This window comes from Mycetocola sp. Y444 (genome assembly GCF_059445295.1).
In genome coordinates, this window is sequence record NZ_JCAIUB010000003.1 from 1 (window position 1) to 228,177 (window position 228,177).

Sequence of the window (228,177 nt, forward strand, 5' to 3'; positions counted from 1 at the left end):
TCAAGGATCGGATGCTCCCGCTTTTCACCCTTCCGGGCTGCTCCGCAGGGCAACTTCTCTACCCTAGCACCTTTTCTCAGCAGTTCTGACAGCATCCGAAGTGATTCGGAAGGCCAAAAGCTCGAGAGAGGAGCCAGGAATCCCACTATCAAAATAGCATCCGAAATTCGGAAGATTCTGAGAGTGGGAGGTGGTCCCGCATGAGGCCGGCGAGCTAAGCTCAGCCGCACCTTTGGGGTGACGAGTAGTTACTCTACGTTGGCTTTCGTCACTCCGGCAAATTGCACGTGCACGCCGGGCGTGTCGCCTCCGGTGCTCGTGCAACCATCACGAAACTACTGAGGGGTTCGCCCCGCGGATGTGCCCGGCATCGTCGATTCCCGCACGATCAATTCGGGCTGGAACACGATGTGCTCGCGCGTGAAATCATCCGGCGCCTCCGCCTCCCTCAGGAGAAGGTCGACGGCGGTCGACCCGATGAGGGCGCTCGGTTGCCTCACTGACGTGAGGGGCACCACCGCTGCGACAGCGAAGTCGATGTCGTCGTAGCCGACGATCGCTATGTCGTCCGGTACCGACAGCGTGCCGAGCATGCTGAGCGCCTGAAGGAGGCCCATCGCCACGAGATCGTTTGCGGCAAACAGGCCGTCCGGGCGCTCAGCGACCGACCGCTCCCGTATAGCTTCACCGACTCTCCTGCCCTGGAGGACAGTGAGGGCGTCAGTTTCGATGTACTCGAGAGTGATCCCTTCCGTCTCTGCTGCAGCGTTGCGTGCGCCGGCGAGCCGATCGGCGACCTGGCGCAGGTGAGCGGGACCACCGACGACGGCGATCCGGCGTCGTCCGGTATCAATGAGGTGCCGCACGGCGAGATACCCGCCAGCGACGTCGTCGACGGCAACCGAAGAGAACCGTTCGTCGGCGGTCGGCCTGTCGACCAGAACAGCCGGGATGCCCCTGGTGTGCAGGCTGTCGAGCCTGTCCACACTGTCGCCGACCGGTGAGATGAGGACGCCGTGGACACGCTGCTTCTCGAAGAGGTCGAGGTATGCCGCTTCACGCTCGACGTTTTCGTCGCTATTGCCGAGGAGAACCGTGAGCCCGTCTTCGGCCGCACGGTCTTCGGCGCCTCGGGCAACATCGGTAAAGAACGGGTTCGAGACATCGAGCACGATCAATCCGATGCTCAGGCTGCGACCTGCCCGTAGCTGCCGTGCCGCGTCGTTGCGCACGAAACCCAGCTCATCGATGGCTTTTCGTACCCGCTCGACAGCCTGGGGCGATACCTTGTCCGGCCGATTGAGAACGTTGGAGACAGTCCCGACCGACACTCCAGCACGGGTCGCGACGTCGCGAACGCTCATTCCCATGACAAATCCTCCATATTCAGCAATGCTGCCACGGTAGCGGCAAACCGCTTCTTTGAGACCCTCTGTGTCGTCATACAACGTGGTCGAGTTGAAACAATTCAGTCCCGGGAGGCGTAACGGGCTATACGGGCAACCGCTCCCTCTGGTAGTTTGACGCTCAGGGCTTGAAACGATTCAGGCGTCCGCTAACCGCGGATGGGCCTCAGTAAGGATGAAGAACAATGACGATCGACTCCACGGCACTTGCCACGCTGGAAAAACAGGCCATCGAACTCCCCTCGTGGGCGTTCGGCAACTCCGGCACCCGGTTTAAGGTCTTCGGCACCCCCGGGACCCCGCGCACGATCCAGGAGAAGCTCTCGGACGCCGCGAAGGTGAACGAGCTCACCGGACTCGCTCCCACGGTGGCGCTCCACATCCCCTGGGACAAGGTCGACGACTACGCGGCGCTTCGTGACTACGCGGCCAACCTTAACGTGTCGCTTGGCACCGTGAACTCGAACACCTTCCAGGACGACATCTACAAGTTCGGCTCGCTCACCCACACCGACCCCGCTGTCCGCCAAAAAGCCATCGACCACCACTTCGAATGCATCGACATCATGGCCGAGACGGGCTCTCAGGACCTCAAAATCTGGCTCGCCGACGGCACCAACTACCCGGGCCAGGGTGACATTCGCGGTCGTCAGGACCGGCTCGCCGAATCGCTGCAGAAAATCTACGACCGCCTCGGCGATGACCAGCGTCTCGTGCTCGAGTACAAGTTCTTCGAGCCGGCTTTCTACCACACCGATGTTCCCGACTGGGGAACCAGCTACGCCCAGGTCAGCGCCCTCGGCGACAAGGCCCTGGTCTGCCTCGACACCGGTCACCACGCCCCAGGCACCAACATCGAGTTCATCGTCGCCCAGCTGCTTCGCCTCGGCAAACTCGGCTCGTTCGACTTCAACTCGCGCTTCTACGCAGACGACGACCTCATCGTCGGTGCGGCCGACCCGTTCCAGCTGTTCCGGATCCTCTACGAGGTCGTCCGGGGTGGCGGGCTCGACGACGACTCACCCGTCGCGTTCATGCTCGACCAGTGCCACAACGTCGAGGACAAGATCCCCGGCCAGATCCGCAGCGTCCTCAACGTTCAGGAGATGACCGCGCGGGCGCTGCTCGTCGACCGCGACGCCTTGCGTGCCGCCCAGAACGCGGGCGACGTACTCGGCGCGAATGGCATCCTCATGGACGCCTTCTATACGGATGTTCGTGGCGACCTGGCCGCGTGGCGCGAGTCCCGCGGTCTTCCGGCCGACCCGATGGCGGCATACGCGGCATCCGGTTACCAGGAGCAGATCGCCGCCGAGCGTGTCGGTGGCCAGCAGGCGGGCTGGGGGGCGTAAGCGTCCGGCGCCTGTTCGCGACGGGCCCAGGTACGGGGCCTCACTACCCGACCCGATCGAGAAACTGAAGTACGCGCCCGCTGAGAAGCTCCGCGGAATCGGGTTCATAGGACGGAAGGCTGGAGTCCGCGAACAGGTGCGCGTCGCCCGGATAGATAAAGAGTTCACCGTCGTCTGCCTGCTCGATGAGCGTGCGTGCCGCGTCAATGTCGCCGGAGTCCACGAACTCGGGATCCCCCTCCGTCGCGTGGATCTGCACGGGGAGCGCAGCCGGCCAGAAATCGCCGAACTCGGTGACGGGCAGACAAGCGGAGAAGAACAGTGCACCGCGCCCACCGGGTCGCGACTGGGCGAGAAGCTGGGCCGGCATCACCCCGAGGGAGAAACCCGCGTAGACGAGGTCGCTCGGCAGGTCAGCGGCCGCCGCGCTCCCCCGTCGCAGAATCTGAGTGAAGCCGATCTCGCGGGCATGGTTCACGCCCTCCTCGAGGGTTTCAAAGGTCCGCCCGTCGAACAAATCGGGGAGGTGAACCTCGTTACCGGCCTGCCGAAGCAGTTCGGCAAACTCCTGGATGCCCTGGGTCAGGCCTTGCGCGTGATGGAACAGCAGAACCTCGGCCATAAGAAACCCTTTCGTCCGGTTACGCACGCGGTTGGCGTGCCGTCATGGATATCAACCTGCTCGAACCACCGCCAGAGTCAGATGCCCCCGTACCTGCGCCTGGTGAGCCCGTTGAGGAGAGAAGCAAACACGAGCACGAGACCGAGCGCGAGCAGTTGCACCTGCACACCGTCGTTCCCCGGGAACGCGAGCAGGATTCCGGCGTTAAGCCACACGATGAGGACCGTTGCGAGAACGACTCCGGAAACCCGTCCGATGCCGCCGGTGATCGCGACCCCGCCGAGGACGGCGATCGTGATCGCAGGCAGCGCCATACCGTTGCCGCTGGTACCGGCATCCGGACGCGCCGACGCAAACTGCGCGACGGTGACGATCCCGACGAGTCCGGAGATCACCCCCGAGAGCACATACACGGCGAAGCGGTTCGGGCGGACGTTGATGCCAGCCCACGATGCCGCCGTGTCGTTGGTGCCGAGGGCGTACACCCGGCGCCCAAAGGTCGTCTTGTTGAGCAGCACCCAGACCACGATGACGACCGGAATGAGGAAGGTGAAGATCCCCAGCGGAATCAACGGCACATATACCCCGATGATCGGCAGCTCGACAGCCTTCGCTGCGGAATAGAAGGTCTGGATTTCGGTCGAGTTCACCGGCTTCTGGCCACTCCACACGAGCGCGATCGAACGGTAGGCATAGAACGTCGCAAGCGTGGCGATCAAAGGCGGAAAACCGATATACGACACCAGGGCCCCATTGATGCCACCGAGGATGCCACCGAGCACGACGGCGAACACCATCGCGACGATGAGGTTCCAGCCCCAGAGACCGTATGACATCCCGAACGCGATACCCGTCACCGAAACCATCGAACCGACGGACAGGTCGATGCCCCCGCGTCCGGAGAGGATGACCCCGAGCTGCGCGAGACCGAGCATGGCGAGGGGAACGGCGTTGATGAGCGATGCGGCAAGGTAGTCCGAGTTGTATGACCCGCTCAGCAGGCCGACACCGTCGAGAACGGTCATCACGACGAGTACGACAACGATGAGGACAGCGAGCAGGACAATGCGCTGAGTGAGGAGCGCTTCGAGCGCACGCGCACCAATGCTTCGTTTGGATTCATCGGGCCTGGTGACCGGAGCCTCGGTCGTGACACTCATGCTTTCCTCCTCCGTGCCCGCTCGCGCAGCAGGTCCGTGCCGACGGCGACGATGATGAAGACCCCGACGAACAGGTTCGCGAGCTGTGACGGCCAGCCCAGCTGGGTCACACCCGAGTTGACCGTCTGCACAAGAATCGCGCCGAGCAGCGTGCCGATCACCGAGCCGCGGCCACCGAGAATCGAGGTTCCCCCGATCACGACAGCGGCGATGACCGCGAGCTCACGACCGGTGCCGACGCCCTGGTCGAGCGTCGACGTGCCCGCTGCGATGAAGAAGCAGGCTCCGAGGCCGACCAGGGCACCGGTGATCGCGTACGCGAGCACGACGCGCGGCTGCACCTTCACCCCGGCGAGGCGAGCCGCGTTCGCATTTCCACCGATCGCGAAGAAGTGCCTGCCCCCTGCTGTGTTCCTCAAATACCACCACGCCACAAGCACGATGAGAATCGTGATCGCGAAGCTGTGCGGCACCCCGAGCGTCCGCCCGGACTCGCCCCGCCCGAAGACGTCGAGGGTGGACGGGATGTTGTTGACCGTCGATGACCCGAAGGTCCGCAGCGCGAAGAACTGGAAAATGTTCGCGGTTCCGAAGGTGATGATGATGGCGTGCACCCGGCCGTACGCAATCAGGGTGCCGTTGATAAGACCGAGTACCGTGCCGAGGACCATGCTCACGAGCACAGCGACGACGAGCGGAACGTTCACGTCGACGAGCAGCTTTGCGGTGACGACGGCGCAGAGCGCAATTGCCCCTCCCACCGACACATCGATGCCGGCGGTGATGATGATGAACGTCATCCCGACACCGATCAGGGCGATCGGCGCAACCGACACGAACAGCGGCTGGATCGACGACGCGCTCAGGAACGACGGAGTGAACACCCCGAGCAACGCCCAGAGCACGGCGATCACGCCAACGAGAACGAGCTCCTGCCCGGTGACCGGTGGCGGCAGGATGCGACGGACCATCGCCTTCTCCGCTGGTCCGGCGGCGAGCGCCGTCATGACGTCTCCTCCCTGCCCGCTTCGCCGGCCGCAGCCGCCAGGATCTCGACCTGGGTGGCATCCGGGCTGAACTCCCGGGCGATCTCGCCGCTGCGGATCACCAGAATGCGATCGGAGATCCGCAGGACCTCACCCAGGTCGCTCGTCACCACGAGTACCGCGGTCCCCTCGCTGGCCAGGTCGTCGATGATGCGGTGGATTTCTTCCTTGGCACCGACGTCGACGCCCTGGGTCGGCTCGACGAGTACGAGGAGCTCCGGTCGGCTGACGAGTTGTCGCGCGAGAACCACCTTCTGTGCGTTTCCACCCGACATGGCGCTGATCGGCTGACGCTCGCTCGGTGTCTTCACCGCGAGCCTGGTGATGAAGTCCCGCGCGATGTCACGTTCGACACGTCGCTCGACCCACCCCCGCACCCGCGACAGCAGGTGAAGCTCTCCGATCGTGATGTTGAAGGCGATGCTCTGAAAAGCGAACGCCCCCTGAGCAGAGCGATCGGCGGGGAGCAGATGGATGCCACGCTTCCTCGCTGAGGACGGACGACTGATCACGACCGGCTCACCCTTCACCAGCATCCGCCCCGCTGTTGGTCGCTGCATTCCGTAGATCGTGCTGGCGATCTCGCCGGCACCTGAACCAATGAGGCCGTACAGGCCGAGGACCTCACCCGACCGGACACTGAAGCTGACGTTCTCGAACGCATTCGCGAGGCTCAGTGCGTCGAGTTCGAGCACGACGGCGCCGCGAGTCGCCTCACCATCGCCACGCGGCTCGGCGAGAACCCCTCCGACCATGAGTTCCGCAATTTGCCGGACCGTGAGGTCGGCGATCGGCCGGGTTGTGATCGTCTCACCGTCGCGCATGATGGTCACCACATCGGCGATGCGAAACAGTTCGTCGAGGCGATGGGAGATGTAGATGACGGCGACCCCCGTCGCGGTCAGCCTGCGGATCACGCCGAACAGCACGTCGATCTCAGCGTCGGTGAGGATCGCTGACGGCTCGTCGAGGATGAGCACCCTCGCGTCTCCGGCGAGCGCCTTCGCTATCGACACCTGCTGCTGCTGAGCGATGGACAGACTGCCGACGGGCTGGGTCGCGATGCCGACGCTGAGTCCCACTGTGTCGAGAAGCTGACCCATCTGGTCGGCCTGCCCGGCCCAGTCGACACGAATCCCCTTCGTGAGCTCGCGCCCCACAAAGACGTTCTCGGCAACGCTGAGTTCCGGAAAGAGCTGCGGCTCCTGGTAGACCGTCTGCACACCGAGCCCGATGGCATCCGTCGTTGATGAAATCGTGACGGGACGACCATCGAATTCGAGTCGACCGGCATCGGCGCGTTCCGCTCCCGCCACGATCTTGATGAGCGTCGACTTGCCTGCGCCGTTCTCGCCGACGAGGGCGTGCACCGTGCCGGGTGCCACCGCGATGTCGGCGTTCCTGATGGCCCGAACGCCGCCGTAGCTCTTTGAGACGCCCGAGAGGGCGAGGCGCGGAAGCACGGCCGCCGGGGTATCGATATTGCCGGGCATGAGATCCCTCCCGGTCGGGACGGGCGACTCTCGTCGCGCCGTCCCGACCACCGCTTCTTGCTGTCAGTAGTCGAACTCGTCGACGTTCTCCGTCGTGATGGTGAGGGGAGGCCCGAGCAGAAGAACCTTCGACTCGGAGTCGTACTCCACCTCTGGCAGGTCGTCGCTCACGTTGTTCGTCGCCTCGAGTTCGTTACCTTCGGCGAGCTGCAACCCGGTCCACGCGGTGAGGTAACCGAGTGCCTCGACGTCCCAGAGGATCGACGCACTCGATGAACCGTCTTCCAGGTACGGTTTCATCGACTGGGGGGTTCCGAGGCCGACCGTGAACACCTGGCCGACCTTGCCGGCATCCGACACCGCCTGGGCAACGCCGGGCGCGCTCGACGTGCATTCGCCGACCAGCCCGGTGAGATCCGGGTGAGCATTCATGAGGTCGGTTGCCATCGAGGTCGCCATAGCCTGGTCCTCACCGGCGTAGACGATGTCCACGATTTCGGCGTCAGGGTACTCTTCGGCGGTGTACTCCTCCTGCACCTCGATCCACGCGTTCAGGTTCGCCGCCGTCTCCCCGCACGACACGATGGCGTACTTGCCCGATCCGCCCATGGCGTCGAGCAGCGCATCGGTGAGGCCCTCGCCGATACCCTCGACCGACGCCTGGTTCACGAACACCTCGCGCACCGAGCTCGGGGCGTCGGTGTCGCTCGTCGCTACCTGGATGCCGGCATCAGCGGCTTCCTGCAGCAACGGTGCCATGGAGTCAGGATCGTTCGGCGCGACGATGAGTGCGTCGACGCCCTGCTGGATGAACGAGCGAACGATGTCTGCCTGCGCCGCGGCATCCGCTGTTGTCGGTCCCTGATAGAGCCATTCGATGCCGAGCTCCTCCGCGGCCGCCTCGCCACCGGCGTTCATCGCTTCGAAGTAGGGAATGCCCTGCAGCTTCGGCACGAATGCAACGGTGACCTGCTCGTCGCCGCCGCCGCCTCCGCCCGCGTCGCCACCACCCGCGTCGCCACGACTCGTGCATGCGGTCATGGCGAGCGCCGCGGTCAACGCGAGCGCGCCGACCGCCAGTGTCTTCCTTCTCATCAACACAGTTGTGCCTCTTTCTTCTCTGAACCGGGCGACATCGCCCAGACGGTCGCGACACTGCCGCCGCGAGGTGTTTCTCCTGGTTCGTGTGAAATGCCGGTCACGCCGGTACCTCCTCGGGAATTTCGCGTGCGGGGCCAGGCGCCGGCACCGCGACCACGGTGACGTCCACCCCGGATCCCTGCCACGCCTCCCGGAACTCCGGACCCACCGCATCGTCGGTGTACAGCGCCGTGATGTGGTCCGGGTCCGCAAACGCGTGCAGGCCGAAGCCCGAGGCCTTCGCCGCGGTGAACAGGCCGACCACCGAATCGCACGAGCGCGCGAGCCCCCGCTTCGCCTCGCACTCCTCCGTCGACAGCTCGAGCAGGCCCAGGCTCCGCGACACGCTCGATGCTCCAAAGAACCCGGTCTTCACCCGACCGCGCCCCTCGAGCACATCCGAGAACGCGCCGACGACCGATCGCGATGCGCGGCGCACCACTCCCCCTGGGAGGATGACCGTGGCATCCGTACGCTCCATCAGGAGACTGGCAAGGCGGATGCCGTTGGTCACGACGACCAGGCCGGTGCGGCCGGTCAGTTCGGTTGCGAGGTAATACGTCGTCGACGACGAGTCGATCGCGATGACATCGCCATCCTGCACCAGCGCCGCGGCCGCCCGCGCGATGGCGCGCTTGGCCGCGGCATCAGCACGCAGTCGGCTCTCGAAAGCGTCTTCCTCACGTGGGACCGTTGCGACGGCACCCCCGCGGACGCGACGGAGGAGCGATCGCTGTTGAAGCAGGTCGAGATCTTTGCGCACGGTGACCGCTGAGACTCCGAGCCGCGTCGCGAGATCGTTGACCGTGACGCGTCCCTTGGTGAGGAGGTCATCGAGAATCGCCTCTTCACGCACGAAGTCGTATCGACTCATCGCTCCTCCGTTCGGCAACAGTGACGAACTCTCAGCTTTGTCTCGAAAGATAGGCCGATCGTCAGTTCACGTCAAGAAACGAAATCAAAACGTTGCGGAACGCTTGCGTTGGGGTTCTGCCCTCGTAGGGGGAGCGCGCCCCGCGATAACGCCTGGCTGTAGCATTTCAGTCCAGACCGAGGAGCGGGAACATGGCAACAACATCGACCGTCGACGCGGAGTCCCGCCGGGAGCGCCTGCTCGGCATCCTCACCGCCGACGGAATCATCCGTCTCGACGAGGCAGCGGAAAGCCTCGGCGTCTCGGCGATGACCGTGCGACGCGACCTCGCCGACCTCGAGACCGAGGGCCGCCTTCGCCGGGTCCGCGGCGGCGCGGTGCCCTCCCTCAAACCGCGCTCCTTTGTTGACCGGATGTCGACGGGCGCCGAGGCGAAGCGCGTCATCGCCGACAAGGCGCTTGCATTGATGCCCGCGACCGGTGCTGTCGCATTCGATGCGTCGTCCACCGCGGGAACCGTACTCGCGCGCATGGAGGGATCGGGCGCTGACCTCACCGTTGCCACGAACTCGTACGAGAATTTCCAGAGTGCGCGGCGCCTCGGGGGGATGCCGCTGCTCATCGGCGGTGAGGCCGAGGAACGCACCGACAGCTTCGTGGGCCTGCTGGCGTGCCAGGCGGCCGGTTCGCTGCACTACTCGCACTTCTTTACCTCGGCGGGCGCGGTCGACCCCGAGCGCGGAACGAGTGAGGTCACCCTCGCGGAGGCGCAGGTCAAGCTCGCGTTCGTCGCGGCGGCGGACGAAACAGTCCTCCTCGTGGACTCCACCAAACTCGGCCAGCGTGCCCTCGCCCGCGCCCTGGACTGGGAGCGGGTGAGCCTCATGGTCACCGAACTCGATCCCGCCGACGCCAGGCTCGATCCGTACAGGAACCTCGTCGAACTCGCCTGACCGGGGGCGCCTCCTTGACCGACGCGACGGCCGGTGTTACTTTCTGTAAGAGTTAACATGAACGAACAACGGGAGACGCGCATGACGAACGAGACCGCAGCGGCACTGATCGCCCGGAGCAACCGGTTGGGTGCCGACCCGAAAAACACGAATTACGCCGGCGGCAACACGTCGGCCAAGGGCGTCGACACCGACCCCGTCACCGGCGACGACGTCGAGCTGCTTTGGGTCAAGGGATCCGGCGGCGACCTCGGCACCCTCACCGAGTCGGGCCTCGCCGTGCTCCGCCTCGACCGCATGCGGGCGCTCACTCACGTCTACCCCGGCGTCGAGCGCGAAGACGAAATGGTCGCGGCCTTCGACTACACGCTCCACGGTAAGGGCGGCGCTGCCCCGTCGATCGATACCGCCATGCACGGACTCGTCGACGCTGCTCACGTCGACCACCTGCACCCCGACTCGGGCATCGCGATCGCGACCGCCGCAGACGGCGAAGAGCTCACGAAGACCATCTTCGGAGACAAGGTGGTCTGGGTTCCCTGGCGCCGTCCCGGCTTCCAGCTCGGCCTCGACATCGCCGAGATCAAGGCGAAGAACCCGGATGCCATCGGCTGCATCCTGGGCGGACACGGCATCACCGCGTGGGGAGACACCAGCGACGAGTCCGAGAAGAACTCACTCTGGATCATCAACACCGCCGCTGAGTACATCGCGACCCACTCGCGTCCCGAGCCATTCGGCCCCGAGCTCGACGGCTACGAAGCCCTCCCCCTCGCCGAGCGTCGTGCCAAGGCTGCAGCCCTTGCCCCCACGCTCCGCGGACTCGCGTCAACAGACAAGCCGCAGGTCGGCCACTTCACGGACCACGCTGTCGTCCTCGACTTCCTCGCCAGCTCCGAGCACCCGCGCCTCGCCGCGCTCGGAACGAGCTGCCCTGACCACTTCCTCCGCACCAAGGTGAAGCCGCTTGTCGTCGACCTGCCGGCATCCGCATCGGTGGAAGAGACGATCGAGCGCCTGCAGGTCCTCCACGAGGAGTACCGCGCGGACTACCAGGCCTACTACGACCGCAACGCGACGGCCGACTCCCCCGCGATCCGCGGCGCCGACCCGCTCATCATTCTCGTTCCAGGCGTCGGCATGTTCAGCTACGGTGCGAACAAGCAGACCGCGCGCGTCGCGAGCGAGTTCTATATCAACGCTATCAACGTGATGCGCGGGGCAGAGGGTCTCTCGACCTACGCGCCGATCGACGAAACCGAGAAGTTCCGCATCGAGTACTGGGCGCTCGAGGAGGCCAAGCTCCAGCGCATGCCGAAGCCCAAGCCGCTCGCGACCCGCATCGCTCTCGTGACGGGCGCGGCATCCGGAATCGGCAAGGCCATCGCCACCCGCCTCGCCGCCGAGGGTGCCTGCGTCGTGATCGCCGACCTGTCGCTCGAGAAGGCACAGGCCGCTGCCGCAGAAATCGGAAACACGGATGTCGCGATCGGCATCGCGGCGGATGTCTCGAACGAGCAGGCGGTCCAGTCCGCGATCGATGCAGCCGTTCTCGCGTTCGGTGGGCTCGACCTCGTCGTGAACAATGCCGGGCTGTCGCTGTCGAAGTCGCTGCTCGAGACCACCGAAGCGGACTGGGACCTGCAGCACAACGTCATGGCCAAGGGATCGTTCCTCGTGTCGAAGGCCGCTGCCCGCGTGCTCATCGACCAGAAGCTCGGTGGAGACATCATCTACATCTCGTCGAAGAACTCGGTCTTCGCCGGACCGAACAACATCGCATACTCGGCGACCAAGGCCGACCAGGCGCACCAGGTGCGACTGCTCGCGGCCGAACTCGGTGAGTACGGCGTGAAGGTGAACGGCATCAACCCCGACGGCGTCGTGCGCGGTTCGGGAATCTTCGCGTCGGGCTGGGGTGCCAACCGTGCCAAGACCTACGGCATCGAAGAGGAGGACCTCGGCAAGTTCTACGCCCAGCGCACCATCCTCAAGCGCGAGGTCGTGCCGGAGAACGTCGCCAACGCCGTGTTCGTGCTCTGCACGATCGACCTGTCGCACACCACTGGGCTGCACATTCCGGTCGACGCCGGTGTTGCCGCCGCATTCCTGCGATGAGCGGGCTCTCCCTCGGCGAGAACATCACTTCCGGTCGAGAACATCGCGCGCAACTGATGTTCTCGACCGGAACTGATGCGTTCGGCGGCACGGCAACCGAGGTGGTCGCGTGAGCGACACCGGCGCGGCTGGCACGGTCCCGGCTGGCGCCGTCGGCACGGTCGCGGCCGTCGACCTCGGCGCGACGAGTGGCCGGGTCATGCTCGGCCACGTCGGGCCGAACGAGCTGCGGCTCGAGCCCGTGGCACGCTTTGCGAACGGCCCGGTCGAGATCGACGGCGGGCTGCACTGGAACATCACGGGCCTCTACGAGTCGGTGCTTGCCGGACTGACCGAGGCCGCGACGCGTGCCCCGAATCTGGCGTCGATCGGCATCGACTCATGGGCCGTCGACTACGGCCTGCTCTCGGGCGGGCACCTGCTCGCCGAGCCGTTCCACTACCGCGACGGTCGCACCGAGCGTGGCGTCGAAGCGGTGCACGCGAAGGTTCCGTTCAGCGAGTTGTACGCCGAGAACGGCCTGCAGTTCCTCGCGTTCAACACGCTCTACCAGTTCGCCGCCGATGGCGATCGGCTCAACGACGCCGACACCGCGCTGCTGATCCCCGACCTGCTCGCGCACTGGCTCACCGGCGCCCGCGTCTCGGAGTCCACCAACGCGTCGACGACCGGGCTCCTCACCGTCGACGGCGAGTGGAACGAGGCACTGATGAGCCGGCTCGGCCTGCCGCGCCGGCTGTTCGCCCCACTCGTTTTCCCCGGCGACCGCATCGGTACGCTCCTGCCGCAGATCGCCGAGCGGACCGGGCTCTCACCGAGCGTGCCCGTGACCGCTGTCGGATCGCACGACACGGCATCCGCTGTTGTGGGTGTTCCGATGACGACGGGCGATGCCGCCTATATTTCGTGCGGCACCTGGGGTCTCGTCGGTCTCGAACTCGACTCACCGGTGCTCACCGAGTCGAGCCGGGAGGCCAACTTCACGAACGAGGGTGGAGTCGACGGGCGGGTGCGGTTCCTGCACAACGTCATGGGGCTGTGGCTGCTGAGCGAGTCGGTGCGCACCTGGGAGCGGGAGTCCGGAGCGCCCATCGACCTGCCGACCCTGCTCGGCCAGGCCGCCGCGGTGTCCGGACCCGTGCCGGTATTCGACGCGAACGACGCACGGCTGATGCCGCCGGGTGATATGCCCGCGCGCATCGCCGAGCTGCTGCGCGAGACCGGTCAGCCGGTCCCGCAGTCACAGGCTGAGTTCACCCGGTCGATCCTCGAGAGCCTCGCGGATGCCTTCGCTCGCGCCGTGTCGACGGCGTCGCGTCTCGCGGGCACGCACGTTTCGGTGATCCACATCGTCGGCGGCGGCTCGCTCAACACGTTGCTGTGCCAGCTGACAGCGGATCGGGCCGGGCTTCCCGTGCTCGCCGGGCCCGTCGAAGCGACGGCTCTCGGGAACGTGCTCGTCCAGGCGCGTGCGGTCGGACTCATTGAGGGCGACCTCGAGTCGCTGCGAGCGCGAGTGGCGGCGTCGTTCGAGCCCGTTCGGTTCGAGCCGCGCGCCCGGCGCTGACGCGGGCTCAGGCTCGCAGTCCCAGCGCCGAAGCCGCACCCCGCCCACCGCTGCACTTCCATGCCCGCGCTGCAGATACTTCTGCAGCGCGGGCATGGAAGTGGCGCGCTCGACGAGTGGCGCGAGCTAGCCGACGAGGGCCGCGATCGCGACGATCGCGCTGGCGAGGGTCAGCACTCCGGCGACAACGAACAGCACGATGTGCACGGTGAGGAACTTCGTTGCCTTGCCGGCGGCATCCCGGGCCCTCGGGTCCTTCACTACGCGCCGGTAGAGCGGCGGCCAGACGATGAGGTTGAACACGACGTTGGCGAGAAGGAGTGCGACGAGAAGCGGTGAATCCATTAGTCGAATCTACCGCGCGCTGTCTACCTCCCTCCGGATGCCGCGGTGCGCACGACCGCCTTCGGTAGGCTCAGGTCATGACTGAACCGTTGCTCGTAAGTGTCCCAGGCAAGACCCTGCGTAAGGCCATCGGCGACATCGATGGCGTCGAGTTTGTCGAGTGGGACATGTCCAGCCCGGCGCCGGAGTCCTCCTTCGACATGGTTATCCTGCCCTACATGGGATCGCCGGAAACGCTGGAGGCGCTTCAGGGCGTGACGACAAAACTGGTGCAGAGCCAGTCGATCGGATACGACGGTATGGACGAGGTATTGCCACCGGGGAATGTGTTCGCCAATGCTTCTTCGGTGCACGAGACCTCGACCGCCGAGCTCACCCTGGCGCTCGTACTCGCGGCGCAGCGCGGCATCCCGGACTTCGTCCGCGCGGCGGAGAAGGGAAAGTGGGCGCCCGCCAGGCACGCGAGCGTCGCGGACCGGACAGTTCTGCTGCTCGGCTACGGCGGAGTCGGCAAGGCGATCGAGGACCGCCTGCTCCCCTTCGAGGTCAACGTCGTTCGGGTTGCGACCCACGCGCGGAGCGATGAGCGCGGCGAGATCCACGGCATTGACGAGTTGCCCGAGCTGCTGCCCACCGCCGACATCGTCATTGTCGGGGTTCCGCTCACCGAGGAGACGACCGGCCTCGTCGACGAGAACTTCCTCTCGGCCATGCCCGATGGGGCGTTGCTGGTGAACATCGCGCGCGGGGCCGTGGCCGACACGGATGCCATCCTTCGCCACGCTGAATCGGGCCGCCTGCGGTTCGCGCTCGACGTGACCGATCCGGAACCGCTGCCCGACGGGCACCCGCTCTTCGCCCTCGAGAACGTGCTGATCAGCCCCCATGTCGGTGGCGCATCGACGGCCATGATGCCGCGGATGGCGAAGCTCGCCCGACGCCAGATCGAACGGATGCTGCGGGGCGAAGAACCCGAGAACGTGGTGCTTCGCTCCTAGCATCATCCTTATCCGGCCTCTTCTTCCTCCTCCCGGCGCGAACGCCGGCCGTCATCCGCGTGACGCGCGGACCACTCGGCGATGAGGTCGATCGCCGTCGCGAACTCCGGGAGCACCGGACGGTTGAGGAACGCGTGGTGGGTCTCGGGGAGAACACGGCGCGTGACATCCGTGCCCGCATCACGAAGCTCAGCGGCGAACCGCTCGGCGGAGGAACGCATGACGTCCCTGTCGGCGTCGATCATCAGCGTTGGTGGAAAGCCGCCGAGGTCATGCCCGCCGGGGAATGCGAGTCGCTCCGACAGCACCGTGGCTGAGCCGGCGTAGTTCCGGTTGACGGCGTCGAGGAGAAAGGGCGCGTGCGTCAGTCTGCGGTGGCCGGTCAGACGGGAGCGCAGTTCCGCCGGTGGGACGGGGAGAGCGGCGTGGAAGAAACCGTAGGCCAGCACCGTGCCGAGCACCGGCGAGCCCTGGTCCGTCATGCGCAGGCTGGCCGTGGCCGCGAGGCATGCGCCGGCGCTCGCCCCGCCCAGGAAGATCGGGCCGCCAGCGCGCTCGCGCGCCCACCGCACGACGGCGGCAACGTCGTCACTCGGCACCGGGTGTCGCACCGCGGCGCGGCCCGCGAGCGCGCCCAGCTGCGCCAGGCCGGGAAGCGGGACCAGCCGATAATCGACGGTCACGACCGCGATGCCCCTGCCCGCGAGGGCGAGCGCAACGTCGTGCGACTCGGGCTGCTCAAGCCCACCCGTGAAGAACCCGCCGCCATGAAGCCAGACCAGTACAGGACTAAACCCATCGGATGCCGTCGCCTCGTACCAGCGGACCGGAATGTCGCCGTGAGGCCCGGAAACAACCAGCCCGGGCAACCCCACCCTGCGCCGTGCCCGAAAAACCACGTCAGCTTCCGCTTTCGGTCGCGCCCGAGCCGGCATCGCTCGCGCCTGGCCCTGCGTCGGTTGCGACTGACACGCCTGACCTGCCGTCGATCGCGCCCGGGTCGGTATCGATCACCTCGCGGAGGAAGGCGACGTGCCCGTCGAACGCGGCCCGGCCCTCGTCGGTGAGTTCTGCCCACGTGCGGGTTCGGCCACCGAGGCCAGGCCCCTTGACCAGCTTCAGGTACCCCGCCTGCTCAAGGTGCTTGAGGTGTTTGCTCAGCGTCGGATCGCTCACACCGAGAGTGTCCCGAAGCAGCGCGAACTCGCTGCTGCCCAGGCGAGCAAGGATGCCGCAGACCCGCAGTCGCACGACGCCATGCACCGCTTCATCGAAGCGTGCTTCTGCCGCCATTACTCACCCTCCGCGATGGAGCGAGCGAGCGCGCGCTCCATCGCGATCCCGAGCGCAAGGCTCCCCCCAAAGGCCACCACCACGATGGCACCGAACAGCACGGCGGAATCGGCGAGGGTCGCCAGGAACGGGCCGAGCACCACGAGGGCAACCACGAAGACCAGTTGGGCCGTGCCAACCGTCATCGACCGCCGATACACCCACGGTTCGGCGCGGGTACCGGTGATGGCGGGCCGCAGCACCCCCAGGAGCACCATCGCCACCGCGGCGATCACGAAACCCATGGACTGCCAGTGGCCGAGGCTGAACGAGAAGACGAATCCGGCAATACAGAGCGACTGCGCGATCACATACCAGAGCGGAGCAGTGGTTTGCCCGCTGACCGTTGCACCGTCGGCCGTCAACGCATCGAGCTGCTCCTGGGCGGCCAGGGGACTGAGGGCATCGTCTCTTTCCATGTCGGCAACTCTACAGTTGCCGGTATGGAAAGTCGAGAATCTTTTTCGTCGCACTCGCGCGTGAGGTGTAGGCTCTGTGGTCAGACCACACCAATGACGGGAGCAGCGTGACGGACGAACCTCGCGCCTGGCAAGTGGTGCTCGAGGCGATCGAGCGCGACCTGCTCGAGGGCCGCTTGCGGCCAGGCGACCGTCTCCCCGGCGAACGCGCCCTCTCCACTGCCCTCGGCGTCGGCCGCTCGAGCGTGCGCGAAGCACTTCGGGTACTCGAGGTACTCGGGCTGATCCGCACCGCGACCGGATCCGGTCCGAACTCGGGCGCGATCATCGTCGCCCTCCCCGGCGGCGGGATGTCGGCACTCATGCGACTGCAGGTCGCGGCAACGGGATTCGCCGTGACCGACATCGTGGCAACGCGACTCGTGCTCGAGACCGCCGTTGCCGCCGACCTCGCAGGCGCGGATCCGCGGCCGAGCCTCGAGGCATCCGTCGCGCTGCTCGACGTCATGGAGTCGCGCACGCTCACCGCCGCCGAGTTTCTCGCACTCGACGCCCAGTTCCACCTGTCGCTGGCCGAAGCCTCCGGCAACCAGGTGATCGCGGCGACGATGGCCGGCCTGCGCAGCTCGATCGAGAGCTATGTGCGCGCCGGAGCGGCGACCCTGCCGTCGTGGTCCGCGACGGCGGCGCGCCTCAAGGCCGAACACCGCGACATCGTCGCGGCCATCGAGACCGGTGATGCGGCGAGCGCCCGGTCGACGGTGCACGCGCACATCACGAACTACTACGCGGAGACGGACTTGCCCGCGCATCGAGCGGCTGGTTTGCCAGAAATGGTTCCGGATGCCGCGCCGCGGGGCACCTAGACAACCCTTTGTGGCATCTCAAACTCACCACCCCGACAGAAGGAGACCCCATGGTCGACAGACGAATCCCGAAGGTGCGCGACCTCGCGCCGCTCATGCAGTTCAAGAAGCCTGAGTTCAACGCGCGCACCCGTCGGCTCGCCGCGGCGACGAGCATCGCCGACCTGCGCACCATCGCCAAGCGCGTCACCCCGAAGGCACCGTTCGACTACACCGACGGCGCGGCCGAGGGCGAGATCTCGCTCACTCGTGCGCGTCAGGCGTTCCAGGACATCGAGTTCCACCCGTCGGTCCTCCGCGACGTATCGCAGGTCGACACTACCCGCGAGGTGCTCGGCAAGACGAGCGCGATGCCGTTCGGTATCGCGCCGACCGGCTTCACCCGGATGATGCAGACCGAGGGCGAGCGCGCGGGAGCGACGGCGGCCGAGGCCGCAGGCATCCCGTTCACTCTCTCCACCATGGGAACGACGTCGATCGAGGACGTCGCCGCGGCAGCACCGGGCGGACGCAACTGGTTCCAGCTCTACATGTGGACCGACCGCGACCGCTCGCTCGCGCTCGTCGACCGCGCACAGGCTGCCGGGTACGACACCCTCATGGTCACCGTCGACACCCCGGTCGGCGGCGCGCGCCTCCGCGATGTGAAGAACGGCTTCTCGATCCCGCCGGCTCTCACCCCGAAGACCGTCATCAACGCGCTGCCCCGCCCGGCCTGGTGGATCAACTTCCTCACCACCGAACCCCTCGCCTTCGCGAGCCTCGACCGCTGGTCGGGAACCGTCGCCGCCCTCATCGACACGATGTTCGACCCGACGGTCGGACCCGACGAGGTGAAGTTCATCCGCGAGCAGTGGAAGGGCAAGCTCGTCGTCAAGGGCATCCAGTCGGTCGCCGACGCACGCCTGGCCGTTGAGCTCGGCGCTGACGCGATCGTGCTGTCGAACCACGGCGGGCGCCAGCTCGACCGTGCGCCGATCCCGTTCCACCTGCTTCCCGCCGTCGTCCGCGAGGTCGGGAACGAGGTCGAGGTTCACCTCGACACCGGCATCATGAACGGTGCCGACATCGTGGCATCCGTTGCCCTGGGCGCCCAGTTCACGCTCATCGGACGCGCGTACCTCTACGGCCTCATGGCCGGCGGGCGCCAGGGTGTCGACCGCACGATCGAGATCCTCTCGGAGGAGATCACCCGCACCATGAAGCTGCTCGGTGTCGCGAGCCTCGACGAGCTCGAGCCGCGCCACGTGACCCAGCTGGCCCGACTGGTGCCGCACGCATCACCCGCTGCTGACGCCGTGGCGGCTGCCCAGCGGTAGACCAGGCGACTTTCGGGAGGAAGAACCGGCGGTCCACCGTCCATGCGTGGACCGGCCCCCGGATTTTCCTCCCGAAGCATCAGTCAACCGTCAGCCCGATCAGGCCTCTCGCGCGGGCTGCAGCCGACCCACCAATCGCCCGGGGAAGGCGGTGATTCCCCAGATCGTCACGCGGAGCATCGCCTCAACGATGATCCCGCCCGACATCTTCGACACTCCGCGCTCCCGCTCGGTGAAGGTGATCGGAACCTCCACGATCCTCAGCCCCGCACGGTGGGAATGGAACAACATGTCGATCTGGAACCCGTACCCGTGGCTATGAACTTTTTCGAGGCGGATCTCCCTGAGCGCCCCTGCCGTGAATACCCGGTATCCGCCGGTCACATCCCGGTGCGGCAAGCCCAGCATGAGTCGCGCGTACGCACTGCCCGCCCGGGACAACACCGACCGGTACCACGGCCAGTTCTCGACGCGGCCACCGTTTACCCACCGAGAACCCACAACCACGTCGGTCCCGTCGCCAGCCGCGGCGAGCAGTAACGGCAGCTCTTCCGGCCGGTGGGAACCGTCGGCGTCCATCTCAACAATGTTCGAGTACCCACGCACGAGGGCCCAGCGGAATGCCTCTCCGTACGCCATGCCCAGGCCATTCTTTGCCGGGCGATGCAGGACGAAGACCGACGCGTGGGATGCCGCCAGCCGATCTGCAATGTCGCCAGTGCCGTCTGGCGAGTTATCGTCAACCACAAGCACATCGACATTGGGGGTCGCGGCCAGCACTCGAGCCACAATCGCAGCAAGGTTCTCGCGCTCGTTAAATGTCGGAATCACGACAAGCGTCTTTGCCACGTGATTCCTCCCCGAGCGCGGCGGTCGCCGCGGACCCCCAGCCTAGTGTCCGCGGGACGCCGGGAGCCAGCGGAGTTCCGGCTGAGGCTGGCGGCTAGCGCACCCCGCTCATCAGCCGGAGTACCGGCCTGGCGATGACGGCGAGAATCACGCCGATCACTATCGCGATACCGCCGAGCAGCCCGAAGTAGACCGACTCATTCACCGTGAGGTACCACTCGGCGAGCAGTCCGGAGACCGCCGATCCGAGCGCCACCGACAGGAAGAACAACGCGACCATCTGCGTACGGAAGGCTTCCGGCGCGAGCTTTGTCGCGACCGAGAGTCCGACGGGCGACAGCAACAGCTCGGCGATGGTGAAGACGAGCAGGATACCGATCATGGCGAGCAACGGCGTCGAGTTGGCCGCCCCGCCCGCGAACGGCAGGAAGAACAGGAAGGCAATGCCCATAATCGCGGTGCCGGCGGCGAACTTGAGCGGCGTCGATGGCTGCTTCGTGCCCCACTTGGTCCAGATCGCCGCAAACACCCCGGAGAGGATGATGATGAAGATCGGGTTGATCGACTGCACCCACGACACCGGCATCACCCAGCCGAAGAGGCTCCGGTCGAGCCGCTCGTCCGAGTAGATCGTGACGACGGTGAACTGCTGCTGGTAGAGCGACCAGAAGGCCGCACTGGCGATGAACAGGGGAATGAACGCGTAAACCCTCTTGCGTTCGGTCGCCGTTACCTGCGCGCTCGTGAGGATGACGACAAAATAGGCGATAGCGGATACCACGGTGAGCAGAATCACGATCGTCACGAGATTTTGAGCGGTGATGACGCCGACCATCACGAGAACCACGATGAGGACCACACCGGCCGCAGCGATGAGCCCGTAGGCCAGCCAGCGTGATTTCGGCAACGGATCCGGCACCTGCCGCGCGATTGCCGGAAGCCGCTTGCGGCCAAACGAGTACTGGACGAGCCCGGCGGCCATACCGACAGCGGCGAGACCGAAGCCGAAGTGGAAGCCGAGGCTCTGCTGGAGCAGCCCGGTCAGGATCGGTCCGAAGAACGCTCCGAGGTTGATACCGAGGTAGAAGAGCGAGAAGCCAGCGTCACGACGCGGGTCCTCCTCGGAATAGAGCGTGCCGACGACACTGGTCGCGTTCGCCTTGAGACCGCCGGAGCCGACGGCGACGAGGATGAGACCGATGGCGACGCCAGGGATGCCGGGAATAAGCGCGAGAGCGATGTGGCCGACCATGATGACGACGGCGCTATAGAACAGAACACGCTCGCTGCCGAGGAGACGGTCAGCGATCCACGCTCCGAGGATGGTGGAGAGGTAGACCCCTCCGCCGTATGCTCCGACGATGCCGGCTGCGGTGACCTGCGGGATGCCAAGACCACCGTCAGCTGCGGAGTAGTACAGGTAGATAAGGAGGATGCCCTGCATCCCGTAGAAGGAGAAGCGTTCCCACATCTCGACGCCGAAGAGGTTGGCAAGCGAGCGTGGTTGCCCGAAAAAGCTGCGATCTTCACGCGCCGAGGCCGGAGTTGTGACCTGACTCATAGTTACGACGGTACCCCGCGAACGGGGGCATTGCGAACTCCCGGGCAAACCTCCGCCCTCGCTCGCACCGCGCGGGGAGGCGCTAGACGCTCCCGAGCTCCTGGAGCACCGCCTCGAGCTGATCGACGGCCCAGTCGAGGTCGGCCTCTTCCACAACGAGCGGCGGCGCAAGACGGATCGTCGATCCGTGGGTGTCTTTGGCGAGCACCCCACGCTCCATGAGCCGTTCACACACCTCACGTCCGGTCGCGAGTGCTGGGTCGATATCGATCCCGGCCCAGAGCCCTGCCCCGCGTACCTCGAGAACCCCGTGGCCGACAAGTCCGTTGAGCCTGTTGTGGAGTCGAGCCCCGAGCACCCTGGCGCGTTTTTGGTACTCGCCGCTCGCGAGCATCCGTACTACCGCGCGGCCGACCGCCGCCGCGAGTGGATTACCGCCGAAGGTCGACCCGTGCTGCCCCGGCTGGAGGACTCCGAGCACGTCGCGATTGCCGACGACAGCTGACACAGGCACGATGCCACCGCCGAGCGCTTTGCCGAGCAGATAGAGGTCAGGCACGACCCCGACGAGGTCAGAGGCGAATGTGGTTCCGGTGCGGCCGAGCCCCGACTGGATTTCATCGGCGATCAAGAGCACGTTGTTGTCGGTGCAGATCGTGCGCACCGCCGGCAGGTAGTCCGCGGGCGGCACGACGACGCCGGACTCACCCTGGATCGGTTCGACGAGCACCGCGACAGTGTTCTCATCGATGGCAGCCGCGAGCGCGTCAGCATCGCCATAGGGCACCGTACGGAACCCAGGCGTGTACGGACCGAAGTCGGCCCGAGCATCAGGGTCGTCGGAGAAACTGATGATCGTCGTTGTCCGTCCGTGGAAATTGCCGGACATCACGATGATGTTCGCCTGACCATCGGCGACACCCTTGACGCGGTAGCCCCACGCTCGCGCCACCTTGATCGCCGACTCCACGGCCTCGGCACCCGTGTTCATCGGCAGCACCATCTCTTTGCGGCTGAGTTCGGCGAGCGCCTGGGCAAAGGAGCCGAGCTGGTCGTTGTAGAACGCACGGCTGGTCAGTGTTACCCGGCGCAACTGATCACGTGCTGCCTCGACCAGTGTCGGATTCGAATGCCCGAAGTTCACTGCCGAGTACGCGGCGAGGCAGTCCAGGTAGCGCTTGCCCTCGACGTCGGTGACCCAGGCACCATCGGCGGATGCCACCACCACCTCGAGCGGGTGATAGTTATGCGCAACGTACTCTTCTTCGCTCGCAATGGCGCGTCGCGCATCGGTCGTCATCACGTTCAGCTCTTCGTTCACGATGCTCATGCTCTCCGCAGCTCCAGTGTGCAGCACTTCACTCCGCCGCCGCCGAGCAGCAACTCGGACAGGTCGACGCCGATGGGGTTGTAGCCGCGTTCGCGCAGCTGGCGTTCGAACCCGACAGCACGTTGTGCGATCACGACGTTGTTTCCGTCGGAGATCGAGTTGAGTCCCAGGATCGAGGCATCCTCTTCGCTCACGATGATGGCATCCGGGTAACGGTCACGGAGGATCTCGAGTGAGCGGGCGTCGAACGCGCTTGGCAGGTAGGCGATGTTCGCCGGCGTCTTCCCGGCGACCGGGTCGAGAACGGCGATCGCTGTGTCGAGGTGGTAAAAGTTCGGGTTCACGAGTGTGAGCGTGACCACCTCGCGGCCGAAGATCTCGGCAACCTCGCTGTGGCTCTGTGATTCGCTTCGGAATCCGGTTCCCGCGAGGATCGTCTCGCCGACCAGGAGGAAGTCGCCCTCACCCTCGTTGACGTTCCGCGGGACCCGGACGTCGAAGCCGTTGCTGCGGAACCACTCCATGTACGCGGGGCCCTCCGGCATCCGCTCGGGGTGAGTGAAGCTGGCGCCGTACGCGATGTCGTCGATCACGAACCCGCCGTTGGCCGAGTACACCATGTCGGGCAACCCGTCGATCGGATCGATGAGCTGTACGTCGTGGCCGAGACCGAGATACGTGTCGTAGAGCACCTGCCACTGGGCGAGCGCCCTGGCGGTGTCGGTGGGCTTCGTCGGCTCCATCCACGGGTTGATCTTGTACGACACGGTGAAGAACTCGGGTCTGCACATGAGGTAGCTGCGGGTCGTTGGCACCCGGGTCCCGGTCTGTCCTGCCGCCATGGTGTCGATGTTCGTCATGCTGATCTCCGTCACGAAGAAGCGGCGGACGGTGTCCAGGGAGGCCGGCAGCTCGCGAGAGGCGATCAGACCGGCACGCCGTAGAACCAGTGTCGCACGCAGTCCCGTGATGATGTCGACAGTTGTGCGCACGAATGCTGCGTGAGTTTCGCTCTGGACGCAAAATCCTGCCGTAGACTGCGGCAATGGACAACCTCGATCGCGGCATCATCGATCTGCTCAGACAGAACGCGCGCGCCGGGTATGGCGACATCGGAAACGAGGTCGGCCTCTCAGCTTCCGCGGTCAAACGCCGCGTCGACAGGCTCGTCGCCGACGGCGTCATCCGCAGTTTCACCATCCAGGTCGATCCAGCGGTCGACGGCCTGCACACCGAGGCCTACGTCGAGATTTTCTGCCGCGGAACCGTCGCGCCCGATGACCTCCTTCGAATCCTTGCCGATGTCCCCGAAGTCATCGACGCCGGCACTGTCACCGGGAGCGCCGATGCGATAGTTCACATGCGCTCGCGGGACATCCCGAGCCTGGAAGCCGCACTCGAGCGAGTCCGCCACGCCCCGCACGTCGACCACACGCGGAGCGCGATAGTCCTGTCACGGTTGATCTCCCGCGAGGTCGACTAGCGCCGAGCCCTGTGGCACGCGTCGCTGGCTAACCCGCGGGCGTTAACAGCAGAAAGGCCACGCCCCCGAAATGCTGTGATCGGGTCCGCATTGCTGCGGTGGCGTGGCCTTGCTGTGTCGTTATATTCGGCTCAGCGAGCCGAATCAGACAGAGTATTGCTTTTGGTTAGATGTTCTTCTTGCCTGTGACTACACGGAGCAGCCAGGCGATGATTGCCAGAACCAGGAGGACGACGCCAACCCACAGCAGGAAGTTGAGGGACTGCACGAAGCCACCGGTGACAAGAAGAATGATGGCGATGATTGCGACCACTACAAGGAGAATGTTCATGGCAACGACGCTAACAGCGGGCGTCACCATCTTCCGCATCGAGGGAAGGGCCTTGACACGGGACCCGGCTTACTGATAAAGCGGTGGGAATTGCTTGTGATTCTGCCTCAAACAATCCCGCCGACCCCGTTCCGGGAGTAGTGGACTCTTTGGTACACGCTACTCCTCAACCGTCGGCGGTGAGTGTTCTTCGAGAGGAGATCCCGTGGTCAGGATTGTCAAAAGTGCCGACCTGATCGTCGGAACCGGACGCACCGGGCGATTCGAGGGAGCGTCGCACGGCGCCGGGATTTCGTTCTTTCTTGTCGACAACGACCCGGGCCAGGGGCCGGTTCTGCACCGTCACCCCTACACCGAAACGTGGCTGGTCCGGTTCGGATCGGTGCGCATTACGGTGGGTTCGGAGTCAATGGATGCCGTTGCGGGCGACATCCTCACCGTCCCTGCCGAGACCACGCACAAGTTCGTGAATTCGGGCACCGGACCGCTCCGCATGGTGTGCATTCACGCTTCACCACGGATGATCCAGGAAAATCTCGAATAGATCGCTCGGAGAAACGAGTGGATGCCGCAGGCACGGAGATGTGGTCGCACCTGCAGCATCCGCTCGCGGCTATCTCTTCACTGTTACTTTTTCACAAAGGCCAGTAGCGCCTCGGTCACCTCATCGGCGTGCGTCCAGAGCAGACCGTGCGGAGCACCCTCGATCTCGACGTAGTCGGCGTCGGGAAGGAGCTTCGAGAACGGCCGGCCGGTCGAGTCGATCGGAAGGATCCGGTCGGCCGTGCCCTGGAGAATCAGAGTCGGCACGTCGATTTTGGGGATGTCTGCACGAAAGTCGGTCAGCCAGGTGGGAACCACAGCGGATGCCGCGAGCCAGGAGGCCGACGCAGCGACGTTCCAGCTGCCACGAACAGCGGCCTCACTGATCCGCGACCCGAGCGTCTCGTCGAGGTTGTAGAAGTTGGCAAAGAAATCGTCGTACCAGGCGAACCTGTCGGCAGTGGCGGCCTTGGAGATGCCGTCGAAAACGTCCTGCGGCACACCGGCCGGGTTGTCCTCTGTCTGCAGCAGGAAAGGCTCGAGCGACGCGAGGAACGCGGCCTTCGCTACCCGTTCAGAGCCGTAGGTGCCGAGGTAGCGGCCCACTTCCCCCGTGCCCATCGAGAACCCGACGAGGATCACATCGGTGAGATCGAGAGTATCGAGAAGCGTATTGAGGTCAGCGGCATAGGTGTCGTAGTCGTGGCCGACGGTTGGCTGGCTGGACTGCCCGAAGCCCCGGCGGTCATAGGTGATGACACGGTAGCCGGCGTCAAGAAGAGCCGCCGACTGCTTCTCCCAGGAGTGACCGTCGAGCGGGTAGCCATGGATGAGCACGACGGGCTGGCCCGAGCCATGGTCTTCGTAGTAGAGGTTGATGTCAGTGGAGTTCTCTGTGCCGACCGTGATGAAGCTCATTGCAATCTCCGATTCTCTAACCGCCTTGCGACGCTTGTCTGGTTATAGCGACAAGAAAACCACAGGGCACCCAACCTGTCAAGTGCTTTGATATGGTTAGAAGATGAACGGAACCACTGGCACCTCGACCACGCCCCTGCTGCTCGATCTCGTGAACTCACGACTCGAGCTTCCCGACGCCGTTTATGACGAACTCGGTGACCAGGCCGCGGCGCGTCAGTGGCTCCGTGAGCACGGCGGAACGGGAAGCCCCGCCGAGGTGGAGGGCGCGAGGCGGGCGAGGTCGGCTCTCGTGCCGTTTCTGCGCGGAGAAGCATCGGCCACGGTGCTCGAGCCCTGGTTGAGCGCGATGCACAAGACCGCTGCCATGGAGCATGGCCGTCTGGTGTGGTCGCTGAGTGTCGATGATGACCTCGCGATTGGTGCCCGCGCTCTTGAGGAGTGGGACGCACTGCAGACCCCAACGGGCTCACGGATCCGACCGTGTGCGAACCCGGAGTGCCAGCACTTCCTCGTCGACCACAGCAAGGCCAATTCGCGTAAGTGGCACTCGATGGAATCGTGCGGAAATCGCATGAAGTCCAGGCGCCACTACGCTCGCACCAGGGAAATCTCGAGCTGAATCTCCGCGCCGATCTCTCGGGTGACAACCAGCGCCCGGTGGCAGACTGAACGACGGCGGACGAACCCCGCCAGTGGAAGGAACAAGCCGTCATGCCAGACGCCCCCGACCTCAGTGGCCTCCGTGCCCTGAACGGTGATTTCACGCGGTTCATGATGTCGTACAAGTTCGGCATCGACGAGGTCATGACGAAGATCAACATTCTTCGCGAAGAGTTCAGCCACCGGCACGACTACAGCCCGATCGAGAACGTGAGCTCACGGCTCAAGTCGGCGGAGAGCATTCTCGCCAAGGCGGATCGCAAGGGCTCGGAAATGACGCTCGACGGCATCCGTTCCGACGTTCAGGACATCGCCGGGATCCGGGTGACCTGCAGCTTCATCTCCGACACCTACAAGATCTTCGACATGATTGTGGCGCAGCGGGATGTCACGGTGCTGCAGGTACGCGACTACATCGCCCAGCCCAAGGCGAACGGCTACAAGAGCCTGCACATGATCATCGAGGTGCCCGTCTTCATGTCCGATCACGTCGAGCAGGTCAAGGTGGAGATCCAGATCCGCACCATCGCCATGGACTTCTGGGCGGCGCTCGAGCACAAGATCTACTACAAATACAACCGCGCGGTTCCTGAGCGACTCCTCGACGAGCTCCGTGACGCGGCGCTCACGGCGAACCGCCTCGACGTGAAGATGGAGCGGCTCCACGATGAGGTGGTCGCACTCCGCGGTGTGGCTGGCGCTGATGACGGCGTTATCGACACCCGTGATATCGGCAGGGATGCTGTTCCTGAAGCGATGCTGCGGATGCTCGCGGCCGCCCGCGTGAAACAGCGGTAACCGGCGCGGGAGCGCCTAGGGTCGCAGCTCCGCCAGGAAACCTGTTTCGAGCGCTGCCCACACGGTGCCGTCTGCGGCAACGGCAATGCCGTGCGGCTCACTGTCCGGTGTCGGCAGGTCTGTCACGGCAATTGTGCCGTCGGCGGCGATGAACCCGATCTGGCTTGAGCCCCACATCGTGAACCAGCACCCGCCGGACGGGTCGGCGGCGATCGCGTGCGGCTTGCTGGAACGGTCGGGCAGCGGGAACTCGGTGAGGACTCCATCGCGATCGAGTCGCCCGATCTGTCCGGCGGCGATCTCGGTGAACCAGGCGGCGGCATCCGTCGCAACGGTGATTCCGACCGGGCCGGCCTTGCTGGTGGGCAGGTCAGTGACGACGACCGCAGAGTTGCCGCCGCGAATGTAACCGATGGCGTTGGCACCGTTGAGCGTGAACCACACGCTCTCACCGGAGCAGGCGATCATCGAGGGGTTGCCATGGTCAACACCGGCGGTGAACTCGGTCACTTTGCCGAGAATGTCGACCTTGCCGATCAGGTCGGTGGTCATCTCGGTGAACCACACCTCCCCCGATTCGGCGGCGGCGATACCGAACGGGCGTCCACCGACGCTCGGCACCGGAATCTCGGCCCGGATTCCCTCGGGGCCGATGCGGACGATGCGGTTGCGTGCGGCATCCGTCACCCAGATGGAGTCCTCGGTTGCCGCAGCGAGGAGTGACGGCTCGGAGCCCTCACCGAGTCCGATCGTGTCGAGTGTGCCATCGGCGTCGCGGCGCACGACCGCCTGCCCCCGGATAAGGGTTGCCCAGACGGCACCGTCGTCGGTGAGCGCAACGCCATAGGGTGCGGCCTCTGCGTCAGAAATCCTGTGCTCAGTGAGGTGCGTTCGCTCGGTCATTGTTCAAGCCTAAGCGCCGGTCGCGCTGGCAGCACCCCTCTCGGCGTTTGCTCAGACAGCTTTGTATTGCTACGTTGGGCCCCACCGCCATTGCTTCGCCGACCGTTCAGGACGAGGACACCGTGCCCCAGAAGTTCACCATCGATGCCCGCTCGGCCGTTCCGCCGTTTGAACAGTTGCGGGTACAAATCATCAACGCCGTGCGCGACGGCACCCTCGTCCCCGGCGACAAGCTGCCGACGGTGCGGACCCTGGCCGCAGACCTCGGTATCGCCGCCAACACCGTCGCTCGCGCCTACCGTGAGCTCGAGCGTGACGACGTGATCGAGACCCGCGGTCGCAATGGCTCTTTTGTTTCGGCGGTCGGCGATCCGACCCACAAGCAGGCCCAGCTCGCCGCTGTTGCCTACGCAGACCGCGTGAAGTCGCTCGGTATCTCTCCCGATGACGCCCTGTCGATCGTGACGGCTGCACTCGGCATCCGTTCGTCCTGAACCCGCCCGAGGTTACGCGGGCGCCGACGTCCCATCGCGCACCACAGGATTGCGGATGCCGATGAACGAGACGATCCCGCCGAGGATGAGCGCGATGGCGGTTGCGGCCATTGCACGGTGGAAGCCGCCGAGATCGAGCACCGAGCCGAGGATGAGACCGGCACACGCAACGGCGACGAGCCCGGCAACCCGAGCGACCGCGTTGTTGATGGCCGATCCGATGCCGGCCTGCGACTCATCGATCGCACCGAGGATCGCGCTCGTCAGCGGTGCGACGGTGATCGAGAGACCGATGCCGAAGAGCACGAGCCCTGGCAGGAGCTGAAACCAGTAGTCGACGTCAGCGCTGACCGTGAGCATGAGGAGGAATCCGATTCCGCCGACGATCGGACCGATGGTCATGAACATCCGCGGCCCGATTTTTCCGGCAAGCGCGCCGATCCGGCTCGAGAGCGCCAGCATCACGAGGGTCGGCGGGAGCGTCGCAACGCCGGCCAGGGTAGCGGGCCAACCGGCCACCTGCTGCAGGTAGATGGCGATGACGAAGAAGCCAAAACCGAGCGCGCCATAGATGAACACTGTGGCGATATTGCCCGCTGAGAAGTTGCGTGACCGGAACAGCGAGAGCGGCATCATCGGGTCGGTTGTGCGGCGCTCCCACCAGAGGAACGCGCCGAACGCCGCGATCCCCAGTACCAGCGGGAGCCACACCACCGGGCTCTGCCAGCCGAACCGCCCCTGTTCGATGAGCGCGAAAACCGGACCGCCGAGTCCGATCGCGCCGAGCACAGCGCCGACCAGGTCGACGCGCGGCCGGCGCGAACGCTCCGGCTGCTTCTCCATCTTCACGAGCAGCCAGAGGGTCACCGTGATCGGCAGGATGTTGATGCCGAAGACGAGCCGCCAGCTCACCGTGTCGACGAGCAGACCGCCGACGAGTGGACCGACGATCATCGCGGTACCTGTCCATGCCGTCCACGTGCCGATGGCTTTCGCCTGGGCCTGACCCGAGAAGGTCGAGATGATGATCGCGAGCGAGCTCGGAACGAGCAACGCTGCCGTCCCACCCTGCAGGGCACGCACGACGATGAGAAACTCAGCGCTCGGGGCAACCGCGCAGAGCAGGGAGGTCGCTCCGAATCCGGCCAGGCCGATTGCGAGGATGCGAACGCGACCGAAGGCATCCGACAGCGAACCGGCAAGGAGGATGAATGCACCGAGCGTCAGCAGATACGCATCGACCACCCATTGCTGAACCGAGAGGCCGCCACCGAGTTCCCGCGAGATCGCCGGCAGGGCGACGTTGATGATCGTGCCATCCAGGAAAGCGACGAATGACGCGAGGATCGCGACGAGTAAAACGATTCGCTGGGTAGCGGATTCGGTGCGGGGGGCGGATGCCATGCACCCCAGTATGCGCCGGGGCACCCCGTCGCGGGAGGGGTTACGGCGCGGGTTCGGAGGGTTCGGGAATCACGCGAAGACCAGCTGGCGAGTTCGCCAACCGGACCAGCTGCTCGACCCAGGCGCGGTTGAGGCGTGGCTCCCTGCTGCCGGCGAAGTCGAACTGGAGCGGAATTGCCGGGTGGATCCAGATGGAGCTGTGTCCGCTGCCCGAGGCGACCGTGTACTCCCACGAGAACGAGAAGCTCTCACCCCGCCGAACCTTCGACAGGATGACGACCTTGAGGTGCGCGAGCACGCGGTCGTCGAAGTCGACGGAGATCGACGGCGTTCCATAGATGAACTTGCCCATGACCTACTCCCCCAGCCCGGCGTCGATGTCGTTCATGACCGCGTTGAAATCTTCGGCGGTTTTCTCGGCTGCCGTTCCTTCTTCGACCTTGCCCTTGATGCCCACCTGCGGCATCTCCGGGACCTGGAAGCGCTTGGCTTCCTCTTCGCTGCTCACGCCCCCGACGTCGGCGACGTCGAACTGGCTGGCCGGGCTGAGCAGGAACTCGTGCACGGTGATCTCCCCGTTCTCCTCGAGAACAGGGATGTCCACGGTGACGCTGTGCTCTGCGTCAGCGACAGTGGTTGTGTACTTGAGAAGCGCCGCCGTGATGGCGTTGCCCGTCACGATTGATCCGCCGGAGTATGTGATGCGCTTCATAATTCGACCGTACTGCAGTCTCGAAATTCGTGAGCACCGCTGGACCGCGTGCGCCCGCCGTGATACACGCGAACGCCCGTGGATTCTGAGCTCACCGACGGCGACTAAATGACCGCTTCGCTCCACGGGTCAGGGTTGCCGAACCGGTGCGCCGTGATCGAAATAGCCTGCTCGTGCAGGAACGGCAGCAACTCGATCCGGCCAGCCGGCGTCACAGCGCCCGCGTAGATCGCGAGGTCAGGGTTGCCCTCTGCCGCTCTGGCCAGGGCCGTGTGCAACTGGCGCCGCGCCTCAGCGCTGCCGACGAGCCGCACCCGGTGAGCATCCGCATCGAGCGCCGCGGCCCGCTCGATCCACTCGGCATCCGTCTCGACAGACACGGGAACACCGAGGTCGGCAAGCACACCGCGGATGGCTGCGGGCAGCCCGGATGCCACGCTCAGCGTGAAACGGGACCGCGAACGCACACCGGCTATCACCACGCGAAGCACCTCACCGAGGTCCGCGTCTGCGGTGCCGCGGACGGCGACGGAAACCGGGCGGTAGCGGAAGAGGTTGCGCTCGACCTCGAGCGCCGAGGCATCCTTCTCCTCGCCGTACTCGTTTCCCCATGCGATGGCATCCGAGAGCGCAGAACGGCGGAGCACGTCGAACTCCTCGTACCCGAGCGACGGCTGGGCCGACTCGATGATGCGGGTGACGCGCGAGTCGAGGCCGCGCAGGTGGAGCGTCGTGCTGCTTGAACCGGAGTCAGGCACCCACGAGCCCAGGGTCAGCAGGTAGTTGGGGCCACCGGCCTTGGCTCCGGCGCCGACGGCGGAACGCTTCCAGCCGCCGAACGGCTGACGCTGCACGATCGCGCCCGTGATGCCGCGGTTGACGTACAGGTTGCCCGCTTCGACGGTGGCGAGCCATTCCTCGAGGTCGTCGGCGTCCTGGGTGTGCAGTCCGCTCGTCAGCCCGTAATCGATGGCATTGGTGTACCGGATCGCCTCGGCGAGCGTCGAGGCGTGCATGACGCCGAGCACAGGCCCGAAGAACTCGGTCAGGTGGAAGTACGAGCCGGGGGCGACGTCGCCGCGGATCCCCGGCGACCAGAGGCGACCGGTGTCGTCGAGCTGGCGTGGCTTGACGAGCCACTTCTCACCGACGCCGAGTTCGGTGAGCGCGTGCAGCAGCTTGCCGTCGGCTGGCTCGATGATCGGGCCCATCTGGCTGGTGGGGTCGTCGGGGTAGCCGACGCGGAGCGAGGTTGCCGCGTCGATGAGCTGGCGACGGAACCGGTCGCTCTTCGCGACCGAACCGACGAGGATGACGAGACTTGCCGCCGAGCATTTCTGGCCGGCGTGGCCGAACGCGCTCTTCACGACGTCGGCTGCCGCAAGGTCGAGGTCGGCGCTCGGAGTGACGATGATGGCGTTTTTTCCGCTGGTTTCCGCGTGCAGTGCCAGCTCCGGCCGCCAGGACCGGAAGAGCTTCGCGGTTTCCCACGCGCCGGTGAGGATCACCCGGTCGACGCTCGGGTGGGAGACGAGCTGCTGGCCGAGGCCGTCCTCGTCGAGCGAGATGAGCGTGAGAAGCTCCTGCGGGATGCCTGCTTCCCAGAGCGCTTCGGCGAGGATCGCGGCCGAGCGGCGCGCCTGCGGTGCCGGCTTGAGGATGACCGCTGAGCCCGCGGCGAGCGCTGCGAGCACTCCACCGGCCGGGATGGCGACGGGGAAGTTCCACGGTGGTGTGACGACGGTGAGGCGGGAGGGCACGAACCGTGCACCCCGGATCGCGTCGAGTTCACGGGCCTTTGCTGCGTAGTAGTGGGCGAAGTCGATGGCCTCGCTGACCTCGGGGTCGGCCTCGGCGATCGTCTTTCCGGTTTCGGATGCCATCACCTCGATCAGGCGGTCCCGGTTTGCCGCGAGCGCAAAGCCGGCACGGTCGAGAAGGGCGGCGCGTTCCGCCGCCGGGGTTGCACCCCAGGCCTTACCGCGTTCCCGGACGCCGGCGACGATGAATTCGAGCGTTTCGGCATCCGTTACCGTGCACGCGGCGATCGTCGCGGCCCCGAGGTCGCTGCCGGGAACCCTGGCGAGAATGCGGCGCGCCCACGCGCGGTTCGCCGGCAGGGCCGGGTCGGTGTCGCGGGTGTTGACGAAACCCGGCGCGCCGATGTCGGTCGCCGGCACCGTGTTGAGGGTCGTTGTATCGAACACCCGAACGGTGTCGAACGGCGACTCGGTCTTCGATCCGCGGGCAAGTCCAAGCACCTGCTGGGTCATGCTCACCTCGTCGTCATCGAGCGCGACAGGTCTCGTGATCGATTGATCGCCGACCGGCCCCTTGCCCGGTACGAGGTCAGCGACGGGCGCGAGCGTCCATTCCGTTTCGCGGTTCTGCAGGCGGCGAGGCGTTGGAACCTCGCTCGCCGTCGCATCCAGTTGCGTCACGCTCGCGAGGAAACGGCCCTTCTCCCTCTCGAACAGTGCGGCGTTGTCGTGGAGCTCGAAGACCGCCGACATGAAGTTCTCCTGCGACGCGTTCTCTTCGAGGCGGCGGATCAGGTACGAAATCGCCACATCGAACTCGCGCGGATTCACGACGGGTGTGTAGAGCAGCAGATCGCCGACGTCGCGCTTGACCGCCGCGGCCTGGCCGGTGGCCATACCGAGGAGCATTTCGAAGTCGACGGCGTCGGTAACGCCGCGGTCCTTGGCGAGGAGCCAGGCGAAGGCGACGTCGAAGAGGTTGTGACCGGCGACACCAACGTGAACGTTTTTCGCGCGCTCGGGGGTGAGCGACCACAACAGGACTCGTTTGTAATTGACGTCGGTGTCTTGTTTCACGTCGTACGGCGCTGTCGGCCAGTCGTGGAGTTTGGCTTCGACACCCTCCATCGCAAGATTGGCGCCCTTGACGAGTCGCACCTTGATCGGGGCGCCACCGGATGCCACGCGCGTGGCCGCCCAGTCCTGGAGCGTTTGCATCGCGGAGAGCGCGTCGGGCAGGTACGCCTGCAGCACGATTCCGGCCTCGAGGTTACGCAGCCGCGGGCGCTCGAGCACGCGCATAAAGACCGCGAGGGTGAGGTCGAGGTCGCGGTACTCCTCCATGTCGAGGTTGATGAACTTGGGCGTCGTGGACTCAGCCGCCAGCTCATACAGAGGCGTCAGCCGCTCGACGATGCGGTCGACAGCCTCGTCGAACGACCACATCGACAGCTGTGAGGCGATGGCGGAAACCTTGATCGAGACGTAGTCGACATCGTCACGGATGAGGAGATCGCGGGTACCCTCGAGCCGCTTGTGCGCCTCGTTTTCGCCGAGCACTGCTTCGCCGAGCAGGTTCAGGTTGAGCTTCGAGCCACCCTCGCGGAGTGACGCGATGGCCGGTCCGAGCTTCTCCGATGTTGCGTCAACCACGAGGTGACCGACCATGTCGCGCAGCACGCGGCGAGCGATGGGGATCACCACGCCAGGGATGACCGGGCCAAGCACACCACCAGCGGTGATCGCGGCGCGCAGGTACCACGGCAGGAACGCCGGGGCGAGCTTCGCGACGCGCTGCAGGTTATAGCCGGCGACGAAGAGGTCTTCCGGTCGCATGACACCGTCGACGAAGCCGACGGTAAAGGCCAGACCATTCGGATCCTTCAGCACATCGGCGAGTCGCTGGGCGGCGGGATCCACCGGAGCGTCAGCGCTCTCGTCCACCCATTTGCGGGCGAGAACGACGGCGTCGGCTGCGAGTTGAGTGGCGCTGAGTTCGGCGCCGGCCGAAGTGTGAGGCATGATCACGAGACTATTCCCTCTATACCTGGTGCGAAGGGAGCGGAACGCGGGTTGCGTCAACTCTCAGCTTCAGTGTGTGGGAGAACCTGAGTTCGGAAAAGCGAATGTTTCTTACCAATATTGATCAGTTTCTCCGATGAGTAGGCTGGCCCCATGCTCGACATGAGAAGACTTCGACTGCTGCGCGAGGTTCAGTTGCGGGGCACGCTCGCCGGCGTCGCCGAAGCGCTCGCATTCAGTCCGTCGTCCGTGTCGCAGCAGCTGTCACAACTCGAGCGCGAGGCGGGCGTCAAACTGCTGCAGAAGAGCGGCCGCCGGGTCCAGCTCACGCCACAGGGCGAGCTGCTCGCCACGCGCGCCGCCGAACTGCTCGACGGGCTCGAACGCGCCGAGGCCGAACTCGTCACGTCGCTCGACGCGGTGATCGGCACGGTTCGCGTCGCCGTGTTCCAGTCGGCCGCGCACGCGGTCATCCCTGAGGCGCTGTCGATCCTCCGCTCAGAGCACCCGGATCTCCGTGTGGAAATCGTCGAACGCGAGCCGGAGGCCGGCCTGTTCGACCTCGCGGCGCGTGACTTCGACCTGGTCCTGGCCGAGCAGTACCCCGGTCACACCCGGCCGCATCTGCCCGACCTGGATCGCGAGTTCCTCGCGACGGATGCCCTCCGGCTCGCTGTGCCGTCGGCATCCGCTGTTTCCTCGCTGACGGATGCCACGGACCTCCCGTTCGTGATGGAACCGGAAGGAACTGTTGCGCGGCTGTGGTCGACGCAGCTGTGCCGTGCTGCCGGTTTCGAACCAGACGTGCGGTTCGAAACGGCTGACCTCATCGCGCACATCCGGCTGATCGAGTCGGGCAACGCCGTCGGTATGCTGCCCGATCTGGTGTGGGCGGGCCGGGAGCCCGGGCTGCGGCTGGTCGACCTGCCCGGAACGCCCGCACGCACCGTGTTCACCTCGGCGCGGCGCGTGAGTGCAGCGCGCCCTGCCGTCACCGCTGTGCGCGGGGCACTGGCGAGGGCGACGGGGTTCCTGGTGGCGTAGCCGGGCTGACGGTCCGCGGCACGGCATCGTCGCTACACAGATGCCCTGAGGGGCTCAAGGGCGGCCAGGACGAGGTCGAGGCCGAAGATGAACTCCTCCGCCGGGTCGTAGCCGCCAGCGACGAGCGCCGCGGCGGACTCATTGAGGTAGGGGAACTCGTCGGGAGGTAGCTGGGGCACGTAGACGCCCTGGGCCATGTCCGCGAACTCATCGGCGGTACCGAACGGCAGGCTGGTTTCCTGCAGGGCAAAACCGTAGACATAGCTGTCGAGCAACCAGTTGGCGTGCGTCGCCATCACGACGGTGAAGCCAGCCTTCCGCAGGCAGGCGGTGACCGCTTCGTGGTGGCGGAGGTTCGCGGGCCCCGCCGACGTCCGCGATTCCATCAGACCGATCGCCCACGGGTGGCGGGCGAGAACCTGTCTGGCGGATACCGCACGCTGCCGAATCGCGGACTGCCAGTCGGCGTCTTCGCGCGGGAGCTCGATCTCCTCGAACACGATGTCGACCATGGCGTCCAGCAACTTCTCCTTGCTCGCCACGTAATGGTAGAGCGACATCGCGCCAGCGCCGAGCGCGCCAGCCAGCCGACGCATGCTCAGCCCATCGACCCCCTCGCGGTCGGCGAGTCGGACTGCCTCGGCCACCACCCGCTGCTTGCTGAGCCCCGCGTCTGACGCGACCTGGCGTTGTTCTCTCGCGGACACGGGACTCCTTGCTCGTTCGAAAAAGGCTTGACAAACGTCCAGCGTACGACGATAGTACGGTGTACGACCGTAGTACAGCGTACGAACGAGCCACAGGTCACATATGAGGAGGTTTCCGTGAGAACAGAACTGCAATCGAATGGCGTAATACGCCGAGTGGGGGGCGCGAGCCGAGCCGGGAGGGCGACGATGCGGGCCGCCGTCCAGCACCGCTACGGCCCGCCCTCAATACTCGAGTCGTCCGAGGTCGGGATGCCGTTGCCCGGTCGAGGCGATGTGCTCGTCCAGGTGCGCGCGGCCTCGGTGCACCCTGGCGACTACTTCGTCATGACCGGGGAGCCGTACATGGTGCGCCTGGTGTTCGGGCTCCGCCGGCCGCGCCACGGCATCCCCGGCAGGGATCTCGCTGGCGTGGTGACAGCGGTCGGGAAGCATGTCACCGCTCTCCGCCCCGGCGACGAGGTATTCGGGTGGAGCACCGCTGGAACGCTCGCCCAGTATGCCTCGGTCCCGGCGGACAACCTCGTGCCCGTGCCAGGCAATGTGTCGCTCGTGGACGCGGCAGCGGTGCCAACGTCGGCCCTGACGGCGTTGCAGGCGTTGCGCACGATCGCGAACGTCCAACCGGGCCAGACGGTGCTGGTCACGGGCGCGTCGGGCGGCGTTGGCTCCTTCGCCGTACAAATCGCCAAGGCTTTCGGCGCAGAGGTGACGGGGGTGTGCAGCACCCGCAACGTCGAGCTGGTCCGCTCGCTCGGCACCGACCACGTCGTCGAGTACACGAAAACCGATTTCACCCGCGCCGATGAGCGCTACGACATCATCATCGACAACGTGGAGGCCCAGCCGCTGGCGGCTGTCCGCCGAGCGCTGATGCCCACCGGCACCCTGATCCCCAACAGCGGACACGGCGGCCGCTGGCTCGGCCCGCTCGGTCGGGTCGTCACAGCGCGCGTGCTGTCCGGGTTCACCCGTCAGCGGTTGAGGCCCTTCACCTCGGTCGAGAAGCGCCAGGACCTGCTCACGCTGGCCGACCTGCTCACGACGGGGCAGGTCACACCCGTCATCGACCGCACCTACCCCCTCGATAAAGCAGCGGACGCCCTCCGCTACGTCGGGGCCGGCCACACCCGGGGGAAGGTCGTGATCACCGTCTGACGACCGGACCGACGAGAACGACTCAACCCGTGCGTATGCACGCCCACACCTGCCGCCACTCCGGCGGACGGGCCCGCTCCACTCGAAAGGAAAGACCGATGACCATCCGAACGACTACCCCGAAACCGCTCGATAGCCCGCCCATCCCGGTGCAGGCCAAGATCGCCGCCGCCTGGGCCAGCTTCATGTTCCTCTACATCTGCGTCGACTTCTTCAACCTCTACAAGCCAGGCGTCGTCGACAGCATCCTGAATGGCCTCGTCTGGAGGTTCGACGTCAGTTCCACGTTGTTGACCGTGATGTTCGCGTCCGTGGCGATCCCGGCCCTGATGGTGATGCTCTCCATGGCCATGCCCGCCCGGATGAACCGCGGCACGAACCTCGTCGTGGCATCGCTCTACATCCCCTACTCGATGTTCAACGCGGCGGGGGCGACCTGGGAGTGGGCCTTCTTCTACGCCCTCTCCATCGGAATCGAGGTCCTGCTCCTGGTCTTCATCCTGCGCTCCGCCTGGACCTGGCCCCGAACTCCCGCCGCCCCAGCCGGTCCCGCGCCGACCGACCTTCGACAGGAGGCATCCGTGACAGAATCGGCCGCATGACGACACCAGAGACCTACGACGCGATCATCGTCGGCGGGGGCCACAACGGCCTCACCGCGGCGGCCTATCTCGGCAAGGCGGGCAAGCGGGTGCTGGTGCTCGAGCGGCTCGATGCCGTTGGCGGTGCCGCGGTGTCGGCGCAGGCGTTCGACGGCGTCGAGGCGTGGCTGTCACGCTACTCCTACCTCGTGAGCCTGCTGCCACAGCGGATCATCGACGACCTCGGTCTCGACATCACGCTCGTGCGGCGACGGTTCTCGTCGTACACCCCCGACCCCGAGGATCCCACCCGCGGCCTGCTCGTCGACAACGACGATCCGGCCGCCACCGCGGCGTCGTTCCTCCGGATCGGAACCACCGACAGCGAATTCGATCTCTTCGAGCGTTTCTACGAGAACTGCCGCATCCTCACCCAGGCGCTCTGGCCGACTCTGACCGGGCCACTGCTCACCCGCTCCGAGGCGAAGCGCCTGGTGACGGATGCCGGCGGAGCGGCCGTGTGGGACGCGATGGTCGAGCGTCCGATCGGCGAGATCATCGCGCGGCACCTGCAGAACGACGTCGTGCGTGGCGTGGTCCTCACCGACGCCCTCATCGGCACCTTCTCGCGGGCGACGGATGCCGACCTGCAGCAGAACATCTGCTTCCTCTACCACCTCATCGGCGGCGGGACCGGGGACTGGGACGTTCCCGTCGGCGGAATGGGCGCAGTCACCGCTGAGCTCGCGCGGGCCGCGCGGGATGCCGGCGCGACTCTTCTTACCGGAGCAGACGTGACGGCCGTCGACCCGGCCGGCGTCGTGCGATATCAGCGGGACGGCGCCGAACTCGAGGTGCACGCTGAGTGGATCGTCTCGAATGTCGCCCCCGCCGTGCTCGACAAGCTGCTCGTTGCCGGAACGAGTGTCAGCTACGGGCGCGAGCAACTCGCGGCAGGTGAACCGTCGGTCGGCGTCTTCGAGTCACGCCCATTCGGCGTGCGCTCGGCCGCCCGTGCAAACCCAAATACGTCACGCGAGGGCGCCCAGGTGAAGGTGAACCTCCTGCTCACGCGGCTGCCGAAGTTGCGGGACGCGGCCGTAACCGGTGAAGCCGCGTTCGGCGGCACCTTCCACATTAACGAGTCGTGGTCGCAACTCGACGATGCGTACCTCACCGCCGCCGAGGGCGGCATCCCGACCCCGCTGCCCTGCGAGATCTACTGCCATTCCCTGACCGATCCGACGATCCTCTCGCCCGAACTGCGCGAGGCCGGGGCGCACACGCTCACCGTGTTCGGGTTGCACACGCCGGCGCGACTCGTCACCGGCGAGAACAACGACGAGATGCGCGACAGGCTGCAGGCCGCGGTGCTGGCATCGCTCAATTCGGTGCTCGCCGAGCCGATCGAAGACCTCGTCATGACGGATGCCGTCGGCCGGCCCTGCATCGAAACCAAAACGACCCTGGATATCGAGCGGGCCGTGGGGATGCCGCTCGGCAACATCTTCCACGGTGGGCTGGACTGGCCGTTCGCCGAGGATGACGCTCCGCTCGATACCCCCGCCGCTCGCTGGGGGGTCGCGACGGAGCACCCTCGCGTTCTGATGTGCGGTTCGGGAGCGCGCCGGGGCGGAGCGGTATCGGGTCTCGGCGGACACAACGCCGCGATGGCCCTGCTCGAGTCCGAGTAGGGGTACCCGGCAGGGGCGAACCCGACCACGCCGCACTCAGTGCCGGCGGTGATCCTGGATCGTGATCCTCGGGCCGCGCCGTGGCTTCGCAATCCCGCTCGCGAGAATGAGCCTCACAACCCGCTGCCGCTGCCCCTCCCACGGCGCAAGCAGCTCGAGCATGCCGTCGTCGTCGACCGGCGCCCCGGTGAGCGCCATCCCGACCGTCGACGCGAGGTGGTAGTCGCCGACACTGACGGCATCCGGGTTTCCGTGCGCCCTCGCGGTGACCTCCGCGGCCGTCCAGACGCCAATTCCGGGCAGGCTGCGTAGTCGAGCGGATGCCGTCGCGGACTCCTGAAGGAGATCCTCCCCCGTCGAGAGGGTGCGTTCGAGAGCGTCGGCGACCCGGCTCGCGCGGACCGCGGTGTCTGACCGTTGCGGGCCGACGCCGGCCTCGTGCCACTCCCAACTGGGGATGAGGCGCCAGGTGTCAGGTGCTGGCGCGACGGTCATGCCCTCGGGCGCCGGACCGGGTGCTGGCTCACCGTGTCGTCGCACGAGCCGGCGCCACGCGCGCCACGCCTCGACAACGGTGACCTTCTGCTCGAGAACCGCAGGCACGAGCATCTCGAAAACGAGCCGGTTGCGACTGAGCCGCAGGCCGGGATTGCGGCGGCGGACCTCGGTCAGCAGTGGACTTCGGCCCAGGTCGAGGTCGTCCCAGTCGTCGCGGCTGCCGAGCAGCTCAGGAACACCATCCATCGCCCACTCGGCACCGTCTCCCCACGCAGAGACGTCGACCTCATCCGTCCGCTGGACCAGGTGAAGGGTTGCTGGACCGGTCGGGGTGCGGAGCGTCAGCCACGAGCCGTTCGCCGTTCGCCGGAAGCACGGGCCGTCGACGCCACGCGAGAGCGGGCCGAGTGTTGCGGAGATCGAGAGCGGATGCCGTGGGCGGTAACGCGAACGCAGCACGGTGTCGCTGGCCGCGAGGGTGTCCATGGGCACCACGATACGTGACGGCCACCGACACGCCAGCATCCCGAGCGGCCGTTCCCCGTTGCTCATCGCCACGGCTGGGGCAGGCGCGACAGGAGGTTGCAACGTATCCACAACGGCTGACTACAACGGCTTCTTTTCTGATTCCCCGATCAAGGCTGCACCAAAAGCGGCAGCTGGGGCCCAGAGGGGTTCCACCTCGATCCTCGAAGCCAATTGGAGAGATGCGATAAACGGAGACCCCGCCGCTTCCGAACGAAGCACATCCCGAACGGCGTCCAGCAAGGTTTCCCCAAGTCGTGCCACCCCGCCGCCGATCACGATCTTCTCAACATCAACCGTGAGGGCGAGGATGCGGACAGCAGCAGCAACCCCGCCTGCCAAGCCATCTCGGATGCTGATTGCCTTCGAATCACCCTTCGCCGCAGCGTCAAAAACGGCGCCAACCGGGTGCGGATCGCTGCCACCCCATAATGCCGAAATCGACGCTCCTCCGACGACAGTTTCGATGCACCCACGTTGGCCACAGGTGCAAACCGCTCCGTCGGGGTTGACGCTAATGTGACCGATCTCGCCCGCTGAACTTCGTACCCCGCCCCACAGTTTCCCGTCGAGGACGATCCCGGCGGCGACTCCGGTACCCAGATTGAGAAACGCCATCGACCCATCATGCCCAAGAAGTCGATGGACGCCGAGCGCGGCAGCCTTCACATCGTTCTCCACCCGGATATCGACGCCAAGTCGCGCCCGGAGCTCGCCGCCGAGATCGAGGTCAAGGACGCCGAGGTTCACCGCGTGCGTAACCCTGGCTGTCCCCGGCGGGACCAACCCAGGAATGCCAATGCCAATCGACGAGAAGTCCCGCACCGTCAGATTCATCTCTGATCCAAGCGCTCCGATAACACGAGCCGCCGTTGCGACCACGCCTGCTGGCCCCCACTCGGTGGCGACCTTGAGTTGAGCAACTACGCGGTCGGTGCCATCGAGAACGACCGCTTCCGTCTTCGTGCCCCCGATGTCGAGCCCGACTCTCATCGCTGGCCATCCCCAGCCAGGAAGGCAACCAGCGCCTGGCCCGCGAGCCGGGATGCGCCAAACGTCGCAATGTCGGCGTAACGACGATCTTCTGCGGGCCAGCCCATGTCGACAACGAGCACTCGCGAACTGGCGCCCCGAAGCGAATCAATGAAAAGCGGCACATTGTCCCATGCATGGTTGTTTTTGCCTATGACGATGATTGGACCATCTGATGCGACCTCAAGGACTGTGCGAGTTATGCGGTCCCTGTAGACCGTCCCGTCCGTCGCGGCGTCGAAGGGGACCACAGGGACATTTATCCAGCCCACGAACCCAGGGGCGATCGAATCTCCCGCGAACGGACCCCACGGGGCATGTCCGACCGCAATATTCGCCGGTGTGTCGACACGCACGATGCACCCGGGGTTGCGGTAGTTCCCCGCATCCGTCTGCGCCGACCCCCCGCCGTCAAACGCTTTCATCACATCAGCGGTATCGGGGACTTTGTGCGCGTGCAGTACTGAACCGTCCGACGCATGGTCAGCAGCCCTCTCCCGCAGATCGTTGGCGAGCACGATGACCCTGCGTGCTGCATCCTCGACTCGCGCACGACTGAGCGTTTTGTTGTCGAGCGCGTGTCTCAGGTGGTCAATGATCTCACCGAGCTGCTCATCCGAGTTGCGTGAACCGATGCAGAGCAGGTCCACACCGGCCTGAAGCGAGCGCGCGGCCGCCTCGGGTATACCGAGAACGCCGCTCGCCCCGTGCATATCGAGGGCGTCGCTCACGATCACCCCCTCGAAGCCCAGCGTCCCGCGCAGCAGTCCCCCAAGAATCGCGGGAGACATCGTCGCCGGGCGGTCGGGGTCGATCTGCGGGAGCATAATGTGGCTGGTCATCACGGTTTTGGCACCAGCACTGATTGCGGCCATGAACGGCACCAACTCGCGTTCCATTAGCTCAGCTCGCGACCGGTCGATGACCGGCAGAGCCAGGTGCGAATCCTGGTCGGTGTCACCATGACCGGGAAAGTGTTTGGCACAGGCCGACACGCCGGTCGATTGCAATCCGCGCGTCCACGCTGCCGAGTGAACAGAGACCAGGTCGGCGTCGGCGCCGAAACTCCGGACACCGATCACCGGGTTCAATGGATTTGAGTTAATGTCGACGTCCGGGGCGAGGGCGAGGTTAATGCCCACCGCCGCCAGCTCACGACCCACAGCCCGGCCGACTGCCGCCGTCGATTCTTCGTCATCGAGCCGGCCCAGGATCGCGTTGCCGGGAAACGGCGACCCCGACCGGTAATGCAGCCGGGTCACATCCCCACCCTCCTCGTCAATCGCGATGATGGCATTGGGGTTGGCCGCCAGGATCGCGCCCGTCAACCGCCAAAGCTGCTCCTCATCCTGGATGTTGTCGCCGAAAAGGCACACGCCGCCGAGGCCGGTGCGCAATCGTTTCTCCAGCCACTCGGGAAGACTCAGGCCAACAAATCCCGGCATGAGAGTTCCCGACAGCAGCCTGTCCGGGTCGCTGTGCGAGGAGACCGGCATCAACCCTTAACCGCCCCGCTGACCAACCCGCCGGTCATCCGCCCCTGAACGATGAGGAAGAAGATGACAACGGGAACGGCGAGGAGAGTGGATCCGGCCATGATCGCTGCCCAGTTCGTCGCCTGGGTGGCCTGCTGGAATGCACGCAACCAGATCGGCAAAGTGTACGATCCAGGGCCTTGCATGATGATGAGCGCCATCAGGAACTCATTCCACGCCTGGATGAACGCGAAGACTCCCGTCGAGACCAAGCCGGGCGCCAGGAGCGGGAAGGTGATCTTCCAGAACGCCTGGCCCCTGGTGCACCCATCGATCATCGCTGCTTCTTCGAGGTCGGCGGGAACGCCAGCAACGAAGCCGCGGAGAGTCCAGATGGTGAACGGCAGGACACCGGCCAGATACACGATCGTCAGTCCGAGCACGGTGTTCAGCAACCGCCAGTCGTCGATCATGCCGAAGATCGTGAACATCATCGCTTCGCCGGGGATCATCTGCACGATGAGGATGGCAATGACAAACTGGCGCCGACCTTTGAACCGGAAACGCGAGATCGCGAGTGCGCCGAGAAAGGCGAAGACGAGACAGATCACGAGTGTGAGAGAGGTCACCCCCAACGACGTCATGAACGCCGAAGGGAAGTTCGCACGGTCAGGTCTGGACGGTTCGAACAGAACAGTGACGTAGTTCTTGAGGGTGAAGTTCTCCGGGAACCATTGCGGTTCCGGCTTAAGCACATCCGCGTTGGGCTTGAACGAGGTGTTGAGCATCCAATAGACGGGGAACACCGAGCAAACGAAAACAATGATCGAAAGGACTGCGTACATCGCTTTGGTCCAGCTGTCCCTGACTCGGAACGCCTTACTCTTGCGACGTTTGGGATCGGGTTTTCCCAACGGAGCGACCGCGGTCGCGATCGGCTCTGCCGTCGACGTCACCAGACTCATACTTCTTCGTCCTTCACTGTCTTTTGTACGTAGTAGATGGAGATGGCGAGCATCATGATGACCATGATGAATGACACCGCCCCGGCACCGCCGAGGTTGCTGGAACCCAGGTGGTAGATGTAGGTGCCGAAGACATCCGTTTCACTCGAGATCCCTCCCATGCCCTGAAGCATGAAGACCTGCGTGAAGACCCTGAGGTCCCAGATCATCTGCAGGACGATCGTGACAAGCAGGAGGCTGCGGAGGTACGGAACGACGATGAAGAAGAACCGCTTCGGACCGTTCGCGCCGTCGAGCTGTGCCGCCTCGAGTACCTCGTCGGGGACCTGCGTCAACCCGGCGTACATCACGAACACGACGAACGGAACCGACTGCCAGGTGATGATTACTGTGAGCACGGCGAAAAACGACAGCGGATCAATCAACCAGGAGTGGCCAGTGAACTCCGACGATTGGGTCAGCCAGTTGAGTACCCAGTTCAGCAACCCGTACTTGGTGTCAACGATCCAGCCCCACACAACTACCGCGGACAGCGGCGGCATTGCCCACGCAAGCAGAAGGCCAACGGAAACCAACAGCCGGAGAAACTTATTCAGACGTGTCATCATGACCGCGATCAGGATGCCGAGGGTCATGGTGGCCACGACAAGAACTGCCATCAGCCCGAAGCTCCGCCCTGCCACCGCCCAGAAAGCGGGGTCAACCAGAGCCTTGGTGTAGTTCTCGAACAGCACCCATTCCGGCGGGGCGCCGAAGATCTGAGCCTTGCCATACTCCTGGAACGATGTGAGGAACATCCGGACCAGGGGATATCCCGTCATCACAAGGAGGATGACGGCGCTGGGAAGGAGAAGCGCCCAGGGAAAAAGTTTCGCGCGTCTGGCCGCCGGCGTTAGTGCGCGGCGAGGCGCCTTGCCGGGACCTGACGCGCCGTGACGCGACGAGCGCGCGGTCGCCTCTCCGCGATCAGGTTGTGTGGCGGTCTGACTCATTCCCGCTCCTTACGTTGTAGTAGCCGGTGCCGGCGGCAGCGATGTTCGCGGCCGCCGGCGGGGTGGGCGGCGTGTTTAGCCGTTGAGGATGTCCTCGATCTTGCTGTCAAGCTCCTTAGCGACGGTTGCCGGAGCATCGCCCTGTGCCAGCCGCACGAAAGAGTCCTGAAGCACACTGGAGGCCTCGACATCTGCCCACTTGGGCGCGGCCGGGGTCAGGCGGGCCGACTTCGCCGCTGCAGCTGCGGCTGCGGTGACCTCGTCGTCCGGCAGAGCGGACGATGCGGATTCAATAGCGGGGATGAGGCCCTTGGCGGCGAGCAGCTCCTGGTATTCGGTCGAGAGCATGATCTTCAGCGCACTGTATGCCAGGTCCTGGTTGGCCGACTTCGCCGCAATGGCGACGTTGGATCCTCCGGCGAATGCCGCAGCCGCGCCGCCATCCTTTCCGGGGAGTGCAAAAGCGGTGATGTCCTTGCCAAAGGTGTCGGGGCACCCGGGTGTGTCCGCATCGACAGCAGCCTTGATCGACCACTGGAACCAGCTCGGCGCGGAGAGATAACCGACCGCGCCCTCGCAGAACGGGACTTGTGCGTTCGCCTCGTCGCCGTCCTTGGGCGCTGCAGAGGCGTTCTGGAACACGTCCTGAAGCTGCGTCAGACCAGCAACGCCACCTTCACTGCTGAATCCAGCCTTCCAGGTGCCGTCATTCTGCTGCTCCGCAACGAAGCCTCCGTTCTCCCAGACGAAGGGAAGCGCGTTGTACCAGTCCTTACCCGGAGCGTAGATTCCGGACGGGACGCCACTCTTCTTCAGCTCCACGCCAGCCGCAACGTACTCGTCCAAAGTTGTGGGCACAGCGGTAGTCGCAACCTGAGGGGTGTGGAAGACGACGCGGGCGCCCGAGTAGTACGGGTAGGCGTAGATCTTCTTGTCGTAGGTACCCGCCTCGACGAAGCCCTGCAGGAGTTCGTCGCCGCCGAGTTCTTCGTACTCCTCGGTCAGGTCGGTGAATGCGCCAGCAGAGGTGAAGGCCGCCGCCTGGGTGTTGCCCACTTCGACGACATCGGGGGAGTCGGAGCTCGAGAGTGCGGTGGTCAGCTTGTCGACCAAGCCGTTCCACTGCTGTTCTTCAATGACCAGCTTCGAGCCCGGGTTCTCCTTCTCGAAGGTCTCCTTGAGGTAGGTGCGGGCCTCATCTGGTGTGTCGGAACCGACCAGCCAGACGCGAATTTCGGCTGAGCTGTCTCCTCCATTCGAGTTCCCGGCAGCGCCACCGCAGCCGGACAGAGCGAGGACAGCTGCAGCCCCCAGAGCCATGATTCCGATCTTTCTCATCGGTTGTTCCTTTCGTTGGATGTGTAGCGGATGTGTTGCGGATGTGTTGCGGATTGGTTCGCTGCATCAATGCAGGTAGTCATGAGACGCCCAACTGTCCTGAAAGAACCATCACCGCGGCGCCGCGGAGAACAATGTCCTTTCCCAGGGTCGACATCCGGAGGGAAATATTGCCGTGAATATCGGCCATCGTCCTGCTCCGTAGTGTTTCGATCGTCGCCTGACGCAAGACGTCGTCGAGAAGTGCCTCGTCGCCGCTCAGGATCACGTCGGTGACCCCCAACGCTCCGAGGACAGGGGCGAGGGCGATACCGAGCCTGGTGCCGCCGGCGCGAAGAACCGCGTCCCTATGGCGCTGCGCGGCATAGGCATCGGCATCGTGAGGCAGCGCATCAAGCGCCTCGGCCAGGCGCGGCGCGGCCAGCCACGACTCAAGGCATGCCGTTTTGCCGCATACGCATTGGGGTCCGCCGTCGGTCCCGACCGTGATGTGCCCGATTTCACCGGCGGTCGATCTAGCGCCGAAGACGACGGCCCCGTCGACAAGCATGCCCGCCCCAACACCGTGTCCGATCCGCACCAGCACGAAATCGTCGTCCGCTCCACCGAATCCGTGTTCGGCAAGCACTGCGGCATTCGCGTCATTCGACACGACGACGGGCAGCTCGGTCGCACTGGCCACCGTGGCGCCCATTGCCAGGTCACTCCAGCCGAGGTTCGGGGCGCTGACGACGACGCCGTCCTTCGAAACGATGCCAGGGGATCCGATACCGATTCCGAGAACATCGGTCGACGCGAGCGCGACCAGCCGCTGAGCCAGTGCGGTGACCTTCGACATCGCCTCGACACCGGTGCTTCCGTCCAGCGCGATCTCGATCCGATCATGGATGTCACCGTCGAGGTTCATGACGGCGCCACGGAAAGCCTCGTGGTCAGACAGATCAATGCCGACAATCGAATAAGCGTCGCGGTCGATGTCAATGATCATCGCGGGTTTCCCTGGCCGTGAGTCTTCGCGCTGGCCCTTTTCGACGACGAGCCGTTCGTGGATGAGTTCTGCCACAAGGTCCGACACCGTCACCCGGGTGAGCCCGGTGTCCCGAGCGATGTCTGCACGGCTCATCGCCCCAGAACGGTAAATGGTCTGAAGGACCAGCGAGCGATTGTGGCGCCGCGCGTGTTCAGGCAGAACTTTCTCGGTCGGTCGAAGCGTCCGACCGCGCGAGAAATCCGTGCGTAACGGCGTTCGCCCCGTCCCCGCGTGAGGGTTCTCCCCCTGCACCGATGCAGTCATGTTTGTTAGTAAAGCGTACAAACAAACAAATACTCAACACCCCGAACGAGGGAGTTCGCCGTTCTACTGAACCGTCGGCGATCTGTGCCACTCCGACCCGACGATTCCAGCGCTCAGCGTTCCGATCGCTCCCGTTTGAGACCCTCGAGCAGATCCGCCTGAACCGCGAGCCGCTGTGCCCGGGTAATGGGCTTTCCCGGAGCGTCCGGACGCCGCTGCCACGGTTTAGGCCCGTCCGCATGCCGGTACTCAACACCAAGCGCATCGAGGCGGTTGAGGTGATGATCAAGGCGTCTCAGGAACTCTGGCAGGTCGCGGCCGGCGGGCACCCACACGGCCTCCGCGAGGGCGCACAATCGCGGGAACATCATGTAGTCGACAGCCCGCGCTGAGTTCAGGTGTTCGGTCCACAGGTTGGCCTGACCGCCGAGGACATGACGCTGAAGATTGTCCTCCAGCCCCGCCGGAACCGGGTCGAACGCGTAAACGTCAGCTACCCCGAGCGGAAATCCCACGGGAATCGGCTCGTCAGCGAGGTCTGACTGACGGTAGTCGAGGTAGACCTGGTCGTCGGGACAAGCGACGACGTCATTGCCGGCACGTGCCGCTGCCAGCGCCCCGAAGGTACCCCGCCAGGACGCCACCGTGGCTCCTGACGCCAGTCCCCCCTCGAGGATCTCGTCCCAACCGAAGAGAGACCGACCGCGGGTGCTCAGGTGGTCGTCCAACCGGCGTATGAACCAACTCTGGAGCTGCTCAGCGGTCTCGACACCAAGCTCCCGCATCCGTTCCTGGGTGCGGTCGTCCTGCATCCACTGATCCTTCTTCGCTTCGTCGCCACCGACTCCGATGTATCTCGACGGGAACAGGTCGATAACCTCGTCGAAGACCGTGCAGAAGAAGTCGATAGTGGACTCTTCTGCGTTGAGGATCAACGGGTTGATGCCCCATCGGGTCCACACCTCATGGGGTTCGCCGGTCACACCAAGTTCCGGATAAGCGGAAATAGCCGCTTGAACGTGACCAGGGGTTTCGATCTCGGGAACGATGGTGATGAATCGCTCTGCGGCGTAACTCACCAGTTCACGGATGTCATCCTGGGTATAGAAGCCGCCGTGCGGCCGCCCGTCCGCCCCTGCCAGCGGCCCGTGCCCGTTCTGGCTTTCAGCACGCCATCCCCCCACCTCGGTGAGCCGCGGAAATGCTCGAATCTCGATCCTCCAACCCTGATCGTCGGTGAGATGAAGGTGGAGCGTGTTGAGCTTGTGAACGCTCATCAGGTCGATGACGCGCATCACTTCGTGTTTCGGTTGGAAATGCCGCGCGACGTCGAGCATGAGTCCACGCCAGCCGAAGCGTGGGCCGTCGACGATGGTCTGGGCGTCGGCCTCCCACACCACCCCCTCCACCCGCGCGCGCCGGTACACGGCGGTTGGCAGCACCTGGAGCAGCGACTGGCATCCGTAGAACACCCCGGCCGGGGTGCCGCCCGCGATGTCGATACCGGTCGGCCTTATGCTGACCCGGTATGCCTCTGGCGCGAGATCGTGATTGAGGGAAAGGACAATAGCCGGCGCCTCGCCTGCCTCGGTCACAAGGGGAAGCGGAAGCCCCGTGCTCGGGCGCAAGGACTCCTGTAACCGCGCGCCCACGTTGTGCAGGGGGGCCGGGGCGGCCACGACGGTCTGCGGACCGAGAATGAACGATCCGGATGCCGGCTGTAGTTCGAGTGGACGGGGAAGCACGATCACGAGATCTCCTTGCTTACGGAACTGCCACGATATGCCGAACCTCGGAGCACGCGCCCTGTCAGACCCTGCGTGCGAACACCGCGGTCGATCGCCAGCCTGCCGTTCACCATCACGTTGCTGATACCGGTCGCCGCGGATCGCGGCGAGTCGAACGTCGCTGTATCGAGAACGGTTTCGGGATCGAAAAGAACCAGGTCAGCAGCAAAACCCTCCCGGATGACACCACGGTTTACTAGTCCGAGGCGCGCCGCGGGTGCGCCGGTGAGATGGTGCACCGCTTCCTCGAGCGTTAGCACCCCAAGATCGCGCACGTATCTCGCGAGATACCGCGGAAATGTTCCCCACCCGCGAGGATGAGGGCGGTTGCCGACGAGGATGCCATCGCTGCCGCCGGTATGCACCCTGTGGCGCATCACCGCCTGGACGTTGCGTTCGTGACCGACGTGCATGATGACGCCTGTCGCGAGTCGGTCCCGCCGGAGAATGTCGAGCACGATGGCCACCTCATCGCGGGACTCGGAACGAGCGATTTCCGCGATGGTGCGACCGACATACACGGTGAGGTCGGGGTTCTCGACGCCGGATATCTCGATCGCATCCCATCGTGCGGGAACGCCGTGGAAGCCGTCTGCGCCGCGCACGTTCAGGTCGTATGCGATGCGGCTATGAAGTGAGGGGTCTGTGACCCTGTCCAGCAGAGCATCGGGCCCACCCGACGCGACCCAGCTCGGCAATAGCGCGCTGAGGGTCGTCGCTCCCGGCAGGTACGGATAGCTGTCGAGGGTCAGGTCGATTCCGTCTTTGAGCGCGTTATCGATCATCGCGATGAAATCGGGTGCGGCGGCCCGGTTGACGTCGAAGTTGAGCGTCGCGTGGGTCAGATGAAGCGCACACCCGCTTCGTCTCGCGATATCGATCACCTCCGCGTAACTGTCCAACGCCCCTGCGCCGTACGAGCGGGTGTGGGGGGCGAAATAGCCCCCGTAGCGGGCAATCACCGTGCAGAGCGCCTCGAGTTCCGCCGTTGACGCGTACATTCCCGGAGCATAGGTCAGGCCACTCGACATCCCGACAGCACCAGCCTCGAACGCCTCGGCGAGTATGTTCTGCATGACCGTGATTTCGTCGCCAGTGGCGGGACGATTCTCGAAACCGACCGCGAGCATCCGCAGATTCCCCTGCGGCACCAGGTAGGCCGCATTGACCGCGGTACCCCCGACTCCCGGCCCCCGGTCGAGCGTTGCGAGATATCCCTCGACGCTGCTCCAGACAAAGGCTGCGTCCGGAAGATCGCCGTTCCAACCCCGAATCTGGCGTCGGACAACCGACAACGAGCGGTCGTCAACCGGCGCGTAACCGATGCCATCCTGGCCGATTACTTCGGTTGTCACGCCCTGGCTGAGCTTGGCCTCGTGGGCTGGATCCCGCAGCAGTGCGAGGTCGGAGTGGGCATGCATGTCGATGAAGCCGGGGCAGAGCACGGATCCCTCCTCCTCGACAATCCGCACCGCGGATGGCACCTCCGCTGCACCTGGACCAACGACCGCGGAAATAACCCCATCAGCAACGAACACATCAGCTTGCCGCGGGGGGCCACCGGTGCCGTCGACCACCGTCACCCTTCGAAAAAGCACCTCATCCATAACGGTCAAAACCGAGTCTCGATGGCATCGATCACCATGGGTGATGGCGAGTGGGCATCGTCGACGACCGGGATCAGTCGCCACTTGTCCATGGCCGTGCACGGATGTGAGAGTCCCAGCCGGATCACGGTCCCGACAGGAAGCGTTTCCTCACGCGCGAATGGTTCCGCCAGGCGGAGAAAACCGTGCTGGTCGTTCAAGGCGGTGACAACGCTACCCACGACCACGGCTGAGTCGCCGCCGCGCACCGCCTGGGCGACCGGAAGCCCTTCATCAAAAGGCAGATCCCGCTTGCCCGCGTCAAACAGCACGAGCCCGGGCTCGGGGCGAGACACCACGCGAACCCACGCGTGCATCGCCGAGCGAAAGGGCTCCGTTCCGATCAGGGAACCCATCGGGCTGATCCCTCGATAGAAACCGTCGTCGTGGATCTGGAATGCCCCGGAGCGGATGACCACCGATGCCTCCCCGTTGAGCACGCGAAGCCTGGCCGCGACCCGGTCGAAGAAGGCACTGCCTCCGGCTGTGACTATCGGCATTGCGTCCCCGTCGAACCCGCCCGATGCCAGCCTGCGATAGAGCAGCACGAGATCATCGAGCCAGCCATCCACCCGTGCCAGCCCACTTGCGCTGCGATCGTGCGCGAGCGCCCCCTCGTACCCCGCGATCCCTACGAGCCTGAGCGCCGGAGATCGTTTGACGGCTTGAGCGACAGCGAGCGCGTCCTCGATCGAACGTGCACCCGTACGGCCGGCCTCGCCACCAAGCTCCACGAGGACGTCGAGCGGGCGCGCTGGATCACCAAGCTCGACGGTCAGAAGCTCGACGGCGGCGACACTATCGACCCAGCTGCAAAACTCGAACCCGGCATCATCAGCGAGCTCTGCGGCGAGCCAGCGCAGTGCGCTCGGATCGGTGATTGCGTTCGCCAGCATAATTCGGCTCACCCCTGACGAACGTGCGCACTGTACCTGCCACGGTGTCGCAAAGGTCAGCCCCCAGGTGACGTCGAACTCGAGCAATTCATCCCACAGGGCGGGGGCCATGGTGGTTTTTCCGTGTGGCGCTATCAGCAGAGACTCCGACGCCAACCAGGCAGCCATTACTCTCGCGTTGGAGTCGAGCGCGCTACGGTCCAGGGTGAGCACCGGCGTCTGGAACTGATTCAGGGGCAGAGGGAAAGCGTCGCCCAGGCTCCTGTGCCACAGGCCAGGGGGAAATGCCTTGTGCGTTGGGCCAATGAGAATGTCCTGCGTCACACGTTCACCGTTCGCGCCCCTCGATTGGCTTCTACCGACATTGCGCAGTCTGCAATCCCGGTTGCAGCAAATGTTCAGCCAACGTATCGTGGCCGATATGAAGGTGTCAACGTGAGCGCGGGGCACCTGGCACCCGCCGACCGGCACGGCTTGTGCACCGTCACTAAAGGCCAGTGCCAGGGCCCGCCGAGGTTGCGATGAGCCAGAGCCTTGCGCGGGGGCTGCGGCTTCTGCGCGCGCTCAGCGAGGGACCGAAACGACTCGATACCCTCGCCGACAGACTCGACGTCCACAAGTCCACGGTGTTGCGCCTGTTGCAGACGCTTGAGGCGGATGGATTTGTCACCCACGACGATCTTCACCGATACACCCTCGGCGGCCGCCTCTTCGAGTTGGCGAATACCGCCCTCACCCAGCGGGATGTTCGCACCGTCGTGCGCCCGCAACTGGAGGCGCTCAATCGCACGACGCTTGAAACCGTCCACCTGGCCAGTCTCGAGGGCGGAGAGGTCATCTATATTGACAAGCTTGATGCGGTCAGGGGAATGCGGATGTATTCGCGGGTCGGGCTGAGGGCGCCGCTGCACTGTACCGCGGTGGCGAAAGTGCTGGTATCGGCCCGCCCGGAGGTCGAGTGGCCGTCCATCGCTGGCGGAATCGAATTTGTTCCTATGACCGATAACACCATTGCTGATGCCCCCGCCTATTTGGCTGAGCTCGCCCGAGTTCGCGCTCTCGGGTACGCAACGGACTACGAGGAGCACGAAGCGTTCATCAATTGCATAGCGGCGCCGATTCGGGACGGCTCGGGGAACGTTGTCGCTGCGGCATCCCTCTCGGTCCCGACCATGTCACGGTCACGCGACGAAGTGTTCGCCCTCCTGCCGCTTCTTCTCAAATCAACACAAGTCGCATCCGCCGAACTCGGATGGGCACCAGAGAGCACCACCAATCACAGGGAAAATGACAATGACTGAGAAAACCCGCGTCCAAACCACTGGCGCCCCCGCGCCCGCACACACGTTCTCGCAGGGGGTGCGTAAGGGACCCATCGTTCAGGTGTCCGGGCAGGGGCCTGTCGACCCCGCGACCAACGAGTACCTCCACCCGGGCGACGTCGGGGCACAAACAATTCGAACCCTTGAGAACGTGAAAGCGATCGTGGAAGCATCCGGGGCAAGCTTCGACGATGTGATCATGCTGCGCGTCTATCTGACGGCGAGGGCGGACTTCGCCGCAATGAATGACGCGTACGGCGCTTTCGTGTCGGCGCACACTCCCAGCGGGGTACTGCCGAGCCGCACGACGGTCTTTACCGGGTTGCCACGCGAAGAGATGCTCGTCGAGATCGACGGGCTCGCCGTCGTGTAAAGCATCTTCTCACCCCAGACGTCCCGGCCAGCAGTACTCGCGCCACGACGACGATGGCTCCCTGAGTAAGGCCAGAGCGCCTTGTCGCACATCAGTTCGCAACGTTTCATCGTGCTGATCCTCTCGAGAAGCTGGCGGGCGCCGGGGAGCGAGCGTAGTGTCTCGGCATGAGTTTCTCGAGCGATGACGTCGCGAGCCTCCGCGCGGCCGTGACCGGTGACGTATTCGAGCGCGGCGATGCCGGGATGGCTGATCACGTCGCCACCCAGAACACCCTCATCCAGCACGAACCTGAGCTTGCCGTTGTGGTCGCAAACGAGGCCGACGTTTCTGCGGCAGTGCGCTTCGCCGCCGAGCACGACCTCCCCGTGAGCGTGCAGTCGACGGGCCACGGCGCCTGGGAGCCGATCACAACAGGGCTTCTCGTCGTCACGTCACGTCTCGACGACGTGTCAGTCGACTCCGATGAGCACGTCGCGACGATCGGTGCCGGCGCGAGATGGAGCGCCGTCATCGATGCTGCCGCTCCGTACGGGCTCACGCCGATCACGGGGTCCTCACCACACGTCGGCGCCGTCGGCTACACGCTCGGCGGCGGGCTCGGCCCTCTCGCCCGGAGCCACGGCTTCAGCACCGACTGGGTGCGCGGATTCCGGGTTGTGACCGCAGACGGCACGGCCGTGATCGCGACGACCGCCGAGAATCCCGAACTGTTCTGGGCGTTGCGCGGCGGCAAGGGCGGCCTCGGCATCGTCACCGAAATGCGACTCGAACTCGTGCCACTCACGACCCTCTACGCGGGCAGCCTCTTCTTCGACACCCCCGACATCGAGACAGCACTCCGCGCCTGGGTGGACTGGACCCAGACCGCCCCGGATGACGTCACTACGTCGGTCGCCCTGCTCTCCATGCCGCCGATCGAGGAGATTCCCGAACCGTTCCGGGGCAGGTTCCTGCTGAGCATCCGCTTCGCCTATCCGGGAGACCCCGATGAGGGCGAGCGACTCCTGCAGCCGCTGCGCCAGGCGGCACCGGTCTACGTCGATGGGGTCACGGAGATCCCGACGACGGCGATGGGTTCGATCCACGCCGACCCCGACGAGCCCAGCCCGCTCTGGGACTTCGGCCTGCTGCTGAAGCCGATCGACCAGGACTTCGTCACTGAACTCCTGGAGAGCTTCGGTCCGGATGCCGATTCCCCGTTCGTCGCGGTGGAGATCCGCCACCTCGGCGGCGCGACCGGGCGGGACGTCGAGGGCGGCTCAGCGGTCGGCGGCCGCAACAGTGCGTACACCTTCACCCTGATCGGTGTCGTCCCACCACTCTTCGAACGGATGCCCGTGGTTGCGAACGCATTCCTCGAGCGAGCGGAGCGCTGGATCTCGCCCGAGACGAACATCAACTTCTCGGCACGGGTCGATACCCCGGAGCACTTCGCCCAGGCGTGGCCGCGCGAGACGTTCGAGCGGCTCGCCCGCGCGAGGGAAACCTACGACCCGGACGGCGTATTCGCCTTCGGGCCGGTGGAGTCGGTGCCGAAGGCCTGACCGCGCACCTCGAGTTGCTGGTTTTGCACGGCTTAGAGCGCACTCAACCCGTGCAATTCCAGCAACTCGCGTGGACGCCTACAGGTGGCGCTCGTCGGGGCCGTTGTACTCCGACAGCGGCCGGATCAACGCGTTCGACGCCGCCTGCTCCATGATGTGCGCCGTCCAGCCGACAACCCTCGCCGCCACAAACAGCGGAGTGAAGGTCAGGGTGTCGAAGCCCATCAGGTGGTAGGCGGGCCCGGACGGATAGTCGAGGTTCGGCTTGATGTTCTTGCGGCTCGTCATCGCGTCGTTGAGCGCGTCGTACAACTCGACCATGTCGTGGCGGTCGTAGTACTCGGCGAGCGTGTCGAGCGCCGCCTTCATCGTCGGCACCCGTGAGTCACCGTTCTTGTACACGCGGTGGCCAAAGCCCATGATCTTGCGCTTGGAGGCGAGCGCCTCCTCGAGCCACGCCTCGGCCTGATCTGCAGTGCCGATCTCGTCGAAGGTGTGCATCACCGCTTCGTTTGCGCCGCCGTGCAGCGCACCCTTGAGTGCGCCGATGCCGCCGACCACAGCGGAGTACAGGTCACCCAGGGTCGAGGTGATCACGCGTGCGGTGAACGTCGAGGCGTTGAACGAGTGCTCGGCGTAGAGGATCATCGACACGTTGAACGCGTCGACAACGGCATCCGCCGGCACCTCACCGAACGTCATGTAGAGGAAGTTCGCCGAGTAGCCGAGGTCGTCGCGCGGCGGGATGAGGTCTTCACCGCGGCGGCGACGCTGGTCGTAGGCCACGATCGCCGGGACCTGCGCGTACAGCCGGGCCGCCTTGTTGAGGCTGGATTCCTCGGTGGCGACGTCGGCATCCGGGTCGGTGGCACCGATGGCCGAAACCGCGGTCCGCAGTACGTCCATCGGGTGCGCTGTCATCGGCAGCAGGTCGACGACGGCCTTCACACTGTCGTCGAGAGCACGCTGCCCACGCTCGACATCCTCGAATTTCTTGAGTTCGGCATCCGTCGGCAGCTCACCGTGCCAGAGCAAGTAGGCAACCTGCTCGAAGCTGCAGTTCGCGGCGAGTTCCTGCACCGGGTAGCCGCGGTACAGCAGCGAGTTGGTCTCGGGGTTGACCTTGGACACAGCCGTGTAGTCGACAACGACTCCGGCGAGGCCCTTCTTGATGTCGGTGTCTGTCATGCCGTGCTCCTTTGCGTGGGGTGGTGCGAAAGTCTGGGCGGACCAGCGGTCGGGGATGCCGCACCGCTGGTCCGAGGAACCCTACCGTTCAACGGTGAAGTTGAACACCGAGGTGTCGAACTGGTTATAGCCCTCGTAGTCGACGAGTTCGTAGAGATCGGCGCGGTGCTGCATCTCGCCGAGCTTCGAGCTGAGGCTGCCCTCGTCGTTGAGCGTGTCGAGCGCGCGGCCCGCTGCACCCATCGCGGTGCGGAGGAGCGACACGGGCCAGATCACGATGTTGATTCCAACATCGGCGAGCTGCGCGCTCGTGAAGAGCTCGCTCTTGCCGAACTCGGTCATGTTGGCGAGGATCGGCACATCGACGGCCTTGCGGACCGCCTCGAACTCACTGAGGTCACGCATGGCCTCGGGGAAGATGGCGTCCGCGCCGGCGTCGACGAGTTTCTTTGCCCGGTCGATCGCGGCATCCAGTCCATCAACGGCACGGATGTCGGTGCGCGCCATGATGAGGAAGTTGTCGTCGCGACGCGCATCGGCTGCCGACCTGATGCGCTTGAGCGCTGTCGACTCATCGACGACCTGCTTGCCGTCGAGGTGACCGCAGCGCTTCGGGTTGACCTGGTCCTCGATGTGCATGCCGGCCAGGCCGGCATCCTCGAGTTCCTGGATGGTGCGGGCGACGTTCATCGGCTCGCCGAAGCCGGTGTCGGCGTCGACGAGTGCGGGCAGTTCGGTCATCCGGGCGATCTGCTTCGCACGGCCGGCCACCTCGGTGAGGGTGGTCAGGCCGATGTCGGGCAGGCCGAGGTCAGCGCTCAGGACAGCGCCGGAGATGTAGACGCCGTCGAAGCCCTTCTGCTCGATCAGCCGCGCGGAGAGCGGGTTGAACGCCCCGGGGAAACGGAGCAGTTCACCGGTGGCGAGGCGGTCACGGAAGATCCGGCGCTTTTCCTCCGGTGTGGTCTTGGCGTACAGCATTTAGAACAGTCCCTTCGGTGATTCAACTCCGGCGAGAACACCGGATGCCGCCTGGATGGTCAGCCCGCCGAGCTCGTCAGCGGTGAGTTCAGGCAGGCGCTGAACTGTGGTGAGGAAGCGCTCGATCTCTTCGGGCTCGAGCACAGGCTCCGCCAGCATGCGGAACTTGGCGATGTAGTCCTCGCGCACGAACGGCCGGGCGCCGAGCGGGTGCGCATCGGCGACGGCGATCTCGTCGACGATCGTGGTTCCATCGGTGAGGGTGATCTCGACGCGCCCGCCGAAGGCCTTCTCAGCGGGGTCGATGGAGTGGTAGCGGCGCGTCCACTCGGCGTCTTCCTCCGTGCTCACCCGGTTCCACAGCTCGACGGTGTCTTCTCGAGCTGCCCGCTCGGGCGAGTAGGAGTCGACGTGGTGCCAGCGGCCGTCCTGAAGCGCGACGGTGAAGATGTACGGGATGGAGTGGTCGAGGGTTTCGCGCGACGCTGTCGGGTCGTACTTCTGCGGGTCGTTCGCGCCCGAGCCGATGACGTAGTGCGTGTGGTGCGAGGTATGGAGGACGACGCGGTCGATGGCGCCGGGAACGAGCAGTTCTGGGTGCTCGTTGTGCAGTTTCCGCGCGAGGTCGATCCAGGCCTGCGCCTGGTACTCGGCGGAGTGCTCCTTCGTGTAGCTGTCGAGGATGGCGCGCTTGGCCTCGCCGGCCTCGGGGAGTGGCACGTCGTATGACGCGTTCGGTCCGTCGAGCATCCACGCGACGACACCGTCTTCGCCCTCGTAGATGGGTTCGGGCGAGGTCTGGCCGCGCATCGCACGGTCAACGGCTTCGACGGCCATTTTGCCCGCGAACGCCGGAGCGTGCGCTTTCCAGGTGGAGATCTGGCCCTTGCGGGACTGGCGGGTTGCCGTCGTGGTGTGCAGCGCCTGGCCGATGGCCTGGAAGATGGTTTCGACGTCGAGTCCGAGCATCGTGCCGATGCCGGCGGCTGCCGATGGGCCGAGGTGAGCGACGTGGTCGATCTTGTGGGCGTGCAGGCTGATCGCCTTGACGAGATCGATCTGGATCTCGTAGCCGGTCGCGATTCCTCGGACGAGGTCGTGGCCGGTCGCGCCGACGTGCTGGGCGACGGCGACGAGCGGTGGGATGTTGTCACCGGGGTGCGAGTACTCGGCAGCGAGGAACGTGTCGTGGTAGTCGAGTTCGCGCACGGCGACGCCGTTTGCCCACGCCGCCCATTCCGGGCTGACGCGACGCGCGGCATCCGGACCGAACACCGTCGACCCGTTTCCTCCCGTGGTGACGGGGTGCGCGAGCGCCTGCGACCTGGCGGCGACGACGGGGCCGCGGGTGAGCGACGCCGCGGCGACAGCGGCGTTGTCGATCATCCGGTTGATGATCATGTCGGTGACCTCTTCGGTGACGTCGACCGGGTCGGCGGCAACCTCGGCGAGAGCCCAGGCGAGCTGGCCCTCGCGGGAGAGGTTCTCTTCGCTCGTGTGGACGCGCAGGTGGTGGGTCTTCATAGTGTTCCTTTCATCGAAGACTCGGGGGCGCCGGCATTCAGCGCGGCGGTGTCAAGCAGGTTGGTGAGGCTCTTGCGCAGGTGCACGGCTGTGGCCTGCGCGGCAAGGATTTCGTCGCGGTCGAGGATGGCCTGCACGATGAGCAGGTGTTCGCCGATGCTCTCGGTGAGCCTGTCGGGGTTGTCCTGCGCGAGCCGGCGGGCGCGGGCGAGGTGACCGCGAAGGCCCCTGAGCGATGAGAGGAGAAACCGGTTCGCCATGGCGTCGTCGATGGCGGCGTCGAGCCGCGCCACGACGGCGTAGTAGCCCGCCGTGTCCTCGGCGACTGTGGCGCGCGCTTTCTCGAAATCGACGCGAAGTGCTTCAAAGACCGTCGCGCTGCGGCGGCGGGCAGCGAGTCGGGCTGCCTGGGTTTCGAGCGCCTCACGAAGCTCGAAGAGTTCGGCGAGGTTGGCTGCTGAGACATCGGTGACGACGCCGGCGCGGCCACGCTGGGTGTCGACGAGCCCCTCGGCGGCGAGCCGGGTGATCGCCTCGCGCAGCGGAGTCCTGGAGATGCCCAATCGCTCGGATTGCTCGGTCTCACCGAGGACAGTGCCAGGGCGGAGCTTCCACGACAGGATGTCCTCCTTGAGGACGTCGTAGGCCTTATCGCTCGCTCGCACAGGCCCAGTATACGCGGATGCCGCGCTGCGGGTATACAGAAGGCGGAGATTTCGCGCGGTTGGCGGTTGTTTTACGCCCTTCGGTATACCGATGAGGAAATGGCTCAATGCCGAGGGGGACGGTGCCCGAGCGCCGTAGCCGCAAGGGATGGCGGAACAGCGGCCAGCCTGGATGGCAGCCACTTCGGTGAGCGATCCTTGTCGACCACCTGTGCCCGGATGCCCTCCGCGAGGTCCGGCTGCTCAGCGAGCCACGCCGAGGTGCGGTATTCCTGCGCGAGAGCCTCCCGAAGGGAGCCGAGTTCACGAGCCCGGCGGAGAGCGGCGAGCGCGACGGTGAGTGCCATCGGCGACAGCGCGTCCAGTTCACCGGCCGCGTCAGCGGCTTCCGGCCCGGGTTCGGCGCGCAACCGGTCGAGGATCTCGGCAACCGAGTCCGCCGAATAACACCGGTCGATCCACTCGCGCTCGGCCTCAAGCGTCGACGTCGGCGGTTCCTCCGAGAAGCGGAGAGCCACGTCGGAGGGCGAGCCGGAGCCCGCCTGGCCACCGAGGGCCTCTATGAGCCGGGGCAGCCGGTCGGATGGCACGTAATAGTCCGCGAACCCGCAAGCGACAGCATCCGCACCGCTCATCGTCTGGCCGTTGAGGCCGAGGTAGGTGCCGAGTTCACCCGGGGCGTGCACGAGCAGCCAGGTGCCGCCGACGTCCGGGCTGAAGCCGATGCGCGTTTCGGGCATGGCCACGCGGCTGGTTTCGGTGACAATCCGGATGCTGCCGTGCGCGGAGACGCCGACGCCCCCGCCCATGGTGATGCCGGTCATGAGGGCGATGTATGGCTTGGGATACTCGTCGATCGTGGCGCAGAGCTCGTACTCGTCGCGCCAGAACCGGCGGGAGAGGTCGTTGCGGCCGTCGAGGGCGTGCTGGCGAAGGCCGCGGATGTCGCCGCCGGCGCAGAGGCCGCGGTCGCCAGCGCCATCGATGAGCACCATCGCGACCTCGGGATCGGACCGCCAGCGTTCGAGCGCGTCGGCGATACCGCGAATCATCTCGTGGGTCAGGGCGTTGAGCACCTGAGGCCGGTTGAGGGTGATGCGGCCGATGCCGTTGGTCACGCGCGTGTCGAGGTCGTCCACTGCTGGCTCCTTCCGTCGATCAAGGGTATGGCGCTCGGGCCCGAGTGCACCCGGTGCGGGGTCGGTGGTGCCCGAACGCATCAGTTCCGGTCGAGTACATCGGTTGCGCGCGATGTTCTCGACCGGAAGTGATGTTCTCGCCCGGGTTCAGCCGCGCCCTACAGGAAGATGTCGGGGAACAGGTCTTTCTCGTCGACACCCGGTGAGTACTGCGAGAAGTCGGTGACCCCAGCGGCGATCAGCACGTCCTCCACGATCAGGGACTGGCCGGTGTACTCGCGCGACGGCTTCGTCAGCACCTCGTACGCGGCATCCGCGTAGATCTCCGGGGTGCGGCTCTTCGCTAGGAGCGCCTCACCACCGAGGATGTTGCCGACCGCGGCCGTCTTGATCGTCGTGCGCGGCCAGAGCGTGTTGGCGGCGATGCCGTCGCGGGCGAATTCGGCTGCGAAACCGAGGGTCGCCATCGACATGCCGTACTTCGCGAGGGTGTATCCGGTGTGCGCGCCGAGCCACTTCGGGTCGAGGTTGATCGGCGGGCTGAGCGACAGGATGTGGGCGTTCGGCGCCTCTTTGAGGTGCGGGATCGCCGCGCGGGAGAGCATGAAGGTGCCGCGCATGTTGACGTCCTGCATGAGGTCGAAGCGCTTGGGCTCGAGCTCGAGCGTGCGGGCCAGGCTGATCACGCTCGCGTTGTTGACGACGATGTCGATGCCACCGAAGGTATCGACCGTTTGCGCGACAGCATCGGCGATCGAGGCATCGTCGCGCACGTCGCCGACGACGGCGAGCGCCTGCCCACCGGCCTCGCGGATGGCATCCGCCGCAGTGTGGATGGTGCCCTCGAGGCGCGGGTCTGGAGTGTCGGTCTTGGCGAGCAGCGTGATGTTGGCGCCGTCGCGAGCAGCACGGAGGGCAATGGCGAGGCCAATGCCGCGGCTTCCGCCCGACATGAGGAGGGTCTTTCCGGCGAGTGGTGCGGTCATGGGGTCACTTTCGTTCTGAGGGGAGACGTGGTGGATGCCGTTTGGCCGTTTGGCTGGGTGGCGGGGTCGGGCGGCCTGTCGCGCCGAGTGCATCAGTTCCGGTCGAGAGCATCAGTTCCAGTCGAGAGCATCAGTTGCGCGGGATGCTCTCGACCGGAAGTGATGCCTTCGCCGGGCGTGACACGAGCAGGCGGGCCGACGTGAGCGGGCGAGCGGATGCTATCGGCGGGCCGAGCGGGCAGCGAACGCCGCGATCCGCGCACGGGCCTCGTCGGTGGCTGCCGCAGCGTTGATGGTGCGCGACTCGTCGTCGAGGTTCGACTGGAAGTCGCGGAAGGCACCGTCGCGGAGAAGGCGCTTTGCCTGCCCGAACGCCGCGGTAGCGCCCGAAAGCCAGACGTTTGCGACTTCGCGCGCACGGGCATCCGTCTCGCCGTCGGCAACCACTTCGGCGACGAGTCCCCAGTCGAGGGCTTCGGCCGCGGTCAGCAGTTTGCTGCTGAGGGCGAGCTGTAGCGCCCGCCGCACGCCGATTGCCTCTGGCAGGAGGGTGGAGACGCCGCAGTCTGGGGTGAGGCCGATATCGGCGTATTTCGAGACGAACTTCGAGGACTCCGCGGCGACAATGTAGTCGGCGACGAGCATGAAACCGAGGCCCCCACCGGCGACGGCGCCGTGAACTGCCGCGACCATCGGCTTCGGGGTGGCGGTGAAGATCCGGTGCCCCTCGTGGATGATGTCGGCGATACCGCCGATGGTTGAGCCGGTGTCGCCACCGAGAGCGCTCATCTCCGCAACGTCGCCGCCGGCGCAGAACGCGGGTCCTGCGGCGTCGAGGAGCACGGCGCCGATGTCGTCGCGGTCAGCGACCTGCTGGGCGATGTCGCGCCAGGCGCGCGCAGCGTCCTCGTTGACGGCGTTGAGCCGGGCCGGACGGTTGAGCGTGACGTGGGCGAGCCCGTCGTCGACGGTGAGAAGGATGCTGTCTGTCATGCGATCACTTTCGTTGTGAGGTCTGTCGGTGTCTGGGGCGAGGTGTGCCTGGGAGAGGTGTGTCTGGGCGAGATCATCCGTTGCGGTCCAGAACATCAGTTGCGCGGGATGTTCTCGACCGGAAGTAGTGTTCTCGGCGGGGTCCGGCGGGGTGCGCCTACTTCGGCGCCATCCGGATCGCTCCGTCGAGCCGGATGGTCTCGCCGTTGAGGTAGTCGTTTTCGGCGAGGTGCTGAACGAGCGCGGCGTACTCGTCGGGGCGGCCGAGGCGCGACGGGAACGGGACCTGGGTGCCGAGCGAGTCCTGGGCTTCCTGCGGCAGGCCCATCAGCATCGGCGTCTCCATGATTCCTGGCGCGATCGTGTTCACACGGATGCCGTACCTCGCCAGTTCCCTGGCAAGCGGCAGCGTCATCGCGTGCACAGCCCCCTTCGACGCGGCGTAGGCCGGCTGGCCGATCTGCCCGTCGAAGGCAGCGACGGATGCCGTGTTCACGATGAGTCCGCGGCCTCCGCTCTCGTCCGGTGCGTTCTGAGACATCGCAGCAGCGGCGAGCCGAACGACGTTGAACGTACCGACGAGGTTGATCTGGATCACCGTGTTGAAGGTCGCGAGGGGGAGAGTCCCGTCGCGACCGAGCACCTTGCCGGGGGTAGCGACCCCCGCGCAGTTCACGACGATGCCGAGCGGGGCGAGGGCGGTGGCTGCATCAACGGCCGCCTGCACCTGGTCTTCGTTCGTCACGTCGGCGGCGACGAACCGGGCATTCTCGCCCAGCCGCGACGCGGCATCCGCACCGTTCGAACCGGGCAAATCCACGATGACGACGGCAACGCCGAGCGCCGCGAGCCTGTTCGCTGTCGCGTTGCCGAGACCTGATGCACCACCGGTGATGAGTGCGGAAATTCCGTCGAGCTTCATTGCTTGATCCTCCAGAGAACGAGTGCCTGCAGCCTAGGGGTGCGAGCGACGCCGGGGTGGCGGGCTTGTCGCGGCGGGTGGTTCTCGTCGTGCGGCGGCGCGAGGCTGTTGTGCCGTGTCCACAACTTGGTGGCGGGTCAGAGCCGCTCGATGATCGTGGCGTTCGCCATGCCGCCGCCCTCGCACATCACCTGAAGCCCGTATCGGCCGTCGCCGGTCTGCAGCGCGTTGACGAGGGTCGCGAGGATCCGGGTGCCTGACGCACCGAGCGGGTGGCCGAGTGCGATCGCTCCGCCCCACGGGTTGAGCTTCGACTCGTCGACGTCGAACTCGCGCTGCCAGGCGATCGGCACGGACGCGAACGCCTCGTTGACCTCGAAAACGTCGATGTCATCGAGGGCGATCCCTGTGCGGTCGAGGATGCGGCGGGTCGCTGGGATGATTCCGGTGAGCATCTCGAGCGGATCACTGCCGACCGCCGTGAACCCAACGAAGCGCGCGCGGGGAGTGAGCCCGAGCTGTTCGGCCTTCTCCTCGCTCATGATCAGTGCAGCGGATGCTCCGTCGGTGAGTGGCGACGAGTTGCCCGCCGTGATGCTCCAGCTGATCTCCGGGAATCGTTCGGCAACGGCATCCGTGTGGAATGCGGGCGGGAGCTGCGCCAGGGCATCCGCCGTCGTACTGCGGCGCACCGTTTCGTCGACGCCGAAGGTCGTTGTGGATCCGTCGAGCGCCACGAGGGTGATCGGGACGACCTCGGAGCTGAACAGGCCCCGATCGAGGGCGGCCGTCGCGCGGGCGTGTGACCGCGCGGCGAACGCGTCGAGTTCGGCGCGGCTGATGTTCCAGCGGGCGGCGATGAGTTCGGCGGCGATGCCCTGCGACACCAGGCCCTCCGGGTAGCGGTGGGCGACCATGGGGCCGAGGTAGTCCTCGCCCAGGGTCGAGTAGCCGATCGGCTGCTGGCTCATCTGCTCGACACCGCACGCGATGACGATGTCGCTTGTTCCGGCGATAACCGCCTGCGCCGCGAACTGGGCGGCCTGCTGGCTTGAGCCACATTGCCTGTCGACGGTGGTGCCCGGGACCGTCTCGGGGAATCCGGCCGCGAGCACGGCGTTCCTGGCGATGTTCGTTGACTGCCGACCGGCCTGGGTCACACAGCCGGCGATGACGTCGTCGATGAGCGCCGGGTCGAGGTCGACACGCTCGACGAGGCGCTGCAGCGTCTGGGCGAGCAAATCGACCGGGTGGATTCCGCTGAGGCCTCCCCCATGCTTCCCGCGTCCGGACGCGGTGCGGACAACATCGACAAGAACTGCGCGTGACATGGAATCTCCTGCGATCGGCTGAACCCTGACTGTCGAGCGTACGACGGATGCCGCCTCGCCTGCCACCGTCGCCCGGCCCGTCTCCGCCATTTCAGGACGTCGCGCAATGATCATGAGACCAGTGCCGACAACATCCTGAATCCCGCAGTCTTGCCTGGTAATCGGGCGGTCACCCGGATCCTCGAGTGTGACCTCCCACGCACGGCCGCGCCCCAGCGAACTGCGGGTAAAATCGGCGGATGGCCATTTCGAAGATCCTCCTCTACTACGTCTTCACTCCCCTGGCCGACCCCGACGCGATCCGCCTCTGGCAGCGCGACCTCTGTGAGTCACTGAACCTGCGTGGCCGCATCCTCATCTCGAAGGACGGCCTCAACGGCACGGTCGGCGGCGACCTCAACGCGGTCAAGAAGTACCTGCGGAAGACGCGCGAGTACCCGGCGTTCAAGAACCTGGACATCAAGTGGTCGGAGGGAACCGGGCTCGACGACACCGGCGGGAGCGTCGACTTCCCGCGCCTCGTCGTGAAGGTGCGCGAGGAGATCGTGTCGTTCGGTGCTCCCGGCGAACTCGAGGTGGATGAGAACGGAGTGGTTGGCGGCGGGACGAAGCTTCAGCCGGCCGAGCTCCACGAACTCGTCGCCGAGCGGGGCGATGACGTCGTCTTCTTCGACGGGCGCAACGCCTTCGAAGCGGAGATCGGTCACTTCAAGAACGCTGTCGTTCCTGATGTATCAAACACACGCGAATTCGTCGCCGAGCTGGAGAGCGGCAAATACGACCACCTCAAGGACAAACCGGTCGTGACCTACTGCACCGGCGGCATCCGTTGTGAAGTTCTCTCCGGCCTGATGAAGAGCCGTGGCTTCGGCGAGGTCTACCAGCTCGACGGTGGCATCGTTCGCTACGGCGAAACGTTCGGCGATGAAGGGCTCTGGGAGGGCTCGCTCTACGTGTTCGACAACCGGCTGTCGATCGACTTTACGGACTCCGCCGTCGTCGTCGGCGAGTGTGCCGTGTGCGGCACGCCGAGCAAGCGAATGCAGAACTGTGCGGATGCCTCGTGCCGCGTACAGATGGTGCTGTGCGATGAGCACGCTGCCGCTGCCCCGCTCTGCGAGGAGCACGCCGCCGCGAGCGGCGTCAGCGCGTAGGTTCGCCGGGGTTTGTGCTCGGGAGGCCGCATCAGGCCGGCGCGTTCAGCCGCCGGGTAACGCACAACGCCGCCGTGGCCAGCCCTGTAAAAGGCATGCCACGGCGGCGAATGGCGTGAGCAACCTGACCGAATAATCGGGGCGGCTCGGCGGGTTTATTAACCGTCGGTGCGTCCGTCGATCTGCTCATCGAGGATCTCGTCGGCAGCCTCAGGATCGGCATCCGAGTTGTTGTAGTGCTCCTTGAGGACCGGGTTGTCACCCTCGTAGTCCTGCGCACGGATCTCGGGCGAGGAGACAATGTCCTCGCTGTATCCCTGTTCGACGAACTGAGCGTCAACGACCTCGGGGGTCGCGGCCAGGCCGTCGGGAAGGGCGTTCTTCGGCGATTCTGCGTCAGTCATGCGTATCTCCTTCGTGTTGCGTTACATCGACCGTATGCCGGAGCCGTACAACCCAGCAAGGGCCTTGCGAGCACGGCCCGAGTACGACAGGGGCCAGCGCAGCACCGACTCCGGGCGGCGGCCACGGGCCACGGGCCACGGGCCACGGGGGCCACGCCTAGCCTGAGCGGTGCCAGCTCTCCAGTTGTTCGATGTCCCTGATGCGGCCAAACGCAGCCATCAAGGGAATCGGCGACAGCACCATCAGTCCGCCGGCGACAAAGAGCGTGCCGCGCAGTCCAATGAGCTCCCCGAGCACTCCCCCGACCACAGCTCCGAGAGGGAACAATCCCATGATGAGCACTCGCATCGTCGCGTTGACCCGACTCAGCATCGCGTCCGGACAGAGCCGCTGCCTCAGGCTGACGTTCGTCACCGCGTAGATGATCTGTCCCAGTTCTCCCACCGACATCCCGACCACGGCGAACAACACCAACCACCCCGGCCGAGAAAGCGGCGTCAGCAGCGCGAACGGACCGGTGACCACGAGCGAGAGCCAGATGATACGGACGCTCCCCACCCGGCGGGAGAGCCGCGGCGTGAACGCTGCGCCGATCATTGCCAGGACCGAGCCCACCGATACGATCACCCCGATGGCAAGCGGCGAGAGCTGCAGTGTGCGGGACGCGAAGATAAATGTCACCGCCGATGCGATGGCGAACGAGAAGTTCCCCGCGGCACTCGCGAGCGCCGTCGCCCTGAGTATGCGGTTGCGTGCGACGAACACGAGCCCCTCGCGGATTTGCGCGCCGAGCCTGGGGCGGTCACCTCGAACCGGAATCGGCATCTCCCGGGTGCGGATGGCGAGAAGGCAGACGGCAGAGATCGCGAATGTGACCGCCTGGGTGAGCACGACGTTCGCCGCGCCGATCAGTCCGACAAGCCCACCCCCCAGGCCGGGACCGATCACCTGCCCGGACGCCCGGATGGCCTCCATCGACGAGTTCCCGGCGAGAATGCGGTCTTTGCCGAGCACGACCGGAAGGTAGCTCTGGTAACCGACGTCGAAGAACACCCGGGCAAATCCCGTGAGCACGGAGACGACCACGAGGTGGGTGATGGTCAGGATGCCGGCAAGTGCGGCGAGGGGAATGGTCGCGAGCAGGAGCGCCCGCGCGATGTCGCTCGCCACGAGCACGGGGAGTTTGACCCACCGATCCAGCCACGCTCCGGCTGGCAGACCGATGAGCGCGAAGGCAAGCGTCGACGACGCGGTGACGACGCCCAGCTCGATCGGCGAAGCGTCGAGCGTGAGAACGGCGAGCAGAGGGATGGCGACGCCGCTGACCTGGGAACCCAGCTGACTCGTCGTCTGGCCGATCAGAAGCAACCGGAAGTCCCGGCTCCGGAACAACCGCGAATCCGACATGGGCCCCCATTGTGCTCGCGAGCGGTAAACCTCACAACCGCCGTTCTGCTGTCGCTGGTGCATCCGCCGGCTGGTCCCGCAGTGGGCACTCCGCGGCTCAAGTGACACCTGACGTGGGTGCGGCGCCCGAACACCCACAACAACTGTCACCCGAGCATCCGGGCATCCGGGCGTCGGTCGCCCCCTTCAGCGGCACCGCGCATCTCAAGTGACACCTGACGTGGGTGCGGCACCCGAACACCCACACGAACTGTCACTCGAGCGTCTGGGGGCTGGTCGCGCAACGGGCACCCCGCGGCCCAAGTGACACCTGACGTGGGTGCGGCGCCCGAAGACCCACACCAACTGTCATCCGAGCGGCCGGGCGTCCGGGCATCCGACCACCGGTGGGCGTTACCGCCGCGCCGCGACCTCGGCGCCGGCGGAGGCAGACATCCGCCACGCCTCGACGGCCGGAACGAGCAGCAGCACGGCCAGCACGGCAAACGCCCACCGATACCCCAGCCCGACAGCACCAGCATCGACGAGTGCAGCGCCGGCGGTCGTCGCGCGCACAACGAGTGCTGCGACCGCGATCCCGAGCCCGACGGCCACCTGCTGCAGCGTTGACGCGAGCGTGTTCGCCCCCGAGGTGAGCGCAGCGGGAACGTCGGCGAACTGCACCGAGTTGTAACCGCTGAACCCGATCGACCGGAACACCCCGCTCGCAAAGAGCAGCGCGGCAATGAGAACGACCGGCGTCGACGGCTGGATAAACGCGCACAGTCCGAAGACGACGGCGCCACACAGGTTGCTCCCGATGATCACCGTCCGGAACCCGAACCGGCGAATGAGCGGACTCGTCGCCGGCTTGATCACGACGTTGCCCACGAAGACGGCCATCACCAGAAGGCCGGCCTGGGAGGCGCCCCAGCCAAACCCTGACTGAAAGAGCAGCACGAAGAGGAACGGCGCGGCGCCGATGAGCAGCCGGTAGAGGTTGCCGCCGACGTTACCGACCCGGAAGGTCGCGATCCGAAGCGCCGACAGGTCGAGCAGCGGATGCGCCGCCCGCCGAAGCCGCACGAGGGCAGTGATTCCGGCGACGACAGAGAGAACGAGCAGCCCCGCCGCCCAGAGCCACTCGGTCTGGCTCGCCCCGAGCTGCTCCATACCGAGAACGAGCGCGGCAAGCGCCACACCGACGAGGGCAAACCCGGCCCAGTCCAGCGGATTCCGTGCGGTCGGTTCGATGAGGGGCACGAGCTTCAGCGCCGCCACAAACGCGACAATGCCGATCGGAACATTGATCAGGAAGATCCAGTGCCACCCGACCGTGTCGGACAGAACCCCACCGATGACGGGCGCGAGCACCGGTGCAAGCAGCGCCGGCCAGGTGAGGTACGCCATGGCATCCAGCAGGTCTCGCTTCTCAATACTGCGCAGCACGGCGAGGCGTCCGACCGGCACCATCATCGCGCCGCCGACGGCCTGCAGCACCCGCATGGCGACGAGCATGGGCAGCGTCGTGCTCAGTGCACACAGCACCGACGCGAGAGTAAAAATGACGATCGCGAGCAGGAAGATGCGTCGCGTCCCGAATCGATCGGCCAGCCAGCCGCTCACCGGAATGCCGACGGCGAGGGTCAGCAGGTACGCCGTCATGGCGATGTTGATGTCGACGGCGCGAACACCGAGATCGATGGCCATGGCCGGAGCGGCGGTCTGAATGATTGTGCCGTCGAGGTTTTCCATAAAGTACGTCGCGGCGACGAGAAGGGCGAGGGGCCTGTTGAGCGTCGCCGATCGGGTCATCGTCCCATTCTGCACGACGGGCATCTTCTACCGGTCATCGCAAAACCACCGGAACCGGGCACACTCTAGGCTTGGTCGCATGACAACGACGTTCCGCGCCTGGCTGGTCGAGAAGCAGACGGATGCCTCCGGCACCGCTTCGCAGACAGCATCCGTTTCAGATCTCACCGACGATGACCTGATGCCGGGCGATGTCACCCTCGACGTGTCGTGGTCCAGCATCAACTACAAGGACGGCCTCGCGCTGCTTGGCAGGCCGGGAGTGGTTCGGACCTGGCCGCTCGTTGCCGGGATCGACGCTGTGGGAACGGTGACCGCGAGTGAGACCGACCGGTTCTCGGTGGGCGATGAGGTGCTGCTCACCGGTGCCGGACTCGGCGAGACTCACCACGGCGGTCTCGCAGAACGGGCGAGGGTCGACAGCGCGTCGCTGATTCGCGTTCCCGGTTCTCTCGGGGCCCGACGGGCCGCAGCGATCGGCACAGCGGGGTTCACGGCGATGCTCTCGGTCCTCGCGGTCGAACGGCACGGGGTGACTCCATCGGAAGGGCCGGTGCTCGTCACCGGGGCGGCCGGAGGAGTCGGGTCGATCGCCGTCACCCTGCTGTCACGGCTCGGCTTCGACGTCGTCGCCTCCACGGGGCGGGTCGACAGTAAGGGCGACTTCCTCCGCCGCCTTGGTGCAGCCACGGTGATCGACCGTGCAGAGTTGAGCGAGCCGGGCAAACCGCTGCAGTCGCAGAAGTACGCGGCTATCGTCGATCCCGTCGGAAGCACCACCCTGGTCAACGCGATCGCGCAACTCAACTACGGCGGTATCGCGGCGGCGAGCGGCATGGCGCAGGGCACTGACCTGCCTGGGACGGTGATGCCGTTCATCCTGCGCGGGGTAACGCTCGCCGGCATCAACTCGGTCGACGCGCCGCTCCCGCTGCGGGAGGAAGCGTGGTCGCGACTCGCCACCGACCTCGACACGGAACTTCTCGACGGGCTGACCACCGAGATCCCGCTCACCCAGGCGCAGGCTGCCGCCTCCTCGATCCTCGACGGCCAGCTGTCCGGGCGTACCGTCGTCAACGTGCGGGCTTAGTCGGTTCGAACGGCTTTATTCACGGGCTCAGCCAGAGTGGTCGGCTGTCCTCCGCGGGCCGCACGCGTTAGTTGGTTGCGGCCGCTTCGGTGGGCGGTTCGGACGACTCTGGCTGTTTGGTCGCTCCCGACAGCTCAGCTGCCTCAGTCGCCTCAGCCGCTGCTTTCGCGGGGGTCACTGCCGCCGCGGTCTTGCTGCGGCCGGTCGTTTTCCGGGGTGCGGCCGGGGTCTTGCGAGCCGATGCGGCCGGCTTCCTGGCTGCAGCGGCCTTTGCGGGAGTGACGGATGCCTCGGCACCCGACGCGTCGACAGCGGACGCTGCCGTCTCTGCCGGTGAGACGCCCTCACTGCCTGGCGCCGTAGCATCCGTCGCCAGCTTCGCAGCCCGCTTCGGCTTCGGCGTCACCTGCGGCGTCGTCTTGCGAGCCCTCGGCTGCTTCTTGGCCGGCTTCACGTCGACCTGGAGCTTGGCCACGAGCTCGAGCCCGTGCTTCGTCGTGATGATGACGCGTGAGAATTCCTCGTCGGCAATGTCGATCACGACAGAGGGCTTCGTGCCCTTGAGTACGAGAAAGTCCTTACCGCCATGGAACTTCCACTGCCCGACGGCAAGAGTGAGCGGAATGGCGGCTCCTGGAGCACGGATGCCACGGACCCAGATCCATGGATCGTCGGTCAGCGTCGCCGAGCGAATGGCCGAGCGCGGGATGACGATGTTGTCTTTGCGTAGCGCGAGCGTCTTCTCAGCCGTCGACAGTGCGATCTCAAGTCGGTCAGGGTGAAGGTGAAGACGAGCCATGTGTCCAGTCTGCCGGTAGGGGTGGCGAATTCGGGTGGTGAAACCTCACAAAGAGGTAACAGCGGCGTTGTTTTGCGGGCGCGGAGCCGCGAGCGCGCCAGATCCATGCTCACGCTCCAGATACTTCTGCAGCGCGAGCATGGATGTGCAGCGGTCGGCGAACGGATGCTGCCGCGCCGGCGCGGTAACCGGTTAGTTCGGTTTCGCGGCTGCGGCAGCCCGCGCTGCCGCGGGAAGTGCCTCGATGACGCGCCCAAGCACCGCGTCGTCGTGCACGGCTGAGACGAACCACGCCTCGAAGACGCTCGGCGGCAACGACACCCCGCCGTCCAGCATGGCGTGGAAGAACGGCGCGTAGCGCCAGGTCTCCTGCGCCTGAACATCGACGTAGTTGCGCGGTGCGTCGGCGGCAAAGACGAAGCTGAACAGGTTGCCGGCGCGCTGCACAACGTGGGCGACACCCTCCCGTGTGAACGCATCGGAGACAGCGTTCGAGAGGGTGACGGATGCCGCGTCCAGGCGCGCATACACGTCGGGTGTCGCTCGTTCGAGGGTCGCGATTCCCGCGGCGACAGCGACAGGGTTCCCCGACAGCGTGCCAGCCTGGTAGACCGGGCCAGCCGGCGCGAGGTAGTCCATAATCTCGGCGCGTCCGCCGAGGGCGGCGAGCGGCATGCCCCCACCGATGACCTTGCCGAAGGTGAAGAGGTCGGGCTGGTAGGCGGGGCCGTCCGCAACAGAGAGACCCCAGTAGCCGGCGGCGCTCACGCGGAACCCGGTGAGCACCTCGTCGAGAATGACGAGGGCGCCGTGCTCGTGCGCGAGGTCAACGAGGGCGGCGTTGAAGCCGGGAAGCGGTGCGAGAACTCCCATGTTCGCCGCGGCGGATTCGGTGATGACGGCGGCGATCTGGTCGCCGCGCTCCTCGAACACGACCCTGAGCGCGTCGAGGTCGTTGTACGGCAATACGAGGGTCTGCCCCGCCGTCGCCTCGGTGACGCCGGCCGAACCCGGGAGCGCGAGCGTTGCGAGGCCGGACCCTGCCTGGGCAAGCAGTCCGTCGGAGTGACCGTGGTAGTGGCCGGCGAACTTCACGAGCAGGTCACGACCGGTGTACCCGCGGGCGAGCCGGATGGCCGTCATGGTGGCCTCGGTGCCCGTCGACACGAGGCGGAGCTTCTCGATCGGGGCGATTCCGCCAGCGACGACCCGCGACTTCACGAGCTCGGCAAGCTCGGTCTCGGCCGGAGTCGACGCACCGAAGGAGAGTCCGAGCGCCGCGGCATCCTGCACCGCACGCACGACGTCAGGCTGGGCGTGACCGAGGATGGCGGGACCCCACGAACCGACGAGGTCCACGTATTCGGTGCCATCGGCATCCGTCACGTATGCGCCTGACGCCTTCACCAGGAACCGCGGTGTTCCACCGACCGACCCGAAGGCGCGAACCGGCGAGTTCACGCCGCCGGGAATGGACGCTTTCGCGCGGGCGAAGAGTTCGTCGTTGTTCACTTGAGCCACCCTGCAGCCTCGGTTGCCCAGTAGGTGAGAACGGCGTCGGCACCGGCACGGCGGATGCTGACGAGCGATTCCTCGATCGCCCGACGGCGGTCGATCCATCCGTTTGCGGCGGCGGCCTCGATCATCGCGTATTCACCGGAGACCTGGTACGCCCAGACCGGGATATCGCTCATCGCGGCGACGTCCGCGAGCACATCGAGGTAGCTCATCGCCGGCTTCACCATCACGACGTCTGCACCCTCAGACATGTCGAGGGTCGCTTCGCGCATACCCTCGCGACGGTTGCCTGGGTCAAGCTGGTAGCTGCGGCGGTCACCGGTGAGCTGCGAGTCCACGGCCTCACGGAACGGTCCGTAGAACGCGGAGGCGTACTTCGCCGAGTAGGCGAGGATCGCGGTCTCGGTGAAACCTTCCTCGTCGAGGGCGGCGCGGACGGCGTCGACCTGGCCGTCCATCATTCCGGACAGACCGAGCATGGCCGAACCGGCGTTTGCCTGCGACAGTGCCATGTCGACGTACCGCTCGAGGGTCGCGTCGTTGTCGACCGCACCGCGGGAGTCGAGCACGCCGCAGTGGCCGTGGTCGGTGAATTCGTCGAGGCAGAGGTCGGTCTGCACGACAAGCGCGTCACCCACCTCAGCGACGAGCGCCTCGGTCGCGACATTGAGGATGCCGTCGGGAGCGGATGCCTGTGAGCCCGTCGCGTCGCGCCTGAGCGGAACTCCGAAGAGCATGACCCCGCCGACGCCGGCCTCGGCGGCCTCGGTTGCGGCCCGCTTCAGCGAGTCGAGAGTGTGGTGCATGACGCCGGGCATCGAGCCGATGGGCGTTGGCGCTGTCGCGCCCTCACGGACGAACAGCGGAAGAATCAGTTCGGCTGGATGCACCCGCGTCTCGGAGACGAGGCGGCGCATTGCCGGGGATGAACGAAGTCTGCGGGGGCGGATTACGGGAGCATTCACACAGTTCAGCCTACGCTTTCGAGGCTGGGACCTCGCCGGGTGCAGGCGCGCTCCCGCCAGAGAAACGCGCTGCTAGTAGTCGGTGTCCTGCGGCTGCGCTGCCTCGACCGTGGCGACAATCGAGTCGAGGAGAGCGGACACCGTCTGGTGCCCGGAGACGATGTCGACGGTCAGGCCGTAGCTCGTGGCATCCTTCGCCGTTCGCGGGCCGATCGCGGCGACGAGCGTCGCATCGGGCAGCTCGCCGAACTGCTGAACGACCTGCTCGGCCACCGAACCACTCGTGACGAGGATCGCGTTGATGCGGCCGGACCTGACGTCGGCGATCACGTTCTCGGCGACCGGTTCACCGATGGTGCGGTACGCGACGACGGATTGCACGTCGTGCCCGGCGGCGGCGAGCCCCTCGCTGAGCAGCGGTTTCGCGATCTCCGATCGAAGGGTGAGGAAGCGCTTGGGTTTCGGTTCGAGCTGCATGAGCTCGGTGACCATTCCGCGCGCGGAGTTGTCCCTGGCCGGAACGAGGTCGACGCGATACCCGACGGCCTGAAGCGCCGCAGCGGTTGTCTCACCGACAGCGGCGACGCGGGTGCGCTCGGGGATCTTCACGCCCTGCGAGTACATCACGTCAACTGTCGTCGCGCTCGTCACGGTGAGCCAGTCAAATTCGCCGTTCGCGAGAGCCGCGAGCGCCCGTGTGAGGTTCTCAGGATCCTCGGTCGGGGCAAAATTGATCATCGGTGCGACAACCGGCGTTGCACCACGGGCGCGCAGGTCGGCTGCAACACTGTCACCCCACGGGCCTCCGCGCGGGACGAGAATGCGCCACCCTTTCAGGGGCTTGGGTGTCTGTACTGCAGGCTTCATCGCGTCCTCAGTCTTGCGTCAGGGGGGCAAGTCGAGCTGCTCCCCCTGCCAGCAACTCGTCGGCAAGAGTGCTGCCGACGAACTCGGCAGTCTCTATGATGCTCGATTGGGCGGGACCGGAGAAATCGTCCGCGTCGCCAGCCGCCGGGTGGCTGGCGTCCAGGTTTCCCGAACCGGTCAGAACCAGCTGGCCAGAACCGTCGGGTGCATAGACGGCACCGAGCAGGGTGATGGCGCTCTCGCTCACCGTCGCGTGCGCACCGATCGGTGCCGCACAACCGGCTTCGAGCCGGAACAGGATGCTGCGCTCGGCGACGGCCGCAGCCTGGGCCGACGTGTCGTGAATGGCCTCGAGCGCCCGGAGAAGGTCGTCGTCGTGTTCTTCGTCGCGAACCTCGATCGCGAGCGCGCCCTGCGCAGGGGCCGTCGGCCACGACTCGAGATCGAAGTACTCGGTCACCTTCTCGGTCCTGCCAAGTCGGCCGAGGCCGGCCGCGGCGAGAACCACGGCGTCGAGCTCGCCGGAGGCGACGAAACCGAGTCGTGTGTCGACGTTGCCCCGGATATCGATGATCGCGAGGTCTGGACGGCGGGCGGCGAGCTGCGCGGCCCGTCGCGGCGAACCGGTTCCGACGCGTGCACCCTCCGGCAGGGTGTCGAGGGTAAGTCCGTCACGGGCACACAGGGTGTCCCTGGCATCGGCGCGGGGCGGTACGGCACCGATCCTGAGCCCGTCGTACTTCTGGGTGGGCAGGTCCTTCATCGAGTGCACGACCAGGTCGCACTTACCCGCGAGCAGGAACTCGCGCAGCGCAGACGCAAACACGCCGGTGCCGCCGAGGCTCGAGAGAGACTCCCGCGACACGTCGCCGTGCGTCGTCACGGGCACGAGCTCGGTCGCGACTCCCGTGCGCTCGGTGATTTCCCGCGCGATGTCTCCCGCCTGCGCAAGCGCGAGAGCGCTGCCGCGCGTCCCAATGCGAAGTGTCACGGCTTGAGGCCCGCAACCGCCGGCTTGAAACCGAGCCTCGCATTCTCGCAGCAACCGGGACGACACACGTCGTACCAGGGGCCAAGGTCGGTCATCGCCGGCCGCTCGGCAACCGGCACGCCGTCGCGGCGCTCGAGCACGAGGTCAACGAGGCCGGTGACGTACGCCTTGTGGGTGCCAGGGGTCGGAACCCGCACCGAGTACAGCCCCGCTTCCTGGGCGGATTCCGTGGCCTCGTTGTCGAGGTCCCAGAGGACCTCCATGTGGTCGCTGACGAAACCGAGTGGAACGATGATCACCGCACGGATGCCCTTCGCCGGCAGTTCAGCGATGGTGTCGTTGATGTCGGGCTCGAGCCACGGCATGCTCGGCGGGCCGGACCGGGACTGGTACACCAGCTGCCAGGCGAGTTCGGCCTCGAGGGCGAGTTCCCGCTTGACCGATTCGATAACCACCTCGGCGACCGCGTTGTGCTGGGCCGCATAGGCGCCGCCCTCGCCGAAGCCGCGTTCGGCAGGACCGGACCTGGCGGCATCCGTCGAAGGAATTGAGTGCGTGGAGAAGAGGATCTCAACCTCTGTGGCGAGGTCGATGCCAGGGTTGTCGTTCTGGATCTGCACGAGACCGTCGCGCACTCCGTCGATGAACGGCGTAACAAATCCGGGGTGGTCGAAGAACTGGCGCACCTTGTCGATGGCGATGTGCCCGAACAGGCTGGTCTCGTCGAGCGCGATGGCGAAGTCCTCGCGGTACTGCCTGCAGCTCGAGTACGAGGAGTACGCGCTTGTCGCGATGGCGATGAGCTTGGTAAAGCCGCGGTCGTTCGCCTCAACCAGCGCGTCGCGCAGGTACGGGTCCCAGTTGCGGTTGCCCCAGAGGACGGGAAGGTCGATGCCACGGGATGCCAGCTCGGCCTCGAGTGCTGCCTTCAGCTGTCGGTTCTGGTCATTGATCGGGCTGACGCCGCCGAAGTGACGGTAGTGGTGCGCGACCTCTTCGAGCCGTTCCTCAGGGATGCCCCTGCCACGGGTGACATTGCGCAGGAACGGGATGACGTCGTCCTGTCCCTCAGGGCCGCCGAAACCGGCGAGCAGAATCGCGTCATACGCGACGGGCTCGGTGATGTGCGGCTCGCCGGATGCTGCGGCCGGCGTTGCGCCGAGAACGAGATCGGTCACTGGATTACCTCGGGGATTTCTGCCGTCGAGATGCGACGGCCTGTGTAGAACGGAACTTCCTCGCGGACGTGGCGACGGGCGTCAGTGGCACGAAGGTCACGCATGAGGTCGACGAGTTCGGTGAGGTCGTCCGATTCGATCGGAAGAATCCACTCGTAGTCGCCGAGGGCAAATGCGGACACCGTGTTTGCGATGGCTCCGCGGAACGCCGCGCCCTTGCGTCCGTGGTCGGCGAGCATCTTGCTGCGCTCGGCGTCCGGCAGCAGGTACCACTCGAAGCTGCGCACGAATGGGTAGACCGTGAGCCAGCTCTTCGCCTCGATGCCACGGAGGAAGCCGGGCACGTGGCGCTTGTTGAACTCAGCCTCACGGTGGACGCCCATCGCGTTCCACGTCGGAAGAAGGCCGCGGAGGATGCTGGTGCGGCGCAGTTCGCGCAGCGCCCGCTGGAGCGCATCGGCCGTGTCACCGTGCAGCCAGATCATGATGTCAGCGTCGGCCTTGAGGCCGGAGACGTCATAGAAGCCGCGGACGGTCACGCCGTCGCTCTCGACCCGCTTCACAGCGGAGTCCAACTCGAAGACAGCGTGGTCGCTGAGTGCGATCGGCGCCTGGGGTCGACGCAGAACCGCCCAGAGCGCAAATCCTGTCGGGTTCTCTTCGGGTTCGGAAATGTTGTGGGGCAGGGATGCCTCGGCAGAGGCCGGGTGAGTCATACCTAACATCATCACCCCTTAATCTCTCCGCGCCAAATGAGCGTGAGTTCCGCTGTGCATTGGCTCAACGCTCTTCCCTCCGCGACCGATTCCGGCGCAGCAGGGGATATACGTGATCGAATCCGCTAGCGGTTCGCGATGCCGCGGACGATGGCCCATGCGGCAAGGCCCGCCACGGATGCCACTGCAGCGATTCCGGCATAGATCGCCGTGGGGTTCTCGCGCTGAAGCGTCGCGACCTGCTTCTTTCCCTGCACGACGAGGCGATTGAACTTGCGGGGAACGTTGAGCTTGTCTTCGATCGCGTTGAGAGTCGCTACGAGCTCAGCCCGTGCTGCTGCCGGCGATCCTGCGTTCGCTCCTGGGTTAGTAACGGTCATACTCGCCCTCCCCCTTTACCGCACGGATGTCTTTCTTGACGCTCTCGACCGGGTTCGGGTCATCGCCGAGCTTCTTGAAGTACTTGAGCCCGATCAACGCCAGAATCACGGCGATCAGCACGAACACGACAAACACGATGAGCGCACTCAGCCATGCCGGAAGAACCAGCGCGAGCGCCAGAATGGCAACGGCGACAGCTGTGCCGATGGCGAAGAACAGGAAGATCAGCGCGAGCACCATGAAAATGGCGCCCTTACCCGCATAGCTTCCGAGGTGCTTGGCCTTGGTCTTGACCTGCTCGATCTCCGCCTGGATCAGGTTAGTGATCAGGTTGGGGAGGTCCGCGAGCAACTCAAAGAGCGATTCGCGGCTCTTGTCGCTGAGATTTCGGTCCGTCATGGTCAGACGCTCCAGGTGCTACTTCGAGGGTGTTCCGGTTGACGGGTTCGACGGCTCGTCGTGCGGGAGGACCCGCTCAGCGACATCGTCGACAGCGTCCTTGGTCTTCGCGATTGTGCGATCGAGCTTCTGGCCGGGGGTGCCTTCACCGCCGACAGCGGTGGATACCTTCTTGACTCCGGCGAACACTGCTCCGGGGACCTCGCTCAGGCGTGCCTTCGCGAAACCTTGCACAACCTCGACCTTGTCCTGAACCACGTCGGTGTTCCAGACCTTCAGCCAGTTCTTCTTGATCTGGTTGTACCGCTCGCGGCCCGCACGGGATCCGAGCACGTATCCAGTGGCAATTCCTGCCACAAAAACCAGCTTGCCCCTCATGGGTAACTCCGTTCGATCGGCCGTCAGTGGCTCAAGCGTAGTACCTATGACGGGTTCTCGTCCGGGCTGGTGTCGTTTATGCCTGTTCTGGTATGCGGATCGACCACAACACCGTCCGCGAGATAGCTTGCGGCGACGAGGTGACGAATCCGCGCTGAGGCCGCAAGCGCGTCCGGGATTACAGAGGCAAGCCCCGTTCCCGAGAGCCAGCCGCCCGTCACATCGAGATCCCCGATCGCCGCGGCGGCGTCGCGGAGCCGTTCGGCGCGTTCCCGCTGTCCGATTGCCGCTCCTGGAAGGGTCCCGACCCACGCGGTTCGGGTGAATCCGACCACCTGCGAGGCGTCGAGGTGCACGCCGAGAATCTCGGACGCGTCAGCGACGGCGAGTGCGAGAAGCTCATCGTCATCGAGCCCCAGCGTCGGGTTGGCCTGGCCAAGCCTTCCGTAGGAAAGCCGGACGACGTGACGGTGCGGATGCTCACGACTTGCCTCGTCGGCGAGCCACTGCCACTTGGCCGTCGAGTGCGTCAAAGCCTTGGCCGTGATCGGACGTCCGGCTGGCTTCGAGCCTTCTTCTCGGTCGGCAATGAGCACGCCGGTACCACGGGGCTTGACGTCGAGGGATGCGGCATCGACAACGAGCGTCGCGAGTTCGACGGTCGGTGTCTGGATCGGCTGCTCTGCGGCGAGTTCCGCCGAGAGCGGTGCGAGCAGCCGGAGCGCTTCGGCTTCCGGTGTTGCGACGATGACGTAGTCGGCCTCGATGGTGGTCTCGTCATCGAGGATGGCTCGCCAGGTTGCCGGCTGCGCGCTGGCCGCTGCCTCGCGGTCCTCGGCCGACGCGTCCGGTCGCTGCAGCTCGGTGACGGTCCTGCCGAGGAGCACCGTCGCCTCGCGGCGCGTGAGCTCGGCGAGCATCGCCTCAACCAGCGTGTACATGCCGCCGGCGAGGCCTTCGACGTTTGATCCGGCCGGGGCCGCGGCCCTGAGCAGTGCGACAGCGCCCGAGAGCGAGCCGGCCGTGGTCAGCGCCTTATTGAGGCCGGGCGCGGCACGCGTCACGTCGAGGTCGGCCGGATCTGCCGAGTACACGCCCCGGGTTACCGGAGCGACGAGTGAGTCGAGAACGGCCTTACCCATGCGCCGCTCGACCAGGTCGCCGAGGTTGTGCTCGCGGCCGATCGTGAGCACAGGGCGGATCCGGTCGAGGTAGGCGCGGATCGCTCCCCTCCACCCGATCACCCGGCGCACGTCATCCGCGAGCGGGTTCGATGGGATGCCGAGAAGGCCGGCCTTCGGGAGCGGCGCACTGACGCCGTTCGGCAGCCGCACCCAGGCACCGGCCGAAGCCGGGGTGACAACCGCGTCAGCGAGGCCGAGCTCGTCGACGAGCTTCCGCACCGTGCCTTGCCGTGTTGCGTAGCTCTCCGCGCCTGTGTCGACACGGATGCCGGCGACGGTTTCGGTCGCGACGGAACCACCGGCCCGTTCGGCGGCCTCAACGAGCGTGACCCGGATGCCTACGCGAGCGCAGTCGAGCGCCGCGACGAGCCCGGCGATGCCACCGCCGATGACGAGAACGTGGCGCGGCTCGATCACTGTGCGTGCACGAATTCGACGAGCCGGGTGAGCACGGCGGGGTCGGTCTCCGGCGGCACGCCGTGACCGAGGTTCAGGACGTGGGATGGCGCAGTCTTGCCGCGATCGAGGACGTCAAGCACGTGCGCCTCGAGCACCGGCCACGGTGCCGCGAGGAGCGCAGGGTCGATGTTGCCCTGAACGGGAACGAGCCCGCCGAGCCGGCGCGACGCCTCATCGAGCGGGACGCGGTAGTCAACGCCGACCACGTCAGCGCCGATGTCGTGCATGGCCTTGAGCAGTTCGCCGGTCCCAACACCGAAGTGGACGATCGGCACCGTGCGAACGTCGCGGGAATCCGCCTCGCCGGCGACCGTATAGCTGAGGTCACGCACGTGTTCGAGAGCGCGAGCGGATGCCGGCGCCACGTAACGCACGTAGTCATCGAGCGAGAGCGCACCGGCCCACGAATCGAACAGTTGCGCTGCCGACGCGCCCGCGAGCACCTGGGCACGGAGGAAACGGCCGGTGACCTCGGCAACCCACTCCATCAGGCGTGCCCATGCTTCGGGTTCCGCGTGCATCAGTGTGCGGGCGTGGATATGGTCCTTCGACGGGCCACCCTCGACGAGGTAGGCCGCGAGCGTGAACGGTGCTCCTGCGAAGCCGATCAGCGGGGTTTCTCCGAGCTCGGCGACGGTGAGCGCAACAGCATCACGGACCGGCGCGAGTGTCTCGTCGAGCACAGACGGATCGTGCGCGATGAGTTCGTCGACATCGGCGGCGGTGCGGACGGCCTTGCCGAGCACAGGTCCCTTGCCGGGAACGATGTCGACCTCGACACCGACCTGCTTGAGCGGGACGACGATGTCGCTGAAGAAGATGCCGGCGTCGACACCGTGGCGGCGCACGGGCTGCAGGGTGATCTCGCTCGCGAGTTCGGGGTTGAGGCACGCGTCGAGCATTGCGGTCCCGACGCGCAGGTCGCGGTACTCGGGCAGCGACCGGCCTGCCTGCCGCATGAACCAGACGGGTGTGGTCTCGGGGCGCTCACCCCGGTAGGCGGTGATCAACCGTGACGACGGGGTCAGTCCTGCTTCAAGCGGGTGGTTCTGAGAAAGCTGCACCAGACAATCCTCTCAAATGAAGCGCTCGTTCGAGACTTTTGCACAAATGCTCACGGCCGCACCACTACCCTCGACACGGAGCAGCTCCAGCACAGCTCCAGCAGACGAGACAGAGAGACGGGTACCGCGGGGTGGAGACAGTCGAGGAACGCAGGACTGGCCTGCGGACGCATGCACTCACGGCTCGAGTGAAGCGACGAGAAATCCGCGCGTTCTACCGGGCGTTTGCCGTACAGCATCCGTCAGTCCGCAACCCCGTCGAGGCCGCACGGCGCATCATGCTGCCGCTCGGCGCCCTCTCCATTCCGATCGGGCTGCTCGCCCTGTCCTTCGGTATCAGCGAGGAGATCGAAGAGGCCAATCCCGACATGGTGAGTGAGCTCGTCGCGCAGTTCGCCATCCTCGGGTTGTTTCTTTATGCCGGGGTGCTGCTCTGCTGGGCAAGTTTTCGGCACCGGGCGCAGCGCGGAAGCCCCGAGCGGCACTACCGCCTCGCGCAGTTCGGGTTCGAGAACGGAATGGCCTACCTCCCCGGCCCTCTTCGCGGCACTCACCTGACGCCGTGGAAAGAGCGGGGGCAGCTCATGCTCACGCGCGTAATGCGACCGGCCTCTCCGCGAGCGGTCGAGTTCGCGAACTACGTCCTGACCACCGAGACCAGCGGCAGCCGCAACTCCGGCTTCGGTGGCATCGTCTCACTGAAGCTTCCGAACAGCCTTCCCCACATCCTGCTGGTGGCGAAGAATGACCGCCGCGTCCTGCCATACGCGGTACCCGCACGGGCGCAGGTGTTCTCACTCGAGGGCAATTTCGACGATCACTTCACGCTGTACTGCCCACAGGGCTATGAGCAGGACGCCCTCTACCTGTTCACCCCCGACGTCATGGCCGAACTGATCGACCGGGTGAACAGCTTCGACGTTGAGATCATCGACGACTGGCTCTTCCTCGAGTCGAGCCGCGACGTGGTCACCCTGGATCCCGGGACGTGGCACACCGTCGTCACCGCGACGGCCGCCATCACCGCGAAGATCGACCGCTGGGCACAGTGGCGCGACGACCGGCTGTCAGCGGGACCTCTCCCGCGGGGCGACGCGCGAGCGACGATGCTGCCGGGCGGAAAACAAGTGGCTCCACGCGGCCGTCGACTGAAAATGGTCGCCGGCAACGGCGCAATCCTGACCGGTATTTTCGTCGCCGCCTACGTTGCCGCAGTTGTCATCGCCAATAGTGTCCTCTGACCCTGGCCTTCAGCGCCGTGGTGATCCCGAACTCGTTCCACTGGAGCGGCTTGCACAACAACCGTACGGATTCAACACCCAGAATCCAGCGGTACTCTTAAGCGGTGCTCATGTGTCTGACGGCGAGTCACAAAAACGCCTCCTTCGATCTGCTCGAGCGACTCTCAACGGGTTCCGAGAGCGTCGGCCGACGCATCACCGAACACTCGGAGTGCGTCGCCGGTGCCATTGTCATTGCCACCTGCAACCGGTTCGAGGCGTACATCGATCTCGATGAGCCGGTCACCGCCGGTGCCCAGGTCGCACTTCAGGCTGCGACGGATGCCGTCAGTGCGGCCACAGGAATCCCCACGGACACGCTGCACCAGACCTGGCAAACGCACACGGACGAAGAAGCTGCCCGCCACCTGTTCGCCGTTTCGGCCGGGCTCGAATCCGTCGTTGTCGGCGAGGGTGAGATCGCCGGTCAGGTGCGCCGGTCGCTGCAACTCGCCCGCGAATCAGGGACGACCACAAGCGACCTTGAACGGCTCTTTCAGCGCGCCTCCCAAACCTCACGCGGCGTCAAGAACAACACACCGCTCGGCCGCGCAGGTCGCTCGATCGTGCGGCTCGGCCTCGATCTCGCCGAGAGCCGCATCACCGACTGGTCAGCGGTCAGGGTTCTGCTCATCGGAACCGGCGCATACGCTGGCGCCAGCCTCGCCGCACTCCGCGACCGCGGCGTCACCGACGTCGCCGTGTACTCGCCGTCAGGTCGCGCGGCGAAGTTCGCCGCTGGCCATGACATCCGGGCCGTCGACGCTGATATGTTCCCGCGGGAGGCCGCAGAGGCGACCATCATCGTGACGTGCACAACGGCATCCGGCTTTGTGGTCGATGCCGAGGTCATTGCGGCAGGGCGTCGCGACCTCGAGGCGGCACTGCCCGCCTTCCCGTTCGACGGCACGCCCGGCTGCCCCGTCGACCACTCTGCCGGCCAGCTCGTCATCGACCTCGGTCTGCCGCGCAATGTAGACCCTGACGTCGCCACCCTCGCCGGTGTCGACCTGCTCGACCTTGAGACCATCCGCATCCACGCCCCACTCGAAGAACTTCAGGCGACCGACCACGCACGGCAGATCGTCAACAAGGCGGCGCGCAAGTTCGCCTCCGTAACCGACGAGCAGAGCCTTGCGCCCGCTGTCGTTGCTCTCCGGTCTCGCGCATCTGAAGTGCTCGAGCAGGAGATCGCCCGGGCAGCTCCCCGCGATTCCGACGGGAGCGTGGAACGCGCGCTCCGCCACATGATGGGCCGGCTCCTGCACACGCCGACGGTACGAGCGCGGGACCACGCCAGGGCCGGCGACCACGACCGTTACGTCGAGGCGCTCGACACCCTGTTCGGCATCACGCTCGACGAGGAAGCGGCATCCGCCCCGGATCTTCCCGCGCCGACCGCCGAAACCGCGGATATTACCCGGGCGCGCGGGGCTGCACCCCACCTCGACGACGACCTCGAGCTGGACGCAGAAGCCTCCTAGACCAGCAGGCCGTGGGCATCCCCTGCGCGAAGAAGCCCGCTTGCACGAAGAAGCCCGCCCCACGAATTCGTGGAGCGGGCTTCTCTCATCTCCGGCGGATGCCGGATCAGGACGTGCTAGCCATACATGTACGGGTCGCTGTTCAGCAGCGCGATGAACGTGATGATCGCGATGATGTAGCCGATGGTGGCGAGTGCGCCGATCACGATTCCGACGATGGCGAGGACCTTGCCCTGCTCGCCGGTCTTCTTGATCTGGTTGAGCGAGATGAATCCGAGAACGATCGAGATGATCGAGAACCCGAGAACCGAGCTCACCAGGGTGATGATCGACAGAACATTCCACTTCGCCGACTGGCCCTGCGGAGCGCCGTACTGGCCCTGCGGAGCTCCGTACTGGGCCTGCGGGGCTGAGTACTGCGGCGCCTGCTGGCCGTAAGGCTGATTGGAGCCAGCGTTGGGCACTGGCGGGGTGTTGCTGTAATTGTCGTTCGACATGGTGCTCCTTCGTAAGCCGGATTACAGACTGGCAGCCTGCTGAATGAGAGTCAATTACACGCGCCGCGCGCGCTATGGGGAGAAGTCCCCCCTTTCGCGGCACTTCGGAGAGTACGACAACGGCCGCCCCTGCAGCAGAGGCGGCCGTTTGTCACGACGGGAACGACAGGGGTCAGGCGCCCTTGAGCCGCTCCGCGAGGTAGATGTAGAGCTCGTCGATCGGCACGCGCTCCTGGGCCATCGTGTCGCGATCGCGAACCGTCACCGCGTTGTCCTCGAGCGAGTCGAAGTCGACGGTGATGCAGAACGGGGTTCCGATCTCGTCCTGGCGGCGGTAGCGGCGGCCAATGGCGCCGGCGTCGTCGAAGTCGATGTTCCACGATTCGCGGAGGTCTGCCGCGACCTTGCGCGCGAGCGGCGAGAGGGCCTCGTTGCGGCTGAGCGGAAGCACGGCCACCTTCACCGGCGCGAGGCGCGGGTCGAGCTTGAGCACCGTGCGCTTGTCGGTGCCGCCCTTCGCGTTAGGCACTTCCTCCTCGTGGTACGCGTCGACGAGGAACGCCATGAGCGAGCGGGTAAGCCCCGCCGCTGGCTCGATGACGTACGGCACCCAGCGCTCGTTCTTACCCTGGTCGAAGAACGAAAGGTCCTTGCCCGAGTGCTCGGCGTGGGTGGTGAGGTCGAAGTCGGTGCGGTTCGCGACGCCCTCGAGCTCGCCCCAGTCGCCGCCGGTGAAGCCGAACTTGTACTCGATGTCGACGGTGCGCTTCGAGTAGTGCGAGAGCTTCTCCGCCGGGTGCTCGAACAGGCGCAGGTTGTCGGGGTTGATGCCGAGGTCGGTGTACCAGTTAAAGCGGTAGTCGATCCAATACTGGTGCCACTCTTCGTCCGTGCCCGGCTCGACGAAGAACTCGAGTTCCATCTGCTCGAACTCGCGGGTACGGAAGATGAAGTTTCCCGGAGTGATCTCGTTGCGGAAGCTCTTGCCGATCTGGCCGACACCGAACGGCGGCTTGACGCGCGCGGCCTGCAGGACGTTGGCAAAGTTGACGAAGATGCCCTGGGCCGTCTCGGGCCGCAGGTAGTGCATGCCTGACTCATCCTCGACCGGGCCGAGGTACGTCTTGAGCATCATGTTGAAGTCGCGTGGTGGGGTCCACTCACCGCGGGTGCCGCAGTTCGGGCAGGCGATCTCGAGCATGCCGGTCTCGGGCGCACGGCCCTTCTTCTCCTCGAATGCCTCGAGGAGGTGGTCTTCACGGAACCGCTTGTGGCAGTGCAGGCACTCGACGAGCGGGTCGGTGAAGACGCCGACGTGGCCGGATGCTTCCCAGACCTTCTTGGGGAGGATGACGCTGGAGTCGAGGCCGACAACGTCGTCTCGACGGGTGACCATGTACTTCCACCACTGGCGCTTGATGTTCTCTTTGAGCTCGACGCCGAGGGGCCCGTAGTCCCAGGCGGATCGCGATCCTCCGTAGATCTCACCGGCCTGGAAGACGAATCCGCGGTGGCGGGCGAGGGCGATGACTGAGTCGAGACGGCTGGATGCGGCCACTGTGGCTCCTGATGCGAAAGGGGTACCGTGCCGGCTGCACGGACCATTCAAGCTTAGCCGCGCCTGTCTGGGCGCCCGGCCAGAGCGCACGTCCGTGCAACGTCCCCTTCGGCAGGATCGCGCAGCATCCGTTCATCCGACGCGAATGCCGACAAACATCGCACACACCGAGCATCCGCGACGGATCACGGTGCGAACCGCGTGTGGACACCCGTTCATGCGGCGCAAATGCCGAGAACCGCGACGGAAACCCGACACGTGCGACGGATGACGGCGCGAACCGCGTGCGGACCTCCGTTCACCCGCCACAAATGCCGACAACCGCGACGGAAACCCGACACGTGCGACGGATGACGGTGCGAACCGCGTGCGGACCTCCGTTCATCCGGCGCAAATGCCGACAAACATCGCACACACCAGGCATCCGCGACGGATGACGGACCAGAGGCGGAAGCCCGCCCGAGCGCACAGGCGGCGTCCGTAGACTTGCCGCATGCCCACACCCCGCGCCCAGGAGTTTCGAACGCGCGAGCGAGTGACGGTGGTCGCCGAGAGCGGCCTCCACACCGGGCCGTCGTTCATTCTGTTGCACGGGATCGGCATGGGCAGGCGATACTGGGGCGCCCTCACCGACACGCTCGGCGCCCATGGCCGGGTGTACGCACTCGACCTCCCGGGATTCGGCGATGCACCCGAACCGGAAGCCCCGCTCACCATGGCGCAATCGGGCGACCTCATCGCCGAACTCGTCGAACGCATGCGGCTTGAGCGCGTCGTGCTCGTCGGCCACTCCATGGGTTCGCAGGTCGCCGCCGAAGCTGCCGCGCGGCATCCGGATCTCTTCGAATCGCTCGTGCTCATCAGCCCGACGGTGAACCCCGATGAACGTCGGGTCTCGACCCAGGCCAGGCGACTCGCGCAGGACCTGTGGGGTGCGAAGCGGCGGGTGCTCGGGTTCGGGGTGGTGTATTACCTCAAGGCCGGGCCGCGCTGGTACACCAGGACGCTCCGGATGATGATGCGGCACGAGGTGGAGAAGATCATGCCGCAGACCCGCGCGAACACGCTGATTGTGCGCGGCAGCGACGACAGGTTGTGCCCCCGCAGCTGGGTTGACCGCATCGTGGCTGCCATCCCGCGCTCGCGCTACGTCGAGGTGCCGGGAACAGGACACGAGGTGATGATGACGAACGGCAAAACCGTCGGCGCGCTCATCGTCCGTCACGCGGAAGGGCGAGTGTGAATCTTCTCGAGAAGGCTGGGATCTGGGCTGTCGACTATGTCGACGCCGCTCAACTGCACATGCGTGCCATTGCAGGGGGCTGGCGTGTGCCGGAACACTACGCGCACGGTGAGCCGGGCAAACCGACCGTCGTGCTCATCCCCGGTGTCTACGAGCGCTGGAACTTCCTCAAGCCCATCGCCGATCGCCTGTGGGAAGACGGCTACCCGATCAGTATCGTGCACGGACTCGGCTACAACCTCCGGCCGATCATCGACACCTCCGACCGGCTGGCCGCCGCGCTCTCGCGGGTACGGGCAAACCCGGCGGGGCGCATCATCGTCGCGCACAGCAAGGGCGGCCTCGTCGGCAAGCACCTCATGCTGACCCACCGTGAGGACCTCGGTATTCGCGGGCTCGTTGCCGTCTGCACCCCGTTCGCCGGCTCGCGTTACGCCAAATACGTGCTCGGCCAGACCCTGCGCGCGTTCTCCCCCACCGACGACACGATTGTCCTGCTCGGCCGCGACTCCAGCGTCAACTCAGAGATCGTCTCCATCTTCGGCCCGTTCGACCCGCACGTGCCCGACGGCAGCGTGCTCGTCGGCGCGACCAACGTCCAGGTCCCGGTGAGCGGCCACTTCCGCATCCTGCACGCGCCGGACACCATCGATGCGGCAGCGGATGCCGTGCAGTTGCTGGCGAGCCGCCCGCCCGGCCACGGCGATGATCCGGTTGCGAGCGCCGATCACGCGTTCGGTTCCGATGACGGGACAACCGTTGTCGACGACAGCGCGCCCTCCAGCTCAGACGCGGCTCCGGCATCCGTCTCTACTCCGGCCAACGCCCACGCCGGCGCAACCGCCCGCGCCCAGGAGCACCCCGACATCCTCGTGTCAGCTGTCGCTCTCGTGCGCGACCGCCGCGTGCTCATGGTGCGCGCACGCGGCCGGGATGTGCTGTACATGCCTGGCGGAAAGATCGACGATGGCGAGAGCGCCGCGGATGCTGCGGTGCGCGAAGCCCGCGAAGAGGTCGCGGTTGGCCTGGTTCCCGGCACCGTGCACCAGCTCTTCACTGTCGTGACCCAGGCGCACGGCGAACCCGACGGCAGGCAGGTCCGCATGGTCGTGTTTTCGGGCGAGCCTGACGCTGAACCGCGCCCGAGCGCCGAGGTCAGCGAGGTGCACTGGGTGACAACGGCAGACGCATACCGCTGCCCGCCGGCCGGCACCGAGGTGCTCAAGCAGCTCGCCGCACTCGACCTGATCGACTAGCGGCTCTCAACCGTTGCGCGGTTGTTCACCATCTGAATCTGCTGTTCCTTGACCAGCGGGTAATCGGCGAGCTCGTCTGAATCGAGGTCTTCGTTGTGCATGTCGACCGCGGTGACCTGGCTGTTCTCGTAGGTCGTGTAGTAGTAGATCCCCTTGTCGGTGTTGCAGCACGAGGAATAGATCGTGATCTCGAACTTCCCAGGGGACACCTCGACGCATCCTCTTTGCTGCGCGACGGAGCCGAGGATCTGGAAGAACTGGCTGATCGATTCCGACTCGGAGTCCCCGGAAACCGAGTTCATTTTCGTGAACACGGCCTTCACAAAGCGTGAAGCGGATGACAGATCTCCGGGAAGCCCGATGGCGCCCATTCCGCGGCTGTAGACGTCGAACTCGAGTTCATCCGAGAAGAGCGGTGTCGGCGGATTCTTCGACAGGTGCATGAAGTTGTTGAGGTTGAAGGACTGGATATCGAAAGTGGGGTTGTTGGTGAGGACCCCGACCGGGTTGTCGTAGACCTTGAGTCCCTCGCGCACGCTCTCCACGGTGATGGAGGTCTCTCTGTCCGAGATGATCCAGTGCAACGGCGACAGCGGGAATGACTCACTGAAGTTGATCTTCACGAGGTTCAGCGTTTCGAGAGCGGTCCTCACCTCGGCGACGGTCTCGAACTGCCCCAGGATCCACGGGATGAATTCAAACGGCGTGATGTTCGTCTTGCCCTCAGCCTCCGGCTTGTAGTCGGCGTTCTCCGGGAAGTTGAGCCCGGCCATGCTGAGCCCTTTTTCGTTGGTCGCGTCGTAGTACAGGGGATATCCGTCTGCGATGGTTGCCATCCCGATAATGGCGTGGTGGGTCTGAAGGGTGTCCTCCTTACGAAACTCGAACGCAAAGTTCCTCGGCGTGACGGTCACCGTCTCGTTGTAGGAGAACTCCAGGTCAAGATTGCGACCGAAGTAGTGATCCCGCGTGGTGTAGTTCGCTCCCGTGCACATACGACTTGCCTCCGTTACGACGATGTCCAACCCGCTTGGTGACGCGAGGTTGGATCAGTGACGCGAGGCTAGACCGAGAATAGAAACGGCAATGAGTGCCAAAGGTCCTGTACGCGGGACCTTTGGCACGGCTCGACTCGACTAGCTGGCCGGGTCGGGCCGGGTTCGCGCGGCCTCATCGAGTTCCTCGAAGAGCGTGACCTGCAGTCCCGCAGGCGCATCGAGGCGCGAGTTGAGGGAGTTCCACGGCGTCACCGTCGGCGGCGCCACCAGCTCAGCGCCGTGCCCGGTGAGGTGCGCTGTCTGCTCGTCGGCATCCGTCACCTCGAAGGCAACACGCAGCCGCGGGGCGACCTGCCTGCCGACTTCAACCTCGTCGATCATGCGCTTCTGGGCGGGATTCGCGAGTTCGAGGGTGGCGCGACCGGCGTCAAGGATCATCACCCTCGCGTCGCCGTCGCCCTCGAACGCTGCCTCCTCCGGGAGGCCGAGTGCGTCCCGGTAGAACGCAACGGCCGCGTCGAAGTCCTCGGCTTCGACGACGAGTCTCATTTGCAGGACTTTGCCCATGGTGTCTCCTCCGGTGTCGTGCAGGGTGTAACCGCGGGGCGGGGCGCACTCTTCCCGCCGGTCGCTACCGCTGATCGGAGCTACGGCCCGGCCACAGGTCGGCCTCGAGGCCCTGCTCAAGCCTGGCCACCGTGTACAGATCGGGCCACGTCCGCCCCTGCAGGATCGCCTGGATCGTGCTGTGGTCCACCCCGGCAACCTCTGCGGCCGCGCGGAGACTCCGATTGCCGATGGCTGCGCGAAGGTTCAGGGCGAACTGTCGTGCGACCTCGCCGACCGGATCAGCGGATCGCGAATCGGGCCACCCCTCGGCCAGTTCTCTCGGTGATGGTCGCGACGGTCGAGGCATATGTCGAGGGTAGATGACGCTCGATTCATCCGCACTCGAACTAGTGCACGTACTCCACGAGGTCGAGCCCGATGGTGTGCATCGCATCGAGCACGGCGAGCCGCGGCGGGAGGCCAGAGTCGGTGAACGACGCTGACACCGCGTAAGCGACACCAGCCCGCGGGCCGCGCACGGCTCCGACGTCGGTGCGCACACCGACATCCGTGCCCGTCTTGTTGAAGATGTGAATGCCGTGATCGCCGCCACGATGGGCCAGCGGGTCGAGGCCGAACGCCGACGCGACCATCGAGAGGTCGGTGTTGAGCGAGAGCCAGCTGGCCACCCGCTGGCTCGTCGCCTGGTCGACGACCTCGCCGCGGGCAAGCGCGGAGAACAACCAGGTGAGCTCCTTCATGGAGCCAACGGAGAGGTGGGGCGCGTCGTCAGGTCCGCGGCTGTCGCGCACCTTGTCGAGGAGGGCGAGCCGCTTGAGGCCGATCGACTCGGCTCGGTGTCGCACAGCGTCCAGGCCGACGAGGCGAAGGAGCACGTTCGTGGCGAGGTTGTCGCTCGTCGCGGCGACGAGGGCAGCGAGGTCGGCGACCGGGAATGACGGCGCCTGGAGGTGCTGCCACAGGCCCGAGTCTCCGACCGAGTCGTCTGATTCACGGTCGAGAATGGTCAGCGCTGCGAAATCGTCGTCGGAGAGCCTGGCCGCGACATCGATGAGCAGCAGGACTTTGCCGATCGATGCGGTCGGCATGACGACATAGTCGTCGACGCTCAGGAGCTCGGCACCGCTCGCGAGGTCTGTGACCCGAGCCGACACCTGAACGCCGTTCCTGGCGAGGTAACCGAGCGCCTTGAAGCTGCGCGTGAACGTGTCGCTCGGCTCTGCCGAGCTGTGCTTCGCCCGCCGACGATCCCGCGCGCGCAGCCTGTCATGAGACTTCGGCGCTTGGGGGGTCGGCGGTACCACGGTTCTCCATCACAAGGGTCGACGCATCCGTGACCACTCTCTCCCTGGGCCGCGGACAGTGCATCGACGTCGATATCGGTCGAGTACTGCAATGCAACCCGCCTGACGGGCGGCTCGACCGCTTCAACGGTACCTCAATTGCATCGTCGGTGACGGAAAAACTGACCCTCTCCCGTCAGGCCAACCCACCGCGAGAACACCACTTCCGGTCGAGAACATCGCGCGGAACTGATGTGCTCGACCGGAACTGATGCTTTCGGTGACGGATGCCGCGTGCTGGGCGCCGGCGCGCAGCTACCAGATCGTGACGCGGTCACCCTCGTCGAGCCACAGCGCGTCAGACGGCGTCACACCGAACGTCTCGTAGAACTCGTCGATGTTGCGCACGATCTGGTTGCAGCGGAACTCGTTCGGCGAGTGTGGGTCGATGGCGAGCAGGCGAATCGCCTCAGCATCGCGGCTCTTCTGCTGCCAGGCCTGCGCCCAGGAGAGGAAGAACCGCTCAGCACCGGTCAGCCCATCGATCACCGGGGGCTCCTGGCCGCCGAGCGAGAGCAGGTACGCCTTCCACGCGATCGACAGGCCACCGAGGTCGCCGATGTTCTCACCGATGGTGAGCGCACCGTTGACGTGGTGGTCGGGAATCTGCGCGGGCGCGAGCGCATTGAACTGCTCGATGAGGGATGCCGTCCGCGATTCAAACGCGGATCGATCCTCCTCGGTCCACCAGTCGGTGAGCCGGCCGTCACCGTCGTACTTCGAGCCCTGGTCGTCGAAGCCGTGCCCGATCTCGTGGCCGATAACCGCACCGATCGCGCCGTAGTTGGCCGCGGCATCCCGCTTCTCGTCGAAGAACGGGTACTGCAGGATGGCGGCGGGGAACACGATCTCGTTGAAACCCGGGTTGTAGTACGCGTTGATCGTCTGCGGGGTCATGAACCACTCGTCGCGGTCGAGCGGCTTGCCGATCTTGCCGAGTTCGCGGTTGAACTCGAACTCGCTCGCCCTGCGCACGTTGCCGAGCAGGTCGCGCTTATCGACGGTGAGTGTGGAGTAGTCGCGCCACTTCACCGGGAACCCGATCTTCGGTGTGAACTTGTCGAGCTTCTCGAGTGCACGGGCACGGGTGGCCTCGCTCATCCAGTCGAGGGTCGAGATCGACTCGCGGTACGCCTCGACGAGGTAGTCGACGAGCACGTCCATCTGCTCCTTGGCCTGTGGCGGGAAGAATCGCTCGACGTAGATCTTGCCGACAGCCTCACCCATGACGCCCTCGACCAGCGAGACGCCGCGCTTCCAGCGTTCGCGAAGCTCGGGCGTGCCGGAGAGGGTACGGCCGTAGAAGTCGAAGTTCTCGTCGACGAACTCGCCGGACAGGTACGGCGCCGCGCCATGGACGACCTTCCAGGCGAGCCAGTCCTTCCACGCCTCGAGGCGCGAGGGGACCAGGAGCGGCGCGAGCTCCTCGAAGAAGCTGGGTTCGCGAACCACGACCTCGTCGAGCGCGTGCTCGGGAGCACCCAGCGCGGTGCGCCAGGTCTCGAGGATGCCGGCGGCCGAGCGTGCGACGTCACGTTCGTCGCTGACGTCGACGGCGGTCCCCGCGAACAGGGCAGCAGCATCCGCCCACGAATACAGGTTGTAGGTCGCCTCGCTGTCGCGGGTGCGCACGTTGTCCCAGTGCGCGGCCGCGATGCTGGTCTCAAGCTCGAAGACCCGCTGCGCACGCACGTCGGCTGCGGTGAACTCGTCACCATCGGCGATGCCGTCAGCGGCGAGCTGGAACATGCGCTGGACGTGGGCGAGGTAGGCCTCGCGCACCGACGCGAAGGAGTCCTCGCGGTAGTAGCTCTCGTCTGGCAGCGAGATGCCGCCCTGCTCGATGAGCACGAGGTAACGCTCGGGGTTGCCCGGGTCGTTGTCGACGTAGAGCTGGAAGAAGCCACTGACACCAACGCGTTCAAATGCGGCAACAGCCGACACGAACTCCTCGATCGTCTCGATGGAGTCGATCGAGGCGAGCTGCTGGGCGATCGGCGCTGCACCGAGCGCCTCGATGAGCTCGTCGTCCATGAAGCTCGCGTAGAGGTCGCCGACCTTGCGCTGCTCGACGGCCGTCTCGCCCGTCGTCTCGGTGGCGCCCTGCGCCTCGAGGATGATGTCTTTCACCGCTTTCTCGGCCTCTTCGGCGAGCTGGTGGAATGATCCCCAGCGGGCCTTGTCTGCCGGAATCTCGGTGCGGTCGAGCCACTTGCCGTTGACGTGGCGGTAGAGGTCGTCCTGCGGACGCACCTCCGGGTCGAGTTCGTCGAGTGCGATGCCGGAGTGGAGCGCTGCGTCAGTCATGGTTCCACCCTAGTTCCGCTGCCCGCCGTTCAGACAGGAATGGGTGCTCTCACACTGCGGATGCTGTCGGCCGGCGCTGCACATTCCCTCCGGTTCAGGAGGCGGCAGTCTCCACCGCGAACGTGCGGGCGAATCCGACGACGAGTTCCCGGTAGGTGAGCTCGTGGTCGCGATCGTTCTCCTGTGCGCTCGAGTGCCACCGTTCGCAGAGCGCGATGATCGCCTCGACGATCGTCGTGGCATCCCACCGCGTCGTCACACGGCCGGCGTCCTGCAGGCCGGCCACCACCGAAATCGGAGTACGGCCATTCGCGCGGGTTCCCATCAGGCGGAAAAACTCGTCTTCACGTTCGAGCCGCGCCCAGATCATCGTGCGGGTGCTGTCGGGGTTCTGCGTGACGTAGTCGAACACCGCCGTCGCAAATGCGGTCAGGTCGGCGGGCGAACCGATCGCAGCGACGAGGTCGTCTGCGGCATCCTCAACGACAGCATCGAACAGGCCCTGCTTGTCCGTGTAGTACGCGTAGATGCGCTGCACATTCGCGCCCGCCAGTTTTGCGATGCGATCAACCCGTGCGCCAGCGAGGCCGTGTGCCGCAAACTCACTCCGCGCGGCGTCGAGAATGACAGCTTTGGTGCGAACGGATGCCACGGTCATGCCATCATATTAGAGCTAAAAGCAAATACTTATTTGGAAAAGGTAACCCCTGTGTCACTTCCGTCCGAAGCTCCGCTCTCCAACAAACGCCGCTGGTGGGTGCTCGCCATCGTTGCGCTCACCCAGCTGGTGGTCGTCCTCGACGGAACCATCGTCAACATCGCGCTGCCAGAGGCGCAGGCCGACCTCGGCCTCACCGACGTCGAGCGCCAGTGGGTCGTCACCGCGTACGCCCTCGCGTTCGGCGCCCTGCTCCTCCTGGGCGGCCGCATTGCCGACTACTGGGGGCGCAAGCGCTCGTTCATCGTCGGCATGATCGGGTTCGGCATCGCCAGCGCATACGGCGGGCTCATCGGCACGGGAATCGAGCTGATCGTCGCGCGTGGGCTGCAGGGCGCGTTCGCGGCACTCATGGCGCCAGCCGCACTCGCCATCCTCACCACAACCTTCCCGTCCGGCCGCGAGCGCAACACGGCGTTCGCCGTGTTCGGTTCGATCGGTGGCGCGGGAGCTGCCGTCGGCCTCGTTCTCGGCGGAGTGCTCACCGAGTTCTTCAGCTGGCGCTGGTGCCTGCTCGTCAACGTCCCGGTGGTTCTCATCGCGATCGTCGCGGCGATCTACCTCCTCCGCGAGAGCAAGGCCGACGGCGACAACAAATACGACTTCCTCGGTACCGTCCTCGTCGCACTGGGTCTTGGCTCGCTCGTCTACGGCTTCACGCTCGCCGAACAGGGCTGGGATTCACTCGGGGCCTGGGCGTGCCTTGCTGCGGGCGTCGTGCTGATGGCGCTGTTCTTCTACTCTCAGTCGAGGGTCGCGCAGCCGTTGCTCCCGCTCCGCGTCATCGCGAACCGGGTCCGTGGGGGTTCTCTGCTGCTTCAGATGGTGTCGGGCAGCGTCATGATCGGCATGATGCTCTACCTGACATTCCACCTCCAGATCGTGCTCGGGTTCTCACCGCTTCTCGCCGGGCTCGCGTCGCTGCCGATGACCATCGTGATCAGCATCGTCGCCCCGATCGCCACCAAACTGCTGCCGAGGATCGGCCCCAAGCCCCTCATGGTTGTCGGACCACTCATCGCCGCCGCGGGAATGCTCTGGCTGAGCCGACTCTCCGTGACGGGTAACTACTGGACCGAGATCGTGCCAGGGGTTGTTCTGCTCGGCGTCGGAATGGCCATGCTCTTCGTGCCGATGCAGAACCTTGCCCTGCTCGGCGTCGAACCCCACGATGCCGGTGCGGCGAGCGCGGCCAACACTGCCGCGATGCAGATTGGCGGATCGATCGGACTCGGCATCTACACAGCGCTGTACACGGCGGGCAGTGCGACTGGCACGAGCTTCGAGGCCTTTGTCTCGGGATACTCCGCGGTATTCATCGGCACAGCGGTTGCGCTCGTGATCGGCTCGATCATCGCCGCCACGTTCATCCGCGGGTCGAAGGAAGACCTCATGCCGATGGGCGACAAGGCGGAGAAGGCACTCCACGTGGGCTAAGTGGCTGTGGCTGCGGCCAGGACGCGCCCACGAGAAAAGCGGGAGGGGTTCGCCCCTCCCGCTTTTCTGTGCCGTCGTCTCGGTTTTGTCGGCGCGATTAGTCGTCGTCGGGGTCGTCGTAGTCGGGACCGTCGCGGTCCAGCGTGCCGATCGGCACACCCTCACCGTTGAGGAAGGCCAGTTCGTCGTCATCATCCGGCTCGACAACCGCCGTGGCCGCACTGCTCAGCCAGGTGTTGACGCCAGCGCACGCGACGAGGGTCGTGGCGAGCTCGGAAAACACTATCGCCTCGTCTTCGATCGTCCAGGTCCCCGCGAGGTCGTTGCATCCGTCGCTGCCGGTCACGGTTCCGTCCTGGGCAAATTCGAGGTACGGGTCATCGGCGTCGTCGGGGTCGCCCCACGTACCGACAACAAACTCTTCGGTGAGGGTGGGTATGCGACCGCTGTCCTTCGGGCTCCCGGTATCACGAGTGCCACCGCCGGCACCGCCGTCGCGCGGCGGTGCTCCGTTGTCCGGGCCCCCTCCGCACCCCGTCAATGCGAGCGCGAGCGCAAAGACCGCGACGATCGCAGAGATGCCTCTTCTGTTGTGAGTCTGGCTGATCATGACACCCCTCCAATAGCCAGTGCGCGGGCTGGCACCGGGTTGATTATGGCGAGGTTAAGCCGGGCATCGGGCGCCGACCAGAGTCGTCCGACCCCGCAGGGAGAACCACCCCACGATGTGCCACGTGAAGAGGGCGCCGCGATCGACCCGGGTTGTGGCCGCAGGTCACGCCGCTGCCAGGTCGCGCCGGTTCAGAACGACGGATGCCGCGATCCCCGCTGCGATCGCGAGCGCGAGCATCCCGAATCCACCGCTCCAGTCCGTCTCGCTCCCGAGGGCGATCGGGGTGTGAGAAAACGGTGAGAGGTTCTCGGCCCACTCGGGCAGGCCAACGAGCTTGCCGAAGAGCCCGAGGAACGCGCCGGCCGCGAGAAGCGCCCAGCCGATCGGGCCGGTGAACCGGGGCAGGAGCACGAACACGAGGGCGACGACGCCCAGATAGAGCAGTGCGGCGGGAAGCTGAGCAGCGCCCGCGGCGAGCGCGTCAGCTGTCGTGACATTCTCCGCTCCGACCAGGGCAGCGGAGAGCGCGGCCGCCACGACCGAGGCGGCGAGCACGAGCACAACGGCGACAGTGCCAACGAGAAGATAGTCAGCGAGCCATTTGACGCGGTGCACCGGCGTCGCGAGGACGAGTTCGGCGGTCGTGAGCGCCTCCTCCTGCCGAGCACGGACGATCGCCTGGACAGCACAGCCCGCGGCGAGAATCCCGACGACGGTGAAGATCACCGACAGGAAAGCCTGGCTGAGTGATTCCCCCTCACCCGACAGCCGGCGCAACTGCTCGGCGACCGGGTTGCTCGCTACGTCATTGTTCCCGGCGATACTGCCGAGCGCGCCCCCGAATACTCCGAGCAGAACCCCGCCGGCCGCCCAGCCGATCACCGACGGCCAGTGCAGGCGCCAGGCCAGGCCGAGCGAACCCGACAGTGTTGCCCGCGCCCGCGGCCGCCCCACGCCTGCCCCGAACACGCTTGCGCCGCTGTCCCTCGCCACCTGCAGCAGGCAGGCGGATGCCGTCAGCACGGCCGCGAGGGCGACGTTCAGCAGCAACGGGGTTGCGTCATCCGCCGTGAACGGGTGCGTCGCCAGCCCCCAGCCGATCGGCGACAGCCAGCTCGGCCACGCGCTGTCGACCGTGAGTCCGTCCTCGGAGACCGCCCCGAACGCATCGCCGATTCCGCGAGCGAGATAAGCGAGGAGCACGAGACCGGCCGCCGTGCCGTTCGCCGCCCGAGAGGTGAGCATGAGTTCCGAGGCGACCAGACCGACGGCGAGAAAGCTGACGCCAACGGCCGCGAGCGACAGACCGGTGAGCCAGGAACCTGCCGCGTCCAGGCCTGCGGCCAGCAGGCATCCGCTCACCACGATGACGAGCAGAAGATTGACGATCACTCCCCAGGCAAGTGTGGCGCTGAGCGGAAGCAAGCGCGGAATCGGGGTCGCCGCCACCAGCTCGGCCCGGCCGGTCTCCTCCTCGGCGCGGGAGTGGCGGACGGCGAGGACGGTGTTGACGAGGCCGACGAGCAGGCCGAGGAAGGCGAAGATCGTGAAGATGAAGAGGGCGTCGACCGCAGCGCCCTGCGGTGGCCCGCGCAGGATAAGGATGGCCGGGTTCGCCGTCGCCAGCCTCAGCAGCGCGGCCCGCTGCGTCTCGTCGCCGAAGTTGTCGCCGAGCGCCGCCGCCGTGAAGAAGACCAGTGCACCGATCGCGGCGAGCCAGCTCAGCGTCTGGACCCGATCCCGCCTCGCCCGCTGCCCGAGCAGCGCGACAAACTCGGTCATCGTCGGTCTCGGGCGTGGCGGGCCGGCGGGTGAACCACGGCCGGGTCTGCGGGGACCGCGCCTCGGGCGACGGCGGCCTTCCGCGGCGGTCCAGGGGTGGCCGCGTCACGCCCCGGCCGAGGGGGTGACGCAATCGCCGACGCTGCCTCGGCGCCTGCCCCATCGCCGTAGTGCCGGAGGAAGAGCTCTTCGAGAGAGGGTGGCGTAATCGTCAGCCCCGTCACCCCGAGCGCCGCCAACGCGGGCAGGAGATCCGTGACCGAGGCGGTCTCCGCGGTGAACGCGACCCTGCCATGCTCGACCCGAAGGTCTTCGACGCCGGGAAGGGCCGGGAGGTCAGCGTCGCTGAGGCCGGACGCAGCGAAGCTGATCTCGGTGCGGGTGAGGCGCCGGAGATCGCTGAGCGTTCCCTCTTCGACCCGCCGACCCGCGCGGATGATGCTGACGCGGGTGCAGAGCTCTTCGACTTCGCTCAGGATATGGCTCGACAACAGCACTGTGGCACCGTCGGCGACCCGGTCGGTGAGCTCCGTCCGGAACACGGCCTCCATCAGGGGATCGAGCCCGGACGTCGGCTCATCGAGCAGGTACAACTCGGCGGGCACGGCGAAGGCGGCGACCAGCGCCACCTTCTGTCGGTTCCCCTTGGAGTAGGTGCGCCCCTTCTTCGTGGGATCGAGCTCGAAAACATCGAGGAGACGCTTTCTGCTCCGCTCGTACTCGGTGCGGTCACGGATACCGCGGAGCCGGCTGAGCAGGTCGATCGCCTCGCCGCCGGTGAGGTTGGGCCACAGGCTCACGTCACCGGGAACGTAAGCCAGCCGCCTGTGGATGGCGACGGCATCCGCCCGGGGATCCAGCCCGAACACGGTCGCGCTTCCGGAGGTCAGCCGCGCGAGGCCGAGCAGGATGCGGATCGTCGTCGACTTTCCCGCCCCATTTGGCCCGAGAAAACCGTGGATCTCGCCGGCTTCGACGTCGAGGTCGAGGCCATCGAGTGCGTGCACCTGGCCAAAGTGCTTGCGGAGATCACGAGCCTGAATCACGGTGCTCATACTGCGGAGGCTACGCTTCGCGGGGCGCGTTGACCAGACAGGAGCGCAATCTCAGCGCGGACGAGGACAAGGGAAGTCTCTACCGACCGTCTCCCCTCCTTGCTATACCTAGCCCGATGAGGCGATACACGACAAAGCGACTTGCAGGAATGGCGATTGTGGCCGGAACGGTTGGCGTTCTGGCGGCCGCCACAGTTCTTGCTGCGGGGTCTCTGCCCGCTGAGGGAGCGACCATCACGGTCGGACCCGTCAACCCTGTCACCGTGACGGTGAGCGGGCATCCGGCGAATAGCGGTTTCACCGTGTTTGTTGAAGGCGACGTTGCTTTGAACGCCGACGAGACCGAAGGGACAGTCGCCTTGGGTGGTGATCTGAGCTTCGGCGCTAGCTATTCAATCGCCGGTGCCGGGATATTTCCCAACACCTTCACAGCACCCGGTGACACTCAACCGACGTACCTCTATGTCGGAGGAGGGGTCGACTTCGCAGCGAGTGGCTCCAACGTGCTCAGGGTGCTCAACAACGGCTTCACGAAGATCGCCGACGCATCGACATATTTGGCCCTGGACCGCGACAACAACAACGCGACGGTCAACTACAACATTGTCGAGCCCGGAGCAGCATACGGTTCCGTTCCCCGAATCGAGGGAACGGTTATTGAGACACCCGCCCAGGTCTCCGCGCCGGTTAGCGCCGACCTGATCGACATTCCGGGAGCGTTCACCGCATATCGCGGGCTCACCACTCAACTCGCCCAATGCACCCCGAACGCCACACTGACCGACGATGCGGGCACGCCCCTCACCTCGCCCGTCGCTCCGGGGACCCGGGGTCACCTCTCGCTTACTCCCGGCGTGACGAACGTACTGAACATCCCGGCATCCGACCTCGAAGCGCTGAGCGAACTCGTTGTCGACTCACAGCCCGCCGAAGACACTCCCGTGCTCGTGAACATCAGCGGGCAAACGTTCAACGGCTCCATTCCGAATCTGCCGGGTGCGACTTCGGCCCAGGCACCGTACATCCTGTGGAACTTCCCAGAGGCGACATCTGTGACCGTCGCCGGCGGTGACAGCCTCGAAGGCACGATTTACGCCCCAAACGCCAACCTGAGCTGGCAAGTCACGCAGAACATCGAAGGAAACGTGATCGCGGCGCAGTTCACGCACGGCACGCCAGCCATTCCGGGCGGGGCACCGAGGGAAGTGCACAGCTTCCCGTTCAATACCGAACTCACGTGCACCTACGAGGACGGGTCGACGCCAACGCCGACGCCAACGGACACGCCTACGCCCACACCAACGGACACGCCAACGCCAACGCCAACCGTTACGCCGGACCCGACTCCCACTCCGACGGATACCCCAACCGCACCCGCGCCAGGTCCCGGCTCGGATCCGACACCGGATTCTCAGACGGGGACATCGTGGGGAGATGACCGGGACCGTTTGCCGGGCACAGGAGGGGACGTTTCCCTCGCAGCGACACTCACCGGCATTGCGACTGCTGCCGCCGTGGGTGGCGCGCTCCTTCTCTTCGGACGGCGTCGCACGAGCAAGGACTGAGACCGGGTCAGGTCCCTCCCAACGTGGCGGACAGCGTGATGGGTCAGTAGCACCAGGACCGCCCAGCGCTGGGCCGTGCTTAACTCACGAGACAGAACGGGTGACCGGCCGGGTCGAGGTACACCCGGAAATCGTCCTCCCGGCTCCCGGCGTCACGCGCCCCGATCGCGAGTACTTTTGCCTCCCCTGCGTCAAGGTCGTCGACTCGAATGTCGAAGTGTGACTGCTGCGGGACCACCTGGCCCGGCCACTGCGGGGGCGTGTAATCGTCGACCTGCTGGAAGGCGACCCTCATTCCGCCGCCTGGCTTCTGCAGGGCTACCCAGTCGTCCTCGTTGATGATGCGCTCCATGCCAAGGAGCTGCTCATAGAACGAGGCAAGGGAGTCGGGGTCGGGGCAATCGAGCACCACGCTTCGAAGTTCACCAATCATGTCCGTGAGGATACGACGAGAGTTCGGGCAGCGAAAGCCCTCCCCTTTCTCGCCTGGTGTCGGGAAACATCCGGTGAGGAATATCTGAACCCACAATAGTTGTTCGGCATAGTATTGCGCTTCAACCGCTGCACAGGCGGCAAGCGGCGCTCACCCGAAAGGAGTGCACCACCATGTCATTCAACGACCGGATCATCACCGAATTCAGAACAAACAACGGAGTCGTCGCCTCTGCGGGGTTCGGATCGAGCCTCGTCCTGATTCATAGCGTCGGCGCCAGGACGCGGGAGCCCCGGGTCAACCCCGCCCTGTCACTCCGCGACCCAGGCACGTGGCTCGTTGTGGCATCCGCGATGGGGGCAGCACGAGACCCCGCCTGGGCCGTGAACCTCAGGGCGGAGCCCGAGGTCGAGATCGAAGCGTCCGTTGCAGGCGATGTCAGGACGATCCCCGTAACGGCGGAGGAACTCGACGGACCAGAGCGCCAGGCGGCATTCGCGCGCTTTACCGAGCGAGCGCCATCGTTCGCGGCCTATCAACAGCGCACGGCACGCCTGCTCCCCGTATTCCGCTTCACCCCGCGATGAAACGCGTGGCCAGGCACGATCCACCTTCCGATAATCAAGGAGACACCATGACAGATCCATCCACCGCCAACGCTGTGCCACCGGATGACCTCAGCAGGTCGCTCAGGATCCGGCGGCCGGACACGGACGAAACTCTGCCCCACTACGGAGTCGTGGGTGACAACTACACAATCCTGCTCACGGGCGCGGACACCGACGGCAGGTACGGGCTCATCGACATGCATGTGCCACCCGGCGGCGGGCCGCCCCCGCACCGACACAATTTCGAGGAGATGTTCCACGTGCTCGAGGGCGAAGTGGAGATCACGTTCCGCGGACAAACGACACGGGTCCGGGCGGGGGAAACGGTCAATATCCCCGCTGGGGCACCCCACCGATTCCATAACGCCTCTGGCAGCGACGCACGAATGCTCTGCATGATTTCGCCGCCAGGGCTCGAAGAGTACTTCACGCTGTGGGGAAAGCCGCTCCCGACGCGGACTGCCCGGCTCGAACTCTCCGATGACGAGGCGCAGGATGCCATCGGCAAGGCTATCGAGCTCGGTCCCCGCTACGCGATCGAGAACCTACCCCCGAGCTGATTGCGCGGCGGCGGTCAGGTTCTGCTCCAGCGAGGTCAACGAGGCAAGAATCTGTGCCCGCTCGTCTTCCGAGAGCGAACCGACCGTCGCCGCCTCCAACTCCGACCAGATTCGGTGCACAGCTTTTCTCAGCGGCATACTCGCGCGGGTGGCCTCGACCACGGTCGCCCTCTTGTCCGTCGGGCTGACGCTGATCCGGACGAACCCTGCTCGCTCCAACCGTCGAACGGTGCGCGCAACGGTCGGAGCGTCTGTCTCCAGATGGCGAACCAGATCCACCTGCCGCTGCGGCCCCTCGTCCCAGAGTCGCATCATCAGGAGTTCCTGGTTGGGATAGAGACCGGTCTCCCGGAGCAATTGCCCCGCCATCGTCTTGTGTAGTCGTGCAACCCGAAAGATCGCGTGGCTCACCGGGCCCTGCCCGGCCACCGTGCCCGCAGCATCGTCCGCATTGCTCATGAAACACCCCTTCACCATCGTCACTCAATGGTAGTTGTTCGAGCAACGTTAGGAGCCGACCGCGGGCATACCCGAGGTCGGGTGGTGTCCATCGACGCTGGTTCGCGCTGGGCGTCAGCTGTCCACGACGAGGCAGAACGGGTGTCCTGCCGGGTCGAGGAAGACGCGGAAGTCGTCTTCGCGGTAACCGGCGTCGGTGGCCCCGATCGCGAGCACGCGCTGCTCGGCGGTGTCCATGTCGTCGACGGTCACATCGATGTGCAACTGCTGCGGAACGAGCTGGCCGGGCCACTTCGGCGGGTTGTAGTCCTCGATCTGCTGGAACGACACCCGCGGGCCGCCCTCGCGTTTCTGCAGGGCAACCCAGTCGTCCCGGTCGATGATGCGCTCCATACCGAGCAGCTCCTCGTAGAAGGACGCCAGGGAGCGTGCGTCGGGGCAGTCGAGCACGACGCTTCGAAATTCTCCGATCATGTCGGCGAGGATACGACGAGGGGCCCGGCATCGAAAGCCCTCCCGTTGCCCTGCCCTGCTCGGCCTCCCTTAGGCTCGAGAAGTGAAAACGGTTGACCGCGACATCCTGCGCCTCGCCGTCCCCGCGCTCGGTGCCCTCGTCGCCGAACCGCTCTTCCTCCTCGCCGACTCCGCCATGATCGGCCACCTCGGCGTCACCCCACTCGCTGGCCTCGGCCTCGCCGGCGCCGTACTGCAGACCATCATCGGCCTCATGGTCTTCCTCGCCTACGCGACGACCCCCGCCGTTGCCCGCCGTCTCGGCGCGGGCGACGAGCGCGGCGCTGTGTCCGTCGGCATCGACGGGCTGTGGCTCTCACTCGGCCTCGGCGCGGTGCTCGGTCTCGCCGGAGTGGCCGCGACACCCCTCCTGCTCTCCTGGTTCGGTGCGTCGACGGATGTCACGCAGCAGGCATCCGTCTATCTCTCGATTTCGATGGCCGGCATCCCGGCGATGCTCCTCGTCTTCGCCGCAACGGGGCTGCTCCGCGGCCTGCAGGACACGAGGACCCCGCTCTTCGTCGCCGGCATCGGGTTCGCCGCGAACATCGCGCTCAACTTCGTCTTCATCTATCTGCTCGGCCTCGGCATTGCCGGCTCGGCGATCGGCACCGTCGTCGCGCAGTGGGGCATGGCCGCCGTCTACCTCGTCGTTGTGCTGAGCCACGCGCGCCGCACCGGCGCCAGCATCCGGCCCCACCGCGAGGGCATCTCGGGCTCGGCAATGTCGGGGGGCTGGCTCTTCGTACGCACCGCGAGCCTCCGCGCCGCGATCCTTCTCGCCACCTTCGTCGCGACGGGGCTCGGCACGAAGGAGCTCGCGGGGTTCCAGGTGGTCATGACAATGTTCACCCTCACCGCGTTTGTGCTCGACGCCCTCGCGATCGCCGCCCAGGCCCTCATCGGTAAAGGACTTGGCGCGGCGGACACAGCGGGAGTGCGCGCCGTTCTCACCCGCTGCCTCACCTGGGGCGTCGGCTCCGGCGTCGTGCTCGGACTCGTCATCGTCGCCACGTCCGGCGTCACCGGCCTGCTCTTCACGAGCGACCCCGACCTCGCGGCCCTGCTCGTGCCGAGCCTCATCGTGCTCGGCATCAGCGCCCCGCTCGCCGGATTCGTCTTCGTGCTCGACGGCGTGCTGATCGGCGCCGGCGACGCGCGCTATCTCGCGCTTACCGGCATCCTGAACCTCGCCTGTTTCGTTCCGCTGGCACTCTGGGTTCAGCTCTCGGCGCCGACGGATGCCGCTGGCCTGGCATTCCTGACCGCCGCGTTTACGCTCGGTTACCTCGCGGCGCGCGCACTGACGCTCGGGCTGCGGGCACGCACGACGGCGTGGATGCGCACGGGGGTCTGAGCTTTAGCCTGCGGACCGTTGCTGGTTGATCCGGGTCGCAGTGCGCTGCCCACGGTGCCAGAATCGACGCATGGCACCCCGCATCGTCGTTGCTCACGGTTACAACGCCGCTCCTGACCGGCACTGGTTCCCGTGGCTGGTCGACCAGTTTGGCCCCGGCGTTGTGAGCGTTGCCGCCCTGCCGAATCCAACGGCACCTGAACCGGAACCCTGGGTGGACGCCCTCGCGGCGACGGTCGGCGGAGTGGACGACGAGACGATCCTCATCGGCCACAGCCTCGGCTGCATCACGACGCTGCGTTACCTCGAACGGATGCCTGGGCCGTGGCGGCTGCGCGGACTCATTTTGGTCGCCGGGTTCGTGTCACCGCTGCCGAACCTGCCTCAGCTCGACGGGTTCACCGCCCCTCCCATCGATGTGCCATCCCTCGCCAGAAACATCGAGCACCGCCACGTGTTCGGCTCGGACAACGACACGACAGTCGCTCCGAAGCTCACCGCAGAACTGGCGCGCGAACTGGACGCACCGCTCACCATCATCCCCGGCGCTGGTCACTTTGTGGACCGTCTAGGCTGCTTCTCCATACCTGAACTGCTTCCCGTGGTCAACGGGATGATGCATTAGCGCGTGCCCTGACACCATCGAGGAACGGCGCTGAATTCTCGCGCTGTTCCACGATCAAGCAGGAAAGGTCACCATGTCGCCCGACCAGCACACGTTCGAAGATCCAAGCAAGAAGTACGCAGACATCGACACCACCGCGCAGTCGCAGGATGGGCCAGGCCTCGACGCCGACCTCGTCCAGAAGGCCGACCGCGGAGAGAAGAGCTACAAGGGCTCGGGCCGGCTCGAGGGCCGGAAGGCGCTCATCACCGGTGCTGACTCCGGTATCGGTGCGGCCGTCGCGATCGCGTTCGCGCGCGAGGGCGCTGACGTCGCCATTGCTTACCTCCCCGAGGAGGAAGAGGACGCACAGGGCGTCGTCGCGCTCATCGAGGAGGCCGGACGCACCGCGGTTGCCATCCCCGGCGACCTGACCGACGTCAACTACTGCCGCGAGCTCGTCGAGCGCGCGGTCACCGAACTCGGCGGCCTCGACATCCTCGTGAACAACGCGGCGAAGCAGCAACACGTCGAGGACCTCCTCGATCTCACCGACGAGCAGTTCGACGAGACCTTCAAGACCAACGTCTACGCGACGTTCTGGGTCACCAAGGCCGCGCTCAAGCACATGGGCCCCGGTTCGACGATCATCAACACGTCGTCGATCCAGGCCTACCAGCCGTCGGAGAACCTCGTCGATTACGCGACAACCAAGGCGTCGATCAACACGTTCTCGAAGGCGCTCGCCCAGCAGCTCGCGCCCAAGGGCATCCGGGTCAATGTCGTCGCGCCAGGCCCGATCTGGACTCCGCTCCAGACCGCCGGCGGCCAGCCGACAGAGGTACTGCCGGACTTCGGTTCCGACACACCGCTCGGCCGCCCGGGCCAGCCGGCCGAACTCGCACCGGCTTTCGTGTTCCTGGCATCGGGCGAGTCCAGCTACGTGTCTGGTGAAACCCTCCACGTCAATGGCGGGATGCCGACGCCGTAACCCACACGTGCCGCCCACCAACCGGTGGGCGGCACCTCTGTGTGAGGCAGGCGCTCGATTTCGGGAGCGGCAGGGGAATCGGAGAGACAGTGCGAGAACAGCAGTCCACCGGGCGGGGAGCGAACGCCGACCGCGCCGGCGCGCTCGATCGCCAAAACGGCTACGCGGACCTCCGCGGCTACGCCGGCATTGGTGACGGCCGCACCGTCGCGCTCATCGCCCGCGACGGCGACGTCGACTGGCTGCCCATCCCGGCGCTCGACTCGGTCCCGGTGTTCGCCGCGCTGCTCGACGCCGAAGACGGTGGACGGATCAGGCTCTCGCCGGTCGAGCCGTTCACGACAACGCGCTCCTACGCCTCGGGAACCAACGTGCTGCAGACGACGTTCGAGACGGCATCCGGTGTCGTCCGCGTCACAGACGCGCTCGTCACCGGTGTGGCTGGGCGGCTGCCGTGGACCGAACTGGCCAGGCGGATCGACGGCGTTCGGGGAACGGTCGCTATGACCTGGTCGGTCGAACCCGGTCGTGCTCTCCGGACCGCGATGCCGTGGGTAGACCAGACCGTGCACGGCCCGGTGATCAGGATCGACGGAGTGATGCTGTCGGTCACGGGCTTCGAGCACGGGCCGAACGAGCCGGGCACCCACAGCCTCGACGGAGCGTTCACCACGAGCCCGGACTCCCGCCACCTCTTCGCGGTCTCCGGCACGTCACGCGAACCGGTGCACCCGCCCAACCCGAGCAACGTCGACCGGGGCATCGACCGCACTGTGGAGAACTGGCGGGCGTGGTCCCGCGAGTTCTCCTGGGAGGGCCCGTGGTCGGATGCCGTCGAGCGCAGCGCTCTCGCGCTCAAGCTCCTCATTCACAGCCCGACCGGTGCCATCGCCGCCGCGGCGACAACGAGCCTTCCCGAGACGATCAACGGCGGCAAGAACTGGGACTATCGGTTCGCCTGGGTACGCGACGTGGCCTACACGCTGCAGGCAATGATCCGCTTCGGCCTCCGCGAGGAGAGCCAGGCCGCCGTGTCGTGGATGCTCACCACCATCCGCAAGCACGGCCCCGAGCTCGAGATCTTCTATACCCTCGATGGCCGGATTCCCGATGACATCGTCCATACCCAAGCGCCGGGCTGGCGCGAACTGGGCCCGGTCGTCTGCGGCAACGATGCCAAACACCAGTTGCAGCTCGGACCGTACGGTGACCTCTTCGACGTCATGCGCAGCTACGTCGACGCGGGCAACATTCTCGACGCAGAGACCGGGCGGTCGCTCGCGGCGGTTGCCGACCAGGCCTGCGACGACTGGCAGAAGCCCGATTCCGGTATCTGGGAACTCGAGGGAGCGCGCCACTACACAACCTCGAAGCTCGGCTGCTGGCAGGCGCTCTCGAGCGCCGTTCACCTGGCTGGCCTCGGGCAGATCCCGGGCGATCCGGCGCGCTGGGAGGCAGAACGCGACAGGATCGCCGAGTGGGTGAACGAGAACTGCTGGTCGGACGACCGGCAGGCGTACACGATGTATCCCCGCTCGGACGAGCTGGACGCGTCGATCCTGCTCCACGCGCCGAGCGGATTCGATCGGGGCGAACGGATGTCACGGACCATCGATGCAATCACGGCCGAGCTGGGCAGCGGTCCGCTCGTTTACCGGTACTCGGGCATGCGGGAAGAGGAGGCCACCTTTGTCGCGTGTGCCTTCTGGCGTGCCGGGGCGCTGGCGTGCGTCGGCAGGATGGACGAGGCGAAAGCTCTCATGGACGAGCTCGTTGAGCTGTCGAACGACGTCGGAATGTACTCCGAAATGATCGAGGCCGACACCCTGGACTTTGCGGGCAACCTGCCACAGGGACTCAGCCACCTGTCGCTCATCTATACGGCCATCCTGATCAGCGAACTCGACGGCTGACGTTCGCTCGCATCAACCGGTCGGTTGACCTGTGAATCAGCCGAACCACCTCTGTTGCGGGGATGATTACGGCGCGATCCTGTAGTCATGACATTTTCGACGAGCCCGCCACCGGCATCCGCAGAACCGTCGGGCCCGCCCGTCGTCGAGGTTCGTGACCTCATCAAGCGCTACCCCGCACACACCGCCGTCAACGGCGTCAGCTTCGACATTCAGCGCGGAGAGACCTTTGCCCTGCTCGGACCGAACGGCGCGGGCAAGTCGACCACGATCGAGATCCTTGAGGGATACCGCGACCGAACCAGCGGCGAGGTGCGCGTGCTCGGCGTCGACCCGCACAAGGGCGACCTGGCGTGGAAGGCCCAGCTGGGCATCGTCCTGCAGTCGAGTGCGGAGGCCGCACACGTCACCGTACGTGAACAGGTGGAACAGTTCGCGGCGTACTACCCGTCGCCACGGGACGTCGACGAGGTCATCGCCGCCGTTGGTCTCACCGACAAGGCGAAGACCCGCATCGGCAAACTCTCCGGCGGCCAGCGCCGCCGGGTCGACGTCGCGCTCGGCGTCATCGGGCGCCCTCAGCTGCTCTTTCTGGACGAGCCAACGACGGGTTTCGACCCCGAAGCGCGCCGCCACTTCTGGGACCTGATCCGGTCGCTCAAGGCCGAGGGCACCACGATCCTCCTCACCACCCACTACCTGGACGAGGCAGCCCAGCTCGCCGATCGCGTGGCCGTGATCGCCGCAGGACGGCTCGTCGAGATCGGCCCGGTCGGCTCGATCGGCGGCGCCGACGCCCGAGTACCGGTCGTCCGCTGGCGCGACGGGGCCGGGCTCCACGAGGAGCGCACCACACAACCCGCCGCATTTGTCACGGCGCTGACACAACGCACGGGCGGCGAGCCCCAGGGCCTCGAGGTCATCCGGCCGAGCCTCGAAGACATCTATCTCGGCCTCGTCGCAACGGCCAATGCCGAGGCGACGGAACAGGCCGAACCGACAGGAGCAGCGCATGTCTGAATCAACCCTCACGAGGCCGACGGTCGCGAACCCGGTCCCGGCGCTCCCGGCGGGGCGCGGCATCCGCCTGGGCATCAAGCGCATCGGATACGAGGTCAAGACCTACTTCCGGGTCGGCGACCAGGTGTTCTTCACCTTCCTGTTCCCCGTGGTGATGCTGGCGATCTTCGCAACAGCCTTCAGCACGTCGGGGAACATCGGGACGAACCCCGACGGTAGCGGCGGCATCACCCAGGGCGCGTATTACCTGCCGGGCATGATCGCGGCGGGCATCCTGCTCTCGGGAGTGCAGAACCTCGCGACCGACATCGCGACGGAGAAAAGCGACGGAACGCTCAAGAGGCTCGGCGGCTCGCCGCTGCCGGTGATCAGCTACTTCATCGGCAAAATCGGCCAGGTCTTCGTCACCTCACTCGCGCAGATCGCACTGCTTCTCGTCGTCGCTCGCGTCGTTTTCTCGATCGAGCTGCCCACGGAGCCGGAACTCTGGGCCCGCTTCGCGTGGCTGTACCTGCTCGGCATCATCACGTCGGCCGTCCTCGGCATTGCGCTCTCCGCTGTGCCACGAACCGGCAAGAGTGCGACGGCCGTCGTCATCCCCATCGTGCTCGTCCTTCAGTTCATCTCCGGCGTCTACCTCATGTTCACGATGCTGCCCGAGTGGTTGCAGAACATCGCGAGCGTGTTCCCGCTCAAGTGGCTGGCCCAGGGCATGCGCTCGGTGTTCCTGCCCGAGAACTTCGCCAGCCTCGAACAGAACGGCGGCTGGGAACTCGACTGGGTTGCCATCATCATGCTGATCTGGTGCGTCGTCGGGCTGCTGCTCTGCCGGTTCACCTTCCGCTGGATCCGCAAGGACAGCTGAACCCGAACCGTCGCGCGACGGGAGGAAAATCGTGGGGGTCGTCGCCCTGGTGGCAACGGACCCCACGTTTTTCCTCCCCAAACCACTGTCAGCGGCCCCGGTCGCGATGCGAGAGAGTAGTCCAGTGAACAATCCGAAGTGGTGGGACATCGCGGTTGCCGCCACCGCGGTGGTCGTGGGGATCACCGTCGTGTACACCTCCGACAGCTTCCACGGGTGGGCCGCCCTGGTCTCGCTCGCACTGCTGTGCGCCGCGTATTACCTGTTCGGCCGTCGGCTCGTTGGCGCCGGCCACCGCGGACGGCCGACACTGACACTGGCGCCGAGCCTCGCTTTTCAGGCGCTGCTCGCCGTCATCGTCGGGGTCGGTGCCGCATTCGAACCCAACGTCATCACCGCGCAAACCATCGCGTTTCCGCTGATCTGGGTGGTGTCGCTGACCACGACGCAGGCCGTTCTCGCCAACGTCGGTGCCGCCGCCGTGATGGCGTTCGGCTTCGGTCTCGGACTCGGCGGTGGGGTGGATGGAGTGATCCAGACACTCTTCGTCGGCGGTCTCTCGCTCGCGTTCAGCCTCGCACTCGGCCTCTGGATCACGAGCATCGCGAGTTACGGCGACGAACGCCAGCGACTGCTCGCGGAACTCCAGTCGGCACAGGGCGAACTCGAACTGCTCCACAGGGATGCCGGGGGCACGGCCGAGCGCGAACGCATCGCTCGCGACATCCACGACACCATCGCGCAGAGCCTCACGAGCATCGTCATGCTCGCCCAGCGGGCGCGCCGCGAGCAGCCCGCCCACGAGTCGACCCTCGAGCTCATCGAGTCCACCGCACGCGACGCACTCAGCGAGGCGCGAGCGCTCGTGACGGCCAACGCCGGCCTTCCCGCGAGCGACGCCTCACTCGCCGTCACCCTCGCCCGCCTCGGCGAGCGCTTCTCGCGTGAGACCGGTGTCGTTGTCACCACCAACGTCACCCTCGGCGAACTCCCCCGTGACATCGAGGTGGTGCTGCTGCGGTGCGCACAGGAGGGCCTCGCCAACGTGCGGAAGCACGCATTCGCGCGCACAGCATCCGTCACCGTGATCCAGGATGACGACGGCGTCAGCCTGCGGGTCAGCGACGACGGGCGGGGCCTCGACGGTTACCAGCCGGACGGCGAACGCGGCTTCGGCCTCAGCGGCATGCGGGACCGGGTCGGGCTCGTCGGCGGGTCGCTCGTCGTGACGGATGCCGGGACAGCGACGGGCACGGAGCTCACCGTCACCATCCCCCTCGCGAAGGAGAGAACCGCATGACCGATGCTCTGATCAGGGTCGTCGTTGCCGACGACCACCCCATCGTGCGATCGGGGATCTCGTCGCTGCTCTCTCTCGCCGACGATATCGAGGTCGTCGGCGAAGCCGCGAGCGGTGCCGAAGCCGTAGCGCTGGCTCTGGAGCTCGAACCCGATCTCGTATTGATGGACCTGCGGATGCCGGTCGCGAGCGGTCCGGAGGTGGACGGTGCGGCGGCGACCGCGCAAATCGTGGCGACGCTGCCGGGCACTCGGGTGCTCATTCTCACCACTTACGAGTCGGACGACCACATCCTCGGCGCGATCGAGGCCGGCGCGAGCGGTTACCTGCTCAAGGCGGCGCCGGAGGGCGAGATCATTGCCGGGGTGCGCTCGGTGGTCGGCGGCCAGACCGTGCTCGCGCCCGCCATCGCGGCCAAGCTCGTGGACAGGATGCGACAGGGCGCCGCACCCGCCGGACCCAGGCTCAGCCCGAGAGAGCTCGATGTGCTCAGGCTCGTTGCGGCTGGGCACAGCAACCCGTCGATCGCGAAACAGCTGTTCATCAGTGAGGCAACGGTGAAAACACACCTCATCCATGTCTTCGAGAAGCTGGGGGTTTCTGACCGCACCCGCGCCGTCACGCTCGCCCTGGAGCTCGGGCTGCTCTGAGCCCGGCCCGCTCTGAGCGCGGGCGCCGAGAACCCGGCACTGGCCGACCGAACCGGTGCTGGTTAGCATGAGGCATGCGCGCGACCGAGTTCACCCGCCCTATCCAGACCGAGCGGCTCACCCTGCGGCTGCCCATCATGGACGACGTCGACCCGATCCATGCGTTCCAGTCCCGTGAGGATGTCTGCACCTATCTCCTCTACGAGCCGCGCGACCGAGCCACCATCGAGGAGAAGATCGCCGAAGCGTCGACGAAGTTGCGACTGGAGAATTCGGGCGACTGGATTCAGCCCACCATGGAGCGACGGGACGACCAGCAGGTCATCGGCCTGATCTACCTGAATATCGACGACGCCGAGAACCAGAGTGTCGAGGTCGGCTGGATCCTGCACCCCGACTACTCGGGCCAGGGCTACGCGACGGAGGCCGCGACCGCCGCTGTCGACTTCGCCTTCCGCAGGATGGGCGCCCACCGGGTGATCGCGAAGCTCGACCCCGCCAATGACCCCTCGGTGCGCCTGTGCCGCCGACTCGGCATGCGCAAGGAGGCGCACTACCTGGAGGACATCTGGGTCAAGGGCGAGTGGGGCGACACGGGCGTCTACGCCGTGCTCGACCGGGAATGGGCGGCCCAGAACCGCTGAGCCGCGCGCCGCGAGCGAACCGGAGCCGTCCCGGCTGGTGCAACTCGAAGGCGGCAGAGCACCCCGCCGCCTTCCCAGCGGGGTTTGTGATGATGAACCAATGACGTCAGCAACACGCACCGCGGTGCAGACAACCGGTGCGCGCCTGAAAGCCTGGCTCAGACACCCCAGATTCCTGCTCGCTGTGAAGACATCGATCGCTGTCGCCATCGCCTGGCTGATCGCTCCCCTGGTGCCGGGGGTCGCGGAAGAGTACCCGTACTACGCACCGCTCGGCGCGCTCATCAGCATGTATCCCACGCTCATGAGCTCACTACGAACCAGCGTCGAGACGCTCGCCTCGCTCGCCATCGGCATCCTGCTCGCCGCCATAGTGCTCATTGTCGCGGCGCCGAACGTCGTCACGATCTCGCTCGTTATCGGCGTCGGCGTACTCATCGCCGGCAGCAAGTGGCTCACGACCGGCGGCGATTACGTTCCCGTTGCCGCGCTGTTCGTGCTCATCGTCGGTGGCCCGAACGCTGATTCGTACTCGATCGGCTATATCGTCCAGATGAGTGTCGGGGTTGCCGTCGGTCTCCTCGTCAACTTCCTCATCCTGCCACCGCTCAACTTCAACGGCGCCGTCGTCAAGCTCGCCCAGTTCCGCAGCCTGCTCGCGAAGCACCTCGAGGAGGTCGGTGATGCCCTCGTCGAGAACTGGCCGCCAGAGCACGAGGGGTGGGCGAGCCGCAGCAATACACTCGCCGAGACGGCAACCGCCGTTCGGGTGGCCGTCGGTGAGGCCGACGAGAGCAGGAAGGGCAATCCCCGCGCGCGCCGCCACAAACGGAACCTCGACGACGACTACCGAGACCTCGCCGACCTCGAGCGCATCACCTTCCACGTGCGCGACCTGACCGAGGTGCTCGCCGCCGCGATCTGGGATGCTCCGTTCCACTCCGAGGTCCCTGAACCGCTGCGCGAGCCGTTGTCCGAGGCGCTCCACGCCGTCGCCGACCCCCTCAAGAAACGGAACTCCGAGCGTGATGTGGCGGATGCCGTCGAGGCGGCGCGCGGGGCGGTCGACGCGCTCACCGATCGCATCGATCAGCAGACCGAAAGCGCACCATCGGCACTCACGCCCGTTGCCGCTGTGGCGATGGATCTCAACCGGATCCTCGCGGTGATGGTGCAGGACGGCGAGCGGGCCTAGACCACGCGGTCAGTGCGGCGCTGGTCCCGTCGTGTCGCCCGGCTGGAATCGCACGTCGAACGCAACGGGGTCCGCCGACCGACCCGCGAGCATCTCGACGACTGCCCTCCCTGCGGCCGCGCCCTTGCCCTGGGACGGCTGCCAGATCGTTGTGAGCCGTCGTTCGAGTCCGTCAACCCGGATGCCGTCAAAGCCGACAACGCTGAGATCGTCTGGCACGCGAAGGCCGAGTTCCTCTGCCGCTGCGATCACCCCTGCGGCGAGCACGTCGCTCTGGGCGATGATCGCGGTTGGCCGTTTCCCCGGCTCGACATCCAGCAGCGCGAGAGCCGCTTCACGCCCGGCGTCGCTGCGACTGCCGCCGGCGGTCATGCCGGAGACCTCCGGATACACGTCGCGGACCCCTGCGATCCTATCGACGGTCGTCGTGACCGTGGCGCGAGCCTCACGCTCGGGTGTCAGCGGCGCCGGCGTGGAATCCCGGTCAAGCCCGAGGGTGACCAGCGCGACTCGCGAATGACCGAGGTCCTTGAGGTGCTGTGCCAGCTGCCTCGACCCGCCCCGGTTGTCGACGCTCACGGTAAGGACGCCATTGTCACCCGGGCCCTCGATTTGAACGATCGGGATGTTGCGGCGACGAAGCACATCGAGCGTTTCGACGGCATCCGCGTTGCACCCGACGAGAACCACCGCGTCGACCGGTGCCGTTGTGACGCTGACCACCCCATCACCGAGGTCCGGCATCAGGAGGAGACCGGCACCGATGCTCGAAATTTCCTCGGCGAGGCCGTCGAGCGTCTGGATCAGAACCGGGTCACGGAAGGAGACACCGATTCGCGCGGGGATGAGGGCGCCAACGATGCCGCTCCGGCCGCGGCGCAGCGACTGGGCGAGCGGATCAGGCCCGCCGTAGTGCAGCTCGCGGGCGGCCGTCAGCACCTTCTCCCGCGTGGCATCCGACACCGGCCCCTGACCGCTGAAAGCGAGCGACGCCGTCGAGGGCGACACGCCGGCACGTGCCGCGACGGCGGCGAGCGTCGGGCGCCCTCCGTGTGGAACCGAAGCGGATGCCGCTGGCTGGTTGGTCATTCGTCCTCGCGATCGCCGGGCCGATCGGTGTGGGCACTGCGGCCTTGACCGGGCGGTGTTGTCTGGGGTTAGCTTAGGCGAAGCGGATGGTCGAATCGATTCGATTCAATTCACCGGTTCTCCCGCTTCCTCACCCGCACACACCCCACTGGATCTGCATGTCGCCCCACGCACCCGCCCTCCGCCCGCGCTCTGAGCTCGTTGCATGGCGCAACGCGATCTTCGTGATCTTCACGCTCTCCGGGCTCAGTATCGCCACCTGGGCGGCCCGGTTGCCTGAGATCAAGCAGAACCTCGACGTCACAACCGGGTCGATCGGCATCCTGATCCTCGGGATGAGTGCCGGATCGATCCTCGGGCTCATGGCCTCAGCGTGGCTGATGGCCCGCTTCGGCGCCCGCACGGGAATGGTGTTCTCGCTCGGCTGCGTCGCGGTCGGACTCGCGATCATCGGCGTCGGCGCTGGAGTGGTGTTCTCACCGGTGCTGGTCTTCGTGGGGCTGGCGCTGTTCGGCTTCGGCAACGGCAGCGTCGACGTGATGATGAACGTCGAGGGCGCCGCGGCCGAGACCGAACTCGGCAAGACAGTGCTGCCGCTCATGCACGCGTTCTTCAGCGTCGGAACCGTTCTCGGCGCGGGAATCGGCGCAGCGGCATCCGCCCTGGAAATCGGGCTGGTCTGGCACGCCATCGCCATGGCGGCGATCATCGCTCTGGCCGTTGTGGTCGCGGTGAGGTACGTGCCCGTTCGTGAGGACCTCGGCGACTCCACCCAGGCACACGCGCACAAGCAGGACTGGAAGGCCAGGCTGCGGTCGAGCCTCGCGGTCTGGGCCGACCTGCGGCTCATCCTCATCGGCGTCATCATGCTGGGCATGGCGTTCGCGGAGGGCAGCGCGAACGACTGGCTCGCCCTGGCGAGCGTGGAGGGTCACGGTTTGACGGAGCCCACCGGAGCGCTCGTCTTCGGCGTCTTCGTGTCGGCGATGACCGTCGGCCGGGTGGCGGGAGGCCCGCTCATCGATCGCTTCGGTCGCGTGCGCGTGCTCCAGGTCTCCGCGGTCTCTGCGGTGGTCGGCCTGCTTGCCTTCATCCTCGGTGCTGACCTGTGGATCGTCATCGGTGGCACCATCCTCTGGGGCCTCGGCAGCGCCCTTGGCTTCCCGCTCGGGATGTCAGCGGCAGCGGAGGGCGCAAACGCCGCGGCGCGGGTCAGCGCCGTCGCCATGATCGGATACCTCGCATTCCTCGTCGGACCGCCGCTCATCGGCCTGCTCGGCGATCAGGTCGGACTGCTCAACGCGCTCTTCGTCGTGCTTGTGCTCGTCGTACTCTCCGGCCTCGCCTCGCCCGCAGCCCGCGAGCGCCATGCGGAGCCGGCGGCGCCGGTGCATTCCGCCTGAGAATCGGCTTCGCCTGCGCCGGGTTTTCTGCCCAGCCCCGACACTCGCGGCGGTCGAGCGCGCAAACTGGCCTCCGGGCCGGGCTACACTTCTCGAGTGCGTTTGGTGATTGCGAAGTGTTCCGTTGACTATGCCGGACGACTCTCGGCGCACCTTCCGCTCGCCACCCGCCTGCTCATGGTGAAGAGCGACGGCAGCCTCCTCGTCCACTCGGACGGCGGCAGCTACAAGCCGCTCAACTGGATGAGCCCGCCGTGCACGCTCGCCATCGGCGAGCCCGATTCTGACCAGGCGGATGCCGGCGTGACAGAGACCTGGAAGGTCACCCACGCGAAGACCGGCGACATGCTCATCGTCTCGATTTACGAGGTGCTGCACGATTCGGCGCACGAACTCGGCATCGACCCCGGCCTGCAGAAGGACGGCGTCGAAGCACACCTGCAAAAGCTTCTGGCCGAGCAGATTGACCTCCTCGGCGACGGACACACCCTCGTCCGCCGCGAGTACATGACAGCCATCGGCCCCGTGGACATCCTCGCGCGCGACGAGAAGGGCGCATCGGTCGCTGTCGAGCTCAAACGCCGCGGTGACATCGACGGTGTTGAACAACTCACCCGCTACCTCGAACTGATGAACCGCGACCCGCACCTCGCCCCGGTTTCGGGCGTCTTTGCCGCGCAGGAGATCAAGCCGCAGGCCCGCACGCTCGCCGAAGACCGCGGCATCCGCTGCCTCGTCCTCGACTACGACGCGATGCGCGGACTCGACAACGCCGACGGCCGGCTGTTCTAGCTCTTCCAGCTGGGAATCAGGCAATTGTTGTGATGATCGACAGAGTGCCTATCATGGAGTCCCTATGTCTATTACCTCACCCGAACTGACGAGCACTGGCTCGATCATCACCCGCAACTGGTCGTGCGTGCTCTTCGACCTCGACGGAACGATCACCGATTCCGCCCCCGGAATCGTTGCGCGACTGGTCAAGACCTTCGAAGAGCTTGGCCGTCCGGTGCCATCGGAAGCGGAGCTGCTCGGGTGGGTGGGCCCGCCCATGCTCGAGTCACTCGAACAACGCGCGGGCATGACCCCTGACGAGGCGCAGAATGCCCTCATGGTCTACCGCGCGATTTCAGCGGTCGAGGGGCCGTGGACCGGTTCGGCGGTGTACCCGGGGATTGCCGGGATCATCAAGGCTCTCTTTGCCCAGGGCATTCCTCTCGCCATCACGAGCAGCAAGCCGGAGTCGCAGGTCCAGGCGGTCCTCGACCACTTCGCGCTCAGCCGGTACTTCACCGTGCTGTGCGGTGCTTCCGAAGACGAGGTTCGCAGTTCAAAGGCTGACGTCGTCGAGGAGGCACTCAAGAGGCTGACGGCGAAGGATGTCGACCTCTCGAAGGTCGTCCTCGTCGGTGACCGCCACCACGACGTCGAAGGGGCGGCCGCTCACGGGATCCCCACGATCCTCGTGGAGTGGGGCTACGGCTCACCGGCTGAGGCTGAGCACGCACTTGCCGTTGTACATTCGACGGACCAGCTCGCCAAGCTCCTCATCGGCTAGCACCGGAGCGCGCCGGTTCTCGGCTGGCTCCCACCGGCCGCAACTACACTCGGGACATGCTCAACGGACTCTGGTGGCTCCCGTCCCTCATTGTCTTCGGCACCGCCGCGATCGCGGTGATTCTCGCGGCTCGGGTGATGCGTGCGCGGCAACGCAAGCGCGGTATCGATCCGGTCTCCACCCTTCGGGCGATCGAACAATCGGCGGCGGTCGAACTCGTTCGAGCGGATGATCTCCTGCGAGAGGCCGAGGATGAGGCCGAGTTTGCACGCGCCCAGTTCGGTGACAGTGCCGCCGCCGAGCTTCAGCGAGCGGTGACGAGTGGCCGGGCACAGCTCCGCGAAGCATTCGAGCTCCACCAGCAACTTCACGACGCTATTCCCGACAGCGAGTCCCAGCGGCGCCGCTGGTCCCAGCGCATCATTGAATTGTGCGGGCTCATCACCGAGTCCGTCGGCGGGCAGACGGCGACCCTCGACGGCATGCGGGCCCTTGAGCGTTCCGCTCCTGAGCAGTTGGCCGAGCTCGAGGTCGCGGTTGCCGCCGCAGAAGCACAGGTACCGGAGGCCGAGGCCACACTCGACAGGCTCAGCGAGACCTATGCTCCCGGAACGTACGCCGGTGTCGAGGGCGCCGTCGATAGCGCCAGCGGATCTCTTGCCGAAGCGCGAACGTCGCTCGAGACGGCCCGCGCGCGGGTCGCGGCGAACGAGCCGGCCACGGCTGACATCGAGCGCGCATCGGGACACCTTCTCACGGCGAGGCACGCCCTCGAATCGGTGGCCAGAACGGCATCAGGTCTGGATGCAGCGAGCGCCGAACTCGCGACCGCCGTTGCGAAGACCCGCCGGGCGGTGAGCGAGGCGACGGCCAGGCGCGATCAAGCGCCGCTTCCGGAATCCGCCGACGAGATCTCGCGCGCGCTGGATGTCGTGACGGCGACGATCGCGCTCGTCACCGACCGCAGGCAGTTGCCTGACCCGCTCGCCCGCCTCGACGAACTCCGCGACGCCGTCTCGCGCCTCGACGCCGCACTCGCCTCAGCTCGGAGCAGAGAGCAACGCATCGAGAACGCCAGGGAAGCCCTGCGCGGTGCGCTCTTTTCGGCGAGGAGTCACCTCGATGTGGCGGGCGGCTTCATCGAAGACAATCGCGGACGGGTCGGGGCGGATGCTCGGACCCGACTGGCCGAGGCGCAACGGCAACTCGCGCTGGCCGAGGCTGCCGACGATCCGGTCGAAGCGCTCGACACCGCGCGCAGGGCCTCCCGCCTGGCCCAGGATGCCGACGCCCTCGCCCGTTACGACGCAGGACCGCGCACAGCCCCGCTCAAGCGCTGATCAGCCTCGGGTTCTGAGGAGACCGGTGCCGCAGGTACCTCGCGCACCGGACCTAACCCGCCGGGGCCGACCCCTGGCCCACTGTCGTGAACGATTCGAAAACGCCGTACGCGATAATGCGCTCCGCCGTGGAGAATAACGGGTTGCACGCGACGAAGGTGATGACCTTTTCCTGGTCGACGGATGCCTCCTGCCGCGGGACCGGATACGTCACGTCAATCGCGGACGGCGGCACATATTCGGACGATCGGAATCGGTAGAGGTACTGGCCGTCCGCGGTCTCGACCACGATCGGATCCCCGATCACGAGGCTCCCGATCAGGTGAAACGGCTTGCCGTGGGTGACGCGATGCCCGGCGAGAGCAAAGTTGCCCGGCTCGCCGGGCAGAGCGGTCTCCGGAAAATGGCCGATCATCGAGTTGAGCACCCTGGACTCACTGACGCCTTCGCCGATCGGTTCGGCATAGTCCGCACCGAATCGCGGAATGCGCAGGGTGGCGATAACCGTTCCCGTCGCGGGAGCGGCCGGAACGGACGTGGTGGCGCTGGTCGCCGGCAGTACGTCCGCCGTTGCACTCGCAGCATCCGAGGGCAACAACACGGCCGCGGAAAGTGTGGCGGTCAGCACGGCGAGCGGCAGACGCCAGGCGCGCACGCCCGACGGAACTCCGGCGATTACGGCTGACCATGGCATGTGCTCAGGCTAGGCCAGCGGGCTCACGATATCGAGAGACTCGCGCTCATGAGCAGCTCACGATATCGAGCCACTCACGACATCCAGCTAGAGCTGAAGGCCCCGGTTCGCGAGGAAGGGTACGGGGTTCGTGAAGCTGCCGTTGACGCGGATCTTGAGGTCAAGGTGGCATCCGGTGACAACGCCGGTGGCACCGATCCCGGCAACAACCGTTCCCGGGTCGACCATGTCGCCAACCGACACGCGGTATGACCCGCCCTGCAGGTGGCCGTAAACCGACTCGACTCCGCCGCCGTGGTCGACAATCACGCGGTTACCGTAGCTGCCGGCAGCACCAACGAACGTGACACGCCCCGCAGACACGGCCTTCACCGGGGTGCCGCAGCTACCGCTGAAGTCGACGCCGTCGTGGAACGAGTTGGAGCATCCGGCACCGTTGCAGATGAGTCCGCGGGGGCCGTATGACGATGAGATCTTTCCGCCGACCGGGCGCACCCAGGCGCCTGCCGGGCCGGTGTATGGCTCGACACTGGTCGAGCTCGAGTTCGAACTCGAGTTCGAGCTTGTCTTGTTCGCGGCCCTGGCTGCTGCTGCAGCCGCCTCGGCAGCCGCGGCGGCGAGCGCGGCCTTGGTCGCCTGAAGCTCCTCAGGCGAGGTCGCCGAGTAGCTGTCGCGGCTCACGGTCTCTGCGGTCCAGTCGTTGACGATGAGCGACTGCGCGCCGGTGTCATGGACCGGAGCGACAGTGGCGTCCGGTGTCGTCTCAAACGCATATGCGGGCAGTGCCATCGTTCCGAAAATACCGGGCACGACGAGCGCCATGATGACGGTTGACCTGATGTTGCGCCAGCGTGATCCGCTCACAGCCGGCTTCTTCGCGGCCGGCGTTGCGGTTGTCGCTGCGCGAGGTGCTGGCTTTCCGCCAACCTCGCGCATCGCTGGTCGGGGTTCGCTCGAAACGGGCGCTGCTGCTTGAAGCCCTGCTGCCTTGCGGAGGCTCGCCCTGGTCGGGAAGGAGCCAGCTGAGCCAGCGGGGTCACCCGTGCCGCCCTGTGGGGCGAGGTCGGGGTTCTGGTCACTCATGTAGTCTCCAGCCGCACAACGGGCACAGAGGTAACGTGCGCGCCGGGGCAGTGTTGATTCGATCGGACGACCGGATAGGGCCGAAGTCGTCATACGGGTCCAACCCACACTAACGGCCAAGGCTGGGAAATTCATTGCCGCGGCCCCAACTGTGGATAAATCGGCAACCGTGGAGAGACGACAACGGCCACCGATTATCATTAAGCGACATGGTTACACGCAGAGAAGCCGCACAGCGACTGGACATTCCGCTTGAAATGGCGGTGCGCCACGGCATCCCCTCGCGAATGAGCGAGCAGGAGCTCGACGAGCTCGACGCGACCCCACCGGCCTGGCTTGCCCAGTCCCGCGCCAACCGCACCGGCAAGAAGGCGGTCTGGGTGGAACTCAGGTGTGACGTGTGTGGCTTCACCGAGACGGCACGGCCGAAGAAGTGGTGGCCGACGTTCAGCTACCTCACCTGTTCGCACCACGATCCGGACGAACTGCCGGAACCGGGCCAGGGCATGAGCAGGTCGGAGGTCGACGGGATCGGCAGCGGATTCATCGGCATTGTCGACGAGGCGCCGTCGACCAGCTGACACGGCAAGCGCCGCCCCATCCGGCGCACACCGAGCGCGAAACCCCACTACCACGGATGCGGTGGCACAATGTCGGACACGTGTCCGAGAAGTGGTAGACTGGTCTGATGTTGCGCGCAGAGACCCCGATGGAGTCCCTGCGCGTTCTCAATTCTGAGCGCATTCTCAAATCGGAACGCATGAGCAAATCCGACCCCCGCGCCGAGAAAACGAGGCGGGCGATCTTCTCGGCCGTCGAGTCACTCGCCACCGCCAGAACCTCACCGCTCACCGTCAGTGACATCGTCCGAGCGGCGGCCATCAGCCGCAGTTCCTTCTACGCCCACTTCAGCGGCCTCGATGACCTGGCCCGTGAATACCTGCACGTGCAGCTCGCGGAGGTGCGGGCATCCGTCACCGATGTGATCCGAACGGATGCCGACAGCCGGCACGACGCGGCACGAGACGGATACCGTCGGCTTCTCACGCACATGGTCAAGCACTACCCGGTCTACGCGAGTGTCCTCGACCTGTCGTTGTCCCGTCGGGCGTACGACGAGGTTGTGAACGGTTATGCGAGCCTCTGGCTCGACTCGATCGACACGCTCGGGGGCCTGACCGGACCACGACCGGAGCTCACCGCGACATTCGTGGCGGGTGGAGCGCTCACCCTTATTGGTTCGACGATGAAAGGCCGCGTCTCGATCTCCGACGACGACCTGGTGGATGAGCTCGTGCGGCTCCTGCCGGAAACGCTCGTCGAACCCCAGTTTTGCTGAATCCCCGACCGGTCGCTCACCGCGCCGACCGGCATCCACGTTGTCCTTCGTTGAAGGACCGATTGAAAAAAGAGGTACACCGGAAATGAATTTCACCGTCGGAGAAACACTCGTCTACCCTCACCACGGCGCGGTCACCATCACCGAAATCTCAACCAGGCTGATCAAGGGTGTTGAGAAGAAGGTCATGACCCTCAGCGCTCACACCAGCGAGCTCGTCATCAAGCTGCCCATCGACAACACCGAACTCGTTGGAGTCCGTGACGTCATCGACGCCGCCGGTGTACAGGCCGTTTCTGACGTCCTGCGCGAGCCGTTCGTCGAAGAACCGGGCAACTGGTCACGCCGCTACAAGGCCAACCAGGAGAAGATGGCCAGTGGCAGCGTGTACCGCGTCGCCGAGGTCGTCCGTGACCTGTGGCGCCGCGACCAGGACCACGGAGTCTCGGCCGGTGAAAAGCGACTGCTCATGAAGGCCCGCCAGATCCTCGAGTCCGAACTCGCCCTCGCACAGAAGTTCACCCCGGAAGAGGCATCCGCCGCCCTCGAGAAGGTTCTCGCGAGCGCACACGCCGAGGCCGCTGTTCCTCAGGCGTAGAGCCACCCACGCACAGGAGCAGATCGGCAGACCCTCGGTATTCGGCGAGCCGATAGGTTCCTGGCGTGCGGTGAGGCACGATTGACTTAGAAAGCGCCACTTTCCGGTATCTCGCCGGGTGCCGTGGCGCGGGGGGCAGGGAACCATGCGTAGAACGCGCCAGCAGTCGATTCGGAAGACCCCGGATTCGAGCGACCTGAAACCCGATATCGCCATTCAAACCGGCGGTGGCGCGCCCGGCTTCAGCATCAATGCGTTCAGGATCGGCCTCGTCGGGGGGCTCGGCGTCCTCACTGCCCTGCTCATCGGTGGTGTGATCAGCCAGCTCAGCACCGTCCTGATCTACATCGGTGTTGCCCTGTTCCTCGCGCTCGGCCTCGACCCGCTTGTGACCTGGCTGGAAAAGCGGATTCCGCGTGCCCTGGCTATCCTCCTCGTTGTTATCGCCGTGCTCGGCGTGTTCGCAGGATTGCTCTTCGCGGTGATCCCCGTGCTCATCAACCAGGGCACGAACCTGATCAACGACCTGCCGAAGCTCGAGAAGGACCTGACCAACAGTTCCCTCATCAAGGACCTCGAGAACACTTTTGGCGGCACGTTCAGCATCCAGAGCGGCATCTCGGGCGCGATCGACTTCATCAGTGACCCCAAGAACCTCGTCGCCATCGGTGGCGGAATCGCCGCGGTCGGTGCCGGCGTCGCGAGCGGCGTCACCGGCGCAACCATCGTCCTCATCCTCACCCTGTATTTCCTTGCGTCGCTCCGCTCGATGAAGGGCATCACCTACCGGTTCGTGCCCGCGTACCGCCGCGTGAACTTCGCACAGATCACCGAGGAGATCACCGGTGCTGTCGGCCGCTACGTCGTCGGCCAGGTCTCACTCGCGCTCGTCAACGGCATCCTGAGCCTGATCTTCCTGTCGATCATCGGTGCGCCGCTGCCGTTCCTGCTCGCTGTCATCGCGTTCCTCGGCTCGCTCATCCCTCTCGTCGGGACCCTGACCGCGTCGATCATCAACACGCTGATCTGCCTCTTCGTCTCCCCGCTGACGGCACTCATCGCCGGAATCTACTACCTCGTCTACATGCAGATCGAGGCATACGTGCTGAGCCCGCGGATCATGAACCGCGCCGTCGCCGTGCCGGGAGCGATCGTCGTGATCGCGGCGGTCGGTGGCGGAGCGATCGGCGGCATCCTCGGTGCGCTCGTGGCGATTCCGGTCGCCGCTTCGGCCATCATCATCGTGCAGAAGGTCGTGTTCCCGCTGCAGGACGCGAAAGAGACTCCGGCAGGGTCTGGCGCAACAGCGCGCTAAGCGTTTTCCCGTTCGGAACGCTCCATCGAGGTTGGCAGAACCGTGCCGAAAACCAGCGTCTGAGCCCTTGACGCCTCGCGGCGTGAGGAGAAAACTCGACCGAAATCCTGACGCTGTGGAGCGCAATCATGACGACGGTCGACTCTTCTTCCCTGCACCCTGACGCTATCGCCGACCTCGCCCAGGCCGTTGCCGGACGCGTGGTTATGCCAGCCGACCCCGACTATGAGGCGGCAAGCGCTACCTACGGCAACGTTTATGGCCGGGTTGGCGCGCCCGCCGTCGTGGTGCAGGTCTCTGACGCGGATGATGTCGCTGTGGCCGTCGCATTCGCGCGGTCGCACCAACTCGAGCTTTCGATCCGCAGCGGCGGCCACAGCTCGAGCGGGTTCAGTTCGAACGAGGGTGGCCTCGTCATCGACCTTCGGCGCCTCAACCGGGTCGAGGTGCTCGACCCCTCTCGGGGGCTCGTGCGAATCGGTTCCGGTGCCGTGTGGGGGGATGTCGCGACGGCGCTGGGAGCCGAGGGGCTGGCGCTCAGCTCGGGCGACACGGTGTCGGTCGGAGTCGGCGGCCTCGGTGTCGGCGGAGGAATCGGCTGGCTGGTTCGCACGGTCGGCCTTACCGTGGACAGCCTGGTGGAGGCATCCGTCGTCACCGCCGGAAGCGAACAGGTGCGGGCGAGCGCCGACGAGAACCCCGACCTGTACTGGGCCATCCGGGGCGGAGGAGGCAACTTCGGCGTGGTCACGAGCTTTACCTTCACAGCCGAGCCGATCAGCCGCGTCTTTGCAGGAACGCTCCGGTTCTCCGGAGGAGATCTCGCCGAACTGCTGGCCCGGTGGAGCGACATTATGCGCGAGGCGCCGGAGGCCCTCAACTCGACCTTCCTCGCGATGCCGGACTTTCCGGGAATGCCCGGCGGCGTGCAGATTCTCGTTTGCTACGCAGGCGACGACGCACCAGAGGCCGAGGCGGCGATCGCTCCCCTCCGCGCGCTACCCGGCCTGAACGGCGATGACATCGCGCCGCAGCCCTATGCCGCCGTACTCGAAGAGGCGCACCCGCCCGAGGGAATGACGATCGTCACCCACAACGCTTTCGCGCGGGAGTTGAGCGACGAGTTCATCGGCCCGCTGGCCGCTGTGTACACCGAGCTGGGCGGTTCGGTGCTCATGGTCAGGAGCCTGACCGGCGCCTTCAACCGGGTCCCGAACGACGCCACCGCCTTTGCCTTCCGTGACAGCGAGGCACTCATCATCTCCGCGGCGTTCCTGCCGCCTGACGCGCCCGCTGACGCCATCGAGCGCACCCATCAGCTCTGGGGCGGGCTGGAACCTCACCTCCAGGGCACGTACGGTGGCTTCTCGACCGCGCCCAAGGGTGAGCATCCGTCTCGGCTGTACCCACCGGAGACCCTCGCCCGGCTCGTGACGATCAAGCGGAAGTACGATCCGGAGAACCTGTTCAGGCGAAACCACAACATCCCACCAGACCTGTCGCTCTGACACGTCATCACCGCTCGGGCGGGACGAACCTCAGGATGCCGGATCGCCGGCGTCGCCCGACTCGTCGCGGAGCCGGCGCTCTCGCCTGGTCAGGGGTTCGTCGTCAGCTGGCGGCGCGTCCGACGCGTCGAGAAGGCCGGTCGACCTGACAACACCGGGCGCGGTGACAACCGATGATTCGAACGGTGACATAGAGACCGTCGTCGACACATGTGACCTGCCGGTGGTGCCAGCCGCCTGCGCCCGGTGACCTTCGGATACCGCGGTGCCAGCGGCATCCGTCGTCACAGGCATCGGCGAGGGGGTCTGTGAAGCCGCCGATGAACCGGCCTGTGGAGCCGCCTGTGAACCGACGGCCTTGACCACGAGAACCGCGATGCCCGTCGTGACCGGGATGGCGAGAACGAGCCCGATGGAGCCGACGAGGGTGCGCACGATCTCCTCAGCGAGCTCGCCGCTCGAGATCGTCTCGAGGAACGGCCGGTCCTGCAGCGACAACAGGATGAGCAGCGGGAGCGCAGCACCCGCATAAGCGAAGACGATCGTGTAGACGGTCGAGGCGATGTGGTCGCGGCCCACCCGCATCGCACCGGCGAAGAGGCGCCTGGCACTCGACTCGGGCGCCAGCTCGTGCATTTCCCAGACCGCCGACGACTGGGTGATCGTCACGTCGTTGAGCACACCGAGGCCGGAGATGATGAGCCCGCATAACAGGATGCCCGACAGCGAGATCGAGTCTGTGGCGTACGACAGTGTGTAGTCGGCCTCGTCGTTGAGCCCGGTGAGGTTCGCGGCGCCGGTTGCCCAGGCCGCGACGAGCGACGTGATCACCAGCCCGAAGATCGTGCCGAGGAGCGCGGTCGATGTCCGCGCCGAGAACCCGTGCGCGAAGTACAGCACGGCGATCATGATGAGGCTCGACCCGACGAGGCCGAGCAGGAGCGGTGGTTTGCCCTCGACGAGTCCGGGCAGGATGAAGTTCGCCACAACGAGGTAGGCGCCGAACAACCCGAGCAGCGCCCGGAACCCGCGCCATCGGGCCACAACGATCACGACGAGGGCGTAGACCGCCGCGAGAAGTGCCATCGGAACGCTGCGCACGAAGTCAACGAATGAGTAGCGCGCGGCCGGGTCGTCGACGCGTTCGCCCAGATCCAGGTAACGGATGCGGTCACCGGCGGACAGGTCGACCTCACGGCCCACCTCCGGCGGCACTTCGACGGAGACAGTGCCGTCGCCTGCTGTGGCGCCCTGGTCGGCATCCGCATCATCGGGTATGAGGCTGACGACGATGCATTGCTGCCCCTCCGGTGCGTTCGCTGAGGGATACAGGCAGGGCGCGACACTCATACTTTCCACGGTTCCCGTTGAAAAACCGGTGCCTCCCGCTACCGAGTATGGGTTGCCGACCTCGACGTCGTCGCTCGAGCCGTTCGGCCAGAGCAGCGCCATCCCGAGGATGGTCAGGAGGGTGAGCGGGATCAGGATCGCGGCGAGGAGGCGATTGGCGCGGCGGCGGGTCGCGATGGCGTCCGAAGTGGGCGCGGCGGATGAATGCGAGTGCGAGTGAGTCACGTGAATCCCGGGTTTCAGACGGTGAGGGGCCGACGCGCGCGGGCAGCGCGAATGGCGTCACTTCCCACGAGCAGAAGGAAGCCGACGGCGATGAAGATGACGTGGGCAATGGGAAGTGATTGCAGGCCCCTGGTGTCGAGCAGGAACCCGCCGATGAGCGCCCCTCCGCCGATACCGATGTTGAACGCTGTGGTCTGCAGGGCTGCTGCGAGGTCGCGCGTGCGGAACGAGGCGGTGTGCAGCATCCGGGTCTGGAGCATGGCGGGGATCCCGCCGAAAGCGACACCCCAGACCACGAACGCAACCACGACGACGACGGGGTGCGTTGACCACAGAGCGAGCACGAGAACCGCTGCCATGATCGCGATGAGCGCCACGGCGAAGCCACGCTTCGGGAACCGGTCAGAGGCAAAGCCAGCGAGGACGAGCCCCACCGCACCCGCACCACCGAAGATGAAGAGCAGGAAGGCAACCGAGGTCTCCGGGAACCCGGCAGCGTCGATCAGCCACGGCGCGATGTAGGTGTAGTAGATGTTCTGGCCGGTGATGATGATGACGATGACGGCGCAGAGCAGTGCAATGCCCCGGATGCTGCGATCCTTGCGCAGCGGCACCGGGATCTCACCCGTCTTGACGACGACGTGGTGGTTCACCGGTGGCAGGAACTTGATGACAGCCAGAGCGAGGATCACGATGATCACCGCGATGATGCCGAACGCCATCCGCCAGCCGAGGGAGTGGCCGAGCGCGGTCCCGACCGGGACGCCGAGGACGAAGGCGGCCGATCCGCCGCCGGCCGTGATGGCGACGGCTTTGCCGAGCTGGTGCCGGGGAACCAGATGGGCGGAGTATGCGGCGACGACCGCCCAGAACAACCCGTGGGCGAGACCGCCAAGGATTCGTGCTCCGACGAGGATCTCGTAGGTCGGCGCGAGGGCGGCGAGCACGTTACCGAGCGCGAGCACGAGGAGCACGACGACGACGAGGCTTTTGCGTGAGTACTTCCTCGTGAGTGCGGCGAGCGGTGTTGTCGCGATCACGACGGTTCCTGCGAACACCGTGACGAGGAACCCGGCCGTCGAGAGGCCGACGTTGAGGTCGCTGGCCATCTCGGGCAGAAGGCCTGTCGGCAGGAATTCGCTCGTCACCGACACGAATATTGCCCCGGCGAGGGTCAGTAGTCCGATCCAGGGGAAGGCCGGGCTGTCAGTCGGTGCTGTCGTTGGTGAGGACACAGGCGTCGCCGATCGAGGTATGTGGGAGTGGGTGGCCGACGGCAGTGTGCGGCGCGCGATTTGCCCAGCCTATGCGACACCGCGCGATGGGTCAGAATTCGAGAAGCGGATGCCGCGCTCGGTTCCTACCATGGAGCGAGGCACACAACCCGGGAAGGAACCCCGCACATGAGCAACACAGAGAAGGCAGCGCCGGGCGGCACGACGGGCGAGGGATTCTCGGCCGAAGAGCGCGAGGCGATGAAGGAACGCGCGCGCGAACTCAAGGCCGAGGCGCGACGGGACGAACGCGATGCCAAAGCTCGGGAAAAGGGCGAGGCAGAGCTGCGTGCGAAAATCGCCGAAATGTCAGACGCTGATCGCGCCATTGCGGAGCGGGTGCACGCGATCATCGTCGAGCACGCGCCGGAGCTCCTGCCGAAGACCTGGTACGGCATGCCCGCGTACGCCAGGGACGGAAACGTGCTCTGCTTCCTCCAGCCGGCCGACAAATTCAACACGCGCTACGCCACGCTCGGCTTCAACGACAGTGCGGCGCTCGACGACGGCACCATGTGGCCGTCGGCCTTCGCGATCACATCGCTGACGCCGGCGGATGAGAAGCGGATCGCCGAACTCGTGACGCGCGCGATCGGCTGAGTACCGCGTGGCGACCAGCGAGCGGATGCCGCACGCACCGTTATCAGGAGACCGCACGGTTAAGTGAGCGGATGCCAACGCGCCGTTAACAGGAGATCGCACGGTTATCAGGACACAACCGCCCACAGCATCCTGTAACTCGTGCCATCTCCTGATAATCGTGCGAGCCGAGCCAGGGCAATAGCGCCCGGACAAGGATGGAACCGGCGTTTTCGTCCTTGCCTCGCGCCGATGTCCTTCTGTCGCGCAGCCCGGGTGGGCAACTTCGCAGCGCTCGCTCCCCAGCCGTCACGCCCCGGACGGCGGCTCCGCGAGCAGCTCGACCCGATCATCGAGGTATGACGCGAAGTCCACGGCATCCGCACCGGTACTGCTCCAGCGCACCAGGGCCCGGCCTCCCTGAAGAAACAGCCGCCCGGAAGAACTGGCGAGCACATCGGCATCGAGCTCGACGGGAACCGCGTCGAAGTTCACCGTCTCGCCGTTGGCAAATCGACCGCGGGATGCCGCGGCGCGGTACGCCCGGCGCTGCTCCGCCGACTGCGACTGGTAGGCCGGGCGACCCGGCTCGAGTGCGCGCGTCGTCAGCCCCGTTTCGTAGAGGGTGCCATCGGTGCCGAGCAAAAACACCCCGAGCCGCCAGACGCGTCCGAGCGAGCGCAGCACCGGCGGTCGCGAAATGAGCAGGACCCGGTGCTCGGGCACCCACTCGGCGAGCGCCTCGTCCCGCGCTCCAGCAGCACTCAACCGCTCGACGGCACGATCGAGAACCGCGCGGATCTCGGCGACGATTGCGTCGTTGTCAGCGGGCGGCATCCGTCATCGTCCTGATGCGAGGAGCTTAACGACCCTCTCGGGGTCGGCGAGTAGTTGGCGCGCCTCCGGGTCAGTGCCGAGCCGGTTCAAGAGGGCGGTCGCTGCCCGCACGCTCTTCGCCCAGTAGCCACCGACGTGGTGCCGGGTGATCGGCATTTCGACGGGGTCAGCGCCCGCAATGGACACTCGCAGTGTGCCGTCGTCGATCTCGCCCGCGACGCCCATGTCACCGGTCACCCCGCCAAGCACCGCAAGCCCGACGGTGCCGACCAAACCCGGCAGCCGAAACCGGGTCTCCGGCACCGAAAGGGTTATCCGCTCGACGCGAGACCAGTCGATCGAGACGGGCTCCTCCTGGAATTCGCGCAGCACAAGAGCGGATGCCGTCAGTTCGGCGTGGTGACCGCCTGCGTCACCGAGAACGAGGGTGCTTCCGCGGGCTTCGAGGGGACCGAATCGGGTCATGATTCTCAGCCTAGCGAGCACGAGAGCGCGCCCCCGCCCTCACCTCACCTCCCCTCCCCTCCCGGTTAACAGGAGATCGCGCGCTTGTCAGGACACCATCGGCGAAAGCATCCTGTCAACCGTGCGATCACCTGCACGAGGCGCGCGGAGGAGTTCCCTGCTGAGGGTGCGGCCGGCCGCCCAGGGGTGCCAGCAGGGAACTCCGCCGCTCGCCGGCCCGAGGAGCTGGCTCATGCAGCCCATCAGGCGCGCGGTGGCATCGTGTGCCGAGGGTGTGGTCGGGCGCCCATGGGCGCCGGTGCACGATGCCGCCGCTCGCCGGCCCGAGTACCCGCCTATAGCTCGCCGCCCCGGACGAGACAACCCCCTGTCACCGATCCAGCACTGATGTGAACCTAGCTGTCACAGACAACGACGGGAGATCTGATGAGGGCGATGGTGTACCGCGGACCATACAAGGTTCGAGTCGAGGAAAAAGCGATGCCGCCGATCGAGCATCCGAATGACGCCATCATCCGTGTGACTCTCGCGGCCATCTGCGGCTCCGACCTGCACCTGTATCACGGCATGATGCCGGACACCCGGGTCGGGATGACCTTCGGGCACGAGTTCATCGGCGTCGTCGAGCAGGTTGGCTCGTCCGTCCAGAACCTCAAGGTCGGCGACCGCGTCATGGTGCCGTTCAATGTCTACTGCGGCTCCTGTTACTTCTGTGTGCGCGGCCTCTACTCGAACTGCCACAACGTGAACCCCAACGCCACGGCCGTCGGCGGCATCTACGGCTACTCACACACCTGCGGCGGATACGACGGCGGACAGTCCGAGTACGTTCGGGTCCCATTCGCGGATGTCGGACCTTCCGTCATTCCTGACTGGCTCGAAGACGAAGACGCCCTCATGTGCACCGACGCACTGGCGACCGGTTACTTCGGTGCACAGCTCGGCGACATCAGCGAGGGCGACACCGTCGCTGTCTTCGGAGCGGGCCCCGTCGGCCTCTTCGCCGCAAAGTCCGCGTGGCTCATGGGCGCTGGCCGGGTGATCGTGATCGACCACCTCGAGTACCGCCTCGAGAAGGCACGTACCTTTGCTCACGCCGAAACCCGCAACTTCGCCGAGTACGACGACATCGTCGTTGAGATGAAGAAGGCGACAGACTTCCTCGGCGCAGACGTCGTGATCGACGCCGTCGGTGCCGAAGCCGATGGCAACTTCACCCAGCACGTGACGGCAGCGAAGCTCAAGCTGCAGGGCGGCTCTCCCGTCGCCCTGAACTGGGCGATCGACTCGGTCCGCAAGGGTGGGACGGTCTCGGTCATGGGCGCTTATGGCCCGATGTTCAGTGCTGTCAAATTCGGCGATGCGATGAACAAGGGGCTCACCCTCCGCATGAACCAGGCGCCTGCGAAGCGCCAGTGGCCGCGCCTGTTCGAGCACATCCAGAACGGATACCTCAAGCCGAACGACATCGTCACCCACCGCATCCCGCTCGAGCACATCGCCGAGGGGTACCACATGTTCTCCGCGAAACTCGATGACTGCATCAAGCCCGTCATCGTTCCTGGCGCCTGAGAGGAAAACGAGAATGCCGTACACAGCTGAGCACCCCACGCCTCCCGAATCGAGCGACGAACTCCGCGCCCGCATCCCCGGCTGGGGTGCCGACCTCGACCCGAAGGACCGCCCGTCTGTTCCGCGCGAGCGATTCGATCCGGGCGCGACCGGCGCCCACTGGGACTTCCCCGACCGCCAGGAGGAGAAAGTGCCGCGCGAACGCTCGATTGAGCACAAGTTCCTGACCCCGGTCTTCGGCACGTCGGCGCCGCTGCACGGACTGTCGGGCGTGCTCCGGCGGTTCGCGTACGCCAAATACAGCGAGGGTCGTGCCGCGCACTGGCTGATCCTTCTCGGAGCGGACCGGGTGGATGCCGTCGGGAGCCACCTGCGTTCACTCGCGACCCTGCATCCAGACAACCCGATCACCGAGACCGGGGTGCTGAGCGAGTTCACCCGCGGCGGCATTTCATCGCGCTTCGGTAAAAAACGGGTTGACCTCAACCACCAGTGGATCGACCCGATCCTCGTCGCCGGTCCGTGGATTGCCGCGGCGGGCGCTGTCATCTGGGGCGTCAAGGCGATCGCCAAACGCTGAAACTCCCGTACGCAGTCGCGTACGGGAGTTGGTTCTGCCCGGCTGGCCGGAGTGCCGAAGGCATTCGGCCAGCCGGAGGGGGGCGTTACGCCCCCGGGATGAGCCGGTCGGCCCGGTAGCGGTCGAAGAGCGCGGTGAACGAGTCGACGGTGCGGTGGTGCACCCCGAACCCGGCCAGCCGTGACTTGCTGATGTCGGTGACGACCTCGATCTCGCGGCCAAGGTCAGCGTCGGTGTGCCACCAGGAGGCGATCCGGCCGAGGTCCGGTTCGACGAGCCCGTTCTTCTCCACGATCCGCTGCCAGACGTCCTGAGCGTCGACCATCTGCTGCTCAAGCGGGTTGGGCTCTGCGACGGGCCCAACGGGCTCGACTCCGAAGTACTCGGCGAGACGCGTCCACATCCAGCGCCAGCGGAAGACATCGCCGTTGACGACGTTGAAGGGTTCATTGCGCCCCGCGGGCGAGGTCGATGCCCAGAGCATCTGCTCGGCGAGCACCGTGGCATCCGTCATGTCGGTGAGGCCGTTCCACTGCGTGAGCGATCCGGGGAACACGAATGGGGTGCCGAGTTCGCGACAAATTGACGCGTAGACGGCGAGGGTGAGTCCCATGTTCATTGCGTTGCCGACGGCGTGACCAATGACCGTGTGCGAGCGGTGCACCGACCAGGTGAAGTCGTCTCGCTCAGCCGCGGCAAAGAGTTCGTCCTCCTGCGCGTAGTAGAAGTTCGGGGCGTCGAGTCGCGCCTCCTCCTCGTGGAACGGAGTGTCGGGCATGTTCCCCTGCCCGTAGGCCTCGAACGGGCCGAGGTAGTGCTTGAGTCCCGTGACGAGGGCGACATGCTCGAGCGGCGCGTGAGACAGCGCCGCCAGCAGGTCGCGAACCATTCCGCCGTTGACGGCGATGTTCTCTTCCTCGGTCGCCTGCCGGGACCAGGCGGTGAAGAAGACGTGAGTCGGCCGCTCATCAGCCAGCACGCGAGCAAGGTCGTCGGCCGAGCGAAGATCGGCGGACAGCGGGCGGACACCCTCACGTTCAGCGCCGGGGCGCCGCGAGAGCGCCGTGACCGGCCAGCCCTGCTCCGTGAGCAGATCGACCAGTGCGGATCCTCCGATTCCGGTCGCGCCGACCACGAGCGCGCTGCGTCCTTCGGTGGCGGTGCGGTCAGAGGAAGCGGGCTGTGGGGTAATCGAAGTCATTCAGAGCGATAACGCCGACCTACCCCGCGCTATTCCCCGGCCGCCGAACGGCCCACTCCCACCTGACGAGACCTGCCGAATTGACCAACCCGCGCGATCAGGCGCTCAGCGCCCTCGGGGTTTTCACCGCTCGGTTTCTCCCCCAGAGCACCAGGGGATGCATCAGGGTGATGAGCCTTCGACCATCCTCTGTCGGGGTGTAACTGATCATCACTGGCGTGGTCGGAGTGACGTCCCGCTCGATCAGGCCCTCGATTTCGAGTTCGCGAAGGCGCGCCGAGAGCAGGCGGTCAGAGATGCCATCGATACTCTCGCGGTACTCCGAGAAGCGCCGCGCCCCGCGCGCACCCGCGAGCAGGATCGCTGCGTTCCATTTGCGTCCGGCGAGTTCGACGGCATCCTGAAACTGTCGGCACTCGTCGTCATTGATGTGTTCAATATTCATTGCTCGCATGATCCCCACTTACTTGAGGTAAGTAGCTTACCTGCTGTTGGTGGCGATGTCCATGGTCCGTCAGAGTATGACCATGAATTACGGCCACCCCCTTATCTTCGGCGTCGCCCTCGCAACCGAGAGCGACGGCCCCGACTCGCTGGTCAACCGTGCCCGGCTCGCGGAGCGCCTCGGATTCGACCTCCTTGCACTCGACGATTCGGTGCCCGACGATCCCGCGCCCGACGATTCGTCACCCAGGACCGCCGGTCTCGATCGAGCGACGCTCCTGGCCTGGATCGCCGGAACCACAGACCGGATCGGCCTGCTCGCGCAGCTCGAGGTCGACCCTTCCAGCTTTCCGGCGGTTGCCGCGCGGGCTGCCGCAAGCCTCGACCTCCTGTCCAGCGGCAGAGTCACGGTGGCTCTCGGCGACGAGAACACAGCGGATGCCGCCGAATCGGCAGAGAGCGCAGAGGTCGCCGGGGAGACACTGGACATCATCCGGCGCATGTGGGCCGTCGGCGAGCGCGGCACTGTTCGGTACACGGGGGACGTCTTCCGGGTCGACGGAGCACAGCCCGGCCCCGCGCCAGCGCACGACGTACCGATCCTGATCCGCGGCGGGACCCCGCAGCTGGTGCGACTCGCGGCAGAGAGAGCCGACGGCTGGCTTACCGAGGTCGACGGCTCGGGCCTCGGCGGCTTTGCGGCCCACAACCGGCTCCTCGACGAGACGGCGAGCGCTGCTGGTCGCGATCCGCGGGAGGTGCGCAGGCTCGTGACGATCCGCGGAACATTCGGAAACACCAACGACGGCTTCCTCTCCGGAACCGCCTCGGACTGGGTGAACGACCTGCTTCCCCTGGTGGTCGACCAGGGCGCGAGTGCCATTCTCCTGGCGTCGAACGACGACGCCGTGCTGCAGCGATTCGCGAGCGAGGTCGTCCCCGCCCTGCGCGAGGCCGTGACCTCGGCGCTGCCCCAGCCCGCCAGTACCGCGCGCGTCCGCGGGTCGGCGGCGATCGCGAAACGGCGTGAGGGCATCCGTTATGACGCTGTCCCGGGGATCCTCGCCGACGCCGCCATCGAGCCGGGTGACTTCGGCTATGCCCGGGTGAAGTCGACCTACCTGCGCGGCGGCTCCCCCGGGCTCGTCCTGCCGGTTCACACCCCGGCTGAGATCGCCGCGGCCCTCGAGTTCGCGCGCGAACACCCCGAACTCCCGCTGTCGATCCGGAGCGGTGGGCACGGCATCAGCGGCAGGTCGACCAACGACGGCGGCATCGTCATCAACCTCTCGGGAATGAACCGCATCGACGTCCTCGACGAGAAGACGCGGCGGGTCCGCATCGAGCCGGGTGCGCGCTGGATGGATGTCGCCGCTGCGCTGGCGCCGCACGGCTGGGCGCTGAGCTCGGGTGACTACGGCGGCGTCGGTGTCGGCGGGCTGGCCACTGCGGGCGGTGTCGGCTTCCTCGGACGCGAACACGGGCTCACCATCGACCACCTCCGCTCAGTGGAGATGGTGCTCGCGGACGGCTCGCTCGTCCGCGCGAGCGACACCGAAAACCCCGACCTGTTCTGGGCCGTCCGCGGTGCCGGGGCGAACTTCGGCATCGTAACCGCCTTCGAGTTCGAGGTGGACGAGGTCGGAGACGTCGGCTGGGCGCAACTCGGGCTCGACGCGACAGACACCGCCGGCTTCCTCGAGACCTGGGGCCACCTGAGCGAGACCGCCCCCCGCGACACCACGAGCTTCCTGATCATGGGCCCTCCCCGCTCCGGCCAGCCCGCCGTCGCCCAGATCATGGCGATGGTCGACTCCAGTGACCCAGACACCATCGTCGAGCGGCTCCAGCCCTTCGCGAACATCTCCCCGCTCTACAGCCAGTCCGTTCAGCTGACGCCATACGCGGCGGTGATGGCCAACGCCCAGGGTGAATCCAACGGCGGCCAGGGCCAGCCCGTGGCACGCACCGGCCTTCTGGAACACATCACCCCGGAATTCGCCGCGGCGGCAGCACGGCTCATCTCCAGCGGAATCGTGTACTTCTTCCAGATCCGGGCGGTTGGCGGAGCGATTTCCGACATCCATCCGGATGCCACAGCGTACGCACATCGGAACGCCAACTTCTCGGTTGTCGCGCTCGGCTCGAACCGGCAACGGCTCGACTCCGCCTGGGAGGCCCTGTACCCGTTCTTTGACGGCATCTACCTGAGCTTCGAGACCGACACGAGGCCCGAACGCCTGGCCGACGCGTTCCCGCCGAAGACGCTCGCCCGGCTTCGTGAGCTCAAGGCACGCTTCGACCCTGACCACGTCTTCCGGGACAACTTCCCGATCACCGCGGCGACCTCGCCGACCCACAGCAACGCGACTCTCACGGAGGCGACCTCATGACCGACTACGGACACGACCTGCTCTTTGGCACGTTCATCACACCCACGAACAACCCGCCGATGCACGCCGTGGAGATGGCGGTGGTATCCGATCGAGCCGGACTCGACCTGGCGACCTTCCAGGACCACCCGTATCAGCCGGGTTTCCACGACACCTGGACCCTCATGTCATACGCCGCGGCCAGGACCGAGAACATTTCCCTGAGCGCCAACGTGCTCAACCTGCCGCTTCGCCAGCCGGCGGTGCTCGCGAGGAGCGCCGCGAGTCTCGACCTGCTCAGCGGCGGCCGGGTCGAGCTCGGCATCGGCGCCGGTGGCTTCTGGGACCCCATCGTCGCGATGGGTGGCACCAGGCTCACCCCGGGTGAGTCGATCGAGGCCCTCGAAGAGGCGATCGAGATCATCCGGGGAATCTGGGCGACGGATGCTCCCGGCCGGCTGGTCGTCGACGGCTCCTTCCATCGCGTCGACGGCGCCAAACGTGGCCCGAAGCCCGCTCACGACATCGGCATCTGGGTCGGAGCGCTCAAGCCGAGAATCCTCCGCATGACGGGCCGCGCGGCCGACGGCTGGCTGCCCTCTCTCGCTTACCTCCCAGGCGGGCCGCGCGATCTCACAGCGATGAACGCACACATCGACGACGGTGCGACGCGCGCCGGGCGGGATCCGAGAGCCATTCGCCGCCTGCTCAACGTCGCGGGCCGGTTCACCGCCGCGGGACAGGGTCTGCTCGTCGGACCGCCCAACCAGTGGATCGATCAGCTCGCCGGCATCGCGCTTGAGTACGGGACCTCGGGCTTCATTCTCGTCACGGACGACGCGTACACCATCGAAGTCTTCGCCGAGGTGGCAGCGGGCGTCCGCGAGCAGGTCGCGGACGAGCGCTCGGCACGCGGGGTCAGCGCGGGGAAAACGCCAGCGTAAACAGGCTCACGGCTCGGCGCCCGGCGGCTGGCCGATCATCGGCATCCGTTCGGGCGAGAACGCCGGCGAGCATCGACACAGCCAGCAGCACGTCCTCGGGATCGACGTGTGCTCCGATCCTCCCCGCCTCCTTCTCGCGGGTGAGCTCACGGTCCACCATGCTCCGAAGCCGATCGCCCAGGTGAAGCACCCGCGCGTCGTGTGAGTTCGCCCAGATCAGGTCGATGAACGCCGTCGACACGACGGCCTGCTCGATGACCAGGGTGAGCAGGGCACCGAGCGTCGAACCCGGGTTGTCGACAAACGCCTCGAGCTCGGTGAGGTTCTCGTCGAAGACGGCAACGGCGAGGTCCATCCGCTCCGGGAAGTGCCGGTACAGGCTGCCCTGGCCAACACCGGCCCTGCGGGCGACGGCGCTGAGCGGCGCCGAGAGCCCGTCGGTCGCGAAAACCTCGCGCGCCGCAGCGATGAGGGCCCGACGATTCTCGGGTCCTGCGCTTGGTCCGCGGTTCGCTTTTGCTGTCGGTGGCACGGGTGTAGCCTACAACCGGACACAGTTGTCCGGTATGTACCTCCGACAGGAAGAAGCACATGACAAACACGGCCACTCCCCTTACCGCCGACTCCGCGATCGGCACCTGGATCGACCACCCCGTCGGCGGCGCCATCCTCCGCGACATGCTCGCCCAGGGCGGACAGACCCCCGAGGTCATGCGCCCCGTCCGTCGCCTCGCCATCAAGCGCCTCGTCAAGCTCAGCAAGGGCTCATTCACCCAGGAGATGCTCGATGACCTCGTCGAGCGCGCCGCCGCTGGTGACGTATCCCAGTCCGCACCGGGAACGGATGCCGCACCGGCAGCGGCCGGGTCAGCCGCGCCGGCAGCAGCACCGGTTGAGCGCCCGCAGTGGGTCGAACGCATCAGCACTGGTCGCTTCACCGGAAAGACCGTCATCGTGACCGGCGCTGGTTCCGGCATCGGTCGCGCAACCGCGTCGCGCGTTGCCCGCGAGGGCGGACGGGTTATCGCCGTCGATATCTCCAGCGAGCGCCTGGACGAGCTCGTCGCTGAACTGCCCGATGCCGAGGTCGTGCCCGTCGTTGCCGACATCACCGACGATGCCGCGATCGCCTCGATCATCGAGGCGGCCGGCGGAACCGTCGACGCCCTCGCCAACGTTGCGGGAATCATGGACGACATGACGCCCGTGCACGAGATCTCCGATTCGGTCTGGAAGCGCGTTTTCGCGATCAACGTCGACGGAACAATGAAGCTCATGCGGGCCGTTGCACCGTTCATGCTCGCTCGCGAGTACGGCTCGATCGTCAACGTTGCGTCGGAGGCCGGCCTTCGCGGCTCGGCTGCGGGCGCGGCGTACACGGCGTCGAAGCACGCCGTCGTTGGCCTGACCAAGAGCAGCGCGTTCATGTACGGGCCGAGCGGCCTGCGCGTCAACGCTGTTGCACCAGGACCGACGATCACGAACATCGAAGCCACGTTCGCGTCAGAGCTCGGCGCACAGCGGGTTCGCGCAGGAATGGCGGTCATGCCGGATGCTGTCGAGAGCGACGCTCTCGCGGCGTCGATCACCTTCCTCCTCAGTGATGACGGCGTGAATGTCAACGGTGTCATCCTCGCGAGCGACGGTGGCTGGTCCGCCGCGTAAGCACAGCGTGATGTGAGCATCGGCCCGCGGGAAACCGCGGGCCGATGCTGTTCCTGAGGTTTCGATGGGAGCCGCGTATGGAATCTGGCGCTCTGTGTGTAAGCTCGACCCTCGTGTTCGGGAAAGTCAGGTCAGCAACCATCGCTCGCGACGGGTCAGGCGGAGTCGACTCCGATTCACCGGCTGTCGACTGGGAAGCGTTCCGCGTGAACATCGAAGCTCCCGCTCGCGCCAGGCCCGGCTCGTCGTACGCCGAGGCAACGCCTCGCGTCATGGTGCTCGGTGACGAGGGCGGCGCGTTCGAGGCCATCGTGTCTGAACTCTCTGACCACGGCGTCGACACCATCCGCGCCCGAGAGATCTCTGCCTGCGCCGCGTCGCTCCATGAGAACGAGGCAACGGGAGTGGTTCTCACCGTCGATACGGCCGGACTCGCCGATCGCCGGGCCCGCAAGGAATTCGCGGCGACACTCTCAGCGACCCTCCACACCCTCCTTCCTCTCCTCGCGCAGCCCGCGCAGGTACTCGTGCTCGCGCGCGGTTCCGACGTCTCACTCAAGGCGAGCCTCGATCGCGAGGTCGTGTCGGTGATCACCAGGACCAGTCGCCAGGCCACCAACGAGTACGGCATGAACCTCAGCATCAACGCTGTGGACATCACCGGTGACGTCGACGCGGCGCTGGTTGCCCACCGTGCCGCCGAACTGTTCGGTGCCCGCGAGGAAGTGTCGACCGGCGAGGTGCTGGACTACGCCGAGATCGAGTCGCAGTCCATCGCCTGTGCACTCGCCCTGAGATTCGTCTACTGAGCGACACCCGGCTCGAACGCCCCCGGGTACTTCGCGCGCGCTAACAGATGCCCGGCCGGATGGGAACGCCTTTCTTTTCCGTCGGCAGCGAGCGAGGGTGGAAGCTCCCCACGTGACCCGAAGGATTTTCCATGGCATCCGCCCCAATGACAGCGAACAAGCCTGACGCCCGTGAGGCCCGTGCGGCCCGCTCGGCCCAGAACGCCTGGTCCGGGGTTCTGTTCGGCGTGGGGATCGTTGCCTTCATCGACGAAGCGGTGTTCCACCAGTTGCTTCACTGGCACCATTTTTACGATCTCGGCACACCGGACGTCGGCCTCGTTTCCGACGGCATCTTCCACGCCATCAGCTGGTTCGCCACGATCGCCGGACTCTTCCTCTTCGCCGACCTCAGGCGCCGGAATGCGCTCTGGCCACGGCGGTGGTTGGGTGGCATCCTCGTCGGCGCCGGTGCATTCCAGTTGTACGACGGCACGGTCCAGCACAAGCTGTTCGGTATCCACCAGATCCGGTACGTCCCCGACGTCTTCATCTATGACCTGGTCTGGAACGTCACCGCAATCCTGATGCTCGTCGCCGGAATCGTGCTTCTCGTGATGACCCGGCGCGGGACAGCTCGCTCGACGTGACAATGCACGGCCACGGCGAACCAGGCATCGCGGCTCTCGATCTCGCTGTTGCCCTCGTCATAACGGCCGCGGCGGGACTGTATCTCGGCGGCATCCGTGCGGCACGGCGTCAGGGCCGGAGCTGGCCGCTCTGGCGCACGATCTGCTGGGTTGCGGGACTTCTCGTTGTCACGGCCTCCCTGATCGGACCGCTCGCGACCGCCGGACACGAGAGCTTCACCGCCCACATGCTTGGCCACCTCCTCGCCGGCATGGTCGCACCGCTTTTTCTCGTCGTTGCCGCCCCGGTGACCCTCGCGCTGCGAGCTCTCGATGTTCGACAGGCGCGCCGCCTGTCGCGGCTGCTCCGGAGCCGCCCGGCCAGGTTCCTGGTGCACCCGGTGACGGCAGCGGTGATCAATGTGGGCAGCCTCTGGCTGCTTTACACAACACAGCTGTACGAGCTGATGCAATCGAGCTCGTTCTTCCACCTCCTGGTCACGGCGCACTTCGTCATCGCCGGTTATCTCCTGGTCGCGTCACTCATCGGCGTCGACCCGAACCCCCACCGGGCGAGCTACCCGTTACGAGCCGTGGTCCTGGTGGCCGCCCTCGCCGGTCACGGCATCCTCTCCAAGTATCTGTACGCGCATCCGCCGGCCGGGGTTTCCGCCGCCGAAGCCCAGTCGGGCAGCGTGCTGATGTATTACGGCGGTGATGTGGCGGATGCCGCACTCATCGTGATCCTGTGTCTGCAGTGGTATCGCGCGGCTGGAAAGGCGCGGGCGCTCGAGCCCGGAATGCGGGGCTCCGGCTAGTTCCGGGCAGAGCTACCCACCGCTCCGGTCGCACGAGGGGCGGTGGACAAGCCGAATCGGACGTGGCACGATCGGGCGTGTGACCAGCAGTACCGCCGAGAAGCAGCGCATCGCCGACCTCGCAATTCTGCGTCGCGTGCGGGACCGGATCGATCGTGAGTACGCGAAGCCGCTCGATGTCGAGGGGCTCGCGAGGGGTGCGCACCTCTCGGCCGGGCATCTGAGCCGCCAATTCCGCCTCGCCTATGGCGTCTCCCCGTACTCCTACCTCATGACCCGTCGCATCGAACGGGCGATGGCGCTGCTGCGCAACAGCGACCTGAGCGTCACCGAGGTGTGCTTCAGCGTCGGTTGCTCCTCGCTCGGCACCTTCAGCACCCGGTTCACCGAACTGGTTGGGGTTCCTCCGAGTGTCTATCGGCGAGAGCCCATCCACCCATCGACGGGCCTGGCGCCGTGTGTGGCAAAACAGGTGACGAGACCGGTCAGGAATCGAGAAGCACGAGCACGACAGCCGGAGCTAGCGTGACGATCATGAACATCACAATCCACCAATCATTTCTTCCCCAGACCGACCCTGACGCCTCGCTCGCCTTCTATCGTGACGTCCTCGGCTTCGAGGTTCGCAACGATGTCGGCTATGCGGATATGCGCTGGATCACTGTCGGACCGCCGAACCAGCCGGATACCTCGATCGTCCTGATGCCGCCGGTCGCATCTCCTGACTTCACCGAAGACGAACGCCGGATGATCCTCGATCTCATTGCCAAGGGCAGCTACTTCGGCGTGAACCTCGCCACCACCGACCTGGATGACGCCTTCGCGGCTCTCGAGGCTCGCGGCGCCGAAATCGTCCAGGAACCGACCGACCAGCCATACGGCATCCGTGACTGCGCATTCCGTGACCCGGCGGGTAACCTGATTCGCCTGCAGGAGCTTCGCTAGTGGCCGAGGATCAACACCTCGCCGACGGGCACACCAGGATCCGGGTGCAGGGAGCCCGCGAGAACAACCTCAGGGACATCAGTCTCGACCTGCCGAAACGTCGGCTCACGGTGTTCACCGGGGTCTCCGGCTCCGGAAAGAGTTCGCTGGTCTTCAGCACCATCGCCGCGGAGTCGCAGCGGATGATCAACGAAACCTACAGCGCCTTTCTCCAGGGCTTCATGCCAAACCTCGCCCGGCCGGACGTCGACGTGCTCGAGGGACTCACGACCGCGATCATCGTCGACCAGGAACGAATGGGCGCGAACGTCCGCTCCACGGTCGGCACGGCGACGGACGCGAACGCCCTGCTGCGGATTCTGTTCAGCAAGGTGGGCCAGCCGCATGTCGGCCCGCCTCAGGCGTTCTCCTTCAACGTCGCCTCGATTTCGGGCGCGGGCGCTGTGACGCTCGAGCGCGGCGGCAAGACCATCAAGGAACGCCGTGACTTCGCCATCACCGGCGGCATGTGCCCGCGCTGTGAGGGCATGGGCACGGTCAACGACATCGACCTGACCCAGCTGTTCGACGACTCCAAATCGCTGGCCGATGGCGCGCTGACCATTCCCGGATACACGGCAGACGGCTGGATGGTGCGAATCTACTCGGAGTCGGGATTCGTCGATCCCCACAAGCCAATCCGTGATTACACCGCGAAGGAGCGCGACAACTTTCTGTACAAGGAGCAGACGAAGATCTCGCTCCAGTCGATGAACATGACCTACGAGGGTCTGATCCCGAAGATCAAGAAGTCACTCCTTTCGAAGGACCGGGAGGCGATGCAGCCCCACATCCGTGCGTTTGTCGACAGGGCCGTCACGTTCACCACCTGCCCCGATTGTGGAGGCACACGGCTCAACGAGGGCGCACGGTCGTCGCGCATCGACGGCGTCAACATCGCCGAGGCGTGTGCGATGCAGATCAGTGACCTCGCCGGCTGGGTGCGGTCACTCGACGAGCCGTCCGTGGCCCCGTTGCTCGGCGCTCTCCAGCACATCTTCGACTCCTTCGTGGAGATCGGCCTCGGCTATCTGTCGCTCGATCGACCCGCTGGCACGCTTTCGGGCGGTGAGGCGCAGCGCACCAAGATGATTCGCCACCTGGGTTCGTCACTCACCGACGTCACCTATGTCTTCGACGAGCCGACCATCGGGTTGCACCCCCACGACATCCAGCGAATGAATGAGTTGTTGCTGCGGCTCCGCGACAAGGGGAACACGGTGCTCGTGGTCGAGCACAAACCCGAGATGATCGCGATCGCCGATCACATCGTCGATCTCGGCCCTGGAGCAGGGACCGCGGGCGGAACCGTCTGCTTCGAGGGCACTCTCGCTGAGTTGCGCGCGAGCGATACCCTCACCGGCCGTCACCTCTCCGACCGGGTCGCGCTCAAGGACGAGGTGCGAAGCCCGACGGGCGCACTGGAGATCAGAGGGGCGACCAGGCACAACCTCAGGAACGTCGACGTCGACATTCCCCTCGGCGTGCTGGTCGTGATGACCGGGGTTGCCGGTTCGGGCAAGAGTTCGCTTGTGCACGGCTCGATTCCGCCCGGCGCCGGTGTGGTGGCAATCGACCAGGGCGCCATCAGGGGTTCGCGCCGCAGTAACCCGGCAACCTATACCGGGATGCTCGACCCGATCCGCAAGGCATTCGCGAAGGCCAACGGAGTGAAGCCCGCCCTGTTCAGTTCGAACTCGGAGGGCGCGTGCCCGAACTGCAATGGTGCCGGTGTGATCTATACCGACCTCGGCATGATGGCGACCGTCGAATCGCCCTGCGAAGTGTGCGAGGGGAAACGGTTCATGGCATCCGTTCTCGAATACACACTCGGCGGGCGTGACATCAGCGAGGTGCTCGCGATGAGTGTGCTCGAGGCCGAGGAGTTCTTCGGCTCGGGTGATGCGAAGACACCGGCGGCACACGTGATCCTCGAGCGGTTGTCCGACGTGGGCCTGGGGTACCTCAGTCTGGGCCAGCCACTGACGACGCTGTCGGGTGGAGAACGGCAGCGAATCAAGCTCGCCACCCAGATGGGCGAGAAGGGCGGGATCTACGTGCTCGACGAGCCGACGACCGGGTTGCACCTCGCCGATGTCGAGAATCTGCTCGGCCTGCTCGACCGGCTCGTCGACTCGGGCAAGAGCGTCATCGTCGTGGAACACCACCAGGCGGTGATGGCGCACGCCGACTGGATCATCGATCTCGGCCCCGGCGCGGGTCACGACGGCGGGCGGATCGTGTTCGAGGGCACGCCAGCCGACCTCGTCGCTCACCGGTCGACCCTCACGGGCGAGCACCTCGCGACCTACGTCGGCAGCTGAACCGTTCGAACAGCCGGTGTGCTGTTGACTGGAGGCATGACACCACATCGAGAGGTCTCAGTCATCAGGGACACCACCGCGTGGAGAGCAGGGTCACGCCCGCCGATCACGGTCAGCGTGCAGAACTGCATCGAACGAAGCGACTGGCTCGCGGATGCCCCGTCGGTATTCGATGTCGAACACGACGAGACCGCTCGCCTGTACGCGACGAACCGAGGGGTGACGCCCAGCATTCTCGGTGACATCGACCCGGAGAAACCCTGGGAGACGATTCCGATGGGTTACACCACCCTGATGCTGCTCGAGAAGCGCGCTGTCGTCGCCGACGGCGCTCTCGTCCGTCTGTGGCCCCGGCGGTATGGGGCCACGGACGAATTCCGGGTCGACTCGTTCGACGCCATCATGGCCGGCGTCGGGGCCTCCCGACTGGGGGTGGGCCTGGGACATCCGCTCGGCTCTGCCATCGAAACCGCCAAGGCCCTGTCGCAGAAGATGAATGGCGAACCGATCGTCGTCACCCGCACCCTGTCGAACATCAACTGGCACTGATCACTCGCCGCAACGTGCCCGAGCGGCGGCGATAGAGTTCGTCTGCACCGCGCTCTCTTCGCCCCACGAGTAGGGAACTTCCATGAGTGTCATCGGTTATGCCATCGCCGCACTGTCGAGCATCTTCCTCGCGAACGCCGTTCCGCACCTCACGCGGGGCAGCGCCGGGTACCTGCACCGCGTCCCCTGGCGAGTGCCGGCATCGGCAGCCGAGAACGTGCTCTGGGCCTCGATCAACCTGCTGGTCGGCGTGTGGCTCGCATGGTGGGCTGCGACGTACGACCTCTTCGTCCCGGTTGCGCTGACTGTCGGGATCATCGTCGGCGGCGCGTTCCTCGCCCTCATCGGTACCCGTTTTGCGAACAACCCCGCCGAGCGCGGGCAAACAGAGCCGGGTCAACAGGAGCGCTGAGCCCGCGCGCCGGGTCGACCAGCGGCACATTCGGCCCGATTTCGCGTGGCGTCTCGCCAGGCGGTGGCGCCAGCCTGACTGGAACCAGGCCGGGGCCCGGTGGTGGTTGCGCTATCTTTCCTGAGGATGCTTCAGTCTCTTTTCTTTGATTATGTGCGCCTTCACGGTAGTGTTAGCGCAAACATTCAATAGCTCGGCAGCGAGGCGAAGCACGAAACGCTTGGGGCCGGCATTCGATCCGTCTCGCCAGCCGGGGCGGTATCACTCAAAGAGGAGCGACAGATGACACCCAGGACTCGCTTCGCGCGTTTCACAGCCGTCACGGCTGTGGCGGCGATTTCCGCCTTCGGGCTTGCGGCCTGCAGCACCGAGGGTTCGAACACATCGGCAGGCTCTGACGGGCCCGTCGAGATCGAATACCTTCACCGCCTGCCCGATGGCGAAGGAATGACCCCGGTCAATGAGATCGTCGACCGGTGGAACGAAGAGAACCCCGACATCCAGGTGAAGGCGACCAAGTTCGACGGCCAGGCCACCGACATGATCCTGAAGCTCGAGACCGACGTCAAAGCTGGCAACGCGAGCTGCCTCGCCCAGGTGGGCTACTCCGAAGTACCGCAGATGTTCGTCAAGGGCCTCGTCGAAGACGTCGCGGAGGAAGCTGACAAGTACGCCGACGATTTCTCCGCCGGCGCATACGCGATGATGACCGTCGGTGACGCGGTAGTCGGACTCCCGCAGGACACCGGCCCCCTCGTTTACTACTACAACGAAACCGTATTCACCGAGCTCGGACTCACCGTGCCCGCGACGCTCGAAGAGCTCGGCGCCCAGGCTGCAACCGCGGCGGGTGCGGGGAAGTTCGCTGCAGCGTTCACGCCTGACGAAGCGCTCTCCTGGCTGTCCGCCCAGTCTGCTGCTGCCGGCGACGTCTGGTTCGGTTCGACGGATGAGGGCTGGACCGTCGACTCAGAGGGTCCGGGAAGCCAGAAGGTTGCCGCATTCTGGCAGGGCCTCATCGACAACGACCAGGCCCTCGTGACCGAGCGCTGGGGCGAAGGGTTCACCCAGGCAATGAACGACGGATCCCTCATCGGTCACGTCGGAGCAGCGTGGGAGGCAGGCTTCCTGCTCGACTCGCTCGACGGAACACCCGCTGAGGGCCAGTGGCGCGTTGCGCAGCTCCCGGACTTCGGCGCAGGAGAGGTCACCGGCCCCGACGGCGGCTCGGGCGTCGCCGTCATGAAGGGCTGCGAGCACCCGCAGGAAGCGATGGCTTTCAACGCCTGGTTCAACACCCAGACTGACGACCTCGCTTCGCAGGGTCTCGTCATCGCCGCCAACGGCACACCCGAGACGAGCGAAAAGATGCTCCGCCAGTTCGGTGGGCAGGATGTTCTCGCGGAGCTGGCAACGGCATCCGCGAACCTGAACCCCGAATTCGTCTACGCACCGGGCTTCGCCTCGCTGACCAAGATGAACGAGACAGCCTCGAACGTCGCGAGTGGATCGGCGACGGTCGCTGACATCTTTACGACAGCGAAGACCACGGCACTCGAGACTCTCGAAGACCTCGGGCTTCCGACCGCCAAGTGACGCAAACAACAGTATGAACACCGCGCCGGCGGGCCACACATCGATGTGGTCCGCCGGCCGTTCCTGGTTGAAGGAGACCACAGCTGATGACCATGACCACCCGCACCGTACCGGACAGCTCTCCACCCGAACCCGCTGCCAGGGCCCCGCGGCCGACCGCGGTGAAACGCAAGCGCCGTCTCGGCTCCCAGGCGACAACCGGCTGGCTGTTCATGGCGCCATTCGCTGTTCTGTTCGTCGTCGTCTTCCTCGTTCCGATCGGAGTGTCGATCCGATCGGCGCTTTTCTCGCAGAAACCAGGCGGGGACGGCCTGTACGGCGGTGGTGAAGTCGTCGACACGTTCGTCGGATTCGATAACTTCGCCCTCGCACTGGGGAGCGAGGTCTTCTGGCTGGGAATGGGGAGGGTGACGCTCTACGCACTCTTCCAAATTCCGGTGATGATCGTGGCTGCGCTTGCCCTCGCGCTCCTCCTCGACTCCTTCATCGTTCGCCGGCCCACGGTGTTCCGTCTGGCCTTCTTTTTGCCGTACGCGATCCCCGGCGTCATCGCCGCCATGATGTGGCTCTACCTCTACACCCCTGAGGTTTCCCCCTTCATGCAGTTGCTGCCCGAAGGCACCGACCTCATGGGTCCAGGCACTGTTCTGCTCTCGATGTCGAACATGACCACCTGGACGTACACGGGCTACAACATGCTCATCTTCCTCGCCGCGCTGCAGACGGTTCCACGCGAGCTGTACGAAGCAGCCCGCCTCGACGGTGCGAGCGGCTGGCAGATCGCAATGAGGATCAAGGTTCCGCTCGTCCGCTCGGCGGCGCTCCTCGCCGTGCTTCTCTCGATCATCGGCACCGTGCAGTTGTTCAACGAGCCGGTCGTCATGGAAGCCGCCAACCCATGGATGGGTAAGGCGTACACGCCGATGATGCTGACGTACAACTCGATGATGGGTGCGATCTCCCCATCGGGCACTGGTCCAGCCTCGGCATACTCGCTGCTCATGGCCGCTATCGCAGGAGCCCTCGCCATCGTCTACGCGCTGCTGCAGCGCCGGAAGGGAGCAAGCGCGTGAGCGCCCTCGTCACCACCCGGAAACCCCGCCGAAAGGCACCCGTCGTCGATCTCCCCCCGAAGTCCGTGCTCCCTGGCCCGGTCGCACGGATAGCCGGTATCAGCGCCCTTGTCGTCGCAACGCTGTACTTCGTCGCCCCTGTGGTGTGGGTGATGTTCGCCGCGACGAAGAACAACCGAGACCTGTCGTCGACGTTCGGCTTCTGGTTCGCCGACTGGAACCTCGTCACCAACTACGAGAGTCTGATGAGCTGGACCCAGGGCATGTTCTGGCAGTGGGTGGGCAACTCCGTCTTCTACTCGTTGTCTGCCGGCCTGATCGGAACCCTGTTCGCTGTCATGGCCGGATACGCCATCGCCAAGTTCGATTTCCCCGGCAAGCGGGTGGCGGTCGGTTTCATCATGGGCGGGCTGCTCCTCCCCGTCGCGCTGTTGACGGTGCCCCTGTATCTCGAGTTCCAGGCGCTGGGCCTCGTCGATACGGCCTGGGCGATCATCATCCCGTCAGCGGTCTCACCGTTCGGAGTCTTCCTGGCGATGGTCTACGCGGAGTCCTCCGTGCCCTCAGAGCTGCTTGAGGCCGCTCGCATCGACGGGGCAGGTGAAGCGCGTATCTTCTTCACCATCGTCCTGCGGCTCCTCGGACCGGCAATGGTGACGATCTTCCTGTTCGTCTTCGTCGCCACGTGGAACAACTTCCTGCTTCCGCTGTTGATGGTGTCATCGCAGGAGCTCAAGCCCGTGACCCTGGGGCTGTTCGGCATGGTCAGCTATTTTGCTCCGGACAAGGGCGCGGTCATGCTCGGCGCCCTGCTCGGGGTCGTCCCGCTCATCCTGCTCTTCTTCAGCCTGCAGCGGTTCTTCCAGTCGGGACTCGCCGCCGGAGCAGTGAAGGGCTGACCCAATCAACGAGAGAGGCCCCGCGGCGCTACGCCGCGGGGCCTCTCTCGTTTTGTCTGTCAGAGGTGGTTGCCACCAGGAACGATCAGGATCCGATGAACTCCTCGACCTCACCCAGCGAAGCACGGTCACGGATCTCGACCGCGGTGCCGAGCTGATCGAGATCGAGGACGCGCACTTCGTTGCGTCCTTCGCGCCACAGCGGTGCCGGTGCGTAGAGCGTCTCCTGTGGCCCGATCGCAGAGTAGCGCCCGATGAGGAAGCCATTCACCCAGACCATGCCGCGACCGCCGCCGGGGAAGGCGAGCCAGGCGTCTGCGGCCTCGTCGAGGTCGAACTGGGCGCTGGCGAATCCGTCAGCACCGGACACGCCTCCGACGGCGCTGCCGTCAAGCGGAAGCACACGGTGGGTCCACCCGTGTACCAGCCGTCGACCGACGAGGACTCCACCCAGGATGCCCTTGCGTTCACCAAGCTTCGCGCCATAGTTGATGCGACCCAGGCTCTCAACGACGATGGTGAGCACCGCTGACCGTGCTGGCCCCTCGAGAGCCACGCTCGTTTGACCGTCGCGCTCGAGAACGGCGATACGTTCACCGTCGAGGAAGACGACAGCCCGATCGTGCAGGCCGTCGATCGCGAGGATCGTCTCGCCAGGCAGATCCACCGCGCTTTCGTAGGCCACAAGCCCATCGGCGACGCTGAGCTCCTCAAAGGTCAGCGGCCGCGGGGTCACCGGACCGGCCGCCACCGAGCGCACGACAGCCAGGAGGGATGCTTCCGGCACCAGCGGTGCGGATGCCGCGGGCTGGAAACGCGGTTCGGCGGGCGGCTCAGGGAGCGGGCCGTCGTGGAACGGTGCGAACAACGCCCGGAGCGCGTCAAACTTGGCGGTCAGGCGGCCGTCCTCCGCAATGGGTGCGTCGGAGTCGTAGCTCGTGATCGTCGGCTGGAGCACCCCATCCCAGTTTGCTCCGCTCCACAGCCCGAAGTTCGTGCCACCGTGAGCCATGTACAGGCTGACCGACCCGCCGGCTGCGAGAAGCTCTTCGACGGTTCCCGCCGTGCTCGAGGCCTTCCGTACGTGGTGCTTCTCGCCCCAGTGGTCGAACCATCCACCCCAGAGCTCGCTGCACAGGAGAGGTGTTGCTGCGGGAAGGAGCTCCCGGGCGGCCGCGACGCCGGTGCCGAAGGTGAACGTTGGCATGACTCCGTCAATCGAGCCATTACGCACCATGTCGGATGTGGTTCCATCGGCCGTCGTGAGCAGTTCGACGATGCCGTGATCGCGAATCACATCGCGAAGATGTTCGAGATAGCCGCGATCGGAGCCGTACGAACCGTATTCGTTCTCCACCTGAATGGCGACGATGGGTCCGCCGTGCACCGCCTGCAGCGGCGCAAGGCGAGGCAGGAGTTCGTCATACCAGGCGTCGACCGCTCGCAGAAATTCAGGGTCGCTCGTTCGGAGGGCACGCGTGCGAGCCGTGAGCCACGTAGGCAGCCCACCGTTCGACCACTCGGCACAGATGTAGGGGCTTGGACGCACGTACACATCGAGGCCGACCTCGGCCGCGAGCCGGATGTAGCTCTCGACGTCGCGCCAGCCGTCGAAATCGGGCTCGCCCTCCACTTGCTCATGGAAGTTCCATGGAATGTAGGTGTCGACCGTATTCGCGCCCATGGCGGCCAGGCGCCGCAGCCGGTCCTCCCACTGGGCCGGGTGCACGCGGAAGTAGTGGACCGAGCCGGAGAGCATCCGGTGTGGCCGACCTCCCCGTAAAAGGACGCTGTCGTTGTACGTGAGGGCAGCTGTCGAGACAGTGACATCCCGGGTGGTGTTCGCACTCATGTACGTCGGTCCTCCGATCGCGGGCAGGATCGCCCTCAGGAAATGTTTGCGTTAACATTACCGTGGTTGCTCAGCTCCCCGGTTGAGCGACGTCGGCGGAGTGAACGCTCACTACGATGGTGGGCATGCCACGTCGTTCACCCGAGGATCGGTCGCCAAGTCAGGTCGATGTCGCGCGCGCGGCCGGGGTCTCCGCCCAGACGGTGTCACGGGTGATTTCCGGTCATTCGAACGTGCGACCTGAAACCGCGCGTCGGGTAATGAACGCCGTCGACGCCGTCGGTTATCGCCTCCACGCGGCGGCCGCGTCGCTCGCGTCTGGCCGGACCCGCACCCTCGGGGTCATCCTCGTCTCGTCCGGACGCTATTCGACGAGCGCCATTCTGCTCGGCGTCGAAGCTGTCGCGGCAGAATCGGGGTACACGGTTACCACCGCAAGCGTTCCACAACACTCTGCGCCTGCTGCGTTCGTTGAGGCGTTCGAACGGCTGGAGCGCCAGGGCTCTGAAGGGATCGTTATTCTCGCGCCGGTCGGTTACCTCGCGGAAGCCCTTGGTACCCGCACCGAGCGGACGCCCACCGTCGGACACCGCCAGTTCGACAGCACAGGGATCGACGCGCTCGTCGATCAACGCGCCATCGCGCGCCTGGCAACCGAGCACATGCTCGAGCTTGGTCACCGCTCGGTGTGGCACGTCTCCGGAGCTGAGTTCTGGCAGGAGTCAAAGGCCCGCCGCGAAGAATGGGAGGCAGTGCTCGAAGAGCACGGCATAACCCCACCGCCGGTCATTCCGGCCGACTGGTCGCCTGAGTCCGGCTATCGCGCAGGACGGACCCTCGCGGCGATCCCCGACGCGTCTGCTGTCTTCGTCTCCAGCGATGAGATGGCCTTCGGTGTAATTCGGGCCCTGCACGAAGCGGGTCGTACGGTGCCTGACGAGATCTCCGTGGTCAGCGTCGACGACATAGCCCTCGCGGCATACGCTGCACCCGCGCTCACCACTGTTCGGCAGCCGTTCGAGAAAGTCGGTCGGGCAACGGCAACACGTGTCATCGACATGATCGAGAAGCGCGCGCCGGTTGCCATCGAACCGCTCTTTCCGGAACTCGTCGTTCGGACATCGACGGCGCCGCCGAAGACCCCGCGCTAAGGGTTCCCTGTCAAAGTAATCACAGTTCCCGCGTGGATTTTGTATACCCCCTGGGGTATCTTACCGTTGGCTTCGGGTACCCCGTCGGGCGCCCCAATACCGAGGGAGAATTCAAACGATGTGCCGAGCTGTGACGTGCAGGACCTGTGGAAAAACGACATGGGCGGGCTGCGGGCAGCACGTCGATGCGGTCATGGTGGGCGTGTCGCGCGCTGACCGATGCCAGGGTCACGAGAACACGCGAAGCTCAGGCGGGTTCTTCTCGCGTCTATTCGGCCGCTAAGCGGAACGGGACCGTTGTGAAGATTGTCATCATCGGAGGTGTCGCGGGCGGGATGTCCGCGGCAACCCGCCTGCGCCGTCTCGACGAGAGCGCGGAGATCGTCGTGTTCGAGCGCGGGCCATATGTCTCGTTCGCAAACTGCGGCCTGCCGTATTACGTCGGTGGAATCATCGAGGATCGGGAGAGCCTCCTCCTCCAGACTCCCGCCTCACTCGCCGCACGTTTTCGCCTCGATGCGCGGGTACTCCAGAAGGTCACTCGCATCAACCGCGAATCCAGAACGGTAGAGGTCACCGGCATCCGCGACGGAATCACGCACACGGAGCCGTACGACGTCCTGATCCTGGCCGCTGGAGCAACGGTAACCGGCACTCTCCCCGGAAATGGCGTCCCGATCCACACCCTGCGAACCGTCGACGACGTGGATGCCATCGCCACGGTTCTCGATAAGGTCGGCGACAGCGCGCGCGCTGTCGTCATGGGAGCCGGATTCATCGGGCTCGAAGCGGTCGAGAACCTCGTCGCCAGGGGACTCGCCGTGACGCTCGTCCAGCGCGGACCCCGTCCGCTGTCCCCCCTGGATCCCGAGATGGCTGCCCCGGTCATCGATGCGCTCCTCGACCACGGTGTCGACCTGCGCGTTCACACCACGGTCACCGATATCCGCGCCGGCAAAGTGCACCTCGACGACGGAACCGTCGCCGCCGCCGACCTCATCATCGACGCACGCGGCGTGCGACCCGACTCCTCCCTCGCTCGCGACGCTGGCCTTGCCATCGGGGCCAGCGGCGGCATCGTCGTCGATGAATTCCAGCGCACGAGTGACCCCTCGATTTACGCGGTCGGGGACGCGGTTGAGAAAACTGACGCCATCGACCATGGCGCGACGCTCGTGACGATGGCCGGCCTCGCCAACCGCCACGGCAGGACAGCCGCAGATGCCATCGTCGGCATCGCTGAACCGAGCGTGCCCGCGTTCGGCGCATCGATCGTCGGACTCTTCGGCCTTGCCATCGCGATGATCGGTTGGAGCGAGGCCCGGCTGCTCGCCGCTGGCCGGCCACACCGCGTCATCCACACGCATCCGTCATCGCACGCCGGTTACTATCCCGGCGCCGAACAAATGTCGATGAAGCTCCTCGTCGACGCTGAAACGGATGCCATCCTCGGCGCCCAGATCGTCGGCGGGTCCGGCGTCGACAAGCGAATCGATGTCATCGCCACGGCGATGGCCGGCGGTCTGACAGCATCCCAGCTGTCGCGACTGGAGCTCGCGTATGCGCCCCAGTTCGGCTCGGCGAAGGATGCCGTCAACATGGCGGGCTACGTCGCCGACAACCTCGCAACGGGGGCAACCCGCAGCGTCCAGTGGCACGAACTCGATGACGCAATTTCGGCCGGGGCGATCCTGATCGACGTTCGTTCCGCGGGTGAATTCGACAGGGGCACGATCCCGGGGGCAATTAACCTGCCCCTCGACGAGATCCGTGAACGCGACGCTGAAGTGCCGGACGCTCCGCTCATCGTCCACTGCCAGGTCGGGCAGCGCGGGCATACCGCCTCGCGGCTCCTCGTCCAGCTCGGCCACGACGTACGCAACCTCGATGGTGGCTACCGCACCTGGCTCGCCGGAACGGCAGCCACGTCGCCGAAGACCGGCGCCCACCGCACACCTCCCGCTACCTCACTCGCGTAAGGACGCCCATGTCGACACCCACCGCACCCGTTCCCGCTGAACCTGCCGCCGAAACTTCCGCCGGCAACCAGAAAAAGGTATTGAATCGGCTCAAGCGCGCACAGGGACAGCTGTCATCGGTCATCGCCGCCGTCGAGTCTGGAGCTGAGTGCCGTGACGTCGTCATCCAGCTCGCCGCCGTCTCAAAAGCTCTCGACCGTGCGGGCTTCACCATCGTGTCATCGGCGATGAAGGATTGCGTCAGTGGCACGGGCGAGAAGAGCGACCCGATGACGGTCGACGAGCTGGAGAAGCTCTTTCTGACGCTCGCCTGACCGGCATCCGGGAATGCACGAAGCGCCGGTCGGGTGTTGACCCGACCGGCGCTTCGTTCGCGTGTGGTCCTAGTTGTACTGCTTCCAGACCGTTGCGATGAGGATATTGGCGACGGCCAGGCCGCCGAGTGCGGGGATGACCCAGCTGGCGAGCACGTCGCGCTTCTTATTCATGAAAGCGATCACGAAGATGGCGATGAGCACGACGAGCTTGACGGTGATCTTGAGGTTGTTGACCTCGTGTCCGAGCGGGTACTGGAGTCCGACGAGGAGAACACCGGTGATGAGGAGCAGCCAGGCGCCGTGCATGATGGCGGGGACGATACGCGTCTTTCCGAGCTTGATCTGAGAGATCTGCACCAGGACACCACCGAGCAGACTGGCTATGCCGATGATGTGGAATGCGAGTATGACGTTCTTCAGAATCTCCATGGTCCCGATGTTATCGACAGTGTGTCGATAACACGAATCCGGCGAGCGCGGACCTCAGCCAACCGTGGCGGATGCCGTCGTCAGGCGTGAATACCGGAATCGAGCATCGCGTTGATGGAGGTGGTGACCTCCTCGGCCGGGACGCCGTGGCCGACCAGCTGAACGCCCGAGTTGATCATGCCCTGGACGAGCATGGCCGCCGTCGCGGCATCCGGAATCTGCATCTCCTCAAGCAGGGTCCTGAGCGGCGCCAGCAGCATGTCGTGCATCGCAATGATGGCGTCCCGGCTCTTCGGTGAGAGATCGGCGTCGCGAAGTCCGGTTGCCAGGGAGTGCTTGCCGTCCGCCGTCATGCGCATCGTCGCATCGACATAGGCGTGGAGGCGGTCAGGTCCGGGAGACACCGCTGCGGTCGCGGTCTCGAGCTCCGCGACCCACTCCTCGAACGCCTGAATGGCAATCGCGGCGAGGAGGTCGTCTTTCGAGGGGAAGTACTCGTAGAAACTCGAGCGGGACAACCCGGCGCGTTCTCCGACCGATCGCGGGGTAACGCTGGCGACCCCCTCGTCGGCGATGATCGACTCCGCGGCGTCGAGGAGCGCACGACGCTGAAGAATGCGGTGTTCCGCAACGGTCGGGGCCGTGATCTTGGGCATGGGGCCATTATCCCTGTGCCCGCGCCCGGGCCGGACTCCATCGCGTGCAGCTTGCGCGCCCAGCCTGCACCGGTTTCCCCCGTCACAGCACAGCGCTTCGACCTCCCGTCACCGTACGACGTGCGGTCCGCACGATAACGCGCCTCGGCATCAGTGATTTGGCACCCGCTTGTTTCGCATGCTGGCGCAAGAAATCCGGCACGGGAGGAATATTTTGGCAATCGGTTGACAAAAGGCCCAGCCCGGCGTTGAATGGTCGCCAAGCACTACCCCGGTGCCGTCACCGATGACGGACGCCCATCGATTGCATCTTCAGACAAAGGAGTTCGGATGCGTGCCTTGCAGTTACAGTCCCCTGGCGCGGAGGTGCTGCGGTGAGCACGCCTCTCGACAAGTCGGTGGACAAGCCCCTCGACGCTACGCAGGCCCAGGCCACGCACGGGACGAATACGGCCGCCATGCCGGTCCCGAAGAAGCCCAAGGGACGAGGTCGCGGCCTGCTCGCTCTTGGCTTTGCGAGCATCGTCGACGGGTTCGAGGGCGGACTCGTCAACACGCTCTTCCCCGTCATCCGCGACGCCCTGGGCCTGCAGACCAGCGCGCTGGGTATCCTCACGGCGATCAGCCGGTTCGCGCGGATGCTGTTTGGCCCGATCTGGGCCTCCCTCGCCGACCGCTACGGCCGGAAGAAGATCCTCTTCATCGCGACCGGACTGTGGGGCCTGTGGACGATCGCCGCCGGCTTCGCGCAGGACTCCACGCAGCTCTTCGTCCTGTACACGATCGGCGTCCTGGGCACGGTGGCGTCAGAGCCCATCGTCAACGGCCTCGTCGTCGACATGTACTCGTCCAGGGAGCGGGGCAAGGCGTTCGGCATGCTGCGCACGATCGCAACCCTCGCCTCGGTCATTGCAACACCGATCATCGGGCAGTTTGCCAACATCGACGACGGCTGGCGCTACGGAATGTTCGTGATGGGCGGAATCAGCGTCCTCTCCGGTGTCTTCATTCTGCTCTTCGTCCACGAACCGCTGAAGCACACCCCTGTCGGTGCGATCGATCCGGATGCCATGAAGTTCAACTTCCGCGCCGCGAGGGACCTGCTGCGCACGAAGACGATCCTCTTCATGGCCGTGCAGGTTATCCTGACCACGAGCCTCGTCCTGTTCGCATTCTTCATCACCTACTTCGTCGACGAACGCGGCTGGAGCACGGCGGACGCCGCGATCCTCATGTCGGTATACATGCTCGGCGCTGTCATCAGCGGCCTGGCCGGTGGGTTCCTCGGCGACTGGTTCGAACGACGCTTCGGCCCGCGAGGCCGGGTCATGATGATGCAGGGATACCTCGTCCTCTTCGCAGTCTCGACCGCTCTGCTGTTCCAGATCGACTGGGGCACGGGTGTCGCGATCTACGTCGTGATCTTCCTCACCGGCCTGGTCAGTTCGATCGGGCACCCGGGCGCCGTGCTTCCCATCGTGGGCTCGGTCGTGTCGAAGAAGGTCGTTGCGACCGCATACGCGCTCATCTTCTCCTTCGTCCAGGGTCTGTTCGCTGCGCTGTTCAGCCTCGCGTTCGGTTTCCTCGCCGACGCGCTCGGGCTGGAGACGTTGATGTTCTGGCTCATCTCGGTGCCGTACCTGATCAACGCGGTGCTGTGGACCCTGATGTACCGCATTTACCCGAAGGACGCCGCTCGGCAGGCTGCCCGTGAGGAGGCCGAGCTCGCACCCGTAGCAGACCGGGCCTGACCCTGGAAGAGGGCGGATGCTGGCAACCGCTTGCCAGCATCCGCCCTCTTCTGCTTTGATGATCACAACGGGACACAGTCCCGCTCGCCCAGCAATGTCGCTCAAGGAGATTTCCCCCATGCTGAAGCCCCGCTCCACCGCCACTCGCGAACTCGTCCGCCTCGACGGCCTGTGGCGGTTCGCCCCGGACACGACAGCGGGTGACGCGCCGTGGTCGGCCACCCTCGATACGCCGCGCGAGGCTCCCGTTCCCGCGAGCTACAACGACCTTTTCGTTGACGCAAACATCCGCGACCACGTCGGCTGGGTTTGGTACCAGCGCACAGTTCGCGTGCCGCGGGGCTGGGCCGGCGAGCGCATCTTCGTTCGTTTCGACGCAGCGACGCACGAGGGCCGGGTCTACGTGAACGACGACCTCGTCGTCGAGCACGTCGGCGGCTACACCCCGTTCGAAGCCGACATCACCGACCAGGTGACCCCCGGCGGCGAGTTCCGCCTCACCGTCGGAGTGAGCAACATGCTCTCCAACGTCACGATCCCGCCGGGCAACGTCACGGTCAGCGACGACGGCCGCAAACGCCAGACCTACCTGCATGACTTCTACAACTACGCCGGCCTTGCCCGCTCGGTGTGGTTGTACAGCGCCCCAGCGGTCCGGGTCGACGACGTCACAATCGACACTCGGGTCGACGGCGCCGACGGCCTCGTCACCTACGACGTCATCACGACATCCGACGCCGATGTACGCGTGCGGATCACGGATGCCTCCGGCACCGTCGTTGGCGAGGCGGACGGCGCGACCGGCACTGTCCACATCCCAAACGTCCAGCTCTGGCAACCCGGCGCTGCCTACCTCTATGACTTCGTCGCCGAGGTGCTCCAGGACGGTGAGGTTATCGACAGCTATCCCCTCGCGATCGGCGTTCGCACGGTCGAGGTGCGTGGCAACCAGTTCCTCATCAACGGTGAGCCGTTCTACTTCACCGGCTTCGGCAAGCACGAGGACACAGCGGTCCGCGGCAAGGGCCACGACGACGCCTACCTCGTGCACGACTTCGAGCTGATGACGTGGATCGGGGCGAACTCGTTCCGCACGTCGCACTACCCATACGCCGAAGAGGTTCTCGAATACGCCGACAGGCACGGCATCGTCGTCATCGACGAGACCGCGGCCGTCGGACTGAATTTTTCCGTGATCGGCGGCTTCCTGGGCGGCCCCGTTGTGCCCACCTTCGGGCCAGATACCGTCAACGACGAGACTCGTGAGGCACACGCCCAGGCACTGCGCGAACTCATCGCGCGCGACAAGAACCACCCGAGCGTCGTGATGTGGTCGATCGCCAACGAGCCTGACTCCGGCTCTGACGGCGCCCGTGAGTACTTTGAGCCACTCGCAACGCTCACCCGGGAGCTCGATCCGACCCGCCCGATCACCTTCGTCAACGTGATGCTCGCCACCTTCGAGCAGGACCGCATCGCCGACCTCTTCGACGTGCTCTGCCTCAACCGCTATTACGGCTGGTACATCGACCACGCCGACCTCGCCTCGGCCGAGAAGCATCTCGAGGGCGAGTTGCGAGGCTGGGAAGAGAAGTACGGCAAGCCCATGATCATGACCGAATACGGTGCTGACACCGTGACAGGACTGCACTCGGTATTTGATCAGCCATGGACCGAGGAATACCAGGCCGCCTACCTCGAGATGAACCACCGCGTGTTCGACCGCATCGAGTCTTTCGTCGGCGAGCAAGTGTGGAACTTCGCTGACTTCCAAACCGCAGCTGGCATCATCCGCGTGGACGGAAACAAGAAGGGTGTGTTCACTCGGGACCGTAAACCGAAGGCCGCGGCACACGCCCTCCGCGCGCGCTGGACCAACCTCGAAACCCACCCACGGGGCTAACTGCACAGCACCGACGCACCACAGGAGATCACCCGCGAATCACGCGGTGATCTCCTGTGGTGTTTGCGGTGTGTGAGGTGACACCACTTTTCTCTTGACCTGACACCATCGTGGTGTCACACTGATGTCATGGAACTTGGGCCGTACGTCACTGACCTCCAACGCCAGCTGGTGGATGCCGCCGCGAACGGCGCGGAAGACACCCGCGCCGTGGCCGAGCGGCTCGCAGCCGGTCTGGACTCCGCGACGCGACTCGTGCTCCTCGAGGCGCTGTCCGCCGCCGTCGGTGAAATCACCCGCGATCTCGCCCCCGGATCGGTTGACTTGCGCCTGCGCGGGCGCGACGTTGAATTCGTCGTCACGCAGCCCACGCCGGAGCTCGACACCGACGATCGCGCACTCGCGGCGGTCGATCTCGATGACACAAGCACCTCACGCACCACTCTTCGCCTGCCAGACGCTCTCAAGGCGCGGGTAGACGAGGCGGCAGCCGCCGACGGCCTGTCGGTCAACACCTGGCTGGTCCGAGCGGTTGCCGCCGCCCTCGCCCCCAAGCAACGACGAAACGCACAGCGAACGCTGCGCACCGGCGACAACTTCGCCGGCTGGGCGCGGTAAAAGCCCGGCTCACCACATTACGAGCCCCGTGACACCACGGGGTCGGTCAAGCACGCCCAGAGAAAGGGAGGCGCACGCATGCCCAGATTCACCACACCACACCCCATAGACCTCGCCATCAAGCTGCCGGTCGGGGAAATCACCGTCGTCGCGAGCGACCGCGAAGACACCGTCGTGACGGCGTCACCGACCAACCCCGCCAAGGCCGTTGACCGCCGGGGCGCCGAGGAGACAAAGATCGATTTCGACGGGCAACGCCTGACGGTGACCGGTCCGAAGCCCAGACTCAGCTTCATCGGGCCGTCCGAGTCTGTCGACCTGACCGTCGAACTGCCGACGGGGTCACGGCTCACCGCCGACATCTCGGTCGGGAACCTGAATTCACGGGGCCGCCTCGGCGCCACCCGGATCAAAGCATCGACAGGTGCCGTTGACCTGGAGCAGACGGGCGACCTGTGGCTCCGCGCCGGTCACGGCAATACAACAGTGGGAACCGCGAACGGCGGTGCCGAGATCACCGCGGATCACGGCCAGATCCGCGTCGGCACCGTGACCGGCGACGCGTTGCTCAAGTCGTCCCACGGCAACATCAGGGTCGCTGAATCCGGCGGTGAACTCGAGGCGAAGCTCTCGTACGGTGACCTCGAGATCGAGAGGGCACTCGGGTCGGTGACCGCGAAGACTGCGTACGGCGCTATCGAATTGCGCGAGGTCTCGAGTGGCTCGATCCAGGTCGAGAGCGGATTCGGCCAGATCTCCATCGGCGTCCGTGACGGCATCCCCGCCTGGCTTGATGCGTCATCCAGGGACGGACGCGTGCGCAACGACCTCGAGGGTGGCGCCGCACCCGACACATCCGAACAAACCGTCGCGGTGCGTGCGCGGACCCAGTTCGGCAACATCACCATTCAACGCGCCCGATGAAGCCGGGCTGATTCGAAGGGAACACCCCAATGAGCACCGCAGGGAACACCGCAGGAAACACGCCAGCTATCCACGTCACCGGACTCCGAAAGTCCTACGGCGACAAGGTCGTCCTCGACGACGTCAGCCTCTCCGTCCAGGCGGGTACCGTCACCGCGCTCCTTGGTCCCAACGGGGCGGGCAAGACAACGGCGATACACATCCTGTCGACACTCATCCGTCCGGATGGCGGCTCGGCATCCGTCAACGGATTCGACATCCTTCGTCAGCAGGATGGCGTCCGTGCATCGATCGGCCTGACCGGGCAGTTCTCCGCCGTCGATGGGCTGCTCACCGGCGAGGAAAACCTGCTGCTGATGGCCCGCCTCCGCCACCTCGGCCCGACACGCTCGAAGGCCCGGGTGGCCGAGCTGCTCGAGCAGTTCGATCTGGTCGACGCGGCACGCAAGCCTCTCGCCACCTACTCGGGAGGGATGCGGCGGCGGCTTGACCTCGCCATGACCCTGGTCTCGACCCCGAGCGTGATCTTCCTCGACGAGCCAACGACCGGCCTCGACCCCCGGAGTCGCCACACCATGTGGGACATTGTCAGAGCGCTGGTGGCGGAGGGCACGACAGTACTGCTCACCACCCAGTACCTCGATGAGGCCGACGAGCTGGCACACAGAATCGCAGTACTCGACGATGGCCGGATCGTCGCCGATGGAACCCCGGAGGAGCTCAAGCGCCTCGTCCCCGGCGGACGCGTCCAGCTTCGATTCGCGGATGCCGCTGCACTGGATGCCGCTTCCGGCATATTGGCGGGAGCGGAACGCGATGATGCCGCCCTGGCGCTGAGTGTGCCAAGTGCCGGCGGAATACGAACGCTGCGAACCATCCTGGACCGCCTCGATGCGGCTCACGTCGACGTCGACGACCTCAGTATCACTACCCCCGACCTCGATGACGTGTTCTTTGCCCTGACAGGGAAGAGGGAACAGGCCAGCCGGGCCACGTCGAAAGGAACAGTCTCATGACCACAGTCACCGCACCGCGCCCGGCCACCGGCCCAGCCACGGGCATCCGCCGCCAATCGCACATCATCGCCGATTCGGTGACGATGCTGCGGCGCAACCTGCTGCACATGGTTCGCTACCCGGGCCTGTCGCTGTTCACCATCCTTGGGCCGGTCATTGCCCTGCTGCTCGTCGTGTTCGTCTTCGGCGGCACGCTCGGAGCCGGCCTGCCCGGAGCTGACCCCGCTACGGCTCGCGAGGCATACACCGCCTACGTCATGCCGGGCATCCTGCTGATCACGATCAGCGGAGCGATAACGGGAGCCGCCATCACTGTCTCGATGGACATGATCGAGGGAATCACGGCGCGCTTCCGCACCATGGCGATCTCGCGCGCGGCGGTCCTCGCCGGGCATGTGCTCGGCAACACCATCCAGGCGATCATCGCCGTTGCGCTCGTGCTCGGGGTCGGCGTGCTGATCGGGTTCCGGCCGACGGCGGGTCCAATCGAATGGCTGGCAGCCGCCGGCCTGATCGCCCTCATCTCCTATGCACTCTGCTGGCTCGGAGTGGCGATGGGGATGCAGGCGAAGTCGGTTGAGACCGCGAGCAACCTGCCACTCATCCTGACCATCCTGCCGCTGCTCGGAAGCGGCTTTGTCCCGACGGACTCAATGCCGGCCGGGCTGCGGTGGTTTGCCGAGTACCAGCCGTTCACACCGTTCATTGAGACGGTGCGAGGCCTGCTGCTCGGCACTCCGCTCGGCTGGAACCCGGCGCTGGCGATCGGGTGGTGCGTTGTCATCGCGGTCGTCGGGTACGTCTGGTCGATGGCGATCTACGAGCGGAAGTCGGTGCGCTGACCGGGGCCGGAAACGACAAAGGCCACCGGGATCCGGTGGCCTTTTGCCGATCAAACTCACTGTGCGCGAGGGGGGACTTGAACCCCCACGCCCTTTCGAGCACTGGCACCTGAAGCCAGCGCGTCTGCCAATTCCGCCACTCGCGCAGTGTTGCGACATGCACGCATGTCAACTCAGCGAGATTAGCATGGCACGGCCTCGAACTCCATTCGAGGCCAGGGCCAGGACGAGCGAACCGTACTGTAATCGGCGCGAATGCGCCAGCGAATGCTGGCATGACGCCCGTTCCGGTGCCACTCTCAGCCCCGACCACTAACATGTGCATAGCTATTTCACGCGATCGGGAGACCTGTGGGCATTCTGGACAACTTCGAGAAAGGTCTCGAACGCGCCGTAAACGGTGCGTTCGCCAAGACCTTCCGTTCGGGGCTTCAGCCGGTCGAGATCACGTCCGCTCTCAAGAGGGAACTCGACACCAAGGCTGCCGTCGTGAGCCGCGAGCGCATCCTCGCGCCCAACCAGTTCGTCGTGAGCATGTCGCCATCCGACTACGAGCGGATGACCGGAATCGGTCCGGCTCTCATCGACGAACTCACGAGCCTCGTCCAGAAGCACGCGAAAAACCAGGGCTATCAATTTGCCGGTGGTGTCAGCATCCGTTTGACAGCCGATTCATCACTCAGCGACGGGATGCTCCAGGTCGACTCGGTCAACGTCAAAGGCCAGGTGTCGTGGACACCGGTCCTCGACATCGGTGGCAAGCGGTACCCGATCGAGAAAAGCCGCACAATCATTGGGCGCGGAAGCGATGCCGACATCACCGTCGATGATTCGGGGACGAGCCGCAAACACGTCGAGATCCTCTGGGACGGTGAGCGTGCACAGGCCCGTGACCTCGGCTCGACGAACGGTTCGACCCTCAACGGTCAGGCCTTCAGCCAGGCCGTGCTCGAACCAGACTCGGTCGTACAGATCGGCCGAACGCGTATTGTGTTCCGAGTGTTGGCACAGGCTACGACCCGAAACTCAGCGATGGAACCCGAAGATTCAACGCGGGCTTACGACGCCGGCGACGGATTTTGGGGGCCTGCGCGGTGAGTGAACTCACTCTGCTGGTCCTTCGGATCGGCTTCCTTGTGCTGCTTTGGCTGTTCGTCTTCGCCATCGTCTACGCACTGCGCTCCGATCTTTTCGGGCAGACCCCCCGCAAGACGCCCGCGGCAGCAGCCGCCGCGTCACCCGCTCCCGTACAGAACCCTGCTCCTCGGGCTCCCGTTGTTCCGCCACGGGCGGCCGCGGCGCCACCCTCGCTGCCTCCCGAGCCGCGCAAGAACGAAAAAGCGACAATCCACAACGTCAGTCGGCTGGTCATCACCGCCGGCCCCAAGGAGGGTCTCGAGGTCTCCCTCGGCCGCGACCCGCTCACCATCGGTCGTGCGCCGGACTCCGGCCTCGTGATCCGCGACGACTACACCTCAACCCACCACGCCAAACTCCTGCTCTGGAATGAAGACTGGATGATCCAGGACCTGGACTCAACCAACGGCACATTCCTCGGCGGCAAGCGCATCAGTGCACCGACGCAGATCACTCTCGGCACCCCGATCAAGGTCGGCGCGACCAGTTTCGAACTGCGGCGGTAGACGATGACGAAAGCGGGCGACTCCGCGGCCATCTCCCACGTCGGGAAGATCAGGTCGAACAACCAGGACTCCGGCTACGCCGGGAAGCACCTGTTTGTTGTCGCCGACGGCATGGGCGGTCACGCGGGCGGTGACGTGGCATCCGCGATCGCGCTTCAACGCATCATCGAAGCGGATGCCGATTACACCAGCGCGCAGGACGCCGAAGCGGCACTCCAGTCGGCCATCATCTCGGCGAACAACGAGCTCGCCGACGCCGTGTTCGAGCACCCCGAACTGGCCGGCATGGGCACAACGGTCGACGCCATTGCCGCCGTCGGTGACGAGATCGCGATTGCCCACATCGGTGACTCCCGCATCTACCTCCTCCGTGACGGCGAACTGAGCCAGATCACCACAGACCACACCTTCGTGCAGCGCCTCGTGGATTCCGGGCGCATCACCGAGGAAGAAGCCATGGTGCATCCGCGCCGCTCCGTGCTCATGCGGGTGCTCGGCGACGTCGACTCCAACCCCGAGATCGACACGATGATCATGGGCACCCACCCCGGCGACCGCTGGATGCTCTGTTCCGATGGCCTCTCCGGCGTCGTGGACAAGGATGCGATCGAGGCGACCCTCGCCCAGGAGCTGCCCGCGCGCCAGGTCGGCGAACAGCTGGTCCGCAAGGCTCTCGATGGCGGGGCGCCAGACAACGTCACTGTGGTCATCTACGACGTCGGCGTCGAACGATCCGCGAACGCCCAGACACCGGTCATCGTCGGGTCCGCTTCCCGGCCCCTCGCCTTCCAGAACGAAGCGCCGAAGCGAGCCGGCCTGCTTCCCTCGCTGCGGCTTCACGCGGCACGCGCCAACCCGCTTGCATCGAGCCACTTCGAACCAGCGTCGGAGGATTACCTCGATGAGCTCATCGAGGAGGACGCCCGCCGGGCACGGCGGCGGCGCCTCACCTGGCTCGTCGGGACCATTGCCCTCGGACTCGCCATCGTGCTCGCCGCCCTCCTCGGCTACGCGTGGACCCAGTCGCGCTATTTCGTGGGCGCCGACGACAACACGGTCGTCATCTACCAGGGGATCCAGCAGGACATCGGGCCGTTCAGCCTCTCGCACGAGCACAAGGACACCGGGATCCCGCTGTCCCTTCTCTCGACGTATGACCGCCAGCAAGTGGAACAGACCCTGAGCGCCGCGTCGCTCGACGAAGCGGAAGAGATCGTGTCGCGACTGAGGACGACGACGTCCCAGGACGAGGACGGTGGCTGATGGCAAACGCCTCGAATCTGACGAAACCGGCAGACGGTTCCGCGCTGCGGCCGGACACCAGTGTGTTGCGCACCATGCGCAAGCTCCACCTGCCCCAGAAACTCCGTAACCGCGAGCTCGCCCTTCTGCTCTTCGCGTGCGTCATCAACTCCGTCGCGATCCTGCTCGTGCAGCTTGGCGCAACCGGAGTGATCGACCTCGAGCTCCTCTACCTCGGTGCGGGGCTCTCGGTGCTTGTCATCGGCCTGCACATCTGCCTCCGCTACGTGGCACCCAAGGCTGACCCGCTTCTCCTGCCGATCGTCACCGTGCTCAATGGCCTCGGCATCGCCATGATTTACCGGATCGACCTCGCCAAGAATCTCTCCGGGTGGGAGGCTGCGTCCACGCGGCAGATCACCTGGTCGGCCGTCGCGATCATCGCTGCCATCGTGGTCACCCTTGTCATCCGCAATTACCGGGTGCTGTTCCGTTACACCTACCTGTTCGGCGCTCTCGCCTTCGTCCTCCTGCTCCTCCCCCTGGTTCCGGGTCTGGGTCGCGAGGTCAGCGGTGCGAGGGTCTGGATCAGCCTCGGCGGCTTCGGCAGCTTCCAGCCCGGTGAGATCGCGAAGATCGCACTTGCCATCTTCTTCGCCGGTTATCTGGTGCGCACGCGCGACAGCCTCTCGATGGTCGGCAAGAAAATCCTCGGCATCCGCTTCCCCCGCCTCCGCGACCTCGGGCCGATTCTCGTCGTCTGGGCCTTGTCGATGCTCATCATCGTGTTCCAGCACGACATGGGGACCGCGCTCCTGTACTTCGGCCTGTTCACCGTGATGCTCTACATCTCCACGGGCCGGCTCAGCTGGATCCTTATCGGCATCGGCCTGTTCGGTGGAGGCGCTTTCTTCGCGTCGCAGACGCTGACCTACGTCCAGGGCCGATTCCAGAACTGGCTGGATGCCTTCAGCCCGCAGGTCTACGACGCCACCGGCGGCAGCTACCAGCTGGTGCAGGGCATCTTCGGTCTCGCCCACGGTGGTCTCATCGGTACGGGACTCGGCCAGGGCCGGCCACAACTCACGCCGCTGTCGCAGAGCGACTACATCATCGCGAGCCTCGGCGAAGAACTCGGCCTCGCCGGACTGTTCGCGATCCTCGGCCTCTACCTCCTGTTCGTGTCACGCGGCATCCGGATCGGATTCGCCGGCCAGGACGACTTCGGCAAGCTGCTCGCCATCGGCCTCGCGTTCACCGTGGCCCTTCAGGTGTTCATCATGGTCGGCGGCGTCACCCGCGTCATCCCGCTCACCGGCCTCACCACCCCCTTCCTCGCGGCGGGCGGGTCGTCACTCGTGGCGAACTGGATCATCGTCGCGCTGCTGCTCAGGGTGAGTGACAGCGTTCGAACCGGACCGGCATCGGAGGTGTCAACATGAATCGAGAACTCAAACGAGTGAGCTTCGTGGTGCTCGCGATGTTCGCCGCACTCTTTGTCTCCACCACCTTCATCCAGGTCGTGCAGGCGGATGCGCTCCGCCTGGACCCGAGGAACACGCGCGCCCTCTACGACAGCTACGACACCGAACGCGGACCGATCCTCGCCGGAGGAACCGTCATCGCCCAGTCGGTGCCGACCGGTGATCAGTACGCGTTCCAGCGTGAGTACCCACAGGGTGAGCTTTATGCACCGGTGACCGGCTACTACAACCCGACCCAGGGGTCAGCCGGCATCGAGCAGTACATGAACGATTACCTCTCGGGAACATCGAACACGCAGTTCCTCGACACCATTAACAGGATCGTGGCGGGTCAGGCGCCCAAGGGCGCCGCCGTCGAGGTGACCATCGACCCCGTCGTCCAGCAGGCCGCGTTCGACGCGCTCGGTGACAGACAGGGCGGCGTTGTCGCGATCGAACCGGCGACCGGTCGCATCCTCGCCATGGTCTCCTCGCCGACGTATGACCCGAACGTCCTCGCGAGCCATGACTCGAAGGCCGTTGTCGCGGCATACGCCGCGCTGGAAGACGACCCGCTCAAGCCCCTCACGAACCGTGCAACGAGCGGTGACATGAACCCTCCCGGCTCGTCGTTCAAGATCATCGTTGCCGCAGCCGCGCTCGAGAGCGGTAAGTACACTCCGGAGAGCACATTCCCCAACCCGGTGAGCTTCCAGCTGCCCGGCAGCACCTCCGAGGTCTTCAACTGGACGCGCGCCGCGTGTGGACCTGGCGAAACGGTCACCCTCAAGGAAGCACTCCGCCAGAGCTGCAACGTCCCGATGGCAGAACTCGCCATCGAACTCGGAGACGACGCGATTCGCGAGCAGGCCGAGAAGTTCGGGTTCAACTCTGAGATCCTCCTGCCATTCCCATCTGGCAAGAGCTCCTACCCCACGAACCTCGACGATGCCCAGACCGGTTTGACGGGATTTGGGCAGTACGAAGTTCGGGCGACTCCACTGCAGATGGCGATGACATCCGCTGCCATCGGGAATGACGGCGACCTGATGGCGCCGAACCTGATTGACCGGGTTACCGGGAGAAACCTCGAAGTTCTGCAAAGCTTCGAACCTGAGCTCATGAGCGAAACTCTCGACGAGGAGAGTTGCGTCCAGCTGACGGACATGATGATCAGCGCCGTCTCAGAGGGCCAATCCAACGGTGCAAGAATAGAGGGGGTCGATGTGGCTGGGAAGACTGGAACAGCGCAGAACGGCACAGGCGAACCATATTCACTCTGGTTCACCGGCTTCGCGCCAGCGGAAAACCCGGAAGTAGCAGTCGCGGTCGTTGTCGAGAATGACGGCAACCTGGGGCATCACAGCTCCGGCAACATCGTGGCCGCTCCCATAGCCAAGAAAGTCATAGAGGCGGTGCTGAACAAATGAGACCCACAGCAGGGGTCACCTTCGGGGGGCGCTACGAGCTCGAATCCCGCATTGCCATCGGCGGTATGGGTGAAGTGTGGAACGCCACGGACCTGGTCATCGGCCGAAGCGTCGCTATCAAGATCCTCAAGGATGAGTACCTCGGCGATCCCAACTTCCTCGAGCGTTTCCGCACGGAGGCACGCCACGCAGCACTCGTGAACCACGAGGGCATCGCCAATGTCTTTGACTACGGTGAGGAGGACGGCAGTGCCTTCCTGGTGATGGAACTCGTTCCGGGCGAGGCGCTCTCGACGATGCTCGAGCGGGAACACGTGTTGTCGACCGACAAGGTCCTCGACATCGTCGCGCAGACCGCGGCGGCACTTCAGGCCGCTCACGCCGCCGGGCTCGTTCACCGTGACATCAAACCGGGCAACCTCCTGATCACACCGGATGGCCGCGTCAAGATCACCGACTTCGGCATCGCCCGCATCGCCGATCAGGTACCGCTGACCGCTACCGGACAGGTGATGGGTACCGTCCAGTACCTGTCGCCGGAACAGGCGTCGGGCCACGCCGCGTCGCCGACAACCGACATCTACTCGCTCGGCATCGTCGCTTACGAGTGCCTCGCCGGAAAGCGTCCGTTCACCGGTGAGTCGCAGGTGGCGATCGCCATGGCGCAGATCAACGAGACTCCACCACCACTCCCCGTGACCGTTTCGGAACCGGTTCGCAATTTCGTGCTGTCGATGATCGCCAAGAACCCGGCAGACCGTCCGGCATCGGCTGCGCACGTGGCTCGCGCGGCACAGGCTCTGCGCCAGGGCAACGTGTCAGCTGCGACCGTCGCGGTTCCTGCCATCGCAGGGGACTCGACGCCGACAGCAGCGACGATGCTCCTTGGTTCGGATGCCGAAACCGCTCTTCTCGGAACGGCGGCGGCCGGCGCGACCGACCTCCCCACCACAACGGCCGAGGTGCCCACCTCGGAAAAGAAGAAGAAGCGCAGCCCGTGGACCTGGCCGCTCATCGCCCTGATCGCGATTCTCGCCGTTGTCCTCACCGGGACGGTCATCGCCCTGGTCAACCAGGAGGAGACACCGCCGCCGGTAGAAACGACGACGAGCGCACCGGTTGAGACCACCGAACCGCCCGAGGAAACGCCGACGCCGGAACCCACGCAAAGCCTCATCGCCGTGAGCCAGTCGGACTTCATCGGCCTGACCTATGACCAGGCCGCGACGAAGCTCAGGTCGCTCGGACTGGCTTCCGAGCGGGTGGACGGCAACGCCGCGAGTTCACAGGATGAAGTCGGCACTGTCTACGCGATCAACCCCGAAGGCAACCTCGAAAGGGGTCGCGTCGTCAAGGTCACCGTGTACAGCCCGATGGCGCAGATCCCGACACCGACCGCAACGCCGACGCTCTCGGGTGCCGCCTGCGTCGACGCAAGCTGCACAACGCTCGAGGCCGGGGCGGAGGTCACGGTCAACTGGGCTGCGTTCACCCGGTGCCCTGCCGGGATGTCGCTTCTCGGCTACCGCATCACGGTGACCGGTGGCACGTCACAGGCGGCCGGTGGTGAAGTCTCGTCGAACACCGCGAGGGTCACCGTCAACACGTCGCCGGGCCCGTTCAGCGTGAGTTACAGCGCACACTGCGGCCAGGAGGAGACCGGCCAGTCCCCGACGGCGACCGCGACGATTCAGGCACCGACCGAGGGCGAGAACACTCCCGGCGGTTGAACATCGGCCAACGGCTAGGATGTACCCGACTGACTTGCGATTGCTGAAGGAGTTAATGAGTGGCTGACGAACAACGCCTGCTCGCGGGGCGCTATCTCGTCGGTGACCTTATCGGACGCGGTGGAATGGCCAACGTTTATCGCGGCACCGACACCAAGCTCGGACGTACCGTCGCGATCAAGATACTCAAGGCCGATCTCGCCACTGATCCCGCGTTTAGAACCCGCTTCCGACAGGAAGCCCAGGCCGCGTCACGTATGGCCCACCCGACGATCGTCCGGGTATTCGACGCCGGTGAAGAAACCGTGAGACATGACGGCCGCATCACGCGTGAGCCGTTCATCGTCATGGAGTACGTCCAGGGCGAGACGCTCAAGACCGTGATCGCCGACGGGCCCCTCGATTCCACGCGCGCGGTAGCGATCGCCGAGGGCATCCTCACAGCTCTCGAATACTCACACCGGGCAGGTGTCGTCCACCGCGACATCAAACCGGGCAACATCATGATCACGCCAGAGGGCAAGGTCAAGGTGATGGACTTCGGAATCGCCAGGGCCGTCAGCGACTCCTCCTCCACCGTCGCGCAGACCACGGCGATCCTCGGCACCGCCTCGTACTTCTCGCCAGAGCAGGCGAAGGGCGAAACTGTCGATGCCCGCACCGACCTGTACTCAACCGGCGTCGTGCTCTTTGAAATGCTCACGGGGCGCGCGCCGTTCCGGGGAGACACCGCGGTTGCGGTTGCCTACCAGCACGTAAGCGAGACCCCGGTCAAGCCGTCCAGCGTCAACCCGAAGGTTTCACCCGCGCTCGACTACGTCGTCATGCGGGCGCTGAAGAAGGATCGTTTCGAGCGGTACCAGACGGCTGCCGAGTTCCGTGATGACGTCGAGCTCGCCGGCCGGGGCAAGATCCCCACCCAGCGAGACAATGAGGACGTTGCAACCGCGCTCTTCGGACAGTCACCCCACGTCCCCTCGAGCACGGAGCAGGCGCTCCGCCAGCTCACGAGCGATGACTCTGTAACCCGCACCCAGCGCCGTCCGCCCGTCGTGTGGATCTGGGCCGGAATCGCGTCCATCGTCGTGGTCCTCGCGGCGGTCATGATCTGGGTAATGACGTTGAGCAGTGTCGAACCGCCGCCAGCGGCATCCCGTACTGTGCCCGACCTCGTCGGCGTCAGCGAGCAAAGCGCGGTCAACACGCTCACCGAACTCGACCTCGTCGCGAGCGTCGTCAACGAACTGAACTCCGAGGTCGAAGCGGGAACCGTCATCCGAACGGATCCGGGGACAGAGAGCCGGGTTCCGCCGAAAACCGTCGTCCGCGTTGTTGTTTCGACCGGTGCTCCCACGATCGGGGTGCCGGAAGTCACCAATAAGACAACCGAGCAGGCCGAGGCAGACCTGGTTGCCGCCGGCCTCACCACGGGTGCCATCAGCCGTGAAAACTCCCCTGACTTATCGGCGGGCACCGTCATCAGCACCGACCCTGCCTCGGGCACCCAGGTCGCCCCCGGCTCGACAGTGAACCTGATCGTATCGAGCGGCATGGTGACCATTCAGGACGTTCGGGGACAGAGCCTGAGTGTTGCAACCGATCTGATGGAAGATCCGGCGGTCGGCCTTACCGTGGAACCTCAGCCTGACCCCACCTGTCCTGCGGAGCCCGGCAACCCGGTCACGAGCCAGTCACTCGCCCCAGGCGATGTACCCCAGCAGTCGACCATCGAGCTCACCTACTGCACCGGATAGCTGTCGTCGCCAGCCGTGTGAACGGATGCCACGACAAACGAAAGCGGTGGCTGGGACCGTAAGTCCCAGCCACCGCTTCGTTGTTAGACGGATCTACCGCAGCGTGTCATCGCGCGAGTAGTCGGTCGTCGGGGGCACTCCGCCACCGTCCGGCGACACGTAACCCTCGGTGGAGTACGTGGCCGTGTCCGACTGTGCGTCGGTTGACGAGTCGTCAGAACCGCCACGGATGTCGTCGGTCTGCGACTGCGCATCGCCCTTGACGTTGGAAACAGCGTCTGTGGCCGCTCCCTTGACCGACTGGGCAGCATCCATTGCCGGTTCCTTGAGGTCCTCGGCGACGCCCTTTGCGGTCTCCTTGAGGTCATCAACGAGCGGCCCGGCCTTGTCCTTGGCGGTCTGGGCAAGCTGCTTCTCCGCGCTCGACGCCGGAATCAGCGAAGCGATGAGCAGCCCGGCACCGAAGGCAATGACACCAACGGCAAGAGGGTTGCCCTTTGCCTTGTTCACTGCGGCGGACGGCATGTTGCCTGCGCTGGAGGCTGCGCCACCGACCTGTGAAGCCGCGTCGCTGAAGTGTGAGCTGGCGCTGTCAGCAACACCCATGACATTGTCCTTGACGCGGCGGCCGAAGCCCTTGACCTTTTCGGTCTGACGCTGGGCAATGCTCGATGGGCTGACCTTGTCGGCGAGGGCGTCGACGTCGTTGCCGAGCTCTCGGCGTGTTTCCTCAATGTCCTGACGGATTGCTTCGGGATCGTTGGTCATCTCTGGTCCTCACTTGTCTTGAATGCATCTGGCACTTTTTTCAGTGTTTCTGCGGTCTTGGGCGCACCCTGGATTTCTTCGACTTCCTTCTTGCCGCGCATCGCGAGGACCGCCGCAACGATTCCCCAGATTGCCGCGACAATCAGAGCCGACCAGACGTTGCCCATCAGGTAGCCGAGGCCCCACCACAGCGCAATGGACAGGAACATCAGGGTCAGGAAGCCGGCGACGCCTGCGCCGCCGAACATTCCGGCGCCCTTTCCAGCCTTCTTGGCTGAGTCGGAGAGTTCCGCCTTCGCGAGTTCAACTTCCTGGCGGAAGAGAGTCGAGATGTCCTTCGACACCTCACCAAGCAACTGGCCGAGGGACTCAGTCTTCCCGTCGGGATCCGGCACGTATGGTTCGCTCATCGGACGTCACCGGTATCGCCGTATTCGTTTGCGGTGTCGGCGTACGTCGGAGTGTCGCTGTATGCGGGCGGTGCCACGTAGCCCAGGTCGGTCGCGGGCGGCGCAGCGTCAAACGTCTGCGTCGATGCCTGCGGCGTCACTGTGGATGCTGAACCCGTTGTGGAGGTCGAGTCGTCGTTTCCGGCGGCGAGCGACTTGGCAAGCCGACCAACGACGATTCCCGCGCCAGCGGCAATTGCAATGAATACTCCTGGGCGTCGGCGAGCGAAGCTCTTCACGTCGTCGACAATTCCAGCGGGGTCGCGGCTCTCGAGCCATCCGGCAACGCCTTCCGCGCGGGAAGCCGCCTGTGAAACGAGGCTCGTTGCAACGCCGCTGGTCTCGGACGAGTCGGCCATCGAACGGAGCTGCTCGCTCATCGTCCGGATGCCGCCAGCGGCACGCTCCTGCTGAGTGCTGGCCTGTGAGGTCAGCTGAGTGCGGACCTCACCGAGGAGGTTCTTTGCCTGGGTGCCGACCTCCTGCTTGACGTTCGACGCCTCGTCGGCGGCGGTCGAAGCAACGTGGCCTCCGGCCTCGCGAACCCGGTCGGTCGTGGATGCGTCTTCAGTACCGGTTGAGGTTTGTGTCATGATTCTTCCTCCTAGGAGGAGACCGAGCCGCGGTTCAGAGTGAAAAGCGGCGTTAGGGTCTCGAGTCGTGTGACAAGAATCCTGACTGCAGCGCCGCCGAACGGCAAGGTTAAGGGCCGGGGTTGACACCCCGCGGACAGGGGAGTATCGCGCGACCAAAAACCGCGAAATCCCGGGGTAGTTAACGCCCGGGATCAGGCAGCGGACTCCGTCGGCACGAGGGGAGTCAGACCCTTTGCTGTCTCAGCAGCCTCCGCCAGGCCGGCCGTGGCGAGCCAGTTCCCGAGCATCAGATACCCGCCCTCGGTGAGCACGCTTTCCGGGTGGAATTGAACGCCGTAAATCGGAGCATCGACGTGCCTGAGCCCCATAATGACACCACCCTCGGTCTGGCTGGTGACGACGAGTTCGTCCGGCACCGTGCCGTTCACGACCGCGAGCGAGTGGTAGCGCGTGGCAGTGAACGGTTGCGGCACGCCAGAGTAGAAGCTGCTGTCGTCGTGCTCAATCAGCGACGTTTTGCCGTGCATGAGCTCGTCGGCGTTCGTCACCGTGGCGCCGAAGGCTTCAGCGATCGCCTGGTGGCCGAGGCAGACGCCGAGCAAGGGCGTGCCGGCGCGGAGTGCAGCTTTCACTACCGGGATCGACACCCCTGCATCCGCGGGAGTGCCAGGGCCGGGTGACACCAGAACGCCGTCATACTCAGCGATACGCCGAGCGGCATCCTCCGGCCGGAACTTATCGTTGCGGATCACGTCAGTTTCGGCGCCGAGCTGGAGGAGATACCCGTTCAGCGTGTAGACAAAGCTGTCGTAGTTGTCGATCACCAGTACGCGCGTCACGTCACTCCTACTCTTCAACGGTTACTTCCTGCGTGTCGACGATGCTCTGCACCCAGGGGAAGACCCAGGTCGCCAACACATACAAAACTACAGCGATCAGAATGATCACGATGAGAAGTCGCACCCACACCGGTCCGGGGAGTGCGCGCCAGAGCGCGGCATACATGTTCAGCCCTCCAGGGATTCGGTGAGTGCAGCGGGCGGGCCCGCTGACAGGGGAGTCCAGGATTCGAACACTCCGTAGGCGATGATGCGCTCAGCCTGGGAGAACACGGGATTGCAACTTGTCAGCGTGATGATCGAATCGGTTGCGACAACACCGTCGGACTGAGGCACCGGGTCGAGGACCCCGACGCCCGATGGCTTCACGTACTCCGTGGTGCGATACCGGTAGGTGTACCAGCCGTCCTGAACCTGGATGACTATCGCGTCACCGACCCGGAGCGATCCGATCGCGTTCAGTGGCTTGCCGTGGGTGTTTCGGTGACCGGCAACGGCAAAGTTCCCTACTTCTCCCGGCATCTGCGTATCGGGGTAATGCCCAATTCCCAGTGGGTCGAGAGTCCGTGACTTGGAGACTCCGCCGGCGATCTTTGCCGCATAGTCAGGCCCGAAGCGCGGAACATGCATGATGGCGAATGTTTCGGCGTCTCCGGGCTGCGGAAGGATGACCGGCTCTCCGTAATCCACAGGTTGTGGATTACTCGCGGGCGGACTCGGCACTGTTGTCGGCATGCTCGACGCCCACTGCCTGCTCAGCTCAGCCGCCTCGCTGTCCTGCGCGGCGCGCTCAATGGCATCGTTCAGCCACAACTGCCAGACGAGGAAGAGCATGACCAAAACTCCGCCTGTGATCAGGAGTTCTCCGATCACGCCGACGATACTGATCCGCGACCGAGTTCGCGTCGGTTTCGCTCGCGCACGCAACCGGCGGCCAGCCGCGGTGTCGGGCAGTGCTGGCTCGGTCGAAGGCATGCGGGCAATTCTATCCGCAGGAGATGACAGCTCACCTTCGCGCTTTCCACGGGTTGTCCACACAGTTATCCACAGGCTGGGGATAATTACACCGGTGTAATTGTCCACAGTGTTAATAAGGGTGTTAATAACTTTTGACCCGGGATTTTTGGCGGAATCGACGGTTAACGCACAATCACCCGAGACCACGGCACAACGCCGGGGGTCGGGTGACAGTGAAGAGAAGCTGGTTAGCGCCAGCGCGTCGTCATCAGGAAGCCGATGAAGGCGATTCCGAAACCGACGACGATGTTCCAGGACTCGAGGGCTGCGATCGGCAGGGCACCCTGGCTGACGTAGAACACGATGATCCAGATGAGGCCGACGAGCATGAAGCCGAACATCACCGGCTTGAACCAGACCGGGTTCGGGGCCTGCTCGCCGGATCGCTGCGCGCTCGTGGGCGTTTGGGTGCTCTTCGTCTTCTCGCGTGCCATAGGCATGATTCTACCCGTAAAGGTACGACGCTGCAGAGCCGCCGGTCAGATCACAAAACGGACGAGGCTGAGTGCAACCAGAACCACAGAAAGGGCGACAATGAGGGCAATCTGAAGCCCCTTCTGTCGCACGCCACGGGTTGAGGCAAAAATCAGTCCAACCAGCGCGCCGCCGATGAGTCCGCCAACGTGCGCCTGCCAGGCAACATTGGTTCCAGGGATGAACCCGATGACGAGGTTGATCCCGACGAGAACCAGGAGACCGTTCATGTTTCCGCCCAGCTTGCGCTGAATGACGAGGAACGCACCCATCAGCCCGAAGATTGCACCGGATGCGCCCACGACAGCCTGGTTGGGCACAGAGAGAAACAGCACTCCGAGAGATCCCGCGAAAGCCGAGATCAGGTACAGCGTAAGGAAGCGTGCCCGTCCGAGCATGGGCTCGAGCGCCTGGCCGAACAACCAGAGCGAGTACATGTTGAGACCGACATGGAGGATGAAGTTCTGCGAGTGCACAAGTGCCGTCGTCAGCATCCGCCAGGGTTCGAAGGCGAGCGGAGATGAATAGACGCCGGCGTACAGCAGTCGTTCGGTGATTCCGAGGCCGGGGATCAGCTGGAGCAGGAACACGAGCGCCGTCACCGCGAGGATGGCGTATGTCACCACCGGCTTGTCGTTCGACCTGCGGACGAACCCGGCGCGACCTCGAGTACGCGGAGCGCTCTTACGCTGCTCGTTCATGCACTCGGGGCAGATGACCCCGACGGCGCCGGGAGTCTGGCACTCGCCGCACACCGTTCGCCCGCACCGCTGGCAGAGCACGAAGCTCTGGCGGTCAGGATGCCGGTAGCAATAATTGTTGCCTCGCACCGGCGGAGCAGAATTCGAGGTCATCGAGCGACCGGAGTCGTGCGGGTCTTAGGCGTCGGTAACCGTGACGCTCTCGATGACGATGTCGTCGAGAGGACGGTCCCGAGCGTCGCGCGGAACCTCGGCAAGCTTGTCGACGACCTTGCGGCTCGCCTCATCTTCGACGGCACCGAAGATGGTGTGCTTGCCCTGGAGCCAGCTGGTTGCACCAACGGTGATGAAGAACTGCGAACCGTTCGTGCCCTTGCCACCGATGGTTCCGGCGTTTGCCATGGCGAGCATGTACGGCTCGTTGAAGTTGAGTTCCGGGTTGATCTCATCGTCGAACTTGTAGCCGGGGCCACCGGTTCCGTTGCCGAGCGGGTCGCCGCCCTGGATCATGAATCCCGGGATGATGCGGTGGAAGATCACACCGTTGTAGAGCGGTGTGCCCTTCCTGGACTCACCGGTCTTTTCATCGGTCCAGTCAATCTCACCGGTCGCGAGGCCAACGAAGTTCTTAACCGTCTTGGGGGCGTGGTCACCGAAGAGGTTGACCTTGATATCTCCGTAGTTGGTGTGAAGGGTGGCGACAGCGGTGTGCTTTGACATGCCCCAATTCTCACATCCACTGAGCCTGTCAGGTGGCGTTCAGGCCATTCGGTGGCAAGATGGAGTCCTGTCGCGTACGAACGAGATAAATGGAGGTCAGCGGTGAGCCTGTCACGCAAGCGTAAGAAGGAACTCAAGCGGCTCAAGGGGGACGCCAACGATCTGTGGCGCTCACAGCAGGAGATCCTTGACCACGCCAACCACGTCGCCCGCGAAGCGTCGAGGCAACTGGCTGCATACGGTCGTGAGCAGGTAGTGCCGACCGTGGTGAACACCTACGAACACCGCGTTCAGCCCGTCGTCGACCGCGGGTACGCGGCATCACGCGGAATCGTCGACACCGCCAAGCACGGCCTGGACAAGGCTGTCCTGCCGGCAATCGGTGGGGTCGTTGGTTCTGTGCTGTCGATCAGCGACATCGCCAAGGACACTCGCGTCCGTTCCGCACTGGAGCGGCTGCAGAAGGCCACGGCGCCTGCTCCGAAGAAGAAGACCACGAGCGCCGGCAACGTCATCGCCGTTGGTGTTGGCGTTCTGGCCGCTGCGGGTGTCGCATACGCCGTCTGGCAGACATTCCGTGCGGACGATGAACTCTGGGTCGCCGACGAAGAGCCGGCTCTGCCCAACCTCTAACGTCTTCGACAACAATGGCCGGTCCCCCTGGGGCCGGCCATTGTTGCGTTAACCCCTGTCGCATTGCCAACGCATGGGTGACAATGGCGGCCACGCCGAGTTCATGAGGGAGTCAGAATGCCGACCACGGAATTGACCGAAGACCAATCCATGCAGTTGGTGGCAGGTGCGCTGGTGGGCAGGATTGTGACAGCGGTCGAGAGCGTGGCCAGCATCCACCCGGTATCGCACACGGTGATCGACGGCTCGATTTACTTCCGCACCATCCCCGGCGACAAGCTTGCCGCCCTCACGGTGAATGCCGCCGTGCTCTTCGAAGTCGATGAGATCGGGGCTGGATCGGCCTGGAGCGTCATCATCCATGGCCGCGCCCGGAGAATCGATGACGAGCCGGGAGAACTCGCGAGGATTGCCCCTCAGCTTCGTGACCCCTTCATCCGCGGCCGGAGGGAAGCGGTTGTCCAGATCATTCCCGAGTCCATCAGCGGTCTCCGGTTCGAACCGACCGAGGATGATGACGACGAGATAGTGATCGAACCGACCGACTAGCTCCGGCCGGTTCCCTGGGCCCCGGTCTGCGGCTGTCGAAGCAACTCGAGGGCAACAGCCACGAGTCCGACTGTGTCCAGCTCGCCGAGGCTGGCGAGCGGAAACCATTCCGCCCGATCGGTGGAACCGCCGATCTCGTAGGCGAGCTCTCCACCGGTCACATGGGCCGTGTACACCACCCTGAGCGCGTGGAGGGGCACCCCCGCCGTTGGATCGGAACGCTGCTCTGCCGGGACGAGGAGTGAGTCCACACCGAGTAGCCGATCAAGTTCGGCGGTGTACCCCGTCTCTTCGCGAATTTCCCGCACAGCGGCATCCGCTGGGTCCTCGCCGGGATGTATGCCCCCGCCAGGCAGCGTCCACCCACTGCGCCCGGACGCATTCCAGTGCGCCAGCAGGATGTCGCCGTCTCGAATAATCACGCCATACGCGGCGACCCGGATGTCCATCGCCCCAATCTACACAGCGCGGTTTTCGGGGAGCTGTTCGCGATCTTCGAATACTCACAATTAATTGTGAATAACTCACAGGACGTTAACGCCCGGCGATCTGCGAATCTATCCACAGGTGTGGATAGTGCTGTGGATAACTACACGCGCGTAATTCGGCTCCGCCTTTGGCGGATTTACGTGGTTTTCGAAGCTTAATTCGAGACGGCAGGATGCCATCCAGTGACGGCGGCCCTGTGTGCGACTCAGGGCCTCGAACGGTCGGCGCCGATGAAGGCGTCACCGTGCGGTTGCAGACGGCGAGAGAAGCCGTCAGGGCCTGTGTGGCAGCACGGCAGCCACCGCGGGAGCAACCCCTGTCGTCCACGCAAGCGGAGGAGCCATCCCGGGCGCCGAGCAGTTGATGGCGGCAGCGCGATGAAAACAGAAATGCCCCGGCACGTGGCCGGGGCATTTTCGTGTTGTGTTGTGTTGTGGAGCCTAGGGGAATCGAACCCCTGACCTCCTGCTTGCAAAGCAGGCGCTCTACCAATTGAGCTAAGGCCCCGATTAGGGAGAAAACTTGTGAAAATTGTCTCCCGAGTGGGGATACCAGGACTTGAACCTGGGACCTCTTCGTTATCAGCGAAGCGCTCTAACCGCCTGAGCTATATCCCCGTTTGGGCAGGTTCGAGACTACCCGAGATCTGCCGATTTCTATAATCGAGTGGCTTGCCACCCGATTCTGGACGTTTAGTTGTTGGTGAAGCCGACGAGAAGGCCGCCGGTGATCTTCACGCTGAGGTTGTACAGCGCTGCGCAGAGCGCACCGAGTGCGGTCACAACGATGAGATCGAGGATGGCAACGACTACGGCGAAGCCCATGACCCGGCCGAGGTTGAAGATGGCCGTGAGGTCATCGCCAACGCCGGCGACGTCTTTGTACAGTCCGTTGATGTTCGCGAAGATCCCCGTGGTGTCGAGAACCGTGTACACGAGGAAGAACAGCACGATGGTGATGATTGCCAGGGCAATCGCGACGAGGAACGACAGTTTGACCGCCGACCAGAAGTCGATATAGACGAGCTTTAGTCGCACCTGCTTTGTTGTGGTGCGTTTCGTCGACTTCTTCGCGAGTTTCTCGGCAACGCTACTCATGCTTACTCTTTCTGCTCCGACTCGCCCTCGGCAGCTGCGGATTCCGCGTCCACCTCGGCGACAAGATTACGGTCACTGTTCCTGGCCAGGGCGATGATGCGGTCGTCGTCTGCGAATCGTGCAAATACGACACCCATCGTGTCCCTGCCCTTGGCCGGAACTTCGGCCACGGCAGACCTTACCACCTTGCCGCTCGCAAGAACCACAAGCACCTCGTCGTCCTCGCCGACGATCAAAGCCCCGGCGAGATCACCGCGATCTTCGTTGTACTTGGCGACCTTGATGCCGAGTCCGCCGCGGTTTTGCAGTCGGTACTGCTCGATCGCGGTGCGCTTTGCATAGCCGCCCTCCGTCGCAATGAAGACGAAGGCATCCGAATCCGGATCCGAAGGAAGAACGGACGCCGACAGCAGTTCGTCGTCGTCACGGAAGTGCATTCCGATCACACCGGAGGTCGAGCGTCCCATCGGGCGCAACGCCTCGTCACTCGCTGTAAAGCGAATGGACATACCGCGGCGGGACACCAGGAAGATGTCGCTGTCGTCTTCAACCAGAAGCGCGTCGACGAGCTCGTCGCCCTCACGCAGGTTGATCGCGATGATGCCGCCCGTGCGGTTGGTGTCGTACTCGCTCAGCGCCGTCTTCTTGACGAGGCCGTTTCGCGTGGCCAGGACGAGGTATTTCGCTGCCTCGTAGTCCCGGATGTCGAGAATCTCGGCGATCTCCTCGTCGGGCTGCATGGCGAGGAGGTTGGCGACGTGCTGGCCCTTGGCGTCGCGGCCGGCCTCCTGCACCTCGTAGGCCTTTGCCCGGTAGACCCGACCCTTGTTCGTGAAGAACAGGAGCCAGTGGTGGGTCGTTGTGACGAAGAAGTGGTCGACGACGTCATCCGCACGCAGCTGGGCGCCCTTGACTCCCTTGCCACCACGGTGCTGCTGGCGGTAATTGTCGCTGCGGGTCCGCTTGATGTAGCCGCCACGGGTGACGGAGATGACCATCTCTTCCTCGGGAATGAGGTCTTCGATACTCATGTCGCCGTCGTAGCCGAACATGATCTCTGTGCGGCGGTCGTCGCCGTACTTGTCGACGATCTCTGTCAGTTCTTCGCTCACGATGCTGCGCTGGCGCTCGGGGTCGGCCAGGATCGCCTTGAACTCGGTGATCTGGAGCTCGATCTCGTCGTGCTCGTCAATGATCTTCTGGCGCTCGAGGGCAGCGAGTCGACGCAACTGCATATCGAGGATCGCGCGGGCCTGGAGTTCGTCGATGTCGAGCAGATCCATCAGGCCGTCACGGGCATCCTCAACCGTCTTCGACCGGCGGATGAGCGCGATGACCTCGTCGAGAGCGTCGAGAGCTTTGAGATAACCACGCAGGATGTGCGCGCGCTCTTCGGCCTTGGCCAGGCGGTGCTTGGTCCGACGCACGATGACGTCGATCTGGTGCGCGGTCCAGGCGGTGATGAATCCATCGATGGCGAGGGTGCGCGGGATGCCGTCAACGATCGCCAGCATGTTGGCGCCGAAGTTCTCCTGAAGCTGCGTGTGCTTATAGAGGTTATTGAGCACGACCTTGGCAACGGCGTCGCGCTTGAGCACGATGACGAGACGCTGTCCGGTGCGGCCGGAGGTTTCGTCTCGGATGTCGGCGATGCCCGAGATCTTGCCGTCCTTGACCATGTCGGCGATCTTGATCGCCAGGTTGTCGGGGTTGACCTGGTACGGCAGTTCGGTGACGACGAGGCAGGTACGACCCTGGATCTCCTCAACACTGACAACGGCGCGCATCGTGATCGAGCCACGGCCGGTGCTGTAGGCATCGTGAATGCCCTTGGTGCCGAGAATCTGGGCTCCGGTCGGGAAGTCGGGGCCCTTGATGCGCTGCATGAGCGCTTCGAGGAGTTCTTCGCGGGATGCCTCGGGGTTGGCGAGGTGCCACAGCGCACCGGCCGAAACCTCGCGGAGGTTGTGCGGAGGGATGTTCGTGGCCATACCGACGGCGATACCGACGGATCCGTTGACCAGTAGGTTGGGGAAACGCGCCGGCAGAACAGCGGGTTCCTGGGTTCGACCGTCGTAGTTGTCCTGGAAATTGACGGTGTCTTCGTCGATGTCCCGAACCATCTCCATGGCGAGCGGGGCCATCTTGGTCTCGGTGTATCGGGGAGCCGCGGCGCCGTCGTTACCGGGAGAACCGAAGTTTCCCTGGCCGAGCGCGAGCGGGTAGCGGAGGCTCCACGGCTGAACCAGGCGGACCAGGGCGTCGTAGATGGCGGAGTCACCGTGGGGGTGGAACTGACCCATCACGTCACCGACGACACGAGCGCACTTCGAGAATGCCTTATCGGGCCGGTATCCACCGTCGTACATCGCGTAGATCACGCGACGGTGCACGGGCTTCATGCCGTCGCGAACCTCGGGAAGCGCGCGACCGACGATGACGCTCATCGCGTAGTCGAGGTATGAGCGCTGCATCTCGAGCTGAAGGTCGACCTGGTCGATGCGACCGTGCACACCGTGGTCGATGGGTACAACAGCGGCCGTGGTCTCCGCAGCAGTCTCGTCGCTGTTGTTGGTTTCGTCTGCCATCAGTCTTCTCTACTTGTCAGTCGGCGTTTCTCGGCTCATCCGGCGTCGGATGCTTCTCGGGCGTGGCCCGATCAGATGTCGAGGAAGCGCACATCCTTGGCGTTCTTCTGGATGAAGTTACGGCGGGACTCAACGTCTTCGCCCATGAGTGTCGAAAAAATCTCGTCGGCCGCGGCAGCGTCGTCGAGGTTGACCTGCATCAGTGTGCGGGTCTCGGGAGCCATCGTGGTTTCCCACAGCTCCTTGTAGTCCATCTCACCGAGACCCTTGTAACGCTGGATGCCGTTGTCCTTCGGAATCCGGCGGCCGGCGGCGGCTCCAGCGGCGAGTCGAGCGTCGCGCTCGTCGTCGCTGTAGACGTATTCGTGCGCAGCGTTCGACCACTTGAGCTTGAACAGTGGCGGCTGCGCGAGATAGACGTAACCGGAGTCGATCAGCGGACGCATGTATCGGAACAGAAGAGTCAGCAGCAGCGTGGTGATGTGCTGACCGTCGACGTCGGCATCCGCCATCAAAACGATCTTGTGATAGCGAGCCTTTTCCGGGTTGAAGTCCTCACCGATGCCGGCACCGAATGCCGTGATCATCGCCTGGACCTCAGCGTTGCCGAGTGCGCGGTCAAGCCGCGCCTTCTCGACGTTGAGGATCTTGCCCCGAAGCGGCAGGATCGCCTGGGTCTCGGGGTTTCGGCCCTGAACAGCGGAACCGCCTGCCGAGTCACCCTCGACGATGAAGATCTCGGAGAGCGAAGGATCCTTTGACTGGCAGTCCTTGAGCTTGCCCGGCATTCCGCCACCCTCGAGGAGTCCCTTGCGGCGTGCGGTTTCGCGGGCCTTGCGTGCGGCCATCCGGGCGGTGGCTGCCTGGAACGCCTTACGGATGATCTCTTTCGCCTGGGCAGGGTTGCGCCCGAACCAGTCACCGAGCTGGTCGCCGACGACCTTCTGAACGAAGGCCTTGGCCTCGGTGTTTCCCAGCTTGGTCTTGGTCTGGCCCTCGAACTGCGGTTCGGCAAGTTTGACCGAGATGACGGCGGTCAGGCCCTCGCGAACATCGTCACCGGAGAGATTGTCGTCCTTCTCCTTGAGCAGGCCTTTTTCCCTGGCGTACTTGTTGACGAGAGTCGTCAGCGCCGCACGGAAGCCCTCTTCGTGGGTTCCACCCTCGTGGGTGTTGATGGTGTTTGCGTAGGTGTGGACACTCTCCGTGTATGCGGTCGTCCACTGCATCGCCACTTCGAGCGCAATCTTGCGGTTGTCGTCTTCGGTCTCGAACGAGATGATCTCGTCGTTGACGAGCTCGGCCTTGCGGGCGTGGTTGAGGTACTCGACGTAGTCGACGAGGCCACGCTCATAGAGGAAGACGTTCGACTGGTGCACGAGCTCGGGAGCAGCGCCGTCGACGGCGGGAGCCTCGACCATGTGGTCGTCGCGCTCATCGGTCAGAGCGATCCGAAGACCCTTATTGAGGAACGCCATCTGCTGGAAGCGCATCTTGAGCGTGTCGTAATCGAACTCGGTCGTCTCGAAGATCTCGGCGCTCGGCCAGAACGTGATCGTCGTGCCCGTCTCGTCGGAGTCCTCGTCCTGGGACAGTGGCGCATCAGCAACGCCGTCGTGGAATGTGGCACGCCACACCGACCCCTGCCTGCGAACCTCGACATCGAGTCGCGTGGAAAGAGCGTTCACCACCGAACTGCCGACACCGTGAAGTCCACCGGAAACGGCGTAACCGCCGCCGCCGAACTTTCCGCCGGCGTGCAGGATGGTCAGAACAACCTCGACTGTCGACTTTCCCTCTGCGGGGTGAATGTCGACGGGGATGCCTCGGCCATTGTCCGTAACCCGGACGGCACCGTCCTTGAGAATGGTGACCTCGATGTTGTCGCAGTATCCTGCGAGGGCTTCATCGACAGCGTTATCGACGATCTCATACACGAGGTGATGCAAGCCGCGGGGACCGGTTGAACCGATGTACATTCCGGGGCGCTTGCGTACGGCTTCGAGACCTTCGAGAACCTGAATCTGGCTTGCACCGTAGCTACTGTTGTCCACGGACCTGTCCGGTTCTGATGACATATGAAATTAGGCTCCAAACCGTGTTCTTACTCGACATGTCATTCTATCAAGAAGAACGGTGGTTCGGGGCAGAATCGCCTGTCTGAGCCGCTTTTATCAGCCAGTCCACCTGTTTTGACTGCCTAACCGTAGGTATCGCGCACGCCACGCCCCTGAACCGATCTGGGGCCGCGTTTGAAGCTTGGAACGTTGGGGCCTAGAAAACGGATGCTCTCGATGCCGGCTTGCGGGTACCGCACGGCGATGTGCGTCATGATCTCGACCCGCATGATCCGCAACTGCGTCGCCCACGCGGTCGACTCGCACTGCACGGTCAGGACGCCGTTGTCGATTCCGACGGGGGTGGAGTGATTGGCCGTTTCTTCACCGGCGAGCGACGTCCAGTTGGCGACGAGCTCGGACTGAGCGAGGGGCGAATCCCAGCCGAGCTGGCTGGTGAGCGCCCCAACGATGTCGCCCAGCCCCTTCGGGTCGCGCCCGGCACCGAATGGGACGCTCTCAGCGGCATCCGTTCGGCTCTTTCGTTTGGAGCGGGCGTAGTGCTTGTGGCCACCGAACAGCTCTTTGAACCTCACGTAAACCCGTGCTGCTTCTGCCCCTTTGTCGGAACCTGGCGTCGCATCAGACACTGTCGCGCTCGCTCTCGGTCGCACTGATAACGGGACTGTCAATAATCCGTCCCGCCTCGATATGAACGGTATGGGCAGCGAGCTCCGCGGGCACGTCGTCGAGAACGGCGGCGGTGATGAGAACCTGTTCGAAGGTCGAGACCGCCGACGCGAGGCGAGCACGCCTGTGTGAATCGAGTTCGGCGAACACGTCGTCGAGGATGAGCACCGGATCTCCGAGGTTGGAATCACGACGGAGCAGTTCAGCGGATGCCAGCTTCAGGGCGAGAGCGAACGACCAGGATTCGCCGTGGCTGGCATAACCCTTCACCGGCAATGAATTGAGTTCGAAGAGAATGTCATCCCGATGCGGGCCGACCAGTGTGAGACCGCGCTCGACCTCACTCTTCCTCCGGGAGGCGAGGGCAGAGCGGAAGAGATCTGCCGTGGACAAATCACCTGGCTCGGCACGGGTTTCGGTCGCTGCCGCGCCGGTTTCCTCGGCATCGACACCGTTGATGGAGAGTAGTGGGGTCAGCGATGGGCCGTGGTCGTCACCGACAACCGAGGCATAAGCATCCCGGATCGGCTGGGAGAGGGCGTGAACCAGACGCACCCGTTCGTCGATGATTTCGGAGCCGAAAACCACGAGCCGGTCATCCCAGATCTCGAGGGTCGTCAGCTGGTTCGCTTTCAGCCCCGAAGATCGCGCCGATTTGAGCAGGGAGTTGCGCTGTTTGAGTGTGCGCTCATAATCGCTCATCACGCCGGCGAGCCTGGGGGTGTGCAGCACGAGCAGTTGGTCGATGAACCGTCGCCTGGCTGACGGATCTCCGCGCACGATGCCGAGGTCTTCCGGGGCAAAGAGCACACTCGAGAAGTAACGGGGCAGTTCCCGCGGTTTGATCTGGCTCCGGTTGACCTGCGCGCGGTTGGCGCCGCTGCGATTGATCTGCACTTCCGCGAGGAGGTCACGACCGTTGTGCTGCAGGCGAGCCCTGATCACCGCGGCATCGGCGCCCGCGCGAATCAAGGCCTGATCGGTGGAAACCCGGTGCGATCCGAGTGTTGACAGGTACCCGAGAGCCTCGACGAGGTTCGTCTTCCCCTGGCCGTTTCGGCCGACGAAGAGGTTTGCCCCCGGTGCGAACGCCACGTCAGCTACCGCGTAGTTGCGGTATTCGCTGAGGTTGAGGTGGGTAACGATCACTGAGACAGGCTACCTGTGAACCACTGACGCGACTATTCGTCGCTCTTCTTCACGGCGTGACCGCCGAACTGGTTGCGGAGAGCGGCAACCGCCTTCATGGCCGGTGAATCGTCCTGCCTCGAGACGAAGCGGGCGAAGATCGATGCGGAAATTGTGGGAACCGGAACCGCATTGGCCACCGCTTCTTCGATGGTCCACCTGCCCTCGCCCGAATCCTCCACATAGCCCTCGATTTCGGAGAGATCATCGTCTTCGTCCAGTGCACGGACGAGAAGCTCAAGCAGCCAGGACCGGACAACTGTGCCGCGCTGCCACGCTTTGAACGTGCCCGGAACATCCCGAATGATGTCCTCGCGCTTCTCGAGAAGCTCAAATCCCTCGGCGTATGCCTGCATGAGGGCGTACTCGATGCCGTTGTGGACCATCTTGGCGTAGTGGCCGGCACCGACTTCGCCGACGTGAACGAAGCCCTCTTCACGAGGACCTTCGGGGCGAAGCGCATCGAAAACGGGCATTACCCGTTCAACCTGGGCCGCGGATCCGCCGACCATCAGGCCATAACCGTTCTCGAGACCCCACACTCCGCCGGAGACGCCCGCGTCGATGTAGTCGATTCCGTTGCCGGCGAGAAGTTCTGCGTGCTTGAAGTCTTCGGTGAAACGGCTGTTTCCACCGTCGATCACGAGGTCACCCTCGTCCAGCAGGTTATTGAGTTCGCCGATGACATCATCGGTGATTTTTCCGGCGGGAACCATGACCCACACCGTGCGTGGTGACGGCAGCGCGGCCACCAGCTCTTCAACCGTCGCAACGTCCGTGACATCCGGATTGCGGTCGAAACCTGTTACTTCGATACCGGCGGCGCGCAACCGCGTGCGCATGTTGCCGCCCATCTTGCCGAGTCCGATGAGACCGATGTGCATGGTCAGCCCTTTCGTGAGGCGGGATGTCGCGGATTACGCGGCCAGGTCTGCTGTCGGTGTCTACCGGAGGAGGAGGTTGGGCTGGAGGAGGTACTTGAAGCTGTCAGCGCCCGGCTGGTCCTTGGACGACTGGCTCGTGATGAGCATCGGACCCGGCTTGTTCGTGTTCTCGCTCTTCGTGAAGGAGAATCGCACGAATTCGCTGCGAACGGCGGTCAGACCGTCGATGAGGAACTGTGGCTTGAGGCTGAGAACGATGTCATCGCCGGTCAGCAGAGCGTCGAGCGATTCGGATGCCTGGGCGTGCTCGGAGCCCACGGCTTCCATCGTGAGTCCATCGATCGTGAAGGTGAACCGAAGTGCTGCCTCGCGTTCGAGAACCAGGGAGACACGACGAACAGCTTCGATCAGTTCGCCCGTGTTGATCACCGCGTAGTTGTCGGTGTTGTCCGGGAAAAGGCGGCGGACCGGGGGGAAAGATCCCTTGATCAGGAGCGACGTCACTGTCTTGTTGTCCGCGGTGAACGCGATGAGTTCCCGGTCGTCCTTGGCGGTGAACGACACCGAAATCGTCGCGGAGTGGCCGAAGGTCTTGCCGACCTCCTGCAGAGTTTTCGCCGGCACCAGTGCGGTGAGGCCTTCAGGGTTTGTGTTCTCGCCGTTGTCCCAGTCGATTTCACGGACAGCGACGCGATAGCGGTCGGTGGCGACCAGGCCGAGGCGGTTATCGGTGACCTGGAGCTGGACACCGGTGATGACCGGTGTCACGTCGTCCCGCGAAGCGGCAACCGCGACCTGGGCGACCGCTGCGGCGAAGTCTTCGCCCGGAACCAGGCCGGTCTGACCGCTGATCTGGGGAATGCTCGGATATTCCTCGACCGGCATGGAGAGGAGCGTGAAGTTGGCGGAGCCGCAGCTGACCACAATGCGGTTCTCGTTTGTCGAAAAGACCACTGGTGCGTTCGGAAGCCGGCTCGCAATGTCGGCGAGCAGTCGGCCGGAAACCAGGACGGTCCCCGGCTCTTCGACCTGGGCGTTGATCTCGGTTTGGGCTGAAACCTCATAGTCGAAGCTTGAAAGCACAAGTCCTGTGTCGGTTGCTTCGATGAGCACTCCGCTGAGGATCGGCAGAGTCGTTCGTTGGGGCAGAAGCTTCACGGCGAACGAAACCGCTTCGCTGAAGACATCGCGATTGACGCTAAACCGCACGGTGGATCCCCTGTCATTTCAAGGTACGAGTGGATCACCATGTTAGCCGGGTCTGAGAGAGCACGTCACACCCTCGTTGGGGCGAGGCTCGTCTCGCCAAAAGGTTATTGGCGGATTAAAAGTTTAAGAATTCTTTAATGGTCTTAACCGTTGTGGAAACTGTGGATAACTTTCTCGATGCGAGTAAATCAAAGGGAACCACACGGTTGTTACTTGTTGGCGCGTTGTGGAGTTGAGCAGGACAGAGATCCTTGCCGTTACTGGCATGTAGGCCGGTTGTGCACATTAAGAGCGGGTTCACTCACAGGCTCAGGCGAGTTATTCGAATTTCTTCCACAGGGTTATCCACACTGTGTAAGACTGCGACATCCTGTGGACTTTAACCGCGCCTGAGCACCGCTTTAACGGTTGAAGCGGTGGCCCTGCTTGATGCGACTGGTCAGTTCTGTGACCTGGTTGTAAATCGAGCGACGTTCCTGCATGAGGTCGGAAATCTTCTTATTCGCGTACATCACAGTGGTGTGATCGCGGTTTCCGAAGAGCTGGCCGATCTTGGGAAGCGAGAGATTCGTCAGTTCGCGGCACAGGTACATCGCGATTTGCCTCGACGTGGCGATCGCCTGTGACCGGCTGGAGCCATAGAGGTCGTCGACGCTCAGCTTGAAGTAGGCGGCCACGATGTTGATGATGTCCACCGGCGAAATGACGTTGTCGTCGTCGAGGGTGATCAGGTCCTTGAGAACCGTCTGCACGAGGTTCATGTCGACGGGTGTCCGGTTCAGGCTCGCGAATGCCGTCACCCGAATCAGGGTTCCTTCGAGTTCACGGATGTTGGATGAGACCTTGGACGCGATGAATTCGAGTACCTCGTCAGGAATCTGAAGCTTTTCGCTCTGCGCCTTCTTTCGGAGGATGGCGATGCGCGTCTCGAGGTCCGGAACCTGGACGTCGGTGATGAGGCCCCACTCGAAGCGCGACCGCATGCGGTCTTCGAACCCCGTGAGCGCCTTCGGAGGAAGGTCGCTCGTGATGGCGACCTGTTTGTTGTGGTCGTGCAGGGTGTTGAAGGTGTGGAAGAACGCTTCCTGCGTTTCGGCCTTGCCCTGGAGAAACTGGATGTCATCGATCAGCAGGATGTCGATGTCGCGATATCTCGACTGAAAGACGGAGCCCCTGTTGTTCGCGATCGAGTTGATGAAGTCGTTGGTGAATTCCTCGCTCGATACATAGCGAACGCGGATCCCCGGATACAGGCTCATCGCGTAGTGACCGATGGCGTGGAGGAGGTGGGTTTTACCGAGTCCTGAGTCGCCATAAATAAAGAGCGGGTTGTACGCCTTGGCGGGAGCTTCAGCGACAGCGACGGCCGCGGCGTGGGAGAACCTGTTGGATTGACCGATCACGAAGTTGTCGAAGGAGTACTTCGAGTTCAGCCGGGTGTCGTTCTGTCGCGCAGGAAGTGCTGTGTCGTGCATGGCCGGAGCTGTCGGACTCGGCAGGTAATTAGGTTGTTGCTGCTGCACGGGCGCCTGGGGAAGAGGTTCGTACTCTTCGTCGATGATCTCCGGATTCACGACCACCGCGAATGTTGATGCGCCGTGAGTTTCCTGCAGAGTGCCGATGGCGTTGAGGAGCGGTGCCCGCATCCGCATGTTGAGCTGGCCTGCGGTGAACTCGTTGGGAACCTCAAGATAGAAGGTCCCCGCCATGATGCCCTTGGGAACCACCAGGTTGAGGAACCCGTGGAGTGGGGGCGTGATTCGCTCGTCTGTAGCAAGTACATCGAGCACGGTCTGCCACGTTTGCGTGATGGACTCTTGCTCGTTTGACATGATTCCCTTACGAAGTTATTCACAGAGTTATCCACCGGACGTGCCAAAACGCGCGGATCTGTGGGGAACCGCATCGGTTGGGCTGGGGATAACTATTCCCTCACGGTAACGAATCAGCGTGAAAGGCCCAAATTTACAGCACAAAATGGCCCGCGTGTCAGAGAGTCCCGCCTGTGGAAACTGTGGATAATTGTTCTTTTGCGCTTCGCCGGTTTGACCACAGGAGTCGCAGGACGTAGGTTTAATCAGTTGACTTCTGCCCTCGGGCACCCAATTCTCCCTGCGTGCGATCAGCTGCAGCGGAAATTCCAAACGTGGAGTGAGAAATTATGAGCAAGAGAACTTTCCAGCCGAACAACCGTCGTCGCGCCAAGGTGCACGGTTTCCGTCTGCGCATGCGTACCCGTGCCGGCCGCGCCATTCTCGGCGCCCGTCGCCGCAAGGGCCGTACCGAGCTCTCCGCCTAGTCCAACCGCTTCTCCCCTGTTGTCATCGTGCTCGCCCAAGCGCAACGCATAACGAGCGCGGATGACTACAAACGGGTAGTCCGCAGGGGTCGACGGGCTGTGAGCGCGAACTGCGTCACGTACCAACTGATGAACCCGAACGGCGGTACTCCGCGGTTCGGGTTCATTGTTGCAAAAACTGTAGGAAACGCGGTGGTTCGCAATCGCACTCGTCGCAGGTTGAAGGCTATTGCTCACGACCTTGCACCGGAGCTGCCGGAGGGCGCTGAGTTTGTCTTCCGCGCGCTCCCGCCGGCTGCGACCAGCGACTTTTCCGGTTTGAAAGCGGAGATCCAGCACAGTACGGCGAAGCTGGTGGCGCGATCATGACCGGTGTGGTTGTCGACGAGTCCAACGTTTCGGGCCTGGCCCACGGCATCCTGTTGCTGCCGCGTAATGCTGCTGTCGCTGCGTTGATCGCTTACCGCACAGTCATTTCACCGCTTTATGGGGAAGTCTGCAGGTACTATCCCTCTTGTTCGGCCTACGCGATGCATGCCATACAGCAGCACGGTGTGACGGTCGGTTCCGGGCTTGCCGCTCTGCGGATCGCCCGGTGCCATCCCTGGGCCGCAGGTGGCGTCGATGATGCACCACTGAAAAAGAACTTCCGATACTCCGTGACCCCGCGTGGTTTCGTTGTAACAGCCAGCCACCGAAAGGGCTAACCCCGCATGGATCTCCTGTCGATCATCCTCTGGCCGCTGAAGTGGGTAGTGGAACTCATCCTCGTGGGCTGGCACTCGCTGTTCGCCTTCCTGGGGATGGCGCCGGAAGACGGCCTCACGTGGGTCCTCTCGATTGTCGGCCTGACGGTTGTTGTTCGTGCGGCGTTGATCCCGCTGTTCGTCAAGCAGATCAAGAACCAGCGACGGATGATGGAAGTCGCCCCCAAGCTGAAGAAGATCCAGGACAAGTACAAGGGAAAGAAAGACCAGTTCAGTCGCGAGGCTATGAGCCGCGAGACGATGGAGCTGTACAAGAAGACCGGTACGAACCCGCTCGGGTCATGTCTCCCGCTGCTCGTTCAGATGCCCATCTTCTTTGCGCTGTTCTCGGTACTGAACGACTCACAGACCGGTAAATCCGGTGTCGGGCCCCTGAACGAGGCGCTGTCTGAGGAGTTCGGCTCCTCGTCGCTGTTCGACTTCGCGCCGCTGCACATGAGCTTCTCCTCGGCAATGAACGCTCCTGGTGGCCCGGAGGTCGGCGTGATGATTGTCGCGGCGATCATGGTCGTCCTGATGACGGCATCCCAGTTCATCACCCAGCTGCAGATCGTGTCGAAGAACATCTCGGAAGAGACCAAGGCGAGTCCGATGTTCAAGCAGCAGCGGATCCTGCTGTACATCCTGCCGTTCGTCTTCCTGTTCTCCGGCTTCGCGTTCCCGCTCGGTGTCATGTTCTACTGGCTGGTCTCAAACTTCTGGACCATGGTGCAGCAGTTCATCATCATCAGGCAGATGCCGATGCCAGGCACCGAAGCCGCCAAGGAGCGCGAAGAGCGCCTCGCGCGCAAGGGAAAGCTGAAGCCGGCCGAGTCCGGTGATGGTGACACCCTGGTCATCGAAGAGAAGCGACCGGCGCAGCGTCAGCAGCCCATGGGCAAGAACCGGGCGAAGAAGGTTGCGGCCAAGCCAGGCGCCGCCGGAGCGAAGCCGGCTAATCCCGCGAAGTCCGGCAATCCTGCCAAGGCAGCAGGGGCAACCCCCCAGGCCCAGGTGCCACCGAAAGCGCAGGCTTCGCCGGCCAAATCAGCGGGTTCCGTGGACCCGGCATCCGGAAATCAGTCCCCCAAGAACAACGGAAAGTAGTCCGATGAGCGACGTTATTCACGACCCGGCAGAGCTCGAGGTTGCACGGAACGACTCCCCAACGGCATCGCAGCTCGAGGAAGAGGGCGACGTTGCGGCTGATTACATCGAGGAATTTCTCGACATCGCTGACCTCGACGGCGACATCGACATCGACGTTCGCAATGGACGGGCGTATGTCGCAGTGACCGCGAGCGAAGGCAGCAACATCCGTTCGCTGTCGAAGCCTGACGTGGTCAGCGCCCTGCAGGAGCTGACCCGCCTCGCCGTACAGAGCAAGACCGGACAGTTCTCCCGCCTCATCCTCGACATCGGTGGCTCTCGCGATGCGCGTCAGGCGGAACTTACCGTTCTGGTCGACAGTGCCATTGCCCAGATCGAGGCCGGTGCAAGTTCCGCGGCTCTTCCCCCGATGTCGAGCTATGAGCGCAAACTCGTGCACGATGTGGTCTCCGAGCGGGGCTTCACGTCCAACTCCCACGGTGAAGGTCGCGACCGGCACACGGTGATCACCCGCGCCTGAGATTGAGTCCATGTCGGGCCTGCGGCACCACACGGGGTCGGCTGGTCGTCGATGAGCGGACCGTCGCGCGGCACGATACGCGCCGGCCGTGGCTGCCGGCCCTCGAGAAAACAAAGAAATAGAGCACATGTCTGAACCACAGCTCGAGCAGGAACCCGCATTTGCCGTCGATGTACTCGGCGCTCGACTCGAGGTAGCCCGCCAGTTCACGCAGAACCTCGCGGAGCACGGCGAAGCGCTCGGGTTGATTGGGCCGCTGGAGCTTCCCCGGCTGTGGTCACGTCACATCCTGAACAGCGCTCTCGTCGCTCCGCTCTTGCGGCCCGGCCTGGTCGGCGATGTGGGGTCCGGGGCCGGTCTGCCGGGGATCGTACTTGGTATCGCCCGACCGGATGTGCAGTTTGTTCTCATCGAGCCAATGGAGCGCCGCGTTGCTTGGCTAAATGATCAAGTAGACCGGCTCGGACTGAGCAATGTGTCTGTTCTCCGTGCACGGGCTGAAGAGGTCAAGCTCGAGACGCCGTTGGACCAGGTGACGGCCAGGGCTGTCAGCGCATTCCGCAAACTGCTTCCACTGACCGCTCCCCTGCTGCGGGACGGCGGTGAACTGGTCCTGATGAAAGGCGCGAACGCCGAGGCGGAGATTGCAGCCGCACAGAAGGAAATGCGCAAGTACAAGGTGTCCAATGCCCGGGTTGAGGTCCTTGGTGAAGGACTGACCGACGATGTCACGCGTGTGATCCTCGGAACCGTTCGCGGTTAGGCCCCACATGGCCGGTCTCTCGGTGAGACCGAGCCGGAGAGCAACGTTGTGCGTGTTCTGAACTTGCCCAGTTCAGCTCTCTCAGAGCGATCCTAAGCCATGTCCGCGGCGTGCGGACGCGGCATATTTGCCGTTTATCGGCCGGTTCCTCCTGAAACCAGACCCCGTTTCACGTGAAACATTGCTTGCGCAGAGGTCGGGCGGATGATGCGAACTCGGTCTCGGTCTCGGTCTCGGTATCTGGATGGCAGCGGCTTGTAATGCGCGCCGTCGACCTGAGGTTTCGCCGCACGTGCCCCGCAGCTGTGCGTGGGCGTTTCCCGGAACAGAGTGCGCGGGCAGAACCGCAAAACCACGGGCGCTGGCGGTCAATGCAATGCCAGTCACATACGCATGCGCAAGACTTGCGCGATCGACATGCACGCTTCCCGTCTTCCCGTCTTGTCGCCCTGCCTCTTTGTCGCCCCCAAGGTGGCCGCGCCGACACCGACGCCGCCCGTCGTGGTTTCACGTGAAACACCACGGTTGCGGTCGGCGTACTGGTGTGCCTTCTCGTTTGTCTAAGGGATCTGGTGCACCGTGGCGGCGAACACCTGGATTGCCCTGGAGGGCATCCTCCCGATACATCGCTCCCCCGGGCCGGAGGCCGGCCCGGGACTGCTGATGCTGACCGTCGCAGTTGCCGAACGTGGGGGTCTTGCAACGGGTGCAGGATCCGTCCTCCGTGTTTCAGGGTTTCACGTGAAACGTCGCGTCCCCCTGCGACCTGGCTGGCCGGTAGCCATGACGGGATCCGGCGCGCACCTTCGGTGTTGCCGGACGTTCCGGCAGCGTCCACCGCGCAGATCTCGTGTCGCCTCGTTGCCTCGTCGCCTCCTCGGCTCGTGGCGTAGCCGCGAGTCCAGTGTCGGTCCTGGTGGTCGAACGCGACAGTTTCACGTGAAACATCGGCGGTTGGCCCCGCGACCTTGCGCCGGCGGGGTCGTGGCAATCACTCCTGCGCCGAGTCAGTGTGAAGCTTCCTCCTCGCCGCACCCGCGCGTTGGTCATCGCTCCACGCCGTCATCGGCCACCAATGAATGACCACACAGCTCATGTCGGACCGGCACGACGCGATTCGTCCCAGATCGGTAACCCAGTGGGCGTATCCCCGTGCTCCTTGTCACAGTCGATTTGGGTCAGAACGCTCGCGAAACAGGGTGTTTCAGCGCTGTGGGAGGCATCCTAAGCGCGTTTCACCGATCACCGGTGGGCCGTTTTTCGCCACTTTTCACCTCTTTTGCTGAGAAAAGTTGGGCCTACTCTTACCCGAGGTAAGTAAAGCCACACACCCTTGCCCGGTTTGGGCCCGGCCATTCCGGCGCGCCATGTTCAGCTCTGAACGCGACTCCGGACGGACGAGCGGCAGCTTCCGACTGCGGTGCCCTCCGACTGCGGCACCCTCCGACTGCGGCACCCGGTCGACAGGTCGCGGCTGGTTTCACGTGAAACATCCGGAGCCTTGCGGGGTTCAGTTGAAGAGGTGCATGCCGGGCGGGAGCCTGTATCAGTGATCGCAGTGGAGGCAACGGTGCGCCGGCAACGGTAACGCCGGCGTGCTGCGCGGGTGGACGATTACCCGGCTCGCAGCGCCGCTACTCGACGCATCACCCACTCGTGTGGGCAGGTCGTGCTGGGTATTCACATCCAGCCTGCGCGGTCCTATCCAGCGGCAGTGTTTCACGTGAAACAGTGCCGCTGTGGACGGCGTCGTTGCACCCGATCTGGCGCGCTTGTGGGTGCACGGGCGCAAGAGACTCGACCCCGTTGTGTCGGGCGATCCTGCAGCTGCGTCTCTCAGACCGGCGCAGGGGTTTCACGTGAAACATCCGCCGCTGACCCGCGAATCTTCCGGCCTGTGCGCGTCCATCAGGAGTGGATTTGCCGCCCGAAAGCGCGACAGGCGCACGCACAAACCTGCCGGATCGACATGGTCAGGTACGGTGGAAATTACGACAGGACGGAGCACGTTTCACGTGAAACATCCCCACACAGAAGGAGAGTCGGTGACGCAATCGCCCACCGCAGATGACTCATCGCCGCTCATGAGAGAGATCCTCGATCTTACTCACCGACGCAGGAATCTGGCAGAAATAACCGTCCCAAAGCCCGAAAAGACGCGGATCTTTACGGTTTCGAACCAAAAAGGGGGCGTGGGTAAAACCACGACGACCGTGAACATCGCGGCATCCCTGGCAAAGCTCGGAGCTCGGGTTCTGGTCATCGACCTCGACCCGCAGGGCAACGCCTCGACTGCCCTCGGCGTCGACCACCATGCTGAAATCCCGAGCATCTACGACGTGCTCATTGACGACTTTCCCCTGGCGGATGTCGTGCAGCAGAGTCCGGAGTTCGACACCCTTTTCTGTGCACCGTCGACGATCCACCTCGCCGGCGCGGAGATTGAGCTGGTGTCGCAGGTGGCCCGCGAGCACAGGCTCCGCACGGCGCTCGAGCAGTTCGTGCGGGAGTCCGAGGAGACGTATCACTACGTCTTCATTGACTGCCCACCCTCGCTGGGCCTGCTGACCATCAACGCATTCGTCGCTGCACGCGAGGTGCTCATCCCCATTCAGGCCGAGTACTACGCCCTGGAGGGTCTCAGTCAACTGCTGAACAGCATCCGGATGATTCAAAAGCACCTGAATCCCCCACTCACGGTCAGCACCATCCTGTTGACGATGTTTGACACCCGCACCAACCTGGCACATCAGGTCGCCGACGATGTGCGCGCTCACTTCCCCGCTGAGGTACTCAAGACCATCATTCCGCGGGCGGTCCGTATCTCTGAAGCCCCCAGCTTCGGCCAGAGCGTGATCAGCCACGATCCCAGCGGCGTCGGCGCGATCTCATACCTCGAGGCGGCCACCGAAATTGCGACGCGGGAGGCCGAGCGCGAGCGCGCGGCCCGTGAGACCGCGGACGAGAACACAATCGAACTGCTTACTGAAGGAGCACCACGCTAATGGCCGTGAAAAGAACTGGCCTCGGCCGCGGGATCGGATCCCTCATTCCCACGACGACACAGGAGATGACCGACAACGGTCGCCCGGTCGACGTCTTTTTCCCGCAGACCAACCCGGCACGGACCACAGAAGACCCGGATCTCGTTGCGGTGCCCGGTGCCCGGCTCGTTAATCTGGACCCGGCGGACATCATCCCCAACGCCGCACAGCCGCGCATCAATTTTGATGCAGACGACCTCGCCGAACTGGTGCACAGCATCCGCGAGGTGGGTGTCCTCCAGCCGATCGTGGTGCGGCCGCACCAGTCGAAGCGGGGCAAGTTCGAACTCATCATGGGCGAGCGTCGCCTCAGGGCCACAAAGGAAGTCGGCCTCGCCACCATTCCTGCTGTGGTCAAGGACACCGCCAACGAGGACATGCTGCGCGATGCGTTGCTGGAGAACCTGCACCGATCCAACCTCAACCCGCTGGAAGAGGCATCCGCCTACCAGCAGCTGCTGGCGGACTTCGGCATCACCCAGGACGAGCTCGCAACGCGAATTGGCCGGTCACGGCCACAAATCACTAATACGATCCGCTTGCTCAAGCTCCCAGAATCGATCCAGTCCCGCGTCGCTGCAGGAGTTCTGAGTGCGGGTCACGCCCGCGCGATCCTCTCGCTGGTCGAGCCGGAGCTGATGCTTCGGCTGGCGGAGAAGATCATCAACGAGGACCTGTCGGTACGCGCGGCGGAGGCTGCTGCGGCGCAGATTCAGGGACAGGCTCCAAAAAAGCCGAAACCGGCTGGCGGAACTCGCCACGCTCACCTCGAAGAGGTCGCTGATCGACTGGGTGACCGGTTGAACACCCGGGTCAAGGTTAACCTCGGAGCGAGAAAAGGCCAGGTCACGATCGAATTCGCGACGATTGGCGACCTCAACCGCATCCTCGCTGAGATCGGTGAACCCAGCTACGGAGCGTAACCGGGTCGCTGCCGGGGGTTACTCCCCGGCAGCCGCCATGGCCAGGGCGCTGTAGATCGACGCAAGCGTCAGGCCGGCCGCCTCGATGGCCTGGGGCACCAGTGAGGTCTCGGTGAGACCCGGCAGCATGTTGGCTTCAAGGAACCACACAACGCCGCTCTCATCGACGATGAGGTCGATGCGCGAGATGTGGCGAAGCCCGAGAAGCTCGTGAACCGCAACGGCCGTCTCGCCTGCGCGCCTGGCGACGTCATCCGATACGCGTGCCGGGGCATAGAAAGTCGTCTCCCCCGCGTTGTAGCGCGCCTCGAAGCTGTAGACGCCGGAGCGCGGCTGAATCTCGACGGCGGGAAGCGCGACAGGACCGTGACCCGAGTCGATCACGGCGATCGCGAGTTCGGTACCCTCGATCTTCTTCTCGATCAGGGCGACATCCGAGTAGGTGTAGGCGTCGACCATCGCGCGTGGCAGGTCACCGGCATCCGTCACGATCGTCACACCCTGCGCCGAACCGCCCTGAGCGGGCTTCACGACGGCTGCGGGGCCGATACCATGCACGATCTCCGCGAGTACGCCGTTGGCGCCCAGCTCGCGGAATGTCTCGGTCGGCAGCGTCAGCCACTCCGGCGTGGCGATGCCGGCACGTGAAACCAGGACCTTCGCGGTTGGCTTGAACCAGGCGAGGCCGGCGCCCTCAGCGTGCGAACCGACATAACGGATGCCGCGGGCACGGAGCAGCGCCTGGAGCGCGCCATCCTCGCCACTGGCGCCGTGGAGGGCAGGCCAGACGACGTCCGGGGCCTGCTCCGTGAGTGCCGGCAGCAGGGAGGCATCCGGATCGCGAACCGTCACCGTGTGACCTGCGGCCTGCAGTTCCTCGGCGACGCGCCGCCCTGACCGAAGGGACACGTCTCGCTCGTGTGAGATCCCACCCGAGAGCACGACGATGTTAAGCTTCTTGAAATCAGTCATGATCAGGCCTTTTCTGTGGGTCCGGGTGTGCGGGTCATCGCAGCGGATGCTCAGGACATGTTGGGTGGTGGGGCCGCGAATGTGCCTCGCGACTTCCCTCCGGTCAATCGACCGGTACCGGCAAAGGTGTCGAGCAGATCGATTTCGCCGTTGATGACCGTTGCGAGGCGCCGGATCCCAACTCGAATGCTCTCCGGCGTCGGGTAACAGAACGAGAGCCGGATGTTCTGGCGCCCGTCACCATCGGCGTAGAAGGCGGTACCCGGTGTGTACGCAACGAGTTCCTTTACGGCCCTCGGCAGCATCGCCTTGGAGTCCAGCTGCTCAGGCAGTGTCAGCCAGACGTAGAACCCACCAGTGGGGTTCGTCCAGGTGAGGTCGGGCAGGTACTCCCCCAGAGCGGAGAGCATGGTCTCCTTCCGCTCCTGGTAGACGCCACGGAAGGTGTTGATCTGGCCCTTCCAGTCGGCCTGATCGAGATACTGGGAGATCACCAGCTGGCTGAACGACGACGGGCACAGGATCGCAGCCTCATTGGCGAGGATGAGCTTCTCGCGGATGGCGTGCGGTGCGAGTGCCCACCCGACCCGGAAGCCGGGCGCGAGCGTCTTCGAGAAAGTGCCGAGGTAGACAACGCCGTCCGACTCGAGCGAACGGAGGGCGGCAGGAGGCTTCTGGTCGAAGTACAAGAGCCCGTACGGGTTGTCTTCGAGCACGAGGATGTCGTTTTCGCGCGCAATCTCGAGGATCTCGGTGCGGCGGGCCTCGGAGAGCGTGACGCCGGCCGGGTTGTGGAACGTAGGGATCGTGTAAAGGAACTTGATCTTCTTGCCCGCGGCCTTGATGCTGGCGATGTGCTCGCGGAGCGCCTCGGGGATGAGACCGTTCTCATCCATGGGGACGTGGTCGACCTCGGCCTGGTAGCTCTTGAAGATCACCATCGCGGTGACGTAGCTCGGCCCTTCGGCGATAACGACGTCGCCCGGATCGATGAAGAGCTTGCTGAACAGCTCGAGCGCGTGCTGGCTGCCGGTCGTGATCACGACGTCGGAGGCGCTTCCCTGGATCCCCTCGAGCGCCATCACCTCGAGTGTCTGCTCACGCAGCTTCTCGACGCCCTGCCCTGAACCGTACTGGAGCGCTGTTGGACCTTGTTCCCGCATGACGCGGTTCATGGCATCCGTCACCAGGTCCTCGGGCAGAGCGGAGACGAACGGCATCCCACCGGCCAGAGAGACGACCTCTGGGCGGCTTGCGACGGCGAACAGGGCGCGGACCTCACTGGCGGCCAACCCGGCCGTACGGGCGGCGTATGAGCCGTACCACGGGTCGAGGTTGTTTCCGGATGAGTGGCGAGAGCCGAGTTCTGACACTGTCTGTTCCGTTCCTGGTCTTTCATCGATGTTAGCCGTCCCGTGGGGATGCCAATTGACCACCGGTGGCTTGTACTCGGAGTTAACGACATCGACCCGCCCGGCATGAGCCGGACGGGTCGGTTGTGGAGTCGGACTGGCTAGGCCAGGAAGGCGGACAGATCGTTCTCGAGAGCTGCCTTCGGCTTGGCGCCGATGATGGTCTGAGCGACCTCGCCACCCTTGAAGACCTTCATCGCGGGGATGGAGGTGATCTGGTACTGCATGGCGAGCTGCGGGTTCTCGTCGACGTTGACCTTGACGATGTCGATCTTGTCGCTGTGCTCGGACGCGATCTGGTCGAGGATCGGCGAGACCATGCGGCAGGGGCCGCACCACTCAGCCCAGAAGTCGACGAGGATCGGCTTGTCGCTCTTCAGAACTTCGGCGTCGAAAGTGGCTTCAGATACTGCACGTGCTGACATTGTTGCTCCTTGTGGATAGGTAGAAATTAAACGGATGCCGCGACAGCGGATGCGATCTCGGGGTTGTGGTGCGCTTCCTGCTCGAGACTCGCGAGGTAGTGCTCGGCGTCAAGCGCGGCAACGGTTCCGGATGCGGCCGCGGTGATGGCCTGCCGGTAGTTCGGGTCGATGACATCGCCGGCGGCGAAAACGCCGGGGAGGTTGGTCCTGGACGAGCGGCCGTCGACGGCGATGGTGCCGTCGCTGGTGAGTTCGAGCTGGCCGTGGAACAGGTGGGTGCGCGGGTCGTTGCCGATCGCGATGAACAGGCCGCCGAGCTCGAGGTGGCTCTCGGTGCCATCGACAGTGTTGCGGAGAGTCACGCCGTTGACGGCGTTCTCACCGGAGATGCCCACGACTTCGGAGTTCCAGACGAACTCGATCTTGTCGTTGGCGAAGGCGCGGTCCTGCATGATCTTCGACGCGCGGAGGGTGTCCTTGCGGTGGATGACGTAGACCTTCGAGGCGAAGCGAGTGAGGAACGTGGCCTCTTCCATCGCTGAGTCGCCGCCGCCGACGACGGCGATCGTCTTCTCCTTGAAGAAGAACCCATCGCAGGTGGCGCACCAGGAGATACCGCGGCCTGACAGGCGCTCTTCGTCGGCGAGGCCGAGCTTGCGGTAGGCGCTTCCCGTCGCGACGATGACGCTCGACGCCTCGAAGTCGCCGGAGTAACCGGTCTTGACGGTTTTGACTTCTCCACCGAGGGACACCTCGGTCACGTCATCGAGAATGATCTCGGTCCCGAAGCGTTCTGCCTGCTCCTGGAACTTGCTCATGAGCTCTGGGCCCTGGATTCCCTCGGGGAATCCCGGGTAGTTCTCGACCTCTGTCGTGTTCATCAACTCACCGCCGGCCTCAACGCTCGACGCGAGAAGCAGTGGGTTCAGGTTCGCGCGGGACGCGTAAATTGCCGCTGTGTAGCCGGCAGGCCCTGACCCGATGATGATGACATTGCGCACGGTATTGCTCCTCAAAAGTTCGCTCGACCAGTCCAACACATCTTAGTTGGGCGCTATTCCAGAGGCCCTGTGGTGGCTGTGAGGGGACTGTGAGCCGGGGGTTCAGCGCCCGGTGCCGAGCGCATCAGTTGCGGTCGAGAGCATCAGGCGGAACGGGTGTTCTCGACCGGAAGTGGTGTTCTCGGCGTGAAGCCTAGCGGCGACGCAGGCGGCGCTTGACCGGCGCGATGGCTTCCCGGAGTTCCTCGGAACGCATCAGCGCGAGTGCGCCGACGTACAGGGCGAGCATGACGACACCGATGAGTGCCATGGTGAGCACCGCGTTGAGGGGTGAGGCAAGCGCCCAGCCGCTGGTGTACCCGCCAAGCACGAAGATCAGGACGACCCCAGCGAGCACGGACGGGATGGCCGCGACCGTGTAGACGGTGAGGCTCCGGATGATGCGGGCCATGTCGAGTCCGTGAATCCGCTTCGCGAGCAGGATGCCGGCGGTGATCATCTGCACGACGATCGATACCGACATCGAGACAGCGAGGCCGATACCGATGAACTCGCGCGGCAGCTGCGCGCAGGCCAGCGCGAGAGCGATGTACACGGCCGTCTGAACCAGCGTGAAGAAGAAGGGTGTGCGGGTGTCGCCGAGGGCGTAGAAGGTCCGCTGGAAGACGAAGAGCACGGCGAACGGGACAAGGCTGACGAGGTAGCCCATCAGCACGAAGCCCATCGCGGCGGTGTCGGCGAACTGGTCGGTGAACAGGCTTGCGAAGGGGAACGCCACGACGAGGAGAACGGCCGTCGCCAGAACGATCAGCAGGGTGATCTGCCGAACCGCAGCCGAGACATCCGTTTTCAGATTCTCGATCCGGTTCTCACGCACGTGCTCGGCCAGGCGCGTGAAGTAGGCGGTGGCGACCGACAGGGTGATCACCGAGTGCGGCAGCATGAAGATCAGCCAGGCGTTCTGCAGCGTCGCCGGCCCTGCCCCGTATCCGGAGGCGATGAGGGCGACGTTGGTCTGGATGAGGCCGCCGAGGGTGGTGAGTCCGAGCATCGCGAATGACCAGCCGGCGAGCTTGCCGGTCGCGCCGAGCCCCACTCCCCGCCAGGCGAAGTCGGGTCGGTAGCTGAGTCCGATCCGCTTCCAGAAGAAGAACAGGACGATCGCCTGCGCTGCAACACCGATGGTCGCTGTGCCGGCGAGGACAGCGATCATGCTCGGTGTCCAGTCGGTGACGAGTCGGTCACCGTTGGGGTCCGCCCCGAAGGCGATTATGAAGACGACGAGGCCAGCCATCGCCACGATGTTGTTGATCACGGGTGACCAGGTGAACGGGCCGAATACCTTGTGCGCGTTGAGGATCTCGCCGAGCACCGAGTACAGGCCGTAGAAGAAGATCTGCGGCAGGCACCAGTAGGCGAACGCGATCGCGAGAGCGCGCGTCTCCTCGTCCAGCCTCACCGAGTAGATGCTCACGAGTGCCGGCGCGAGCAGGACGGCCGCAACCGTCGCGCCGAGCAGCACGACGAAGGTGATCGTCAGCAGCTTGTTCATGTACGCCTTGCCGCCGTCGGCGTGCACGATGGAGCGCACGATCGACGGAACGAGCACCGCGCTCAGAACACCGCCGGCGATGATGACGTAGAGGGTGTTTGGCAACTGGTTGGCGACGCCGAACGCGTCGGCGCTGCGTGAGCCGACGAGGCCGATGGTGGATGCCAGGAGCATCGCCTTCACGAAACCGAGCAAACGGGACACGAGGGTCCCGGATGCCAGGAACAAGCTTGCCCGGCCGATGCTGCCTTCGTCTGTTGATTTAGTCATTGCCGCTTTCAGTGGACATGTTCTGGGCCTTTGCCGGGCGGCGTTTACGGATCGTGCGGATGAGTCCGCCGAGGAACAGCGCGAGGATGAGGCCGCCGATCACGGCAGCCCCGATTCCTTCCCAGTCAGCGCGGACGCTGACCGGGACCTGGACGCTGCCACCGATGACGGCGTTCTGCGGCGAGTAGAGCTGCACCCGAACCAGGACATCTCCGTTGCCGAGCCGCGCCTGAACGGGTACGAGAACCGTTTCGCGGGAGTTCGCTGGAATGGTCTGGGTCACCGCCGCGTCGACACTGAGCTTGAGGCTCGAGGTGGACGCCTGGAGCACGACGGTAACGGGCTGGTCGAAGTCATTGCGCACGGAGAACGGCAGCGAGGTCTGGTTGCTCACCATGTTGATCTGGGTGGTGGCCGTGATCGACACTGAGTCGAGGATGGCGGTGGTCTGGTCGTCGTGTTCCTGGACGGCAGCGTCCCAGTCAGCGGCGTTGTCACGCCACGAGACGGCGAGCAGGGCCAGAATTTCGGCTCGCTCCTCGCCCGTGAGGATGGTGGGGTCGTCGAGGACGGTGGCGAAGGACGCTATCTCCGCCTCACGGGCGCTGAATCGCGCCACGGTAGCTGTTCGCCCGGAGTCCTCCGGTTCGTCGACGATCGTCACCGTTTCAGGCTTGGCGGAAGCCGCGGTGCTGAGTGACGTGCTCGACACCAGCGGCAGGGTAGCCAGCGCCGACAGTGCCTCACTCAACCGGGCTGACGACGGCGGCCACCCGCGGTCAAGGGCGAGCACCAGTGTGCGCTCCGGTGCAGAGCGCTCGGCGCCGACGACCATGAGCTGGGCGGCGAGGTCCGCGAGGGCGTTCTGCTGGTCGTCGTTGCTGATTGCCGTGACCGCGTCCTGGAGCGCCTCTGACGCCGCGGCATCCGACACGATGAGCGCAGCGTCACCGACCCTCGACGCCCCTCCAGGCGTGTATGAGGCAGTCGTTGCGACATTGCCGGAGGAGACGATCGTTGACGTTGCGCCGGATGCCGCGAAAATCGGCAGGTCGGTGGACACCACTGTGTCGTCGGCGGGCCAGACGACACCGGTTGTTGTGTACGACCACTCGGTGAGTTCGGCGAGGGTCGGGAGCGGTGTCTCATCGGGACCCGGATCTGCCGGCGGTGCTTCCGTCTCGCCGGGGACCGGCTCGCTGTCCGGAACGTCGTCGGCCGACGGGGCGGCGAAGTTATCGGGATCGAGGCCGAAAAGCAGCGACGTCGGACTCAGGAGGTTCGGGATACCGGCCTGTGCCTGCACGGCGGGGTCCGCATCCGCAAACTGGAGCGGGAAGGTTTCGTTTGTGGCGCGTGACAGGGTGTCGAGCCAGGCGACCGCCGATGCCGGCGCTGCGTCACCGAGTGCGCGGATCGACGCGATGATCATCGGGTCGATTCCGAGCGCCACAGGGCGGTCGATGACCCCGTCGAGCTGTTTGGTGAGTACACCGGTGGGGGAGGTATAGAAAGCGAGGGCATCGGCCGTCAGCAGGCCGGTCGTTCCCGGCGGAGCTGTAATCGGCATCAGGACGGTGACTCCGAGTGGCGACGCCGCAGGATCAGGGCTGTAGACGACCGTGTCCCGCGCCTCTACGACAGTCTCTGCGCTCGTGTAGACGGCGTCGATGGGGTACACACCGCCGGTAGCCAGCGCGAGCGACTCGGCGGTGACCTGGATGGGGGTGAGGGTGTGGCTGGTGCCAGGTCCAAGGGCGGGTATCGGGACCTGGGCGACCGTGTGTTCGGTGCCAGAGGCTGTGGACAGGTCCAGCCACTCGGTGAGCTCGGCGCGGGAGTCGATGGCGCGCGTGTTTGACTGCAGGACCAGAGTGCCGTCCGCGACGGAGACTGCCGTTGTGTTCTCAACGGTCACGGTGACAGCCATCGTTCCGCCAGCGCCGAGGAAGCTGGCGGACTGGCGGATCGATACGGAGACATCCTCAACACGCGGAGCGGCAGCTGGAGCGCTGACCGCCGTGGTGGCGGCTGCCGGCTCACTGGCGATGGCGGGTGAGGTCGCGCCGCCGAGGGACAACAAACCGACCACGGAGGCAAGAAGCACACGCATGGTCAACGGCGGTCGTTTCTGTGTCATAGGCGTTCGCCGGCGCGGAGGATCCACGTTCCAGCATCGATCGATTCTAGAGGTGGACGCTGGGGGGATGCTTTCAGCGCGCGGGAGACGGCGGACCCTGCCCCAAATGCGCGGGTCGCTCGCCCTCGCCGTCCGCCTCGATCAGCGCATGCTTTTGCCAGTGCTTCCAGCCGTGAATCTGCCGCTCACGGTAGTAGGCCTCGTCGATCCGGTCGTGCCACTCGACATAAACGAGCGCCGGCGATGTCGCTGCACCGTCGTCACCCGATCCGATGCCGTGCTGCCGCAAGCGGTGCGAGAGGTTCCAGGTGCTCCCGGTGAGGAAGGCACCATCGGCGCGACGAAGGATGTACACGTACGGCATCGACCAAGAGTGTGGCCGACGGGGAGCGAGCAGACCGGATTACCGGGTGCTGTCGGGCGCCTCCGACTTCTCCCTGCCTGTGGAGGAGCAGACGGCGATGGGCGACACTGCCGCTCGGACGATTACTCGCTGACGGAGTCCAGCAGGGTCCAGACGGTGCGCGTGAGGTCGGGATGCTCGAGCGCGATGCTTCGCAATAGTTCATATTCCAGTTGAGCTATATTCTTGCGGTGGACAGCGGCATCCGCCAGATCGCTTCGTGCAGCGTGCTTCGCCATCGCATATTGCGCGGTCATCCCGCTCGCGTCCAGTGCGTCGGCCCGCAGCTCGAAGACAACGAGTTCGTCGACCGTTGGAAGGTCGTGGATAAAGTCGTACGGGTCTTCACCGGCACGGCAGCGGTGCTCGATGAGAACGTCGAGTTCATACCGGGCATAGCGGCGCAACTCGTCGAGGTCCATCCTGGCCATGGTCATCGCGCCTCCTTCGCTCGTTCGACGTTGGGTGTTTTGTGAGCCCGGTTTAAAGGGTACGCGAGGATTCTCAGGTGCCAAATAATGGATGCCGCGTGCCGGTCCCGGTGGAATCCACCACGGCCGTGCGACGATGGGGCATGGACCAGAAACCGCTCGCGAGCAGCACACTGCGGCACTTCCGCGAGACCCTCGAGGCTGAACGCGCAGAACTCCTCGCCCAGCAGGAGCACGTGGCGGCATCCCTCACCGAAGTACGCGATGCGCGTGACGGCGAACAGGACGACGAACACGACCCTGAGGGGCCAACTCTTACCGCCGAGTGGTCGCGCCTGACCGGGTTGCAGGACGACGCGGTGCGCCAGCTCAAGGACCTCGATCGTGCGCTCGCCCGAGTCGATGACCGCAGCTACGGAATTTGCACCCGCTGCGGCAAGCCGATCGGTCGGGCCAGGCTGGATGCCCGCCCGGTCGCTGAGCTGTGCATCGAGTGCGCGCGGCTCGCTGAAACCGGTCGATAGGGTTACCTGCCGTGAGTTGGCCGTCGACGCACCCGGCACGTAACCTCGCCGTATGACCGAGAACCCCGCTGACTTGCCCGAAGTCTGCGTCTGTTACATCCTCGATGAAACCGACGAAGACGGTTACCGGGTCCTGCTCGGCGAAAAGAAGAAGGGCCTTGGCCTTGGCAAGCTCGTTGGCCCCGGCGGCAAGCTCGAGCCGGGCGAGACGCCCGCGCAGGCGGCGGTCCGGGAGGTCTTCGAGGAGTCGGGCCTTCGGGTTCAGGAAAACGATCTCGTGTTGCTCGGTCGCATCAGGTACGAGTTTCCGACGCGTGAGGCGTGGAGCCAGATCTCGTGGGTCTTCGCCACGCGATCGTGGCAGGGCGACATTGTCGAGTCCGACGAGTTGCTTCTCGGTTGGCATCCGGTCGACGCGATCCCGTTCGATCGGATGTGGGATGACGCCAGGTACTGGCTGCCGGGAGTGCTCGCATCACCTGAGACCGGCGACGTCATCGAGCGGCGGTTCGTGTTCGGGGCCGATCTGTCGACGGTGATCGAGTCGGACGGTCCGCTCCCGGCGGGTGCGGCTACGCCTGGATCGCGAGCGTAAACGGAAGAACGGCGGATGCTCCCGCCTGCCGCAGCACGCGGCCAGCGACGGTGATCGTCCACCGGCTGTCGGTGAGGTCGTCGACCAGCAGCACAGGGCGACCAGCGTAACCGTTCAGAGTGGTTACCAGTTCCGGCCCAACGCTGAAACGGTCCCACACGCTCGACAACCGGTAGGCGCTGTTGCCCCCGGGTTCGCCCGATGGTCCCCCGTTTGCAAGCTCGAGCGCGCCGAGGTACGGCAGCCGGCCGACATCGGAGAGGGCGCGCGCCACCGAGTCCACCAGGAGAGGGCGTCGGCGGGACGGCATGCTGATGACTGCCGCCGGGCGTTCGTCCCAGTCCCACTGGCTCAGCACCCGAATGCAGGCGTCGACCATGGCACGGCTCGCCGGTGCATCGGTGCCGCCAGCGGCAAAGAGGTCGCGGAGGGTGCCGCCCCAACCCAGGTCGGTGAGCCGCGCGAGGGCGCGGCCTGGCTCTACCCGGTCCGCCGGGGCGATCTTGCCCTTCACAGGCACGCCGAGCTGATCGGCGCCCGTTGGCCACTGGGCCCGCGGTTCGATGACGACCCCGACGCGGTTGAGGGACTGCGAGGCCTGCCCTGATGCGTCCTCCCGGATATCGGTCGGGTACCAGGCGGCCTCTCCCGCTGCCGCTGCACAGTTGTCGCAGCGACCGCACGGCACAGCTGTATCGTCATCGAGTGCGCGCTGGAGGAACTCCATCCGGCACCCGGTGGTGCGCTCGTACTCGATCATCGAGTTCTGTTCGGCCACGCGCGCCGCGGCGATGCGGGCGTATCGCTCGGCGTCGTAGACCCAGGGCTGACCGGTTGCGACCCAGCCGCCGGTGACCCGCCGCACGGCGCCATCGACGTCGAGCACCTTGAGCAGAAGCTCGAGCGGGCTGCGCTTGAGGTTGACCCGAGCTTCGAGGGCCGGGGTCGACAGCGGAGCACCGTTGAACGCGAGCTCGTCGATGACCGCCGTGGCCTTCGCCTCGTCGGGCATCGACGAAGTGGCGAAGTATTGCCAGATCGCTTCGTCTTCGGTGCCGGGCAGCAGCAGGACGTCTGCGCTGGCCCGTTTGCCGTCGATCATTGCGGCGCGACCGGCGCGACCGACCTGCTGGTAGTACGCGACAGGCGACGACGGAGCGCCGAGGTGGATCACAAACCCCAGGTCGGGCTTGTCGAACCCCATGCCCAGGGCGCTCGTCGCGACGAGCGCCTTGACCTGGTTGTTCTTGAGCGCTTGTTCCAGGCCTTCGCGGTCGCCGGCATCCGTTCGCCCGGTGTATGCCTGTACCTCGTGGCCAGCCTCACGGAGGAGGCGCGCGGTGTCGTCGGCTGCAGACACGGTGAGTGCGTAGATGATGCCTGAGCCCGGCAGATCACCGAGGTGGGTGAGCAGCCAGGCGAGCCGCGTGCCGGCGTCGGGCAGGCGGAGCACGCCGAGTCGCAGAGATGCCCTGGCGAGCGGGCCGCGGATCGTCACGACCTCGGTGTGGCCGGCTGATTCGAGTTGCTCGGCGACGTCGGTGACGACGCGGGAGTTGGCGGTCGCGGTTGTGGCGAGCACGGGGACGCCCGTCGGCATCTCGGCGATGAGGTCGCGCAGGCGACGGTAGTCGGGGCGGAAGTCGTGGCCCCAGTCGGAGATGCAGTGGGCCTCATCGACGACGAGGAGGCCGGTGCGCTTGACGAGGCTCGGCAGTTGCTCTTCGCGGAATCGCGGGTTGTTGAGGCGCTCGGGCGAGACGAGCAGCACGTCGACCTCGTCGCGTTCGAGCTTGCCGAGGACATCGCCCCACTCGTGCGGGTTGGCCGAGTTAATGGCGACGGCACGGACACCGGCGCGCGCTGCCGCTTCGACCTGGTCGCGCATGAGGGCGAGCAGCGGGGACACGAGGAGGGTCGGGCCGGCGCCCTGACGGCGGAGCAGAAGGGTTGCGACGAAATACACAGCCGACTTGCCCCAGCCCGTGCGCTGCACCACGAGGGCACGACGGCGCTCATCGACGAGAGTGGCGATGGCCTCGTACTGGCCCTCGTGGAAGTCGGCGTCGGGTGAACCGACCAACGTTCGCAGGATTTCGAGGGCGTCGGTACGGGTATTCGTCATGACCCCAGCTTCGCAGGTGCGGCTGACAGCCCTGTGCGTGCCCGGGGTTGTGCGTGAGAGCGCGCGCCTGCGCGCACTGGCGCCGGGCGCTGCACATCCATGTCCAGGCTGCAGAAGCTTCTGCAGCGCGAGCATGCAACTGCAGCGCTCGAGTGGTGAGACGGGTTCTGACTCGCGCCGCCGCCCGGGTTGGGACGCGCCGCCCAGCGCGCGCCGCCCGCGAGGGGGCGAGCCGGCCCGCCACCGCGCATCCGCTCGGCTCACACTGGCGCGCCGAGCGCTGCACATCCATGTCCAGGCTGCAGAAGCTTCTGCAGCGCGAGCATGCAACTGCAGCGCTCGAGTGGGCGGAAGGGAGAGACCGGGTCCGATCAGCGCCGCGGCATCCGCTCCGACGAGTCGACGATCTGCTTGCCGAGCGGGAGAAGCGCGACGGGCACCATCTTGAAGTTGGCCCAGCCGAACGGGATCCCGATGATGGTGACGCACAACAGAACACCGCTGACGATGTGTTCGAGCGCGATCCACCAGCCGGCGAGCAGCACCCAGACCACGTTGCCGATCGTCGAGCCGACGCCGGCCGTTGGTTTGTCGACCACTTCCTTGCCGAACGGCCAGAGTGCGTAGAGGCCGATCCGGGCAGCGGCGATCCCCCAGGGGATGGTGACGATGAAAATGCACATGATTGCCGCGGCGAGCATATAGCCGAGGAACAGCCAGAAACCCGACAGCACCACCCAGATGATGTTCAGAAGTGTCTTCATAGTGCGCTCAGTCTGACAGCCGACCCTGAGCGTCGGTGACACACTGGTAACCGTGACTTCAGCGCTCGTGCAACTCCTCCGGTTAGACCTCGAATCCGCCCGCTTCACGGTGACGACAGTCACAGAGCTCTGGGGTGCCGAAGCGGATGCCGCGCTCCACCGCAATGAGAGGGTGCCGGCCCTCCGCGCGCTCGCGGCGAGGCGCAGGGATGCAGCGCCGGAGGCATCCGCGACGCTCGCAACCCTGTTCGTGCTCGGACTGCCCGTCACGCACGATGACCTGGTCGCCGCTCTGCCGAATCTCGGCGCCGATGGTGCTGTCGAGCTCGGGCTGGTCGGCGTCACGGGCACCGAGGCCAGGCCGCTGATCGACCTGAGGCCGTACAGCTTCGTTGACGCCCACGGCGCGGGCAGTTGGTGGATCGCATCCGACCTCGGCGAACTGGTGCTCGGGCGTCCGCTCGGCGAAGAACACGTGCTCGGTGTCGGCGGAGCATCGACGACGCTCAGCGGGCTGATGATGCAGACCCCCGTCGGACGGGTGCTCGACCTGGGTACCGGTTGCGGCATCCAGGCCATGCACGCCGCCCGCCACGCCACCCACGTGGTCGCGACGGACATTTCAGCTCGGGCGCTCGAACTCGCCGCACTCAACGCGGAACTCAATTCGCTCCACAACATCGAGTTCCGGCTGGGCAGCCTGTTCGAACCCGTGCGCGGAGAGCGATTCGACCAGATCGTGTCGAATCCCCCGTTTGTGATCACCCCGAGGGCCGACGGTGTTCCGGCCTACGAGTACCGCGATGGTGGCATGGAGGGCGACGCGCTCGTCGAGGCTGTTCTCCGCGGGGCCGCCGCACACCTCACCCCCGGCGGCGTTGCTCAGCTCCTCGGCAACTGGGAGTATCGCGTCGGGCAGGATGCCTTCAGGCGCGTCGGTGGCTGGATCGACGGCACCGGCCTCGATGCCTGGATCATCGAGCGCGACACCCAGGATCCGGCGCAGTACGCCGAGACCTGGATCCGCGACGGCGGAACGAAGTCGGGCACACCGGACTTCGACCGGTTGTACAACGCCTGGCTCGATGACTTCGATGCGCGCCGGGTCACCGCTGTTGGGTTCGGATACATCACACTGCGGATGCCACTGGCGGGCGACCCATCACTGCGGCGACTTGAACGGTTGCACGGTTCGCTCGGCACCAATGAGTCAGGCCTTGGCGTGCACCTCGCGTCTGTGCTCGCCGCGCACGACTGGCAGAAGGTCCGCGACGACGAAGAGCTGGCCCTGTCGCACGTCACTGCCGCGCCTGATGTGACCGAGGAACGCCACTACTGGCCGGGAGACGAAGACCCCACCGCGATGATGCTGCGACAGGGCAGCGGTTTCGGGCGAACGATCCGGATGGATACCGCGTTGTCCGCCCTCGTCGGCGCCAGCGACGGTGACCTGACGATTGGTGCTGTGACCGCGGCCATCGCGCAGTTGCTTGAGGTCGATGTCGCCGAATTGCTCGCGGAACTGATGCCACGCGTCCGCGGCCTTATCGACGACGGGTTCCTCGTCCCCGTCGATGAGACTGAGTAGTCGATGACGCTGAGTAGCCGCAGCGGGCACAAGAGATAAGGCATTCGCCCGATACTGCTCGCCCCCCTTAGAGAACACGATGGAGTCATCAATCTCAGGAGGACACCATGCAGATCTCAGGCGAGTACGGAACGGAACTTCTGCTCCGCTATTCCGAGGAGGAGCTCAGGCGGCAACTGGAGTTCCGCCGCGTGGCCGAGGAACGTGCGGGTGAATCCGGCGGTGACGCCGGGGCAGTCGGCGCCGTCCGCCCGTCGATGCTCGCCCGCTTCGCCCGGTTCCTGTTCCGCGAGGACACCGCGGCAGGAGGGCCCGAATGGATCCGCCCCGCTCAGGGCTCATCCGCGAACCCCGAGCCCGTGCTGCCGCCGGCTCGCGTCGAGGCGGCGCCGTCGGTCACGAGCGTCGGCACGGAGAGTTCAGCGGAACGCGACGATGAGCGGATGCCGGTGATGGCCGGCTCGACGCGATGACGGCACTGTGACGGCGACGGCGCCCCCGGCTGCAACGATGACGGCGACTGCGATCGACGTTCTCGCCCGGGTGCCATCCACCAACTCCGCTTCGGCCGGTTCGGGTGCCTCGACGCGTGTCAGTGCGTCGTGGCACGATGAACAGGTGAGGTCACCGGCGTCGAGTCCAGCCATGATCGGGCGTGAGTCCGAACTTGCGCAACTGCACGCGGTCTTTGACCAGGTCCTTACCGGCCGCCCGCAGGGCGTCGTCATCTCGGGCGAAGCCGGGATCGGCAAAACCCGCCTGATCGAGGAATTTCTGGGTCTCGCATCCGTCGACGCACTTGTGCTTACCGGGCAGAGCGTCGACCTCGGTGCTGTCGGCGCCCCGTACTCTCCCATCCAGAGTGTCCTCCGCGGCCTGGTTGCCGAGCTTGGTGTAGAGGCAGTGCTCGAGGCGAGCGGTCCGGGGGCAGAGGCCCTCACCGCTCTCCTGCCCGAACTTGGCGCCCAACGCGCCGATCCGGCGGGTGCCGCGCTCAATCGACTGCACGACACGGTGGCCACGCTCGTCGAGACTGTGTCACGGCGGACTCCCCTCGTCATCGCCATCGAAGACCTGCACTGGGCGGATGAAGGCACCCTCGACCTCCTTCGTTTCCTGCTCCGGGTTCTCGGCCGTGGCCGCATTCTCGTTGTGCTCAGCTTCCGCTCCGAAGACGTGGGTCGCGGGCATCCGCTGCGTTCGCTCCTCAGCGAACTCGACAGAAGCCGCAGCGTGACCCGGGTCGAACTTGCTCGGCTCACGAAGGAGGAAGTGCGCAGGCAGGTGGCCGCGATTCTCGGATCCGAGCCCGACGACGAGGCGTTCGAGAGTGTCTACGCACGCAGTGAGGGAGTGCCGTTCTTCGTCGAAGAGCTCGTCGGCTTCGGGTCGACGGGTGAAGGCGAGTTGCCCTGGACCCTGCGGGAGCTCCTCCTCGCCCGTTATGAACGACTCAGCGACGAGTCGCAACACCTGCTGCGCCTGATCTCCGCCGGGGGCGTGCGTGTCGACCACGATCTGCTGTCGGCGGTGTTTTCCGGCGAGCCCGAGCAATTGGATGCCGCGGCCAGGGAAGCGATGATCGCCAACATCCTCGTGGCCGATGAACTCAGTTACGCGTTCAGGCACGCCCTGGTCCGCGAGGCCATTCACACGGACCTGCTGCCGGGCGAGCGGACCAGATTCCATACCAGGTTCGCCGAAGCCCTCGAGGCGCTCTCGGGTGAACGTCGCGTCGCGGCAGAGATCTCCTATCACTGGCTGGCTGCCCACGACACGCAGCGTGCCTTCCCCGCGACGCTCGACGCGATGGCCGAAGCTCGGGCGACCCACGCCTACGGCACGGCGGCGCAGATGGGTGAGCGGGCTCTCGAGCTGTGGGACCAGGTTCCTGACGCGGAGAAGGTCGCCGGACGCCAGAAGATCGATCTCCTCGCGCAGACGGCGTCCGCTCTTCGCAACGCAGGGGAGGGTGAGCGCTCGCTCGCGATGATCAACGTCGCACTCGAGGAGAGTCCCCGCACCGAGAGCCTCCGCTACGCGCGGTTGCTCAGGGACAAGGCGCTGTACCTCGGCAATACCGGCAAGCCGGGTTCGATTCCGTTGCTCAGGGAAGCCCTCGAACTGGTGCCGCCAGGCGCGACCGGAATGGCGGGCACAACCGGACTCGCGCGTGCCCCGATGAGCGCCGGTGAATTGCGATCGGCACTTCTCACCGCGCTCGCGGGTCGACTGATGCTCGCTGCACGCATGGACGAAGCAATCGAAACAGCCCGTGAAGGGCTCCGCGAAGCAACGGATGCCGGTTCAGACCGGCACGCATCGATCGCCTCGAACATTCTCGGTACGACCGAGATCAACGTCGGTCGATTCGAGGAGGGACGTGCGCATCTCGACGAGGCGCTGGCGCTCTCGCAGAACGAGACAAGTGCGCGTTTGCGTTACCGGGTCAATGCCTCCGACAGTGAATACCTCCTCGGGCACTACTCGGAGGCGGTGAGTATCGCTGAACTGGGCATCCAGCGCGCCCGCGAACTGGGCGTCGAACGCAGTTCGGGCATCATCCTCAAATCGAACGCCGTCGATCCCCTCATCGCCCTCGGACAGTGGGAACGGGCCGACCAGTACATCGACAGCGCCGTCCGCCTCCTGCCGTCGCCGACGTTCAACGCCTACCTCAACCGCGCGCGGATGTTCCTGCTGACCTGGCGGGGCGAGACCGACGCGGCATACCGGCTATACCGCAGTGCCCGGGCGCACGCGCGTGAACTCGGTGAGTCCGAGATGCAGGTCAGGCTCAGTTTTCCGCGAGTCGCGGCGGAGCTTCACCTCGCCCGCGGCGCGGTGGCCGAGGCGTGGGACGAGATGGATGTCCTCTTCGACGGCGACCACACGCCCGTCGCCGGCTATGAACTTCCGTTGCTGGCAACGGCCGGCCGCACGCTCGCCGCCCTCAGGCGTGCCGGTGAATCTCCTGTGTCAGACGGTGCCCTGGAGAACCGACTCCGGGCGCTGGTCGGTCGGGTGGACTGGTGGCCAACGGCATCCCTCTGGTCGACGATCTTTGACGCTGAACTCTCCGGGGCGCGAGGGATGGGTGACGATCCTGGCGCGTGGAAGCGTGCGGCGGAAGTCGTGGCCTCCGACCCGGCTGCGCAGGCCCACCTGCCGTCGTACACGGCCCTTCGTCTCGGGCAGGCGCTCGTCGAGGCCGGTGAACGTCACGAAGCTGTTGTCGCCCTCCGTGACGCGGTTCGCGGCGCTGAGCTGCTCGGTGCCGGTCTTGTCGGGCGCACCGCTGTCGGTGTTGCCGAGCGCGCGGGACTCACCATCGACGACGCACCGAACAGGCGAACGACGAACGCGACGGAACTGACGCTTCGCGAGCGTCAGGTCCTCGACCTGCTCGGGCAGGGCCTGACCAACCGTCAAATCGGCGAACGGCTCTTCATCAGCGCCAAGACGGCGAGCGTCCACGTCTCAGCGATTCTGCGGAAGCTCGGCGCCTCCAGCCGTACCGAGGCCGCGTTTTTGGCGCGCGAGAGCGCGTGACAGGCGACTCACAAGGTCAGTGGGTGCTCTAGGCATCCGGCGGTGCTGCCGCGTGCGTGGGTGAACCGTGCAGTCTGAGTGCCGCGAGCAACGCCCGCACTCCCCCGTTGGGTGAGGTGAGCACGCGGGTCGGAAGATCGACGCCGTGAAGCGCCTCTGCCATCGACGCCTGGGCGAGAACGAGAACATCTGAGCGGGCGGCGAATTCGATCGCTGCGTCCCTGACCAGGGCATCGTGTCCTGCGATGTCACCCTGTTCCTGTGCGTCGGCGGCGCCATCGACGACGGTGACGTCGACGGTCACGTCGGGGTGAGCGGCCGCGAAACGTTCGAGCAGGCGGCCGGTGGGCCCGACGGTGGAAGGGCGGGTTACGAGTACTTCGATGTGCCCCGTGCGGTCTTCGCGGCGGGCCGCTTCGGTCGCGATCGCCACGGCCTGTTCGGCCATCGCCGCGTCGACCCGAACAACGGGAACCGTCGAGTTGACCTGCTCCGCAACCTCGGCGGTCGATGCGCAGGTAACGAGAATAGCCAGGGCGCCGGATGCTTCGAGGTGCCTGATGTGGGCAGCGACGCGGTTGGTGAGTTCCTGTGTCACCCCTTCGGCGGGATCCGGGTCGAGCAGCCCTGCATCTACAATATGGACTGATTCGACAGTGGGATGAGCGTCGCGGAGTGCCGAAGAGAACGACGCTGCGAGGGCGGGATCTGTATGCAGCAGGCCGACCCGCTGTGAGTGTTGCGTGGTCATGAGTACTCCTGCCCGAAAGACCTGATCGAAGGTCGAGCACACTATGTCACAGTCCCGATCTAGCCAGAAGGGAGGATGGTCAACCCTCTCGCCGGATCATCGGTACCGCGCCGCTGGCATGATAGCCGGATAAATTCTGCTGAGAATGTCTTGCCGACTTCTCCGTTCGCTTCTAGAGTCCCGTTGTAATGGCGCTGCAACAACGGCGTGGTTTTCAGCTCGGTTTTATCAGCACTGTCCTGAACCTGACACAGAGAAGAAGCATGAACAGACGAATCTTCAGGGCGTTTCGGACACGGGACCGTTCGTGACCAGCGTCGTCGGCCAGGCAGATGGCCGTGACACGAAGGCAGGCGCTCGGCGCGTGCGCCCTCGCCGGGCGCCCAAGCGAACCTACAACCGCCGCGAAGCCATCGCCGGCTATCTCTTTATCGCTCCATGGGTGATCGGGTTTCTGATCTTCACCCTCGGTGCGATGGTCTACAGCCTCATCATCTCCTTCAGTGATTACAACCTCGCGGCGAACAGCTCGACCCCCGTTGGGTTCGCAAATTACGCCCAGCTCTTCGAGGACCCGAAGGTTGGTCTCGCTCTGGGCAATACCCTCGTCTACGCGCTCATGGCCGTCCCGCTGGAAATTGCGTTCGCGTTGTTTCTGGCGATGCTGCTCGCTCGCGTCGGAAGGGGCGCAGGCTTTTTCCGCACCGTCTACTACCTGCCCAAAATGACTCCGACAGTCGCGACGGCATCCGTCTTTCTCCTGCTCCTCAACGGCAACTCGGGCGCGATCAACCAGGGACTCGGCCTCCTCGGCATCGAAGGCCCGCAGTGGCTCGTCGACCCGGCGTGGGTGAAACCGTCGATTGTGTTGATGACGCTGTGGACGGTCAGCGGAACAATGGTGATCTTTCTGGCTGCCTTGAAGAGCGTGCCCCGAGACCTGTACGAGGTGGCGTCGCTCGACGGGGCCGGGCCGGTGCGGAAATTCTTCTCGATCACCGTGCCGATGATCTCGAGCGCGATCTTTTTCAACGTGATCGTGCTCACGATCGGGGCGTTTCAGGTGTTCGACCAGGCATATCTCCTGTTCTGGCGTGACCAGTCCAACGCATCACCGGAGTCGTCCTTGTTTTACGCGGTTTACCTGTTCCAGCAGGCGTTTCGGCAGTTCGATTTCGGGTTCGCCGCTGCGATGGCATGGCTGTTGTTCATGATCATCATGCTGATCACCTTTATTCAGATGAAGTTCGGCAACCGGTTCGTGTACTACGAGGGAGATGACCACACATGAGCGTGACTGAGTCATCGCCGGACGCTGTCAGGCTCAAGGGCCAGGTGATCGGGGAGTGGACGGTTGCCGGAACTCCCCGAAACGGTCCGAGAATCGACCGTTGGTACAAACCGAAGAGTGTCCTCGGCCGGGTAGTTCTCTGGATCGCACTCATCGGCTTCGGGCTGTTGTTCATGTACCCATTCGTCTGGCTTCTCGCAGCGAGCCTCAAGCCACGCGGGCAGGTTTTCGACAACTCGCTCATCCCGCGTACCTGGGTTCCTGAGAACTACGTCGAGGTCTGGGACCAGTTACCCCTGGTCAGCTGGATGTTCAACAGCCTTTCGATCGCCCTGCTCGCGGCTCTGGCGGTTGCCATTTCGAGTTCGGTTGTGGCGTTCGGCTTTGCCTACTTCAAGTTCCCGGCGCGCAACCTGCTGTTCGGGCTTGTCCTCGCGACGATGATGTTGCCGGGTGCCGTCACGATGATCCCCCAGTACCTCATCTGGAAGGAACTGGGCCTGATCGGAACGTGGGTGCCACTCTGGGGAGCGAACCTCTTCGGGTCCGCGTTCTACATTTTCCTGCAGAGGCAGTTCTTCCTCGGGCTCCCGCGCGAGCTGTTCGAGGCCGCTCGCATCGACGGCTGCAGCTACTGGGGGCTCTTCCGACGCATCGCCATGCCGCTGTCGATCCCGTCGTTCATCATCGTCTTCGTCTTCGAGTTCCAGGCCAGCTGGAACAACCTTCAGGCGTCGCTCATCTACCTCAACGCGGGTTCGGTCGAGGGATTCACCGCACCGCTCGGGATCGCGTACGCGATGACGAAGTACAGCCCCACCGCCGGCGGCCACGGAGATTACCAGTACGTGATGGTGGCATCGCTCATCATCACTCTGCCCATGCTGTTGATCTTCGCCTTCGGCCAGCGTTACTTCATCGAGGGGGTGGCGACGCAGGGGCGAAAAGGCTGAGCTTTCCCTGACTCACACAGAACGGGCAACCCAGCAGGGTTGCCCGTTCTGTGTGAGTCGCGTCAGACGTTACTTCACGACCTTGTCGTATGCCCGCATCGCCGCGTCCTGAGCGTCGGCGAGAGCATCCTCAGACGACTTGTCACCCAGCAGCGCCGACGTGACCGCGTTCTTCAATTCGGTCTGGATCTCCTGCCCCGCAGCGGAAGCGCCGTAGGACTCGCCCTCTCCCACGACCTCATAGAACGTGGCGATCGTCTGGTCGAAGCCGGCGTTTCCGCTCTCCTTGACGAACTGGTCGCGAATCGCCTCATCGGCCGCCGGCGATCCGGTGAACAGGCCGGTGTTGATCGCTCCCGGGCTCTCGGAGATCGTCGCCGCGCGCGCCTCTCCCGCAGCCAGCCACGCATCCTGGGAGGTGAGTTCGAGCGCCCAGGCGCAGGCGGCATCCGCATTCTTCGCCCCCACAGGGATCACGAACGCGGTACCGCTGGTGACCGAGAACGGCTCACCCTCGATGTTCTTGAACGGGACAGCCTCGATCTGGACCTCATCCACGTACGGGCTCAGGACGTTCACGTACCACTGCGCGTTCACCTGAGCGCCGACCTGGTCAGCAACGTAGGGGTTGTTGTCGCCGAACGCATCGAAGGAGTCGGTGAAGCTCCGGTACTTCGCGTACCCGCCCTGAGCGTCGAACAGTTGCTTGAGGAAGTCGAGCGCCCGGGCATTCTCGGGCGAATCGAGAGCCGGCACGCCCTCGTCATCCATAATCTCGCCGCCGAAGCCGAGGAGCCATAACCCGGCCTGGTTGACGCCGACAGAGTCGAAGCCGAGGACGGTGGGGTTCCCGCCCGATGCGGTGTACATCTTGCCGATGGCCCCGAGGAGGACGTCGGGCTTTGACGTGTCGATCTGGTCAGCGGTGACGCCTGCTGCGTCCATGACGCGTTTGTTCAGGATGATTGCCGGTGGCTGATAGAACTGCGGGACTCCCCACACTTTGTCGTCCCACTCAACGTCATCCACGACCGACTCGTAGTACTGCTCGTCAGGGTCGACGCCGTGCGTGGCGAAGCACTCGTCGAGAGGTGTGATGAGCCCTTGCGCCGCATACGTGCCGACGAACTGGCGATCCATCTGCACCACGTCCGGGACATTCCCGCTGGCGACCCTCGTCGTGAACTTCTGAGCGTCGAATGCGGTTTGGTCGATCTCGATGTCGACATCCGAGAGCTGCTTCTCGGCATATTCGAGCCGCGACGTTCCGACGTCGTCGGCGTTGTCGAATCCCCATGCCGCCAGGGCACCGGACGGGCTGTCGCTGAATGACACGTCTGCCGTTTCGTCGCCGCCCCCGCTGCACCCCGTCAGGACGAGCACGGATGCCGCCACAGTCACCGCAATAAGCCGCTTCTGCCTCTGAACCATCGAATTCCCTTCGTTGAGTCACGAGGCCATCCGCGATCGGCCACCGTGCCGAGAAATCACCAGCGAAATCGCTGCTCAGCTGAAGTTATCGACGGCCTTGACGACCAGCAAGGGGCTTGCGCATCCGCGTGATTCCGGGTTCGCTTCTCTTTTCGGCAGCGCGGGACGCTCTTCCCGTGATCGCGCGTCAGTTGGCGGTTGCGCCACCCTCGGCGAGGTAGGCGAGGCGCTGCAGCGTTTCGTTGTTGCGTGCGTGCAGCATCAGCCGTCGGACGGGTTCGGGGATGAGGCGGCCGGGGCCCTCGACGGCGTCTTCGGTGATCCGCACGACACAGTCCTCCCCGCGACGCTTCACGTCGAGGGTGACATGCGCCACTCCGATCGGCCAGCCGCGGGCACGAACCTTCATGTGCCGGGGTGGATCCCACTCCAGCACCGAGGTCGAGTCGTTGATGAGGCAGGGCCAGACGCCGAACGAGTGGAAGAGCTGAGCGCCTTCTTTGGGCCAGGAGTCATCGACGTCTCGCATCCGCGACGCACCGACGACCCAGCTCGGGTACAGCCATCCGTTGGCAAGCACCTCAAAGACGCGTTCAGGGCTCGTGTGGATGAGTCGGTAGTTGACGCTCATGGCTGCCTTCCGAGTAGCTGGTCTGGTGTGGGCGAGAGTGAGGGTGGTGTCGTGATGCCGAACCTGTCGCGGAGGGCGAGCAGTGCCGCGTTCCAGCCGGGCATTCCGTGCACGCCCGGGCCCGGTGGGGTCGACGACGAGCACAGGTACAGGCCGGTGAGCGGGGTCCGCCACGGGTTCAGTGAGAGGGTGGGACGGGCGACGAGCTGGAGCATGTCAACGTCGCCGGCGGAGATGTCACCGCCGACGTAGTTGGGGTTGTACGACTCGTACTCGACGGCCGACTTATGGGCGGTGGCGAGGATCAGGTCGCGGAAACCTGGCGCGAACCGTTCGATCTGCCTGGTGATCGCCTCGGTCCGGTCCTCGGTGGATCCGGCGGGGACATGTGTGTACGCCCAGAGGGTGTGCTGGCCCTCGGGCGCTCGCGTCGAATCGAACACGCTCGGCTGCGACACGAGGACGTAGGGGTTCGACGGATGCCGTCCGTTGGCGACATCGTGCTCCGCGACTGCGATCTCCTCGCGGGTGCCGCCGAGGTGGAGCGTGCCGGCCTCGCGCAGGGTTTCGTTGGTCCAGGGCACAGGCCCGGAGAGGGCGAAGTCGACCTTGGCGACGGCGTTGCCGTAACGGAATTTGCCCAACCGCCTGGCGTAACCGGCGGGCAGCCGGTTCCCCGCGATCTTTACGAGGCCGCGCGCGCTCGTGTCGAGCAGCACAGCCCTGGCTGGGGGCAGCTCGCGGAGGTGGGTGACCTCGGAGCCGGTGACGATCTCGCCACCGTGCGCCGTGACATCCGCCGCCATCGCGTCGACGATCGACTGGCTGCCACCGATCGGGACCGGCCAGCCTTCAGCGTGGGCGAGGGTGGCAAGCACAAGCCCGGCGGCGGTCGGCGCGAAGGTCGGCAGCGGCCGGATCGCGTGCGCGAGCACACCGGTGAGCAGTGCGGGGGCGGCATCGTCGTGCCAGCGCACATTCCACAGCGGGCTGCCCTGTTCGAGGGCGCGCAGTCCAAACCTCGCCATGGTGATCGGATGTTTCGGCACGCGAAGAAGGCTGCTTCCGACGAAGCCGGCAACCGAGGAACCGTGCGAAACGAGTGGCTCGAACAGTTGCCGCCATGCGGCACCGTCACGACCGAGGTCCTCGACGGTGCGGTCGAGGGAGTGCCAGGCGAGGCCGGCGCGTCCAGAGTCGAGGGGCTGGGCGTAGGAGAGCTCGGGAAGCGCAAACGGGATGCGGTCGGTCAGCCCGAATCGTGAGAAGAATTCCGAGGCGAGGGCCATCGGGTGGACGGCCGAACAGGTGTCATGGCGGAATCCTGGAAGGGTCGCCTCCGAGGTGCGTGACCCGCCGCCGATGGTGTCGGCGCGTTCGTACACGCGAACGGACAGACCGGCTCGAGCCAGTGTGACGGCGGCGGCGAGGCCGTTCGGACCCGCTCCGACAACGATTGCATCAGGCTCAGACATCCTTCGCAGTATGCCAGCGACCACTCTCAGGATCGACCCCTTGACGGGGACGCGCGCCGAGCGATTCGATTTCCGCATGCCTTCCGACATTTGCCTTCCGTTGGGACACCTGGCGTGTCGCATTCACCTTTCGTTAGGAATGTTCTGGTCAAATGGCAGTTAACACCTAGGGTGGACACCACGAGGCATCACCGCCAAACCCGATTGGACGGATTGTGATAGAGCGCACGGCCGAGTACCCGAGGCCGGACCACTTCCTTCTGCACATCAGCGACACTCACCTTCTGGCCGGAGGTAACAGGCTTTACGGCTCGGTCGACAGCGAAGAACACCTCAGGCAGGTGTTCACGGAGCTCGAAGCCTCAGGGGGTCGGCCAGAGGCCATCATCTTCACGGGGGACCTCGCCGACAAGGGCGAGCCCGACGCTTACGAGCGCATCCGGCGCATCGTGGATCCGGCTGCGAGCCGGCTCGGTTCCCAGGTCATCTGGGTCATGGGAAACCACGACAAGCGAGAAGCCTTCCGCGCCGGGCTGTTCAACGAGGTGCCGACGTCGAGACCCGTTGACCGGGTGTACGACGTCAACGGCCTTCGCGTCATCACGCTCGACACCTCGGTCCCGGGGCATCACCACGGCGAAGTGACGAGCGACCAGCTCGATTGGCTCGCGGAAGAGCTTTCGGTGCCCGCGCCGGACGGAACGATCCTTGCGTTGCATCACCCGCCGGTGCCGAGTGTGCTCGACCTCGCCGTGAGCGTCGAGCTTCGCGACCAGAGCGGTCTTGCTGAGGTGCTCGAGGGGTCCGACGTTCGGAGCATCCTCGGCGGTCACCTGCACTACTCGTCGATGGCGACCTTTGCGGGCATTCCGGTCTCCGTGGCATCCGCCACCTGTTACACCCAGGACCTCACGGTCCCGGTCGGCGGGACCCGCGGGCGTGACGGTGCTCGGGCGTTCAACCTCGTGCACGTGTATCCCAACACTGTGCTGCACTCGGTCGTACCGCTCGGTTCGTTCCCCACGCTCGACTACATCGATCCGCAGGAGAGCGCCAAGCGCCTGGACGTGCTCGGCGTTCACATCGCCGAGCCGATCGCGGGCGAGCCGGTTCCGACGCACACGTCTCCGACGCCCGTTCACCGGAGCGCTCCGCCGACGGAGTCGATTCCGGTGCTGGTGTAGCTCTCCCCGGGCCGTCGCGTTCCCGAGGTCACTTCGCGCGGCGTGGGCGCCGAGAACACCAGTTCCGGTCGAGCGCATCAGCTGCGCGGGATGTTCTCGACCGCAAGTGATGCCCTCGCGCGACTGGAGTAACGGCATCCGCTGGTCGTCGACGCGAACGGATGCCGGGCCTCACGTCGCCGTGGGACGACCGGCTAGATCGCGTCCGTGACCGAGGTCGTGAATGATTCGGTGATGGACACCGTCACGCCCTCCTGCACCAGCTCCGGCTCTGCGCCGTGAACGGCAACTTCGGTCTCCCACGGGGCCGCGAACGGGAAGTAGTGCTCGAGGAACCGGGTGACAGCCTCCGTGCGCTTCTCGACCGAGATCTCGGGCTTCGAACCGTCGTTAAGGCAGAACATGTCCTGGTCGCGGCGCTTGAGCAAGCGCTCCATCGATGGCAGTGACGACTTGAGCGTCGTCTCGATGTACTTCACCCGGGCATTGGTCTGCACGACCGCTCGCCCCGTCATGAGTGCGTAGTAGTGGTAGAGCGAATTGGTCACCGAAATGTCGGTCGCCGAGCGGAACCGGCTCGCCGCCGTGCGCGCGAACTCCTTGGGGAACTCAGCCTCGAGCTCGTGCAGGACGCTCTTGCGCATGGGTGCTGCCGAGTGCTCGAGGTGCCTCGTGGTGACTTTGCCGAACCGCTCGCGGAGCAGCCCCCTGTTGACACGAGCCGCGTTCTCGTAACCGCTGCGCGACGGGTCGCTGTCACCGAGTCCGATACGCGTGGATGCCTCGACGAACTTCGTGATGCCACCGGGCGAGAAGAAGATGTCAGGGCTGATCGGGCGCCCGAAGAACATGTCGTCGTTCGAGTAGAGGAAGTGCTCTGAGAGCCCTTCGATGTAGTGCAACTGGGCCTCGACAGCGTGCGAGTTGTGCGTCGGGAGCACGCTCGTGTCCTTGAAGTGGTCCTCACTGCGGACGAGGGTGACAGCGGGGTGCTCAGCCAGCCACTCGGGGCGGGGTGAGTCGGTGACGATGAAGATGCGGCGCACCCACGGCGCGAACATGTAGACGCTTCTGAGCGCGTACTTAAGCTCGTTGATCTGCCGGAACCGGGCGTCGGAGTCGTCGCCGTCACCAACGACATAGTTCTGCATCCGCTTCGCTCGTGCGCGCTGGAACTCTTCGCTTGAGCCATCCACCCAGGAGAAGACCATGTCGACATCGAAGGTCACATCGCTCGCCAGGTCCGCGAACATATTCTGCAGGGTGGGCCAGGTCTGGCCGAACATCTCGACCGTGTCTTCGAGCGCTTCCGACCGTGGCAGCCTCCTGCGCATCAACGCGTTCTCGACGGGCGCGACGATCTCGTCCTCACCAAACCGCCAGAGCTCGAGCTGCACGGCGGTATCCGGGCCGTAACGCAACCGCCCGATCGGCTCGATGCGGGGACGGTACAGCCGGAAAACCGACGCTTTCTTGTCGCTCGCGAACGTGCCGTCCGCGAGCAGCGTCGGGATGGCATCCGGCGTCTTGCCGGGCTTTCCGCCGTCCCGGAGGGTCGCAGGGTCGATGGCCTTGGCGTAGAACGGCTCGTCCTCGTAGGCGGCGGCGAATGCGGCCGAGAGTTGCTTACGGCATTTGCGATCGACAGCGATCACCGGGTTGCCGTTGCTGCCACGCACCAGGAGATACGGGATGTCTGCGTCTTCGAGCACCCGACGGATGCTGAGCAGGTCGGTGATCATGGATTCACGCGGGGTGAGGTGGCCGTTGATCAGCGTGAACTCGCCCTTACGAAGGACCACATCGTCGCGGGAGAAGCGGTTCAGGCGAGTGCCGTTTGAGAGCAGCACCAGCTCCGGCGACTCGCTGATGATCGGCATCGACGCCGTGATGGGGTTATCACGGCGAAACGCATCGGCGGCGCTCTCGGTCGCCGTCTTGTGCTTCTTCGGTGTGTTAAACGTCGTCATGATCGCCACCCTTCTCGATGGGTTCGCCGTATCGGCGTGTGTGGTGCGCTCCGCATCTGCGGGCATGGCGGCGCTGCCTGCGCTGGGTCGACGGAGCGGCCGGGTGGCCGGTGTCGCAGTGCTCATTCTAAGCACACCCGGCGCAGAATGACTCCTGAGCACCTCTGGACGCACTCTCAGGCCGTGACCGAACCACGTAGGACAGCGGAAACTCGCGGATAATGGATGGTTGTAGCGTCAAGCATTAGTAGACTGGCTTCATGACTGAAGCACGCTGGCTCGATGAGGACCAACTCAACGCATGGAAGAAATTCGTTGCGGTGGTCGAGCTGTTGCCCGGCGTGCTCGACTCGCAGCTGCAACGTGACGCTGAACTCAGCCATTTCGAGTATTTCGTGCTCGCCATGCTCTCCGAGTCCCCTCACCACGTGCTTCGGATGACGGCCCTTGCGTCAGCGACGAACGCAACGCTTCCGCGGCTCTCGCACGTGGCATCCCGACTGGAGAAGAAGGGGTACATCGAACGCCGGCCGTGCGCCGAGGACAAGCGTGCGACAAACGCGCACCTCACCGAGGCGGGGATGGCGAAAGTGGTGGCGACGGCGCCCGGTCACGTGAACACTGTGAGGGACAACGTCATCGACCCGCTGGACGCCGCGGACATCGCAGACCTCGATCGCATCATGGGGCGAATTCTCGACACCCTCGATCCCGACCACAGGTTCGCCAGGCAAGCGCGCTGAGGCCGTCAGCGCCGGTCGAGCTCGGATAGGGACTGAGCGAGAATTGTGGAATGACTGAGGCCGGCGAGTTCATCGACGCGGCTCTGCAGCGGGAGACCGCGTGGACGCCGCCCGCCGACGACCGGGACTCGAGTGGGCTGGGATCGTACGGCGCGTCGGTCGGTGCGGTGCGGGGTACCGTTCGGGATGCCATGCGCAAATACCGCGGGATGTCGCACGACGAGATCACCGCTCTGGCTTCCGAGCTCTGGCGGCCTCCGGTCTACGAACGTCGGCTCGCGGCGGTCGTGTTGCTGCAGTCACACGTGGCGGTTCTCGACAACTCGGACCTGACCAGGATCGAAGGGTTCCTCCGTGACGGACGTGCTCGCTCGCTGGTCGACCCGCTCGCGACAGACGTCGTCGGGCCGATGATCGAGCACCTGGATGACGTGGGCCAGAGCAAAGCGCGTGCGGCCCTTGACCGCTGGCTCGGAGAGAACA

218 protein-coding genes, 3 tRNA genes and 1 pseudogene (1 of these 222 only partly in view) are annotated in these 228,177 nt (G+C 65.2%); 102 read left to right on the plus strand and 120 right to left on the minus strand.

Annotation, left to right across the window (positions count from 1 at the left end; all coding sequences use genetic code 11):
* Nucleotides 1-335: 335 nt before the first annotated feature.
* The gene (locus tag AC1C2M_RS11450) at nt 336-1,370 is read right to left on the minus strand and encodes a LacI family DNA-binding transcriptional regulator (RefSeq protein ID WP_495436526.1); all 1,035 of its coding nucleotides are present in this window, start codon (nt 1,368-1,370) and stop codon (nt 336-338) included.
* 221 nt (nt 1,371-1,591) lie between these two features.
* On the opposite strand from AC1C2M_RS11450, the gene rhaI reads away from it, so the two are divergent.
* Nucleotides 1,592-2,758, plus strand: a complete 1,167-nt coding sequence (gene rhaI, locus AC1C2M_RS11455) for an L-rhamnose isomerase (RefSeq protein WP_495436528.1) — start codon at nt 1,592-1,594, stop codon at nt 2,756-2,758.
* Nucleotides 2,759-2,801: 43 nt separating this feature from the next.
* Here the strand turns inward: rhaI and AC1C2M_RS11460 are convergent, their stop codons facing one another.
* The 6 genes from AC1C2M_RS11460 to AC1C2M_RS11485 form a co-directional block, all read right to left on the minus strand.
* The gene (locus tag AC1C2M_RS11460) at nt 2,802-3,380 is read right to left on the minus strand and encodes a dienelactone hydrolase family protein (RefSeq protein WP_495436530.1); all 579 of its coding nucleotides are present in this window, start codon (nt 3,378-3,380) and stop codon (nt 2,802-2,804) included.
* Between the two features lie 77 nt (nt 3,381-3,457).
* Nucleotides 3,458-4,540, minus strand: a complete 1,083-nt coding sequence (locus tag AC1C2M_RS11465; RefSeq protein WP_495436532.1) for an ABC transporter permease — start codon at nt 4,538-4,540, stop codon at nt 3,458-3,460.
* Entirely contained in the window at nt 4,537-5,547 is a 1,011-nt protein-coding gene (locus AC1C2M_RS11470; protein WP_495436534.1) for an ABC transporter permease, read from the minus strand. The genes AC1C2M_RS11465 and AC1C2M_RS11470 overlap by 4 nt, the downstream gene beginning before the upstream one ends.
* Nucleotides 5,544-7,079 carry a sugar ABC transporter ATP-binding protein gene (locus AC1C2M_RS11475; RefSeq protein WP_495436536.1) on the minus strand — a complete coding sequence of 512 codons (1,536 nt, stop codon included), beginning with the start codon at nt 7,077-7,079 and terminating at the stop codon, nt 5,544-5,546. The genes AC1C2M_RS11470 and AC1C2M_RS11475 overlap by 4 nt, the downstream gene beginning before the upstream one ends.
* 63 nt (nt 7,080-7,142) lie before the next feature.
* Nucleotides 7,143-8,174, minus strand: a complete 1,032-nt coding sequence (locus AC1C2M_RS11480) for an autoinducer 2 ABC transporter substrate-binding protein (RefSeq protein WP_495436538.1) — start codon at nt 8,172-8,174, stop codon at nt 7,143-7,145.
* Nucleotides 8,175-8,277: 103 nt separating this feature from the next.
* Complete coding sequence (locus AC1C2M_RS11485) at nt 8,278-9,093, minus strand: DeoR/GlpR family DNA-binding transcription regulator (protein WP_495436540.1); 816 nt, start codon at nt 9,091-9,093, stop codon at nt 8,278-8,280.
* Between the two features lie 191 nt (nt 9,094-9,284).
* On the opposite strand from AC1C2M_RS11485, the gene AC1C2M_RS11490 reads away from it, so the two are divergent.
* The 3 genes from AC1C2M_RS11490 (at nt 9,285) to AC1C2M_RS11500 (ending at nt 13,731) form a co-directional block, all read left to right on the plus strand.
* A complete protein-coding gene (locus AC1C2M_RS11490) occupies nt 9,285-10,046 on the plus strand; it encodes a DeoR/GlpR family DNA-binding transcription regulator (protein ID WP_483406690.1) in 762 nt (253 codons plus the stop codon).
* Nucleotides 10,047-10,127: 81 nt separating this feature from the next.
* Nucleotides 10,128-12,164, plus strand: a complete 2,037-nt coding sequence (locus AC1C2M_RS11495; RefSeq protein ID WP_495436543.1) for a bifunctional aldolase/short-chain dehydrogenase — start codon at nt 10,128-10,130, stop codon at nt 12,162-12,164.
* A 109-nt stretch (nt 12,165-12,273) separates the two neighbouring features.
* Nucleotides 12,274-13,731, plus strand: coding sequence for a rhamnulokinase (locus AC1C2M_RS11500; protein WP_495436545.1), 1,458 nt, complete (start codon nt 12,274-12,276; stop codon nt 13,729-13,731).
* 126 nt (nt 13,732-13,857) lie between these two features.
* On the opposite strand, the gene AC1C2M_RS11505 is transcribed toward AC1C2M_RS11500, so the two are convergent.
* Entirely contained in the window at nt 13,858-14,076 is a 219-nt protein-coding gene (locus tag AC1C2M_RS11505; RefSeq protein ID WP_483406687.1) for an SCO4848 family membrane protein, read from the minus strand.
* A 77-nt stretch (nt 14,077-14,153) separates the two neighbouring features.
* On the opposite strand from AC1C2M_RS11505, the gene AC1C2M_RS11510 reads away from it, so the two are divergent.
* Nucleotides 14,154-15,074, plus strand: a complete 921-nt coding sequence (locus AC1C2M_RS11510; RefSeq protein WP_495436547.1) for a 2-hydroxyacid dehydrogenase — start codon at nt 14,154-14,156, stop codon at nt 15,072-15,074.
* Nucleotides 15,075-15,082: 8 nt separating this feature from the next.
* On the opposite strand, the gene AC1C2M_RS11515 is transcribed toward AC1C2M_RS11510, so the two are convergent.
* Genes AC1C2M_RS11515 through AC1C2M_RS11525 form a run of 3 tightly spaced genes read right to left on the minus strand, consistent with a single transcriptional unit; the run spans nt 15,083 to nt 16,825 of the window.
* Entirely contained in the window at nt 15,083-15,973 is an 891-nt protein-coding gene (locus AC1C2M_RS11515; protein WP_495436549.1) for an alpha/beta hydrolase, read from the minus strand.
* Nucleotide 15,974: 1 nt separating this feature from the next.
* Nucleotides 15,975-16,367: a transcriptional regulator gene (locus AC1C2M_RS11520; protein ID WP_495436550.1), complete on the minus strand. Its 393-nt coding sequence runs from the start codon at nt 16,365-16,367 to the stop codon at nt 15,975-15,977.
* Nucleotides 16,367-16,825: a hypothetical protein gene (locus AC1C2M_RS11525; protein WP_495436552.1), complete on the minus strand. Its 459-nt coding sequence runs from the start codon at nt 16,823-16,825 to the stop codon at nt 16,367-16,369. Before AC1C2M_RS11525 ends, AC1C2M_RS11520 begins: the two co-directional genes overlap by 1 nt.
* 107 nt (nt 16,826-16,932) lie before the next feature.
* Between AC1C2M_RS11525 and AC1C2M_RS11530 the strand changes: the two genes are divergently transcribed.
* Together AC1C2M_RS11530 and AC1C2M_RS11535 are read left to right on the plus strand one after the other, a co-directional pair.
* Nucleotides 16,933-17,691, plus strand: a complete 759-nt coding sequence (locus AC1C2M_RS11530) for a FadR/GntR family transcriptional regulator (protein WP_495436554.1) — start codon at nt 16,933-16,935, stop codon at nt 17,689-17,691.
* A gap of 50 nt (nt 17,692-17,741) precedes the next feature.
* Nucleotides 17,742-19,010, plus strand: coding sequence for an alpha-hydroxy acid oxidase (locus AC1C2M_RS11535; RefSeq protein ID WP_495436556.1), 1,269 nt, complete (start codon nt 17,742-17,744; stop codon nt 19,008-19,010).
* 99 nt (nt 19,011-19,109) lie between these two features.
* Here AC1C2M_RS11535 and AC1C2M_RS11540 read toward each other — a convergent pair whose 3' ends face one another.
* The 4 genes from AC1C2M_RS11540 to ddaH all read right to left on the minus strand — a co-directional run bounded on the left by AC1C2M_RS11540 (nt 19,110) and on the right by ddaH (nt 23,610).
* The gene (locus AC1C2M_RS11540; protein WP_495436558.1) at nt 19,110-19,859 is read right to left on the minus strand and encodes a polyprenol monophosphomannose synthase; all 750 of its coding nucleotides are present in this window, start codon (nt 19,857-19,859) and stop codon (nt 19,110-19,112) included.
* 94 nt (nt 19,860-19,953) lie between these two features.
* Nucleotides 19,954-21,420, minus strand: a complete 1,467-nt coding sequence (locus tag AC1C2M_RS11545; RefSeq protein WP_495436560.1) for a peptide MFS transporter — start codon at nt 21,418-21,420, stop codon at nt 19,954-19,956.
* A gap of 82 nt (nt 21,421-21,502) precedes the next feature.
* Entirely contained in the window at nt 21,503-22,750 is a 1,248-nt protein-coding gene (gene rocD, locus AC1C2M_RS11550; RefSeq protein ID WP_495436562.1) for an ornithine--oxo-acid transaminase, read from the minus strand.
* The gene (ddaH, locus tag AC1C2M_RS11555; RefSeq protein ID WP_495437550.1) at nt 22,747-23,610 is read right to left on the minus strand and encodes a dimethylargininase; all 864 of its coding nucleotides are present in this window, start codon (nt 23,608-23,610) and stop codon (nt 22,747-22,749) included. Before ddaH ends, rocD begins: the two co-directional genes overlap by 4 nt.
* 185 nt (nt 23,611-23,795) lie before the next feature.
* Between ddaH and AC1C2M_RS11560 the strand changes: the two genes are divergently transcribed.
* Nucleotides 23,796-24,233 (plus strand): Lrp/AsnC family transcriptional regulator, encoded by a 438-nt coding sequence (locus AC1C2M_RS11560; RefSeq protein WP_483406677.1) that lies wholly within the window; start codon nt 23,796-23,798, stop codon nt 24,231-24,233.
* 166 nt (nt 24,234-24,399) lie between these two features.
* Here AC1C2M_RS11560 and AC1C2M_RS11565 read toward each other — a convergent pair whose 3' ends face one another.
* A complete protein-coding gene (locus AC1C2M_RS11565) occupies nt 24,400-24,564 on the minus strand; it encodes a hypothetical protein (RefSeq protein WP_162924865.1) in 165 nt (54 codons plus the stop codon).
* Nucleotides 24,565-24,769: 205 nt separating this feature from the next.
* Here AC1C2M_RS11565 and AC1C2M_RS11570 point away from each other — a divergent pair, with 205 nt between their 5' ends.
* Nucleotides 24,770-25,108 carry a cupin domain-containing protein gene (locus AC1C2M_RS11570; RefSeq protein ID WP_495436564.1) on the plus strand — a complete coding sequence of 113 codons (339 nt, stop codon included), beginning with the start codon at nt 24,770-24,772 and terminating at the stop codon, nt 25,106-25,108.
* A gap of 83 nt (nt 25,109-25,191) precedes the next feature.
* On the opposite strand, the gene AC1C2M_RS11575 is transcribed toward AC1C2M_RS11570, so the two are convergent.
* Entirely contained in the window at nt 25,192-26,025 is an 834-nt protein-coding gene (locus AC1C2M_RS11575) for an alpha/beta fold hydrolase (protein WP_495436565.1), read from the minus strand.
* Nucleotides 26,026-26,128: 103 nt separating this feature from the next.
* On the opposite strand from AC1C2M_RS11575, the gene AC1C2M_RS11580 reads away from it, so the two are divergent.
* A complete protein-coding gene (locus tag AC1C2M_RS11580; protein ID WP_495436567.1) occupies nt 26,129-26,647 on the plus strand; it encodes a CGNR zinc finger domain-containing protein in 519 nt (172 codons plus the stop codon).
* A gap of 92 nt (nt 26,648-26,739) precedes the next feature.
* On the plus strand, nt 26,740-27,486 hold the full coding sequence (locus tag AC1C2M_RS11585) for a GTP pyrophosphokinase (protein WP_495436569.1): 747 nt from the start codon (nt 26,740-26,742) through the stop codon (nt 27,484-27,486).
* Between the two features lie 15 nt (nt 27,487-27,501).
* On the opposite strand, the gene AC1C2M_RS11590 is transcribed toward AC1C2M_RS11585, so the two are convergent.
* Nucleotides 27,502-28,389, minus strand: coding sequence for a Vgb family protein (locus tag AC1C2M_RS11590; RefSeq protein ID WP_495433104.1), 888 nt, complete (start codon nt 28,387-28,389; stop codon nt 27,502-27,504).
* A 122-nt stretch (nt 28,390-28,511) separates the two neighbouring features.
* Between AC1C2M_RS11590 and AC1C2M_RS11595 the strand changes: the two genes are divergently transcribed.
* Nucleotides 28,512-28,883 (plus strand): GntR family transcriptional regulator, encoded by a 372-nt coding sequence (locus AC1C2M_RS11595; RefSeq protein WP_495436571.1) that lies wholly within the window; start codon nt 28,512-28,514, stop codon nt 28,881-28,883.
* 12 nt (nt 28,884-28,895) lie between these two features.
* Here the strand turns inward: AC1C2M_RS11595 and AC1C2M_RS11600 are convergent, their stop codons facing one another.
* The 4 genes from AC1C2M_RS11600 to AC1C2M_RS11615 all read right to left on the minus strand — a co-directional run bounded on the left by AC1C2M_RS11600 (nt 28,896) and on the right by AC1C2M_RS11615 (nt 34,781).
* Nucleotides 28,896-30,287, minus strand: coding sequence for an MFS transporter (locus AC1C2M_RS11600; RefSeq protein WP_495436572.1), 1,392 nt, complete (start codon nt 30,285-30,287; stop codon nt 28,896-28,898).
* A gap of 40 nt (nt 30,288-30,327) precedes the next feature.
* Entirely contained in the window at nt 30,328-30,639 is a 312-nt protein-coding gene (locus AC1C2M_RS11605) for a DUF7882 family protein (protein WP_483406669.1), read from the minus strand.
* Between the two features lie 3 nt (nt 30,640-30,642).
* Nucleotides 30,643-30,999, minus strand: a complete 357-nt coding sequence (locus AC1C2M_RS11610) for a hypothetical protein (protein ID WP_483406668.1) — start codon at nt 30,997-30,999, stop codon at nt 30,643-30,645.
* 104 nt (nt 31,000-31,103) lie between these two features.
* The gene (locus tag AC1C2M_RS11615; protein WP_495436574.1) at nt 31,104-34,781 is read right to left on the minus strand and encodes a proline dehydrogenase family protein; all 3,678 of its coding nucleotides are present in this window, start codon (nt 34,779-34,781) and stop codon (nt 31,104-31,106) included.
* 153 nt (nt 34,782-34,934) lie between these two features.
* Between AC1C2M_RS11615 and AC1C2M_RS11620 the strand changes: the two genes are divergently transcribed.
* Nucleotides 34,935-35,825 (plus strand): LysR family transcriptional regulator, encoded by an 891-nt coding sequence (locus AC1C2M_RS11620; protein ID WP_495436576.1) that lies wholly within the window; start codon nt 34,935-34,937, stop codon nt 35,823-35,825.
* Between the two features lie 32 nt (nt 35,826-35,857).
* On the opposite strand, the gene AC1C2M_RS11625 is transcribed toward AC1C2M_RS11620, so the two are convergent.
* Nucleotides 35,858-36,532 (minus strand): TetR/AcrR family transcriptional regulator, encoded by a 675-nt coding sequence (locus AC1C2M_RS11625; protein WP_495436577.1) that lies wholly within the window; start codon nt 36,530-36,532, stop codon nt 35,858-35,860.
* 189 nt (nt 36,533-36,721) lie between these two features.
* Between AC1C2M_RS11625 and AC1C2M_RS11630 the strand changes: the two genes are divergently transcribed.
* The 3 genes from AC1C2M_RS11630 (at nt 36,722) to AC1C2M_RS11640 (ending at nt 39,965) form a co-directional block, all read left to right on the plus strand.
* Complete coding sequence (locus tag AC1C2M_RS11630) at nt 36,722-37,690, plus strand: NAD(P)-dependent alcohol dehydrogenase (RefSeq protein WP_495436579.1); 969 nt, start codon at nt 36,722-36,724, stop codon at nt 37,688-37,690.
* Nucleotides 37,691-37,788: 98 nt separating this feature from the next.
* The gene (locus tag AC1C2M_RS11635; RefSeq protein ID WP_495436581.1) at nt 37,789-38,292 is read left to right on the plus strand and encodes a DUF6326 family protein; all 504 of its coding nucleotides are present in this window, start codon (nt 37,789-37,791) and stop codon (nt 38,290-38,292) included.
* A complete protein-coding gene (locus AC1C2M_RS11640) occupies nt 38,289-39,965 on the plus strand; it encodes a phytoene desaturase family protein (RefSeq protein ID WP_495436583.1) in 1,677 nt (558 codons plus the stop codon). The genes AC1C2M_RS11635 and AC1C2M_RS11640 overlap by 4 nt, the downstream gene beginning before the upstream one ends.
* A 36-nt stretch (nt 39,966-40,001) precedes the next feature.
* Here the strand turns inward: AC1C2M_RS11640 and AC1C2M_RS11645 are convergent, their stop codons facing one another.
* The 10 genes from AC1C2M_RS11645 to AC1C2M_RS11690 form a co-directional block, all read right to left on the minus strand.
* Nucleotides 40,002-40,949, minus strand: coding sequence for a DNA-3-methyladenine glycosylase family protein (locus AC1C2M_RS11645; protein ID WP_495436584.1), 948 nt, complete (start codon nt 40,947-40,949; stop codon nt 40,002-40,004).
* Between the two features lie 120 nt (nt 40,950-41,069).
* Nucleotides 41,070-41,981 carry an ROK family protein gene (locus AC1C2M_RS11650; protein ID WP_495436586.1) on the minus strand — a complete coding sequence of 304 codons (912 nt, stop codon included), beginning with the start codon at nt 41,979-41,981 and terminating at the stop codon, nt 41,070-41,072.
* Complete coding sequence (gene nagZ / locus AC1C2M_RS11655; protein ID WP_495436588.1) at nt 41,978-43,516, minus strand: beta-N-acetylhexosaminidase; 1,539 nt, start codon at nt 43,514-43,516, stop codon at nt 41,978-41,980. Before nagZ ends, AC1C2M_RS11650 begins: the two co-directional genes overlap by 4 nt.
* Entirely contained in the window at nt 43,516-44,460 is a 945-nt protein-coding gene (locus AC1C2M_RS11660) for a carbohydrate ABC transporter permease (RefSeq protein ID WP_495436589.1), read from the minus strand. The genes nagZ and AC1C2M_RS11660 overlap by 1 nt, the downstream gene beginning before the upstream one ends.
* A complete protein-coding gene (locus AC1C2M_RS11665; protein ID WP_495436591.1) occupies nt 44,457-45,452 on the minus strand; it encodes a carbohydrate ABC transporter permease in 996 nt (331 codons plus the stop codon). Before AC1C2M_RS11665 ends, AC1C2M_RS11660 begins: the two co-directional genes overlap by 4 nt.
* 75 nt (nt 45,453-45,527) lie before the next feature.
* The gene (locus tag AC1C2M_RS11670) at nt 45,528-46,790 is read right to left on the minus strand and encodes an extracellular solute-binding protein (protein WP_495436592.1); all 1,263 of its coding nucleotides are present in this window, start codon (nt 46,788-46,790) and stop codon (nt 45,528-45,530) included.
* 79 nt (nt 46,791-46,869) lie between these two features.
* Nucleotides 46,870-47,913: an ROK family transcriptional regulator gene (locus AC1C2M_RS11675; RefSeq protein WP_495436594.1), complete on the minus strand. Its 1,044-nt coding sequence runs from the start codon at nt 47,911-47,913 to the stop codon at nt 46,870-46,872.
* A gap of 284 nt (nt 47,914-48,197) precedes the next feature.
* Nucleotides 48,198-49,835 carry a beta-N-acetylhexosaminidase gene (locus AC1C2M_RS11680; RefSeq protein ID WP_495436596.1) on the minus strand — a complete coding sequence of 546 codons (1,638 nt, stop codon included), beginning with the start codon at nt 49,833-49,835 and terminating at the stop codon, nt 48,198-48,200.
* Nucleotides 49,832-51,355 (minus strand): N-acyl-D-amino-acid deacylase family protein, encoded by a 1,524-nt coding sequence (locus AC1C2M_RS11685; RefSeq protein ID WP_495436597.1) that lies wholly within the window; start codon nt 51,353-51,355, stop codon nt 49,832-49,834. Before AC1C2M_RS11685 ends, AC1C2M_RS11680 begins: the two co-directional genes overlap by 4 nt.
* A 128-nt stretch (nt 51,356-51,483) precedes the next feature.
* Entirely contained in the window at nt 51,484-52,524 is a 1,041-nt protein-coding gene (locus tag AC1C2M_RS11690; protein ID WP_495436599.1) for a type III PLP-dependent enzyme domain-containing protein, read from the minus strand.
* Nucleotides 52,525-52,934: 410 nt separating this feature from the next.
* On the opposite strand from AC1C2M_RS11690, the gene AC1C2M_RS11695 reads away from it, so the two are divergent.
* From AC1C2M_RS11695 to AC1C2M_RS11705, 3 genes are all read left to right on the plus strand, one after another.
* Nucleotides 52,935-53,714: an IclR family transcriptional regulator gene (locus AC1C2M_RS11695; protein ID WP_495436601.1), complete on the plus strand. Its 780-nt coding sequence runs from the start codon at nt 52,935-52,937 to the stop codon at nt 53,712-53,714.
* Nucleotides 53,707-54,108 (plus strand): RidA family protein, encoded by a 402-nt coding sequence (locus AC1C2M_RS11700; RefSeq protein ID WP_495436603.1) that lies wholly within the window; start codon nt 53,707-53,709, stop codon nt 54,106-54,108. The genes AC1C2M_RS11695 and AC1C2M_RS11700 overlap by 8 nt, the downstream gene beginning before the upstream one ends.
* Nucleotides 54,109-54,275: 167 nt before the next feature.
* Nucleotides 54,276-55,655, plus strand: a complete 1,380-nt coding sequence (locus tag AC1C2M_RS11705) for an FAD-binding oxidoreductase (RefSeq protein WP_495436604.1) — start codon at nt 54,276-54,278, stop codon at nt 55,653-55,655.
* Nucleotides 55,656-55,733: 78 nt separating this feature from the next.
* On the opposite strand, the gene AC1C2M_RS11710 is transcribed toward AC1C2M_RS11705, so the two are convergent.
* From AC1C2M_RS11710 to AC1C2M_RS11750, 9 genes are all read right to left on the minus strand, one after another.
* Entirely contained in the window at nt 55,734-56,843 is a 1,110-nt protein-coding gene (locus AC1C2M_RS11710; RefSeq protein WP_483406659.1) for a bifunctional 2-methylcitrate synthase/citrate synthase, read from the minus strand.
* A gap of 81 nt (nt 56,844-56,924) precedes the next feature.
* Nucleotides 56,925-57,824, minus strand: a complete 900-nt coding sequence (gene prpB, locus AC1C2M_RS11715; protein ID WP_495436606.1) for a methylisocitrate lyase — start codon at nt 57,822-57,824, stop codon at nt 56,925-56,927.
* Nucleotides 57,825-59,348 carry an MmgE/PrpD family protein gene (locus AC1C2M_RS11720; protein ID WP_495436608.1) on the minus strand — a complete coding sequence of 508 codons (1,524 nt, stop codon included), beginning with the start codon at nt 59,346-59,348 and terminating at the stop codon, nt 57,825-57,827.
* Nucleotides 59,345-60,013, minus strand: coding sequence for a GntR family transcriptional regulator (locus AC1C2M_RS11725; RefSeq protein WP_495436609.1), 669 nt, complete (start codon nt 60,011-60,013; stop codon nt 59,345-59,347). Before AC1C2M_RS11725 ends, AC1C2M_RS11720 begins: the two co-directional genes overlap by 4 nt.
* A 104-nt stretch (nt 60,014-60,117) precedes the next feature.
* Nucleotides 60,118-61,152, minus strand: coding sequence for an enoyl-CoA hydratase/isomerase family protein (locus AC1C2M_RS11730; protein ID WP_495436610.1), 1,035 nt, complete (start codon nt 61,150-61,152; stop codon nt 60,118-60,120).
* Between the two features lie 158 nt (nt 61,153-61,310).
* Nucleotides 61,311-62,138 (minus strand): SDR family oxidoreductase, encoded by an 828-nt coding sequence (locus AC1C2M_RS11735; protein WP_495436611.1) that lies wholly within the window; start codon nt 62,136-62,138, stop codon nt 61,311-61,313.
* A 219-nt stretch (nt 62,139-62,357) separates the two neighbouring features.
* Nucleotides 62,358-63,131 (minus strand): enoyl-CoA hydratase/isomerase family protein, encoded by a 774-nt coding sequence (locus AC1C2M_RS11740; protein ID WP_495436613.1) that lies wholly within the window; start codon nt 63,129-63,131, stop codon nt 62,358-62,360.
* 157 nt (nt 63,132-63,288) lie between these two features.
* Nucleotides 63,289-64,053, minus strand: a complete 765-nt coding sequence (locus AC1C2M_RS11745; protein WP_495436615.1) for an SDR family NAD(P)-dependent oxidoreductase — start codon at nt 64,051-64,053, stop codon at nt 63,289-63,291.
* 137 nt (nt 64,054-64,190) lie between these two features.
* Nucleotides 64,191-65,384: a thiolase family protein gene (locus AC1C2M_RS11750; RefSeq protein WP_495436617.1), complete on the minus strand. Its 1,194-nt coding sequence runs from the start codon at nt 65,382-65,384 to the stop codon at nt 64,191-64,193.
* Nucleotides 65,385-65,623: 239 nt separating this feature from the next.
* Between AC1C2M_RS11750 and trhO the strand changes: the two genes are divergently transcribed.
* Nucleotides 65,624-66,538: an oxygen-dependent tRNA uridine(34) hydroxylase TrhO gene (gene trhO, locus AC1C2M_RS11755; RefSeq protein WP_495436619.1), complete on the plus strand. Its 915-nt coding sequence runs from the start codon at nt 65,624-65,626 to the stop codon at nt 66,536-66,538.
* Between the two features lie 158 nt (nt 66,539-66,696).
* On the opposite strand, the gene AC1C2M_RS11760 is transcribed toward trhO, so the two are convergent.
* From AC1C2M_RS11760 to AC1C2M_RS11770, 3 genes are all read right to left on the minus strand, one after another.
* On the minus strand, nt 66,697-66,942 hold the full coding sequence (locus AC1C2M_RS11760; RefSeq protein ID WP_108389876.1) for a hypothetical protein: 246 nt from the start codon (nt 66,940-66,942) through the stop codon (nt 66,697-66,699).
* A 157-nt stretch (nt 66,943-67,099) separates the two neighbouring features.
* Nucleotides 67,100-68,350: an MFS transporter gene (locus AC1C2M_RS11765; RefSeq protein ID WP_495436620.1), complete on the minus strand. Its 1,251-nt coding sequence runs from the start codon at nt 68,348-68,350 to the stop codon at nt 67,100-67,102.
* Nucleotides 68,351-68,743: 393 nt separating this feature from the next.
* Nucleotides 68,744-70,144, minus strand: coding sequence for an MFS transporter (locus AC1C2M_RS11770; RefSeq protein WP_495436622.1), 1,401 nt, complete (start codon nt 70,142-70,144; stop codon nt 68,744-68,746).
* Nucleotides 70,145-70,223: 79 nt separating this feature from the next.
* Between AC1C2M_RS11770 and AC1C2M_RS11775 the strand changes: the two genes are divergently transcribed.
* Nucleotides 70,224-71,234 (plus strand): MDR family oxidoreductase, encoded by a 1,011-nt coding sequence (locus AC1C2M_RS11775; protein WP_495436624.1) that lies wholly within the window; start codon nt 70,224-70,226, stop codon nt 71,232-71,234.
* A gap of 67 nt (nt 71,235-71,301) precedes the next feature.
* On the opposite strand, the gene AC1C2M_RS11780 is transcribed toward AC1C2M_RS11775, so the two are convergent.
* The 12 genes from AC1C2M_RS11780 to hemE all read right to left on the minus strand — a co-directional run bounded on the left by AC1C2M_RS11780 (nt 71,302) and on the right by hemE (nt 82,133).
* Nucleotides 71,302-72,033: a hypothetical protein gene (locus tag AC1C2M_RS11780; RefSeq protein WP_495436625.1), complete on the minus strand. Its 732-nt coding sequence runs from the start codon at nt 72,031-72,033 to the stop codon at nt 71,302-71,304.
* A gap of 192 nt (nt 72,034-72,225) precedes the next feature.
* Nucleotides 72,226-73,545, minus strand: a complete 1,320-nt coding sequence (gene hemL, locus AC1C2M_RS11785) for a glutamate-1-semialdehyde 2,1-aminomutase (RefSeq protein WP_495436627.1) — start codon at nt 73,543-73,545, stop codon at nt 72,226-72,228.
* Entirely contained in the window at nt 73,542-74,468 is a 927-nt protein-coding gene (gene hemB / locus AC1C2M_RS11790; RefSeq protein ID WP_483406721.1) for a porphobilinogen synthase, read from the minus strand. The genes hemL and hemB overlap by 4 nt, the downstream gene beginning before the upstream one ends.
* A 120-nt stretch (nt 74,469-74,588) precedes the next feature.
* A complete protein-coding gene (locus AC1C2M_RS11795) occupies nt 74,589-75,383 on the minus strand; it encodes a uroporphyrinogen-III synthase (protein ID WP_483406639.1) in 795 nt (264 codons plus the stop codon).
* Between the two features lie 7 nt (nt 75,384-75,390).
* Complete coding sequence (gene hemC / locus AC1C2M_RS11800; RefSeq protein ID WP_495436629.1) at nt 75,391-76,374, minus strand: hydroxymethylbilane synthase; 984 nt, start codon at nt 76,372-76,374, stop codon at nt 75,391-75,393.
* Nucleotides 76,371-77,552: a ferrochelatase gene (locus AC1C2M_RS11805; RefSeq protein WP_495436631.1), complete on the minus strand. Its 1,182-nt coding sequence runs from the start codon at nt 77,550-77,552 to the stop codon at nt 76,371-76,373. The genes hemC and AC1C2M_RS11805 overlap by 4 nt, the downstream gene beginning before the upstream one ends.
* Entirely contained in the window at nt 77,549-78,268 is a 720-nt protein-coding gene (gene hemQ, locus AC1C2M_RS11810; RefSeq protein ID WP_495436632.1) for a hydrogen peroxide-dependent heme synthase, read from the minus strand. Before hemQ ends, AC1C2M_RS11805 begins: the two co-directional genes overlap by 4 nt.
* 125 nt (nt 78,269-78,393) lie before the next feature.
* Entirely contained in the window at nt 78,394-78,648 is a 255-nt protein-coding gene (locus AC1C2M_RS11815; RefSeq protein ID WP_495436634.1) for a hypothetical protein, read from the minus strand.
* A complete protein-coding gene (locus AC1C2M_RS11820) occupies nt 78,635-79,048 on the minus strand; it encodes a phage holin family protein (RefSeq protein ID WP_108389865.1) in 414 nt (137 codons plus the stop codon). The genes AC1C2M_RS11815 and AC1C2M_RS11820 overlap by 14 nt, the downstream gene beginning before the upstream one ends.
* 18 nt (nt 79,049-79,066) lie before the next feature.
* Entirely contained in the window at nt 79,067-79,426 is a 360-nt protein-coding gene (locus AC1C2M_RS11825) for a hypothetical protein (RefSeq protein WP_108389864.1), read from the minus strand.
* Nucleotides 79,427-79,470: 44 nt separating this feature from the next.
* Nucleotides 79,471-81,027 (minus strand): protoporphyrinogen oxidase, encoded by a 1,557-nt coding sequence (hemG, locus tag AC1C2M_RS11830; RefSeq protein ID WP_495436635.1) that lies wholly within the window; start codon nt 81,025-81,027, stop codon nt 79,471-79,473.
* Nucleotides 81,024-82,133, minus strand: a complete 1,110-nt coding sequence (hemE, locus tag AC1C2M_RS11835) for a uroporphyrinogen decarboxylase (RefSeq protein WP_495436636.1) — start codon at nt 82,131-82,133, stop codon at nt 81,024-81,026. Before hemE ends, hemG begins: the two co-directional genes overlap by 4 nt.
* Nucleotides 82,134-82,321: 188 nt before the next feature.
* Here hemE and AC1C2M_RS11840 point away from each other — a divergent pair, with 188 nt between their 5' ends.
* Nucleotides 82,322-83,374: a hypothetical protein gene (locus AC1C2M_RS11840; RefSeq protein WP_495436638.1), complete on the plus strand. Its 1,053-nt coding sequence runs from the start codon at nt 82,322-82,324 to the stop codon at nt 83,372-83,374.
* Between the two features lie 104 nt (nt 83,375-83,478).
* On the plus strand, nt 83,479-84,897 hold the full coding sequence (locus AC1C2M_RS11845) for a glutamyl-tRNA reductase (RefSeq protein ID WP_495436640.1): 1,419 nt from the start codon (nt 83,479-83,481) through the stop codon (nt 84,895-84,897).
* Between the two features lie 116 nt (nt 84,898-85,013).
* Here AC1C2M_RS11845 and AC1C2M_RS11850 read toward each other — a convergent pair whose 3' ends face one another.
* Nucleotides 85,014-85,394 carry a DUF4190 domain-containing protein gene (locus tag AC1C2M_RS11850; RefSeq protein WP_495433142.1) on the minus strand — a complete coding sequence of 127 codons (381 nt, stop codon included), beginning with the start codon at nt 85,392-85,394 and terminating at the stop codon, nt 85,014-85,016.
* A 172-nt stretch (nt 85,395-85,566) separates the two neighbouring features.
* On the minus strand, nt 85,567-86,952 hold the full coding sequence (locus AC1C2M_RS11855) for a glycine--tRNA ligase (protein ID WP_495433143.1): 1,386 nt from the start codon (nt 86,950-86,952) through the stop codon (nt 85,567-85,569).
* 493 nt (nt 86,953-87,445) lie between these two features.
* Between AC1C2M_RS11855 and AC1C2M_RS11860 the strand changes: the two genes are divergently transcribed.
* Nucleotides 87,446-88,195 (plus strand): alpha/beta fold hydrolase, encoded by a 750-nt coding sequence (locus AC1C2M_RS11860; protein WP_495436642.1) that lies wholly within the window; start codon nt 87,446-87,448, stop codon nt 88,193-88,195.
* Nucleotides 88,192-89,451 carry an NUDIX domain-containing protein gene (locus AC1C2M_RS11865; RefSeq protein ID WP_495436644.1) on the plus strand — a complete coding sequence of 420 codons (1,260 nt, stop codon included), beginning with the start codon at nt 88,192-88,194 and terminating at the stop codon, nt 89,449-89,451. The genes AC1C2M_RS11860 and AC1C2M_RS11865 overlap by 4 nt, the downstream gene beginning before the upstream one ends.
* Here AC1C2M_RS11865 and bsh read toward each other — a convergent pair.
* The 6 genes from bsh to AC1C2M_RS11895 form a co-directional block, all read right to left on the minus strand.
* Nucleotides 89,448-90,446, minus strand: coding sequence for a choloylglycine hydrolase (gene bsh, locus AC1C2M_RS11870; protein ID WP_495436645.1), 999 nt, complete (start codon nt 90,444-90,446; stop codon nt 89,448-89,450). The two genes, AC1C2M_RS11865 and bsh, sit on opposite strands and share 4 nt — an antisense overlap.
* A 141-nt stretch (nt 90,447-90,587) precedes the next feature.
* Nucleotides 90,588-91,016 (minus strand): VOC family protein, encoded by a 429-nt coding sequence (locus AC1C2M_RS11875; protein WP_495436647.1) that lies wholly within the window; start codon nt 91,014-91,016, stop codon nt 90,588-90,590.
* A 64-nt stretch (nt 91,017-91,080) separates the two neighbouring features.
* A complete protein-coding gene (locus AC1C2M_RS11880; protein WP_495433145.1) occupies nt 91,081-91,365 on the minus strand; it encodes a helix-turn-helix domain-containing protein in 285 nt (94 codons plus the stop codon).
* 40 nt (nt 91,366-91,405) lie between these two features.
* Nucleotides 91,406-92,323, minus strand: a complete 918-nt coding sequence (locus AC1C2M_RS11885; protein WP_483406623.1) for a serine hydrolase — start codon at nt 92,321-92,323, stop codon at nt 91,406-91,408.
* A gap of 294 nt (nt 92,324-92,617) precedes the next feature.
* Nucleotides 92,618-94,669: a M13 family metallopeptidase gene (locus AC1C2M_RS11890; RefSeq protein ID WP_483406621.1), complete on the minus strand. Its 2,052-nt coding sequence runs from the start codon at nt 94,667-94,669 to the stop codon at nt 92,618-92,620.
* 94 nt (nt 94,670-94,763) lie between these two features.
* Nucleotides 94,764-95,327 carry a TetR/AcrR family transcriptional regulator gene (locus AC1C2M_RS11895; RefSeq protein ID WP_495436648.1) on the minus strand — a complete coding sequence of 188 codons (564 nt, stop codon included), beginning with the start codon at nt 95,325-95,327 and terminating at the stop codon, nt 94,764-94,766.
* A gap of 51 nt (nt 95,328-95,378) precedes the next feature.
* Here AC1C2M_RS11895 and AC1C2M_RS11900 point away from each other — a divergent pair, with 51 nt between their 5' ends.
* Complete coding sequence (locus AC1C2M_RS11900) at nt 95,379-96,824, plus strand: MFS transporter (protein ID WP_495436649.1); 1,446 nt, start codon at nt 95,379-95,381, stop codon at nt 96,822-96,824.
* Nucleotides 96,825-96,921: 97 nt separating this feature from the next.
* On the opposite strand, the gene AC1C2M_RS11905 is transcribed toward AC1C2M_RS11900, so the two are convergent.
* From AC1C2M_RS11905 to AC1C2M_RS11915, 3 genes are all read right to left on the minus strand, one after another.
* Nucleotides 96,922-97,434 (minus strand): META domain-containing protein, encoded by a 513-nt coding sequence (locus tag AC1C2M_RS11905; RefSeq protein WP_495436651.1) that lies wholly within the window; start codon nt 97,432-97,434, stop codon nt 96,922-96,924.
* 165 nt (nt 97,435-97,599) lie between these two features.
* Nucleotides 97,600-99,219, minus strand: a complete 1,620-nt coding sequence (locus AC1C2M_RS11910; RefSeq protein ID WP_495436653.1) for an ABC transporter permease — start codon at nt 99,217-99,219, stop codon at nt 97,600-97,602.
* Nucleotides 99,216-100,274: an ABC transporter ATP-binding protein gene (locus tag AC1C2M_RS11915; RefSeq protein ID WP_495436654.1), complete on the minus strand. Its 1,059-nt coding sequence runs from the start codon at nt 100,272-100,274 to the stop codon at nt 99,216-99,218. The genes AC1C2M_RS11910 and AC1C2M_RS11915 overlap by 4 nt, the downstream gene beginning before the upstream one ends.
* 116 nt (nt 100,275-100,390) lie before the next feature.
* On the opposite strand from AC1C2M_RS11915, the gene AC1C2M_RS11920 reads away from it, so the two are divergent.
* Nucleotides 100,391-101,839 carry a collagen-binding domain-containing protein gene (locus AC1C2M_RS11920; RefSeq protein ID WP_495436656.1) on the plus strand — a complete coding sequence of 483 codons (1,449 nt, stop codon included), beginning with the start codon at nt 100,391-100,393 and terminating at the stop codon, nt 101,837-101,839.
* A gap of 79 nt (nt 101,840-101,918) precedes the next feature.
* On the opposite strand, the gene AC1C2M_RS11925 is transcribed toward AC1C2M_RS11920, so the two are convergent.
* Nucleotides 101,919-102,272, minus strand: coding sequence for a VOC family protein (locus tag AC1C2M_RS11925; RefSeq protein WP_495436658.1), 354 nt, complete (start codon nt 102,270-102,272; stop codon nt 101,919-101,921).
* 173 nt (nt 102,273-102,445) lie between these two features.
* Here AC1C2M_RS11925 and AC1C2M_RS11930 point away from each other — a divergent pair, with 173 nt between their 5' ends.
* Together AC1C2M_RS11930 and AC1C2M_RS11935 are read left to right on the plus strand one after the other, a co-directional pair.
* Nucleotides 102,446-102,859, plus strand: coding sequence for a nitroreductase/quinone reductase family protein (locus AC1C2M_RS11930; protein ID WP_495436659.1), 414 nt, complete (start codon nt 102,446-102,448; stop codon nt 102,857-102,859).
* Between the two features lie 47 nt (nt 102,860-102,906).
* Nucleotides 102,907-103,440: a cupin domain-containing protein gene (locus AC1C2M_RS11935; RefSeq protein ID WP_495433158.1), complete on the plus strand. Its 534-nt coding sequence runs from the start codon at nt 102,907-102,909 to the stop codon at nt 103,438-103,440.
* On the opposite strand, the gene AC1C2M_RS11940 is transcribed toward AC1C2M_RS11935, so the two are convergent.
* The gene (locus AC1C2M_RS11940; RefSeq protein ID WP_495436661.1) at nt 103,426-103,899 is read right to left on the minus strand and encodes a MarR family winged helix-turn-helix transcriptional regulator; all 474 of its coding nucleotides are present in this window, start codon (nt 103,897-103,899) and stop codon (nt 103,426-103,428) included. The genes AC1C2M_RS11935 and AC1C2M_RS11940 overlap by 15 nt on opposite strands.
* Before the next feature lie 114 nt (nt 103,900-104,013).
* Entirely contained in the window at nt 104,014-104,373 is a 360-nt protein-coding gene (locus AC1C2M_RS11945; protein WP_495433159.1) for a VOC family protein, read from the minus strand.
* 82 nt (nt 104,374-104,455) lie between these two features.
* Between AC1C2M_RS11945 and AC1C2M_RS11950 the strand changes: the two genes are divergently transcribed.
* The 10 genes from AC1C2M_RS11950 (at nt 104,456) to AC1C2M_RS11995 (ending at nt 114,951) form a co-directional block, all read left to right on the plus strand.
* Entirely contained in the window at nt 104,456-105,769 is a 1,314-nt protein-coding gene (locus tag AC1C2M_RS11950; RefSeq protein WP_495436663.1) for an MATE family efflux transporter, read from the plus strand.
* Between the two features lie 70 nt (nt 105,770-105,839).
* On the plus strand, nt 105,840-106,394 hold the full coding sequence (locus tag AC1C2M_RS11955) for an RBBP9/YdeN family alpha/beta hydrolase (RefSeq protein WP_495436664.1): 555 nt from the start codon (nt 105,840-105,842) through the stop codon (nt 106,392-106,394).
* 73 nt (nt 106,395-106,467) lie between these two features.
* A complete protein-coding gene (locus tag AC1C2M_RS11960; protein ID WP_495436666.1) occupies nt 106,468-107,364 on the plus strand; it encodes a glucose 1-dehydrogenase in 897 nt (298 codons plus the stop codon).
* An 89-nt stretch (nt 107,365-107,453) separates the two neighbouring features.
* Nucleotides 107,454-109,277: a glycoside hydrolase family 15 protein gene (locus tag AC1C2M_RS11965; RefSeq protein WP_495436667.1), complete on the plus strand. Its 1,824-nt coding sequence runs from the start codon at nt 107,454-107,456 to the stop codon at nt 109,275-109,277.
* A gap of 87 nt (nt 109,278-109,364) precedes the next feature.
* Nucleotides 109,365-110,297, plus strand: coding sequence for an ABC transporter ATP-binding protein (locus AC1C2M_RS11970; RefSeq protein WP_483406605.1), 933 nt, complete (start codon nt 109,365-109,367; stop codon nt 110,295-110,297).
* A complete protein-coding gene (locus AC1C2M_RS11975; RefSeq protein WP_483406604.1) occupies nt 110,290-111,162 on the plus strand; it encodes an ABC transporter permease in 873 nt (290 codons plus the stop codon). Before AC1C2M_RS11970 ends, AC1C2M_RS11975 begins: the two co-directional genes overlap by 8 nt.
* 124 nt (nt 111,163-111,286) lie before the next feature.
* Complete coding sequence (locus tag AC1C2M_RS11980) at nt 111,287-112,462, plus strand: sensor histidine kinase (RefSeq protein ID WP_495436670.1); 1,176 nt, start codon at nt 111,287-111,289, stop codon at nt 112,460-112,462.
* Nucleotides 112,459-113,112, plus strand: a complete 654-nt coding sequence (locus AC1C2M_RS11985; protein ID WP_495436672.1) for a response regulator — start codon at nt 112,459-112,461, stop codon at nt 113,110-113,112. Before AC1C2M_RS11980 ends, AC1C2M_RS11985 begins: the two co-directional genes overlap by 4 nt.
* Before the next feature lie 74 nt (nt 113,113-113,186).
* Nucleotides 113,187-113,756: a GNAT family N-acetyltransferase gene (locus AC1C2M_RS11990; RefSeq protein WP_495436674.1), complete on the plus strand. Its 570-nt coding sequence runs from the start codon at nt 113,187-113,189 to the stop codon at nt 113,754-113,756.
* Nucleotides 113,757-113,856: 100 nt separating this feature from the next.
* On the plus strand, nt 113,857-114,951 hold the full coding sequence (locus AC1C2M_RS11995; RefSeq protein WP_495436676.1) for an FUSC family protein: 1,095 nt from the start codon (nt 113,857-113,859) through the stop codon (nt 114,949-114,951).
* Nucleotides 114,952-114,960: 9 nt separating this feature from the next.
* Here AC1C2M_RS11995 and AC1C2M_RS12000 read toward each other — a convergent pair whose 3' ends face one another.
* The gene (locus AC1C2M_RS12000; protein WP_495436678.1) at nt 114,961-116,040 is read right to left on the minus strand and encodes a LacI family DNA-binding transcriptional regulator; all 1,080 of its coding nucleotides are present in this window, start codon (nt 116,038-116,040) and stop codon (nt 114,961-114,963) included.
* Nucleotides 116,041-116,198: 158 nt separating this feature from the next.
* Here AC1C2M_RS12000 and AC1C2M_RS12005 point away from each other — a divergent pair, with 158 nt between their 5' ends.
* The 4 genes from AC1C2M_RS12005 to AC1C2M_RS12020 all read left to right on the plus strand — a co-directional run bounded on the left by AC1C2M_RS12005 (nt 116,199) and on the right by AC1C2M_RS12020 (nt 120,341).
* Complete coding sequence (locus AC1C2M_RS12005) at nt 116,199-117,443, plus strand: MFS transporter (RefSeq protein ID WP_495436680.1); 1,245 nt, start codon at nt 116,199-116,201, stop codon at nt 117,441-117,443.
* A gap of 96 nt (nt 117,444-117,539) precedes the next feature.
* A complete protein-coding gene (gene nucS, locus AC1C2M_RS12010; protein WP_495436682.1) occupies nt 117,540-118,235 on the plus strand; it encodes an endonuclease NucS in 696 nt (231 codons plus the stop codon).
* A 64-nt stretch (nt 118,236-118,299) separates the two neighbouring features.
* Nucleotides 118,300-119,001: an HAD hydrolase-like protein gene (locus AC1C2M_RS12015; protein ID WP_495436684.1), complete on the plus strand. Its 702-nt coding sequence runs from the start codon at nt 118,300-118,302 to the stop codon at nt 118,999-119,001.
* 56 nt (nt 119,002-119,057) lie between these two features.
* Nucleotides 119,058-120,341, plus strand: a complete 1,284-nt coding sequence (locus tag AC1C2M_RS12020; RefSeq protein ID WP_495436686.1) for a coiled-coil domain-containing protein — start codon at nt 119,058-119,060, stop codon at nt 120,339-120,341.
* Nucleotides 120,342-120,393: 52 nt separating this feature from the next.
* Here the strand turns inward: AC1C2M_RS12020 and AC1C2M_RS12025 are convergent, their stop codons facing one another.
* Nucleotides 120,394-121,035, minus strand: a complete 642-nt coding sequence (locus AC1C2M_RS12025) for a class E sortase (RefSeq protein ID WP_495436688.1) — start codon at nt 121,033-121,035, stop codon at nt 120,394-120,396.
* An 87-nt stretch (nt 121,036-121,122) separates the two neighbouring features.
* Nucleotides 121,123-122,118: a M23 family metallopeptidase gene (locus AC1C2M_RS12030; protein WP_495433174.1), complete on the minus strand. Its 996-nt coding sequence runs from the start codon at nt 122,116-122,118 to the stop codon at nt 121,123-121,125.
* Nucleotides 122,119-122,327: 209 nt separating this feature from the next.
* On the opposite strand from AC1C2M_RS12030, the gene AC1C2M_RS12035 reads away from it, so the two are divergent.
* The 5 genes from AC1C2M_RS12035 (at nt 122,328) to AC1C2M_RS12055 (ending at nt 126,878) form a co-directional block, all read left to right on the plus strand.
* Nucleotides 122,328-122,699 carry a hypothetical protein gene (locus tag AC1C2M_RS12035; protein WP_495433175.1) on the plus strand — a complete coding sequence of 124 codons (372 nt, stop codon included), beginning with the start codon at nt 122,328-122,330 and terminating at the stop codon, nt 122,697-122,699.
* A 107-nt stretch (nt 122,700-122,806) separates the two neighbouring features.
* On the plus strand, nt 122,807-123,457 hold the full coding sequence (locus AC1C2M_RS12040; protein ID WP_495433177.1) for a TetR/AcrR family transcriptional regulator: 651 nt from the start codon (nt 122,807-122,809) through the stop codon (nt 123,455-123,457).
* An 85-nt stretch (nt 123,458-123,542) separates the two neighbouring features.
* Complete coding sequence (locus AC1C2M_RS12045; RefSeq protein ID WP_108389832.1) at nt 123,543-124,055, plus strand: CarD family transcriptional regulator; 513 nt, start codon at nt 123,543-123,545, stop codon at nt 124,053-124,055.
* Nucleotides 124,056-124,200: 145 nt separating this feature from the next.
* Complete coding sequence (locus tag AC1C2M_RS12050) at nt 124,201-125,370, plus strand: AI-2E family transporter (RefSeq protein WP_495436690.1); 1,170 nt, start codon at nt 124,201-124,203, stop codon at nt 125,368-125,370.
* A 128-nt stretch (nt 125,371-125,498) separates the two neighbouring features.
* On the plus strand, nt 125,499-126,878 hold the full coding sequence (locus tag AC1C2M_RS12055; protein ID WP_495436692.1) for an FAD-binding oxidoreductase: 1,380 nt from the start codon (nt 125,499-125,501) through the stop codon (nt 126,876-126,878).
* A 30-nt stretch (nt 126,879-126,908) separates the two neighbouring features.
* Here the strand turns inward: AC1C2M_RS12055 and AC1C2M_RS12060 are convergent, their stop codons facing one another.
* Nucleotides 126,909-128,453 (minus strand): YibE/F family protein, encoded by a 1,545-nt coding sequence (locus AC1C2M_RS12060; RefSeq protein WP_495436694.1) that lies wholly within the window; start codon nt 128,451-128,453, stop codon nt 126,909-126,911.
* A 14-nt stretch (nt 128,454-128,467) separates the two neighbouring features.
* Nucleotides 128,468-129,688 (minus strand): MFS transporter, encoded by a 1,221-nt coding sequence (locus AC1C2M_RS12065; protein ID WP_483406587.1) that lies wholly within the window; start codon nt 129,686-129,688, stop codon nt 128,468-128,470.
* A 168-nt stretch (nt 129,689-129,856) separates the two neighbouring features.
* Here AC1C2M_RS12065 and AC1C2M_RS12070 point away from each other — a divergent pair, with 168 nt between their 5' ends.
* Complete coding sequence (locus AC1C2M_RS12070; RefSeq protein WP_483406586.1) at nt 129,857-130,327, plus strand: iron chaperone; 471 nt, start codon at nt 129,857-129,859, stop codon at nt 130,325-130,327.
* A 288-nt stretch (nt 130,328-130,615) separates the two neighbouring features.
* Here the strand turns inward: AC1C2M_RS12070 and AC1C2M_RS12075 are convergent, their stop codons facing one another.
* Both AC1C2M_RS12075 and AC1C2M_RS12080 read right to left on the minus strand, forming a co-directional pair.
* Nucleotides 130,616-131,143, minus strand: coding sequence for a hypothetical protein (locus AC1C2M_RS12075; protein WP_495436696.1), 528 nt, complete (start codon nt 131,141-131,143; stop codon nt 130,616-130,618).
* A gap of 3 nt (nt 131,144-131,146) precedes the next feature.
* Nucleotides 131,147-131,608 carry a hypothetical protein gene (locus AC1C2M_RS12080; RefSeq protein WP_495436698.1) on the minus strand — a complete coding sequence of 154 codons (462 nt, stop codon included), beginning with the start codon at nt 131,606-131,608 and terminating at the stop codon, nt 131,147-131,149.
* 426 nt (nt 131,609-132,034) lie between these two features.
* Here AC1C2M_RS12080 and AC1C2M_RS12085 point away from each other — a divergent pair, with 426 nt between their 5' ends.
* Entirely contained in the window at nt 132,035-133,180 is a 1,146-nt protein-coding gene (locus tag AC1C2M_RS12085; protein ID WP_483406583.1) for a zinc-dependent alcohol dehydrogenase, read from the plus strand.
* Between the two features lie 13 nt (nt 133,181-133,193).
* Nucleotides 133,194-133,760, plus strand: a complete 567-nt coding sequence (locus AC1C2M_RS12090) for a hypothetical protein (RefSeq protein ID WP_483406582.1) — start codon at nt 133,194-133,196, stop codon at nt 133,758-133,760.
* Between the two features lie 85 nt (nt 133,761-133,845).
* Here AC1C2M_RS12090 and AC1C2M_RS12095 read toward each other — a convergent pair whose 3' ends face one another.
* Both AC1C2M_RS12095 and AC1C2M_RS12100 read right to left on the minus strand, forming a co-directional pair.
* Nucleotides 133,846-134,961, minus strand: coding sequence for an SDR family oxidoreductase (locus AC1C2M_RS12095; protein ID WP_483406581.1), 1,116 nt, complete (start codon nt 134,959-134,961; stop codon nt 133,846-133,848).
* 97 nt (nt 134,962-135,058) lie between these two features.
* A complete protein-coding gene (locus AC1C2M_RS12100) occupies nt 135,059-135,406 on the minus strand; it encodes a winged helix-turn-helix transcriptional regulator (protein WP_495436701.1) in 348 nt (115 codons plus the stop codon).
* Between the two features lie 82 nt (nt 135,407-135,488).
* Between AC1C2M_RS12100 and AC1C2M_RS12105 the strand changes: the two genes are divergently transcribed.
* Together AC1C2M_RS12105 and AC1C2M_RS12110 are read left to right on the plus strand one after the other, a co-directional pair.
* Nucleotides 135,489-137,798 (plus strand): LLM class flavin-dependent oxidoreductase, encoded by a 2,310-nt coding sequence (locus AC1C2M_RS12105; protein WP_495436703.1) that lies wholly within the window; start codon nt 135,489-135,491, stop codon nt 137,796-137,798.
* Nucleotides 137,795-138,721, plus strand: a complete 927-nt coding sequence (locus AC1C2M_RS12110; protein WP_495436705.1) for an LLM class flavin-dependent oxidoreductase — start codon at nt 137,795-137,797, stop codon at nt 138,719-138,721. Before AC1C2M_RS12105 ends, AC1C2M_RS12110 begins: the two co-directional genes overlap by 4 nt.
* Here AC1C2M_RS12110 and AC1C2M_RS12115 read toward each other — a convergent pair.
* Nucleotides 138,696-139,253 carry a TetR/AcrR family transcriptional regulator gene (locus AC1C2M_RS12115; protein WP_495433187.1) on the minus strand — a complete coding sequence of 186 codons (558 nt, stop codon included), beginning with the start codon at nt 139,251-139,253 and terminating at the stop codon, nt 138,696-138,698. The genes AC1C2M_RS12110 and AC1C2M_RS12115 overlap by 26 nt on opposite strands.
* A gap of 59 nt (nt 139,254-139,312) precedes the next feature.
* Between AC1C2M_RS12115 and AC1C2M_RS12120 the strand changes: the two genes are divergently transcribed.
* The 12 genes from AC1C2M_RS12120 (at nt 139,313) to AC1C2M_RS12175 (ending at nt 150,458) form a co-directional block, all read left to right on the plus strand.
* Nucleotides 139,313-140,386 carry an SDR family NAD(P)-dependent oxidoreductase gene (locus tag AC1C2M_RS12120; RefSeq protein WP_495436707.1) on the plus strand — a complete coding sequence of 358 codons (1,074 nt, stop codon included), beginning with the start codon at nt 139,313-139,315 and terminating at the stop codon, nt 140,384-140,386.
* Nucleotides 140,387-140,463: 77 nt separating this feature from the next.
* Complete coding sequence (locus tag AC1C2M_RS12125; RefSeq protein ID WP_495436709.1) at nt 140,464-141,195, plus strand: hypothetical protein; 732 nt, start codon at nt 140,464-140,466, stop codon at nt 141,193-141,195.
* Nucleotides 141,196-141,326: 131 nt separating this feature from the next.
* Entirely contained in the window at nt 141,327-141,824 is a 498-nt protein-coding gene (locus tag AC1C2M_RS12130; RefSeq protein WP_495436711.1) for a DUF2243 domain-containing protein, read from the plus strand.
* A 2-nt stretch (nt 141,825-141,826) separates the two neighbouring features.
* Complete coding sequence (locus tag AC1C2M_RS12135; RefSeq protein ID WP_495437552.1) at nt 141,827-142,621, plus strand: cytochrome c oxidase assembly protein; 795 nt, start codon at nt 141,827-141,829, stop codon at nt 142,619-142,621.
* A 79-nt stretch (nt 142,622-142,700) separates the two neighbouring features.
* Nucleotides 142,701-143,150 carry a helix-turn-helix transcriptional regulator gene (locus AC1C2M_RS12140; RefSeq protein WP_495436713.1) on the plus strand — a complete coding sequence of 150 codons (450 nt, stop codon included), beginning with the start codon at nt 142,701-142,703 and terminating at the stop codon, nt 143,148-143,150.
* 5 nt (nt 143,151-143,155) lie between these two features.
* A complete protein-coding gene (locus AC1C2M_RS12145) occupies nt 143,156-143,566 on the plus strand; it encodes a VOC family protein (protein ID WP_495436715.1) in 411 nt (136 codons plus the stop codon).
* A complete protein-coding gene (locus tag AC1C2M_RS12150) occupies nt 143,566-145,929 on the plus strand; it encodes an ATP-binding cassette domain-containing protein (RefSeq protein WP_495436717.1) in 2,364 nt (787 codons plus the stop codon). Before AC1C2M_RS12145 ends, AC1C2M_RS12150 begins: the two co-directional genes overlap by 1 nt.
* Before the next feature lie 36 nt (nt 145,930-145,965).
* On the plus strand, nt 145,966-146,478 hold the full coding sequence (locus tag AC1C2M_RS12155) for a hypothetical protein (RefSeq protein ID WP_495436718.1): 513 nt from the start codon (nt 145,966-145,968) through the stop codon (nt 146,476-146,478).
* Nucleotides 146,479-146,560: 82 nt separating this feature from the next.
* Nucleotides 146,561-146,890, plus strand: a complete 330-nt coding sequence (locus AC1C2M_RS12160; protein WP_483406568.1) for a hypothetical protein — start codon at nt 146,561-146,563, stop codon at nt 146,888-146,890.
* Nucleotides 146,891-147,172: 282 nt separating this feature from the next.
* Nucleotides 147,173-148,486 carry an ABC transporter substrate-binding protein gene (locus AC1C2M_RS12165; RefSeq protein WP_495436720.1) on the plus strand — a complete coding sequence of 438 codons (1,314 nt, stop codon included), beginning with the start codon at nt 147,173-147,175 and terminating at the stop codon, nt 148,484-148,486.
* 86 nt (nt 148,487-148,572) lie between these two features.
* A complete protein-coding gene (locus tag AC1C2M_RS12170) occupies nt 148,573-149,559 on the plus strand; it encodes a carbohydrate ABC transporter permease (RefSeq protein WP_495433198.1) in 987 nt (328 codons plus the stop codon).
* Complete coding sequence (locus tag AC1C2M_RS12175; RefSeq protein WP_483406565.1) at nt 149,556-150,458, plus strand: carbohydrate ABC transporter permease; 903 nt, start codon at nt 149,556-149,558, stop codon at nt 150,456-150,458. Before AC1C2M_RS12170 ends, AC1C2M_RS12175 begins: the two co-directional genes overlap by 4 nt.
* An 85-nt stretch (nt 150,459-150,543) precedes the next feature.
* Here AC1C2M_RS12175 and AC1C2M_RS12180 read toward each other — a convergent pair whose 3' ends face one another.
* Nucleotides 150,544-152,310 carry a glycoside hydrolase family 35 protein gene (locus AC1C2M_RS12180; RefSeq protein ID WP_495436722.1) on the minus strand — a complete coding sequence of 589 codons (1,767 nt, stop codon included), beginning with the start codon at nt 152,308-152,310 and terminating at the stop codon, nt 150,544-150,546.
* Between the two features lie 125 nt (nt 152,311-152,435).
* On the opposite strand from AC1C2M_RS12180, the gene AC1C2M_RS12185 reads away from it, so the two are divergent.
* From AC1C2M_RS12185 to AC1C2M_RS12200, 4 genes are all read left to right on the plus strand, one after another.
* Nucleotides 152,436-153,461, plus strand: coding sequence for a LacI family DNA-binding transcriptional regulator (locus AC1C2M_RS12185; RefSeq protein WP_495436724.1), 1,026 nt, complete (start codon nt 152,436-152,438; stop codon nt 153,459-153,461).
* 118 nt (nt 153,462-153,579) lie between these two features.
* Nucleotides 153,580-153,744 (plus strand): DUF8730 family Cys-rich protein, encoded by a 165-nt coding sequence (locus AC1C2M_RS12190; protein WP_495436726.1) that lies wholly within the window; start codon nt 153,580-153,582, stop codon nt 153,742-153,744.
* A gap of 16 nt (nt 153,745-153,760) precedes the next feature.
* The gene (locus AC1C2M_RS12195; protein WP_495436728.1) at nt 153,761-155,440 is read left to right on the plus strand and encodes an FAD-dependent oxidoreductase; all 1,680 of its coding nucleotides are present in this window, start codon (nt 153,761-153,763) and stop codon (nt 155,438-155,440) included.
* A gap of 8 nt (nt 155,441-155,448) precedes the next feature.
* A complete protein-coding gene (locus AC1C2M_RS12200) occupies nt 155,449-155,754 on the plus strand; it encodes a metal-sensitive transcriptional regulator (RefSeq protein WP_495436730.1) in 306 nt (101 codons plus the stop codon).
* 69 nt (nt 155,755-155,823) lie between these two features.
* On the opposite strand, the gene AC1C2M_RS12205 is transcribed toward AC1C2M_RS12200, so the two are convergent.
* A complete protein-coding gene (locus tag AC1C2M_RS12205; protein ID WP_483406560.1) occupies nt 155,824-156,186 on the minus strand; it encodes a hypothetical protein in 363 nt (120 codons plus the stop codon).
* A gap of 80 nt (nt 156,187-156,266) precedes the next feature.
* Nucleotides 156,267-156,842: a TetR/AcrR family transcriptional regulator gene (locus AC1C2M_RS12210; protein ID WP_495436732.1), complete on the minus strand. Its 576-nt coding sequence runs from the start codon at nt 156,840-156,842 to the stop codon at nt 156,267-156,269.
* Nucleotides 156,843-157,216: 374 nt separating this feature from the next.
* On the opposite strand from AC1C2M_RS12210, the gene AC1C2M_RS12215 reads away from it, so the two are divergent.
* The 6 genes from AC1C2M_RS12215 (at nt 157,217) to AC1C2M_RS12240 (ending at nt 163,896) form a co-directional block, all read left to right on the plus strand.
* Nucleotides 157,217-158,593 (plus strand): MFS transporter, encoded by a 1,377-nt coding sequence (locus tag AC1C2M_RS12215; protein WP_495436734.1) that lies wholly within the window; start codon nt 157,217-157,219, stop codon nt 158,591-158,593.
* A gap of 118 nt (nt 158,594-158,711) precedes the next feature.
* Complete coding sequence (gene uidA / locus AC1C2M_RS12220; RefSeq protein WP_495436736.1) at nt 158,712-160,496, plus strand: beta-glucuronidase; 1,785 nt, start codon at nt 158,712-158,714, stop codon at nt 160,494-160,496.
* Between the two features lie 129 nt (nt 160,497-160,625).
* Nucleotides 160,626-161,114: a histidine kinase gene (locus AC1C2M_RS12225; protein ID WP_483406556.1), complete on the plus strand. Its 489-nt coding sequence runs from the start codon at nt 160,626-160,628 to the stop codon at nt 161,112-161,114.
* Nucleotides 161,115-161,192: 78 nt separating this feature from the next.
* Nucleotides 161,193-162,038, plus strand: coding sequence for a DUF4097 family beta strand repeat-containing protein (locus AC1C2M_RS12230; protein WP_483406555.1), 846 nt, complete (start codon nt 161,193-161,195; stop codon nt 162,036-162,038).
* Between the two features lie 29 nt (nt 162,039-162,067).
* Entirely contained in the window at nt 162,068-163,054 is a 987-nt protein-coding gene (locus AC1C2M_RS12235; protein ID WP_483406554.1) for an ATP-binding cassette domain-containing protein, read from the plus strand.
* Nucleotides 163,051-163,896 carry an ABC transporter permease gene (locus AC1C2M_RS12240; protein WP_483406553.1) on the plus strand — a complete coding sequence of 282 codons (846 nt, stop codon included), beginning with the start codon at nt 163,051-163,053 and terminating at the stop codon, nt 163,894-163,896. Before AC1C2M_RS12235 ends, AC1C2M_RS12240 begins: the two co-directional genes overlap by 4 nt.
* Nucleotides 163,897-163,958: 62 nt before the next feature.
* Here the strand turns inward: AC1C2M_RS12240 and AC1C2M_RS12245 are convergent.
* Nucleotides 163,959-164,042 (minus strand) — tRNA-Leu (locus AC1C2M_RS12245).
* A gap of 205 nt (nt 164,043-164,247) precedes the next feature.
* On the opposite strand from AC1C2M_RS12245, the gene AC1C2M_RS12250 reads away from it, so the two are divergent.
* From AC1C2M_RS12250 to pknB, 7 genes are read left to right on the plus strand one after another with little or no spacing between them, the layout of a single operon-like run.
* A complete protein-coding gene (locus tag AC1C2M_RS12250) occupies nt 164,248-164,994 on the plus strand; it encodes an FHA domain-containing protein (RefSeq protein WP_483406552.1) in 747 nt (248 codons plus the stop codon).
* Entirely contained in the window at nt 164,991-165,539 is a 549-nt protein-coding gene (locus AC1C2M_RS12255) for an FHA domain-containing protein FhaB/FipA (protein ID WP_495436738.1), read from the plus strand. Before AC1C2M_RS12250 ends, AC1C2M_RS12255 begins: the two co-directional genes overlap by 4 nt.
* Nucleotides 165,540-165,542: 3 nt before the next feature.
* Entirely contained in the window at nt 165,543-166,802 is a 1,260-nt protein-coding gene (locus tag AC1C2M_RS12260; protein ID WP_495436740.1) for a Stp1/IreP family PP2C-type Ser/Thr phosphatase, read from the plus strand.
* Nucleotides 166,802-168,223, plus strand: a complete 1,422-nt coding sequence (locus AC1C2M_RS12265) for an FtsW/RodA/SpoVE family cell cycle protein (RefSeq protein WP_495436742.1) — start codon at nt 166,802-166,804, stop codon at nt 168,221-168,223. Before AC1C2M_RS12260 ends, AC1C2M_RS12265 begins: the two co-directional genes overlap by 1 nt.
* Nucleotides 168,220-169,674, plus strand: a complete 1,455-nt coding sequence (locus AC1C2M_RS12270; protein ID WP_495436744.1) for a peptidoglycan D,D-transpeptidase FtsI family protein — start codon at nt 168,220-168,222, stop codon at nt 169,672-169,674. The genes AC1C2M_RS12265 and AC1C2M_RS12270 overlap by 4 nt, the downstream gene beginning before the upstream one ends.
* Entirely contained in the window at nt 169,671-171,404 is a 1,734-nt protein-coding gene (locus tag AC1C2M_RS12275) for a protein kinase domain-containing protein (protein WP_495436746.1), read from the plus strand. The genes AC1C2M_RS12270 and AC1C2M_RS12275 overlap by 4 nt, the downstream gene beginning before the upstream one ends.
* A gap of 59 nt (nt 171,405-171,463) precedes the next feature.
* Complete coding sequence (pknB, locus tag AC1C2M_RS12280; protein WP_495436748.1) at nt 171,464-173,158, plus strand: Stk1 family PASTA domain-containing Ser/Thr kinase; 1,695 nt, start codon at nt 171,464-171,466, stop codon at nt 173,156-173,158.
* 93 nt (nt 173,159-173,251) lie between these two features.
* Here the strand turns inward: pknB and AC1C2M_RS12285 are convergent, their stop codons facing one another.
* The 9 genes from AC1C2M_RS12285 to AC1C2M_RS12325 all read right to left on the minus strand — a co-directional run bounded on the left by AC1C2M_RS12285 (nt 173,252) and on the right by AC1C2M_RS12325 (nt 178,722).
* Nucleotides 173,252-173,926: a DUF3618 domain-containing protein gene (locus tag AC1C2M_RS12285; protein ID WP_483406545.1), complete on the minus strand. Its 675-nt coding sequence runs from the start codon at nt 173,924-173,926 to the stop codon at nt 173,252-173,254.
* Entirely contained in the window at nt 173,923-174,336 is a 414-nt protein-coding gene (locus tag AC1C2M_RS12290) for a phage holin family protein (protein ID WP_483406544.1), read from the minus strand. Before AC1C2M_RS12290 ends, AC1C2M_RS12285 begins: the two co-directional genes overlap by 4 nt.
* The gene (locus AC1C2M_RS12295) at nt 174,333-174,968 is read right to left on the minus strand and encodes a hypothetical protein (RefSeq protein ID WP_495433210.1); all 636 of its coding nucleotides are present in this window, start codon (nt 174,966-174,968) and stop codon (nt 174,333-174,335) included. The genes AC1C2M_RS12290 and AC1C2M_RS12295 overlap by 4 nt, the downstream gene beginning before the upstream one ends.
* A 194-nt stretch (nt 174,969-175,162) precedes the next feature.
* On the minus strand, nt 175,163-175,810 hold the full coding sequence (locus AC1C2M_RS12300; protein ID WP_483406542.1) for an anthranilate synthase component II: 648 nt from the start codon (nt 175,808-175,810) through the stop codon (nt 175,163-175,165).
* A gap of 7 nt (nt 175,811-175,817) precedes the next feature.
* On the minus strand, nt 175,818-175,976 hold the full coding sequence (locus AC1C2M_RS12305; RefSeq protein WP_483406541.1) for a hypothetical protein: 159 nt from the start codon (nt 175,974-175,976) through the stop codon (nt 175,818-175,820).
* Between the two features lie 2 nt (nt 175,977-175,978).
* A complete protein-coding gene (locus AC1C2M_RS12310) occupies nt 175,979-176,785 on the minus strand; it encodes a class E sortase (protein ID WP_483406540.1) in 807 nt (268 codons plus the stop codon).
* Between the two features lie 230 nt (nt 176,786-177,015).
* Entirely contained in the window at nt 177,016-177,261 is a 246-nt protein-coding gene (locus AC1C2M_RS12315) for a cell division protein CrgA (protein WP_108389788.1), read from the minus strand.
* 45 nt (nt 177,262-177,306) lie between these two features.
* A complete protein-coding gene (locus tag AC1C2M_RS12320) occupies nt 177,307-177,924 on the minus strand; it encodes a rhomboid family intramembrane serine protease (protein WP_495436751.1) in 618 nt (205 codons plus the stop codon).
* Nucleotides 177,925-178,179: 255 nt separating this feature from the next.
* Entirely contained in the window at nt 178,180-178,722 is a 543-nt protein-coding gene (locus AC1C2M_RS12325; RefSeq protein WP_483406538.1) for a peptidylprolyl isomerase, read from the minus strand.
* A gap of 102 nt (nt 178,723-178,824) precedes the next feature.
* Between AC1C2M_RS12325 and AC1C2M_RS12330 the strand changes: the two genes are divergently transcribed.
* Both AC1C2M_RS12330 and AC1C2M_RS12335 read left to right on the plus strand, forming a co-directional pair.
* On the plus strand, nt 178,825-179,355 hold the full coding sequence (locus AC1C2M_RS12330; RefSeq protein WP_483406537.1) for a DNA helicase: 531 nt from the start codon (nt 178,825-178,827) through the stop codon (nt 179,353-179,355).
* A gap of 117 nt (nt 179,356-179,472) precedes the next feature.
* A complete protein-coding gene (locus AC1C2M_RS12335) occupies nt 179,473-179,904 on the plus strand; it encodes a pyridoxamine 5'-phosphate oxidase family protein (RefSeq protein WP_495436753.1) in 432 nt (143 codons plus the stop codon).
* Here AC1C2M_RS12335 and AC1C2M_RS12340 read toward each other — a convergent pair.
* The 11 genes from AC1C2M_RS12340 to dnaA form a co-directional block, all read right to left on the minus strand.
* Nucleotides 179,901-180,353: an NUDIX hydrolase gene (locus AC1C2M_RS12340; RefSeq protein WP_495433214.1), complete on the minus strand. Its 453-nt coding sequence runs from the start codon at nt 180,351-180,353 to the stop codon at nt 179,901-179,903. The two genes, AC1C2M_RS12335 and AC1C2M_RS12340, sit on opposite strands and share 4 nt — an antisense overlap.
* A 474-nt stretch (nt 180,354-180,827) precedes the next feature.
* Nucleotides 180,828-180,900 (minus strand) — tRNA-Ala (locus tag AC1C2M_RS12345).
* Between the two features lie 36 nt (nt 180,901-180,936).
* Nucleotides 180,937-181,010, minus strand: a tRNA-Ile gene (locus AC1C2M_RS12350).
* A 75-nt stretch (nt 181,011-181,085) separates the two neighbouring features.
* Nucleotides 181,086-181,490 (minus strand): DUF3566 domain-containing protein, encoded by a 405-nt coding sequence (locus AC1C2M_RS12355; protein ID WP_483406534.1) that lies wholly within the window; start codon nt 181,488-181,490, stop codon nt 181,086-181,088.
* A 2-nt stretch (nt 181,491-181,492) separates the two neighbouring features.
* The gene (gene gyrA, locus AC1C2M_RS12360) at nt 181,493-184,078 is read right to left on the minus strand and encodes a DNA gyrase subunit A (protein WP_495433215.1); all 2,586 of its coding nucleotides are present in this window, start codon (nt 184,076-184,078) and stop codon (nt 181,493-181,495) included.
* A 71-nt stretch (nt 184,079-184,149) separates the two neighbouring features.
* A complete protein-coding gene (gene gyrB / locus AC1C2M_RS12365) occupies nt 184,150-186,156 on the minus strand; it encodes a DNA topoisomerase (ATP-hydrolyzing) subunit B (RefSeq protein WP_495436755.1) in 2,007 nt (668 codons plus the stop codon).
* A gap of 122 nt (nt 186,157-186,278) precedes the next feature.
* Nucleotides 186,279-186,731 carry a DciA family protein gene (locus tag AC1C2M_RS12370; protein ID WP_495436757.1) on the minus strand — a complete coding sequence of 151 codons (453 nt, stop codon included), beginning with the start codon at nt 186,729-186,731 and terminating at the stop codon, nt 186,279-186,281.
* 46 nt (nt 186,732-186,777) lie between these two features.
* Nucleotides 186,778-187,974 (minus strand): DNA replication/repair protein RecF, encoded by a 1,197-nt coding sequence (gene recF / locus AC1C2M_RS12375; RefSeq protein ID WP_495436759.1) that lies wholly within the window; start codon nt 187,972-187,974, stop codon nt 186,778-186,780.
* A gap of 32 nt (nt 187,975-188,006) precedes the next feature.
* On the minus strand, nt 188,007-188,897 hold the full coding sequence (gene gnd / locus AC1C2M_RS12380; RefSeq protein WP_495436761.1) for a phosphogluconate dehydrogenase (NAD(+)-dependent, decarboxylating): 891 nt from the start codon (nt 188,895-188,897) through the stop codon (nt 188,007-188,009).
* Nucleotides 188,898-188,957: 60 nt separating this feature from the next.
* Entirely contained in the window at nt 188,958-190,106 is a 1,149-nt protein-coding gene (gene dnaN / locus AC1C2M_RS12385; RefSeq protein ID WP_483406529.1) for a DNA polymerase III subunit beta, read from the minus strand.
* Nucleotides 190,107-190,507: 401 nt separating this feature from the next.
* The gene (gene dnaA / locus AC1C2M_RS12390) at nt 190,508-191,938 is read right to left on the minus strand and encodes a chromosomal replication initiator protein DnaA (RefSeq protein WP_495433218.1); all 1,431 of its coding nucleotides are present in this window, start codon (nt 191,936-191,938) and stop codon (nt 190,508-190,510) included.
* Nucleotides 191,939-192,267: 329 nt separating this feature from the next.
* Here dnaA and rpmH point away from each other — a divergent pair, with 329 nt between their 5' ends.
* The 8 genes and pseudogenes from rpmH (at nt 192,268) to AC1C2M_RS12430 (ending at nt 199,511) form a co-directional block, all read left to right on the plus strand.
* Nucleotides 192,268-192,405, plus strand: a complete 138-nt coding sequence (rpmH, locus tag AC1C2M_RS12395; RefSeq protein WP_010204566.1) for a 50S ribosomal protein L34 — start codon at nt 192,268-192,270, stop codon at nt 192,403-192,405.
* A gap of 27 nt (nt 192,406-192,432) precedes the next feature.
* The gene (rnpA, locus tag AC1C2M_RS12400; protein WP_495436763.1) at nt 192,433-192,774 is read left to right on the plus strand and encodes a ribonuclease P protein component; all 342 of its coding nucleotides are present in this window, start codon (nt 192,433-192,435) and stop codon (nt 192,772-192,774) included.
* Complete coding sequence (gene yidD, locus AC1C2M_RS12405) at nt 192,771-193,112, plus strand: membrane protein insertion efficiency factor YidD (RefSeq protein ID WP_495436765.1); 342 nt, start codon at nt 192,771-192,773, stop codon at nt 193,110-193,112. Before rnpA ends, yidD begins: the two co-directional genes overlap by 4 nt.
* Nucleotides 193,113-193,118: 6 nt before the next feature.
* Nucleotides 193,119-194,075 (plus strand): annotated as a pseudogene (yidC, locus tag AC1C2M_RS12410) (membrane protein insertase YidC); the annotation flags it as partial.
* A gap of 187 nt (nt 194,076-194,262) precedes the next feature.
* A complete protein-coding gene (locus AC1C2M_RS12415; RefSeq protein WP_483406526.1) occupies nt 194,263-194,781 on the plus strand; it encodes a Jag family protein in 519 nt (172 codons plus the stop codon).
* 127 nt (nt 194,782-194,908) lie between these two features.
* Entirely contained in the window at nt 194,909-195,544 is a 636-nt protein-coding gene (gene rsmG / locus AC1C2M_RS12420; protein WP_495436768.1) for a 16S rRNA (guanine(527)-N(7))-methyltransferase RsmG, read from the plus strand.
* 2,084 nt (nt 195,545-197,628) lie between these two features.
* Entirely contained in the window at nt 197,629-198,549 is a 921-nt protein-coding gene (locus tag AC1C2M_RS12425) for a ParA family protein (protein WP_495437554.1), read from the plus strand.
* Nucleotides 198,549-199,511: a ParB/RepB/Spo0J family partition protein gene (locus AC1C2M_RS12430; RefSeq protein WP_495436770.1), complete on the plus strand. Its 963-nt coding sequence runs from the start codon at nt 198,549-198,551 to the stop codon at nt 199,509-199,511. The genes AC1C2M_RS12425 and AC1C2M_RS12430 overlap by 1 nt, the downstream gene beginning before the upstream one ends.
* Nucleotides 199,512-199,529: 18 nt before the next feature.
* On the opposite strand, the gene AC1C2M_RS12435 is transcribed toward AC1C2M_RS12430, so the two are convergent.
* The 8 genes from AC1C2M_RS12435 to AC1C2M_RS12470 all read right to left on the minus strand — a co-directional run bounded on the left by AC1C2M_RS12435 (nt 199,530) and on the right by AC1C2M_RS12470 (nt 208,123).
* The gene (locus AC1C2M_RS12435) at nt 199,530-200,483 is read right to left on the minus strand and encodes a D-alanine--D-alanine ligase family protein (RefSeq protein ID WP_495436772.1); all 954 of its coding nucleotides are present in this window, start codon (nt 200,481-200,483) and stop codon (nt 199,530-199,532) included.
* 50 nt (nt 200,484-200,533) lie between these two features.
* On the minus strand, nt 200,534-201,856 hold the full coding sequence (locus AC1C2M_RS12440) for an aminotransferase-like domain-containing protein (RefSeq protein ID WP_495436774.1): 1,323 nt from the start codon (nt 201,854-201,856) through the stop codon (nt 200,534-200,536).
* Between the two features lie 140 nt (nt 201,857-201,996).
* On the minus strand, nt 201,997-202,320 hold the full coding sequence (trxA, locus tag AC1C2M_RS12445; RefSeq protein ID WP_108392818.1) for a thioredoxin: 324 nt from the start codon (nt 202,318-202,320) through the stop codon (nt 201,997-201,999).
* A 26-nt stretch (nt 202,321-202,346) separates the two neighbouring features.
* Nucleotides 202,347-203,321, minus strand: coding sequence for a thioredoxin-disulfide reductase (trxB, locus tag AC1C2M_RS12450; RefSeq protein ID WP_495436777.1), 975 nt, complete (start codon nt 203,319-203,321; stop codon nt 202,347-202,349).
* A 193-nt stretch (nt 203,322-203,514) separates the two neighbouring features.
* Nucleotides 203,515-205,143: a murein biosynthesis integral membrane protein MurJ gene (gene murJ, locus AC1C2M_RS12455; RefSeq protein WP_495436779.1), complete on the minus strand. Its 1,629-nt coding sequence runs from the start codon at nt 205,141-205,143 to the stop codon at nt 203,515-203,517.
* On the minus strand, nt 205,136-207,283 hold the full coding sequence (locus tag AC1C2M_RS12460) for a DUF6049 family protein (RefSeq protein ID WP_495436780.1): 2,148 nt from the start codon (nt 207,281-207,283) through the stop codon (nt 205,136-205,138). The genes murJ and AC1C2M_RS12460 overlap by 8 nt, the downstream gene beginning before the upstream one ends.
* 73 nt (nt 207,284-207,356) lie before the next feature.
* On the minus strand, nt 207,357-207,647 hold the full coding sequence (locus AC1C2M_RS12465) for a GIY-YIG nuclease family protein (RefSeq protein WP_495436782.1): 291 nt from the start codon (nt 207,645-207,647) through the stop codon (nt 207,357-207,359).
* Nucleotides 207,648-207,769: 122 nt separating this feature from the next.
* The gene (locus tag AC1C2M_RS12470; RefSeq protein WP_483406518.1) at nt 207,770-208,123 is read right to left on the minus strand and encodes a hypothetical protein; all 354 of its coding nucleotides are present in this window, start codon (nt 208,121-208,123) and stop codon (nt 207,770-207,772) included.
* Between the two features lie 137 nt (nt 208,124-208,260).
* On the opposite strand from AC1C2M_RS12470, the gene AC1C2M_RS12475 reads away from it, so the two are divergent.
* Nucleotides 208,261-208,641, plus strand: coding sequence for a TraR/DksA family transcriptional regulator (locus tag AC1C2M_RS12475; RefSeq protein WP_483406517.1), 381 nt, complete (start codon nt 208,261-208,263; stop codon nt 208,639-208,641).
* A gap of 52 nt (nt 208,642-208,693) precedes the next feature.
* Nucleotides 208,694-209,236 carry an 8-oxo-dGTP diphosphatase gene (locus tag AC1C2M_RS12480; protein ID WP_495436784.1) on the plus strand — a complete coding sequence of 181 codons (543 nt, stop codon included), beginning with the start codon at nt 208,694-208,696 and terminating at the stop codon, nt 209,234-209,236.
* On the opposite strand, the gene AC1C2M_RS12485 is transcribed toward AC1C2M_RS12480, so the two are convergent.
* Nucleotides 209,214-211,361, minus strand: coding sequence for a RecQ family ATP-dependent DNA helicase (locus tag AC1C2M_RS12485; protein ID WP_495436786.1), 2,148 nt, complete (start codon nt 211,359-211,361; stop codon nt 209,214-209,216). The two genes, AC1C2M_RS12480 and AC1C2M_RS12485, sit on opposite strands and share 23 nt — an antisense overlap.
* Nucleotides 211,362-211,732: 371 nt before the next feature.
* Nucleotides 211,733-212,125 (minus strand): YccF domain-containing protein, encoded by a 393-nt coding sequence (locus AC1C2M_RS12490; protein WP_483406514.1) that lies wholly within the window; start codon nt 212,123-212,125, stop codon nt 211,733-211,735.
* A gap of 52 nt (nt 212,126-212,177) precedes the next feature.
* Here AC1C2M_RS12490 and AC1C2M_RS12495 point away from each other — a divergent pair, with 52 nt between their 5' ends.
* From AC1C2M_RS12495 to AC1C2M_RS12505, 3 genes are all read left to right on the plus strand, one after another.
* Nucleotides 212,178-213,713, plus strand: coding sequence for a class I SAM-dependent methyltransferase (locus AC1C2M_RS12495; protein ID WP_495436788.1), 1,536 nt, complete (start codon nt 212,178-212,180; stop codon nt 213,711-213,713).
* Between the two features lie 107 nt (nt 213,714-213,820).
* Entirely contained in the window at nt 213,821-214,186 is a 366-nt protein-coding gene (locus AC1C2M_RS12500) for a hypothetical protein (protein ID WP_495436790.1), read from the plus strand.
* Between the two features lie 37 nt (nt 214,187-214,223).
* Complete coding sequence (locus AC1C2M_RS12505) at nt 214,224-217,265, plus strand: ATP-binding protein (RefSeq protein ID WP_495436792.1); 3,042 nt, start codon at nt 214,224-214,226, stop codon at nt 217,263-217,265.
* A 28-nt stretch (nt 217,266-217,293) separates the two neighbouring features.
* On the opposite strand, the gene AC1C2M_RS12510 is transcribed toward AC1C2M_RS12505, so the two are convergent.
* Nucleotides 217,294-218,016: a hypothetical protein gene (locus tag AC1C2M_RS12510; protein ID WP_495436794.1), complete on the minus strand. Its 723-nt coding sequence runs from the start codon at nt 218,014-218,016 to the stop codon at nt 217,294-217,296.
* Nucleotides 218,017-218,380: 364 nt separating this feature from the next.
* Between AC1C2M_RS12510 and AC1C2M_RS12515 the strand changes: the two genes are divergently transcribed.
* Both AC1C2M_RS12515 and AC1C2M_RS12520 read left to right on the plus strand, forming a co-directional pair.
* Nucleotides 218,381-219,307, plus strand: a complete 927-nt coding sequence (locus AC1C2M_RS12515; protein ID WP_483406718.1) for a carbohydrate ABC transporter permease — start codon at nt 218,381-218,383, stop codon at nt 219,305-219,307.
* Nucleotides 219,304-220,260 carry a carbohydrate ABC transporter permease gene (locus AC1C2M_RS12520; RefSeq protein WP_495436796.1) on the plus strand — a complete coding sequence of 319 codons (957 nt, stop codon included), beginning with the start codon at nt 219,304-219,306 and terminating at the stop codon, nt 220,258-220,260. The genes AC1C2M_RS12515 and AC1C2M_RS12520 overlap by 4 nt, the downstream gene beginning before the upstream one ends.
* Before the next feature lie 69 nt (nt 220,261-220,329).
* Here AC1C2M_RS12520 and AC1C2M_RS12525 read toward each other — a convergent pair whose 3' ends face one another.
* From AC1C2M_RS12525 to AC1C2M_RS12535, 3 genes are all read right to left on the minus strand, one after another.
* Nucleotides 220,330-221,691, minus strand: coding sequence for an ABC transporter substrate-binding protein (locus AC1C2M_RS12525; RefSeq protein ID WP_495436797.1), 1,362 nt, complete (start codon nt 221,689-221,691; stop codon nt 220,330-220,332).
* Between the two features lie 187 nt (nt 221,692-221,878).
* Nucleotides 221,879-222,322 carry an SRPBCC family protein gene (locus AC1C2M_RS12530; RefSeq protein WP_483406507.1) on the minus strand — a complete coding sequence of 148 codons (444 nt, stop codon included), beginning with the start codon at nt 222,320-222,322 and terminating at the stop codon, nt 221,879-221,881.
* The gene (locus AC1C2M_RS12535) at nt 222,319-223,797 is read right to left on the minus strand and encodes a phytoene desaturase family protein (RefSeq protein WP_495436799.1); all 1,479 of its coding nucleotides are present in this window, start codon (nt 223,795-223,797) and stop codon (nt 222,319-222,321) included. Before AC1C2M_RS12535 ends, AC1C2M_RS12530 begins: the two co-directional genes overlap by 4 nt.
* Before the next feature lie 215 nt (nt 223,798-224,012).
* Between AC1C2M_RS12535 and AC1C2M_RS12540 the strand changes: the two genes are divergently transcribed.
* Entirely contained in the window at nt 224,013-224,981 is a 969-nt protein-coding gene (locus AC1C2M_RS12540) for a phosphodiesterase (RefSeq protein ID WP_495436800.1), read from the plus strand.
* A 194-nt stretch (nt 224,982-225,175) separates the two neighbouring features.
* Here AC1C2M_RS12540 and AC1C2M_RS12545 read toward each other — a convergent pair whose 3' ends face one another.
* Entirely contained in the window at nt 225,176-226,951 is a 1,776-nt protein-coding gene (locus AC1C2M_RS12545) for a stealth family protein (RefSeq protein WP_495436801.1), read from the minus strand.
* 260 nt (nt 226,952-227,211) lie between these two features.
* On the opposite strand from AC1C2M_RS12545, the gene AC1C2M_RS12550 reads away from it, so the two are divergent.
* Nucleotides 227,212-227,694, plus strand: a complete 483-nt coding sequence (locus tag AC1C2M_RS12550) for a MarR family winged helix-turn-helix transcriptional regulator (protein WP_495436803.1) — start codon at nt 227,212-227,214, stop codon at nt 227,692-227,694.
* A gap of 50 nt (nt 227,695-227,744) precedes the next feature.
* Nucleotides 227,745-228,177 carry the 5' portion of a DNA alkylation repair protein gene (locus AC1C2M_RS12555; RefSeq protein ID WP_495436805.1) on the plus strand. The gene runs 170 nt beyond the window's last position, so only the first 433 of its 603 coding nucleotides appear in the window; it begins with the start codon at nt 227,745-227,747; its stop codon lies off the right edge, out of view.

Coding starts and splice junctions, on each gene's coding strand:
- AC1C2M_RS11450 (WP_495436526.1), bottom strand. CDS start 1,370: ATGGGAATGAGCGTTCGCGACGTCGCGACCCGTGCTGGAGTGTCGGTC.
- rhaI (WP_495436528.1), top strand. CDS start 1,592: ATGACGATCGACTCCACGGCACTTGCCACGCTGGAAAAACAGGCCATC.
- AC1C2M_RS11460 (WP_495436530.1), bottom strand. CDS start 3,380: ATGGCCGAGGTTCTGCTGTTCCATCACGCGCAAGGCCTGACCCAGGGC.
- AC1C2M_RS11465 (WP_495436532.1), bottom strand. CDS start 4,540: ATGAGTGTCACGACCGAGGCTCCGGTCACCAGGCCCGATGAATCCAAA.
- AC1C2M_RS11470 (WP_495436534.1), bottom strand. CDS start 5,547: ATGACGGCGCTCGCCGCCGGACCAGCGGAGAAGGCGATGGTCCGTCGC.
- AC1C2M_RS11475 (WP_495436536.1), bottom strand. CDS start 7,079: ATGCCCGGCAATATCGATACCCCGGCGGCCGTGCTTCCGCGCCTCGCC.
- AC1C2M_RS11480 (WP_495436538.1), bottom strand. CDS start 8,174: ATGAGAAGGAAGACACTGGCGGTCGGCGCGCTCGCGTTGACCGCGGCG.
- AC1C2M_RS11485 (WP_495436540.1), bottom strand. CDS start 9,093: ATGAGTCGATACGACTTCGTGCGTGAAGAGGCGATTCTCGATGACCTC.
- AC1C2M_RS11490 (WP_483406690.1), top strand. CDS start 9,285: ATGGCAACAACATCGACCGTCGACGCGGAGTCCCGCCGGGAGCGCCTG.
- AC1C2M_RS11495 (WP_495436543.1), top strand. CDS start 10,128: ATGACGAACGAGACCGCAGCGGCACTGATCGCCCGGAGCAACCGGTTG.
- AC1C2M_RS11505 (WP_483406687.1), bottom strand. CDS start 14,076: ATGGATTCACCGCTTCTCGTCGCACTCCTTCTCGCCAACGTCGTGTTC.
- AC1C2M_RS11510 (WP_495436547.1), top strand. CDS start 14,154: ATGACTGAACCGTTGCTCGTAAGTGTCCCAGGCAAGACCCTGCGTAAG.
- AC1C2M_RS11520 (WP_495436550.1), bottom strand. CDS start 16,367: ATGGCGGCAGAAGCACGCTTCGATGAAGCGGTGCATGGCGTCGTGCGA.
- AC1C2M_RS11525 (WP_495436552.1), bottom strand. CDS start 16,825: ATGGAAAGAGACGATGCCCTCAGTCCCCTGGCCGCCCAGGAGCAGCTC.
- AC1C2M_RS11535 (WP_495436556.1), top strand. CDS start 17,742: ATGGTCGACAGACGAATCCCGAAGGTGCGCGACCTCGCGCCGCTCATG.
- AC1C2M_RS11545 (WP_495436560.1), bottom strand. CDS start 21,420: ATGAGTCAGGTCACAACTCCGGCCTCGGCGCGTGAAGATCGCAGCTTT.
- rocD (WP_495436562.1), bottom strand. CDS start 22,750: ATGAGCATCGTGAACGAAGAGCTGAACGTGATGACGACCGATGCGCGA.
- ddaH (WP_495437550.1), bottom strand. CDS start 23,610: ATGACGAACATCGACACCATGGCGGCAGGACAGACCGGGACCCGGGTG.
- AC1C2M_RS11560 (WP_483406677.1), top strand. CDS start 23,796: ATGGACAACCTCGATCGCGGCATCATCGATCTGCTCAGACAGAACGCG.
- AC1C2M_RS11565 (WP_162924865.1), bottom strand. CDS start 24,564: ATGAACATTCTCCTTGTAGTGGTCGCAATCATCGCCATCATTCTTCTT.
- AC1C2M_RS11575 (WP_495436565.1), bottom strand. CDS start 26,025: ATGAGCTTCATCACGGTCGGCACAGAGAACTCCACTGACATCAACCTC.
- AC1C2M_RS11580 (WP_495436567.1), top strand. CDS start 26,129: ATGAACGGAACCACTGGCACCTCGACCACGCCCCTGCTGCTCGATCTC.
- AC1C2M_RS11585 (WP_495436569.1), top strand. CDS start 26,740: ATGCCAGACGCCCCCGACCTCAGTGGCCTCCGTGCCCTGAACGGTGAT.
- AC1C2M_RS11590 (WP_495433104.1), bottom strand. CDS start 28,389: ATGACCGAGCGAACGCACCTCACTGAGCACAGGATTTCTGACGCAGAG.
- AC1C2M_RS11600 (WP_495436572.1), bottom strand. CDS start 30,287: ATGGCATCCGCCCCCCGCACCGAATCCGCTACCCAGCGAATCGTTTTA.
- AC1C2M_RS11605 (WP_483406669.1), bottom strand. CDS start 30,639: ATGGGCAAGTTCATCTATGGAACGCCGTCGATCTCCGTCGACTTCGAC.
- AC1C2M_RS11610 (WP_483406668.1), bottom strand. CDS start 30,999: ATGAAGCGCATCACATACTCCGGCGGATCAATCGTGACGGGCAACGCC.
- AC1C2M_RS11615 (WP_495436574.1), bottom strand. CDS start 34,781: ATGCCTCACACTTCGGCCGGCGCCGAACTCAGCGCCACTCAACTCGCA.
- AC1C2M_RS11620 (WP_495436576.1), top strand. CDS start 34,935: ATGCTCGACATGAGAAGACTTCGACTGCTGCGCGAGGTTCAGTTGCGG.
- AC1C2M_RS11630 (WP_495436579.1), top strand. CDS start 36,722: ATGCGGGCCGCCGTCCAGCACCGCTACGGCCCGCCCTCAATACTCGAG.
- AC1C2M_RS11635 (WP_495436581.1), top strand. CDS start 37,789: ATGACCATCCGAACGACTACCCCGAAACCGCTCGATAGCCCGCCCATC.
- AC1C2M_RS11640 (WP_495436583.1), top strand. CDS start 38,289: ATGACGACACCAGAGACCTACGACGCGATCATCGTCGGCGGGGGCCAC.
- AC1C2M_RS11645 (WP_495436584.1), bottom strand. CDS start 40,949: ATGGACACCCTCGCGGCCAGCGACACCGTGCTGCGTTCGCGTTACCGC.
- AC1C2M_RS11650 (WP_495436586.1), bottom strand. CDS start 41,981: ATGAGAGTCGGGCTCGACATCGGGGGCACGAAGACGGAAGCGGTCGTT.
- nagZ (WP_495436588.1), bottom strand. CDS start 43,516: ATGCCGGTCTCCTCGCACAGCGACCCGGACAGGCTGCTGTCGGGAACT.
- AC1C2M_RS11660 (WP_495436589.1), bottom strand. CDS start 44,460: ATGAGTCTGGTGACGTCGACGGCAGAGCCGATCGCGACCGCGGTCGCT.
- AC1C2M_RS11665 (WP_495436591.1), bottom strand. CDS start 45,452: ATGAGTCAGACCGCCACACAACCTGATCGCGGAGAGGCGACCGCGCGC.
- AC1C2M_RS11670 (WP_495436592.1), bottom strand. CDS start 46,790: ATGAGAAAGATCGGAATCATGGCTCTGGGGGCTGCAGCTGTCCTCGCT.
- AC1C2M_RS11675 (WP_495436594.1), bottom strand. CDS start 47,913: ATGAGCCGTGCAGACATCGCTCGGGACACCGGGCTCACCCGGGTGACG.
- AC1C2M_RS11690 (WP_495436599.1), bottom strand. CDS start 52,524: ATGGCCCCCGCCCTGTGGGATGAATTGCTCGAGTTCGACGTCACCTGG.
- AC1C2M_RS11695 (WP_495436601.1), top strand. CDS start 52,935: ATGAGCCAGAGCCTTGCGCGGGGGCTGCGGCTTCTGCGCGCGCTCAGC.
- AC1C2M_RS11700 (WP_495436603.1), top strand. CDS start 53,707: ATGACTGAGAAAACCCGCGTCCAAACCACTGGCGCCCCCGCGCCCGCA.
- AC1C2M_RS11705 (WP_495436604.1), top strand. CDS start 54,276: ATGAGTTTCTCGAGCGATGACGTCGCGAGCCTCCGCGCGGCCGTGACC.
- AC1C2M_RS11710 (WP_483406659.1), bottom strand. CDS start 56,843: ATGACAGACACCGACATCAAGAAGGGCCTCGCCGGAGTCGTTGTCGAC.
- prpB (WP_495436606.1), bottom strand. CDS start 57,824: ATGCTGTACGCCAAGACCACACCGGAGGAAAAGCGCCGGATCTTCCGT.
- AC1C2M_RS11720 (WP_495436608.1), bottom strand. CDS start 59,348: ATGAAGACCCACCACCTGCGCGTCCACACGAGCGAAGAGAACCTCTCC.
- AC1C2M_RS11735 (WP_495436611.1), bottom strand. CDS start 62,138: ATGACCGCACCACTCGCCGGAAAGACCCTCCTCATGTCGGGCGGAAGC.
- AC1C2M_RS11740 (WP_495436613.1), bottom strand. CDS start 63,131: ATGACAGACAGCATCCTTCTCACCGTCGACGACGGGCTCGCCCACGTC.
- AC1C2M_RS11745 (WP_495436615.1), bottom strand. CDS start 64,053: ATGAAGCTCGACGGAATTTCCGCACTCATCACCGGTGGTGCATCAGGT.
- AC1C2M_RS11750 (WP_495436617.1), bottom strand. CDS start 65,384: ATGTCACGCGCAGTTCTTGTCGATGTTGTCCGCACCGCGTCCGGACGC.
- trhO (WP_495436619.1), top strand. CDS start 65,624: ATGGCCATTTCGAAGATCCTCCTCTACTACGTCTTCACTCCCCTGGCC.
- AC1C2M_RS11760 (WP_108389876.1), bottom strand. CDS start 66,942: ATGACTGACGCAGAATCGCCGAAGAACGCCCTTCCCGACGGCCTGGCC.
- AC1C2M_RS11765 (WP_495436620.1), bottom strand. CDS start 68,350: ATGTCGGATTCGCGGTTGTTCCGGAGCCGGGACTTCCGGTTGCTTCTG.
- AC1C2M_RS11770 (WP_495436622.1), bottom strand. CDS start 70,144: ATGACCCGATCGGCGACGCTCAACAGGCCCCTCGCCCTTCTCGTCGCC.
- AC1C2M_RS11775 (WP_495436624.1), top strand. CDS start 70,224: ATGACAACGACGTTCCGCGCCTGGCTGGTCGAGAAGCAGACGGATGCC.
- AC1C2M_RS11780 (WP_495436625.1), bottom strand. CDS start 72,033: ATGGCTCGTCTTCACCTTCACCCTGACCGACTTGAGATCGCACTGTCG.
- hemB (WP_483406721.1), bottom strand. CDS start 74,468: ATGCGCCGCCTCGTCTCCGAGACGCGGGTGCATCCAGCCGAACTGATT.
- AC1C2M_RS11795 (WP_483406639.1), bottom strand. CDS start 75,383: ATGAAGCCTGCAGTACAGACACCCAAGCCCCTGAAAGGGTGGCGCATT.
- hemQ (WP_495436632.1), bottom strand. CDS start 78,268: ATGACTCACCCGGCCTCTGCCGAGGCATCCCTGCCCCACAACATTTCC.
- AC1C2M_RS11815 (WP_495436634.1), bottom strand. CDS start 78,648: ATGACCGTTACTAACCCAGGAGCGAACGCAGGATCGCCGGCAGCAGCA.
- AC1C2M_RS11820 (WP_108389865.1), bottom strand. CDS start 79,048: ATGACGGACCGAAATCTCAGCGACAAGAGCCGCGAATCGCTCTTTGAG.
- AC1C2M_RS11825 (WP_108389864.1), bottom strand. CDS start 79,426: ATGAGGGGCAAGCTGGTTTTTGTGGCAGGAATTGCCACTGGATACGTG.
- AC1C2M_RS11850 (WP_495433142.1), bottom strand. CDS start 85,394: ATGTCGAACGACAATTACAGCAACACCCCGCCAGTGCCCAACGCTGGC.
- AC1C2M_RS11860 (WP_495436642.1), top strand. CDS start 87,446: ATGCCCACACCCCGCGCCCAGGAGTTTCGAACGCGCGAGCGAGTGACG.
- bsh (WP_495436645.1), bottom strand. CDS start 90,446: ATGTGCACGGGAGCGAACTACACCACGCGGGATCACTACTTCGGTCGC.
- AC1C2M_RS11875 (WP_495436647.1), bottom strand. CDS start 91,016: ATGGGCAAAGTCCTGCAAATGAGACTCGTCGTCGAAGCCGAGGACTTC.
- AC1C2M_RS11880 (WP_495433145.1), bottom strand. CDS start 91,365: ATGCCTCGACCGTCGCGACCATCACCGAGAGAACTGGCCGAGGGGTGG.
- AC1C2M_RS11890 (WP_483406621.1), bottom strand. CDS start 94,669: ATGACTGACGCAGCGCTCCACTCCGGCATCGCACTCGACGAACTCGAC.
- AC1C2M_RS11895 (WP_495436648.1), bottom strand. CDS start 95,327: ATGACCGTGGCATCCGTTCGCACCAAAGCTGTCATTCTCGACGCCGCG.
- AC1C2M_RS11905 (WP_495436651.1), bottom strand. CDS start 97,434: ATGATCAGCCAGACTCACAACAGAAGAGGCATCTCTGCGATCGTCGCG.
- AC1C2M_RS11910 (WP_495436653.1), bottom strand. CDS start 99,219: ATGACCGAGTTTGTCGCGCTGCTCGGGCAGCGGGCGAGGCGGGATCGG.
- AC1C2M_RS11915 (WP_495436654.1), bottom strand. CDS start 100,274: ATGAGCACCGTGATTCAGGCTCGTGATCTCCGCAAGCACTTTGGCCAG.
- AC1C2M_RS11920 (WP_495436656.1), top strand. CDS start 100,391: ATGAGGCGATACACGACAAAGCGACTTGCAGGAATGGCGATTGTGGCC.
- AC1C2M_RS11925 (WP_495436658.1), bottom strand. CDS start 102,272: ATGATTGGTGAACTTCGAAGCGTGGTGCTCGATTGCCCCGACCCCGAC.
- AC1C2M_RS11930 (WP_495436659.1), top strand. CDS start 102,446: ATGTCATTCAACGACCGGATCATCACCGAATTCAGAACAAACAACGGA.
- AC1C2M_RS11935 (WP_495433158.1), top strand. CDS start 102,907: ATGACAGATCCATCCACCGCCAACGCTGTGCCACCGGATGACCTCAGC.
- AC1C2M_RS11940 (WP_495436661.1), bottom strand. CDS start 103,899: ATGAGCAATGCGGACGATGCTGCGGGCACGGTGGCCGGGCAGGGCCCG.
- AC1C2M_RS11945 (WP_495433159.1), bottom strand. CDS start 104,373: ATGATCGGAGAATTTCGAAGCGTCGTGCTCGACTGCCCCGACGCACGC.
- AC1C2M_RS11955 (WP_495436664.1), top strand. CDS start 105,840: ATGGCACCCCGCATCGTCGTTGCTCACGGTTACAACGCCGCTCCTGAC.
- AC1C2M_RS11960 (WP_495436666.1), top strand. CDS start 106,468: ATGTCGCCCGACCAGCACACGTTCGAAGATCCAAGCAAGAAGTACGCA.
- AC1C2M_RS11970 (WP_483406605.1), top strand. CDS start 109,365: ATGACATTTTCGACGAGCCCGCCACCGGCATCCGCAGAACCGTCGGGC.
- AC1C2M_RS11975 (WP_483406604.1), top strand. CDS start 110,290: ATGTCTGAATCAACCCTCACGAGGCCGACGGTCGCGAACCCGGTCCCG.
- AC1C2M_RS11985 (WP_495436672.1), top strand. CDS start 112,459: ATGACCGATGCTCTGATCAGGGTCGTCGTTGCCGACGACCACCCCATC.
- AC1C2M_RS11990 (WP_495436674.1), top strand. CDS start 113,187: ATGCGCGCGACCGAGTTCACCCGCCCTATCCAGACCGAGCGGCTCACC.
- AC1C2M_RS11995 (WP_495436676.1), top strand. CDS start 113,857: ATGACGTCAGCAACACGCACCGCGGTGCAGACAACCGGTGCGCGCCTG.
- AC1C2M_RS12000 (WP_495436678.1), bottom strand. CDS start 116,040: ATGACCAACCAGCCAGCGGCATCCGCTTCGGTTCCACACGGAGGGCGC.
- AC1C2M_RS12005 (WP_495436680.1), top strand. CDS start 116,199: ATGTCGCCCCACGCACCCGCCCTCCGCCCGCGCTCTGAGCTCGTTGCA.
- AC1C2M_RS12015 (WP_495436684.1), top strand. CDS start 118,300: ATGTCTATTACCTCACCCGAACTGACGAGCACTGGCTCGATCATCACC.
- AC1C2M_RS12020 (WP_495436686.1), top strand. CDS start 119,058: ATGCTCAACGGACTCTGGTGGCTCCCGTCCCTCATTGTCTTCGGCACC.
- AC1C2M_RS12025 (WP_495436688.1), bottom strand. CDS start 121,035: ATGCCATGGTCAGCCGTAATCGCCGGAGTTCCGTCGGGCGTGCGCGCC.
- AC1C2M_RS12030 (WP_495433174.1), bottom strand. CDS start 122,118: ATGAGTGACCAGAACCCCGACCTCGCCCCACAGGGCGGCACGGGTGAC.
- AC1C2M_RS12035 (WP_495433175.1), top strand. CDS start 122,328: ATGGTTACACGCAGAGAAGCCGCACAGCGACTGGACATTCCGCTTGAA.
- AC1C2M_RS12040 (WP_495433177.1), top strand. CDS start 122,807: ATGTTGCGCGCAGAGACCCCGATGGAGTCCCTGCGCGTTCTCAATTCT.
- AC1C2M_RS12045 (WP_108389832.1), top strand. CDS start 123,543: ATGAATTTCACCGTCGGAGAAACACTCGTCTACCCTCACCACGGCGCG.
- AC1C2M_RS12050 (WP_495436690.1), top strand. CDS start 124,201: ATGCGTAGAACGCGCCAGCAGTCGATTCGGAAGACCCCGGATTCGAGC.
- AC1C2M_RS12055 (WP_495436692.1), top strand. CDS start 125,499: ATGACGACGGTCGACTCTTCTTCCCTGCACCCTGACGCTATCGCCGAC.
- AC1C2M_RS12070 (WP_483406586.1), top strand. CDS start 129,857: ATGAGCAACACAGAGAAGGCAGCGCCGGGCGGCACGACGGGCGAGGGA.
- AC1C2M_RS12075 (WP_495436696.1), bottom strand. CDS start 131,143: ATGCCGCCCGCTGACAACGACGCAATCGTCGCCGAGATCCGCGCGGTT.
- AC1C2M_RS12080 (WP_495436698.1), bottom strand. CDS start 131,608: ATGACCCGATTCGGTCCCCTCGAAGCCCGCGGAAGCACCCTCGTTCTC.
- AC1C2M_RS12085 (WP_483406583.1), top strand. CDS start 132,035: ATGAGGGCGATGGTGTACCGCGGACCATACAAGGTTCGAGTCGAGGAA.
- AC1C2M_RS12090 (WP_483406582.1), top strand. CDS start 133,194: ATGCCGTACACAGCTGAGCACCCCACGCCTCCCGAATCGAGCGACGAA.
- AC1C2M_RS12095 (WP_483406581.1), bottom strand. CDS start 134,961: ATGACTTCGATTACCCCACAGCCCGCTTCCTCTGACCGCACCGCCACC.
- AC1C2M_RS12100 (WP_495436701.1), bottom strand. CDS start 135,406: ATGAATATTGAACACATCAATGACGACGAGTGCCGACAGTTTCAGGAT.
- AC1C2M_RS12105 (WP_495436703.1), top strand. CDS start 135,489: ATGAATTACGGCCACCCCCTTATCTTCGGCGTCGCCCTCGCAACCGAG.
- AC1C2M_RS12110 (WP_495436705.1), top strand. CDS start 137,795: ATGACCGACTACGGACACGACCTGCTCTTTGGCACGTTCATCACACCC.
- AC1C2M_RS12120 (WP_495436707.1), top strand. CDS start 139,313: ATGACAAACACGGCCACTCCCCTTACCGCCGACTCCGCGATCGGCACC.
- AC1C2M_RS12125 (WP_495436709.1), top strand. CDS start 140,464: ATGGAATCTGGCGCTCTGTGTGTAAGCTCGACCCTCGTGTTCGGGAAA.
- AC1C2M_RS12130 (WP_495436711.1), top strand. CDS start 141,327: ATGGCATCCGCCCCAATGACAGCGAACAAGCCTGACGCCCGTGAGGCC.
- AC1C2M_RS12135 (WP_495437552.1), top strand. CDS start 141,827: ATGCACGGCCACGGCGAACCAGGCATCGCGGCTCTCGATCTCGCTGTT.
- AC1C2M_RS12145 (WP_495436715.1), top strand. CDS start 143,156: ATGAACATCACAATCCACCAATCATTTCTTCCCCAGACCGACCCTGAC.
- AC1C2M_RS12155 (WP_495436718.1), top strand. CDS start 145,966: ATGACACCACATCGAGAGGTCTCAGTCATCAGGGACACCACCGCGTGG.
- AC1C2M_RS12160 (WP_483406568.1), top strand. CDS start 146,561: ATGAGTGTCATCGGTTATGCCATCGCCGCACTGTCGAGCATCTTCCTC.
- AC1C2M_RS12165 (WP_495436720.1), top strand. CDS start 147,173: ATGACACCCAGGACTCGCTTCGCGCGTTTCACAGCCGTCACGGCTGTG.
- AC1C2M_RS12170 (WP_495433198.1), top strand. CDS start 148,573: ATGACCATGACCACCCGCACCGTACCGGACAGCTCTCCACCCGAACCC.
- AC1C2M_RS12180 (WP_495436722.1), bottom strand. CDS start 152,310: ATGAGTGCGAACACCACCCGGGATGTCACTGTCTCGACAGCTGCCCTC.
- AC1C2M_RS12185 (WP_495436724.1), top strand. CDS start 152,436: ATGCCACGTCGTTCACCCGAGGATCGGTCGCCAAGTCAGGTCGATGTC.
- AC1C2M_RS12190 (WP_495436726.1), top strand. CDS start 153,580: ATGTGCCGAGCTGTGACGTGCAGGACCTGTGGAAAAACGACATGGGCG.
- AC1C2M_RS12200 (WP_495436730.1), top strand. CDS start 155,449: ATGTCGACACCCACCGCACCCGTTCCCGCTGAACCTGCCGCCGAAACT.
- AC1C2M_RS12205 (WP_483406560.1), bottom strand. CDS start 156,186: ATGGAGATTCTGAAGAACGTCATACTCGCATTCCACATCATCGGCATA.
- AC1C2M_RS12210 (WP_495436732.1), bottom strand. CDS start 156,842: ATGCCCAAGATCACGGCCCCGACCGTTGCGGAACACCGCATTCTTCAG.
- uidA (WP_495436736.1), top strand. CDS start 158,712: ATGCTGAAGCCCCGCTCCACCGCCACTCGCGAACTCGTCCGCCTCGAC.
- AC1C2M_RS12225 (WP_483406556.1), top strand. CDS start 160,626: ATGGAACTTGGGCCGTACGTCACTGACCTCCAACGCCAGCTGGTGGAT.
- AC1C2M_RS12230 (WP_483406555.1), top strand. CDS start 161,193: ATGCCCAGATTCACCACACCACACCCCATAGACCTCGCCATCAAGCTG.
- AC1C2M_RS12235 (WP_483406554.1), top strand. CDS start 162,068: ATGAGCACCGCAGGGAACACCGCAGGAAACACGCCAGCTATCCACGTC.
- AC1C2M_RS12240 (WP_483406553.1), top strand. CDS start 163,051: ATGACCACAGTCACCGCACCGCGCCCGGCCACCGGCCCAGCCACGGGC.
- AC1C2M_RS12260 (WP_495436740.1), top strand. CDS start 165,543: ATGACGAAAGCGGGCGACTCCGCGGCCATCTCCCACGTCGGGAAGATC.
- AC1C2M_RS12265 (WP_495436742.1), top strand. CDS start 166,802: ATGGCAAACGCCTCGAATCTGACGAAACCGGCAGACGGTTCCGCGCTG.
- AC1C2M_RS12270 (WP_495436744.1), top strand. CDS start 168,220: ATGAATCGAGAACTCAAACGAGTGAGCTTCGTGGTGCTCGCGATGTTC.
- AC1C2M_RS12275 (WP_495436746.1), top strand. CDS start 169,671: ATGAGACCCACAGCAGGGGTCACCTTCGGGGGGCGCTACGAGCTCGAA.
- AC1C2M_RS12285 (WP_483406545.1), bottom strand. CDS start 173,926: ATGACCAACGATCCCGAAGCAATCCGTCAGGACATTGAGGAAACACGC.
- AC1C2M_RS12290 (WP_483406544.1), bottom strand. CDS start 174,336: ATGAGCGAACCATACGTGCCGGATCCCGACGGGAAGACTGAGTCCCTC.
- AC1C2M_RS12295 (WP_495433210.1), bottom strand. CDS start 174,968: ATGACACAAACCTCAACCGGTACTGAAGACGCATCCACGACCGACCGG.
- AC1C2M_RS12305 (WP_483406541.1), bottom strand. CDS start 175,976: ATGTATGCCGCGCTCTGGCGCGCACTCCCCGGACCGGTGTGGGTGCGA.
- AC1C2M_RS12310 (WP_483406540.1), bottom strand. CDS start 176,785: ATGCCTTCGACCGAGCCAGCACTGCCCGACACCGCGGCTGGCCGCCGG.
- AC1C2M_RS12315 (WP_108389788.1), bottom strand. CDS start 177,261: ATGGCACGCGAGAAGACGAAGAGCACCCAAACGCCCACGAGCGCGCAG.
- AC1C2M_RS12325 (WP_483406538.1), bottom strand. CDS start 178,722: ATGTCAAAGCACACCGCTGTCGCCACCCTTCACACCAACTACGGAGAT.
- AC1C2M_RS12335 (WP_495436753.1), top strand. CDS start 179,473: ATGCCGACCACGGAATTGACCGAAGACCAATCCATGCAGTTGGTGGCA.
- AC1C2M_RS12340 (WP_495433214.1), bottom strand. CDS start 180,353: ATGGACATCCGGGTCGCCGCGTATGGCGTGATTATTCGAGACGGCGAC.
- AC1C2M_RS12355 (WP_483406534.1), bottom strand. CDS start 181,490: ATGAGTAGCGTTGCCGAGAAACTCGCGAAGAAGTCGACGAAACGCACC.
- gyrA (WP_495433215.1), bottom strand. CDS start 184,078: ATGGCAGACGAAACCAACAACAGCGACGAGACTGCTGCGGAGACCACG.
- gyrB (WP_495436755.1), bottom strand. CDS start 186,156: ATGTCATCAGAACCGGACAGGTCCGTGGACAACAGTAGCTACGGTGCA.
- gnd (WP_495436761.1), bottom strand. CDS start 188,897: ATGCACATCGGTCTCATCGGACTCGGCAAGATGGGCGGCAACATGCGC.
- dnaA (WP_495433218.1), bottom strand. CDS start 191,938: ATGTCAAACGAGCAAGAGTCCATCACGCAAACGTGGCAGACCGTGCTC.
- rpmH (WP_010204566.1), top strand. CDS start 192,268: ATGAGCAAGAGAACTTTCCAGCCGAACAACCGTCGTCGCGCCAAGGTG.
- yidD (WP_495436765.1), top strand. CDS start 192,771: ATGACCGGTGTGGTTGTCGACGAGTCCAACGTTTCGGGCCTGGCCCAC.
- AC1C2M_RS12415 (WP_483406526.1), top strand. CDS start 194,263: ATGAGCGACGTTATTCACGACCCGGCAGAGCTCGAGGTTGCACGGAAC.
- rsmG (WP_495436768.1), top strand. CDS start 194,909: ATGTCTGAACCACAGCTCGAGCAGGAACCCGCATTTGCCGTCGATGTA.
- AC1C2M_RS12425 (WP_495437554.1), top strand. CDS start 197,629: ATGAGAGAGATCCTCGATCTTACTCACCGACGCAGGAATCTGGCAGAA.
- AC1C2M_RS12430 (WP_495436770.1), top strand. CDS start 198,549: ATGGCCGTGAAAAGAACTGGCCTCGGCCGCGGGATCGGATCCCTCATT.
- AC1C2M_RS12435 (WP_495436772.1), bottom strand. CDS start 200,483: ATGACTGATTTCAAGAAGCTTAACATCGTCGTGCTCTCGGGTGGGATC.
- trxA (WP_108392818.1), bottom strand. CDS start 202,320: ATGTCAGCACGTGCAGTATCTGAAGCCACTTTCGACGCCGAAGTTCTG.
- murJ (WP_495436779.1), bottom strand. CDS start 205,143: ATGACTAAATCAACAGACGAAGGCAGCATCGGCCGGGCAAGCTTGTTC.
- AC1C2M_RS12460 (WP_495436780.1), bottom strand. CDS start 207,283: ATGACACAGAAACGACCGCCGTTGACCATGCGTGTGCTTCTTGCCTCC.
- AC1C2M_RS12465 (WP_495436782.1), bottom strand. CDS start 207,647: ATGCCGTACGTGTACATCCTTCGTCGCGCCGATGGTGCCTTCCTCACC.
- AC1C2M_RS12470 (WP_483406518.1), bottom strand. CDS start 208,123: ATGACCATGGCCAGGATGGACCTCGACGAGTTGCGCCGCTATGCCCGG.
- AC1C2M_RS12475 (WP_483406517.1), top strand. CDS start 208,261: ATGGACCAGAAACCGCTCGCGAGCAGCACACTGCGGCACTTCCGCGAG.
- AC1C2M_RS12480 (WP_495436784.1), top strand. CDS start 208,694: ATGACCGAGAACCCCGCTGACTTGCCCGAAGTCTGCGTCTGTTACATC.
- AC1C2M_RS12485 (WP_495436786.1), bottom strand. CDS start 211,361: ATGACGAATACCCGTACCGACGCCCTCGAAATCCTGCGAACGTTGGTC.
- AC1C2M_RS12490 (WP_483406514.1), bottom strand. CDS start 212,125: ATGAAGACACTTCTGAACATCATCTGGGTGGTGCTGTCGGGTTTCTGG.
- AC1C2M_RS12500 (WP_495436790.1), top strand. CDS start 213,821: ATGCAGATCTCAGGCGAGTACGGAACGGAACTTCTGCTCCGCTATTCC.
- AC1C2M_RS12505 (WP_495436792.1), top strand. CDS start 214,224: ATGACGGCGACTGCGATCGACGTTCTCGCCCGGGTGCCATCCACCAAC.
- AC1C2M_RS12510 (WP_495436794.1), bottom strand. CDS start 218,016: ATGACCACGCAACACTCACAGCGGGTCGGCCTGCTGCATACAGATCCC.
- AC1C2M_RS12520 (WP_495436796.1), top strand. CDS start 219,304: ATGAGCGTGACTGAGTCATCGCCGGACGCTGTCAGGCTCAAGGGCCAG.
- AC1C2M_RS12525 (WP_495436797.1), bottom strand. CDS start 221,691: ATGGTTCAGAGGCAGAAGCGGCTTATTGCGGTGACTGTGGCGGCATCC.
- AC1C2M_RS12530 (WP_483406507.1), bottom strand. CDS start 222,322: ATGAGCGTCAACTACCGACTCATCCACACGAGCCCTGAACGCGTCTTT.
- AC1C2M_RS12535 (WP_495436799.1), bottom strand. CDS start 223,797: ATGTCTGAGCCTGATGCAATCGTTGTCGGAGCGGGTCCGAACGGCCTC.
- AC1C2M_RS12545 (WP_495436801.1), bottom strand. CDS start 226,951: ATGACGACGTTTAACACACCGAAGAAGCACAAGACGGCGACCGAGAGC.
- AC1C2M_RS12550 (WP_495436803.1), top strand. CDS start 227,212: ATGACTGAAGCACGCTGGCTCGATGAGGACCAACTCAACGCATGGAAG.